217 protein-coding genes, 2 tRNA genes, 1 other RNA gene and 1 pseudogene are annotated in these 229,893 nt (G+C 53.4%); 109 read left to right on the top strand and 112 right to left on the bottom strand.

Annotated features, from left to right (window positions below):
- Nucleotides 1–264 precede the first annotated feature (264 nt).
- The 6 genes from ABGA49_RS07575 to ABGA49_RS07550 all read right to left on the bottom strand — a co-directional run bounded on the left by ABGA49_RS07575 (nt 265) and on the right by ABGA49_RS07550 (nt 5,184).
- Nucleotides 265–397: non-coding RNA, RtT sRNA (locus tag ABGA49_RS07575), on the bottom strand.
- Nucleotides 398–434: 37 nt separating this feature from the next.
- Nucleotides 435–511, bottom strand: a tRNA-Pro gene (locus ABGA49_RS07570).
- Between the two features lie 91 nt (nt 512–602).
- Nucleotides 603–2,282 (bottom strand): kdo(2)-lipid A phosphoethanolamine 7''-transferase, encoded by a 1,680-nt coding sequence (gene eptB, locus ABGA49_RS07565; RefSeq protein WP_061492572.1) that lies wholly within the window; start codon nt 2,280–2,282, stop codon nt 603–605.
- A 219-nt stretch (nt 2,283–2,501) separates the two neighbouring features.
- On the bottom strand, nt 2,502–2,933 hold the full coding sequence (locus ABGA49_RS07560; RefSeq protein ID WP_061492570.1) for an organic hydroperoxide resistance protein: 432 nt from the start codon (nt 2,931–2,933) through the stop codon (nt 2,502–2,504).
- 117 nt (nt 2,934–3,050) lie between these two features.
- Nucleotides 3,051–4,253, bottom strand: coding sequence for an MFS transporter (locus tag ABGA49_RS07555; RefSeq protein ID WP_088238377.1), 1,203 nt, complete (start codon nt 4,251–4,253; stop codon nt 3,051–3,053).
- Nucleotides 4,254–4,494: 241 nt separating this feature from the next.
- Entirely contained in the window at nt 4,495–5,184 is a 690-nt protein-coding gene (locus tag ABGA49_RS07550) for an autotransporter domain-containing protein (RefSeq protein WP_061492566.1), read from the bottom strand.
- Nucleotides 5,185–5,333: 149 nt separating this feature from the next.
- On the opposite strand from ABGA49_RS07550, the gene tag reads away from it, so the two are divergent.
- Nucleotides 5,334–5,912 (top strand): DNA-3-methyladenine glycosylase I, encoded by a 579-nt coding sequence (tag, locus tag ABGA49_RS07545; RefSeq protein ID WP_061492565.1) that lies wholly within the window; start codon nt 5,334–5,336, stop codon nt 5,910–5,912.
- Nucleotides 5,893–6,339 (top strand): N-acetyltransferase, encoded by a 447-nt coding sequence (locus tag ABGA49_RS07540; protein WP_061492564.1) that lies wholly within the window; start codon nt 5,893–5,895, stop codon nt 6,337–6,339. Before tag ends, ABGA49_RS07540 begins: the two co-directional genes overlap by 20 nt.
- On the opposite strand, the gene ABGA49_RS07535 is transcribed toward ABGA49_RS07540, so the two are convergent.
- Entirely contained in the window at nt 6,302–8,632 is a 2,331-nt protein-coding gene (locus ABGA49_RS07535) for a molybdopterin guanine dinucleotide-containing S/N-oxide reductase (protein ID WP_347665379.1), read from the bottom strand. The two genes, ABGA49_RS07540 and ABGA49_RS07535, sit on opposite strands and share 38 nt — an antisense overlap.
- Before the next feature lie 229 nt (nt 8,633–8,861).
- Between ABGA49_RS07535 and ABGA49_RS07530 the strand changes: the two genes are divergently transcribed.
- The 5 genes from ABGA49_RS07530 to ghrB all read left to right on the top strand — a co-directional run bounded on the left by ABGA49_RS07530 (nt 8,862) and on the right by ghrB (nt 14,033).
- Nucleotides 8,862–9,878 carry a LacI family DNA-binding transcriptional regulator gene (locus tag ABGA49_RS07530; RefSeq protein WP_061492562.1) on the top strand — a complete coding sequence of 339 codons (1,017 nt, stop codon included), beginning with the start codon at nt 8,862–8,864 and terminating at the stop codon, nt 9,876–9,878.
- 110 nt (nt 9,879–9,988) lie between these two features.
- On the top strand, nt 9,989–10,750 hold the full coding sequence (locus tag ABGA49_RS07525; RefSeq protein WP_347665378.1) for a sugar phosphate isomerase/epimerase: 762 nt from the start codon (nt 9,989–9,991) through the stop codon (nt 10,748–10,750).
- On the top strand, nt 10,743–11,684 hold the full coding sequence (locus tag ABGA49_RS07520; protein ID WP_347665377.1) for a sugar kinase: 942 nt from the start codon (nt 10,743–10,745) through the stop codon (nt 11,682–11,684). The genes ABGA49_RS07525 and ABGA49_RS07520 overlap by 8 nt, the downstream gene beginning before the upstream one ends.
- An 85-nt stretch (nt 11,685–11,769) precedes the next feature.
- Complete coding sequence (locus ABGA49_RS07515) at nt 11,770–13,062, top strand: MFS transporter (RefSeq protein ID WP_061492559.1); 1,293 nt, start codon at nt 11,770–11,772, stop codon at nt 13,060–13,062.
- Complete coding sequence (gene ghrB / locus ABGA49_RS07510) at nt 13,059–14,033, top strand: glyoxylate/hydroxypyruvate reductase GhrB (protein WP_061492558.1); 975 nt, start codon at nt 13,059–13,061, stop codon at nt 14,031–14,033. The genes ABGA49_RS07515 and ghrB overlap by 4 nt, the downstream gene beginning before the upstream one ends.
- Nucleotides 14,034–14,096: 63 nt before the next feature.
- Here the strand turns inward: ghrB and ABGA49_RS07505 are convergent, their stop codons facing one another.
- The gene (locus tag ABGA49_RS07505; protein ID WP_061492557.1) at nt 14,097–14,810 is read right to left on the bottom strand and encodes a DUF3053 domain-containing protein; all 714 of its coding nucleotides are present in this window, start codon (nt 14,808–14,810) and stop codon (nt 14,097–14,099) included.
- Nucleotides 14,811–15,198: 388 nt separating this feature from the next.
- On the opposite strand from ABGA49_RS07505, the gene ABGA49_RS07500 reads away from it, so the two are divergent.
- On the top strand, nt 15,199–15,492 hold the full coding sequence (locus ABGA49_RS07500; RefSeq protein ID WP_061492556.1) for an HTH-type transcriptional regulator: 294 nt from the start codon (nt 15,199–15,201) through the stop codon (nt 15,490–15,492).
- Between the two features lie 46 nt (nt 15,493–15,538).
- Here the strand turns inward: ABGA49_RS07500 and ABGA49_RS07495 are convergent, their stop codons facing one another.
- Nucleotides 15,539–17,161 carry an ABC-F family ATP-binding cassette domain-containing protein gene (locus tag ABGA49_RS07495; RefSeq protein ID WP_347665376.1) on the bottom strand — a complete coding sequence of 541 codons (1,623 nt, stop codon included), beginning with the start codon at nt 17,159–17,161 and terminating at the stop codon, nt 15,539–15,541.
- A 417-nt stretch (nt 17,162–17,578) separates the two neighbouring features.
- Between ABGA49_RS07495 and ABGA49_RS07490 the strand changes: the two genes are divergently transcribed.
- From ABGA49_RS07490 to ABGA49_RS07480, 3 genes are read left to right on the top strand one after another with little or no spacing between them, the layout of a single operon-like run.
- Complete coding sequence (locus ABGA49_RS07490) at nt 17,579–17,947, top strand: response regulator (protein WP_088238282.1); 369 nt, start codon at nt 17,579–17,581, stop codon at nt 17,945–17,947.
- Nucleotides 17,947–18,585 (top strand): chemotaxis protein CheC, encoded by a 639-nt coding sequence (locus tag ABGA49_RS07485; RefSeq protein ID WP_061492553.1) that lies wholly within the window; start codon nt 17,947–17,949, stop codon nt 18,583–18,585. The genes ABGA49_RS07490 and ABGA49_RS07485 overlap by 1 nt, the downstream gene beginning before the upstream one ends.
- Before the next feature lie 5 nt (nt 18,586–18,590).
- Nucleotides 18,591–19,577 carry a sensor domain-containing diguanylate cyclase gene (locus ABGA49_RS07480; protein ID WP_061499688.1) on the top strand — a complete coding sequence of 329 codons (987 nt, stop codon included), beginning with the start codon at nt 18,591–18,593 and terminating at the stop codon, nt 19,575–19,577.
- 52 nt (nt 19,578–19,629) lie between these two features.
- On the opposite strand, the gene glyS is transcribed toward ABGA49_RS07480, so the two are convergent.
- From glyS to ABGA49_RS07465, 3 genes are all read right to left on the bottom strand, one after another.
- On the bottom strand, nt 19,630–21,699 hold the full coding sequence (glyS, locus tag ABGA49_RS07475; RefSeq protein ID WP_347665375.1) for a glycine--tRNA ligase subunit beta: 2,070 nt from the start codon (nt 21,697–21,699) through the stop codon (nt 19,630–19,632).
- Between the two features lie 9 nt (nt 21,700–21,708).
- Complete coding sequence (glyQ, locus tag ABGA49_RS07470) at nt 21,709–22,620, bottom strand: glycine--tRNA ligase subunit alpha (protein ID WP_061492551.1); 912 nt, start codon at nt 22,618–22,620, stop codon at nt 21,709–21,711.
- Nucleotides 22,621–22,756: 136 nt separating this feature from the next.
- Nucleotides 22,757–23,056, bottom strand: coding sequence for a YsaB family lipoprotein (locus ABGA49_RS07465; protein ID WP_061492550.1), 300 nt, complete (start codon nt 23,054–23,056; stop codon nt 22,757–22,759).
- Nucleotides 23,057–23,224: 168 nt separating this feature from the next.
- Between ABGA49_RS07465 and ABGA49_RS07460 the strand changes: the two genes are divergently transcribed.
- A complete protein-coding gene (locus ABGA49_RS07460) occupies nt 23,225–24,220 on the top strand; it encodes an acyltransferase (protein ID WP_347665374.1) in 996 nt (331 codons plus the stop codon).
- Here the strand turns inward: ABGA49_RS07460 and ABGA49_RS07455 are convergent.
- From ABGA49_RS07455 to xylA, 4 genes are all read right to left on the bottom strand, one after another.
- Nucleotides 24,213–25,130 (bottom strand): helix-turn-helix domain-containing protein, encoded by a 918-nt coding sequence (locus tag ABGA49_RS07455; protein ID WP_088238278.1) that lies wholly within the window; start codon nt 25,128–25,130, stop codon nt 24,213–24,215. The two genes, ABGA49_RS07460 and ABGA49_RS07455, sit on opposite strands and share 8 nt — an antisense overlap.
- On the bottom strand, nt 25,130–25,666 hold the full coding sequence (locus ABGA49_RS07450; RefSeq protein ID WP_061492547.1) for an isochorismatase family protein: 537 nt from the start codon (nt 25,664–25,666) through the stop codon (nt 25,130–25,132). Before ABGA49_RS07450 ends, ABGA49_RS07455 begins: the two co-directional genes overlap by 1 nt.
- Nucleotides 25,667–25,785: 119 nt before the next feature.
- Entirely contained in the window at nt 25,786–27,240 is a 1,455-nt protein-coding gene (gene xylB / locus ABGA49_RS07445; RefSeq protein ID WP_347665373.1) for a xylulokinase, read from the bottom strand.
- A gap of 50 nt (nt 27,241–27,290) precedes the next feature.
- Nucleotides 27,291–28,613, bottom strand: coding sequence for a xylose isomerase (xylA, locus tag ABGA49_RS07440; protein ID WP_061492545.1), 1,323 nt, complete (start codon nt 28,611–28,613; stop codon nt 27,291–27,293).
- Nucleotides 28,614–28,973: 360 nt separating this feature from the next.
- Between xylA and xylF the strand changes: the two genes are divergently transcribed.
- The 4 genes from xylF to xylR all read left to right on the top strand — a co-directional run bounded on the left by xylF (nt 28,974) and on the right by xylR (nt 34,036).
- A complete protein-coding gene (gene xylF / locus ABGA49_RS07435; protein WP_061492544.1) occupies nt 28,974–29,966 on the top strand; it encodes a D-xylose ABC transporter substrate-binding protein in 993 nt (330 codons plus the stop codon).
- Between the two features lie 88 nt (nt 29,967–30,054).
- Nucleotides 30,055–31,596 carry a xylose ABC transporter ATP-binding protein gene (locus ABGA49_RS07430; protein WP_061492543.1) on the top strand — a complete coding sequence of 514 codons (1,542 nt, stop codon included), beginning with the start codon at nt 30,055–30,057 and terminating at the stop codon, nt 31,594–31,596.
- Nucleotides 31,574–32,755 (top strand): xylose ABC transporter permease XylH, encoded by a 1,182-nt coding sequence (xylH, locus tag ABGA49_RS07425; RefSeq protein WP_263098830.1) that lies wholly within the window; start codon nt 31,574–31,576, stop codon nt 32,753–32,755. Before ABGA49_RS07430 ends, xylH begins: the two co-directional genes overlap by 23 nt.
- Before the next feature lie 102 nt (nt 32,756–32,857).
- Nucleotides 32,858–34,036 (top strand): D-xylose utilization transcriptional activator XylR, encoded by a 1,179-nt coding sequence (gene xylR / locus ABGA49_RS07420; RefSeq protein ID WP_347665372.1) that lies wholly within the window; start codon nt 32,858–32,860, stop codon nt 34,034–34,036.
- A gap of 43 nt (nt 34,037–34,079) precedes the next feature.
- On the opposite strand, the gene ABGA49_RS07415 is transcribed toward xylR, so the two are convergent.
- Nucleotides 34,080–34,910 carry a protein bax gene (locus tag ABGA49_RS07415; protein ID WP_061492540.1) on the bottom strand — a complete coding sequence of 277 codons (831 nt, stop codon included), beginning with the start codon at nt 34,908–34,910 and terminating at the stop codon, nt 34,080–34,082.
- A 303-nt stretch (nt 34,911–35,213) separates the two neighbouring features.
- Between ABGA49_RS07415 and ABGA49_RS07410 the strand changes: the two genes are divergently transcribed.
- Together ABGA49_RS07410 and avtA are read left to right on the top strand one after the other, a co-directional pair.
- Complete coding sequence (locus ABGA49_RS07410) at nt 35,214–37,250, top strand: alpha-amylase (protein WP_347665371.1); 2,037 nt, start codon at nt 35,214–35,216, stop codon at nt 37,248–37,250.
- A gap of 107 nt (nt 37,251–37,357) precedes the next feature.
- A complete protein-coding gene (gene avtA, locus ABGA49_RS07405) occupies nt 37,358–38,650 on the top strand; it encodes a valine--pyruvate transaminase (protein WP_088238376.1) in 1,293 nt (430 codons plus the stop codon).
- A gap of 54 nt (nt 38,651–38,704) precedes the next feature.
- On the opposite strand, the gene ABGA49_RS07400 is transcribed toward avtA, so the two are convergent.
- The 5 genes from ABGA49_RS07400 to ABGA49_RS07380 form a co-directional block, all read right to left on the bottom strand.
- Entirely contained in the window at nt 38,705–39,190 is a 486-nt protein-coding gene (locus ABGA49_RS07400; RefSeq protein ID WP_061492538.1) for a 4Fe-4S dicluster domain-containing protein, read from the bottom strand.
- Nucleotides 39,191–39,332: 142 nt separating this feature from the next.
- Complete coding sequence (locus tag ABGA49_RS07395; protein WP_088238275.1) at nt 39,333–40,871, bottom strand: aldehyde dehydrogenase family protein; 1,539 nt, start codon at nt 40,869–40,871, stop codon at nt 39,333–39,335.
- An 86-nt stretch (nt 40,872–40,957) separates the two neighbouring features.
- Nucleotides 40,958–42,808, bottom strand: coding sequence for a selenocysteine-specific translation elongation factor (gene selB, locus ABGA49_RS07390; RefSeq protein WP_347665370.1), 1,851 nt, complete (start codon nt 42,806–42,808; stop codon nt 40,958–40,960).
- On the bottom strand, nt 42,805–44,181 hold the full coding sequence (gene selA / locus ABGA49_RS07385; protein WP_347665369.1) for an L-seryl-tRNA(Sec) selenium transferase: 1,377 nt from the start codon (nt 44,179–44,181) through the stop codon (nt 42,805–42,807). Before selA ends, selB begins: the two co-directional genes overlap by 4 nt.
- 93 nt (nt 44,182–44,274) lie before the next feature.
- Nucleotides 44,275–44,883, bottom strand: a complete 609-nt coding sequence (locus tag ABGA49_RS07380; protein ID WP_061492534.1) for a glutathione S-transferase — start codon at nt 44,881–44,883, stop codon at nt 44,275–44,277.
- Nucleotides 44,884–45,399: 516 nt separating this feature from the next.
- Here ABGA49_RS07380 and ABGA49_RS07375 point away from each other — a divergent pair.
- The 8 genes from ABGA49_RS07375 (at nt 45,400) to trmL (ending at nt 54,402) form a co-directional block, all read left to right on the top strand.
- Complete coding sequence (locus tag ABGA49_RS07375) at nt 45,400–47,310, top strand: PTS mannitol transporter subunit IICBA (RefSeq protein WP_061492533.1); 1,911 nt, start codon at nt 45,400–45,402, stop codon at nt 47,308–47,310.
- A gap of 102 nt (nt 47,311–47,412) precedes the next feature.
- On the top strand, nt 47,413–48,576 hold the full coding sequence (gene mtlD / locus ABGA49_RS07370; RefSeq protein WP_347665368.1) for a mannitol-1-phosphate 5-dehydrogenase: 1,164 nt from the start codon (nt 47,413–47,415) through the stop codon (nt 48,574–48,576).
- Complete coding sequence (gene mtlR / locus ABGA49_RS07365; RefSeq protein WP_134319177.1) at nt 48,576–49,163, top strand: mannitol operon repressor MtlR; 588 nt, start codon at nt 48,576–48,578, stop codon at nt 49,161–49,163. The genes mtlD and mtlR overlap by 1 nt, the downstream gene beginning before the upstream one ends.
- A 56-nt stretch (nt 49,164–49,219) precedes the next feature.
- Complete coding sequence (locus ABGA49_RS07360; RefSeq protein WP_061492530.1) at nt 49,220–49,582, top strand: YibL family ribosome-associated protein; 363 nt, start codon at nt 49,220–49,222, stop codon at nt 49,580–49,582.
- A 267-nt stretch (nt 49,583–49,849) separates the two neighbouring features.
- Nucleotides 49,850–51,505, top strand: a complete 1,656-nt coding sequence (lldP, locus tag ABGA49_RS07355) for an L-lactate permease (RefSeq protein ID WP_347665367.1) — start codon at nt 49,850–49,852, stop codon at nt 51,503–51,505.
- Entirely contained in the window at nt 51,502–52,278 is a 777-nt protein-coding gene (gene lldR, locus ABGA49_RS07350) for a transcriptional regulator LldR (protein WP_061492528.1), read from the top strand. Before lldP ends, lldR begins: the two co-directional genes overlap by 4 nt.
- Complete coding sequence (gene lldD, locus ABGA49_RS07345) at nt 52,275–53,462, top strand: FMN-dependent L-lactate dehydrogenase LldD (RefSeq protein WP_061492527.1); 1,188 nt, start codon at nt 52,275–52,277, stop codon at nt 53,460–53,462. The genes lldR and lldD overlap by 4 nt, the downstream gene beginning before the upstream one ends.
- A gap of 466 nt (nt 53,463–53,928) precedes the next feature.
- The gene (gene trmL / locus ABGA49_RS07340) at nt 53,929–54,402 is read left to right on the top strand and encodes a tRNA (uridine(34)/cytosine(34)/5-carboxymethylaminomethyluridine(34)-2'-O)-methyltransferase TrmL (RefSeq protein WP_347665366.1); all 474 of its coding nucleotides are present in this window, start codon (nt 53,929–53,931) and stop codon (nt 54,400–54,402) included.
- A gap of 176 nt (nt 54,403–54,578) precedes the next feature.
- Here the strand turns inward: trmL and cysE are convergent, their stop codons facing one another.
- The 5 genes from cysE to ABGA49_RS07315 form a co-directional block, all read right to left on the bottom strand.
- Entirely contained in the window at nt 54,579–55,400 is an 822-nt protein-coding gene (gene cysE, locus ABGA49_RS07335; RefSeq protein WP_061492524.1) for a serine O-acetyltransferase, read from the bottom strand.
- A gap of 153 nt (nt 55,401–55,553) precedes the next feature.
- Nucleotides 55,554–56,573: an NAD(P)H-dependent glycerol-3-phosphate dehydrogenase gene (gpsA, locus tag ABGA49_RS07330; RefSeq protein WP_061492523.1), complete on the bottom strand. Its 1,020-nt coding sequence runs from the start codon at nt 56,571–56,573 to the stop codon at nt 55,554–55,556.
- Entirely contained in the window at nt 56,573–57,040 is a 468-nt protein-coding gene (gene secB, locus ABGA49_RS07325) for a protein-export chaperone SecB (protein WP_017458193.1), read from the bottom strand. The genes gpsA and secB overlap by 1 nt, the downstream gene beginning before the upstream one ends.
- A 38-nt stretch (nt 57,041–57,078) precedes the next feature.
- The gene (gene grxC, locus ABGA49_RS07320) at nt 57,079–57,330 is read right to left on the bottom strand and encodes a glutaredoxin 3 (RefSeq protein ID WP_061492522.1); all 252 of its coding nucleotides are present in this window, start codon (nt 57,328–57,330) and stop codon (nt 57,079–57,081) included.
- A gap of 47 nt (nt 57,331–57,377) precedes the next feature.
- On the bottom strand, nt 57,378–57,809 hold the full coding sequence (locus tag ABGA49_RS07315) for a rhodanese-like domain-containing protein (protein ID WP_061492521.1): 432 nt from the start codon (nt 57,807–57,809) through the stop codon (nt 57,378–57,380).
- 248 nt (nt 57,810–58,057) lie between these two features.
- Between ABGA49_RS07315 and gpmM the strand changes: the two genes are divergently transcribed.
- Genes gpmM through ABGA49_RS07300 form a run of 3 tightly spaced genes read left to right on the top strand, consistent with a single transcriptional unit; the run spans nt 58,058 to nt 61,813 of the window.
- The gene (gpmM, locus tag ABGA49_RS07310; RefSeq protein WP_088238266.1) at nt 58,058–59,605 is read left to right on the top strand and encodes a 2,3-bisphosphoglycerate-independent phosphoglycerate mutase; all 1,548 of its coding nucleotides are present in this window, start codon (nt 58,058–58,060) and stop codon (nt 59,603–59,605) included.
- A gap of 9 nt (nt 59,606–59,614) precedes the next feature.
- Complete coding sequence (gene envC / locus ABGA49_RS07305; protein ID WP_061492520.1) at nt 59,615–60,880, top strand: murein hydrolase activator EnvC; 1,266 nt, start codon at nt 59,615–59,617, stop codon at nt 60,878–60,880.
- Nucleotides 60,881–60,883: 3 nt separating this feature from the next.
- Nucleotides 60,884–61,813 carry a divergent polysaccharide deacetylase family protein gene (locus tag ABGA49_RS07300; protein ID WP_061492519.1) on the top strand — a complete coding sequence of 310 codons (930 nt, stop codon included), beginning with the start codon at nt 60,884–60,886 and terminating at the stop codon, nt 61,811–61,813.
- On the opposite strand, the gene ABGA49_RS07295 is transcribed toward ABGA49_RS07300, so the two are convergent.
- The 3 genes from ABGA49_RS07295 to kbl form a co-directional block, all read right to left on the bottom strand.
- The gene (locus ABGA49_RS07295) at nt 61,810–62,607 is read right to left on the bottom strand and encodes a glycosyltransferase family 2 protein (protein ID WP_061492518.1); all 798 of its coding nucleotides are present in this window, start codon (nt 62,605–62,607) and stop codon (nt 61,810–61,812) included. The two genes, ABGA49_RS07300 and ABGA49_RS07295, sit on opposite strands and share 4 nt — an antisense overlap.
- A 154-nt stretch (nt 62,608–62,761) precedes the next feature.
- Nucleotides 62,762–63,787, bottom strand: a complete 1,026-nt coding sequence (gene tdh, locus ABGA49_RS07290; RefSeq protein ID WP_061492517.1) for an L-threonine 3-dehydrogenase — start codon at nt 63,785–63,787, stop codon at nt 62,762–62,764.
- A gap of 8 nt (nt 63,788–63,795) precedes the next feature.
- Complete coding sequence (gene kbl, locus ABGA49_RS07285; protein ID WP_134319113.1) at nt 63,796–64,992, bottom strand: glycine C-acetyltransferase; 1,197 nt, start codon at nt 64,990–64,992, stop codon at nt 63,796–63,798.
- Nucleotides 64,993–65,206: 214 nt separating this feature from the next.
- On the opposite strand from kbl, the gene rfaD reads away from it, so the two are divergent.
- From rfaD to ABGA49_RS07260, 5 genes are read left to right on the top strand one after another with little or no spacing between them, the layout of a single operon-like run.
- Complete coding sequence (gene rfaD, locus ABGA49_RS07280; protein WP_061492515.1) at nt 65,207–66,139, top strand: ADP-glyceromanno-heptose 6-epimerase; 933 nt, start codon at nt 65,207–65,209, stop codon at nt 66,137–66,139.
- A 2-nt stretch (nt 66,140–66,141) separates the two neighbouring features.
- Nucleotides 66,142–67,188 carry an ADP-heptose--LPS heptosyltransferase RfaF gene (gene rfaF, locus ABGA49_RS07275; RefSeq protein WP_088238264.1) on the top strand — a complete coding sequence of 349 codons (1,047 nt, stop codon included), beginning with the start codon at nt 66,142–66,144 and terminating at the stop codon, nt 67,186–67,188.
- 3 nt (nt 67,189–67,191) lie between these two features.
- Nucleotides 67,192–68,160 (top strand): lipopolysaccharide heptosyltransferase RfaC, encoded by a 969-nt coding sequence (gene rfaC / locus ABGA49_RS07270; protein WP_061492513.1) that lies wholly within the window; start codon nt 67,192–67,194, stop codon nt 68,158–68,160.
- Nucleotides 68,160–69,065: a sugar glycosyltransferase gene (locus tag ABGA49_RS07265; protein WP_347665365.1), complete on the top strand. Its 906-nt coding sequence runs from the start codon at nt 68,160–68,162 to the stop codon at nt 69,063–69,065. The genes rfaC and ABGA49_RS07265 overlap by 1 nt, the downstream gene beginning before the upstream one ends.
- Nucleotides 69,046–70,215 (top strand): O-antigen ligase family protein, encoded by a 1,170-nt coding sequence (locus tag ABGA49_RS07260; protein ID WP_347665364.1) that lies wholly within the window; start codon nt 69,046–69,048, stop codon nt 70,213–70,215. The genes ABGA49_RS07265 and ABGA49_RS07260 overlap by 20 nt, the downstream gene beginning before the upstream one ends.
- Before the next feature lie 22 nt (nt 70,216–70,237).
- On the opposite strand, the gene ABGA49_RS07255 is transcribed toward ABGA49_RS07260, so the two are convergent.
- Together ABGA49_RS07255 and ABGA49_RS07250 are read right to left on the bottom strand one after the other, a co-directional pair.
- Complete coding sequence (locus ABGA49_RS07255; protein WP_347665363.1) at nt 70,238–71,302, bottom strand: glycosyltransferase family 9 protein; 1,065 nt, start codon at nt 71,300–71,302, stop codon at nt 70,238–70,240.
- Nucleotides 71,303–71,326: 24 nt separating this feature from the next.
- The gene (locus tag ABGA49_RS07250) at nt 71,327–72,289 is read right to left on the bottom strand and encodes a polysaccharide deacetylase family protein (protein WP_061492509.1); all 963 of its coding nucleotides are present in this window, start codon (nt 72,287–72,289) and stop codon (nt 71,327–71,329) included.
- A gap of 111 nt (nt 72,290–72,400) precedes the next feature.
- Here ABGA49_RS07250 and rfaQ point away from each other — a divergent pair, with 111 nt between their 5' ends.
- From rfaQ to coaD, 7 genes are all read left to right on the top strand, one after another.
- Nucleotides 72,401–73,477, top strand: a complete 1,077-nt coding sequence (gene rfaQ / locus ABGA49_RS07245; RefSeq protein ID WP_061492508.1) for a putative lipopolysaccharide heptosyltransferase III — start codon at nt 72,401–72,403, stop codon at nt 73,475–73,477.
- Complete coding sequence (locus ABGA49_RS07240) at nt 73,474–74,601, top strand: glycosyltransferase family 4 protein (RefSeq protein WP_347665362.1); 1,128 nt, start codon at nt 73,474–73,476, stop codon at nt 74,599–74,601. Before rfaQ ends, ABGA49_RS07240 begins: the two co-directional genes overlap by 4 nt.
- A 2-nt stretch (nt 74,602–74,603) precedes the next feature.
- Nucleotides 74,604–75,698, top strand: a complete 1,095-nt coding sequence (locus ABGA49_RS07235; RefSeq protein ID WP_061492506.1) for a glycosyltransferase — start codon at nt 74,604–74,606, stop codon at nt 75,696–75,698.
- Between the two features lie 37 nt (nt 75,699–75,735).
- Nucleotides 75,736–76,722 carry a glycosyltransferase gene (locus ABGA49_RS07230; protein WP_347665361.1) on the top strand — a complete coding sequence of 329 codons (987 nt, stop codon included), beginning with the start codon at nt 75,736–75,738 and terminating at the stop codon, nt 76,720–76,722.
- A gap of 92 nt (nt 76,723–76,814) precedes the next feature.
- The gene (waaA, locus tag ABGA49_RS07225; protein WP_061492504.1) at nt 76,815–78,089 is read left to right on the top strand and encodes a lipid IV(A) 3-deoxy-D-manno-octulosonic acid transferase; all 1,275 of its coding nucleotides are present in this window, start codon (nt 76,815–76,817) and stop codon (nt 78,087–78,089) included.
- Entirely contained in the window at nt 78,089–78,859 is a 771-nt protein-coding gene (locus ABGA49_RS07220) for a glycosyltransferase family 2 protein (RefSeq protein ID WP_088238260.1), read from the top strand. Before waaA ends, ABGA49_RS07220 begins: the two co-directional genes overlap by 1 nt.
- Before the next feature lie 3 nt (nt 78,860–78,862).
- Nucleotides 78,863–79,342 carry a pantetheine-phosphate adenylyltransferase gene (gene coaD / locus ABGA49_RS07215; RefSeq protein WP_061492502.1) on the top strand — a complete coding sequence of 160 codons (480 nt, stop codon included), beginning with the start codon at nt 78,863–78,865 and terminating at the stop codon, nt 79,340–79,342.
- A gap of 75 nt (nt 79,343–79,417) precedes the next feature.
- On the opposite strand, the gene mutM is transcribed toward coaD, so the two are convergent.
- The 4 genes from mutM to radC all read right to left on the bottom strand — a co-directional run bounded on the left by mutM (nt 79,418) and on the right by radC (nt 81,612).
- Nucleotides 79,418–80,227, bottom strand: a complete 810-nt coding sequence (gene mutM / locus ABGA49_RS07210) for a bifunctional DNA-formamidopyrimidine glycosylase/DNA-(apurinic or apyrimidinic site) lyase (protein WP_088238259.1) — start codon at nt 80,225–80,227, stop codon at nt 79,418–79,420.
- A 75-nt stretch (nt 80,228–80,302) separates the two neighbouring features.
- Nucleotides 80,303–80,470, bottom strand: a complete 168-nt coding sequence (gene rpmG / locus ABGA49_RS07205) for a 50S ribosomal protein L33 (RefSeq protein WP_003024094.1) — start codon at nt 80,468–80,470, stop codon at nt 80,303–80,305.
- Between the two features lie 20 nt (nt 80,471–80,490).
- Nucleotides 80,491–80,727, bottom strand: a complete 237-nt coding sequence (gene rpmB / locus ABGA49_RS07200) for a 50S ribosomal protein L28 (RefSeq protein ID WP_002436699.1) — start codon at nt 80,725–80,727, stop codon at nt 80,491–80,493.
- 216 nt (nt 80,728–80,943) lie between these two features.
- Entirely contained in the window at nt 80,944–81,612 is a 669-nt protein-coding gene (gene radC, locus ABGA49_RS07195) for a DNA repair protein RadC (RefSeq protein ID WP_061492500.1), read from the bottom strand.
- Nucleotides 81,613–81,786: 174 nt separating this feature from the next.
- On the opposite strand from radC, the gene coaBC reads away from it, so the two are divergent.
- The 4 genes from coaBC to ABGA49_RS07175 all read left to right on the top strand — a co-directional run bounded on the left by coaBC (nt 81,787) and on the right by ABGA49_RS07175 (nt 85,353).
- Nucleotides 81,787–82,998: a bifunctional phosphopantothenoylcysteine decarboxylase/phosphopantothenate--cysteine ligase CoaBC gene (coaBC, locus tag ABGA49_RS07190; RefSeq protein ID WP_088238375.1), complete on the top strand. Its 1,212-nt coding sequence runs from the start codon at nt 81,787–81,789 to the stop codon at nt 82,996–82,998.
- Nucleotides 82,976–83,434: a dUTP diphosphatase gene (gene dut / locus ABGA49_RS07185; RefSeq protein ID WP_061492498.1), complete on the top strand. Its 459-nt coding sequence runs from the start codon at nt 82,976–82,978 to the stop codon at nt 83,432–83,434. Before coaBC ends, dut begins: the two co-directional genes overlap by 23 nt.
- 124 nt (nt 83,435–83,558) lie before the next feature.
- A complete protein-coding gene (gene slmA / locus ABGA49_RS07180) occupies nt 83,559–84,155 on the top strand; it encodes a nucleoid occlusion factor SlmA (RefSeq protein ID WP_061492497.1) in 597 nt (198 codons plus the stop codon).
- A gap of 181 nt (nt 84,156–84,336) precedes the next feature.
- Nucleotides 84,337–85,353: an SMP-30/gluconolactonase/LRE family protein gene (locus ABGA49_RS07175; protein WP_082794118.1), complete on the top strand. Its 1,017-nt coding sequence runs from the start codon at nt 84,337–84,339 to the stop codon at nt 85,351–85,353.
- 34 nt (nt 85,354–85,387) lie between these two features.
- Here ABGA49_RS07175 and pyrE read toward each other — a convergent pair whose 3' ends face one another.
- Both pyrE and rph read right to left on the bottom strand, forming a co-directional pair.
- The gene (pyrE, locus tag ABGA49_RS07170; protein WP_061492496.1) at nt 85,388–86,029 is read right to left on the bottom strand and encodes an orotate phosphoribosyltransferase; all 642 of its coding nucleotides are present in this window, start codon (nt 86,027–86,029) and stop codon (nt 85,388–85,390) included.
- A gap of 64 nt (nt 86,030–86,093) precedes the next feature.
- Nucleotides 86,094–86,810 (bottom strand): ribonuclease PH, encoded by a 717-nt coding sequence (gene rph / locus ABGA49_RS07165; RefSeq protein ID WP_061492495.1) that lies wholly within the window; start codon nt 86,808–86,810, stop codon nt 86,094–86,096.
- A gap of 122 nt (nt 86,811–86,932) precedes the next feature.
- Here rph and ABGA49_RS07160 point away from each other — a divergent pair, with 122 nt between their 5' ends.
- The 4 genes from ABGA49_RS07160 to ABGA49_RS07145 all read left to right on the top strand — a co-directional run bounded on the left by ABGA49_RS07160 (nt 86,933) and on the right by ABGA49_RS07145 (nt 90,945).
- Nucleotides 86,933–87,796: a YicC/YloC family endoribonuclease gene (locus ABGA49_RS07160; protein WP_061492494.1), complete on the top strand. Its 864-nt coding sequence runs from the start codon at nt 86,933–86,935 to the stop codon at nt 87,794–87,796.
- Between the two features lie 600 nt (nt 87,797–88,396).
- Nucleotides 88,397–89,212 carry a DUF3289 family protein gene (locus tag ABGA49_RS07155; protein WP_347665360.1) on the top strand — a complete coding sequence of 272 codons (816 nt, stop codon included), beginning with the start codon at nt 88,397–88,399 and terminating at the stop codon, nt 89,210–89,212.
- Nucleotides 89,209–89,688 carry a DUF943 family protein gene (locus ABGA49_RS07150; protein ID WP_134319124.1) on the top strand — a complete coding sequence of 160 codons (480 nt, stop codon included), beginning with the start codon at nt 89,209–89,211 and terminating at the stop codon, nt 89,686–89,688. Before ABGA49_RS07155 ends, ABGA49_RS07150 begins: the two co-directional genes overlap by 4 nt.
- Before the next feature lie 639 nt (nt 89,689–90,327).
- Nucleotides 90,328–90,945: a trimeric intracellular cation channel family protein gene (locus ABGA49_RS07145; protein ID WP_134319125.1), complete on the top strand. Its 618-nt coding sequence runs from the start codon at nt 90,328–90,330 to the stop codon at nt 90,943–90,945.
- On the opposite strand, the gene ligB is transcribed toward ABGA49_RS07145, so the two are convergent.
- A complete protein-coding gene (ligB, locus tag ABGA49_RS07140) occupies nt 90,939–92,618 on the bottom strand; it encodes an NAD-dependent DNA ligase LigB (RefSeq protein ID WP_347665448.1) in 1,680 nt (559 codons plus the stop codon). The two genes, ABGA49_RS07145 and ligB, sit on opposite strands and share 7 nt — an antisense overlap.
- A 258-nt stretch (nt 92,619–92,876) precedes the next feature.
- Here ligB and gmk point away from each other — a divergent pair, with 258 nt between their 5' ends.
- The 7 genes from gmk to ABGA49_RS07105 all read left to right on the top strand — a co-directional run bounded on the left by gmk (nt 92,877) and on the right by ABGA49_RS07105 (nt 102,125).
- Nucleotides 92,877–93,500 carry a guanylate kinase gene (gene gmk / locus ABGA49_RS07135; protein WP_061492490.1) on the top strand — a complete coding sequence of 208 codons (624 nt, stop codon included), beginning with the start codon at nt 92,877–92,879 and terminating at the stop codon, nt 93,498–93,500.
- Between the two features lie 54 nt (nt 93,501–93,554).
- Entirely contained in the window at nt 93,555–93,830 is a 276-nt protein-coding gene (gene rpoZ, locus ABGA49_RS07130) for a DNA-directed RNA polymerase subunit omega (RefSeq protein WP_000135058.1), read from the top strand.
- Between the two features lie 22 nt (nt 93,831–93,852).
- Complete coding sequence (gene spoT / locus ABGA49_RS07125) at nt 93,853–95,976, top strand: bifunctional GTP diphosphokinase/guanosine-3',5'-bis pyrophosphate 3'-pyrophosphohydrolase (RefSeq protein ID WP_061492489.1); 2,124 nt, start codon at nt 93,853–93,855, stop codon at nt 95,974–95,976.
- 4 nt (nt 95,977–95,980) lie between these two features.
- Entirely contained in the window at nt 95,981–96,670 is a 690-nt protein-coding gene (gene trmH, locus ABGA49_RS07120; RefSeq protein ID WP_061492488.1) for a tRNA (guanosine(18)-2'-O)-methyltransferase TrmH, read from the top strand.
- Nucleotides 96,671–96,674: 4 nt separating this feature from the next.
- A complete protein-coding gene (gene recG, locus ABGA49_RS07115; protein WP_088238254.1) occupies nt 96,675–98,756 on the top strand; it encodes an ATP-dependent DNA helicase RecG in 2,082 nt (693 codons plus the stop codon).
- A gap of 125 nt (nt 98,757–98,881) precedes the next feature.
- Nucleotides 98,882–100,267, top strand: a complete 1,386-nt coding sequence (locus tag ABGA49_RS07110) for a uracil-xanthine permease family protein (protein WP_061492486.1) — start codon at nt 98,882–98,884, stop codon at nt 100,265–100,267.
- 121 nt (nt 100,268–100,388) lie between these two features.
- The gene (locus ABGA49_RS07105) at nt 100,389–102,125 is read left to right on the top strand and encodes an AsmA family protein (protein WP_347665447.1); all 1,737 of its coding nucleotides are present in this window, start codon (nt 100,389–100,391) and stop codon (nt 102,123–102,125) included.
- A 677-nt stretch (nt 102,126–102,802) separates the two neighbouring features.
- Here ABGA49_RS07105 and yicI read toward each other — a convergent pair.
- Complete coding sequence (gene yicI, locus ABGA49_RS07100) at nt 102,803–105,121, bottom strand: alpha-xylosidase (protein ID WP_347665359.1); 2,319 nt, start codon at nt 105,119–105,121, stop codon at nt 102,803–102,805.
- Nucleotides 105,122–105,131: 10 nt separating this feature from the next.
- Nucleotides 105,132–106,523, bottom strand: a complete 1,392-nt coding sequence (locus ABGA49_RS07095; protein WP_347665358.1) for a glycoside-pentoside-hexuronide family transporter — start codon at nt 106,521–106,523, stop codon at nt 105,132–105,134.
- Between the two features lie 289 nt (nt 106,524–106,812).
- Here ABGA49_RS07095 and ABGA49_RS07090 point away from each other — a divergent pair.
- The 10 genes from ABGA49_RS07090 to ABGA49_RS07045 all read left to right on the top strand — a co-directional run bounded on the left by ABGA49_RS07090 (nt 106,813) and on the right by ABGA49_RS07045 (nt 114,586).
- Nucleotides 106,813–106,907: transfer RNA gene (locus tag ABGA49_RS07090), tRNA-Sec, on the top strand.
- Between the two features lie 254 nt (nt 106,908–107,161).
- Nucleotides 107,162–107,704, top strand: coding sequence for an RNA 2'-phosphotransferase (locus ABGA49_RS07085; RefSeq protein WP_061492482.1), 543 nt, complete (start codon nt 107,162–107,164; stop codon nt 107,702–107,704).
- A gap of 803 nt (nt 107,705–108,507) precedes the next feature.
- A complete protein-coding gene (locus tag ABGA49_RS07080) occupies nt 108,508–109,461 on the top strand; it encodes a sugar-binding transcriptional regulator (protein ID WP_061492481.1) in 954 nt (317 codons plus the stop codon).
- Between the two features lie 68 nt (nt 109,462–109,529).
- Nucleotides 109,530–110,336: an SDR family oxidoreductase gene (locus ABGA49_RS07075; RefSeq protein WP_347665357.1), complete on the top strand. Its 807-nt coding sequence runs from the start codon at nt 109,530–109,532 to the stop codon at nt 110,334–110,336.
- A gap of 9 nt (nt 110,337–110,345) precedes the next feature.
- Nucleotides 110,346–110,753 (top strand): mannose/fructose/sorbose PTS transporter subunit IIA, encoded by a 408-nt coding sequence (locus ABGA49_RS07070; protein WP_061492479.1) that lies wholly within the window; start codon nt 110,346–110,348, stop codon nt 110,751–110,753.
- Complete coding sequence (locus tag ABGA49_RS07065) at nt 110,753–111,247, top strand: mannose/fructose/sorbose PTS transporter subunit IIB (RefSeq protein ID WP_347665356.1); 495 nt, start codon at nt 110,753–110,755, stop codon at nt 111,245–111,247. Before ABGA49_RS07070 ends, ABGA49_RS07065 begins: the two co-directional genes overlap by 1 nt.
- 64 nt (nt 111,248–111,311) lie before the next feature.
- Nucleotides 111,312–112,112 carry a PTS mannose/fructose/sorbose transporter subunit IIC gene (locus ABGA49_RS07060; RefSeq protein ID WP_061492477.1) on the top strand — a complete coding sequence of 267 codons (801 nt, stop codon included), beginning with the start codon at nt 111,312–111,314 and terminating at the stop codon, nt 112,110–112,112.
- Nucleotides 112,113–112,123: 11 nt separating this feature from the next.
- Nucleotides 112,124–112,948, top strand: a complete 825-nt coding sequence (locus tag ABGA49_RS07055; RefSeq protein ID WP_061492476.1) for a PTS system mannose/fructose/sorbose family transporter subunit IID — start codon at nt 112,124–112,126, stop codon at nt 112,946–112,948.
- A 54-nt stretch (nt 112,949–113,002) separates the two neighbouring features.
- Nucleotides 113,003–114,220: an L-sorbose 1-phosphate reductase gene (gene sorE / locus ABGA49_RS07050; protein ID WP_347665355.1), complete on the top strand. Its 1,218-nt coding sequence runs from the start codon at nt 113,003–113,005 to the stop codon at nt 114,218–114,220.
- 84 nt (nt 114,221–114,304) lie between these two features.
- A complete protein-coding gene (locus ABGA49_RS07045; RefSeq protein ID WP_061492474.1) occupies nt 114,305–114,586 on the top strand; it encodes a hypothetical protein in 282 nt (93 codons plus the stop codon).
- 103 nt (nt 114,587–114,689) lie between these two features.
- Here the strand turns inward: ABGA49_RS07045 and ABGA49_RS07040 are convergent, their stop codons facing one another.
- Nucleotides 114,690–115,073: a LuxR C-terminal-related transcriptional regulator gene (locus ABGA49_RS07040; RefSeq protein ID WP_347665354.1), complete on the bottom strand. Its 384-nt coding sequence runs from the start codon at nt 115,071–115,073 to the stop codon at nt 114,690–114,692.
- Between the two features lie 868 nt (nt 115,074–115,941).
- Between ABGA49_RS07040 and ABGA49_RS07035 the strand changes: the two genes are divergently transcribed.
- Nucleotides 115,942–117,000 (top strand): AbrB family transcriptional regulator, encoded by a 1,059-nt coding sequence (locus ABGA49_RS07035; RefSeq protein ID WP_061492457.1) that lies wholly within the window; start codon nt 115,942–115,944, stop codon nt 116,998–117,000.
- Nucleotides 117,001–117,005: 5 nt separating this feature from the next.
- On the opposite strand, the gene vapC is transcribed toward ABGA49_RS07035, so the two are convergent.
- The 4 genes from vapC to ABGA49_RS07015 all read right to left on the bottom strand — a co-directional run bounded on the left by vapC (nt 117,006) and on the right by ABGA49_RS07015 (nt 119,329).
- Nucleotides 117,006–117,410 (bottom strand): tRNA(fMet)-specific endonuclease VapC, encoded by a 405-nt coding sequence (gene vapC / locus ABGA49_RS07030; RefSeq protein ID WP_061492456.1) that lies wholly within the window; start codon nt 117,408–117,410, stop codon nt 117,006–117,008.
- On the bottom strand, nt 117,410–117,640 hold the full coding sequence (locus tag ABGA49_RS07025) for an AbrB/MazE/SpoVT family DNA-binding domain-containing protein (RefSeq protein ID WP_061492455.1): 231 nt from the start codon (nt 117,638–117,640) through the stop codon (nt 117,410–117,412). The genes vapC and ABGA49_RS07025 overlap by 1 nt, the downstream gene beginning before the upstream one ends.
- Before the next feature lie 101 nt (nt 117,641–117,741).
- Complete coding sequence (locus tag ABGA49_RS07020) at nt 117,742–118,623, bottom strand: dihydrodipicolinate synthase family protein (RefSeq protein ID WP_347665353.1); 882 nt, start codon at nt 118,621–118,623, stop codon at nt 117,742–117,744.
- A 13-nt stretch (nt 118,624–118,636) separates the two neighbouring features.
- Complete coding sequence (locus tag ABGA49_RS07015; protein ID WP_347665352.1) at nt 118,637–119,329, bottom strand: B3/4 domain-containing protein; 693 nt, start codon at nt 119,327–119,329, stop codon at nt 118,637–118,639.
- Between the two features lie 45 nt (nt 119,330–119,374).
- Between ABGA49_RS07015 and ABGA49_RS07010 the strand changes: the two genes are divergently transcribed.
- Together ABGA49_RS07010 and ABGA49_RS07005 are read left to right on the top strand one after the other, a co-directional pair.
- Nucleotides 119,375–119,977, top strand: coding sequence for an XRE family transcriptional regulator (locus ABGA49_RS07010; protein ID WP_347665351.1), 603 nt, complete (start codon nt 119,375–119,377; stop codon nt 119,975–119,977).
- Between the two features lie 317 nt (nt 119,978–120,294).
- Nucleotides 120,295–120,693, top strand: a complete 399-nt coding sequence (locus ABGA49_RS07005; protein WP_061492451.1) for a cupin domain-containing protein — start codon at nt 120,295–120,297, stop codon at nt 120,691–120,693.
- Nucleotides 120,694–120,720: 27 nt separating this feature from the next.
- On the opposite strand, the gene ABGA49_RS07000 is transcribed toward ABGA49_RS07005, so the two are convergent.
- From ABGA49_RS07000 to ABGA49_RS06965, 8 genes are all read right to left on the bottom strand, one after another.
- On the bottom strand, nt 120,721–121,623 hold the full coding sequence (locus ABGA49_RS07000; protein WP_347665350.1) for a WYL domain-containing protein: 903 nt from the start codon (nt 121,621–121,623) through the stop codon (nt 120,721–120,723).
- Nucleotides 121,624–121,984: 361 nt separating this feature from the next.
- The gene (locus ABGA49_RS06995) at nt 121,985–123,307 is read right to left on the bottom strand and encodes a PTS sugar transporter subunit IIC (RefSeq protein ID WP_061492449.1); all 1,323 of its coding nucleotides are present in this window, start codon (nt 123,305–123,307) and stop codon (nt 121,985–121,987) included.
- A gap of 107 nt (nt 123,308–123,414) precedes the next feature.
- Nucleotides 123,415–123,726 (bottom strand): PTS sugar transporter subunit IIB, encoded by a 312-nt coding sequence (locus ABGA49_RS06990; RefSeq protein WP_061492448.1) that lies wholly within the window; start codon nt 123,724–123,726, stop codon nt 123,415–123,417.
- Between the two features lie 188 nt (nt 123,727–123,914).
- Nucleotides 123,915–125,108: an MFS transporter gene (locus ABGA49_RS06985; RefSeq protein ID WP_061492447.1), complete on the bottom strand. Its 1,194-nt coding sequence runs from the start codon at nt 125,106–125,108 to the stop codon at nt 123,915–123,917.
- A 12-nt stretch (nt 125,109–125,120) separates the two neighbouring features.
- On the bottom strand, nt 125,121–125,723 hold the full coding sequence (locus tag ABGA49_RS06980; RefSeq protein WP_088236937.1) for a DUF1349 domain-containing protein: 603 nt from the start codon (nt 125,721–125,723) through the stop codon (nt 125,121–125,123).
- A 28-nt stretch (nt 125,724–125,751) separates the two neighbouring features.
- Nucleotides 125,752–126,417, bottom strand: a complete 666-nt coding sequence (locus tag ABGA49_RS06975) for a dihydrofolate reductase family protein (protein WP_347665349.1) — start codon at nt 126,415–126,417, stop codon at nt 125,752–125,754.
- A 38-nt stretch (nt 126,418–126,455) separates the two neighbouring features.
- Nucleotides 126,456–127,475, bottom strand: a complete 1,020-nt coding sequence (locus ABGA49_RS06970; protein WP_347665348.1) for an alcohol dehydrogenase catalytic domain-containing protein — start codon at nt 127,473–127,475, stop codon at nt 126,456–126,458.
- A gap of 510 nt (nt 127,476–127,985) precedes the next feature.
- Nucleotides 127,986–128,921, bottom strand: coding sequence for a LysR family transcriptional regulator (locus tag ABGA49_RS06965; RefSeq protein ID WP_347665446.1), 936 nt, complete (start codon nt 128,919–128,921; stop codon nt 127,986–127,988).
- Nucleotides 128,922–129,107: 186 nt separating this feature from the next.
- Between ABGA49_RS06965 and nfsB the strand changes: the two genes are divergently transcribed.
- The 5 genes from nfsB (at nt 129,108) to ABGA49_RS06940 (ending at nt 133,798) form a co-directional block, all read left to right on the top strand.
- Nucleotides 129,108–129,761, top strand: coding sequence for an oxygen-insensitive NAD(P)H nitroreductase (gene nfsB / locus ABGA49_RS06960; protein WP_061492443.1), 654 nt, complete (start codon nt 129,108–129,110; stop codon nt 129,759–129,761).
- A gap of 332 nt (nt 129,762–130,093) precedes the next feature.
- Nucleotides 130,094–131,389 (top strand): MFS transporter, encoded by a 1,296-nt coding sequence (locus ABGA49_RS06955; RefSeq protein ID WP_061492442.1) that lies wholly within the window; start codon nt 130,094–130,096, stop codon nt 131,387–131,389.
- 20 nt (nt 131,390–131,409) lie between these two features.
- A complete protein-coding gene (gene ttdA / locus ABGA49_RS06950; protein WP_209446753.1) occupies nt 131,410–132,309 on the top strand; it encodes a L(+)-tartrate dehydratase subunit alpha in 900 nt (299 codons plus the stop codon).
- Complete coding sequence (gene ttdB / locus ABGA49_RS06945) at nt 132,303–132,914, top strand: L(+)-tartrate dehydratase subunit beta (protein WP_209446755.1); 612 nt, start codon at nt 132,303–132,305, stop codon at nt 132,912–132,914. The genes ttdA and ttdB overlap by 7 nt, the downstream gene beginning before the upstream one ends.
- Before the next feature lie 26 nt (nt 132,915–132,940).
- On the top strand, nt 132,941–133,798 hold the full coding sequence (locus tag ABGA49_RS06940; protein WP_061492440.1) for a fumarylacetoacetate hydrolase family protein: 858 nt from the start codon (nt 132,941–132,943) through the stop codon (nt 133,796–133,798).
- A 355-nt stretch (nt 133,799–134,153) separates the two neighbouring features.
- Here the strand turns inward: ABGA49_RS06940 and ABGA49_RS06935 are convergent, their stop codons facing one another.
- The 7 genes and pseudogenes from ABGA49_RS06935 to ABGA49_RS06905 all read right to left on the bottom strand — a co-directional run bounded on the left by ABGA49_RS06935 (nt 134,154) and on the right by ABGA49_RS06905 (nt 139,805).
- Entirely contained in the window at nt 134,154–135,068 is a 915-nt protein-coding gene (locus ABGA49_RS06935) for a LysR family transcriptional regulator (protein ID WP_088236933.1), read from the bottom strand.
- A 178-nt stretch (nt 135,069–135,246) separates the two neighbouring features.
- Complete coding sequence (locus ABGA49_RS06930; protein ID WP_061492438.1) at nt 135,247–135,843, bottom strand: hypothetical protein; 597 nt, start codon at nt 135,841–135,843, stop codon at nt 135,247–135,249.
- Nucleotides 135,844–136,089: 246 nt separating this feature from the next.
- On the bottom strand, nt 136,090–136,881 hold the full coding sequence (locus ABGA49_RS06925) for a hypothetical protein (protein ID WP_347665347.1): 792 nt from the start codon (nt 136,879–136,881) through the stop codon (nt 136,090–136,092).
- A 440-nt stretch (nt 136,882–137,321) separates the two neighbouring features.
- Nucleotides 137,322–137,654: a hypothetical protein gene (locus ABGA49_RS06920; RefSeq protein WP_061492436.1), complete on the bottom strand. Its 333-nt coding sequence runs from the start codon at nt 137,652–137,654 to the stop codon at nt 137,322–137,324.
- Nucleotides 137,655–137,798: 144 nt separating this feature from the next.
- Nucleotides 137,799–137,873 (bottom strand): annotated as a pseudogene (locus tag ABGA49_RS06915) (integrase); the annotation flags it as partial.
- 303 nt (nt 137,874–138,176) lie between these two features.
- The gene (locus tag ABGA49_RS06910; protein ID WP_347665346.1) at nt 138,177–138,611 is read right to left on the bottom strand and encodes a hypothetical protein; all 435 of its coding nucleotides are present in this window, start codon (nt 138,609–138,611) and stop codon (nt 138,177–138,179) included.
- Nucleotides 138,612–138,848: 237 nt separating this feature from the next.
- Entirely contained in the window at nt 138,849–139,805 is a 957-nt protein-coding gene (locus ABGA49_RS06905) for a LacI family DNA-binding transcriptional regulator (RefSeq protein WP_061492433.1), read from the bottom strand.
- 294 nt (nt 139,806–140,099) lie between these two features.
- On the opposite strand from ABGA49_RS06905, the gene ABGA49_RS06900 reads away from it, so the two are divergent.
- The 6 genes from ABGA49_RS06900 to ABGA49_RS06875 all read left to right on the top strand — a co-directional run bounded on the left by ABGA49_RS06900 (nt 140,100) and on the right by ABGA49_RS06875 (nt 146,035).
- A complete protein-coding gene (locus ABGA49_RS06900) occupies nt 140,100–140,414 on the top strand; it encodes a PTS sugar transporter subunit IIB (RefSeq protein ID WP_347665345.1) in 315 nt (104 codons plus the stop codon).
- Between the two features lie 12 nt (nt 140,415–140,426).
- Entirely contained in the window at nt 140,427–141,755 is a 1,329-nt protein-coding gene (locus ABGA49_RS06895; RefSeq protein WP_061492431.1) for a PTS transporter subunit EIIC, read from the top strand.
- A 37-nt stretch (nt 141,756–141,792) separates the two neighbouring features.
- On the top strand, nt 141,793–143,181 hold the full coding sequence (locus tag ABGA49_RS06890) for a glycoside hydrolase family 1 protein (protein ID WP_347665344.1): 1,389 nt from the start codon (nt 141,793–141,795) through the stop codon (nt 143,179–143,181).
- A gap of 6 nt (nt 143,182–143,187) precedes the next feature.
- Nucleotides 143,188–143,490 carry a PTS lactose/cellobiose transporter subunit IIA gene (locus tag ABGA49_RS06885; protein WP_170933823.1) on the top strand — a complete coding sequence of 101 codons (303 nt, stop codon included), beginning with the start codon at nt 143,188–143,190 and terminating at the stop codon, nt 143,488–143,490.
- 148 nt (nt 143,491–143,638) lie between these two features.
- Entirely contained in the window at nt 143,639–145,018 is a 1,380-nt protein-coding gene (locus ABGA49_RS06880; RefSeq protein WP_061492428.1) for a carbohydrate porin, read from the top strand.
- A 111-nt stretch (nt 145,019–145,129) separates the two neighbouring features.
- Nucleotides 145,130–146,035 (top strand): EamA family transporter, encoded by a 906-nt coding sequence (locus ABGA49_RS06875; RefSeq protein ID WP_061492427.1) that lies wholly within the window; start codon nt 145,130–145,132, stop codon nt 146,033–146,035.
- Between the two features lie 52 nt (nt 146,036–146,087).
- Here the strand turns inward: ABGA49_RS06875 and nepI are convergent, their stop codons facing one another.
- The 3 genes from nepI to ABGA49_RS06860 all read right to left on the bottom strand — a co-directional run bounded on the left by nepI (nt 146,088) and on the right by ABGA49_RS06860 (nt 148,635).
- Nucleotides 146,088–147,272 carry a purine ribonucleoside efflux pump NepI gene (nepI, locus tag ABGA49_RS06870; RefSeq protein ID WP_061492426.1) on the bottom strand — a complete coding sequence of 395 codons (1,185 nt, stop codon included), beginning with the start codon at nt 147,270–147,272 and terminating at the stop codon, nt 146,088–146,090.
- A gap of 279 nt (nt 147,273–147,551) precedes the next feature.
- Nucleotides 147,552–148,085 (bottom strand): SRPBCC domain-containing protein, encoded by a 534-nt coding sequence (locus ABGA49_RS06865; RefSeq protein WP_347665343.1) that lies wholly within the window; start codon nt 148,083–148,085, stop codon nt 147,552–147,554.
- A gap of 97 nt (nt 148,086–148,182) precedes the next feature.
- On the bottom strand, nt 148,183–148,635 hold the full coding sequence (locus ABGA49_RS06860) for a DUF1198 domain-containing protein (RefSeq protein WP_061492424.1): 453 nt from the start codon (nt 148,633–148,635) through the stop codon (nt 148,183–148,185).
- 103 nt (nt 148,636–148,738) lie between these two features.
- Here ABGA49_RS06860 and ABGA49_RS06855 point away from each other — a divergent pair, with 103 nt between their 5' ends.
- Complete coding sequence (locus tag ABGA49_RS06855) at nt 148,739–149,641, top strand: LysR family transcriptional regulator (protein ID WP_347665342.1); 903 nt, start codon at nt 148,739–148,741, stop codon at nt 149,639–149,641.
- A 33-nt stretch (nt 149,642–149,674) separates the two neighbouring features.
- On the opposite strand, the gene ABGA49_RS06850 is transcribed toward ABGA49_RS06855, so the two are convergent.
- The 3 genes from ABGA49_RS06850 to rbsK (ABGA49_RS06840) form a co-directional block, all read right to left on the bottom strand.
- Complete coding sequence (locus tag ABGA49_RS06850) at nt 149,675–150,688, bottom strand: aldose 1-epimerase family protein (protein WP_347665341.1); 1,014 nt, start codon at nt 150,686–150,688, stop codon at nt 149,675–149,677.
- Nucleotides 150,689–150,698: 10 nt separating this feature from the next.
- Nucleotides 150,699–152,015, bottom strand: coding sequence for an L-fucose:H+ symporter permease (fucP, locus tag ABGA49_RS06845; RefSeq protein ID WP_061492421.1), 1,317 nt, complete (start codon nt 152,013–152,015; stop codon nt 150,699–150,701).
- Nucleotides 152,016–152,101: 86 nt separating this feature from the next.
- Entirely contained in the window at nt 152,102–153,022 is a 921-nt protein-coding gene (gene rbsK, locus ABGA49_RS06840) for a ribokinase (RefSeq protein WP_347665340.1), read from the bottom strand.
- Between the two features lie 216 nt (nt 153,023–153,238).
- On the opposite strand from rbsK (ABGA49_RS06840), the gene ABGA49_RS06835 reads away from it, so the two are divergent.
- On the top strand, nt 153,239–154,036 hold the full coding sequence (locus ABGA49_RS06835; RefSeq protein ID WP_061492419.1) for a DeoR family transcriptional regulator: 798 nt from the start codon (nt 153,239–153,241) through the stop codon (nt 154,034–154,036).
- Nucleotides 154,037–154,069: 33 nt separating this feature from the next.
- Here the strand turns inward: ABGA49_RS06835 and ilvN are convergent, their stop codons facing one another.
- From ilvN to ivbL, 3 genes are all read right to left on the bottom strand, one after another.
- Nucleotides 154,070–154,354: an acetolactate synthase small subunit gene (gene ilvN, locus ABGA49_RS06830; protein ID WP_061492418.1), complete on the bottom strand. Its 285-nt coding sequence runs from the start codon at nt 154,352–154,354 to the stop codon at nt 154,070–154,072.
- Nucleotides 154,355–154,357: 3 nt separating this feature from the next.
- Nucleotides 154,358–156,046, bottom strand: coding sequence for an acetolactate synthase large subunit (ilvB, locus tag ABGA49_RS06825; RefSeq protein ID WP_061492417.1), 1,689 nt, complete (start codon nt 156,044–156,046; stop codon nt 154,358–154,360).
- 105 nt (nt 156,047–156,151) lie between these two features.
- Entirely contained in the window at nt 156,152–156,250 is a 99-nt protein-coding gene (gene ivbL, locus ABGA49_RS06820; protein ID WP_134319157.1) for an ilvB operon leader peptide IvbL, read from the bottom strand.
- Nucleotides 156,251–156,762: 512 nt separating this feature from the next.
- On the opposite strand from ivbL, the gene tisB reads away from it, so the two are divergent.
- The 3 genes from tisB (at nt 156,763) to emrD (ending at nt 159,167) form a co-directional block, all read left to right on the top strand.
- Nucleotides 156,763–156,852, top strand: a complete 90-nt coding sequence (tisB, locus tag ABGA49_RS06815) for a type I toxin-antitoxin system toxin TisB (RefSeq protein WP_061492416.1) — start codon at nt 156,763–156,765, stop codon at nt 156,850–156,852.
- A gap of 119 nt (nt 156,853–156,971) precedes the next feature.
- Nucleotides 156,972–157,805 carry a DMT family transporter gene (locus ABGA49_RS06810; RefSeq protein ID WP_088236971.1) on the top strand — a complete coding sequence of 278 codons (834 nt, stop codon included), beginning with the start codon at nt 156,972–156,974 and terminating at the stop codon, nt 157,803–157,805.
- Nucleotides 157,806–157,982: 177 nt separating this feature from the next.
- Nucleotides 157,983–159,167 carry a multidrug efflux MFS transporter EmrD gene (emrD, locus tag ABGA49_RS06805; RefSeq protein ID WP_347665339.1) on the top strand — a complete coding sequence of 395 codons (1,185 nt, stop codon included), beginning with the start codon at nt 157,983–157,985 and terminating at the stop codon, nt 159,165–159,167.
- Here emrD and ABGA49_RS06800 read toward each other — a convergent pair.
- Entirely contained in the window at nt 159,070–160,158 is a 1,089-nt protein-coding gene (locus ABGA49_RS06800) for a cellulase family glycosylhydrolase (protein ID WP_170933824.1), read from the bottom strand. The genes emrD and ABGA49_RS06800 overlap by 98 nt on opposite strands.
- Nucleotides 160,159–160,319: 161 nt before the next feature.
- On the opposite strand from ABGA49_RS06800, the gene ABGA49_RS06795 reads away from it, so the two are divergent.
- Nucleotides 160,320–161,636, top strand: coding sequence for a D-serine ammonia-lyase (locus ABGA49_RS06795; RefSeq protein WP_347665338.1), 1,317 nt, complete (start codon nt 160,320–160,322; stop codon nt 161,634–161,636).
- A 1-nt stretch (nt 161,637) separates the two neighbouring features.
- Here the strand turns inward: ABGA49_RS06795 and ABGA49_RS06790 are convergent, their stop codons facing one another.
- The 5 genes from ABGA49_RS06790 to ABGA49_RS06770 form a co-directional block, all read right to left on the bottom strand.
- A complete protein-coding gene (locus ABGA49_RS06790; RefSeq protein WP_347665337.1) occupies nt 161,638–162,762 on the bottom strand; it encodes an anaerobic sulfatase maturase in 1,125 nt (374 codons plus the stop codon).
- 9 nt (nt 162,763–162,771) lie between these two features.
- Entirely contained in the window at nt 162,772–163,122 is a 351-nt protein-coding gene (locus ABGA49_RS06785) for a DUF202 domain-containing protein (RefSeq protein ID WP_061492413.1), read from the bottom strand.
- The gene (locus ABGA49_RS06780; RefSeq protein WP_061492412.1) at nt 163,112–163,459 is read right to left on the bottom strand and encodes a YidH family protein; all 348 of its coding nucleotides are present in this window, start codon (nt 163,457–163,459) and stop codon (nt 163,112–163,114) included. The genes ABGA49_RS06785 and ABGA49_RS06780 overlap by 11 nt, the downstream gene beginning before the upstream one ends.
- A gap of 106 nt (nt 163,460–163,565) precedes the next feature.
- Nucleotides 163,566–164,888 (bottom strand): 6-phospho-alpha-glucosidase, encoded by a 1,323-nt coding sequence (locus ABGA49_RS06775; RefSeq protein WP_061492411.1) that lies wholly within the window; start codon nt 164,886–164,888, stop codon nt 163,566–163,568.
- Nucleotides 164,888–166,501, bottom strand: coding sequence for an alpha-glucoside-specific PTS transporter subunit IIBC (locus ABGA49_RS06770; RefSeq protein ID WP_347665336.1), 1,614 nt, complete (start codon nt 166,499–166,501; stop codon nt 164,888–164,890). The genes ABGA49_RS06775 and ABGA49_RS06770 overlap by 1 nt, the downstream gene beginning before the upstream one ends.
- A gap of 220 nt (nt 166,502–166,721) precedes the next feature.
- Between ABGA49_RS06770 and ABGA49_RS06765 the strand changes: the two genes are divergently transcribed.
- Nucleotides 166,722–167,468 carry a GntR family transcriptional regulator gene (locus ABGA49_RS06765; RefSeq protein ID WP_061492409.1) on the top strand — a complete coding sequence of 249 codons (747 nt, stop codon included), beginning with the start codon at nt 166,722–166,724 and terminating at the stop codon, nt 167,466–167,468.
- On the opposite strand, the gene ABGA49_RS06760 is transcribed toward ABGA49_RS06765, so the two are convergent.
- From ABGA49_RS06760 to ibpA, 3 genes are all read right to left on the bottom strand, one after another.
- Nucleotides 167,436–169,097 (bottom strand): putative transporter, encoded by a 1,662-nt coding sequence (locus tag ABGA49_RS06760; RefSeq protein WP_061492408.1) that lies wholly within the window; start codon nt 169,095–169,097, stop codon nt 167,436–167,438. The genes ABGA49_RS06765 and ABGA49_RS06760 overlap by 33 nt on opposite strands.
- Nucleotides 169,098–169,287: 190 nt before the next feature.
- A complete protein-coding gene (gene ibpB, locus ABGA49_RS06755) occupies nt 169,288–169,716 on the bottom strand; it encodes a small heat shock chaperone IbpB (RefSeq protein ID WP_061492407.1) in 429 nt (142 codons plus the stop codon).
- Nucleotides 169,717–169,825: 109 nt separating this feature from the next.
- Nucleotides 169,826–170,239: a small heat shock chaperone IbpA gene (ibpA, locus tag ABGA49_RS06750; protein WP_061492406.1), complete on the bottom strand. Its 414-nt coding sequence runs from the start codon at nt 170,237–170,239 to the stop codon at nt 169,826–169,828.
- Between the two features lie 311 nt (nt 170,240–170,550).
- Here ibpA and ABGA49_RS06745 point away from each other — a divergent pair, with 311 nt between their 5' ends.
- Nucleotides 170,551–170,880 (top strand): YceK/YidQ family lipoprotein, encoded by a 330-nt coding sequence (locus tag ABGA49_RS06745; protein WP_061492405.1) that lies wholly within the window; start codon nt 170,551–170,553, stop codon nt 170,878–170,880.
- Nucleotide 170,881: 1 nt separating this feature from the next.
- Here ABGA49_RS06745 and ABGA49_RS06740 read toward each other — a convergent pair whose 3' ends face one another.
- The 6 genes from ABGA49_RS06740 to dnaA all read right to left on the bottom strand — a co-directional run bounded on the left by ABGA49_RS06740 (nt 170,882) and on the right by dnaA (nt 179,357).
- On the bottom strand, nt 170,882–172,108 hold the full coding sequence (locus ABGA49_RS06740) for a DUF3748 domain-containing protein (protein WP_347665335.1): 1,227 nt from the start codon (nt 172,106–172,108) through the stop codon (nt 170,882–170,884).
- Nucleotides 172,109–172,207: 99 nt separating this feature from the next.
- Nucleotides 172,208–173,020: a sugar-phosphatase gene (yidA, locus tag ABGA49_RS06735; protein WP_061492403.1), complete on the bottom strand. Its 813-nt coding sequence runs from the start codon at nt 173,018–173,020 to the stop codon at nt 172,208–172,210.
- A 170-nt stretch (nt 173,021–173,190) separates the two neighbouring features.
- Nucleotides 173,191–175,605 (bottom strand): DNA topoisomerase (ATP-hydrolyzing) subunit B, encoded by a 2,415-nt coding sequence (gene gyrB / locus ABGA49_RS06730; protein ID WP_061492402.1) that lies wholly within the window; start codon nt 175,603–175,605, stop codon nt 173,191–173,193.
- A gap of 28 nt (nt 175,606–175,633) precedes the next feature.
- Entirely contained in the window at nt 175,634–176,707 is a 1,074-nt protein-coding gene (gene recF / locus ABGA49_RS06725; RefSeq protein ID WP_061492401.1) for a DNA replication/repair protein RecF, read from the bottom strand.
- A 147-nt stretch (nt 176,708–176,854) separates the two neighbouring features.
- Entirely contained in the window at nt 176,855–177,955 is a 1,101-nt protein-coding gene (gene dnaN / locus ABGA49_RS06720; RefSeq protein WP_061492400.1) for a DNA polymerase III subunit beta, read from the bottom strand.
- Between the two features lie 4 nt (nt 177,956–177,959).
- Entirely contained in the window at nt 177,960–179,357 is a 1,398-nt protein-coding gene (dnaA, locus tag ABGA49_RS06715) for a chromosomal replication initiator protein DnaA (protein WP_061492399.1), read from the bottom strand.
- A 605-nt stretch (nt 179,358–179,962) separates the two neighbouring features.
- On the opposite strand from dnaA, the gene rpmH reads away from it, so the two are divergent.
- The 7 genes from rpmH (at nt 179,963) to ABGA49_RS06680 (ending at nt 185,331) form a co-directional block, all read left to right on the top strand.
- Nucleotides 179,963–180,103 carry a 50S ribosomal protein L34 gene (rpmH, locus tag ABGA49_RS06710; RefSeq protein ID WP_000831330.1) on the top strand — a complete coding sequence of 47 codons (141 nt, stop codon included), beginning with the start codon at nt 179,963–179,965 and terminating at the stop codon, nt 180,101–180,103.
- Between the two features lie 16 nt (nt 180,104–180,119).
- Nucleotides 180,120–180,479, top strand: a complete 360-nt coding sequence (gene rnpA, locus ABGA49_RS06705; protein ID WP_017458071.1) for a ribonuclease P protein component — start codon at nt 180,120–180,122, stop codon at nt 180,477–180,479.
- On the top strand, nt 180,443–180,700 hold the full coding sequence (gene yidD, locus ABGA49_RS06700; RefSeq protein WP_071890658.1) for a membrane protein insertion efficiency factor YidD: 258 nt from the start codon (nt 180,443–180,445) through the stop codon (nt 180,698–180,700). Before rnpA ends, yidD begins: the two co-directional genes overlap by 37 nt.
- 2 nt (nt 180,701–180,702) lie before the next feature.
- Nucleotides 180,703–182,349, top strand: coding sequence for a membrane protein insertase YidC (gene yidC, locus ABGA49_RS06695; protein WP_061499662.1), 1,647 nt, complete (start codon nt 180,703–180,705; stop codon nt 182,347–182,349).
- Nucleotides 182,350–182,419: 70 nt separating this feature from the next.
- The gene (gene mnmE, locus ABGA49_RS06690) at nt 182,420–183,784 is read left to right on the top strand and encodes a tRNA uridine-5-carboxymethylaminomethyl(34) synthesis GTPase MnmE (protein WP_088236955.1); all 1,365 of its coding nucleotides are present in this window, start codon (nt 182,420–182,422) and stop codon (nt 183,782–183,784) included.
- A gap of 213 nt (nt 183,785–183,997) precedes the next feature.
- Nucleotides 183,998–184,744: a hypothetical protein gene (locus ABGA49_RS06685; protein ID WP_061499657.1), complete on the top strand. Its 747-nt coding sequence runs from the start codon at nt 183,998–184,000 to the stop codon at nt 184,742–184,744.
- Nucleotides 184,745–184,764: 20 nt separating this feature from the next.
- Entirely contained in the window at nt 184,765–185,331 is a 567-nt protein-coding gene (locus tag ABGA49_RS06680) for an NADPH-dependent FMN reductase (protein ID WP_347665334.1), read from the top strand.
- A gap of 40 nt (nt 185,332–185,371) precedes the next feature.
- On the opposite strand, the gene ABGA49_RS06675 is transcribed toward ABGA49_RS06680, so the two are convergent.
- The gene (locus ABGA49_RS06675; RefSeq protein ID WP_061499651.1) at nt 185,372–186,709 is read right to left on the bottom strand and encodes an NCS2 family permease; all 1,338 of its coding nucleotides are present in this window, start codon (nt 186,707–186,709) and stop codon (nt 185,372–185,374) included.
- A gap of 169 nt (nt 186,710–186,878) precedes the next feature.
- On the opposite strand from ABGA49_RS06675, the gene yieH reads away from it, so the two are divergent.
- Genes yieH through ABGA49_RS06660 form a run of 3 tightly spaced genes read left to right on the top strand, consistent with a single transcriptional unit; the run spans nt 186,879 to nt 189,073 of the window.
- The gene (gene yieH / locus ABGA49_RS06670) at nt 186,879–187,544 is read left to right on the top strand and encodes a 6-phosphogluconate phosphatase (protein ID WP_061499648.1); all 666 of its coding nucleotides are present in this window, start codon (nt 186,879–186,881) and stop codon (nt 187,542–187,544) included.
- A gap of 26 nt (nt 187,545–187,570) precedes the next feature.
- Nucleotides 187,571–188,158, top strand: coding sequence for a PF03691 family colicin E2 tolerance protein CbrC (gene cbrC, locus ABGA49_RS06665; protein WP_061499646.1), 588 nt, complete (start codon nt 187,571–187,573; stop codon nt 188,156–188,158).
- 12 nt (nt 188,159–188,170) lie between these two features.
- The gene (locus ABGA49_RS06660; RefSeq protein ID WP_061499643.1) at nt 188,171–189,073 is read left to right on the top strand and encodes an ADP-ribosylglycohydrolase family protein; all 903 of its coding nucleotides are present in this window, start codon (nt 188,171–188,173) and stop codon (nt 189,071–189,073) included.
- A 41-nt stretch (nt 189,074–189,114) separates the two neighbouring features.
- On the opposite strand, the gene phoU is transcribed toward ABGA49_RS06660, so the two are convergent.
- The 5 genes from phoU to pstS all read right to left on the bottom strand — a co-directional run bounded on the left by phoU (nt 189,115) and on the right by pstS (nt 193,750).
- The gene (phoU, locus tag ABGA49_RS06655) at nt 189,115–189,840 is read right to left on the bottom strand and encodes a phosphate signaling complex protein PhoU (RefSeq protein ID WP_088236958.1); all 726 of its coding nucleotides are present in this window, start codon (nt 189,838–189,840) and stop codon (nt 189,115–189,117) included.
- Between the two features lie 70 nt (nt 189,841–189,910).
- Nucleotides 189,911–190,684 carry a phosphate ABC transporter ATP-binding protein PstB gene (gene pstB / locus ABGA49_RS06650; protein WP_061499637.1) on the bottom strand — a complete coding sequence of 258 codons (774 nt, stop codon included), beginning with the start codon at nt 190,682–190,684 and terminating at the stop codon, nt 189,911–189,913.
- A gap of 48 nt (nt 190,685–190,732) precedes the next feature.
- Nucleotides 190,733–191,623: a phosphate ABC transporter permease PstA gene (pstA, locus tag ABGA49_RS06645; RefSeq protein ID WP_061499635.1), complete on the bottom strand. Its 891-nt coding sequence runs from the start codon at nt 191,621–191,623 to the stop codon at nt 190,733–190,735.
- The gene (pstC, locus tag ABGA49_RS06640) at nt 191,623–192,582 is read right to left on the bottom strand and encodes a phosphate ABC transporter permease PstC (RefSeq protein WP_061499632.1); all 960 of its coding nucleotides are present in this window, start codon (nt 192,580–192,582) and stop codon (nt 191,623–191,625) included. Before pstC ends, pstA begins: the two co-directional genes overlap by 1 nt.
- 127 nt (nt 192,583–192,709) lie before the next feature.
- On the bottom strand, nt 192,710–193,750 hold the full coding sequence (gene pstS, locus ABGA49_RS06635) for a phosphate ABC transporter substrate-binding protein PstS (RefSeq protein ID WP_061499630.1): 1,041 nt from the start codon (nt 193,748–193,750) through the stop codon (nt 192,710–192,712).
- Nucleotides 193,751–194,189: 439 nt separating this feature from the next.
- Between pstS and ABGA49_RS06630 the strand changes: the two genes are divergently transcribed.
- Entirely contained in the window at nt 194,190–194,579 is a 390-nt protein-coding gene (locus ABGA49_RS06630) for a hypothetical protein (RefSeq protein ID WP_347665333.1), read from the top strand.
- Nucleotides 194,580–194,622: 43 nt separating this feature from the next.
- On the opposite strand, the gene ABGA49_RS06625 is transcribed toward ABGA49_RS06630, so the two are convergent.
- From ABGA49_RS06625 to glmU, 4 genes are all read right to left on the bottom strand, one after another.
- The gene (locus ABGA49_RS06625) at nt 194,623–194,964 is read right to left on the bottom strand and encodes a hypothetical protein (RefSeq protein WP_347665332.1); all 342 of its coding nucleotides are present in this window, start codon (nt 194,962–194,964) and stop codon (nt 194,623–194,625) included.
- Between the two features lie 12 nt (nt 194,965–194,976).
- On the bottom strand, nt 194,977–197,235 hold the full coding sequence (gene tssI / locus ABGA49_RS06620) for a type VI secretion system tip protein TssI/VgrG (protein ID WP_347665331.1): 2,259 nt from the start codon (nt 197,233–197,235) through the stop codon (nt 194,977–194,979).
- 225 nt (nt 197,236–197,460) lie between these two features.
- The gene (gene glmS, locus ABGA49_RS06615; RefSeq protein ID WP_061499619.1) at nt 197,461–199,290 is read right to left on the bottom strand and encodes a glutamine--fructose-6-phosphate transaminase (isomerizing); all 1,830 of its coding nucleotides are present in this window, start codon (nt 199,288–199,290) and stop codon (nt 197,461–197,463) included.
- A gap of 193 nt (nt 199,291–199,483) precedes the next feature.
- The gene (glmU, locus tag ABGA49_RS06610; protein ID WP_088236962.1) at nt 199,484–200,854 is read right to left on the bottom strand and encodes a bifunctional UDP-N-acetylglucosamine diphosphorylase/glucosamine-1-phosphate N-acetyltransferase GlmU; all 1,371 of its coding nucleotides are present in this window, start codon (nt 200,852–200,854) and stop codon (nt 199,484–199,486) included.
- Nucleotides 200,855–201,198: 344 nt separating this feature from the next.
- Here glmU and ABGA49_RS06605 point away from each other — a divergent pair, with 344 nt between their 5' ends.
- On the top strand, nt 201,199–203,319 hold the full coding sequence (locus ABGA49_RS06605) for a right-handed parallel beta-helix repeat-containing protein (protein ID WP_088236963.1): 2,121 nt from the start codon (nt 201,199–201,201) through the stop codon (nt 203,317–203,319).
- A gap of 63 nt (nt 203,320–203,382) precedes the next feature.
- Nucleotides 203,383–203,607: a hypothetical protein gene (locus tag ABGA49_RS06600; protein WP_347665330.1), complete on the top strand. Its 225-nt coding sequence runs from the start codon at nt 203,383–203,385 to the stop codon at nt 203,605–203,607.
- 48 nt (nt 203,608–203,655) lie between these two features.
- Here ABGA49_RS06600 and ABGA49_RS06595 read toward each other — a convergent pair whose 3' ends face one another.
- From ABGA49_RS06595 to asnC, 13 genes are all read right to left on the bottom strand, one after another.
- Complete coding sequence (locus tag ABGA49_RS06595; RefSeq protein ID WP_061499604.1) at nt 203,656–204,075, bottom strand: F0F1 ATP synthase subunit epsilon; 420 nt, start codon at nt 204,073–204,075, stop codon at nt 203,656–203,658.
- A gap of 20 nt (nt 204,076–204,095) precedes the next feature.
- The gene (gene atpD / locus ABGA49_RS06590; RefSeq protein ID WP_017458048.1) at nt 204,096–205,478 is read right to left on the bottom strand and encodes a F0F1 ATP synthase subunit beta; all 1,383 of its coding nucleotides are present in this window, start codon (nt 205,476–205,478) and stop codon (nt 204,096–204,098) included.
- A gap of 26 nt (nt 205,479–205,504) precedes the next feature.
- Complete coding sequence (gene atpG, locus ABGA49_RS06585; protein ID WP_061499600.1) at nt 205,505–206,368, bottom strand: F0F1 ATP synthase subunit gamma; 864 nt, start codon at nt 206,366–206,368, stop codon at nt 205,505–205,507.
- 50 nt (nt 206,369–206,418) lie between these two features.
- Nucleotides 206,419–207,960 carry a F0F1 ATP synthase subunit alpha gene (gene atpA, locus ABGA49_RS06580; RefSeq protein WP_061499596.1) on the bottom strand — a complete coding sequence of 514 codons (1,542 nt, stop codon included), beginning with the start codon at nt 207,958–207,960 and terminating at the stop codon, nt 206,419–206,421.
- 12 nt (nt 207,961–207,972) lie between these two features.
- Nucleotides 207,973–208,506 carry a F0F1 ATP synthase subunit delta gene (gene atpH / locus ABGA49_RS06575; RefSeq protein ID WP_061499591.1) on the bottom strand — a complete coding sequence of 178 codons (534 nt, stop codon included), beginning with the start codon at nt 208,504–208,506 and terminating at the stop codon, nt 207,973–207,975.
- A gap of 13 nt (nt 208,507–208,519) precedes the next feature.
- Nucleotides 208,520–208,990 (bottom strand): F0F1 ATP synthase subunit B, encoded by a 471-nt coding sequence (atpF, locus tag ABGA49_RS06570; protein WP_044182687.1) that lies wholly within the window; start codon nt 208,988–208,990, stop codon nt 208,520–208,522.
- A gap of 58 nt (nt 208,991–209,048) precedes the next feature.
- Complete coding sequence (gene atpE, locus ABGA49_RS06565; protein WP_000429386.1) at nt 209,049–209,288, bottom strand: F0F1 ATP synthase subunit C; 240 nt, start codon at nt 209,286–209,288, stop codon at nt 209,049–209,051.
- Between the two features lie 48 nt (nt 209,289–209,336).
- On the bottom strand, nt 209,337–210,155 hold the full coding sequence (atpB, locus tag ABGA49_RS06560; protein ID WP_061499588.1) for a F0F1 ATP synthase subunit A: 819 nt from the start codon (nt 210,153–210,155) through the stop codon (nt 209,337–209,339).
- Between the two features lie 8 nt (nt 210,156–210,163).
- Nucleotides 210,164–210,544 (bottom strand): F0F1 ATP synthase subunit I, encoded by a 381-nt coding sequence (gene atpI, locus ABGA49_RS06555; RefSeq protein WP_061499585.1) that lies wholly within the window; start codon nt 210,542–210,544, stop codon nt 210,164–210,166.
- 617 nt (nt 210,545–211,161) lie between these two features.
- The gene (gene rsmG / locus ABGA49_RS06550; protein ID WP_134319167.1) at nt 211,162–211,785 is read right to left on the bottom strand and encodes a 16S rRNA (guanine(527)-N(7))-methyltransferase RsmG; all 624 of its coding nucleotides are present in this window, start codon (nt 211,783–211,785) and stop codon (nt 211,162–211,164) included.
- 51 nt (nt 211,786–211,836) lie between these two features.
- Nucleotides 211,837–213,726: a tRNA uridine-5-carboxymethylaminomethyl(34) synthesis enzyme MnmG gene (gene mnmG, locus ABGA49_RS06545; protein WP_061499579.1), complete on the bottom strand. Its 1,890-nt coding sequence runs from the start codon at nt 213,724–213,726 to the stop codon at nt 211,837–211,839.
- A 372-nt stretch (nt 213,727–214,098) separates the two neighbouring features.
- Nucleotides 214,099–214,548, bottom strand: coding sequence for an FMN-binding protein MioC (mioC, locus tag ABGA49_RS06540; RefSeq protein WP_088236967.1), 450 nt, complete (start codon nt 214,546–214,548; stop codon nt 214,099–214,101).
- A 119-nt stretch (nt 214,549–214,667) separates the two neighbouring features.
- Nucleotides 214,668–215,126 carry a transcriptional regulator AsnC gene (gene asnC / locus ABGA49_RS06535; RefSeq protein ID WP_007369362.1) on the bottom strand — a complete coding sequence of 153 codons (459 nt, stop codon included), beginning with the start codon at nt 215,124–215,126 and terminating at the stop codon, nt 214,668–214,670.
- Between the two features lie 150 nt (nt 215,127–215,276).
- Here asnC and asnA point away from each other — a divergent pair, with 150 nt between their 5' ends.
- Entirely contained in the window at nt 215,277–216,269 is a 993-nt protein-coding gene (asnA, locus tag ABGA49_RS06530; RefSeq protein ID WP_134319168.1) for an aspartate--ammonia ligase, read from the top strand.
- On the opposite strand, the gene viaA is transcribed toward asnA, so the two are convergent.
- Both viaA and ravA read right to left on the bottom strand, forming a co-directional pair.
- Nucleotides 216,266–217,717, bottom strand: coding sequence for an ATPase RavA stimulator ViaA (viaA, locus tag ABGA49_RS06525; protein ID WP_347665329.1), 1,452 nt, complete (start codon nt 217,715–217,717; stop codon nt 216,266–216,268). The two genes, asnA and viaA, sit on opposite strands and share 4 nt — an antisense overlap.
- Entirely contained in the window at nt 217,711–219,207 is a 1,497-nt protein-coding gene (gene ravA, locus ABGA49_RS06520; protein WP_061499567.1) for an ATPase RavA, read from the bottom strand. The genes viaA and ravA overlap by 7 nt, the downstream gene beginning before the upstream one ends.
- 222 nt (nt 219,208–219,429) lie before the next feature.
- On the opposite strand from ravA, the gene kup reads away from it, so the two are divergent.
- From kup to rbsR, 7 genes are all read left to right on the top strand, one after another.
- Nucleotides 219,430–221,298 (top strand): low affinity potassium transporter Kup, encoded by a 1,869-nt coding sequence (gene kup / locus ABGA49_RS06515; RefSeq protein ID WP_061499564.1) that lies wholly within the window; start codon nt 219,430–219,432, stop codon nt 221,296–221,298.
- A gap of 204 nt (nt 221,299–221,502) precedes the next feature.
- Entirely contained in the window at nt 221,503–221,922 is a 420-nt protein-coding gene (rbsD, locus tag ABGA49_RS06510) for a D-ribose pyranase (protein WP_061499562.1), read from the top strand.
- A gap of 7 nt (nt 221,923–221,929) precedes the next feature.
- Nucleotides 221,930–223,435: a ribose ABC transporter ATP-binding protein RbsA gene (gene rbsA, locus ABGA49_RS06505; protein ID WP_061499560.1), complete on the top strand. Its 1,506-nt coding sequence runs from the start codon at nt 221,930–221,932 to the stop codon at nt 223,433–223,435.
- Between the two features lie 5 nt (nt 223,436–223,440).
- Nucleotides 223,441–224,406: a ribose ABC transporter permease gene (gene rbsC / locus ABGA49_RS06500; RefSeq protein WP_061499558.1), complete on the top strand. Its 966-nt coding sequence runs from the start codon at nt 223,441–223,443 to the stop codon at nt 224,404–224,406.
- 26 nt (nt 224,407–224,432) lie between these two features.
- Entirely contained in the window at nt 224,433–225,323 is an 891-nt protein-coding gene (gene rbsB, locus ABGA49_RS06495; RefSeq protein WP_061499555.1) for a ribose ABC transporter substrate-binding protein RbsB, read from the top strand.
- 111 nt (nt 225,324–225,434) lie between these two features.
- Nucleotides 225,435–226,364: a ribokinase gene (rbsK, locus tag ABGA49_RS06490; RefSeq protein ID WP_061499551.1), complete on the top strand. Its 930-nt coding sequence runs from the start codon at nt 225,435–225,437 to the stop codon at nt 226,362–226,364.
- A gap of 12 nt (nt 226,365–226,376) precedes the next feature.
- Entirely contained in the window at nt 226,377–227,360 is a 984-nt protein-coding gene (gene rbsR / locus ABGA49_RS06485) for a ribose operon transcriptional repressor RbsR (RefSeq protein ID WP_167352676.1), read from the top strand.
- On the opposite strand, the gene mdtD is transcribed toward rbsR, so the two are convergent.
- A complete protein-coding gene (gene mdtD, locus ABGA49_RS06480) occupies nt 227,337–228,755 on the bottom strand; it encodes a multidrug transporter subunit MdtD (RefSeq protein WP_061499548.1) in 1,419 nt (472 codons plus the stop codon). The genes rbsR and mdtD overlap by 24 nt on opposite strands.
- Nucleotides 228,756–228,766: 11 nt before the next feature.
- Nucleotides 228,767–229,471 (bottom strand): FadR/GntR family transcriptional regulator, encoded by a 705-nt coding sequence (locus tag ABGA49_RS06475; protein ID WP_061499545.1) that lies wholly within the window; start codon nt 229,469–229,471, stop codon nt 228,767–228,769.
- Between the last annotated feature and the right edge of the window lie 422 nt (nt 229,472–229,893).

Genomic DNA, 229,893 nt, shown 5'->3' with positions numbered 1-229,893 from the left:
TCTATCTATAAGCAACGCGAAAAAAGATTCATCTATATATAAAAAAATACAATGGAATATCTCACAAAACAGGGAGCTGGCAGTGAGAAGTGAGGATAAGGGCGATTTCAGACGCCCTTGTCCGGTTTCGTTTGTATCGGTAGGTCAGATTACCCTGCCGACAGGATCGTTCAGCGCGGAAAGAGAAGATGAAGCCGTACTCAGGCAAATTTTTCAAAGGCAGAAAGCAAAAAACCCAACCTCGCGGTTGGGTTTTTCTGAATTTGGTCGGTGATAGAGGATGACTCGCCACTGTGTGGCTCGCCCTGCGGGCCGTTGCTGAAGCAACGTTCTCTCGCTACGCTCGGGTCGAACCTCCACCCCCGGAGGTTCTCATCCTCTTTTCAGAGGCAGAAAGCAAAAAACCCAACCTTCCGGTTGGGTTTTTCTGAATTTGGTCGGTGATAGAGGATTCGAACCTCCGACCCCTTCGTCCCGAACGAAGTGCGCTACCAGGCTGCGCCAATCACCGAATGCGGGGCGCATCTTACTGCCCCCAACATGCTCCGTCAATCCCTTAATGTAAAAAAGCGTACTGACTGATGATAAAGCCAGCAGAGCACTTACTTCGCGGGCTGAGCCGGGAGATGGCACCAGTTGTTGTTCTCGTTTATCCCGCCATTCGGCGAGGTGTAACCGAGGCATCCCATAATGGTGTCATACAGTTCAACGTGGCGGCGCGCAGTCTTGTACTCCGCCTGTTGCTTCAGTTGAGCAAACATCTTCGCCTTGTCCGGATCCTGTAAGTACTTATCCGACATCCACACCATCATCGGCACGCGGAACTGCTCTGGTGGTGCCATTTTACGCGGCGTACCGTGCAGGTGCTCTTTATCGTTAATAGACTCACCATGGTCAGCGGCATAGAAGATAATCGCTTTACGGTCACGCAGCTTATCGATCACCGTATCGATAAACGAATCTACATAGGTCACCGAGTTATCATACGAGTTAATCAACTCCTCTTTGCTGCATTTACCCGAGGCCTGACACTCCGGTGTCCACTGCGCGAAACTGCGCGGATAACGCTGGGTGTAGTTAAAGTGCGACCCTTTGGTATGCAAGATAATCATGTGCTTACCATTTTTCTTATTGTCCAGCGAGCGTTGCATCTCATCGATAAGCAACATGTCATCCACGCTTTTGCCGCGGTTGCGCGGCTCCGCGCCAATCTGTTCACGGTAGGCAATGTTATCTGCCATTGTGTTGCTGTAGAACCACATCTCGCTTTGCATTGCATATAAATCAGTGGTGAATCCCAACTGCTTGAGTACAGAAAAAACATTTTGCTCTTTCAACGTGCGTTGCGGGTTATCATCCGCACCGCCTTCACGGACAAACATGCAGCGCAACGAGAGTTTTGTCGCCGTATCGCAAGACTCACCGCGAAACGCGACAAGATTTTTCTCCTGCGCCAGTTTCGGCGTGGTATTACGGGAGTAGCCCAGCATGCCCATATGATCCCAGCGCGTGGTCTCACCGATAATAAACACCACCCAGGTATCGTCGATCCCCTTCGGCGCCACGTAGGTAAATTTTGTCGCCGGGTTTATCAGCGATTTATTGTCCGAGGATTCATCCACCTGCGCCCAGGCATAGAGCCCCAGTGCAGAGAGCCAGTTCGACGGTAAATAGGAGTTCGCCACCACGCCGCCATAGCTTGGCATATCGACGCCAGAGATTTTCTCGTCATCTTTTTGCTGCATATCGAGCAGGCGAATCGGTCCCCAGACCATTAACCCCGCCAGCACCACCACCGTGACGCTGCGAAGGCGCTGCCCCGGAGTGTGCAACTGGCGCAGTAAGGTATAACGGCAGCGGTTGCTCCAGATAAACAGCAGCGGAAGCGCGCTGACCATCACCACCCAGACAATAAGCCGCCAACCCACCACTTCCTTCGATAAATCGATATCGGTGGTCATCACTGAGGCAATAATGCCATAGCCAATCACCACGTTGAGGAAGGTCATATAGAAGCTGGCGCTGGCGGAGAACAACACGACCAGCGAGGCCAGTACACGCCAGGCGCGACGGCCGAATAACGACAACACACGCAGTAAGAAAAACGTGACCAGTACCGTACCAACAAGTTCGACTACCGCAGAGAGTCCTTTCAAAACGGTGAACGCTTGCGCATAACCGTCAAACCGACGGTAAAAAACTGCGCTATTCATAAACAGACCGATATACAACGCCAGAAAGAAGCTCAGCTTCTGCTGGGTCATCGTTTTGATGTAACTCATGCAAACAACCCTGGTAAAGGGGAAGAATACGCTCCTGACAAACGTCGACCAGTAACGGATGCAGGCTAATATGTCGCGGTGGAAGTTAACACAGGAAACTTCTAAAGCGCGGTAAGTAGACCATAGCGGGGCGGAAAAGTGTCAACCGGGAGTGCTCGCCGACCACATATTTACAAAAATATCAGGTCGGCGTCAGAAAAATGTCACTGAAAGCGGTTATCAGGAGGTGATAACGTTAAGCTTAACGTCAATGTTACCGCGTGTTGCATTGGAGTAGGGGCAAACAATGTGCGCTTTTTGCACCAGCGCTTCGGCTTCCTGATGATCCATGCCTGGCAGGTGAATGTCGAGTTGCGCTTCGATACCAAAGCCGGTCGGCAACGGGCCAATGCCTACCTGTCCCTCAATGTATGCCTCCTGCGGTACTTTCTTTTTCTCTACCGAGGCAACGTGTTTCAGTGCGCCAAGAAAACAGGCAGAGTAGCCCGCAGCAAAGAGTTGCTCCGGATTGGTGACTTCGCCGCCTGCCCCGCCCATCTCCTTCGGCACACCCAGTTTCACATCCAGCACACCATCAGAAGAGACCGCGCGACCATCACGGCCTCCGGTTGCTTTGGCTTTCGCACGGTAAACTACTTTTTCTAAAGACATGTAAGACTCCTTCTGTTGGAAGAACCTGACAAGTAAGGATAGTCGCTCTGGCGGAAATTTGCGGTAGGGACAAAAAAACCGCCGTTGCAGCGGCGGTTTTCAGACAGCGAAGACGATTCAGGCATGGGCTTCTTTATAGAGGCGGCGTTGCGGTTGACGAATGGTGCTCGACAGCGCCAACGACACAATCAGCAGGGCAAAGATAACGCAAAAAGTGACATAAAAGCCGCCAAACAGCGAGGCGATAATCGAACCGCAAATACTGCCAATACCAAAGCCCAGATAAATCACCCCGTAGTTTTTCGCCAGGTTGTTCAGGCCGAAGAACTCGCTCACCAGTGACGGGAATACGGTGATGGTGCCGCCAAAGTTAAACGCAACACAGGCAATAGCGGCGAAGAACGTTGTGGCATTCAACGGTGCGAACAGCAGTGCCGCCATTCCCACCAGCGAAATCACCTGGCCGAGGGTGATCACGCGGATACGTGCCATCTTGTCAGACAGGATCCCCAGTACCAGGCGGCCGCTCAGGTTGGCAATGGCAATCACCGTCACCGCATTAGCAGCTGTCGCCACATCCAGATGCACCATGCCCTGCGCAATATCTTTCGCCACACCAATCACATACAGGCCGCTCATGCAGGCGGTCAGGAACATCACCGCCAGCATCCAGTACTGCGGTTTACGCATTGACTGCGCCAGCGTGAAGTCATTTTCCACAACACCGTTGACGGAGGCGGTTTTCTGCAGTGGAGCATCGGTCATCAAGGTGGCACCGAACACAATCATTACCAGCACCATCGCCCCCCAGATCATAAAGGTGTTTTCCAGACCAACGGTGGCAAGCAGGTGGCTGTCGATAAATTTGAATCCCAGACTGCCAAGACCATAAGAGCCAATGGAAAAGGCCGAAATCAGCCCTTTGCGTTCCGGGAACCATTTAACACAGTTGGAGAGGGTTAACAGATAACCTGCGCCGTCCGCCAACCCGACCAGCACGCCTGCGCTGAGCCACAACATCAGCAGGCTATGGGAGTGTGCTGTCAGAAAGAAACCCATACCAAGCAGGATCCCGGAGGCCATCGTGACGCGTTTTACACCAAAACGTTCCTGTAATTTACCGGCCACAGACGACGAGAGCGCCAGACCCAGGCTCAGCAAACCAAAGGAGAAAGCCACCTGGCTTACCGGCTGATCCAGCTTTTCCGCCAGCGAACTATTGAACAGACTCCAGGTATAAACAGACCCTAACGCAAATTGCGTAATGATAGTGCCGACCAGCGTCAGCCAGCGCGTGCGATTAACAGTTGAAGTATTCATGGCAGTCGTCCTGCAGAAAGTAAAAAAGAATTCACTGCAGACAACCATAACGAAGCGCATTTCATGCCAGGGTGAAAAAGGCATGAAATGCAGTAAGGAGGGAATGAAATGCATCTGTACGGGAATGAACGGCACAGTGAAAATTCACCGTCGCCATTTGCTTATGTGAGTTAGTGCATACTATCGACAGAACACGCGCCGTTATTGTTTCTCAAGTGTAAAATATTTGTTTTAAATACACTTAAAAACGCGCACTTACACCCATGCTATAAAGGTAATTCAGCCCGAGGGTCTCATTTTCTGACTGCGACATCGACGCATAGGCAGCCAGGTGTCTGCTCAGCAGCATATCTGCCCCGAGGGAGACATCCAGCCAGTTGCCGTACTGATTAGCGGGAGTGAGACGGGAAACGCCGGACTGACTCTTCCAGACGTTTTCGCCAACTTGCTGGTTATAGCTAACTTGCGCCCAGGGGCGCAGATCGCCGAAGCGGCTATCCAGGCGCCATCCCAGAGAGCTGACGCTGGCATGCCACAGCGGATCGCTGTACTGCATGGTGGTCGCGCTGTCGCCGAATTCGTTATACATTGAAGTCATTGAACCATCGTAATGCCACACCGCTACCGGCCCCGTTGTCACATCACGCGCCAGCGGGAAATTCAGCCCCACACTCATGGTATTAGTGGCATCCAGCGGTGTGTCATCTGGCAGGTTAAAAGCAATGCCCGGCGAATTCTGCGTGGAGCGGATACGCTCTTCCAGAATGTCGTTGTAGCGCGGCTGGCGTTCGCTATCCCAGATATAGCGTTCAGGCGGCGTACTCTGATGCCCGGTAACAGAATATTCTTGCTGCCAGGCTATTGCCGCCTGGCAAAAAAAGAGACAGACAGGCACCAGTGCAAGCGAGAGGCCACTATTGGTTATTCTCATCAATATGCGACTCCAGAAAAAGAGCCGGATCCGGCGTAATAGTTATCGTTTTTGGCGGGTCTATAACCCTTATTTAACTATTGCCTTTTTAACACACTCGTCAAGACAGGCTGACGATTATTTGAATATATCGCGAACGGAGTAACACTATGCAACGTTGTGGTTGGGTCACTCAGGATCCGCTCTATCTTGCTTACCACGATACGGAGTGGGGAGTTGCGGAAAAGGACGGCAAAAAATTGTTTGAAATGATCTGCCTGGAAGGGCAACAGGCCGGGTTGTCGTGGATCACCGTATTGAAAAAACGCGAAAATTACCGCAACGCGTTCCATCAGTTCGACCCTGAACGTGTGGCAGCAATGACGGCTGAGGATGTGGAACATCTGCTGCAAAATGCCGGAATTATTCGCCATCGCGGCAAGATTGAAGCGATCATTGGCAACGCCCGCGCCTACCTGTCGATGGCGCAAAACGGCGAATCATTTTCAGATTTTGTCTGGGGCTTCGTCGACCACACACCGCAAATCACAAGCGCTGCCGCACTGAGTGAAATCCCAACGTCAACACCTGCGTCAGATGCATTATCAAAGGCGCTAAAAAAACGCGGCTTCAAATTCGTCGGCACCACCATCTGTTACTCCTTTATGCAAGCCTGCGGTCTGGTTAACGATCATATTACCGGCTGCCTCTGCCACCCCGGGGGACAGCATGATCCGCGCGTGGCGTAGTCAGGATCTGTCACCGCTGCTGAACTTATGGCTGGAAAGCACTATCTATGCGCATCCGTTTATTGAGGTGCGCTACTGGTACGAGAGCGAAGCGCTGGTGCGCGACGCTTACCTTCCGTCGGCGAAAACCTGGGTATGGGAAAAAAACGGGACACTGGAAGGGTTTATCAGCGTTATGGATGCGCAGTTTATTGGCGCGCTGTTCGTGCGCCCTACCGCCATAGGCCAGGGAATTGGTAAGGCGCTGATGGATCATGCCAAACAGCGCTTTCCCTGGCTAAGCCTTGAGGTGTATCAGAAAAACGAACGGGCGGTGAACTTCTACCATGCGCAGGGTTTTCGTATTGAAGACAGCGCATGGCAGGAAGAAACACACCACCCGACGTGGATCATGAACTGGCAGGCGGATCAAACGCCGTCAGCGTAAGCGGCGGGCCCTGGTATTTCTCTACCCATGCCAGCGCCGTATTACCCGCGCAACCGTTGCCCAGACGCGAGCTGGGCAAATCTTTGGTCAGCACGTTCACCGCACCGTTTTTACAGATGCCCCCCGCCGCCGGATCGAGATCCGGCCATGCACCTTCATGAATGCAGATAACGCCAGGCTTAATGCCTTCAGTCACCACGGCACCGGCCAACACCTGGCCGCGCCCATTCCACACACGCACCACATCGCCCGCCGCAATGCCCCGCGCCCGGGCATCCTGTGGATGCATGGTCACCGGTTCGCGGCCTGCGACGGCATATTCCTCACGCAAGCGGCTAAAGTTGAGCTGACTGTGCAGGCGATGCGCCGGATGCGCAGATAACACCTGCAACTGCTGCGGTTTGGCGTTACCGTGCCATTCGTCCGGCTCCAGCCACATCGGATGCGGCGGGCAATCCGCATAACCAAAGCTTTGGATACGTTGCGAGAAGATTTCGATTTTCCCACTCGGCGTTTTCAGCGGATTCGCTTGCGGGTCGCGGCGGAAATCGCCAAAGCGCACGAAGCGCGCGTTCTGCTCACTCTCCGGCATCTCAATCAACTGATTGGCTTGCCAGAATGCATCAAATGGCGGCAGCGTCACGTGCTGGCTGGCTCCGCGCTGTGCAGCGATGTTATAAAACGTCTCCAGCCATTGCAGTTCGCTTTTCCCTTCCGTAAAACGCTCGCGGCCGCCGGCTTCCCAACGCTCGCTCAACTCAGCAAACACCGACCAATCATCCCGCGCTTCATACTGCGGCGCGACGACCTGTTTCATCGGCACCAGGTGCTGGTTGCTGTAATCGCCGGTCATGGTCAGATCGTTGCGTTCAAACGAGGTGGTAGCGGGCAACACGATATCGGCGTGCTTCGCCGCCGCCGTCCAGAAGCATTCGGAAATGACCACCAACTCTGGCTTCTGCCAGGCGCGGATGAGCCGGTTGGTATCCTGATGGTGGGTAAAGTTAGCGCCGCCTGCCCACCAGACAAAGCGGATATCCGGAAAGTGGCGATCCATCCCGTTGTGCTGGTACGGCGCACCGGGGTTTTCCAGCGCCTCAATAATGCGGGCAACGGGAATTTTATCCACCGCATCGACACCGTCTCTCACCGTACCCTGCATGGATGCCAGCACCGCTGCACGTCGCGTCGGGTTACCGCCATTCGCGAAATGGTAAGAGAGACCAAAACCCCCGCCAGGGGTGCCAATCTGCCCGAGCATGGCAGCGAGGGTGACCAGCATCCAGTGTTTTTGCTCGCCAAACTGCTGGCGCTGCATCCCCCACCCCGACATCAGCATCGTGGTATTTTCGTGGAAAATAGTGGCCAGTTCGCGGATTTTAGCCGCCTCTATGCCGCAAATACTTGCTGCCCATTCAGCAGTTTTTGCCACGCCATCGCGCTCACCGGTCAGGTAAGTGGCGAACGTGTCGTAACCGACGGTACAACGGGAGAGAAAGTCGTCATCCTGCCAGCCATTCTCCACCAGCGTATGGGCGATACCGAGCATTAAGGCCACGTCCGTGCCCATGTGCGGGGCAATCCACTCAATACTCTCACCGAAGAAGTCGACGGTTTCCGAGCGCATCGGATCGATGCAGATGACCCGCTTGCCGCTTTTGCGCAGCGCGTCAAAGTAAGGGATGCCCTGCTCATCGGTGGCGTTCCAGGCAATCTTCAACGTATTGAGCGGGTTAGCGCTCCACAGCACCACCACATCGCTGTGTTCAAGGATCAACGGCCAGCTGGTCTGCTGCTGGTACACTTCGTTGCTGCCGACGACGTACGGCATAATCGCCTGCGCGGCCCCGGTGGAATAATCCCCAAGATGCCCGGTGTAGCCACCTGCCAGACTCATATACCGCTGTAACAACGTCGCCGCTTTGTGCAGCACACCGTTCGAGCGCCAGCCGTAGGAACCGGCAAAGATGGACGCCGGCCCGTACGTGTCGCGAATACGTTTATGCTGTCGGTGAATCAGCTCCAGCGCCTCATCCCAACTCACGCGTACAAACTCATCCTGCCCACGGACACCCTGCGGGTTTGAGGGCGAGGCCAGAAAACCTTTCCGCACCATTGGATAGCGCACACGCGTTTCGCTATGTACCTGATCCTGCACCACGGTTTGCAGTGAGTTGGGGTGACGGGTTGGCAGTGCGCCACGGGACGCGAGGACCTTTTCGCCGTCAGTGTCGACCAGCATAGGCCCCCAGTGGGCTGCCGTTAGAATCGTTTTGATAGCAGGGTTTGCCAAAGCGCGCTCCTGAATAGCTTGCAGGTGGCGGCGGTTGTTCGCCGCTTTGAATGTATCCTTCTTTGCGTTCTATCATCCACGGCGGCGGCGAGATAGCAAAGAATTAAACGTCATGACGCCCTCACTGCGGGTGATAAGCAACGTGCAGAGCTTATCTTAGTGCTTGATTGCCCGCCATTTCGCGCTAAGGTGTGGGCACATATTCACGTTCATGACGAAGGAAGCAATCATGGCGAAAACGACGCGCGCCACCATCAGCGATGTCGCAAAAGCAGCGAAAACGGGCAAAACCAGTATTTCCCGCTATTTGAACGGTGAAAAACACCTGCTTTCCGACAATCTGCTGGCGCGAATTGAACAGGCGATCGCCGAATTGGATTACCGCCCAAGCCTGATGGCGCGCGGACTGAAACGCGGGCGCACGCGCCTTATCGGTCTGATCATCGCCGATATCACCAATCCCTATTCCGTGCATGTGTTAAGCGGCATCGAAGCGGCGTGCCGTGAAAAGGGGTTCACCCCGCTGGTGTGTAACACCAACAACGAAGTGGATCAGGAACTGCACTATCTCGATCTTCTGCGCAGTTACCAGGTGGAAGGTATTGTGGTCAACGCGGTGGGGATGCGTGAAGAGGGGCTGAATCGCCTGCAACAATCGTCGCTGCCAATGGTGTTAATCGATCGCAAAATCCCTGACTTTGCCTGCGATGTTGTCGGGCTGGATAACACGCAAGCCGCCACCACCGCGACCGAACATCTCATTGAACAGGGTTTTGAAGCGTTGCTGTTTCTGAGCGAACCGCTGGGCACGGTGAATACCCGCCGCGAGCGGCTGAGCGCCTTTCACACCACCCTCGCCCGCTACCCAGGTATGGTGGCGGAAAACGCCGAAACACCGCTGCATGAAGCCGCGCAAATGGACAATACTCTGCGCCAGTTTCATGCCAGCCACCGGGGAATGCGTAAAGCGATCATCTCCGCCAACGGCGCGCTTACCCTGCAGGTTGCCCGCTCGTTGAAGCGCATTGGTCTGAACTGGGGCAGCGATATCGGTTTGCTCGGTTTTGATGAACTGGAGTGGGCCGAGCTGGCAGGAGTGGGTATCACCACTCTCAAACAGCCAACCTGGCAAATCGGTTATGCTGCCGTAGAGCAGGTGGTTCGCCGTATTGAAGGCCACAGCGACACGGTGCGCGAACAGGTTTTCTCCGGTGAACTGATCGTTCGCGGCTCCACATCCCGCTAATAACCTTCGTGATGGCGATCATAATTTCACCATTGTGATCTTTTCTTTGGAACCGGTTCCATCTAGCGTTAAAGGCAGATGAACGCAATGTCGATGCCTGGAGCCGGACTATGCCAAGAAAAATTATCGTCGTCACCACCGCCTACGGCCATGACTACCTTCACGCGCAGGGTGGGCAGATTGCCGTCCTGCCGATCATTGCCAATGCGGGTGCCGACGGCGTGGAAATCCGCCGTGAACTGCTGAGCGACGAGGAACTGGCGCATCTGCCTTCGCTGGCGTTCGCCGTCGAAGTCAACAATCTGCTGGCCTGTTATTCTGCTCCCGAGCCGCTGTGCCTGGCAGATGGGGCGCTCAATCCCTGTTTACCCGCGCTGCTGGAAGAAACACGCTTGCTCAACGCGCTGTGGCTGAAAGTCTCGCTTGGTCATTTTCAGGACAGTGCCGTGCTGGCAACGTTGGGCGACTGGCTGGCGAGCAGTGGGGTTGCGCTGGTGGTGGAAAACGATCAAACAGCATGCGGCACACTGGCGGCGATGCAACGTTTTCAGGCAGCCTGCCAGGCCCAAGCTTTGCCGGTCACGCTGACCTTTGATACCGGCAACTGGTTATGGGCAGGAGATGCGCCTGAACAGGCCGCCCGCCAGCTTGCTCCCGCCGTCAGCTATATCCATGTCAAAGCCGCCGTCGCCGATGGCGAACGTTTTCGCGCGGTGCCGCCGGACCAGGCCGACCCTCGCTGGTTAGCCCTGCTTAATGCCTTACCCGCCGATGCGCCACGCGGTATTGAATTCCCGCTTATCGGGGATTCCCCGATCGAGGTCACCCGTTATTACGTCAACTTATTACGTGAGGAGCCACGCCATGCATAACCCGTTGGATGTGATCACTGTCGGTGAAGCGATGGCGATGTTTGTCGCCACCGAAACCGGCACGCTTGCTGATGCGACGCAGTTTATTAAACGCGCGGCCGGCGCGGAACTGAATGTCGCAACCGGGCTGGCACGGCTTGGGTTAAAAGTGAGTTGGGTCAGCCGTGTTGGCGATGACAGCTTTGGCCATTTTATTCTCAACACATTGCGTAAAGAGGGAATCGATAGTACCGGTGTGACCCTCGACGGGCGCTACGCAACGGGTTTCCAGTTGAAATCGAAAGCTGAAGATGGAACCGATCCCATCGTAGAGTATTTCCGTAAAGGTTCCGCCGCCAGTTACCTGTCGCCAGAAGATTTTAATGCCGCTGCCTTTCACCAGGCACGTCATCTGCATCTGAGCGGGGTAGCGGCGGCATTGTCGACCACCTCTTATGCATTACTGGACCATGCCGCGCGGAGCATGAAAGCGCAGGGTAAGAGCATCTCGTTTGATCCTAATCTGCGCCCGGTGTTATGGCGTAGCGAGGCGGAAATGGTAACGAAGCTGAACCATCTCGCTTTTCAGGCCGACTGGGTGCTGCCGGGGCTCAAAGAGGGCATCGTTCTCACCGGCCAGCGTACCCCTGAAGGTATCGCTGATTTCTACCTGCAACACGGCGTGAAGGCAGTGGTGATCAAGACCGGGGCGGATGGCGCGTGGTTTAAAACGGCCAGCGGCGAACAGGGAGCGGTCGCGCCGGTAAAAGTGGAAAACGTGGTGGACACCGTCGGTGCCGGAGATGGCTTCGCCGTGGGCGTGATCAGCGCCCTGCTGGAAGGCAAATCCCTGCCTGACGCCGTGCGTCGGGGTAATGCTATTGGCGCACTAGCAATACAGGTGCCGGGAGACAGCGAGGGATTGCCAACGCGTGAACAACTCGGGGCGTTATAACGTTAGCGCCCGTTTTATCGCAACTCACTACCGCGCTGTACCCTACATACAGACGGCAAACAACCTCCACTCCAGAGGCAATATTATGAATAATGCGACTAATGCTTCAAAACGCTGGCTGTACATCATGCCGATTGTGTTTATTACCTACAGTCTGGCCTATCTCGATCGGGCGAACTTCAGCTTCGCCTCTGCCGCCGGGATCAATGACGATTTGGGTATCACCAAAGGCGTCTCTTCACTACTCGGCGCCCTCTTTTTCCTTGGCTATTTCTTTTTCCAGATCCCCGGTGCGGTTTACGCAGAACGCCGCAGCGTACGCAAATTGATTTTTATCTGCCTGATTTTATGGGGGGGCTGCGCCTCGCTCACCGGGATGGTAAGCAATATCCCGATGCTGGCCGCCATCCGCTTTATTCTTGGCGTGGTAGAAGCGGCGGTGATGCCGGCGATGCTGATTTATATCAGCAACTGGTTTACCAAATCGGAGCGCTCACGCGCCAATACGTTCCTGATCCTCGGTAACCCGGTGACTGTACTGTGGATGTCGGTGGTTTCCGGCTATCTGATCCAGTCTTTTGGCTGGCGCGAAATGTTTATTATTGAAGGCATTCCGGCGGTGATCTGGGCCTTTTGCTGGTGGGTGCTGGTGAAAGATAAACCTGCGCAGGCCACCTGGCTTTCCGGGGATGAAAAAGCCGCGCTTCAGGCACAGCTTGATAAAGAACAGCAAGGTATTAAAGCCGTTCGCAACTACGGTGAAGCATTCCGTTCCCGCAATGTAGTGCTGCTGTGCCTGCAATATTTTGCCTGGAGCATCGGCGTATACGGTTTTGTGCTGTGGCTGCCCTCGATTATTCGTAGCGGCGGTGAAAACCTTGGCATGGTCGAAGTGGGCTGGCTCTCTGCGGTGCCTTATCTGGCGGCGACGCTGGCGATGATCCTTGCATCATGGGCATCAGACAAGCTGCAAAACCGTAAACTGTTCGTCTGGCCATTGCTGCTGATTGCCGCGTTTGCCTTTATTGGCTCCTGGGCGGTCGGAGCCAACCATTTCTGGATCTCCTACACCCTGTTGGTTGTCGCCGGGGCGGCAATGTATGCCCCTTACGGGCCCTTCTTCGCCATTATTCCGGAGATGCTGCCGCGCAATGTCGCCGGTGGAGCGATGGCGCTCATCAACAGCATGGGGGCGCTGGGCTCCTTCTGCGGCTCGTGGTTCGTGGGTTATCTGAATGGAGCCACAGGCAGTCCGGCTGCTTCGTACATTTTCATGGGGGTAGCGCTTTTTGCCTCTGTGTGGCTTACTTTAATTGTTAAGCCTGCTAACAATACCGTGATTCAGGCAGGCGCATCATCACAAGGGAGAACCGCATGAAGCCGTCCATCATCCTGTACAAAGCCTTGCCCGATGTTCTGCAACAACGCCTGGAAACGCACTTTTCCGTCACGCGTGTGCCGGATCTGAAGCCAGAAACTGTCGCGCAGTTCGCCGACGCGTTCGCCAGTGCGCAAGGCCTGCTGGGTTCCAGTGAAAAAGTGGACCAGGCGCTGCTGGAGAAGATGCCGCAACTGCGGGCAACATCGACCATTTCCGTGGGCTATGACAACTTTGATGTGGATGCGCTGAACGCACGTAATATCGTGCTAATGCACACACCCACCGTACTGACGGAAACCGTTGCCGACACCCTGATGGCGCTGGTACTGAGCAGCGCCCGTCGGGTGGTGGAAGTCGCTGAACGCGTGAAAGTGGGCGAGTGGACCTCCAGCATTGGTCCTGACTGGTTTGGCGTGGATGTGCACCACAAAACCCTGGGGATTATCGGGATGGGCCGTATTGGCCTGGCGTTGGCGCAGCGCGCACATTTCGGCTTCGGTATGCCGATTCTCTATAATGCCCGCCGCCATCATACGGAAGCGGAAGAACGCTTTCAGGCGCGCTATGGCGACCTGGAAACCGTGCTGAAAGAGTCCGACTTTGTCTGCGTGGTGCTGCCGCTCACAGAAGAAACACATCACCTGATTGGCGAGAAGCAGTTCGCGATAATGAAAAAATCCGCCATTTTCATTAACGCAGGCCGTGGGCCGGTCGTTGATGAAACGGCACTGGTGGAAGCATTGCGTAACGGCGAGATCCTGGCCGCTGGTCTGGACGTTTTCGAAAAAGAGCCGTTGCCAATAGACTCGCCGTTACTGTCGCTGCCAAATGTGGTGGCACTGCCGCACATTGGTTCGGCAACCCATGAGACACGCTACAATATGGCGGCCTGCGCGGTGGATAACCTGATTGATGCGCTGAATGGCAAGGTAGAAAAAAACTGCGTTAACCCACAGGCGGCACGCTAACCCCCTGCCGGATGCACCATAAAAAAGAGGCGCCATAGCGCCTCTTTTTTTTGCCCGCCCGGCTTACTGCTGGGTGGCATTTACGGCCGCGGTCCAGGCCTGAGTAAAGGCCTGATGCTGCGCCGCCAGAGGGCCAATCAGCGCATTGTACTGGCTGGCCTGCTGAGAGGTCGGGAACTGAATACCATTGGCGACAAAGCTCACCTGGTTATTCTGCTGGGCAATAAAATCCCCCACCTGCACCAGTTGCTGCGTGAAGATTTGCGCCGCCGGGATCAGCGGTTGCAGCGCGTTAGCGGGGTTGGTGACCACCTTGGTAAACACCTGATCGTAAACCGGCTTCAGATCGTCGGCCTGTTTCAACGCCGCATGTGACGCATCCGCCTGCATTTTTGCGTTTTGCAGTTGCTGGCTCAGCACGCCGAGAGAACCATTGGCCTGACGGAGCGGCTCGCGCTGCGTCATATAATCCTGCGGTACGCGAATCGCGTTAACGCTGTCCACTACCGGGCGCAGACCTGAATCCATCGCCTGATTGACCTGCTGGGAATAACCGTAAATGACCGCATAATCGGACACAAACGGGCCAAACTGTTTTTTCTGATCCGCCGTCAGGGCTGGCAGACGTTCGCTGCTCCGCATCGCGGTATTTTGCAGGAAATCGATAAACGCCTTGCGCTGATCGCCTTCTTTGTCGAAACACCCACTCAGGCTAACTACCATTAATAACGCCGCAAGAGGCGCAAACCAGCGAGAGCAGGACTTTCCTGTCGCCATTTCATTACTCCTTTCACCCAAAAAAGCGCACATCGGCACCCGTGTGCCAGTGGCTTACAAGGATAGTCCAGGTCAGCGTTGCAAGATACCCCTTCCTTACATTCCTGGGCGGAAAAAAGCCACCGGCAGGAGGTTTACCTGCGCTTTGTCACGCAATCGTCTTCATGCCACTTTTCGCTGACGATTTACAAAAAAAGTCTATCTGCATTCAGCATTTGAGGAATCAAGCAATTAAGCGGAAGAAAGCGCCTGAAGATGCATTTCATGCGCATTAAAACGCGTTTACCGCACGATAAATCACTGCGACCACCACACACCAGGACTTTTCCCGACTATCCTTAGTGAGATGTATCACGATCCCGCTGTGTGATTTTAAGAGGAGTTCTCAATGGAATATAAAGATCCTATGGTTGAACTGCTAAGTAGTCTGGAACAGATTGTTTTCAAAAAAGAGATAACGCAGGCGGTTATCCTGAGCCAAAAGCCGAATTCCTTTAACGAGTTTGAACAATTACGCCGGGGAACCGGGTTGAAAATTGATGATTTCGCACGTGCAATGGGAGTCAGTGTGGCCATGGTTCAGGAGTGGGAATCACGACGTGTAAAACCCACCGCCACCGAAATGAAATTGATGCGTCTGATTCATGCAAATCCAACACTAAGCAAACAATTAATTGAATGATTTCAGGAAGATATAACCCCCGCCAGGTCGGGGGTTTACGTCCACCTCAATCGCCTTCGCAATACCACCCTCTTTCTCGCCACGTTAATGAATGCGTAAGCTTTAATCCCTGAAGAAACGCCTCATCATGCGATACCACCAGCATCGCGCCGGGAAAGGCCGCCAGTGCAGCTTCAATCGCCTGCGTGGAGGTCAAATCGAGATGGTTTGTCGGTTCATCCAGCAGTAATAGCTGCGTTGCTTCACGGCGCCACAACACGCAGGCCAGCGCCGCTTTCAAACGCTCCCCACCACTGAGCGCCGCCAGAGGCAGCGTCACTTTATCCGCACCAAGCTGAAGCTGCGCCAGACGGGTACGCAACGCCCCCTCATCCAGCGGGGTGTCATCAAGACGCAAGTGAGCTATGACCGACAGTGTGAGATCCAACTGCGACAAATGTTGGTCAAGGTAAGCGGGAACGACCGAAAGATGACATTTGCCAGACAGCGGGGCCAGTTCGCCCAGAATCAGTTTTAACAGGGTTGATTTGCCACAACCATTTGGCCCGCGGACGGCAACACGCATCGGCCCATCCATACGCCAGTTCAGCGGGGGAAGTTCAGCATATGGCAATACCAGATCTTCCATCACCAACACCTGTTTCCCCTCCGCGAGACGATTGCCAGGTAGAGTGAACAGCACCGGCGCCTCTTCCATCACCCGCTCGCGCGCCTGGTTAACAGCGATATTGAGCGTATCGTTTTGTTCACGATGCTGTTTACGCCAACTGCCGGGACGCTCTTTCGCTGCGTTCTTGTATTTTACCCGCTCAAACGACGCAATATTCAGCGTGTCTACCGTACGTAAGGTCTGTGCCGAACGACGTTGGCTGGCATCATGCTCACGTTGTAATCGGCTGCGGGTACGCCGACGCTCAGTGACAGCATGTTCCAACAAGGCCTGGGCAGCTTGCTGCTCGCTCTCCCGCTGGCGTTGGTAATCCGCATAATTTCCGCCATAGCTGCGCAACCCTGCCGCTGGCGATAACTCCAGAATACGGGACATCAGTGCCAGCAGTTCCCGATCATGAGTGGCAACCAACGCGCCGCCACGCCGCCGGGATAAACAGGCGTAAAACCACTCACGTCCGGCTCTGTCGAGATGATTGGTCGGTTCATCAAGCAGCAGATAATCGGCATCCGCCATCAACGCACCGCAGAGTAACGCACGCATACGCTCGCCACCGCTTAGCGTGATGGCATAGCGACCGGGTTCAAACGCAGGCAGGCTGGCTTCAGCAAATGCGGCTGTCAGGCGCTCCTGGAGATCCCAAAAGCCATCCAGACTTTCGAGGTCGTCAGGTCGATACTCACCGCGTTCCACCCGCAGACGGGCGGCAAAAACCTCGCCATAACCGAGCAGATCCGCAAGCGTGGTAGTCGCAGAGATCGCATGTTGTTGAGCAACGTATGCCCGTGAACCCACGCACTCGATATGCCCGGAAGTCGGTGTTTCCAGGCCCGCCAGCATACGTAATAGCTGCGTTTTACCGGATCCGTTACGGCCGACCAGACCGCACAATGCAGGTTCAAGCGACAAATTGAAAGGGCCAAAAAGCGTCTCGCCTGTCGCAAACTGGCAGGTGAGCTGGTGCAGAATAAAAGCAGAGGGCTGCGCACAATGAGCCATAAACACTCCTGAATGAAATCAAAAACGCCCCCGCACATGCCATCGCATGTCGCAAGGATATGGATTCATCAGTGGTGTTTGTTCATTTTCCGGGTGCGCTCCAGTGAGACGAGAAGTTCGTCGGGACTAAGAATAGTCACACCCCACCCTCCCTTCAAGATTAAATTTTCACCACTCGTCTTAAAGGGGCTAATTATTTGCATCTTTTTGCCGATGAGTAAGGTGACTTAACTGAAAGCAGCAGGCCATGCGTGTTGTCCAGATGCTCAGCTTCAGAAAGGAAACGATCAGACAAAAATTTATGCCGCACGCGTGAGCCTGTTGGATCGAACAAAGTCATTCATCAGGGAAGAGAGCCCCCTAGAGGATCGGTGCATTGCGCTGCGGTTGTGCCAATGGACCATTTAAAGAGAATGAATGATGTCCAGATATGTTCTGATTGTTGATGACAGCCGTCTGTCACGAATGATTTCCCGACAATATATAACGAACCTGCATAGCGACTGGAAAATTGATGAAGCTGGCACCGGTGAAGAGGCCATCGAACTGGCGTCGGTGGATCATCCCTGGTTAATCCTGCTGGATGTGAATATGCCCGGTATTGGCGGCATTGAAACCGCAGCGCGCATTCGCAAAACCCACCCTGAAACGCACATTGTTCTGTTAACGGCGAACGTTCAGCACTCAATACAAGCCGCTGCGGAAGAACTCGGCCTCGGTTTTCTGTCAAAACCGCTGAAAGAACCTCAGCTCCATGAGTTATTGAATAGCCTGGAGACCCCGTGATGAGCGAATTGCCGGATATCAGCGAAATCGAATCTGACAGCCTGATGGAGATCTTCAACATTGGTGTCGGTCACGCCGCCGCCGCGATGAGCAGTATCGTCAATGAAGAAGTGCGCATGTCTGTTCCTACAATCCGCTTCGCTCCTCGCTCTGAAGCCGCAGATGAGTTGGGTGCAGGAATATCGCTGTTTGGCATCAGCCAGCATTATGAGGGTGCGTACGCCACTGAAGCGATTCTGATGTTCCCTGAAGAGGCCAGTTTTGAAATCGTGCGCATGATGGTAGGCGACATGATCCCGGCCCATGAATTGGGGGAGATGGAACGTGAAGCCATGAGCGAGATAGGCAATATCGTGCTCAATGCCTGTGTGGGGACGCTGGCCAACATGTTCCAGCAAGAGCTGCAAGGATCTCTGCCCGTCGTGCGGGTTGGCAGCAGCAAGCAGATCCTCAACCCGAATAAGGATGACAGCGATCCGCTGGTCATGATGCTACGCATCGATTTTTCACTCGAGCGGCAGCAAATCCAGGGGTATCTGGCGTTTATTCTTGATATGTCTGCGTTGCGTGACTTACGCGAGCAAATCCGGCTTTATATCAGCCGTTTAGAATCCGGCAGTGTTCCAGACGGAATGTAATGATCATGAAAGATAAGTTGTTGTTGGATGCATTTTCAGCCCTCAGCCTCGGTGTGATCATCGTGGATGCACACTATCGTATTACCCAGTGGAATGCGTGGTTAGAAGCGCACACGGGTTATGCAGCCAGTGACACCACCGGCGAGGATTTTTTTAGTGTATTCCCGGACTTAGAATATCACCGCGTCGGTGATGCTATCCGTCAGGCGATCAGTCACAATTTATCTTCACTGCTTTCTCAATCTTTGCACCGTTCACCTTTCCCGCTCTATGCCGAACCTGCCCGACCGGGCGCGCGCCTGAGTCAGGCCATCACCATTGTTCCGTTGGGCGATGAAGAGCGCTACTGCCTGATTCAGATTGTTGATGTCAGTGCCGCTGTTCGCCGTGAATCCCTGCTACGCGATCAGGCGCACGAACTGTTGGCGCAATCCCTGTCTGATGGCCTGACCGGTGTGGGTAACAGGCGCTATTTCGATCTCTGCATTGAGCGAGAATGGCGGGCCAGCAAACGCAATAACAAGTCGTTATCGCTGCTGTTGATTGATGTCGACTTCTTCAAACTGTACAACGACTGTTATGGTCACCAGCGCGGCGACGAGTGCCTGCAAAAAGTCGCGAATGCCATGCGCGGTGCGCTGCAAAACCCGTGCGATATCTTGTTCCGCTACGGCGGTGAAGAGTTCTGTGCACTGTTGCCGGAAACTCGCTCAGCCGACGCGGTGGAGATCGCTGAGAAACTGCGCACCAGCGTACAGCAACTGGACTTACCCCATGCTAATGCGCCCGACGGCATCGTCAGCGTCAGCATCGGCGTTGCCAGTCATTGCCAGAAAAATCACGCGGAATATGGCCAGTTGATCCAGAGCGCAGATAACGCGTTGTACGCAGCGAAACGCGCCGGACGCAATACCGTGCGCGTCAAAACGACCTTCAGAAAGTTCTCTCCGTACGCCCGCGTGACGGGAGGGGAAATCCCGCCTCATGCCTGAATCGGCAGCAAAAAAAAACCCGCCAGAAGCGGGTTTTTTATGACAGCTATCGTTACTGCAGCAGAGAAATATCCGCAACCTGCAGGAACAATTCGCGTAACTTCGCCAGCAGTGTCAGGCGGTTGATACGCACGTCTTTATCCTCGGCGTTAACCATCACCTGCTCAAAGAACTCATCCACCGGCTCGCGCAGTGCCGCCAGTTCGATCAGCGCTTCCTGATAACAGCCTTGCGCAAAGTACGGTTGCAGTTTATCGCGCAGAACGACCAGGTTGCCCGCCAGCTTGATTTCCGCCGCTTCTTTCAGTACCGATGCGTGAACAGTATCGTTCAGCGTTTCATCGGACTTCGCCAGAATGTTGGACACACGCTTGTTGGCAGCGGCCAGCGCAGCAGCTTCTTCCAGCGTACGGAAATGGGACACCGCTTTCATGCGCGCATCGAAGTCCGCCGGTTTGGTCGGACGACGCGCCAGCACAGCCTGAATGGTATCAACGCTGTAGCCTTCGTCCTGATACCAGGCGCGGAAACGACCCAGCATAAAGTCGATCACATCATCGACCACGTTGGCGTTGGTCAGCTTGTCGCCATACAGACGCACCGCTTCTTCGGTCAGGGTTTGCAGATCCAGCGCCAGGTTTTTCTCAACGATAATACGCAGTACGCCCAGCGCAGCACGGCGCAGTGCGAACGGGTCTTTGTCGCCTTTCGGATGCTGCCCGATACCGAAAATACCCGCCAGGGTGTCCATCTTATCGGCGATCGCCAGCGCACAGGCAATCGGGTTGGACGGCAGTTCATCACCGGCAAAACGTGGCTGATACTGCTCGTTCAGCGCAACGGCAACATCTTCTGCTTCGCCATCATGACGCGCATAGTGCATGCCCATCACGCCCTGGGTGTCAGTAAACTCAAACACCATGTTGGTCATCAGGTCGCATTTGGAGAGCAGACCCGCACGGGTGGCATGATTCACATCAGCGCCCGTCTGTGCAGCAATCCAGCCCGCCAGCGCCTGAATACGATCGGTCTTGTCGCGCAGCGTACCCAGTTGCTGCTGGAACAGCACGGTTTGCAGACGCGGCAAATGATCTTCAAGACGTTTTTTGCGGTCGGTATTGAAGAAGAACTCGGCATCCGCCAGACGCGGGCGCACCACTTTCTCGTTACCGGAGATAATCTGCTGCGGATCTTTCGACTCAATGTTGGCCACAAAGATAAAGTTAGGCAGCAACTTGCCGTCGTTACCATAAACCGGGAAGTACTTCTGGTCGCCCTTCATGGTATAAACCAGCGCTTCCGCCGGAACGGCGAGGAATTTCTCTTCGAATTTCGCGGTCAGCACCACCGGCCACTCCACCAGCGAAGTGACTTCTTCCAGCAGGCTGTCGCTCAGATCGGCATTACCACCGATTTTACGCGCCGCTTCTTCGGCATCCGCTTTGATTTTGGCTTTACGCGCCGCGTAGTCAGCAACGACTTTGCCACGCTCCAGCAGAATGTGCGGATACTGATCGGCGTTATCGATGGTGAACTCCGGCTCGCCCATAAAGCGATGACCACGGATCACGCGATCGGAGGCAATGCCCAGAATCGTCGCCGGTACTACGGTGTCGCCCAACAGCAGAGTCACGGTATGTACCGGACGCACGAAGTGAACATCAGACGCGCCCCAGCGCATCAGTTTCGGGATCGGCAGTTTGCCAAGGGAGGTTGCCACCATGTTCGGCAGCAGCGTTTCCACGCTTTCACCCTTAACATGCGCGCGATAGAGCAACCATTCGCCTTTGTCGGTGCTCAGACGCTCGGCCTGATCAACCGTAATGCCACAACCGCGAGCCCAGCCTTCGGCGGCTTTGCTCGGTTTACCTTCAGCATCAAATGCTTGTGCAATCGCCGGGCCGCGTTTTTCGACTTCGCGATCCGGCTGCGACGCAGCCAGTTTCGCCACTTTCAGCGCCAGACGGCGCGGCGCAGCAAACCACTGGATATCACCGTGCGCAACGCCCGCTGCATCCAGTTCCGCAGTAAAGTTGGCAGCGAAGGACTCGGCCAGGCTGCGCAGTGCTTTTGGTGGCAGCTCTTCGGTGCCGATTTCCACCAGGAAAGTTTTTTCAGACATGGCCGCCTCTTATTTGTTTCTGTTGCACATCGGGAAGCCAAGGGCTTCACGGGAAGCGTAATACGCTTCAGCCACTGCTTTGGTCAGCGTGCGGATGCGCAAAATGTAGCGCTGACGTTCCGTCACGGAGATGGCTTTACGCGCATCCAGCAGGTTGAAGCTATGGGCGGCTTTCAGAATGCGTTCGTAAGCAGGCAGAGGCAGCGGGTTTTCCAGTGCCAGCAGTTGCTGTGCTTCCTTTTCATATTGCTCAAAGCAGGTGAACAGGAAGTCGACATCCGCATATTCGAAGTTGTAAGTGGACTGCTCCACTTCGTTCTGATGGAACACGTCGCCGTAGGTGGTTTTACCCAGCGGGCCGTCGCTCCAGACGAGGTCATAAACGCTGTCGACACCCTGAATGTACATCGCCAGACGTTCCAGACCGTAGGTAATTTCGCCGGTAACCGGTTTGCACTCAAGACCGCCAACCTGCTGGAAGTAAGTGAACTGCGTCACTTCCATGCCGTTGAGCCACACTTCCCAGCCCAGTCCCCAGGCGCCCAGCGTCGGGTTTTCCCAGTTATCTTCCACGAAGCGAATATCGTGAATGGTCGGGTCCATACCCAGCTCTTTCAACGACCCGAGATACAGTTCCTGGATGTTGTCCGGGGAAGGTTTAATCACTACCTGGAACTGGTAATAGTGCTGTAAGCGGTTCGGGTTTTCGCCGTAGCGCCCGTCAGTCGGACGGCGGGAAGGTTGCACATACGCGGTAGCCATAGGTTCTGGCCCTAATGCGCGCAGACAGGTCATCGGGTGGGAGGTGCCGGCGCCGACTTCCATGTCCAGAGGTTGAACAATGGTGCAGCCCTGGCGAGCCCAGTAATCCTGTAAGGTCAGGATCAGGCCCTGAAAGGTCCTGGTATCAAACTTTTGCATATTATTTCGTGCTGGATACGTGTGGATTTAAAGGAAGCGCCCAGTATACCCGCTGGCTGCAAGATATACAGTACGAAACGGACCTGTTTAAGGAAAATTGGGCAAAACGGGGAGGATAAAGCCGTGGCCTGGCTGATTAGCGCATCGAAAGGTGTAAAAATTGGCCTTCCGAATCAAAAGCGCAGACAAACGCTTCACGACGGGGCGTTACACCGCGCATCTCATAGCTGCCCTGAAATTGTTCAAAACCGGTCACATCAATCTGCTGCGCGACGGTGTTATAGCGATGCGCGGCATTTTGCCGGCACAGTTGTTCCATTTCCAGCGAGTGCAATGGACCTGGCTTCGCTTTTTGCGCTTTTTGAGCGGGAATATCCTGGGATGCGCTGCATCCGACTAACAGCAGCATGAGTACCGGGGCAAAACGCTTCATCATTTTTATCACCGCTCTGTTCGCAGGCTGTTATTTTTAAAGGTCAGGAAACACAATTTTTGCAAATCAGTGGAAAACTGCACAAGCGCTAACGGGAAAACTCAGAATTATCCAACGGGACAGGCGAAACAACCGCGAGTCAGAGAGTATTTAACGGAACCAGAGGAACAGATGCAGTCGAAAATTTACTGGATAGATAATCTGCGAGGGATAGCCTGTCTGATGGTGGTGATGATCCATACCACCACCTGGTACATCACCAACCCTGGCAGTGTAACGCCCTTCGACTGGGGTATCGCCAACCTCCTGAACTCGGCTTCTCGTGTTAGCGTACCGCTGTTTTTTATGATCTCCGGCTATCTCTTTTTCGGTGAACGCAGCGCACAGCCGCGCCACTTCTTACGCATCGCACTCTGCCTGCTGTTCTACAGTGCTATCGCGCTGCTCTATATCGTGCTTTTCACGTCGATTAACAGTGAGTTATCGTTGAAGTACCTGCTGCAAAAGCCGGTGTTTTATCACCTGTGGTTTTTCTTCGCGATTATCGTGATGTATCTCGTTTCACCACTGATTCAGGTGAAAGCCGTCAGCGGTGGAATGTTGCTGGCGCTGGTGGTAGTGCTAGGTATTGTGGCGAACCCCAATACTGTGGCGCAGAAAGTCGACGGGTTTCAGTGGTTGCCGATCAATCTTTACATCGGCGGCGACACCTTCTATTACATCCTCTACGGTATGTTGGGGCGAGCGATTGGCATGATGCATACGCAACAACGCGTGTTCACCTGGGCCAGTGCAGCCCTGTTCGTCCTGGCGGTGTGGGTGATTTCACGCGGAACGCTACACGAGCTGAAATGGCGCGGGAATTTCGCCGACACCTGGTATCTCTACTGTGGCCCGATGGTGTTTCTGTGCGCTGTCGCCCTGTTTACAGTGGTCAAAAATACGCTGAACAGCCGTACGTTACCTGGTTTAACGCTCATTTCGCATCATTCGCTGGGGATTTACGGCTTTCATGCACTGATTATCCACGCACTACGCACCCGTGGTATTGAGCTGCAACGCTGGCCGCTGCTCGATATTGTCTGGATCTTCGCCGCCACGCTTCTGGCGAGTCTCGCACTCTCAATGCTGGTACAGCGTATCGACAGACGCCGTTTGGTTAGTTAAGCCCCCGCGCCCGCGCACGGTGTAACTGGCGCGGAGAGGAAAACCCGGCCGCCTGCGCCGCTTGCTCCGCGCCATGCCCCTGCAACAGCCACTGTTCGGCAATGACCAGCCTGAGCTGCTCCAGATAGTCGCGTACGCTGATCCCCAGATGCTGCTGAAACAAGCGCGTTAAATGGCGTGGACTGACATGCGCCCGCTCGGCGATCTCAGCCAGTTGCCACGCCCGCTGTGGCTCAGCCGTCAACGCATCCTGCGCCCGGTGGATAGCCGGATGCAGGTGGTTGCGGTATCGCAGCCACGGTGAAATCTGCGGATCGTCACCGGAGCGGCGAAACCAGACCACCATTTCCCGCGCCACCGCCAGCGCCGCTTCCGGCCCGCTGAGTCGGTTAATCAGATGCAACGCCAGATCGATACCCGATGTAATGCCCGCGCTGGTCCAGATGCTGCGATCTTCAATGAAAATACGATTTTCTTTGACCTGGGCGGCGGGAGCAATCGCACGCAGACGCGCAACCACATCATGGTGAGTGGTGCACTGAATGCCATTCAACAGCCCGGCTTTTGCCGCCAACACGGAACCGGAACAGACGCACATCAAGGTAATTTTCTGACTGTGGATCAGCGGTTGTATGCGCATCAACCAGTGGAGAACCAGGTTTGCCTGCGGGGTATCGAAGAAACGCGAGGAGTCGAACACCCCCGGCAGCACCAACAGGCTTCCTTCCGGTAGCGTCTCCGGCAGTGGCGCAATATTGCCCATCGTCAGTCCAATGGAGGTTGGCACCTCTGTTTCCGGCCCGATGTAGTGCAGGCGAAACGCGTCCGCCAGCGCAAAGGTCTCCGCCGGGCCGCTCATATCCAGCGCCAGTACGCCGGGCAACATGACAAACCAGACATCAGTGGTCATCAGCGTTCCAGTATTTCGTGAACAGTTTTAATGGCAGCAAAGCGGCCTTCCAGCACGGTTTCCGTGCGGTGACGCAGCGCGTTACAGTCAAGCGTAATGCCTTTATGCGTCATCGGGAAGGTCAGCGTCGCTTCGCTGACGAACGTCACGCGATAACCCAGATCCGACGCCACACGCGCGGTGGTTTCGCAGCACTGCTCGGTGCGGATCCCGCAGATAATCAAGTGATTGATATCGCGCGTACGCAGCCAGTGATCCAGGCCGGTGTCAGTGAACGCATTATGCACATGTTTGTAGAAAGTGACTGCTGGCTGGTGCTGTAAAAATGGCATCGGCGCCACAAAACCACTGTCGAGAGAAAACGGGCCACTGTCGGACACATGGAAAATATCCACTACCGGGACACCCCGCGCCTGGCAGCCATCGATCAGCGCCAGAATGGCTTGCTGAAAAGCAGGGTAATCACTCTCCTGCCAGTAGTCGCGGTGGAAAAAAGATTGCTGAGTGTCGATGTTGATAAGGGCGGTGCGTGACATTTCAGGACTCCTTGCTCAGTGGGTGTAACACCATTCTGGCAAGGAGTTGCCTGTCTGCGAATACCAAAAAAGGACAACGTTATGCTGATTCAGGCCCACCATAACGGCGGGCTCAGAAGCTATGACATTAAGGGCAGCAGTTGCTGATAGATGCGCCGGAAGGTCTCCCGTCGTGAAGCATAGTGGGCATGACGCGCGGCATCCGGCGTGTGTTGCTGTTCAATGGGAAGCTGCGGCAGAAGCGTTGCCAGCGGCGTGTGCGGGTGAATGGCGATTTGCGCCAGTTTTGCCGCCCCCAGCGCCGGGCCGACATCCCCCCCGGTGCGATAATCAAGCTGCAACCCACTGATATCTGCCAACATTTGCCGCCACCAGGCGCTACGTGCGCCGCCGCCGATAAGCGTAATGCTTTGCGGCGTTACGCCACAGGAGTGCACCACATCCATGCCATCCGCCAGCGCATACCCGACCCCTTCCAGCACCGCACGGGCCAGTTCACCTTGGCCATGCTGGTGCGTCAGGCCAAAGAATACGCCTTTCGCCTGCGGGTTATTATGCGGGGTGCGTTCCCCGGAAAGGTACGGTAAGAACCATAAATCGCCAGCATTGTCGTCAGCCTGTTCCGCCGCGCTAATCAGCGCCGGCACCGAGCCTAACCCCGTTAACTTCGCCGCCCAATCCAGGCAGGATGCCGCACTCAGCATCACCGACATCAGGTGCCAGCGCCCCGGAAGGGCATGACAAAAACTGTGAACCGCGCTTTCCGGTTTACTGAGGAAACCTTCGCTCACGGCAAAATAGACGCCGGAGGTGCCGAGCGACAGCATCGCCTGACCGGCATCCGCCATACCCACACCCACCGCGCCTGCGGCATTATCGCCACCGCCCGCCACAACCGGCACAACCGGCATGGCCCAGCGCCGTGCGACCTCCGGCAACAGTTCACCGGTGATTTCGCAGCCTTCAAACAACGCAGGCATTTGCGCGCGAGATAAATGACAGGCGGCGAGCATCTCATCGCTCCAGTCACGCTTCGCCACATCCAGCCACATCGTTCCCGCTGCATCGGACATATCGCTGGCAAACACGCCAGCCATACGCAAGCGCAGGTAATCTTTTGGCAGTAAGACCTTCGCCACCCTGGCAAAGATATCGGGTTCATGGCGCTGCACCCATAGCAGCTTGGGCGCGGTAAAACCCGGCATCATCAGATTGCCGGTAATGGTGCGGGAATTTTTTACCTGCGCTTCCAGTAAAGCGCACTCTTCACCGCAGCGACCATCGTTCCACAAAATGGCCGGGCGCAGTACACGGTTTTCGCTATCCAGCAGCGTTGCGCCGTGCATCTGCCCGGCAAGACCGATGGCTTTCACCTGCGCCAGCGAGTGCGCCGCGCCAAGCGCCTGAATCGCGCGGTCCGTTGCCTGCCACCACTGTTCGGGATCCTGCTCCGACCAAAGAGGATGCGGACGCGAGACGCTGAGTTTTTCCGTATGGGAGGCCAGCACATCGCCCTGCTCGCTTAACAGAATCGCCTTCACGCCAGAGGTGCCGAGATCGATCCCGATATACATAGTGACCACTCCTTTTGTTCTGCGCCGCGTTGTCTGCGGCGCAGCGCCGGTTATTTATCGAACAGGTAGTAATTGACCAGGTTTTCCAGCTGTTCCTGATGACCGCTCTGATGGCGCGGTGCCAGGTTCTGCTGCTCAGCGTACTTCGCCAGTTCCGCCAGGCTAAGCTGCCCCTGCAAAATTTGCTGGCCCAGTTCACCATTCCAGCCCGCATAACGCTTCGCAACGCGTTTATCCAGCTCACCGTCTTCCACCATCCGCGCCGCCACTTTCAACGCCAGTGCCATCGTATCCATCGCGCCGATATGACCGTAGAAGAGATCGTATTTATCGGTACTCTGACGTCGTACTTTGGCATCGAAGTTCAACCCGCCGGTGGTGAAGCCGCCCGCTTTCAGGATTTCATACATCACCAGCGCGTTCTCTTCGACGCTGTTCGGGAACTGGTCGGTATCCCAGCCCAGTTGCGCATCACCGCGGTTAGCATCCACAGAGCCAAACAGCCCCAGCGCAATGGCAGTAGCGATTTCATGGTGGAAGGAATGGCCCGCCAGCGTGGCATGGTTAGCCTCGATATTGAGTTTAATCTCTTTTTCCAGACCAAACTGTTTCAGGAAGCCATACACCGTCGCGGCGTCATAATCATACTGATGCTTGGTCGGTTCCTGCGGTTTCGGCTCAATAAGCAGCGTACCGCGGAAGCCGATTTTGTGTTTATGCTCGACCACCATATGCATGAAGCGACCAATCTGTTCGCGTTCCTGACGCAGATCGGTATTGAGTAGGGTTTCATACCCTTCACGACCGCCCCACAGCACGTAGTTTTCGCCACCGAGCTTATGGGTCGCATTCATGGCGCTCACCACTTGTGTCGCCGCCCAGCTAAACACTTCAGGATCCGGGTTAGTCGCCGCCCCTGCACCATAGCGCGGATTGGTGAAGCAGTTCGCTGTGCCCCACAGCAGTTTTACGCCGCTTTGTTGCTGTTTTTCACCCAGCACATCCACCATTTGCGCGAAATTGTTCAGGTACTCCTTCAGGGACGCGCCTTCGGGGGAGACGTCCACATCATGGAAGCAGTAGTAAGGCACATTCAGCTTGTGGAAAAACTCAAAAGCAACATCTGCTTTGCGCTTCGCCTGCGCCAGTGCCTCACCCGGCTGTTGCCACGGGCGGTCAAAAGAGCCAACACCAAACATATCCGCGCCATTCCAGCAGAAGGTATGCCAGTAGCAGGCAGCAAAGCGCAAGTGATCTTCCATACGCTTGCCAAGTACTAACTCATCCGGATTGTAATGACGGAACGCTAAAGGATTAGCTGTTTTCGGGCCTTCATAACGAACGCGATCCAGCTGGTCGAAATAGGTTTGCATAATGAGCTCCATTGACAGATATGCTTCGAGTGTTCAAGTCTGCATTAATACTGGGTCCTCATGCTGCGTTGCTCAATTACGTTATTTCACACTGCCATTGAGAGAATGCTCAAACGTGCGCTGGCTCGCAAAATAATGTGTGTTACCGCTGCGCTGCGCATTCCCGTTTTTTATGCAAAATCGGTTTTGCATTTTTTAAAATAAGATCGTGGTCATAAATCCAGAAATAAACCAAAAAACGTAATGCCCGGATAAAAATCTGTAATTGCCAGCCTGAGATTATGCGTGAAGAATTTGCTCGTCCAAAGCAGTGCATGTTTCTTTTATCTCGCTCACCACCCTACAAAAGGTATTACTATTATGAAGATAAAGAACCTTTGCCTTACTCTCTGCGCCTCCCTGCTGCTTGCAAGCGTCGCCAGTCATGCCAAAGAGGTGAAAATCGGCATGGCAATTGACGATCTCCGTCTGGAACGCTGGCAAAAAGATCGCGATATTTTTGTAAAAAAAGCAGAATCGCTCGGCGCCAATGTGTTTGTTCAGTCCGCCAACGGTAATGAAGAAACACAAATGTCGCAAATTGAAAATATGATCAACCGTGGCGTTGATGTGCTGGTCATTATTCCTTACAACGGCCAGGTATTAAGTAATGTCGTGAAAGAAGCCAAACAGGAAGGAATTAAAGTACTGGCTTATGATCGCATGATTAATAATGCCGACATCGACTTCTATATTTCTTTCGATAATGAAAAAGTGGGGGAATTACAGGCGCAAAGCCTGGTCAGTAAAGTCCCACAGGGGAATTACTTCCTGATGGGCGGTTCGCCGGTGGATAATAACGCCAAACTGTTCCGCGCCGGGCAGATGAAAGTATTAAAACCCTATATCGACAGCGGGAAAATTAAAATTGTTGGCGATCAGTGGGTCGATGGATGGCTACCGGAAAATGCGCTGAAAATAATGGAAAACGCATTGACCGCCAATAACAACAAAATAGACGCGGTGGTGGCGTCTAACGACGCGACCGCAGGTGGCGCGATTCAGGCATTAAGCGCACAAGGGCTGGCGGGCAAAGTGGCGATCTCTGGCCAGGATGCCGATCTTGCCGGGGTGAAACGCCTGATTAACGGTAGCCAGACCATGACCGTCTACAAACCGATCACCCAGCTTGCCAACACGGCGGCAGAGATCGCCGTCGAACTGGGCAATGGCAAACAACCGAAGGCGGATGCTTCGCTGAATAACGGCCTGAAAGATGTTCCGGCTCGCCTGCTGACACCCATTGAGGTGACCAAAGACAACATCGACGCGACCGTTATCAAAGACGGTTTCCATCAGAAGAATCAGCTCTGACCACGGTGGCGCGCCGTTTCCTTTGACAGGCGCGCCCTCCGCCATTTCTTTCGGGCGCTGTAATACCAGCGAATGACGTGGAGCAGCCATGCCTTATTTACTCGAAATGAAGAACATCACCAAAGCCTTTGGCGCGGTAAAAGCCATCGATAATGTCAGCCTGCGGCTTAATGCGGGCGAGGTGCTGTCGCTGTGCGGCGAAAATGGGTCGGGCAAATCCACACTCATGAAAGTGCTGTGCGGGATCTATCCGGTGGGAAGCTACGAAGGGGAGATCGTCTTTTCGGGCGAAACCCTGCAAGCCACCCATATTCGCGATACCGAGCGCAAAGGCATTGCCATCATCCATCAGGAACTGGCGCTGGTGAAACATCTGACGGTACTGGAGAATATCTTTCTCGGTACAGAAATCACCCGTAACGGCGTAATGGACTATGACCAGATGACGCTACGCTGTGAAAAACTGCTCAAACAGGTCAGCCTTGCCATTTCGCCTGATACCCGCGTGGGAGATTTGGGTCTTGGGCAACAGCAACTGGTGGAAATCGCGAAGGCGCTGAACAAGCAGGTGCGGTTGCTGATCCTCGACGAGCCCACCGCTTCGCTCACTGAGCAGGAAACCGCCATCCTACTGGATATCATCCGCGATCTGCGCAATCACGATATCGCCTGCATCTATATTTCCCACAAGCTCAACGAGGTAAAAGCGATATCGGATGTGATCACCGTCATTCGCGACGGTCTGCACATCGGCACGCGCGACGCAGCCGGGATGAGTGAAGACGATATCATTACCATGATGGTTGGTCGTGAACTGACCGCGCTGTATCCCAATGAACCGCATACCACAGGGGATGAGATCCTGCGGGTCGAACATCTCACCGCCTGGCATCCGGTTAACCGCCATATCAAACGTGTCAACGACATCTCCTTTAGCCTGAAGCGTGGCGAAATTCTCGGTATCGCCGGGCTGGTTGGTGCAGGCCGAACCGAAGCGGTGCAGTGCTTATTTGGCGTCTGGCCCGGTCGCTGGGAAGGCACCATTTACCTCGACGGCCAGCCGGTACAGATTTCTAACTGCCAGCAGGCTATCGCCCACGGTATCGCCATGGTGCCGGAAGATCGTAAAAAAGATGGCATTGTGCCGGTGATGGCGGTCGGCAAGAACATTACGCTGGCGGCCTTAAACCAGTTCACCGGTGCGTTGAGCAGCCTGGATGATGCCGCAGAACAAGCGTGCATTTTGCAGTCCTTACAACGTCTGAAAGTCAAAACCTCCTCACCAGAGCTGGCGATTGGTCGCCTCAGTGGGGGGAACCAGCAAAAAGCCATTCTTGCCCGCTGTCTGTTGCTCAACCCACGCATTCTCATCCTTGATGAGCCAACGCGCGGCATCGACATCGGCGCGAAGTACGAGATCTACAAACTGATTAACCAACTGGTGCAGCAGGGGATTGCCGTCATCGTTATCTCATCTGAGCTGCCCGAAGTGCTTGGGCTAAGCGATCGGGTGCTGGTGATGCACGAAGGCAAGCTAAAGGCCGATCTTATCAATCGTAATCTGACCCAGGAGCAGGTCATGGAAGCGGCGCTGAGGAGCGAACATCATGTCGAAAAGCAACCCGTCTGAAATCAAGTTATCCAGCGCATCGCCGGGAGTCTTCTCCGGGCTAAAATCCCTGAATTTGCAAGTCTTTGTAATGATTGCGGCGATTGTGGTAATCATGCTGTTCTTTACCGGCATGACCGATGGTGCTTACCTGAGCGCGCGCAATATCTCTAACCTGCTGCGTCAGACCGCCATTACCGGCATCCTGGCGGTGGGCATGGTGTTTGTGATTATTTCCGCCGAAATCGACCTTTCCGTTGGCTCGATGATGGGCCTACTGGGGGGCGCCGCAGCGATTTTTGATGTCTGGCTCGGCTGGCCGCTGCCGTTGACCGTGGCGGTCACCCTGGTGCTCGGTTTATTGCTGGGAGCATGGAATGGTTGGTGGGTGGCATACCGCAAAGTCCCGTCGTTCATTGTCACGCTCGCCGGGATGCTGGCATTTCGCGGCGTGCTGATCGGCATCACCAACGGGACCACCGTTTCCCCCACCAGCGCAGCGATGTCGCAGATCGGTCAGAGCTATTTGCCTGATGGCGTCGGTTTTGGTGTCGGCTTACTGGGGCTGGTTGTCTTTGTGCTGTGGCAATGGCGTGGGCGCCTTCGTCGGCAATCTCTCGGCCTGACAACACCTGCCTCCACCGCCGCCGTTGGCCGTCAGGCCATTATTGCGGTCATTGTGCTTGGTGCCATTTGGTTGTTGAATGACTACCGTGGTGTCCCGACGCCGGTTCTGCTGCTGGCTTTCCTGCTGCTGGCCGGGATGTTTATGGCTACCCGCACCGCCTTTGGTCGGCGTATTTACGCCATCGGTGGCAACCTGGAAGCGGCGCGCCTTTCCGGTATCAATGTGGAACGCACCAAACTGGCGGTGTTTGCCATTAACGGTTTGATGGTGGCGATTGCCGGGTTGATCCTGAGCTCGCGCCTCGGCGCGGGTTCACCCTCTGCGGGGAATATCGCCGAACTGGACGCCATCGCCGCCTGCGTGATTGGCGGCACCAGCCTGGCGGGCGGGATCGGCAGCGTAGCGGGTGCGGTAATGGGGGCGTTTATTATGGCCTCACTGGATAACGGCATGAGCATGATGGACGTGCCTACCTTCTGGCAATACATCGTGAAGGGAGCGATATTACTGCTGGCGGTATGGATGGATTCCGCCACCAAACGTCGGGCCTGAGTACAACGAATACCGGGACGATCACACTGCCGGATCTTTTTTATCCGGCAGTGTGCTGAATATGGTAATCAGAACTGACGAATCTTCAGGAAGCGAATCGACATGTTTGAGAAACGCCATCGCATCACGCTGTTATTCAATGCCAACAAAGCCTACGACCGCCAGGTGGTTGAAGGCGTTGGGGAATATTTGCAGGCGTCGCAATCGGAGTGGGATATCTTTATCGAAGAAGATTTCCGCGCCCGCATCGAAAACATCAAAGAGTGGCTTGGCGACGGGGTGATCGCCGATTACGACGACCGAGAAATAGAGCGCCTGCTGGCGGATGTCGATGTCCCCATTGTCGGCGTCGGCGGCTCCTATCACATCCCCGAACATTATCCTCCGGTGCACTACATCGCCACCGACAACTTTGCGCTGGTGGAAAGCGCATTCCTGCATCTGAAAGAAAAAGGCGTGCACCGCTTCGCCTTTTACGGACTCCCTGCCTCCAGCGGTAAACGCTGGGCTGCTGAACGGGAGTACGCGTTTTGCCAACTGGTGGCGCAGGAAAAATACCGCGGCGTGGTGTACCAGGGGCTGACCACGGCACCGGAAAACTGGCAGCATGCGCAAAACCGCCTGGCGGACTGGTTGCAAACACTGCCGCCGCAAACCGGCATCATCGCAGTAACCGATGCGCGCGCACGCCATGTACTGCAGGTGTGCGACCATTTGCATATTCCGGTGCCGGAAAAGCTGTGCGTCATTGGTATTGATAACGAAGAACTCACCCGCTATCTCTCCCGGGTTGCCCTCTCTTCCGTGGCGCAGGGCACGCGGCAGATGGGGTATCAGGCAGCGAAACTGCTGCACCGCCTGCTGGATAATGAAACCCTGCCGCTACAACGCCTGCTGGTACCGCCGGTGCGCGTGGTGGAGCGGCGTTCCACGGATTACCGCTCACTGAACGATCCGGCCGTGATCCAGGCAATGCACTATATCCGCAACCATGCCTGTAAGGGCATTAAAGTGGATCAGGTGCTGGATGCGGTAGGGATCTCGCGTTCGAATCTGGAAAAGCGCTTTAAAGAAGAGGTGGGCGAGACGATTCACGCGGTGATTCATACGGAGAAACTGGAAAAAGCCCGCAGTCTGCTGGTATCGACATCGTTGTCGATCAACGAAATCTCACAGATGTGCGGTTACCCGTCGTTGCAGTATTTCTATTCCGTGTTCCGCAAGGAGTACGACAGCACGCCGAAAGATTATCGCGACCGCTACAGCGAAGTTCTGATTTAGCGCCCAAAGAAAAATGCCTTCCGGGTGGAAGGCATTTGGCAGATTACATATGAGAGGCAATTAACTGCTGATTGTCCTGATACATGGCAAACAGATAGTTATTGTAACTGGCGCCCCGGGTCGAATAACCCTGCAGCTTATGGATCATGTTGGTCGCTGTCACTTCCTGATCCGCTTTACGCAACTGCGCCCGTGACTTACGGAAAGAGGCGTACGCAGAGTGTGTATTCAGGTTGGTAACATAGGCGTCAACAGACTCCTGCACGGACTCAAAGTGAGAGTAACCTTTCACCTTACCCGGGCCGTTTTTACATGCCCCTTTGGCACACTTCATACCAAACAGGTTGTTGTTCGTCCGCGCCAGCTTCGAGGTTCCCCAACCGCTTTCCGCTGCCGCCATTGTCGCCACCATGCTGTCCGGGATGATGTCCACACGCTCCAGCAGCACGTTCCACGGAATACGGCGCGTATTCCCGGACCAGCTCACTTTGTAGCGTTTGGTCAGTTCCTTCAGACGCGTGCGTTCGGCAGGCGACCACTGACTGTCGTATTGTTTACTGAGCAACCAGTTACGCTCGGCGGCAATCGCTGAGTTTTTGCTGGTGATATAAGGCATTACTGTCCGGAGAAACGCTTTTTTCCTTGGGGTTCCGGAAGGGTATTTTCGCAAATCAGGAAGTGAACTGCTATTTACACTATTGCGAGAATACTCTTGTTTACTGCTTGCCTGTTTTTTTACGCTTGCCTTAGTGACGTGGGCTTTGTGACTCGCTGTTTCTGCTGTGTGTGTCTTTGCCAGCACTCCCCCTGAAAACATCAGGGTGAAAAACATGAGTATCGTCGCCCCAGGTCGTCGCATGGGTATCGATATCATTAAGTCTCCTGGTCGGATATGAACATTCCAACACCTTCTTTTTTGCACAATTTTGAGAGCTGAATCTCAAATCATACCAAAAATAGCCTGCAAGAGCACGTACAGAAATAATCCAATTCTGAAATCATGTCACGGAGAAACTGCACATAAAACAAACAATCTCCCGTAAATGTGGTGTTTATCGCAAATAAACCGGGTTCGATCCCCCTTTCCCCTCCTCCCCCGCAATACGTCTTGCGGGAGGAGTTCCCCGCCCGCCCGTCGTGGCAAACTGAGCCACAATCGCTCTCACAGGGACTGCATATGAAACACGCCGCGCTGTTACTGCTTTTTTTGCCCACGCTCGCGCTCGCCGATTGGACTGTCCGCGGTTTCCCGCCCTTCAGCAGCAGTGGCGCTGGCGTCTGGCACAGTGAAGCTGCGTTAAAGAAGGGCGCGCAGCCCTTTACCTTGCAGGATGGTCAACAGTGCTGGCAGCCAGCGGATGGCATTAAACTGAACCAGACGCTGTCGCTGATACCCTGTACAGGTCACGCGCCGCCGTGGCGGATCTTCCGCGATGGCGATTATCGGTTACAGATAGATACCCGCTCCGGCACACCCACGCTGATGCTCACTGTGAAAAATGACGTTGCGGCGACGCCTGCTACCGCACAGCGTCAATGCCCGGTTCGCGACGACAAACCGCTCACCATTGCGGTAGGTAACACGTTCGCAGAAGGCAGCCAGGTGCGGGATTTTTACAGTCAGCGCACGGCTACCGTGCGCGATGGCAAGGTCACCTTACAGCCAGCCGCAAACAGTGACGGTTTATTACTGCTGGAGTCAGCAGACACGCAAGGTACAGCCCCCTTTCAATGGCACAACGCGACTGTCTATTTCGTGCTCACCGACCGCTACGTCAACGGTGATCCGGGTAACGATAACAGCTACGGTCGGCATAAAGATGGTCTGCAGGACATTGGTACCTTTCACGGCGGTGACCTGAAAGGACTGACGACCAAACTGGATTATCTGCAACAACTTGGCATCAACGCACTGTGGATAAGTTCACCGCTGGAACAGATCCACGGCTGGGTGGGCGGTGGAACCAAAGGGGACTTCCCTCATTATGCCTATCACGGTTATTACACTCAGGACTGGACCCGTCTCGACGCCAACATGGGCACCGAAAATGATCTCCGTACTCTGGTGGACGAAGCGCACAAACGGGGGATCCGCGTCCTGTTTGATGTGGTGATGAACCACACCGGCTATGCAACGCTGGCGGATATGCAAACCTTCGGCTTTGGTGCGCTCTATCTGAGAGAGGGTGAACGCGAGAAAATCCTGGGTCAGCACTGGACAGACTGGCGTCCCGCGGCCGGACAGAACTGGCACAGCTTTAACGATTACATCAACTTCAGCGATATAACCGCCTGGCAAAACTGGTGGGGAAAAGCGTGGATCCGTACCGACATTGGCGATTACGACAGCCCCGGCGTTGACGATCTCACCATGTCGCTGGCGTTTCTGCCCGACCTGAAAACCGAATCCACCACGCCTTCCGGTCTGCCGGTCTTTTACCGGCATAAACCCGATACCCATGCGCAGGAAATCAGCGGCTTTACGCCACGGGATTACCTCACCCACTGGCTGAGCCAATGGGTACGGGACTATGGCATTGATGGCTTTCGCGTGGACACCGCCAAACACGTTGAACGGGATGCCTGGCAACAACTGAAAACCCAGGCGACGCAGGCATTGGCGGAGTGGAAACAGGCCAATCCGCAGAAGAAAATTGACGATGCCCCCTTCTGGATGACCGGTGAATCCTGGGGCCACGGCGTGATGCGCAGCGACTATTACCAGCATGGTTTTGATGCGATGATCAACTTCGATTATCAGGAGCAGGCGGCCAGTGCTGTGCCCTGTCTGGCGAATATGGATGCGATCTGGCAGCAGATGGCCGATAAATTGCAGAACTTCAACGTGCTGAGTTATCTCTCCTCGCACGACACCCGCCTGTTCCGCGAGGGGGGACAGCAGGCGGCAGAACTTCTGCTGCTTGCCCCGGGCGCGGTGCAGATCTTTTACGGCGATGAATCGGCGCGTCCCTTTGGCCCCACCGGTTCGGACCCGTTACAGGGCACGCGCTCAGATATGAACTGGCAGGATTTGAACGGTAGCGCCGCCCAGAGCTTGCGCCACTGGCAGACACTGGGCCAGTTCCGTGCTCGCCATCCGGCGCTCGGCGCAGGGAAACAGACAACGCTAACGCTACCGCAGGGTTACGGATTCGTTCGCGAATCGGGCAATGACAAAGTGATGGTGATTTGGGCCGGGCTGCCGCAGCGCTGAGTCATAAGGCAAATATCAGCATATAACTCCAAATTATTGGACCGAACAGGAATAAAGTACGACAGAGAGCATCGGGGTGCAATTTGCACCCTGCCTTTCAGAGCGCTATGGTTAGCCACTTTGAACAGCAGTCCGGCAGAACAGTAGCGATGACATTTTCACTTTTCGGCGACAAATTCACCCGCCATGCAGGCATTACACGCCTGATGGAGGATCTCAACGACGGTTTACGCACGCCTGGCGCGATCATGCTTGGCGGCGGTAACCCGGCGCAAATTCCGGCGATGACCGATTATTTCCACAAGCTGCTGGCAGAGATGGTGGAAAACGGCAAAGCGACTGATGCGCTGTGCAATTATGACGGTCCGCAGGGCAAAACCGAGCTGCTGACCGCGCTGGCAGGCATGCTGCGCGAAGAATTAGGTTGGGATATTGAGCCGCAGAATATTGCACTGACAAATGGCAGTCAGAGCGCTTTTTTCTACTTATTCAATCTGTTTGCCGGTCGCCGCGCCGATGGAAGCACCAGAAAAGTGTTGTTCCCACTGGCACCGGAGTATATCGGTTACGCGGATTCAGGGCTGGAAGAAGACCTGTTCGTCTCCGCACGGCCCAATATTGAACTGTTACCCGAAGGCCAGTTCAAATACCACGTCGATTTCGAACACCTACACATTGGCGAAGAGACAGGCATGATCTGTGTCTCGCGTCCGACCAATCCGACCGGCAACGTCATTACTGATGAAGAGCTGATGAAACTGGATGTGCTGGCTAATCAGCACAACATTCCACTGGTGATCGATAACGCTTACGGCGTGCCTTTTCCGGGGATCATCTTTAGCGAAGCGCGCCCGCTGTGGAACCCGAATATTATCCTGTGCATGAGTCTGTCGAAGCTGGGCCTGCCAGGCAGCCGCTGCGGCATTATTATCGCCAATGACAAAGTGATCTCGGCAATCCGCAACATGAACGGCATCATCAGTCTGGCACCAGGCGGTATCGGTCCGGCAATGATGTGCGAAATGATCAAACGCAAAGACCTGCTGCGCCTGTCCGAAGAGGTGATAAAACCTTTTTACTACCAGCGGGTGCAGGAAACCATCGCCACGCTGCGCCGTTATTTACCTGAAGAGCGCTGCCTGATCCACAAGCCGGAGGGGGCGATATTCCTCTGGCTGTGGTTTAAGGATCTGCCCATCAGCACGGAGCTGCTGTATCAGCGGTTAAAAAAACGCGGTGTCCTGATGGTGCCCGGAGATTATTTCTTCCCGGGGTTGGATAAGCCCTGGCCGCATACTCATCAGTGCATGCGTATGAACTATGTGCCGGAACCCTCGCTGATCGAAGAGGGTGTGAAAATTCTCGCCGAAGAAGTTGAAAAAGCCTGGCAGGAAAACTGAAGCCGGACAACCGCATAATACGCCCCCTTACCGGGGGCTTTTTTACGCGCGTAATCAGGCAACACACCCGGCTAACTGACCACGCAGGCGATTTTCCCGCAGCGTTGACGGGTTGAGGCAGCTTAGCGCACCGGTCGGGCAGGCTTCCACGCAGGCAGGGCCATTCTCACGGTGCTGGCACAAATCGCACTTCAGCGCCTGCGCCCGGTTATTGAGCACGGTGACCTGCATGGCGCCAAACGGGCAGGCAATCATGCAACTCTTACAGCCGATACAGCGGGACTGTTCCACGCACACCGCCCCCTCAACACGGCTTATCGCCCCGACCGGGCAAACATTGGCGCAAGGCGCATCTTCGCAGTGATGGCAGGTCACTGCCGTAGAGAACGTACCGGTCTTTACCACGCGAATGCGTGCGGAAAACGTGGTGGGTTTGACGACCGAGCAATCCTGGTTGTCCTCGTGCGACACCACACAGGCCACTTCACAGGTGCGGCAGCCAATGCACTTACCCGGATCGGCGATAATAAAACGGTTCATTCTCCACTCCGCCTGACACAAAAAAACAAGGGTGCCAGAAAACGTCATGGCGGCGCTTTGATCGCGGCAGGGAAAGTCGCCAGATTTGTCATCTGCATGAACATGTCTGGCGCTTTGCCTTAACGATGTGTTAACGCGCGGGTCAGAACAGCCCTTGTGGCTTGTCGGAGTAACTCACTAACAGGCATTTGGTTTGCTGGTAGTGCTCCAGCATCATCTTGTGGGTTTCACGCCCAATCCCCGACTGCTTGTAGCCGCCAAACGCTGCATGTGCAGGATAGGCATGATAGCAGTTGGTCCATACGCGTCCGGCCTGGATGCCACGCCCCATTCGGTAGGCCAATGACCCGTTACGGCTCCAGACGCCTGCGCCGAGGCCATAGAGCGTATCGTTGGCCAGTGCCAGGGCTTCATCCTCCGTTTTGAAGGTTGTGACTGCCAGCACCGGGCCGAAAATCTCCTCCTGAAAGACGCGCATCGCATTCTGACCAAACAGGATTGTCGGCTCCAGGTAGTAACCTGTTTGCAGATCCCCCGCCAGCACTTTACGCCGCCCGCCAGTGAGAATGTCCGCTCCCTCCTGCTGGCCTATGGCGATATAATTGAGAATGGTCTCCATCTGCCCTTGTGAAACCTGCGCCCCCATTTGTGTGGTGTTGTCTAACGGGTTACCGCTACGAATGCTTTCAACCCGGCGAATCGCGCGTTCCATAAAGCGCTCGTAGATGGATTCCTGCACCAGCGCCCGACTCGGACAGGTGCACACCTCACCCTGGTTGAAGGCGAACAGGGCAAACCCTTCCAGGGCCTTATCGAAGTAGGCGTCTTCTTCATCCATCACATCGGCGAAGAAAATATTCGGTGATTTTCCACCCAGCTCCAGCGTCACCGGAATAATGTTTTGTGTGGCGTACTGCATAATTTGTCGGCCCACGTCTGTCGAACCAGTAAACGCCACCTTGGCGATGCGTTTTGAAGTGGCGAGATATTCGCCAATCTCGCCTCCTGCGCCGTTTACCACATTGATGACCCCCGGCGGCAGCAGATCGCCGATAATCTCCATCAGCAACAGTACCGAGAGCGGTGTCAGACGTGCAGGTTTCAGCACAATACAGTTTCCAGCCGCCAGCGCAGGGGCCATTTTCCAGCACGCCATCAACAGCGGAAAATTCCACGGAATGATCTGCCCGACTACCCCGAGCGGTTCATGAAAATGGTACGCCACTGTATCGTTATCAAGTTCACTGATCCCGCCTTCCTGCGCACGTATGCAGCCCGCGAAATAACGGAAATGATCGATCGCCAGCGGCACGTCTGCGCCTTGCGTTTCGCGGATCGGTTTACCGTTGTCCCAGGTTTCCGCTGTCGCCAGCAGTTCGAGGTTTTGCTCCATGCGATCGGCAATTTTTAGCAATATTGCCGCCCGTGCCTGGACGGACATCGCTCCCCATGCCGCTCTGGCTTTGTGGGCGGCATCCAGTGCGAGGTCAATATCCTGCGGGCCGGAGCTGGCAACCTCGCACAACGGTTGACCGGTCACTGGCGTAAGATTCGGGTAATACTCGCCCGCCACGGGGGCGACCCAATCGCCACCGATAAAGTTGTCATAGCGGGCTTTTAACGTCAGGGGAAAACCGTATTTCCCGGGCTGGATAGAGGGCGTTGAGAGGGAGGTGGTCATCGGCGTCTCCTTGCGACAGTTATCCTTACAAGGGTAGACGCGACTGGCGAAATATTCGCCAGTCCGCAATAACTTAAAACAAATCTTCAGTCGTTTTCTTTGGTAAACAATGCTTTGTCGCGCAGGATATGATCGTTGCCGCGACGGCGGGTAAAACCGATGCGGTCAAAATACTCAAGGATCTGGATAGCCAGCTTACGCCCGACGTTAAGCCGGTCGCGGAAGTCCGCCGCACTGGTAGTGCCGCGCGCCTGATCCAGCTCGCGGATCATCGTGGCGAACGTCACAATCCGATCGTTGCGGTAATAACGATCTTTCACGATCGCCGTAATCAGCCCCTGCTGCGCGGCTTGCCGCAATACGGTGCGCATCACCTGTTCATCGGCCGCGACTTCGCGTGCCACATCCCGCACCCACCAGGGTTCATCGCCAAATAGCGGCGCGGCTTTCTGCCATAATTGCGCCTGTTCATCGGTAAAACCTGCTTTATGGTAAGGCAAATGCAACCAGCCGTGATGACTGTGGATCTCACCGCTTTCGCGCATACGCTCAATCAGGGTTAATACCAGCGCTTCGTCTTCCATTGGCAGTGCCATGCGTCGTAGACGCTCGCGCCCCGGTCCCGGCTCTTCGCGATACTGCTCGTGATAGGTCGCCAGCGTTTCCAGCAGTTTTCGCTGCCAGCGCGCCGCCACCGGTGCATCGAGCAGATTATCTCCGGCGCGGATAAATCCCGGCTGGTTCAGTAATCTCTCCAGCCCGTCCGGACTGAGCTGGCGTGCCCAGCCAAAGGCCGTAAGTTCGACAGCGCCGCGTGACAGATGCACCGACAACGCCTGTGCATCATCGGTCGCCTGCGCCAACGCGGTGATCCAGTTCAGATAGTCCGTTTTACGTTTTCCCCGGCGCGGCGAATTCAGTGCCACTACCCGCGCTCCCGCCAGCGTGCTGCGCGCGGAGATATCCCGCAGCACCAATCGATCGTTATCCGCCAGCCACAGCGGCGTATCCAACACCAGCTCCGCCAGGTCATTCTCCAGCAGCGACACGCGGCCAGTAACGTGGCTGACGGCATGATGGATGTGCAGAGATTGCCACTGCGTCAGCGGCGTATGTGTTTGCAGGGCGACAATCAGCCGCTCCGTGGGCTCGGGAGGTTGCTGCGACAGCAGCCAGTTACCACGACTCAGCGCCTCTTTTTCCGCATCGCCAGCAATATTCAGGGCGATACGTTGCCCGGCCTGCGCCCGCTCAACGGGCTGATTTTGCGCATGCAGACCACGCACGCGCATCGGTTTATTCACCCCGGTCAGCCATAGCGTATCGCCGATGCGGACATCGCCGGATAGCGCCGTACCGGTCACCACCAGCCCTGCCCCTTTGACGGTAAACGCGCGATCCAGCGCCAGGCGAAAGCGTTGGTGTTCCGGGTGCGCCCGCTCCGGCAGTTGCAGCAGATGCGCGCGTAATTCATCAATCCCCTGCTGCCTCGTAGCCGCCGTGACGAACAGGGTCGCCTGCGGGTAACCGAAAGCACGTAAGGTGTTTTGCACCTCTTCGCGCACGTCGGCAATACGCGCCTCATCCACACGATCGGCTTTCGTCAGCGCCACCGTCAGTGCCGGGTTACCGGTTAACTGCAAAATCGCCAGATGTTCGCGTGTCTGCGCCATCACCCCATCGTCACAGGCCACCACCAGCAAGGCATGATCGATGCCGCCAACGCCCGCCAGCATATTCGACAAAAATTTTTCATGCCCCGGAACATCGATAAAACCCGGCACCCGCCCATCTGGCTGCGGCCAGTAGGCATAGCCGAGATCGATGGTCATACCGCGTTTTTTTTCCTCCGGCAAACGGTCAGCGTTCACGCCGGTAATGGCTTCAATCAGGGTGGTCTTGCCGTGGTCTACGTGCCCGGCAGTGGCAATAATCATTTCAGCAACATCTCCAGCAAGCGGGATTCATTTTCAAGACAGCGGCAGTCCAGCCACAGGCGGCCATCATAGATACGGCCAATCACCGGCTGCGGCAGTGACCGCCACTGCATCGCCAGCGCTTCCAGTCGACGGCCGCTACCGTCGTGGGGAGTAAACGTCAGCGCAGCGCCTGGCAGCCTGTCCACCGGTAACGAACCGCTGCCAATCTGCGACTGACAAGCCTCGACCCGAATAGCAAACTCACGATAGCGCGACGTCAGCGCAGCACACAGACGCTGCGCTTGCTCGCGGATCTCCGGTTCCGGGCGTGTTAAATAGCGCAGGGTCGGGAGGTTTTGCCGGAGCTTCTCCGGGTGCAGATAAAGACGCAGCGTGGCTTCCAGCGCGGCCAGCGTCATTTTATCCGCACGCAGGGCGCGTTTCAGCGGATGTTGCTGCAACTGCGCAATCAGCGCTTTTTTACCAACGATAATCCCGGCTTGCGGGCCGCCCAGCAGTTTATCGCCGGAGAAACTCACCAGACTCACGCCTGCGGCGATCAGCGCTTGCGGCATGGGTTCCTGCGGCAACCCATAAAGACTTAAATCCACCAGCGAACCGCTGCCAAGATCGACAATCACCGGTAACCCGGACGCCTGCGCCAGCGTAACCAGTTCGGCCTCGCTCACCGCTTTGGTAAACCCTTCGACATGGTAATTGCTGGTGTGTACCTTCATCAGCAGTGCAGTATTGTCATTAATGGCCTGCTGATAATCTTTTGCGTGGGTGCGATTGGTCGTGCCGACTTCATGCAATACGCAGCCAGCCTGACGCATCACATCCGGAATGCGAAATGCGCCGCCAATCTCCACCAGTTCGCCGCGCGACACAACCACTTCCCGGCCTGCCGCCGTGGCGGCCAGCATCAGCAGCACTGCCGCCGCATTGTTATTCACAATACAGGCATCTTCCGCACCGGTCAGTTGACACAAAAGATCGGCCAGCGCCCGATCGCGATGACCCCGTCCGGCACCATCGAGATCGTACTCCAGTGTTACCGGTGACCCCATCGCCTGAGCGACCGCATCGATCGCCGCCAGCGGCTGTATCGCTCGGCCTAAATTGGTATGCAGCACCGTCCCGCTGAGATTGAATACCGGGCGCAACGCACTGGTTTCGCTGCATTCCAGTCGCCGTTGTGTTTCCGCCGCCCAATTTTCGCACCAGTCGGGTAGTGTCTGCGCAGTGCGGATCTGCTCACGCGCTTCATCCTGTAATTGGCGCAACGCCTGGGCCACGCGCTGGTGACCAAACGTCGCTAACAGAGAAGTGAACGCCTCGTCACGTAACAGGCGATCGGTAGAAGGGATCTGGCTGTAAAGAGTAGTCATGAAAAGGCCTGGCTGTTGGTTGCCCCTCCCGTCAGGGGCAATTTGACGTGAGGGGATTGTACAGCGACTTTGTTCAGGCGGACATCATGGTTATCACGCCTTTGGCGGCGCAGTGCGGGCGAAGCTCTCACGCAGGAACAAGTTTTCCACCAGTTTGACCAGCAGCGGGCGATTAACACACCAGCCGGGCGCAACGTGGCGGAAGTTGATGTAATCGATGGCGCAGGCTATCGCGATGGTCGCCAGATTGAGGCTATCAACATGCAGTGTTCCGTCACGCAAATAGCTTTCCAGCGCATCCAGCCCGCGGTTCACTTTTTCCCGCTGGCGGAGCAGTTCGGTTTCAGACTGCTGCTCCACCGGGCGCGCCAGCTCACGCACCGACACCAGCGCAGCGTCCATAATGCCGTCTGCCAGTGCTTCAAGCTGGCGAATTTTTAGCGCGGCTTTCGCATCCGCTGGCAACATCGCCGGTGCAATACCTAATAAATCAATGTACTGCGCGATAATCGGCGAGTCATACCACACTTCGCCGTCATCGGTCACCAACGCCGGGACTTTGCCAAGGGGGTTAAATTGCCCCACGCCGTTAACGGCGTTATACGGCTGTTCGTTGATGAATTCGAATGTGATCCCTTTTTCCAACAGGATCACCGAAATTTTGCGTACAAAAGGGCTGGTGTAGCTGCCAATCAGTTTCATTGCCTGGTCCTTTTTTCGCCAACTAAGAAATTAAGTATGCACCAACGGAATCAGACCGTTTCATCAATATGCAAACTTTACCGCCCAGATTAGCACCACAGCCGCAAATGAAAGGGAGTTACAAATCGAACTGGTTGAAAAAGACACAATTTGCGATCGATCACACTCAGAAAAGTCCTGGCGAAAATATCTTGTGATCAATATCACAAATAAATAACAAAGTGTCCGAGAGAAAATGCGAAGTTAGTCACATTTAATGCCTTGTTCAGCCTGTTTTTTATTCTTTGTTCTTTTTTTACACACGATTTTTGTGATCATGATCACCATAAAGACCCGATATCCCCCCGTATTAATGTGATTTTGATCACACAAAAAAGCACCATCTGGACAGTACGCCCATTCGGTGCGAGATTTCGCATCACTGATAACCCAGGTCCGGCTACCTCTGCCGCCACATTAACAAACAAACCTCGGGCTTCCGGCCTGTGCGATAGCAAACATAAGAAGGGGTGTTTTATGTCATCCGATATCAAGATCAAGGTGCAGAGCTTTGGTCGCTTCCTTAGCAATATGGTGATGCCTAACATCGGCGCGTTTATCGCGTGGGGTATCATCACCGCATTGTTTATTCCTACAGGGTGGTTACCAAACGAGACGCTGGCGAAACTCGTTGGTCCAATGATTACTTACCTGCTGCCGCTGCTCATCGGTTTCACCGGTGGTCGTCTGGTTGGCGGCGATCGCGGCGGCGTTGTTGGCGCGATCACCACCATGGGCGTGATCGTCGGTGCAGACATGCCGATGTTCCTCGGTGCCATGATTGCCGGCCCGCTGGGCGGTTTCTGCATTAAGAAATTTGACGCCGCTGTAGACGGCAAGATCAAATCCGGTTTTGAAATGCTGGTGAATAACTTCTCCGCTGGCATCATCGGTATGATCCTCGCTATCCTGGCATTCCTCGGCATTGGCCCTGCGGTTGAAGTCCTGTCCAAAGTTCTGTCGGCAGGCGTTAACTTCATGGTTGTGCATGACATGCTGCCGTTGGCGTCTATCTTTGTTGAACCGGCGAAAATCCTGTTCCTCAACAACGCCATCAACCACGGTATCTTCTCACCGCTGGGTATTCAGCAGTCGCATGACATCGGCAAGTCTATCTTCTTCCTGATCGAAGCAAACCCGGGTCCGGGGATGGGCGTTCTGCTGGCGTACATGTTCTTTGGCCGCGGCAGCGCTAAACAGTCTGCTGGCGGTGCGGCTATCATCCACTTCCTGGGTGGTATCCACGAAATTTACTTCCCGTATGTGCTGATGAACCCGCGTCTGCTGTTGGCCGTTATTCTTGGCGGTATGACTGGCGTGTTCACCCTGAGCGTGCTGAACGGCGGTCTGGTGTCTCCGGCTTCTCCGGGTTCCATCCTGGCCGTGCTGGCGATGACGCCAAAAGGTGCGTACTTCGCTAACCTGACAGCCATCTTCGCAGCGCTGATCGTCTCCTTCGTGATCGCCTCCATTCTGCTGAAAACCAGCAAAGTGAAAGAAGAGGATGAAGATATCGAAGCGGCTACCCGTCGTATGCAGGACATGAAAGCACAGTCTAAAGGCGCAACGCCGCTGGCGGCTGGCGACGTGACCAACGACCTGAGCCACGTACGTAAAATCATCGTTGCCTGTGATGCCGGTATGGGCTCCAGCGCCATGGGTGCAGGCGTACTGCGTAAGAAAGTGCAGGATGCAGGCCTCACCAATATTTCGGTGACCAACAGCGCGATTAACAGCCTGCCCTCTGACGTTGATCTGGTGATTACGCACCGCGATCTGACCGAGCGCGCTATGCGCCAGGCACCGCAGGCGCAGCATATCTCCCTGACCAACTTCCTGGACAGCGGCCTGTACACCGGTCTGACTGAACGTCTGGTGGCTGCACAGCGCCACAACGACAACCAGACCAAAGTGAACAGCAGCCTGCAGGACAGCTTCGATGCCTCCAACAGCAATCTGTTCAAGCTGGGTGCGGAGAACATCTTCCTTGGTCGCAAAGCGAGCAACAAAGAAGAAGCCATCCGTTTTGCTGGTGAACAACTGGTAAAAGGCGGCTACGTTCAGCCGGAATATGTAGATGCCATGCTGGAGCGCGAAAAACTGACCCCGACGTATCTGGGTGAATCTATCGCGGTTCCGCACGGCACCGTGGAAGCCAAAGATCGCGTACTGAAAACGGGTGTGGTGTTCTGCCAGTATCCGGAAGGCGTTCGCTTTGGCGAGGGCGAAGAAGACATCGCCCGCCTGGTCATCGGGATTGCTGCGCGCAACAACGAGCACATCCAGGTGATCACCAGCCTGACCAACGCACTGGATGACGAGACGGTCATTGAACGTCTGGCGCATACTACCAGCGTTGAAGAAGTCCTGGCGCTGATCGGTAAATAACAGACCGGCGCTAACCTCTTCCCTCTCCCCTTTGGGGAGAGGGCTAGGGTGAGGAGAAATTTTCGTGGTTCCTCACCCCAGCCCTCTCGGGTAAAAACATTGATGAAGGTTAAGACTATGAAAGCATTGCATTTTGGCGCAGGAAATATCGGACGTGGTTTTATCGGCAAATTATTGGCCGACGCGGGGATTGAACTGACATTCGCCGATGTGAATCAGGTGGTTCTCGACGCCCTTAATGCCCGTCATAGCTATCAGGTGCATGTGGTTGGTGAAAATGAGCAGGTGGATACGGTTTCCGGTGTCAACGCCGTCAGCAGTATCGGTGATGAGGTTGTCGAACTGATCGCTTCCGTGGATCTGGTGACCACCGCTGTTGGCCCGGTCGTTCTGGAACGCATTGCGCCGGCTATCGCCAAAGGGCTGGCGAAACGTAAAGCACAGGGCATTACCACACCGCTGAATATCATCGCGTGCGAAAATATGGTGCGCGGCACCACGCAACTGAAAGGCCATGTCATTGCCGCGCTGGCGGATGCAGATAAAGCCTGGGTTGATCAGCACGTCGGCTTCGTCGATTCCGCCGTTGACCGTATCGTTCCGCCTTCTGAATCGGCCACCCATGATCCGCTGGAAGTGACAGTGGAAACATTCAGTGAGTGGATTGTGGATAAAACCCAGTTTAAAGGCGCGCTACCGAACATCCCCGGGATGGAATTAACTGATAACCTGATGGCATTTGTTGAACGTAAGCTCTTCACGCTGAATACCGGGCATGCTATAACCGCGTACCTTGGAAAACAGACCGGCCTTCAAACCATTCGCGACGCTATCCTGGATGCCAACATCCGTGCCGTTGTGAAAGGCGCGATGGAAGAGAGCGGTGCGGTACTGATCAAGCGTTATGGCTTTGATGCCGATAAGCACGCCGCGTACATTCAGAAAATCCTGGGTCGTTTTGAAAACCCCTATCTGAAAGACGATGTTGAGCGCGTAGGACGTCAGCCGCTGCGTAAACTGAGCGCTGGCGATCGTCTGATCAAACCGCTGCTCGGCACGCTGGAGTACAATCTGCCGCATGCGAACCTGGTGAAAGGCATTGCCGCCGCCATGCATTACCGCAGCGAACAGGATCCGCAAGCGCAAGAGCTGGCAGTGCTTATCGACGAGAAAGGCCCGCAGGCTGCGCTGGCGCAGATTTCTGGTCTGGACGCCAACAGCCCGGTCGTTAACGAAGCCGTCAACGCCTATAACGCAAAGGCATGATGCCGACTATGGCGCGGGATTCCCCGCGCCTGTTAACGAAATTGTCAGATATGCAGGCAATAATGGAAAAAACGCAGGCCTTCGAAAACCGTGTACTCGAGCGTCTGAATGCTGGCAAAACCGTGCGAAGTTTTTTGATTGCCGCCGTTGAGTTGCTCAATGAGGCGATCAATATTCTGGTGCTGCAGGTATTCCGCAAAGACGACTATGCGGTGAAATATGCAGTTGAGCCGCTACTTGACGGAGATGGACCGCTGGGCAATTTGTCTGTGCGTTTGAAGCTGATTTACGGTCTTGGGGTCATTTCCCGCCCGGAGTATGAAGATGCGGAACTGCTGATGGCGCTACGCGAGGAACTGAACCACGACGGCACGGAATATTCCTTTACCGATGATGAAATCCTCGGGCCTTTTGGCGAGTTGCACTGCGTTGCCGCCCTGCCGCCAACACCGCTGTTCGATACCAGCGATCCTGACCTTTTTGCGATGCAAAAACAGCGCTACCAGCAGGTGGTGCGTTCCACGATGGTGCTGTCCCTCACCGAGTTGATTTCCCGTATCAGCTTAAAAAAGGCATTCCAGAAGTAAACTCCGTTATAAATGCTGTATCCTTATCTTTTTATTCCCCAACAAAACCGGGCACCATGAAAGAAGTCGAAAAAAACGAAATTAAGCGTCTGAGCGACCGCCTCGACGCCATTCGCCACCAGCAAGCCGATCTCTCGTTAGTTGACGCGGCGGACAAATACGCTGAACTGGAAAAAGAGAAAACTACGCTGGAAGCGGAAATCCTCCGTCTGCGCGAGCAATACACCCAGAAGCTGAGCAAAGAAGCGCAAAAGCTGATGAAAATGCCGTTCAGCCGGGCCATCACCAAAAAAGAGCAGGCGGATCTCGGCAAGTTGAAAAAAAGTGTCCGTGGTCTGATAGTCGTACACCCGATGACAGCGCTGGGGCGTGAAATGGGTCTCGACGCCATGACTGGCTTTGCCAAAAGCGCCTTCTGACCTTCCTGTTCACAGCACTTGCTTCCTGTATCGGAGCAAGTGCTGCCAAAATTGGCCCTACCAATCACCCTCTGATTTTCTCTGCTGTTCACAATTCCATAAAATCACGTCACATCCCAATTGCCAGATAGCAACATTTGGATAACCATTCGTTATCACAAACCCTACACACAACCACTGGCAGGACCACTTTTACAAAACGTGTGATGCAGAGATAAGCACAGACTTACCGCTCACCTGTTTTACGGTGGTTCTCAGGAGACCTGCATGAATCTCTGGCAACAGAATTACGACCCGGCCGGCAATATCTGGCTATCCAGTCTGATCGCTTCACTGCCGATCCTGTTTTTCTTTTTTGCGCTCATCAAACTCAAATTAAAAGGCTATATCGCTGCGAGCTGGACCGTGGCAATCGCACTGGCAGTCGCGTTGCTGTTCTACGATATGCCGCTGGATCATGCCCTCGCCTCTGTGGTGTATGGTTTCTTCTACGGCCTGTGGCCAATCGCCTGGATCATTATCGCTGCGGTATTTGTCTATAAAATCTCGGTAAAAACCGGGCAGTTCGACATTATCCGTTCGTCGATTCTTTCAATCACCCCGGACCAGCGCCTGCAAATGCTGATTGTCGGCTTCTCGTTCGGTGCGTTTCTCGAAGGGGCGGCTGGGTTCGGCGCACCGGTGGCGATCACGGCTGCACTGCTGGTCGGGCTTGGTTTTAACCCATTGTATGCCGCCGGTTTGTGTTTGATCGTCAATACTGCACCAGTCGCTTTTGGCGCTATGGGCATTCCGATTCTGGTTGCCGGACAAGTCACCGGATTGGACAGTTTTGAAATTGGCCAGATGGTAGGTCGTCAGTTGCCGTTCCTGACCATCATTGTGCTGTTCTGGATCATGGCGATTATGGACGGCTGGCGCGGCGTGAAAGAGACCTGGCCTGCGGTGATCGTGGCCGGTGGTTCGTTTGCCATTGCGCAGTATTTGAGTTCAAACTTTATCGGCCCGGAGCTGCCAGACATTATCTCGTCGCTGGTGTCACTGGTCTGCCTGACGCTGTTCCTCAAACGCTGGAAACCGGTACGTATTTTCCGTTTTGGCGATATGGGCGCATCGCAGGTCGATCTCAATCTGCAACGCACCCACTACAGCGGCGGACAGATCCTGCGCGCCTGGTCACCGTTCCTGTTTCTGACCGCTACCGTCACGTTGTGGAGCATCCCACCGTTCAAGGCCATGTTCGCCCCTGGCGGTGCGCTGTATGACTGGGTGTTCACTGTTTCCGTACCGCACCTGGATAAGCTGGTCGCCCGTATGCCGCCGGTGGTGAGCGCAGCCACGCCTTACGCAGCCATCTATAAATTTGACTGGTTCTCAGCGACCGGTACGGCCATTTTGTTTGCCGCTATCCTGTCGATTATCTGGCTGCGCATGAAGCCAAAAGATGCAGTCAGCACCTTTACCAGCACCTTGCGCGATCTGGCATTGCCGATTTACTCCATCGGAATGGTGCTGGCCTTTGCCTTTATTTCCAACTACTCCGGGCTCTCTTCAACGCTGGCATTAGCGCTGGCGCATACCGGCAACGCCTTTACCTTCTTCTCGCCCTTCCTTGGCTGGTTGGGGGTATTCCTTACCGGTTCGGATACCTCGTCGAATGCGCTGTTTGCCGCCTTGCAGGCCACTGCCGCTCAACAGATTGGCGTTTCAGATGTGCTGATGGTGGCAGCGAACACTACCGGCGGCGTTACCGGAAAAATGATTTCACCGCAATCCATCGCCATTGCCTGTGCGGCCGTTGGCTTGGTGGGGAAAGAGTCAGATCTGTTCCGCTTTACCGTTAAACACAGCCTGATTTTCACCTGTATGGTCGGTCTTATTACGACACTTCAGGCCTATGTGCTGACCTGGATGATCCCATGAAAGTGTTACCCAGACGCCTGACAGACGACGTTGTTGACCGTGTGCGGGCGTTGATTGCAGAGCAGCGACTGGAAGCGGGCATGAAATTGCCCGCTGAGCGCCAGCTTGCCGTACAGCTTGGCGTGTCGCGCAACTCATTACGTGAAGCATTGTCGCGACTGGTGAGCGAAGGCGTGTTGCTGAGTCGTCGCGGCGGCGGCACCTTTGTGCGCTGGCAGCACGATGAGTGGTCCGAACAAAACATTGTGCAGCCGTTAAAGACACTGCTGAATGACGATCCGGATTACAGCTTCGATATCCTTGAAGCGCGCCACGCCATCGAAGCGAGCACGGCCTGGCATGCGGCCATGCGCGCAACGGATGCAGACAAAGAGAAAATTGTCCTCTGTTTTGACGCCACACAATCCGATGATCCGGACCTGGCGTCACAAGCGGATGTGCGCTTCCACCTTGCCATCGCGGAAGCGTCGCACAACGTGGTGCTGCTCCAGACGATGCGGGGTTTTTTCGACCTGCTGCAATCCTCCGTGAAGCAGAGCCGCCAGCGTATGTACCTGGTTCCCCCCGTATTTTCACAGCTTACCGAACAGCACCAGGCAGTGATGAACGCCATTCTTGCCGGAGACGCCGAGGGCGCGCGTCAGGCGATGATGGCCCATCTTGGCTTCGTGCACACCACCATTCGCCAGTTCGATGAAGATCAGGCCCGACAGGCGCGGATCACCCGTCTGCCGGACGAACAGCATATTCACTCCAGGGAGAAAAAAGCATGATTATTTCCGCAGCCAGCGACTACCGCGCGGCAGCACAGCGCATTCTGCCGCCGTTTCTGTTTCACTATATCGATGGCGGCGCGTATGCCGAATATACCCTGCGCCGCAACGTTGAAGATTTATCCCAGGTCGCGCTGCGCCAGCGGGTGCTGAAAAATATGTCTGACCTCCGTCTCGACACCACGCTGTTTAACGAAAAACTCTCGATGCCTGTGGCGCTGGCACCGGTCGGATTATGCGGCATGTATGCGCGACGTGGCGAAGTACAGGCCGCAGGTGCAGCCGATGCGAAAGGCATTCCTTTTACCCTGTCAACGGTGTCCGTCTGCCCGATTGAAGAAGTTGCGCCTACCCTGAAACGGCCAATGTGGTTCCAGCTTTATGTCCTGCGCGATCGCGGCTTTATGCGTAATGCGCTGGAGCGCGCCAAAGCGGCAGGCTGCTCCACGCTGGTCTTTACCGTCGATATGCCAACACCCGGTGCACGTTACCGTGATGCACACTCCGGCATGAGTGGCCCGAATGCCGCCCTGCGCCGTTACTGGCAGGCCGTAACACACCCGCAATGGGCGTGGGATGTCGGCATGAACGGGCGTCCTCATGATTTGGGCAACATCTCAACGTATCTTGGCAAACCAACAGGCCTGGAAGACTACATTGGCTGGTTGGCGAAAAACTTCGATCCCTCGATTTCATGGAAAGACCTGGAGTGGATCCGCGAATTCTGGGATGGCCCGATGGTGATCAAAGGGATCCTGGATGCAGAAGATGCTCGCGACGCGGTGCGCTTTGGCGCAGATGGTATTGTGGTCTCCAACCACGGTGGCCGACAGCTCGACGGCGTACTCTCATCCGCGCGTGCGTTACCGGCTATCGCCGATGCGGTCAAAGGGGATATTGCTATTCTCGCCGACAGCGGTATCCGCAACGGTCTGGATGTCGTGCGTATGATTGCACTCGGTGCTGACACTGTCTTGCTGGGCCGCGCGTATCTCTACGCACTGGCAACGCACGGACGCCAGGGGGTGGCAAATCTGCTGGATTTAATTGAGAAAGAGATGAAGGTGGCGATGACGTTAACCGGCGCGAGATCGATTAGTGAAATCAGCAAAGATTCGCTGGTGCAGGAGTTGCGTCAGTTGCCCGCCGCATTGGCACCGCTGGCACATGGGGATGCGGCATAACCCTCACCCCGGCCCTCTCCCTGGAAGGGAGAGGGGGAAAACCAGTGCCAGTTGGTCCCCTCTGCCCTTTGGGGAGCGAAAGTGAAAATCCTCACCAACCTGTCCCCTCTCCCCTTTGGGGAGCGAAAGTGAAAATCCTCACCAACCTGTCCCCTCTCCCCTTTGGGGAGCGAAAGTGAAAAACCGCTCCTGCCTGTCCCCTCTCCCCTTTGGGGAGCAAAAGTGAAAATCCTCACCAACCTGTCTCCTCTCCCCTCTGGGGAGCGAAAGTGAAAAACCGCTCCAGTCTGTCCCCTCTCCCCTTTGGGGAGAGAAAGTGAAAAACCGCACCAGCCTGTTCCCTCTCCCCTTTGAGGAGCGAAAGTGAAAATCCGCACCAGCCTGTCCCCTCTCCCCTCTGGGGAGAGGGTTAGGGTGAGGGGAAAAATCTGCTATTCTGCCCGGCGTTATCATCAGGGGCAGCATTATGTTAAACATTGTTTTATTCGAACCAGAAATCCCGCCTAACACCGGGAACATCATCCGCCTGTGCGCGAATACCGGCTTTAACCTGCATATTATCGAACCGATGGGGTTTACCTGGGATGATAAGCGCCTGCGCCGCGCCGGGCTGGATTACCATGAGTTCGCCGCCGTGAAACGCCACCATGATTACGCCGCTTTTGTTGCCGCAGAGCAGCCGCAGCGTTTGTTCGCGCTGACCACCAAAGGTACGCCAGCACACAGCGCAGTGAATTATCAGGACGGGGATTTTCTGATGTTTGGTCCGGAAACCCGCGGACTGCCGGCAACCATTCTTGATGTGCTGCCTGCTGAGCAGAAAATCCGCATACCGATGATGCCGGACAGCCGCAGTATGAACCTGTCAAACGCCGTATCGGTGGTGGTCTATGAGGCCTGGCGCCAGTTAGGTTACCCTGGTGCGGTACTGCGAAGCTGAGAGGTTAACGTGTCGGGTGGCGGGTATTAATCGGAAACGTGGGTAACACTTTTCTGGCGTTATTGGCGAAGGCAAATTGCACACGGACAGCGCGAAAAAAACCGGAGCGTACACACAGTACGTGAGGATTTTGAGCACTGCCCGGGGTCAGGCCGGCGAGTAAAATAGCCAGAAAATTAAATTCCGTCGCCGTATTCAAACCCGTGGTTAATACCGTTGAAATGCTGATCCATATCCATCGACGGCTTATCACTCTCCGGTTTGCCCACAATGCGCGCCGGAACGCCTGCGGCGGTGGTATGCGGCGGTACGGGCTGTAACACCACGGAACCTGCGCCGATTTTCGCACCGCGACCGACTTCGATATTGCCCAGGATTTTCGCGCCTGCACCAATCATCACACCTTCGCGGATCTTCGGATGACGGTCTCCCGACGTTTTCCCGGTCCCGCCAAGGGTTACCGATTGCAGAATCGACACATCATCTTCGATAACAGCGGTTTCCCCCACCACAATGCCGGTTGCATGGTCGAGCATAATGCCGCGGCCGATTTTCGCCGCCGGGTGAATGTCCACCTGGAAGCTCACCGACACCTGGTTTTGCAGGAAAATCGCCAGTGCACGACGCCCCTGTAACCACAGCCAGTGACCAATCCGATACGCCTGCAGCGCGTGAAAACCTTTCAAATAAAGCAGCGGCGTGGAGTACTTATCTACCGCCGGATCGCGGGTCCGCACAGCCTGAATATCGCAAGCGGCGGAAGCAATCATTTCTGGATCCGCTGCATAGGCTTCTTCCACCACTTCGCGAATAGCGATAGCTGGCATAATCGGCGAGGCCAGCTTGTTTGCCAGCATATAACTCAGCGCGCTGCCCAGATTTTCATGTTTGAGCAGCGTGGCATGGTAAAAACTGGCCAGCATGGGCTCGCAATCCGCCAGCGCACGGGCTTCGGCTTTGATATTGTTCCAGACCAGATCCAGTTCTTCACACGCCATTGCTTACTCCAGAATATCTGCGTTTCAATACGCAACATCAGCCAGACTGCCTCGGGACAGCAAATCTGAGCAGCCCCGGCGGCTTACGCAAGTAAGCGACTGGGGATGCGCAGGCGCAACCAACAAGGAAGCAGCCTGAAAGATAATGTGTATTTAGTGATTGCTGCGCTCGTCTTTACGCGCACGACCTAATAGCGTCAATGCTGCCTCGCGCGCATTTTTTCCGCAATACAATACCTGATAAATTTCCTCGGTTATTGGCATTTCAACGCCAAACCGGTGCGCCAGCGCGCGCACTTCTTTGGTATTGCGGTAACCTTCGACCACCTGACCAATTTTGTCCTGGGCGCTTTGCACGTCCATTCCCTGGCCAAGCATCATGCCAAAACGGCGGTTACGCGACTGGTTATCGGTGCAGGTCAGCACCAGATCGCCCAAACCAGCCATGCCCATAAAGGTTGCCGGATCGGCACCCAGCGCAGCGCCCAGGCGTGACATTTCCGTCAGGCCGCGGGTAATCAGCGCAGTACGGGCATTCGCGCCAAAGCCGATGCCATCAGACATGCCCGCGCCAATCGCTATCACGTTTTTCACTGCACCGCCAAGCTGCACGCCAATGAAGTCAGGATTGCTGTAAACGCGAAAACTTTTGCCACAGTGCAAAAGCTGCTGCAGATCGTCGGCGAACTGCGGGTCGGTCGATGCCAGCGAAATCGCCGTAGGCAAACCTGCCGCCAGCTCTTTCGCAAAGGTCGGGCCGGAGATCACCGCCAGCGGAATATCCGGACCTAAGACTTCGCGTGCGACATCTTCTAACAGACGCCCCGTTTCCGCCTCCAGGCCTTTTGTTGCCCAGACAATGCGCGCGTCCTGGCGCATCAGCGGTTTGATCTGCGCCAGCACCTCGCCAAAGACATGGCTTGGCACCACCACCAGAATATTGCGGCTGGCAGCGAGCGCACGCGTAAGGTCGCTTTCTAATTGCAGGGTGTCAGGGAAAGGCACATCGGGGAGAAACGCCGCATTGCAGCGATCATGCTGCAGGGTCGCGATATGTTTAGGGTCATGGCCCCAGAGCACAACCTGGTGGCCGTTTCTTGCCAGGGTGATGGCAAGAGCGGTGCCGTAAGAGCCGGCACCGATCACAGTCATTGCAGCATTAAGTGCGTTCATCAGGCATCCTGATGTTGTTCAGCACCTTCGCCAGTCTGCTGTTGCAGGTAGTTCATGAACAGCGCATCAAAGTTAACTGGCGCAAGGTTCAGTTGCGGGAAAGTACCGCGGGACACGAGGCTGGTGATGCACTCACGCGCATACGGGAACAGGATGTTCGGGCAGTATGCACCAAGGCAATGCGCCATCTGGGTACCTTCGATACCGTCGATGGAGAAGATACCGCCCTGTTGCACTTCGCACAGGAAGCCAGTCTCTTCGCCCAGGGAAGCGGTTACGGTAACGCGCAGAACCACTTCATAAACGCCTTCCGCCAGTTGAGTAGAGGCGGTGTCGAGGTCCAGTTTCACTTCCGGCTGCCACTCTTTCTGGAAGATGTGCGGCGCGTTCGGCGCTTCGAAAGAGATATCTTTCGTATAAATACGCTGAATCTGGAAAGTCATTTCGGTGTTGTTTTGTTCGGACATGAGTGAATAACCCTTTAGTGTTGTAGTGCTTTAAAGCATTAACGCAACAGCGGATCCAGCCCGCCACGCGCGTCCAGCGCATATAAATCGTCACAGCCGCCAATGTGCTGCGCATCGATAAAAATCTGCGGAACCGTTGTACGGCCACTACGTTGAATCATCTCTTCACGTTTTACCGCGTCGCCGTCAATCGGCAACTCAGCAAAAGTCACGCCTTTGCTGTTCAGAAGCGCTTTCGCACGGTGGCAAAACGGGCAGGTTGCTTTCGTGTAGATCTCAATATTGGCCATAACTCTTCTCCAGATTTGACCCCGCGGGAGATCTCCCGCCGGGCAAATTATTTACCGCGAACTAACGGCAGGTTCTCTCCGATCCAACCGGAGATACCGTCTTTCAGTACGTAGACTTTTTCGAAGCCCGCGTTCGTCAGTGCATTTGCCGGCGCCTGCGCCTGCATGCCAGTGCCATCAACCACGATAACCGGCGCGCTTTTATGTTTCTCAAGCTCACCTACATTATTGGCTTTGATCTCGTTTGGCAGCAAATTCACGGAACCTGCAATGTGACCTTTACGGAAATCATCACGCTGGCGCAGATCCACCACCACGGCATCTTCTTTGTTGATAAGACGCGTGGCTTCGCCGCGAGAAATCACTTTCACTTTAGACGCGATGCCTTTGAAAGTGGTGAACAGCACGGCCCCGAGTAACGCGACCCAGGCGATACACAGTATGGGGTTGCGGCTGATAAATTGCATAATTTCTTGCATCTGGGGTAACGACTCCCGACTGAGTGATAAAAAAACCAAGAAAGGAGTATACCTGCGCAGTGTGGCAAATACAGCCAGCGAGCGCGATGGAATGCATTTTCTGCGGAGTGTTACGAAAAAAATGATTAAAGGCGGTGAAAACAGGCGTCAGCGCAGGCGCTTTTTTTGATCTTCTGAGGCTATTTGATCGATTCAGCTGTAGTAAAATTACGCAAAATTTTTTTGTCTTTGAGCATGAGGTTGTCGCAATGTCGGTTTCTAAAAAACCTATGGTACTGGTGATTCTGGATGGCTACGGCTACCGTGAAGACCAACAGGATAACGCTATTTTCAACGCAAAGACCCCGGTGATGGACCAACTGTGGGCAAACCGTCCTCATACACTGATTGACGCATCCGGTCTCGAAGTAGGCCTGCCGGATCGCCAGATGGGCAACTCCGAAGTCGGCCACGTTAACCTGGGCGCCGGTCGTATTGTTTACCAGGACCTGACCCGCCTGGACGTGGAAATCAAAGAACGCACGTTCTTCAGCAACCCGGTGCTGTCCGGCGCGGTGGACAAAGCCGTTGCCGCTGGCAAAGCAGTGCACATCATGGGCCTGCTCTCTGCGGGTGGCGTGCACAGCCATGAAGACCATATCATGGCGATGGTGGAACTGGCGGCGGAACGCGGCGCAGAAAAAATCTATCTGCACGCTTTCCTCGACGGACGTGATACCCCGCCGCGCAGCGCTGAATCTTCACTGAAAAAATTCGAAGACAAATTCGCCGCGCTCGGTAAGGGCCGCGTTGCCTCTATTATCGGTCGTTATTTCGCGATGGACCGCGATAACCGCTGGGATCGCGTTGAGCAAGCTTACGACCTGATGACGCAGGCCAAAGGCGAGTTCACTTTCGATAGCGCCGTTGCCGGTTTGCAGGCGGCCTATGCGCGCGATGAAAACGACGAATTCGTGAAAGCCACCGTAATCCGCGCAGCAGGTCAACCGGACGCCGCCATGCAAGATGGCGATGCGCTGATTTTCATGAACTTCCGCGCTGACCGTGCGCGCGAAATTACCCGTGCGTTCGTTAATGCGGACTTTGACGGCTTTGCGCGTAAGAAAGTGGTTAAGCTGGGCGATTTCGTCATGCTGACTGAATATGCTGCCGATATCAAAACAGCGGTCGCTTACCCGCCAGCCTCTCTGGCGAATACGTTCGGCGAATGGATGGCGAAGAAAAACAGAACCCAGTTGCGTATTTCCGAAACGGAAAAATACGCGCACGTGACGTTCTTCTTTAACGGTGGCGTAGAAGAGCCGTTCCCGGGCGAAGATCGCATTCTGATCAACTCTCCGAAAGTGGCGACTTACGATCTGCAGCCTGAAATGAGCTCTGCAGAATTGACTGAAAAACTGGTCGCCGCCATCACCAGCGGCAAATACGACACCATTATTTGTAACTACCCGAATGGCGATATGGTCGGTCATACCGGTGTGTTTGAAGCCGCGGTTGCCGCCGTTGAAGCGCTGGATCACTGCGTTGAGCAGGTCGTCAAAGCGGTTGAATCTGTGGGGGGACAGTTACTGATCACCGCAGACCACGGCAACGCTGAACAGATGCGTGACCCCTCAACCGGTCAGGCGCACACCGCGCACACTAACCTGCCAGTGCCGCTGATCTACGTTGGCGACAAAGCCGTGAACGCCATCGCAGGCGGCAAACTCTCTGATATCGCGCCGACCATGCTGACGCTGATGGGAGAGGAAATCCCGCAAGAGATGACTGGTAAGCCGCTGTTCATCGTGGAATAATCCCTCCCCATGAGGGGAAAGGCGATTTTTTCAATTACATGGGGCGGACTCCGTCCCCTGCTCTGCGCCAGCGCACTCTGCGCTGGCGCATTGCTGTGCGCCGTATCCGCCCATGCGGATGACCGCGATCAGCTCAAATCCATTCAGGCCGATATTGCCGAGAAAGAGCGTGCAGTACGCCAGCAACAGCAGCAACGTTCCGGCCTTCTCGCCCAGTTAAAGGCGCAAGAACAGGCGATTTCCGCCGCCGCACGTCAGTTACACGAAACGCAAAGCACCCTCGCCCAGTTGAATAAACAAATTGATGAGATGAATGCGTCAATCGCCAAACTGGAACGCCAGCGCGCGACCCAGGAGCGTAATCTTGCCGCACAGCTCGATGCCGCCTTCCGTCAGGGCGAACACTCCGGCATTCAACTGATCTTAAGTGGTGAAGAGGGCCAGCGCGGTCAGCGTTTGCAGGCCTATTTCGGCTATCTCAACCAGGCGCGACAGGAAACCATCGCCCAGTTGAAGCAAACCCGTGAAGAGGTGGCTGCGCAAAAAGCCGAACTGGAAGAAAAACAGAGCCAGCAACAGACACTGCTGTATGAGCAAAAAGCCCAGCAGGCGAAGCTGGAGCAAGCGCGCAGTGAGCGGCAAAAAACCCTGAATGGCCTTGAATCCTCTATTCAGGAAGGTCAGCAGCAACTGAGCGAAATGCGCGCCAACGAATCACGTTTGCGTGATCGCCTTGCCCGTGCGGAAGCGGCAGCAAAAGCACGCGCGGAGCGCGAAGCCCGCGAAGCGCAGGCCGTACGGGACCGTCAGAAAGACGCCAGCCGCAAAGGCACAACCTACAAACCCACCGAAAGCGAGCGCTCGCTGATGTCCCGCACTGGTGGGCTTGGCTCACCGTCTGGCCAGGCCGTCTGGCCTGTTCGCGGCCCATTACTGCATCGCTATGGCGAACAGTTGCAGGGTGAGCTACGTTGGAAAGGGATTGTTATCGGTGCGTCTGAAGGCAGCGAAGTCAAAGCGGTTGCCGATGGCCGCGTTATTCTTGCCGACTGGCTGCAAGGCTATGGTCTGGTGGTGGTGGTTGAGCACGGGAAGGGCGATATGAGCCTGTATGGCTACAACCAGAGTGCACTGGTCAGCGTTGGAACGCAGGTGCGCGCAGGCCAACCGATAGCACTCGTTGGCAGCAGTGGCGGTCAGGGCCGGCCATCACTCTATTTCGAAATTCGCCGTCAGGGTCAGGCGGTCAATCCACAACCGTGGTTGGGAAGATAAGTTTTGCTTCAATTTCGTCGTCTTTTTCTCGCGCTTACCAGCGTGCTGGCATTTTCTTCACCGGTTATGGCCGGAAAACTGGCCATCGTTATTGACGATTTTGGCTATCGCCCGCAGACGGAAAACCAGGTGCTGGCTATGCCGTCCGCCGTCTCTGTCGCGGTTCTACCCAATGCAACGTATGCCCGGGAAATGGCCACTAAAGCCCATAATAGCGGCCATGAAGTGTTGATCCATCTGCCCATGGCACCTCTCAGTAAGCAACCGCTGGAAAAAGACACCCTGCGCCCTGACATGAGCAGTGCGGAAATAGAACGCATCATCAGCGATGCGGTCAGCAAAGTCCCTTACGCCGTCGGGTTGAATAACCATATGGGCAGTGCGATGACCTCCAGTCTGTTCGGCATGCAAAAGGTGATGCAGGCGCTGGAGCGTTATAACCTCTATTTTCTTGACAGCATGACCATCGGTAACAGTCAGGCGGTACGCGCAGCGGCCGGTACCGGTGTTAAAGTGATTAAGCGCAAGGTGTTCCTCGACGATACGCAAAACGAGGGCGATATCCGCCGCCAGTTTGAAAGGGCCGTCGAACTGGCGCGCCGCAACGGTTCTGCTATCGCGATTGGGCATCCGCACCCGGCTACCGTTCGCGTATTACAGCAGGTCATTTATAACCTGCCTGCGGATATCACCCTGGTGCGCCCGGGCACCCTGCTGAACGAACCGCAAACAGAGACCTCAACACCCGGCGGCGTGATACCTCAGCCCCCGCGTAACCCCTTCCGTGGTGTGAAACTCTGTAAAGCGAAGCAGAAACCTGCGCCGGTTTACGCCACCCGCTTCTTTAACGTAGTGAGTGAAAGTGTTGGTGAGAATACGCTGGTTCGTTATTTCAGGAACCAGTGGCAAGGCTGGAAGACGCCCCAAGCTTAAACCACCCGTTTGTTATGTTCTTTTGTCCTCGCGGAGGATTTTTCCTCCGCATGGGCATACCAAGCTTTAAAATATTTCATGAAGCTATAGAGCGTGGCATATAACCCAGTCGCGGCACCAACCTTACCCTCGCGCCACGCCCCACTGAACACATACCATTTAAAAAACGCGCCAATAGCGCTAATGATCCCACGGGTGATGGATGGTCTGACAGGATTGTATTTCACCAGCCGTGTCGTGTAGCCATTGAGCTTATTAAACATCTCATGCAGGGTATAAAACGTATCGTGACGAACCCGGCCGGGCATTTTCGCGCAGGTGAGCGCGCCGACCACCTGATCATCCACCGGGCGATCGTTAAACCGTGCACACTGGCGGTTAAATAAGCGCACCGGGAAATCGGGTGAAGAGATGGGATACAGGGTACGAACTTCCTGCCCCAACACGTACCAGTAGCGTGGTAAACGCCAGGCATGATCGCGCAACGGCTCATGGCCTGCTTTAAGCTTCAGAATAAAATCTACCACCCGATCATCGAGGATCTCATCGCTGTCCATACATAGCACCCAGTCGTGAGCCGCAAGTTGGATAGCATAATTCATCTGCTGACCATGCATGTCATAGGGACGCTGATGGACGTTAACACCATAATCCCGGCAAATATCGAGCGTCGCGTCCGTACTGCCGGAATCAACCACCACGAAATCATCCGCCACAATAATGAGCGGCGGTAACACTTCCCGTAATAGTCGCGCTGAATTGTATGTCAGCAGACATACCGATACTTTGAACATAAGGAAGACCACACATCAAAGTTAAACCGTTGCTCAACAGGTTAATCGCCTTGATGCAAACGGGTAGGGAAATTGTGCGATTAAACGAAATAAAAATTGGGGAATGTGAGGAGAGTTGTAAAAAAAGGGCGCCTGTCAGCGCCCTTCTGTTTTGTTAGTCCCAGCTCAGGATGACCTTGCCGGAATGCCCTGAGCGCATCGCGTCAAAGCCCTGCTGGAAGTCATCAACGCTGAAACGGTGGGTGATGATCGGTGAGAGATCCAGACCAGACTGGATCAATGCCGCCATCTTATACCAGGTTTCGAACATCTCACGGCCATAAATACCTTTAATAAACAGCCCCTTGAAGATGACTTTATTCCAGTCGATGGACATATCCGACGGGGGAATACCCAACATGGCAATGCGACCACCGTGGTTCATGGTGTCGAGCATCGTACGGAATGCCGGCGGCGCACCGGACATCTCGAGCCCCACATCGAAGCCTTCCGTCATGCCCAGTTCCGCCATCACATCCGCCAGGCTCTCTTTGGCAACGTTTACCGCACGGGTCACACCCATTTTCTTTGCCAGTTCAAGGCGATACTCGTTCACGTCGGTGATCACCACATGGCGCGCCCCTACGTGTTTTGCCACTGCCGCAGCCATAATGCCGATCGGCCCTGCGCCGGAAACCAGGACATCTTCGCCCACCAGATCGAAGGAGAGCGCCGTGTGCACCGCATTGCCGAACGGGTCGAAAATCGACGCCAGATCGTCAGAGATATTGTCCGGGATTTTGAACGCGTTAAACGCCGGGATCACCAGATATTCTGCGAAACACCCCGGACGGTTAACGCCAACGCCGACGGTATTGCGGCACAGGTGCGTACGCCCCGCGCGGCAGTTACGGCAGTGCCCACACGTAATATGGCCTTCTCCGGAAACGCGATCGCCAATGTTGAAACCTTTTACTTCCTGGCCGATGCCGACCACTTCCCCCACGTATTCATGGCCGACAACCATCGGGACCGGAATGGTTTTTTTCGACCAGTCGTCCCAGTTGTAGATATGCACGTCGGTTCCACAAATCGCGGTTTTGCGAATTTTAATCAGCAGATCGTTATGCCCGACTTCCGGTTCCGGTACGTCGGTCATCCAGATGCCTTCTTCCGCTTTCAGTTTGGATAACGCTTTCATCGTGGTCCTCAGGCAATCACGCCCAGTTGTTTACCAATGCGGATAAACGCAGCCACCGCACGCTCAATTTGCTCAGGGCTATGCGCCGCAGACATCTGCGTACGGATACGCGCCTGACCTTTCGGCACCACCGGGTAGAAGAAACCCGTGACGTAAATCCCCTCTTTTTGCAGCTCACGGGCAAAGTTCTGCGCCACCACGGCATCGCCCAGCATCACCGGAATAATGGCGTGATCGGCACCCGCCAGTGTAAAACCTGCGGCGGTCATTTTTTCGCGGAACAGACGTGCGTTAGACCACAGGCGATCGCGCAGTTCCGCGCCAGAAGCCAGCATCTCCAGCACTTTAATGGACGCCGCGACAATCGCTGGCGCCAACGAGTTGGAGAACAGATAAGGACGCGAACGTTGGCGCAACCACTCCACCACTTCTTTACGCGCCGCGGTATAACCGCCGGATGCACCACCCAGCGCCTTGCCCAGCGTACCGGTAATAATGTCGACACGACCCATCACGTCGCAATACTCATGCGTACCGCGCCCATTCGCGCCAACAAAGCCCACCGCGTGAGAATCATCCACCATCACCAGCGCATCGTATTTATCCGCCAGATCGCACACGCCTTTCAGGTTGGCAATCACGCCATCCATTGAGAACACGCCATCGGTAGCAATCAGCACATGACGTGCGCCCGCTTCGCGTGCTTCTTTCAGACGCGCTTCCAGCTCTTGCATATCGTTATTGGCATAACGGTAGCGTTTAGCCTTGCACAGACGCACGCCGTCAATAATTGAAGCATGGTTCAGGGCGTCAGAGATAATGGCGTCTTCCGCGCCGAGCAGGGTTTCAAACAACCCGCCATTGGCATCGAAACAGGAGGAGTACAGGATGGCATCTTCCATACCGAGGAACTCGGCCAGCTTCTGCTCCAGCACTTTGTGACTATCCTGAGTGCCGCAAATAAAACGTACCGAGGCCATACCAAAACCGTGGCTGTCCATACCAGCTTTCGCCGCGGCAATCAGATCGGGGTGGTTAGCCAGGCCAAGGTAGTTATTGGCGCAGAAGTTAATGACATGGCTACCATTCGCCACAGTGATGTCGGCCTGCTGTGCCGACGTGATAATGCGTTCTTCTTTAAACAGACCTTCCGCCCGTGCGGTTTCCAGGTCGTTCGTTAACTGCTGATAAAAATCCCCACGCATCGCAATTCTCCAGACAGGGCAAATTTCGGCACATATTACCCAAAGCTATACGGTGATACGAGATGACACATCATCCATTATCGATTTTGTAGCATAAATCACGCATAGCCGCGTAGTTATCCGGTGAATGGCTGAAGGGTCGACAATGTGATGGTATGATAAGTACTATTCGTGTCTGAGATTGTCTCAGCGCTTCATTTTCAAAGGTACAGTTATGATCATCGTTACCGGCGGCGCGGGTTTTATCGGCAGCAATATCGTCAAAGCCCTGAATGATAAAGGCATCACTGATATTCTGGTGGTGGATAACCTGAAAGACGGCACCAAATTCGTCAATCTCGTTGACCTGCACATTGCCGACTACATGGATAAAGAAGACTTTCTGATCCAGATTATGTCTGGCGAAGAGTTTGGCGATATTGAAGCGGTGTTCCACGAAGGTGCATGTTCCTCCACCACGGAGTGGGACGGTAAGTACATGATGGATAACAACTATCAGTACTCCAAAGAACTGCTGCACTACTGCCTGGAGCGCGAAATTCCGTTCCTGTACGCGTCTTCCGCTGCGACTTACGGCGGCCGTACATCTGACTTTATCGAATCCCGTGAATATGAGAAGCCACTCAACGTCTACGGCTATTCAAAACTGCTGTTCGATGAGTACGTGCGCGCCATCCTGCCCGAAGCGAACTCACAAATCGTCGGCTTCCGCTACTTCAACGTCTACGGCCCGCGTGAAGGCCACAAAGGCAGCATGGCGAGTGTCGCGTTCCACCTCAATACCCAACTGAACAATGGTGAAAGCCCGAAACTGTTTGAAGGTAGCGATAACTTTAAACGTGACTTCGTCTACGTGGGCGATGTCGCAGCAGTGAACCTGTGGTTTTTGGAAAATGGCGTTTCCGGCATTTTCAACCTCGGCACCGGGCGTGCGGAGTCCTTCCAGGCTGTTGCCGACGCCACGCTGGCCTTCCACAAAAAAGGCAGCATCGAATACATTCCATTCCCTGACAAACTGAAAGGCCGCTACCAGGCGTTTACTCAGGCTGACCTGAGCAACCTGCGCGCAGCAGGCTACGATAAGCCGTTCAAAACCGTCGCCGAAGGCGTAACCGAATATATGGAATGGCTGAACCGCGACGCGTAAGTATGAAAATTCTGGTGATTGGCCCGTCATGGGTGGGCGACATGATGATGTCGCAGAGTCTCTATCGCACGCTCAAAGCGCGCTTTCCCCAGGCAGTAATTGACGTGATGGCACCCGCGTGGTGCCGTCCGCTTTTATCGCGTATGCCGGAAGTGAATGAAGCAATCCCTATGCCGTTGGGGCATGGCGCGCTGGAAATTGGCGCCCGTCGTAAGCTCGGTCATAGCCTGCGCGAGCGTCGCTACGATCGCGCTTACGTATTGCCGAATTCGTTTAAATCTGCGCTGGTGCCCTTTTTTGCCGCGATCCCGCACCGCACCGGCTGGCGCGGTGAAATGCGTTACGGCCTGCTCAACGATGCCCGCGTACTGGACAAGCAAGCCTGGCCGCTGATGGTGGAACGGTATGTTGCGCTGGCCTACGACAAAGGGGTGATGCGCTCGGCAAAAGATTTGCCGCAACCGCTGCTGTGGCCGCAGTTGCAGGTCAACGACGGTGAGAAGTCGCAAGTCTGTGCGGTCTTCGACATTTCCTCTGAACGCCCAATCATTGGTTTTTGCCCCGGCGCTGAGTTTGGCCCCGCCAAACGCTGGCCGCATTATCACTATGCTGAACTGGCGAAACAGCTGATTGATGAAGGCTATCAGGTCGTCCTGTTCGGCTCGGCAAAAGATCACGAGGCCGGCAATGAGATCCTCGCAGCCCTGAGTACGGAACAGCAGGCGTGGTGCCGTAATCTGGCAGGAGAAACCCAGCTGGAACAAGCGGTTGTGCTGATTGCTGCCTGTAAAGCAGTGGTCAGTAACGACTCCGGCCTGATGCATGTCGCCGCCGCGCTCAATCGCCCGCTGGTGGCGCTATACGGCCCAAGCAGTCCGGATTTCACACCGCCGCTGTCGCACAAAGCGCGGGTGATCCGCCTGATTTCAGGCTATCACAAGGTACGTAAAGGCGATGCCGCTGAAGGTTATCACCAGAGCCTTATCGATATTACGCCAGAGCGCGTACTGGAAGAGTTAAATAGCCTGTTGCTGGACGCGGAAGGATAACCAATGCGGGTACTGATCGTTAAAACCTCCTCAATGGGAGATGTGCTGCATACTTTGCCCGCGCTGACCGATGCTATGCAGGCGATACCCGGCATTCGTTTTGATTGGGTGGTGGAAGAGGGGTTTGCTCAAATTCCGACCTGGCATACCGCCGTTGAACGGGTGATCCCCGTGGCGATTCGCCGCTGGCGCAAAGCCTGGTTTTCCGCACCGGTCAAATCGGAGCGCAAAGCGTTCCGTGAGGCCGTGCAACAGCAACACTATGATGCGATCATCGATGCCCAGGGGCTGGTAAAAAGCGCCGCACTGGTCACAAGGCTGGCGCGGGGCATCAAACACGGCATGGACTGGCAAACCGCGCGTGAGCCGTTGGCAAGCCTGTTCTACAATCGTCGCCACCATATTGCCAGGCAACAGCACGCGGTGGAGCGCACCCGTGAGCTGTTTGCGAAAAGCCTCGGTTACGCCAAACCACAGACGCAGGGCGATTACGCGATTGCGCAGCATTTTGCCGTCGGGAACGCCGCACGATCGCCTTACGCTGTCTTTTTACACGCTACGACCCGCGACGATAAACACTGGCCGGAAACCCACTGGCGTACCCTGCTCTCTCTGCTGGCTGACAGCGGATTGCACATCAAATTACCCTGGGGGGCTCCCCATGAGGAAGAAAGGGCCAAACGGCTGGCCGAGGGGTTAGACTTTGTTGAAGTCCTGCCGCGCATGAGCCTTGAAAATGTTGCGAGAGAACTCGCAGGAGCACGGTTTGTGGTATCAGTGGATACAGGGTTAAGCCATCTTACGGCGGCTCTGGGTCGGCCCAACCTGACACTGTACGGCCCTACTGACCCGGGGTTGATTGGCGGTTATGGTAAAAACCAACATACTGTTTTGCCTGACAGCGGGAACGCGATGGAGAACATTCCGCCAGAGAAAGTTTTCGCCTTGATTAAGACACAGGTATCAGATTAATGGGTTCACTCTTTAAACAAATATACCGATACACGCGTCCACGTACCTTCCGGCATAACGAAAGTCTCTGGCCATATACTCAAATTGAAAGAGCGGACACCGGTGAAATCGCACGTTTGCGCTACAAAGGGCGCGAGGTGGCTATTGTGAACCTCAGCGCGCTTAAAGACAGCGCCGAAGGCACAGTGTTGCTCACGGCAACCGGACCTTCAACTCAGTCTATCGATTTCAGCAAACTGCCGCGTACCATCCCTGTTATGGGAGTCAATGGCGCCTGGTTCCTTTCTGGCAAGGTCACATTTTCACTGTATGTGATTGTGGATATGGAGTTTTTTGACCGCCGACAGGATGTCATCCGCTCAGTCATTGCTGATCCCAACATCCTCTTATTCACCACCATGCATGGGATTGCGAAAATACTGGATCGCCATGCAGCAGATTTGCGCTGCCGTTTAGCCTTAATTGAGGATGCCTGCTACAAAATCTATCAGCCGAAGGTGGCCGATGCGTTGAAATGGGAAACGTACAAATCTGTTCCCGCTGCATCTTTTTGCGAAACCCGCCAGGATATCTGTTTCAGTACCGATATTCGCCACGGGATATTCGACGCAGGTACGGTAGCGTATTGGGCGTTACAAATTCTCTTCTATCTTGGGTTTAACAGGATTGTTATCACGGGTCTGGATATGAGTAATTTTAACCAGCCGAGATTTTATGAAACATCAGACAGCAAGCTTCCTTCCTATCTCGAGGAAAAGGTTGATAACGTTGTAATGCCATCCTTTGCACATGCGGCAACGGTGATGAAAAAGAACCACATAGAAATTGTAAATCTTTCTCCGGAAAGTGCTATTCCTGACACAATATTCCACAAGGTTGCGTTTGATGAATATTTTGACCTTTAGTGAGACATCGCGCAAAGCATATGCTTTCGTGTTTCCACTGTTTTTATTTTTTAGCGCTATTTTCTGTATGTCCACCAGGACGAATAATCTCTTCCATATCTCTTTCGCGCTGTTTATTTTTTCACTGTTCTACAAAGAGAATTTTCTTCAATTTGTTGAAAAAACGAAAAAAAAGCGACTAACCTTCATTTTGGTCGCATTGATGGGAGTGTATTATGCTGCAACCAATATTTGGGGTAACACGCTTTACAACCTGGGATCAGTGCTGACGCATACTCTCTATATTGTGGTCTACCTACTGCTCCTGACGACGCTGCTGGAAGAACCGAAAACCCGGCATATTGCACTGGCCAGCATTGTTGCTGGTGTTACCGTATTGTCGGTTTATACGCTGGCGACGGATTATTCGTTAGTGGCGAACTTACGCCAGGTTTCGCTTTCCAATCCGGGCCCGCAGAATGTTATTGATTTAGCGGGTTATTGCGGTATTGGGATCTTGCTCTCCTGCATGTTGCTGAAAGAAAAAGGGCAGCAATTTTATTATATCCCTATCATCATCATGCTTATTATGATGATCATCACCCAAAGCCGTGGCCCTATTCTGGCCCTGCTTATTGCGTTTATTTTTACGCTGCACCGAAGTGTATTAACGCGCAGAAATATCATTATTTGCCTGGTTATTGCTCTTATCCTGGCGGCTGTCGTCGTACTGACCCCTGCGGGCGTGATGCTGATGGAACGATTCGAAATTCTCGGTTCACAAAGCGGTTTACGTCTGAGTATCTGGCACCATACCCTGGAAGAGCTTTCTGGCCATCCCTGGTTGGGACGCGGCTTCGATTACCAGCTCGATTTCATCAACTACAGTGGTGAGCACATCACAACCACCCACAGTATTTATCTGGGAGCATTGTTAAAAGGCGGTATTGTTGGATTTACGCTGCTTATGGCAGTGATCTGCTCAGGCATGTGGCGGGCACTGAAAAAATTCCGCGAAAATAATCGCTATGATGTCGCCCTATTTATTTATGCGCTGATTTTTATGTCTTCACAGGGAATGTTCATTATCAACAACCCGCGCGAATCCTGGGTGCTCTTCTGGTTGCCCCTCGGCCTTGTCATCAGCAGAAGTTTGAAAAAACAATCATAAAAAAGGCCCATCAGGGCTTTTTTTATTGCAAGTCAGACAGCCGCTGCTTCACCGCCTTAACTAAATCGTTAACAGGCATCGCAGAGATAAAATCCGTGTCACAGATGATCTGCTGGGCCTTTGCGTAGTTGGGTGCCCAAATTTTATAGCCTGGCAAACCGGTGTCTTTCAGCTTCCGTTTGTTATAAACCGCAATCAGCGGCTTATCCAGAGCGCGGGAAATATGCACAATGGAGGTATCCGGCGTGATCACCAAATCGCTACAGCGAACGATCTCCACAGCGGAGTTAATGGTACTGTTCTCCACCACGATCACATTTTCCAGCGCCAGGCTGGCTATCTTCGCGCTCTGCCCAATCATGATGACGGTTACAGGAAAAGGCAGCGAATGTAGCGCGTCAATGAGTTCCACCACCTGCTCGCGACTGAAATCTTTATCTTCCGATCCGGTGAAGGGATTGATCGCGACGTAGCGCGTATCGTCTGTTTTATCCCCCAACAAACGTCGCAACTTATCGTGTTCCTGTTGATTAAACGGAACATGGTAGTGGTAGTGCGCATCGGCGATACCAAACAGGTTGAGTACGGCTTTGTAACGCTCGGTCACATGTTTGTTTTCGTCGAAAAAAGGGATCGACTGGTCAAACAGCTTATAGCTATCTTTGTTAAAACCAATGACACACGGCACACCGAGATCGGCATGCAGTTTAAAACGCTCATAGGACACCACATCGTCAAAATCGATAACCGCATCAAACTGCGCAGATTTCAATTCATCAAGCGCCATGCGCGGGCGATGAAGGTGAATATTCTCCAGGTACTCAGAGCCACTCAGGATCTGTTTGCACAACGGGCCAGTGAGCACCGAAACCCGGTACCCCTTTTCGGCCAGCGCCTTGGCGCATCCGGTGGTGATGACCATATCGCCAATTTTGTCATCCAGCCTCAGGAGCAATACGTTCTTGATGCGATGAGGCTGAAAGGCCTCCCGCGCGGCTTTATGGCGGTAGCGCCGATTGATTAAATGGAGCTTGATAGAGCGAAAAAAAGCGTTCTTCCGGCGCGTCAACTTTTTAATCATGTTCATTGTGCATAACTCATCGATAAGCGCTTATTTCTCGGCGACTTTATATTGATAATATTCCGCAAGCGTCATGCCCTGCGTTTTAGGTGCCAGCCAGGCGAAGAACGCGTCCAGATCCTCATATAAACGCTCAATATCGTGCTCGTTTTTAAAAGTGGGACTGCCGCCAGGCATATACTCGGACGAGTGCAGCATATACTCAACATAATCATTACCCTGCGACAGCGTCTGCTCAACCACACGCTTCATGGTGTCGTTATTGCCACCCATAGGGCGCAGCCAGTGTACTGACGGGCTACGCACCTTCCCGCGCAGGCGATCGTAACCCTGCTTGATGCTATTCATCAGCGCCGAATGCTTATGCTGGATGCTCATTGGCACTTCCAGCAGAGAAGAGTTCCCTTCACGGCGGATATCGTTCTCATCCAGAAAATAGGCGCGTTGAGGGAAATCGCGATAATCGGTACCACCCATACCATGTGGCGCGCCTTTCGCCGGTTGCCAGTTCACTTTCGGTGTCACCGAGCAATCCACCTGATAGCCATGCTCCAACAATAAGCGCGCATAACGCTCATCAAATGCCCAACGTCCCGCACGGTGACTGACCATTTTCGTCTGGAAGGTCTCTTCCAGCAGTTGCGTCATATAGCTGACTTTGTCGCGCATTACCGCATCAGAATACTCAATCAGGTAAGGCTTATAACGCCAGTCATCATCGGTTAACGGTGCCGTCGGCGGGCTGTTCCACGCATGAAGATGCATACCGATTTCCGCCGTTCCTCTGGCAATCACATCTTTTGCAAATTCAATGTAGGCAGGGTCAATGGCCATCTCATAGTTGGTGAGATATACGGGTTTGAAACCATATTTTTCACAAAGCTGCTGAAAACGCGGCAAGTACTTCGCATTTTCAGTCGTGATACTGTCGTGCTTCTGCCAGAGGTTATCTCCCTCAGTATCGATGGTGATAAGAAATGCAGGTTTGTGCACAGTGTTTTCCTCAGGACAGGTATGTGGCGCCATGGTAGAGCAATACAATGCTTCTCTCAATCAGTCTGATAACCTAGAATCACAAGCCTGTAATGTGATGAAGAAGACTTTATGACGTCCGACACCCGACTTCCTGAGCCTACTGCGCCCGCGCGAATACTGGTTATAAAACTGCGCCATCATGGCGATATGTTATTAACCACCCCGCTGATTCTGGCTCTCAGGCAACGCTTTCCGACCGCGCAGATCGATGTTCTGCTCTATGAAGAGACACGGGAAATGCTGTCCGCCAATCCGGATATTCACAGTATTTATGGCATCGATCGCAAATGGAAAAAGCAGGGGGTGCTTCATCAACTCAAAATGGAAGCCGGGCTACTTTGCACGCTGCGCAAGCAGAAGTACGACTTAGTGCTAAACCTCGCCGATCAATGGCGCAGCGCCATCTGTACGCGCCTTACCGGCGCCAGAAAGCGCGTTGGTTTTGCGTTCCCTAAACGTCGTCATCCTTTCTGGGCATTCTGTCACACTGATTTGGCCTCCACTCAGGCTCACAACACACAGCACACCGTTGAGCAGAATCTTTCCATCCTGAGCGCCATCGGCGAGGCCGTCCATGACGTCCCGGCGAAAATGAGTTACACCGATCAGGACTGGCAAGTATGCCGGTCGCTTTTGCCGCCAGATTTTCAGGAAAGTTATGTGGTTATCCAACCCACTTCACGCTGGTTCTATAAATGCTGGCGTGAGGGCAATATCAGCGCAGTCATGGATGCGCTCTCCGCTGCGGGTCACAAAATCGTGCTGACGTCCGGCCCCGATGCAAAAGAGAAAAAAATGGTCGAAACCATTATTGCCGGCTGTCCCGATGCACAATTCCACTCCCTGGCCGGGCAACTCACATTACGCCAGCTTGCAGCATTGATCGACCATGCGCGGTTGTTTATCGGTGTGGATTCCGTACCCATGCATATGGCTGCGGCGCTTGGTACGCCGCTTGTGGCGCTGTTCGGCCCTTCGAAACTGGTTTTCTGGCGTCCCTGGCAGGCGAAAGGTGAAGTCATTTGGGCTGGAGATTACGGCCCGCTCCCCGATCCGGACGATATAGACACGCACACCGACGAACGTTATCTGGACGCGATCCCCGTAGATGCTGTGATTAGCGCAGCGAAAAGGTTACTGGCATGAGTACGTTCCGACTGGCGCTGGTCAGGCAAAAATACCGCCCCGATGGCGGCGCTGAACGCTTTGTATCCCGCGCGCTGGAAGCGCTGGATAACAGCAACCTTGAGCTCAACGTCATTACTCGCGAATGGCAAGGCCCGGTCAAACCGGACTGGCGCATTCACATTTGCGATCCGAAAAAATGGGGACGGATCAGCCGCGAGCGCGGTTTCGCTCTCGCCGCTCGCGATTTATGGCAACGCGAACACTTTGACTTAGTACAGAGTCACGAACGCATTGCCGGCTGTGACTTATACCGGGCAGGAGACGGGGTGCACCGCCGCTGGCTGTTACAACGGTCGCGCATAATCCCTGGCTGGAAAAAGCGCTTTCTGTTTGCCGACCGCTATCACCGCTATGTGATGCAGGCAGAAAAAGAGATGTATCAGCATCCCAGTCTGCGTGCCGTCATCTGCAACGCAGAAATGGTGAAACAAGAGATCATCGAAGATTTCGCCTTCCCGGCGGACAAGATCCATGTGATTTATAATGCTGTCGATCACCGCCATTTCACCCCACCGGATGCCAACACCCTTATACAGCTACGTGAGCAATGGCGAATTCCGGTTGAGGCCACCTGCTTTGTTTATGTCGGTTCCGGGTTTGAGCGAAAAGGGCTGGATGCGGCAATCCGTGCGGTTGCGCCCACAACCTGCCATCTTTTGGTCGTTGGTAAAGATAAAGATCAGAAACGCTATGAGATGCTGGCACAAACGCTGAAGTGCGCCGAGCGCGTGCACTTTTTTGGTATGCAACCGGAGACGCTGCCCTTTTACCAAATGGCCGATGGCTTACTGCTGCCCACGCTGTACGATCCTTTTCCGAATGTGATTCTTGAAGCAATGGCCTGCGGGCTACCGGTGATCACCACATACGGTTGCGGCGGTGCGGAATTTATTGAGCAAGGGCGAAACGGATACGTCTGCGATGCGCTGGATATCCGTCGTTTGCAGGACGCCGTAATGGCCTTACCCACGCGCGCGCTCAACTCAGCCGAAGGCGAAAACGCCCGGTCGCGTATTATGCAGTGCACCAACGAAAACTTATCCGCACAACTGCTTTCCCTCTATCAACACCTGGTGAAATAATCATGCGCATTCTATTTATTATTGATGGACTGCCTGGCGGCGGCGCAGAGAAAGTGGTGCTTACGCTGGCGGAACAGTTATTGCGCGAGGGCGAACATGTTTCGCTCTTTTCGCTACGCGATGTCTGTGAATACCCGCTTCCGGAGGGATTACATTACCAGGTTATTACCGATCATTGTCGTAAACCCTGGCGTAAATTAACGGAATTGAGCCGCCGGGCACGGCAATTGGATAAGACCATTCATCTTGCCGAAAAAACGGGGCATTTTGATCTGGTACTGTCGAATCTACATAAAACCGATCGGATAGTTTCCCGTAGCCAGGCGTTGAAAAATCATAACCTGTGGTTCTGCCTGCATGGCATGTTTTCGACATCCTACCTCGGCCATCGCACCGGTTTTGACCGCTGGCTTAAACAGCAGAAAATTAAACGGGTGTACCAGAACCGTAATATCGTTGCTGTTTCAGAAGCCGTGGGTAAGGATCTGGTCGGGCAGTTTGCGCTGACACCAGCCCAACTGAAAACCATATATAACCCATTCGATATTGCCGCACTACGGGCAGGAGCAGAAGCGCCATGCGAAATGGCGGGCACGGACTATATCATTCACGTAGGGCGTTTCCATCCGGCCAAACGGCACGATCGCCTGATTGAGGCGTATGCACAAAGCGGCATCCAGGCGCCGTTGGTGTTGCTGGGGCAGGGTACTCCGCAGCAAGAGCAGCGGTTACGTCAGTTAGCCGCTGCATCGGGCGTTGGTAACAGGGTAATATTTAAAGGCTTTCAGCCCAACCCGCTTCCCTGGATCAAGCACGCAAAAATGCTGGTGCTCAGCTCAGACAGCGAGGGTTTCGGCAATGTCATTGTAGAAGCATTATTGCTCAACACACCGGTCGTCAGCACTCGCTGCCCGGGCGGCGTGAGCGAGATCCTCACCGGTGCGCTGGCGGCGGGTCTGGCGGAGCTGAACAGCAGAGCGCTGGCTCAAACAATGCAAAGCATTTACCATAACCCGCCTGTAATAGAAGCATCCGCGCTGGAAAAATTCGGCGTAGAAACTATTTGCCAGCAGTATCGTCAGTTGCGCAGCGCCTGACGCACAATGAACACCAGGACACGATAGCGGATCATCTATGAGTCAGTCTCCTTTACTTAGCATCGTCGTTGCCGTTTATAACGGCGAAAAATTCCTCGATCAGTTTTTTGAAAGCATTGAGCAGCAGCAACTAAACAGTTATGAACTCATTCTGGTGAATGACGGCTCCACCGACGGGAGCCTGGCCGTGATTGATAACTGGAAAGAGAGATTGCAAAACGTCCAGCTTATTCAACAGACTAATCAGGGCGTATCCGTGGCGCGCAACAGCGGATTGGCTGTCGCCACCGGTAAATATCTGACGTTTCCAGATATTGACGACAAAATTTACCCCGGCATGTACAACACACTGCTCAATATGGCGGAAACGGGAAACCTGGACGTCGCAACCTGTAATGGCCGCTACGTCTATGAAAAAAGAAAAGATGTGCACCCAATTTTTCCACCGGAGCGACTCGCCTCAACAGGCGTCATTGCGGGCCATGTCTGGCTTAAACAGGCGCTTGATTCACGTAAATTCCTGCATGTTACCTGGCTAAATATATATCGTCGTGCGTTTATCCAGCAGCATGCCTTTCATTTCGAACCGGGTCTACGTCACCAGGACATTCCCTGGACCACGGAAGTCCTGCTGGCGGCTGAACGCGTGCAATACACCAGCGAGCAGTTCTACGATTATTACATTCACTCTGAATCAGTGTCGCACAAACCCGATAATGACGACACGTTAATGCGCTCAGCGCGCCATTATATGAAAATTCTCGAAATGCTTGAGGCAATCAATCAGCGCTATGCGGCTAAAGCAAAACAGATTTCTGCCTGCCGCTGGCAAATCGCTAAAGAAGGTCTTGGCATTATCCATACCTTTGATTGCATGAAAGATGAAGAGAAGAAGCGCATAATTATTAACGAGTTTTTCGATCGCGGTATCTGGCGGCTGATCTGGAAGAATGCCTGTACACTGCGTTTACGCTGGCGCCTGGGCCGACGTTATTTCCGCCTCAAGCCTTATCGCCATGCCTGATAGCTTCTCTTGCAGGCACGCCAAAGGTATAGCTTTAACGTGCCTAAATGCTTAGAATTTGCCCGCCGAATCTCAAAAAAACGGATAGTCGCTTGGAATTGTTGTATACCACCCTGCTCTACGTCATTCAGCCTCTGGTGTGGTTGCGATTATTACTTCGCAGCCGCAAGGCCCCTGCTTACCGTAAACGCTGGGCCGAGCGTTATGGATTCTGTCGTAACAAAGTGAAGCCGGACGGTATTTTGTTGCATTCTGTATCCGTTGGCGAAACGCTGGCGGCGATCCCGCTGGTGCGAGCCTTGCGTCATCGCTATCCTTCACTACCCATCACTGTCACCACCATGACGCCAACCGGTTCAGAACGCGTGATGTCGGCGTTTGGTAAAGATGTTCATCACGTCTATTTGCCCTATGACCTGCCCTGCGCCATGAACCGTTTCTTTAACACCGTTCGCCCGAAGCTGGTGATCGTGATGGAGACGGAACTGTGGCCGAATATGATTTCCGCGCTCAACACCCGGAAAATCCCGCTGGTGATCGCCAATGCGCGCCTGTCGGAGCGGTCAGCGAAAGGGTATGGGAAACTGGGGAAATTTATGCGCCGCCTGCTGAGCAAAATCACGCTCATTGCCGCGCAAAATCAGGAAGATGGCGATCGTTTTCTGCAACTCGGGCTGAAACGCAATCAACTGACGGTGACCGGCAGTTTGAAATTCGATATTTCGGTAACGCCGGAACTTGCCGCGCGCGCGGTTACCCTGCGTCGCCAGTGGGCGCCGCGCCGTAAAGTGTGGATTGCCACCAGCACACACGATGGCGAAGAGGCCATTATTTTACAGGCACACCGCAAACTTCTGGAGAGTTTCCCGGATTTGCTGCTGATTCTGGTTCCGCGTCATCCGGAACGTTTCCCGGACGCCCGCAATATGACGCAAAAAGCCGGGTTCAGTTACACCTTGCGCAGTACGGGCGAAATCCCTTCCGGCAGTACCCAAGTGGTGATTGGCGACACCATGGGTGAATTGATGCTGCTGTACGGCATTGCCGACCTGGCCTTTGTTGGCGGCAGTCTGGTGGAGCGCGGTGGCCATAACCCACTGGAGCCCGCAGCGCATGCTATTCCGGTGCTGATGGGGCCGCACACCTTTAATTTCAAAGATATCTGCGCGCGTTTGCAGGAAGCGGAAGGGCTGATTACCGTCACCGATGCGGATTCGCTGGTGAAAGAGGTGTCGACGCTGCTAACTGATGAAGACTATCGTTTATGGTACGGGCGCCATGCAGTGGAAGTGCTGCACCAGAACCAGGGGGCGCTGGCGCGCCTGCTGCAACTCCTGCAACCGTATTTGCCTCAGCGGAGCCATTAATGTCCAGACGTTTGTCGGTGGTGATGATCGCCAAAAACGCGGCGGATCTGCTGCCGGATTGCCTGGCGTCCGTCGCCTGGGCAGATGAAATTGTAGTACTGGATTCCGGTAGTGAGGATGACACCGTCGGCATTGCCACCCGCGCCGGTGCAAAAGTCTTTAGCAGTGCTGAATGGCCCGGTTATGGCATTCAGCGCCAGCGGGCACAGCGCTATGCCAACGGCGATTATATCCTGATGATCGACACCGATGAGCGCGTCACACCGGAACTGGCGCAGACACTGCGTGCCGTACTTGATGCACCGCAACCGGGCGCGGTTTACAGCATCGCCCGTCGAAACTATTTTCTCGGTCGCTTTATGCGCCACAGTGGCTGGTATCCCGATCGAGTAACGCGTTTGTATGAGCGCGAGCGCTACCAATACAACGATAATCTTGTGCATGAGTCGCTGGAAGCGCCACAGGCGCAGGTGATTGCGCTGAGTGGGGATTTGCTGCATCTGACCTGCCGGGATTTCTTCAGTTTCCAGCGCAAACAGCTCAATTACGCGGCTGCGTGGGCGCAGGAGCGCCATCAACGCGGAAAAAAAACCTCGCTTCCGGGAATTTTCGCCCATACTTTGGGCGCCTTTTGCAAAACCCTGCTGTTACGCGGCGGCGTGTTTGATGGCAAACAAGGCTGGCTGCTGGCGGTGGTTAACGCGCAGTATACTTTCAATAAATACACCGGGCTGTGGGCACTGAACCACGGTTATTCAGAGAAAGAATAAGCGATGAGCACAAAAGCGATTTATCCCGGGACCTTTGATCCTATTACCAACGGGCATATTGATATTGTTGCCCGCGCCGCCGTGATGTTTGACGAGGTGGTATTAGCGATTGCCGCCAGCCCGAGCAAAAAACCGATGTTTAATCTGGATGAGCGCGTGGCACTGGCGCAGTCAGCCACGGCGCATCTGCCAAATGTTAAGGTTGTCGGATTCAGCGATTTAATGGCGAATTTTGCCCGCACTCAGCAGGCTAATATTTTGATTCGCGGTCTGCGCGCGGTGGCGGATTTTGAATATGAGATGCAGCTTGCGCATATGAATCGCCACCTGATGCCGGAGCTGGAGAGCGTGTTTTTGATGCCGTCGAAAGAGTGGTCATTTATCTCCTCGACACTGGTTAAAGAAGTGGCACGCCACCATGGCGATGTCACGCACTTCCTGCCAACCAATGTGCATCAGGCGCTGCTGGAAAAGCTGAAGTAAGCGGCCTACCTGTCCGGCCTGCGGAAATTGCAGGCCCGGTAAGCGTGCCGTCACCAGGCGCAAAAAATGCCGGATTTATTTCTGGCAACGACGACAATAAAACGTTGAACGCTGTGCGTGCTTAGTCGCAACGATTGGCGTACCGCATACGCGACAAGGCTCACCTTCCCGCCCGTACACCTGCAATTCCTGCGCAAAATAGCCCGGTTTCCCGTCGCTTTGCAAAAAGTCTTTCAGCGTGGTTCCACCCTGCTCAATGGATCGCAGCAAAACGGCTTTGATCACGCGCACCAGGATTTCACACTCCTGCGCCGAAAGTGATGAAGCAAGGCGATCGGGGTGGATCCCTGCGGCAAACAGCGATTCGCTGGCGTAGATGTTGCCAACACCCACCACCAGCTTGTTATCCATTAGCCAGGGTTTGATAGCGGTTTTTTTCTTCGCACATCTCTGTTGAAGATAGCTGGCGTTAAACGCCTCACTTAACGGCTCCGGCCCGAGATGCGCCAGTACGTTGTGGCCCTCAAGCTCTTTCGTCCACAGCCACGCGCCAAAACGGCGAGGATCGGTGTAACGCAGTACTTTGCCATTACTCATCACCAAATCGACGTGGTCGTGTTTTTCTGCCGGTAATTCGTAGGGAAGAATGCGCAGGCTGCCGGACATACCAAGATGGATGATGATCCAGCCGTCCGGTAGCTCCAGCAGCAGATATTTGGCGCGGCGCTGAACGCTGAGCACACGTTTATCGCTCAGGCTGTGGATCTCTTCAGAAACCGGCCAGCGTAATCGCCCGTTGCGTACCACCGCATGAAGAATGGTTTCACCTACCAAATGCGGTTCTATGCCACGACGGCTGGTTTCGACTTCGGGTAATTCAGGCATCTCGTCTCCGGCTTGCGGGTTATCAGAAATGCAAAAACCCCGACAATGCGGGGTTTTTGTTCAAGAAAACTAAAATTATTTGATTTTAGCTTCTTTGTACAGCACGTGCTGGCGGACAACTGGATCGAATTTTTTCAGTTCCAGTTTTTCCGGCTTAGTACGTTTGTTCTTCGTGGTGGTGTAGAAGTGACCAGTACCAGCGGAAGAAACCAGCTTGATTTTCTCACGAATACCTTTAGCCATGATTTATATCCTCTAAGTACTTAGTACTTTTCGCCACGGGCACGCAGTTCAGACAGAACTGTATCGATGCCTTTCTTATCAATTACACGCATACCTTTAGCAGATACGCGCAGGGTGACAAAACGCTTCTCGCTCTCAACCCAGAAACGGTGAGAGTGCAGGTTCGGCAGGAAACGGCGTTTAGTCGCGTTCAGTGCGTGGGAACGGTTGTTACCGGTCACCGGACGCTTGCCAGTAACTTGGCAGACTCGGGACATGTCTATTCTCCAAAAATCAAATTAGCTCGAGCTTCGTATGGGGTATCGGCGCCTCGTCAGGCTTTACAGCCCGGTCATCGCAGTTCAATGTGAACTCTCGATTGCCAGGCCCAAATGCCAAACCCGAGATTCTCAAAGGTGGCGTAGTATACGCTGAGTCGGCGGTGTGCTCAAGTCCCGAACAGACAAAGATCCCGATGGATCGCGCAAAGTGGTCTAAATCCAGCCACGCTCTGCAAACGAAACGCTCTCTCCACGCCCGATAACAAGGTGATCAAGCACTCGTATGCCCATGAACTGGCAGCATTTTACCACGCGTTCGGTGATCTGCTTATCCGCTTTACTTGGCTCAGCATTACCTGAGGGGTGATTATGCGCGAGGATCACGCCCGCTGCATTCACTTTTAACGCTTCGCGGACAATTTCTCGCGGGTGTACCTCTACGTTATTGATGGTACCGCTGAACAAACGACTGTGCTTCAATATCCGGTTTTGGTTATCCAGAAAGATCACCATGAAGATCTCGCGCTCTTCGCTCATCAACTGGCTTTGCAGGAACTCCCGCGCCATTTCCGGGCTTAAGAGCGAACTCTCCTCCAACAAACGCGCATTGTAATAGCGCCGGGCCAGCTCGCCGATCCCTCTCAACTGCGCATACTTGGCAAGGCCAATACCTTGTATATCCTTAAAATCTTCAAGGCTTGAGGAGAGCAGCGCATACAGCGAGCCAAAATGCGTTAGCATTTCCCTGGCGATGGTGAGTACGCACTTTTCTGGCGTACCGGTACGTAAGAACAGCGCTAATAACTCAATATCTGTCAGCGACTCAATGCCGTATTTCAGCATTTTTTCCCGCGGTTTCAGGGGGGTAAAAACAATATCCATGTACTTTCCTCCATCTCTCGCGCTCATGCTGCCATACTGCATTCCACCACATCGACTGCGGATTGCTTACCCTGCGTCGCGCCTCGCAAAGTGGTTGGCGGGCAAAAGCACGACAACATCAGGATTGTGATAAAATGCCCAGCTTCTGGTGAAATCCAACAGGAAAGAATCATGATGAGTCTGGCGGGTAAAAAAATTGTCCTCGGCGTAAGCGGCGGCATCGCAGCCTATAAAGCGCCTGAGCTGGTGCGCCGTTTGCGCGATCGCGGCGCGGAAGTCCGCGTCGCAATGACCGAGGCCGCCAAAGCCTTTATTACGCCAATGAGCCTGCAGGCCGTGTCCGGGCACCCGGTTTCCGACAGCCTGTTGGATCCTGCGGCAGAAGCGGCAATGGGCCATATTGAACTGGGGAAATGGGCTGATTTGGTGATCCTGGCACCCGCGACCGCCGACTTAATCGCCCGCGTTGCCGCCGGGATGGCCAACGACCTGGTCTCTACTATTTGCCTTGCTACGCCATCGCCCGTCGCGGTGGTGCCAGCCATGAACCAGCAGATGTATCGCGCCGCCGCTACTCAGCATAATTTGCAAGTGCTTGCCTCGCGCGGGCTACTGTTATGGGGACCAGACAGCGGCAGTCAGGCCTGCGGAGACGTTGGCCCCGGCCGGATGCTGGATCCGCTGACGATTGTCGATCTGGCGGCCGCACATTTCTCGCCTGTCAAAGATCTGCAACATCTGAACATCATGATTACCGCCGGTCCAACGCGTGAACCGCTGGATCCAGTGCGCTATATCACCAATCTCAGCTCCGGGAAGATGGGCTTCGCCATCGCCGCTGCCGCCGCCAGCCGTGGCGCGAAGGTGACGCTGGTTTCCGGCCCGGTTTCATTGCCTACACCGGCTTTCGTACAACGTGTGGATGTCACCACCGCGCTGGAGATGGAAGCCGCTGTGCAAAAAGGCGTGCAACAGCAGCATATTTTTATCGGCTGCGCCGCCGTTGCGGATTATCGTGCCGCGAGCATTGCTGAAGAAAAGATCAAAAAGCAAGGCGATGAAATCACGATAAAAATGATAAAAAACCCGGATATTGTAGCGGGTGTCGCCGCGCTCTCCACCAACCGGCCTTATGTCGTTGGGTTTGCCGCCGAAACAAATAATGTGGAAGAATATGCCCGGCAAAAACGCGCCCGCAAAAACCTCGATTTAATTTGCGCTAACGATGTTTCGCAATCCGATCAAGGCTTTAATAGCGACAGCAACGCATTACACCTTTTCTGGCAGGAGGGCGACAAACGCTTACCGCTGGAACGCAAGGAACTTCTGGGACACCTATTACTGGACGAGATCGTTACCCGTTATGATGAAAAAAATCGACGTTAAGATTCTGGACCCGCGCGTTGGCAACGAATTCCCGCTGCCGACATACGCCACCTCCGGTTCCGCCGGACTTGACCTGCGCGCCTGTCTCGACGCCGCAATTGAGCTGGCTCCGGGCGCGACAACGTTGCTGCCGACTGGTCTGGCAATCCATATTGCCGACCCGGCGCTGGCTGCAGTTATCCTGCCACGTTCAGGACTGGGTCATAAACATGGCGTAGTGCTGGGCAACCTGGTCGGGCTGATCGACTCGGATTATCAGGGCCAGTTGATGGTTTCCGTATGGAACCGCGGACACGACAGCTTTACTATCGTCCCCGGCGAACGTATTGCGCAGATGGTATTTGTACCCGTGGTGCAGGCGGAATTTAACCTGGTGGAAGACTTCGATGCGACCGAGCGCGGCGAAGGCGGCTTCGGCCATTCTGGCCGCCAGTAACGGTCTTTTTTAACGCATCACACTGCGAAATAACGCGATAACATCACCGCAAACGCGCAACGTTTGCGGTCGCTGTGTGGCTGCTCGCCTGACGAGTGCTTATTTTTCAGGGGTATTTTAGAACATGGCAGAAAAACAAACTGCGAAAAGGAATCGTCGCGAAGAAATACTTCAGTCTCTGGCGCTGATGCTGGAATCCAGCGATGGAAGCCAACGCATCACCACAGCGAAACTGGCGGCGTCCGTCGGCGTTTCTGAAGCCGCGCTGTATCGTCATTTTCCCAGTAAAACGCGCATGTTCGATAGTCTGATTGAGTTTATCGAAGATAGCCTGATTACTCGCATCAACCTGATTTTGAAGGATGAGAAAGACACAACGGCGCGCCTGCGTTTGATCGTGCTGCTGATTCTGGGGTTCGGCGAGCGCAATCCAGGTCTGACGCGCATCATGACCGGTCACGCGCTGATGTTTGAACAGGACCGTCTGCAAGGGCGTATCAACCAGCTGTTTGAGCGCATTGAAGCGCAGTTACGCCAGGTTCTGCGCGAGCGCAAAATGCGTGAAGGCGAAGGGTTCACTCACGATGAAACCCTGCTGGCGAGCCAGCTACTGGCCTTTTGCGAAGGCATGCTATCGCGCTATGTGCGTAGCGAATTTAAATACAGTCCGACCGATGACTTTGAGACCCGCTGGCCGTTGTTAGCCGCGCAATTGCAATAATCTCTCCATGCAGCCCCGTGTGGCTGCATTCTCATTTCCCCACTCTCTGTGAAAAAGCCCAACGGAATTCGTTGAGATGCCAGATGTCGCCGCATCTAACATTTCCTAACCTCCCTCTGGCAAGACAATTCCACTTAACGCAAATCATCTTAAAAATACCCTACAAATAAGGAGAGACCGGATGGCAACATCTCGTCGGGAACTGCTAAAACTCAGTGGTATCGCCACCGCGTCGTTACTACTCAGCCACAAAAGCCTCGCAGCCTGGGCCCCCTCCCCCCGCTACCCGGATCCCAGCATCGTCGCGCTGGACGACAGCTTCCGCGACTATATGGTCTCCAGTGCCAAAGTCGAGCAACTCGCTACCGGCTGCCGCTGGGCGGAAGGCCCCGTCTGGTTCGGCGATACCCGTATGTTGCTGTGGAGCGATATTCCTAACAACGCGGTGATGCGCTGGGACGAAGCAACCGGCGAGACCAGCCTCTTTCGCAAGCCCGCAAATAACGCCAACGGACACGCCCGCGACAGGCAAGGCAGGCTAATCAGCTGTGAACATGATACCCGCCGCATCACGCGAACCGAGTACGACGGCACAATCACTGTGCTGGCAGACAATTTTGAAGGAAAACCGCTGAACTCCCCCAACGATATCGCCGTGAAGTCAGATGGTTCCATCTGGTTTACCGATCCGCCATTCGGCATTGCCGGGTTCTATGAAGGGCATAAAGCCGAGTCGCAACTGCCGCAGAATGTTTATCGTCTCGATCCGGAGACACGCAAGCTGGAAGTTGTGCTGGGAGATGTCAAAGGCCCGAACGGGATCTGCTTCTCTGCCGACCAAAAAACGCTGTATGTAGTGGAGAGCCGCGCCACGCCTAATCGTTTAATTCTGGCATGGGATGTGGTGGGTAATCAGCTAAAAAATAAACGGGTGCATATCGACTGCGACAACGGAACAGCGGACGGTATCGCCATTGATGTACATGGCAACTTGTGGTGCGGCTGGGGTATGGGCACGGAAGAGCTGGACGGCGTACGCATCTTCAACCCGCAAGGCAAGGCGATTGGCATGATCCATCTGCCGGAACGCTGCGCAAATCTCTGTTTTGGTGGCGAACAACGTAACCGCCTGTTTATGGCCGCCAGCACCTCGATCTATTCACTGTATGTAAATACGCAAGGCGCGAAGCTGCTGTAACACTGACCCGGCAGGCAACCTGCCGGGCAGAGATTTAAACGCCGTACTGCTCGCGATAAGCGCGAACAGCAGCCAGGTGATCGGCCATTTCCGGCTTCTCTTCCAGATAGGCAATCAACTCTTTCAGCGTGATGATGGCGATCACTTTGCAGCCATAGTCCCGTTCAACTTCCTGGATCGCGGAGATATCCGCGCGGCCACGCTCCTGACGATCCAGCGAAATCAGCACGCCCGCCAGCGTCGCCCCGTTAGCCTGGATAATTTCCATCGACTCACGAATAGCGGTGCCTGCGGTGATCACGTCGTCCACCAGCATGACACGCCCCTGCAACGCGCTGCCAACCAGATTACCGCCTTCACCGTGATCTTTGGCCTCTTTGCGGTTAAAGCAGTAAGGTACATCGCGCTCATGATGTTCCGCCAGCGCGACAGCGGTAGTGGTGGCGATTGGGATCCCTTTGTAAGCCGGGCCAAACAACAGGTCGAAATCAATGCCGGAATCCACCAGCGCTTCGGCGTAAAAACGCCCTAACAACGCCAGATCGCGCCCGGTATTAAATAGCCCGGCGTTGAAGAAATAGGGGCTTTTACGCCCGGATTTCAGCGTAAATTCGCCAAACTTGAGTACCTGTTTGTTAAGCGCAAATTCAATAAACTGACGCTGGTACGCTTTCATGGATCCGCTCCTCATCTCACTTTTCTACAGACAAAAAAAAGGGCGACATCGTCGCCCTTAGTAACTAGTTTGCCAGCGCCGCTTTCTGCGTCGCGATAATCGATTCGATTCCCCCTCTGGCCAATGCCAGCAGGGTAAGTAACTCTTCGTGGGAGAAGGGCTCGCCTTCTGCCGTACCCTGAACCTCAATCATGCGGCCATCTTCGGTCATCACCACATTCATATCGGTTTCGGCTGCGGAGTCTTCTACGTATTCAAGGTCACACACCGCTTCACCGTTCACGATGCCCACAGAAACTGCGGCAACCATGCCCTTCAGCGGGTTGGTTTTCAGCTTCCCGGCAGCAACCAGTTTGTTCAGCGCATCAGCCAGCGCAACACACGCACCGGTAATTGACGCGGTACGGGTACCACCATCAGCCTGAATAACATCGCAGTCGAGGGTAATAGTGAATTCGCCGAGCGCGTTTAAATCGACCGCAGCGCGCAGCGCGCGGGCAATCAGGCGCTGAATTTCCATCGTGCGGCCGCCCTGTTTACCCTTTGCCGCTTCACGCGCATTACGGGTATGAGTGGAACGCGGCAACATGCCATATTCAGCTGTGATCCAGCCCTGGCCCTGACCTTTCAGAAAACGCGGAACGCCTTCTTCAATAGAGGCGGTGCACAGCACTTTGGTATCGCCAAATTCAACCAGCACGGAGCCTTCTGCGTGTTTTGTGTAATTACGGGTCAGGGTAACGGGACGCACCTGAGTGGCGCTACGGCCTGCTGGACGCATGATGATTTCTCCGGCTATTCGAATGTGGCTGCGCATTATACTGGCTTACCGTGGTTATTCCTATCCTGATAAGGCCACGAAAGCTATAATCCCCGCATCTCTCTTTAAAAACGGGAACGTCTATGATCCGCAGTATGACCGCCTACGCCCGGCGTGAAATCAAGGGTGAATGGGGCTCTGCCTCCTGGGAACTGCGCTCGGTTAACCAGCGTTATCTGGAAACTTACTTCCGTCTGCCAGAGCAATTCCGCAGCCTTGAGCCGGTTGTGCGCGAACGTCTCCGTACCCGCCTGACGCGCGGAAAAGTTGAATGCAATCTGCGTTTTGAGCCAGACGCCAGCGCGCAAGGCGAGTTGATCCTTAATGAGAAACTGGCTAAGCAACTGGTTAACGCAGCGAACTGGGTCAAAATGCAGAGCGACGAAGGGGAAATCAATCCGGTTGATATTCTGCGCTGGCCTGGCGTAATGGCGGCTCAGGAACAGGATCTGGACGCTATCGCTGCACAAATTCTCGCTGCGCTGGATAGCGCGCTGGATGATTTCATTGTCGCCCGCGAAACCGAAGGCCAGGCATTGAAGTTGCTGATCGAACAACGCCTTGAAGGTGTGAGCGCCGAAGTCACCAAAGTCCGCGGGCATATGCCGGAAATCCTGCAATGGCAGCGCGAGCGCCTGGTCTCCAAACTGGAAGAAGCGCAGGTGCAGCTTGAGAATAACCGTCTTGAGCAGGAACTGGTGCTGATGGCGCAACGTATCGACGTGGCCGAAGAGCTGGATCGTCTCGACGCTCACGTCAAAGAGACCTACAACATTCTGAAGAAGAAAGAAGCTGTTGGCCGTCGACTCGACTTTATGATGCAGGAGTTCAACCGTGAGTCGAACACCCTGGCGTCCAAGTCTATTAACGCAGACGTCACCAACTCAGCCATCGAGCTGAAAGTGCTGATCGAACAGATGCGCGAGCAGATTCAGAACATCGAGTAAATTCTCTCAAAGTCCATATCAATCCATAAGCCCATGTTAAATGGGCTTTTTTATACTTTTCATTTCCATTAATGAACATGACTATCCAATGAAATCCACGGATTTTCGGAGAGTGGATTAGATTAGGGGGAGGGTTCGATTTATTAGCCAAAATACATGAGTTATTGGACTGACCACACCCTATGGGATGCTGAGATACGCAGCAAGCCAGTCATTATGGTTTTTTTGCACTGACTCCCAACTATTTTTAGACCGGACTTAGCTTGAATTCTTTATATTAAACATAAAGTTAGCAATTTCGGTGGCGATCAATCCGGGCATTATTTACTTTAAAGGCAGGTGATAACATTAATCAGATTGAAAGGTGAGGCAATGCCAGTAATTTGAGAAAAAAATGAGATTTTCTACACTTCCCTTTCCCGAATATGCCGTTTAGTATTACACAAATCAGCTAAATGTTATGAAGCAGTAATACATGAACTAGCCTGTAATTACAAGGAAATGAGTTACTCATAAAGATTATGACGACATTTAAATATCTAGACCTTCTTTCACAAGAATGAATTTCGTCTAAAAAATTAATATCATAAGGAAGTGATTATGTCAGCGTTAAAGTTCCCAGCTACAATTTATCAAACTAAACATCAGTTTAATGACTATAGTTCTGATGATATGCAATGTGGCGACCTTACTGAAAAACAGCTTAGAAGTAATTTAGATCTGGATAAGATTTCTGATATTGTCGATCCCTGGACTGGAGAGGAAGTATCAATGTTTATCTCATTCCGTAAATCCCAACCAAAATCCAAAACGGAAATTGCTGAACTTCTTTTTGACGAGTTTCTTCGGGTTTCCTTGCCTACATATTATTTAGGACAACATAATTTATTCAATAATCTTGTAAAGCATTTCTATCATGGCGATGGGAAAAGTTATTCCAGCCCCTTTCTTGATAGTGCATATAAGAGTTTAATATTAAACGGACAATCCTCTCCATCTTCTCCCCTCACAATAATTCAGACTATGCTCGACAAGCTTGCCATTGATGTAAAAAATGGCTTATCTGAAGCTGACAAAGATTCAATAACAAAAGCAATAGGTACCTCAATGCTTCCTAAGTTTAACCGATGGGCAGACAGCTTCAATGGATTAGGAATATCGATACATGATATATATGCTACAAACATACAGATCACAAAAATTGATATAAATGAGAATGGTTATGTAGCAAAAATAATTTTTACAGGACAAGATCATTTTGGTCTGGACAAAACTGACATTATGAATATGAAATTTCATTACATTAGGGCATTTCGTATTTGGTTTGTTCTTCAACGATGGGAAAATTTTGCCTTTAAACCTTTTTTTACTAATATGAAAGCCGAATTTGAGATCAGTAGTCGGAGGAATGGATGAGAATCAGAAAAATTATAATATTTATATTTACAGTGGCTGCACTTGCATTTTTTTATTTAACGCTTTTCAATTCTCCGAAGGTCCTCGCCGTTCACGGTTCTGGTTCTAACAAAGAATTGTTAGTTAACAATATCCCTTTGACTGATAGGAATAAAATTAAGTGGTGGGATAATAATGGCGCTAAAACCATCTCATCCCCCGAAACTTATAATGTTTCAATCTGGAATTTTGATGGGGAGTATCAAAAGCTTGTTCCTAAAAGTTCTGGTTTATTCCCAGACCATGATATTGATTATTTACTATGCTTCGACGACATGAAAACAGAAGAAAATTGCATAGACAAGTCAAATTGGATCATGGACATTACCAAAACACAGAATGGTTACACCTATTACCGAATCGGGACCGAATCTTACTATCGAAAACCTTCCGGTGAACTTGTCAAAGGTGAAAGATTTAAGACAACCATTCAATGAAAGAGGTAGCCTTAATCTGGCAAGCTGCTCAGCTTGCCTCGCTGATCAATGGTGAGTGGAACAGTCAATCGCCATAAAAATAACACTTGTCAGCATGATGATTAATAGTAATTTTTTAAATCAATTTTCAGATTCAGAATATCGAATAAGCCCTACACCTCCTGCAACAAAGGCCCGTTTGGGCCTTTGTTGCTTTATAGCGCTACCACAATTTCGCCAAACGGCTCGTTGTCGAGTCAGTCCAGCCTGCTTCAAGGCAAAAACAATCTGCTCTTCGGTGAATCGTGATTTTTTCATCGGCAACACCTTCGTTTCGGGCGTGTTGATCATGCCGGCATTCTATTTCTGAATGGTGCAGGATTTCGGGTCAGGGTCATAAATGTTACCGCAGGTGATGGCTCCCGAGGAGTAGAACTGACGTTTATTAGCATAATTACTTTTGTCAGGCTAAAAACCACAAACCCGGCCACACCCCCTCTATAGATAAAAGAAATTTATCTTTAAAATCATTTAATTAAATAAATTCCCTTTTTACATTCGCATTAGTAAAAGTTACCCAACACGCCATATGTGAGAAAATCTCAATCGTCGTCTGCCATACGAGCCGCTACCCTGCCGCCTCTGAATCACGGAGGCGATATGCTGTTACACACTCTTTATCTTATTGGCATTACCGCCGAAGCCATGACAGGTGCACTGGCGGCAGGCCGCCGCCGGATGGATACCTTTGGCGTTATTATTATTGCCACCGCCACTGCACTTGGCGGCGGCTCGGTCCGCGATATCCTGCTTGGCCATTATCCGCTTGGCTGGGTTAAGCATCCCGAATATGTCATTATTGTCGCCGTTGCCGCAGTTCTGACCACCATTTTTGCTCCGGTAATGCCGCATCTTCGTCGCCTGTTTCTGATCCTTGATGCTCTCGGATTGGTGGTGTTCTCCATCATCGGAGCACAAATCGCACTGGATATGGGCGAAGGTCCGGTGATTGCAACTATTGCGGCCGTGGTTACTGGCGTATTTGGTGGTGTATTACGCGATATGTTCTGTAAACGTATTCCCTTGGTATTTCAAAAAGAACTTTATGCCGGAATCGCCTTTGCCTCAGCCGTGCTCTATCTCGCCCTTGGCCATTATATTTCCAACCATGATACGGTCGTGATCGCCACACTACTGTTCGGCTTCACCGCCCGCCTACTGGCAATCCGCTGGAAATTGGGACTGCCGGTATTCCATTACAAACACAACGCTCACTGAAACGCCTTCACGCCTTGCTTGCCCAGCCATAACGTCAATTGTTCAACCACTGGCGTCCGAACAAAGGTGATAAGCTGCCGGGCTTTTTGTGCACCAATGGCGGGTAACTGCTGCCATGCAAGTTCATCACGTGCGCGTACTTGCCGCCAGTGTGTGTCACTCGTCGCTTTTAACGCCGCCTGCGGCAACGGCGTGCCGAGCGCATTCAGCCAGCGAGTAAACGGCCTGTCGCGCGCTAACGAAAACCGATGCCAGAGTTGCAGGCCTCGCGCAGCAGAGAAACCCGGCGTCGCCTGCAATTGCGCCTTCGTCAGCGCCAGCCAGGAAAATATGTGCTCGAAACGATGTGCCTGATGCAATGCACGCCAGCCTTCTTCTCCCACGCCGTCAATGCCGAGCGCTTTTGGCGACCCAAGCCAAACCAGTCGGGCAATAAATTGCTCGTGGCACTCAGGTGAGGCATAAAAACAGGTAAGTGGCGTAAATCGTGCATCCGGCGGCGTGGGCTTTTCCCGTTCCACTCCACGCCAGACCACGCGATTGATCCGCGGGATACCCTGTCCGGCAAGGCTGACAGAAACCTGATCTCCCGGAGCGATATCCAACACCTGCCATTTTCGGATGGAGCCAATATTCACTCGCCGAACACGTTTATCATCCAGTTGCACCGGCTCAAGCTGCGCCACCACCGAAATCTTACCGGTACGGCCTGTAGTGAACTGGATCGCGTTGACCCCGGTAACCTGCTCAACCGGCTCGTATTTCCAGGCGGCAACCCAGTGCCCGTCTCCGGGCAACCACGTGTTTCCTGCCGGTTCCATCGCCGTACGGACTACGACGCCATCGGTTACAAACGGCAACGGTGATGTGTACCAACTGGCGCGTAAACGCTCCACATCCTGCACATTCTCTACCGCCACGCTGTAACGCTGTACCCATTCAAACCCCGCTTTGCTAAGTAACTCAGCCTTTCGGGAAAATGTTGCCGGGCCATCCGGCCAGGCCCAAACGAAAAACGCCAGCTCAGACAGAAGAGGCGTGTCGCGGCGGCTCATCATCGCCCCTGCCACCTTTGCCCTGGCGTTGAGCCCTCCCATACGTTTTTGAATGTGATCATCGCGGCGTAGAAACAACTCCCCTTGCAAGATGCTATTCGCCAACAAACCGGTTACCGTTTTGGGAATCGACGGAATAGCATGCATTTTTTCTGTCCAGTCCTCTCCTGCCAGGCCATCACCACGGCTGATGGCTTGCACCAGCTTGCCATGCCGGTATACCAGCGTGACCGCCACACCATCCACTTTCGGCTGAACCCAGAGATCCTTCTTTCCTGCCATCCATTGCTGTAGCGCATGTTTATCGGCCAGTTTGCGCACCCCGGTATGCGCCACCGGATGTTTCACATTACCGCCAGGCAATGTCGATACACTGCCTACGGCATGCAGATCAAAGCAACGCTGCCATTGCGTTAAGCGCATGCTGAGCCGGTCATACACATCATCACTCACGCCGCTCTCGCCCTGCGCCCAATAGTCATTGTTCCACTGAGCAAGTTGTTGTTGCAGTCGGCTGACCTCTTCTTGCGCCCGCGCTGGCGACCAGACCGGGCAGGTCGCCTGAGTGAACGCACTCCACAGCAACAGACACATTGCGGCTCCGGCTTTTCTCCACATCATGATTTCTCCCTTGTGATAGCGCAGCCGTTATAGCGTTGCCGGGATGGCTCTTTCGAGCAGGAAAAAGGGAGATTGCGAGGACGGTTCAGGGAATTCATCGTGACAATGAAAATTTGCAGACAAATCAGGAAAGCAGTATGGAAAACGTCAAACTCAGCGGGAAAAAGTGTGACAAAAGCTACGTCACATAGCAGCGATGTGTATAATAGGCACGTATGTAAGTTTCCTTTCGCAATTCACATACAAAAGACTCTCATGGCTCAAGGCACGCTCTATATTGTTTCCGCCCCCAGCGGCGCGGGTAAATCAAGCCTCATCCAGGCTTTGTTGAAAACCCAACCGTTATACGACACGCAAGTTTCTGTTTCGCATACGACGCGCGCGCCGCGCCCGGGCGAAGTGCACGGTGAACACTATTTCTTTGTTAATCATGACGAGTTTAAGGCCATGATTAATGACGACGCGTTTCTTGAGCATGCCGAGGTGTTTGGCAATTACTACGGCACCTCCCGCGCGACCATTGAGCAAGTGCTGTCCACCGGCGTGGATGTGTTTCTCGATATCGACTGGCAGGGCGCGCAACAAATTCGCACCCGAATGCCGCAGGCACGTAGCATCTTTATTCTACCGCCGTCGAAAGTGGAGCTGGATCGTCGCCTGCGCGGGCGTGGTCAGGACAGCGAAGAGGTAATCGCGAAACGTATGGCGCTGGCAGTTGCGGAAATGAGTCATTACGCAGAATATGATTACCTTATTGTGAATGATGATTTCGATACCGCCTTGGGCGATTTGAAAACCATTATTCGCGCTGAACGTCTGCGCATGAGCCGCCAGAAGCAGCGACATGACGCTTTAATCAGCAAACTATTGGCAGACTGAGCCTGGTTTCAGTATCATGCCCAGTCATTTCTTCACCTGTGGAGCATTTTAAGTATGGCACGCGTAACTGTTCAGGACGCTGTAGAGAAAATTGGTAACCGTTTTGACCTGGTGCTGGTCGCCGCGCGTCGCGCTCGTCAGATGCAGGTTGGCGGCAAAGATCCGCTGGTACCGGAAGAAAACGATAAAACTACCGTTATCGCGCTGCGCGAAATCGAAGAAGGTCTGATCAACAACCAGATCCTCGACGTACGTGAGCGCCAGGAGCAGCAAGAGCAGGAAGCCGCAGAACTGCAGGCCGTCACCGCCATTGCTGAAGGTCGCCGTTAATTAATCCTGCAGCAGGTCACCCTTGTATCTGTTTGAAAGCCTGAATCAGCTGATTCAAAACTATCTGCCTGAAGACCAAATCAAACGTCTCAGGCAGGCGTATCTCGTTGCACGTGACGCTCACGAGGGCCAGACACGTTCAAGCGGTGAACCTTATATCACGCACCCGGTAGCGGTAGCCTGTATCCTGGCTGAGATGAAACTCGACCACGAAACACTCATGGCCGCGCTACTGCATGATGTGATTGAAGATACCCCAGCCACTTACCAGGATATGGAACAGCTGTTTGGCAAAAGCGTTGCCGAACTGGTGGAAGGGGTATCCAAACTTGATAAGCTCAAGTTTCAGGATAAGAAAGAAGCGCAGGCCGAAAACTTTCGTAAGATGATCATGGCGATGGTGCAGGACATCCGCGTCATTCTGATCAAACTTGCCGACCGCACGCACAACATGCGCACGCTGGGTTCACTTCGCCCGGATAAACGTCGCCGCATTGCCCGTGAAACCCTCGAAATCTACAGTCCGCTGGCACACCGTTTAGGTATTCATCACATTAAGACCGAGCTTGAAGAGCTGGGTTTTGAAGCGTTGTACCCAAACCGTTACCGTGTCATCAAAGAAGTGGTGAAAGCCGCGCGCGGCAACCGCAAAGAGATGATTCAAAAAATCCTCTCAGAAATCGAAGGGCGTTTACAGGAAGCGGGCATTCCCTGCCGCGTGAGCGGGCGTGAAAAACACCTTTACTCCATCTACTGCAAGATGGTGCTGAAAGAGCAGCGTTTTCACTCCATCATGGATATCTACGCGTTTCGCGTCATCGTTCATGATCTGGATACCTGCTATCGCGTACTCGGTCAGATGCACAGCTTGTATAAGCCGCGCCCGGGCCGCGTTAAAGACTACATCGCCATTCCTAAGGCAAACGGCTATCAGTCGCTGCACACCTCGATGATTGGTCCGCACGGCGTACCGGTTGAGGTGCAGATCCGCACGGAAGATATGGATCAGATGGCAGAGATGGGGGTCGCCGCACACTGGGCATATAAAGAGCACGGTGAAAGCAGCACCACGGCGCAAATTCGCGCCCAGCGTTGGATGCAAAGCCTGCTGGAGCTACAGCAGAGCGCCGGTAGCTCGTTTGAATTTATCGAGAGCGTTAAATCTGATCTCTTCCCCGATGAGATTTATGTTTTCACCCCGGAAGGCCGCATCGTTGAACTGCCCGCGGGCGCTACGCCAGTGGACTTTGCCTATGCCGTGCATACCGATATCGGCCATGCCTGCGTGGGTGCGCGTGTCGACCGCCAGCCTTACCCGCTGTCGCAGTCGCTCTCCAGCGGCCAGACGGTAGAAATTATCACCGCACCGGGTGCCCGCCCGAACGCCGCATGGCTGAACTTTGTCGTCAGCTCGAAAGCGCGAGCCAAAATCCGCCAGATGTTGAAAAACCTCAAGCGCGATGATTCCGTCAGTCTCGGTCGTCGTCTGCTCAACCATGCATTAGGCGGAAGCCGCAAACTGGCGGAAATCCCACCGGAGCATATTCAGCGCGAGCTGGACCGCATGAAGCTGGCGGCGCTGGACGATCTGCTGGCGGAAATCGGTCTCGGCAACGCCATGAGCGTCGTGGTGGCGAAAAACCTGCAGCAAGGGGAAGCAGTGCAAGCCGTACAAACCCCTGCCGGTACGGGCAACAATGGCGGCCATCTGCCGATTAAAGGCGCCGATGGTGTGCTGATCACCTTCGCCAAATGCTGTCGCCCGATCCCTGGCGACCCGATTGTCGCTCACGTCAGCCCCGGTAAAGGGCTGGTTATCCACCATGAGTCCTGCCGTAATATTCGGGGTTATCAAAAAGAAGCCGAGAAATTTATGGCCGTGGAGTGGGACAAAGAGACCGCCCAGGAATTTATCACCGAGATCAAGGTGGATATGTTCAACCATCAGGGAGCACTGGCTAACCTGACGGCCGCCATCAATACGGCCTCTTCCAATATTCAGAGCCTGAATACGGAAGAGAAAGATGGTCGTGTATACAGTGCCTTCATCCGTCTCACGGCGCGCGATCGCGTCCACCTGGCGAATATCATGCGTAAGATCCGCGTGATGCCAGACGTGATTAAAGTCACCCGTAACCGAAACTGATTTTATGAATTCTCAGCGTTATGCGCGTATCCGCGAGATGCTTGCCAGGCGTCAGCCTGATCTGACCGTCTGCATGGAGCAGGTTCACAAACCTCATAACGTCTCCGCAATTATCCGCACGGCGGACGCCGTCGGTGTGCATGAAGTTCACGCCGTCTGGCCGGGCAATCGCATGCGCACCATGGCCTCTTCCGCTGCGGGCAGTAATAGCTGGGTAGAAGTGAAAACGCACCGCACCATCAGCGACGCCGTGGGCGAACTGAAAGCACGCGGTATGCAGATCCTCGCCACTCATCTGTCTGACAACGCTGTCGACTTTCGCGAGATCGATTACACCCGCCCGACCTGCATTCTGATGGGGCAGGAAAAAACCGGGATCACCCAGCAAGCGCTGGATCTGGCGGATCGGGACATTATCATCCCGATGATCGGTATGGTGCAGTCGTTGAACGTCTCCGTGGCTTCTGCATTGATTTTGTACGAAGCTCAGCGCCAGCGGCAAAACGCGGGCATGTACCAGCGTGAAAACAGTATGCTGCCGGATGCAGAGCAGCAGCGCCTGCTGTTCGAGGGGGGTTACCCGGTGCTGGCGAAAGTCGCAAAACGCAAAGGCCTGCCTTACCCTCACGTCAATACCGAAGGGCAAATCGAAGCCGACCCGACATGGTGGGCCACCATGCAGGCGGCAGGGTAACCGCATGAAAGGCCGCCTGCTCGACGCAATTCCGCTCAACACGCTGACCGGCGTTGGCGCGGCGCAGAGCAGCAAACTGGCAAAAATCGGCCTGCACACCGTGCAGGATCTCCTGCTTCACCTGCCGTTGCGCTATGAAGATCGCACCCACCTTTACCCCATTGCCGACCTGCTGCCGGGCGTTTACGCCACGGTGGAAGGCGAAGTGTTGAATTGCAACATCACCTTTGGCGGGCGTCGGATGATGACCTGCCAAATCAGCGACGGCTCCGGCATCCTCACCATGCGCTTTTTTAACTTCAACGCGGCGATGAAAAACAGCCTCGCCACCGGCCGTCGTGTGCTGGCCTACGGTGAAGCGAAACGCGGGAAGTACGGCGCCGAGATGATCCATCCGGAGTACCGCATTCAGGGCGATCTCAGCACACCGGATTTACAGGAAACCCTGACACCGGTGTATCCGACCACCGAAGGTGTGAAACAGGCAACCTTGCGCAAATTGACCGATCAGGCGCTGGACCTCCTGGCGACCTGTGCCATCAGCGAACTGCTGCCGCCAGAGCTGGCGCAGGGCATGATGAGCCTGCCGGACGCCCTGCGCACGCTGCACCGCCCGCCGCCAACCCTTCAGCTAAGCGACCTCGAAAGCGGGCAGCACCCGGCGCAAAAACGTTTAATTCTCGAAGAGTTGCTGGCTCACAACCTGAGCATGCTGGCGCTACGAGCCGGAGCACAGCGCTACCATGCGCAACCGCTCATCGCCAACGATGCGCTAAAACAGCGTCTGCTGGCATCATTACCGTTTAAACCCACTGGCGCACAGGATCGCGTCGTGGCGGAAATCGAGCGCGACATGGCGCAGGATATGCCTATGATGCGCCTTGTGCAGGGCGATGTCGGCTCCGGTAAAACATTGGTTGCCGCGCTCGCGGCCTTACGCGCCATCGCCAATGGAAAACAAGTGGCGATGATGGCCCCGACCGAACTGCTGGCTGAGCAGCACGCGAATAACTTCCGCAACTGGTTTGCCCCACTCGGCGTGGAAGTGGGCTGGTTGGCGGGCAAACAGAAAGGCAAAGCGCGGCAAGCACAGCAGGAGGCGATTGCCAGCGGTCAGGTGCAGATGATTGTCGGTACCCACGCTATTTTCCAGGAGCAGGTGCAGTTTAACGGCCTTGCGCTGGTGATCATTGATGAACAACACCGCTTTGGCGTTCATCAGCGTCTGGCGCTGTGGGAGAAGGGTCAACAACAGGGTTTTCACCCGCATCAGTTGATCATGACCGCCACGCCCATTCCGCGAACGCTGGCAATGACAGCCTATGCCGATCTGGATACCTCCGTCATCGACGAATTACCGCCGGGGCGTACGCCGGTCACCACCGTCGCCATTCCGGATACCCGCCGTAACGACATTATCGATCGCGTGCGCAACGCCTGCACCGATGAAGGTCGCCAGGCGTACTGGGTCTGTACACTGATTGAAGAGTCTGATCTACTGGAAGCGCAAGCGGCGGAAGCCACCTGGGAAGAACTGAAACTGGCGCTACCGGAGCTGCATGTGGGCCTGGTGCACGGGCGAATGAAGCCCGCCGAAAAACAGGCCGTTATGCAGGCCTTCAAGCAAGGCGAACTGCATTTGCTGGTCGCCACCACGGTGATTGAAGTGGGTGTGGACGTGCCCAACTCCAGCCTGATGATCATTGAAAACCCGGAGCGTCTCGGCCTTGCGCAACTCCACCAGTTGCGTGGCCGCGTCGGGCGTGGTGCGGTGGCCTCGCACTGTGTGCTGCTGTATAAATCCCCGCTGTCCAAAACCGCGCAAAAACGCCTGCAGGTATTACGTGACAGCAACGACGGCTTTGTGATTGCGCAAAAAGATCTGGAAATTCGCGGCCCCGGCGAGCTGCTTGGCACCCGCCAGACCGGCAATGCCGAATTCAAAGTCGCCGATCTGCTGCGTGACCAGGCGATGATCCCCGAAGTGCAACGCACTGCCCGCCATATTCATGAGCGCTACCCGCAGCTGGCGGAAGCCCTGATCGACCGTTGGATGCCGGAAACAGAACGCTACTCCAACGCGTGAGTTTTAGAACCTTATCCCGTAAAAAGAACACCCCTTAGAAAAGTATGTTTTTAGCAAAGCAACCGTTTGCTTTTACCAAACAGTCCGATAAAATCACCGCTTTTCCATCCAGGGGATTGCTTGAGATGTCCGTAAACACCATCGAGTCAGAAAGTGCGCAACCGGTTGCGCAGACTCAACCCAGCGAACTGATCTACCGCCTTGAAGACCGCCCTCCGCTGGCGCAGACGCTGTTTGCCGCGCTGCAGCATTTGCTGGCGATGTTTGTCGGCGTTATCACGCCCGCGCTGCTTATCTGCCAGGCGCTGGGTTTACCGGCTCAGGACACTCAGCACATCATCAGCATGTCGCTGTTCGCCTCTGGCGTGGCTTCCATTATCCAGATCAAAGCCTGGGGGCCGGTGGGTTCTGGCCTGTTGTCGATTCAGGGCACCAGCTTTAACTTTGTGGCGCCGCTGATTATGGGGGGTACCGCACTGAAAACCGGTGGTGCGGATGTGCCGACGATGATGGCTGCACTGTTCGGCACTCTAATGCTGGCAAGCTGCACCGAAATGGTTATCTCCCGAATTCTGCCGCTGGCGCGCCGTATTATCACCCCGCTGGTCTCCGGTGTGGTGGTGATGATTATCGGCCTGTCGCTGATTCAGGTTGGTTTGACCTCCGTGGGCGGCGGTTTTGCCGCAATGGGCAACCACACCTTCGGCGCACCGAAGAACCTGCTGCTGGCCGGCGTGGTGCTGGCAATCATTATTCTGCTAAACCGCCAGCGTAATCCTTACCTGCGTATCGCCTCTCTGGTGATTGCTATGGCGGTCGGTTACGTGCTGGCGATGTTTATGGGTATGCTGCCAGCCTACAATGCCCCGGCGGACGCCTTTATGGTGCCAACACCGCTCTACTACGGCCTGAGCATTGACTGGAATCTGCTGCTGCCGCTGATGTTGGTGTTTATGATCACCTCGCTGGAAACCATCGGCGATATCACTGCCACGTCCGACGTTTCTGAGCAGCCGGTTGCCGGCCCGGTCTATATGAAGCGCCTGAAAGGCGGCGTCCTGGCTAACGGCCTCAACTCCTTCGTCTCGGCGGTGTTTAACACCTTCCCGAACTCCTGTTTCGGTCAGAACAACGGCGTGATCCAGCTGACCGGCGTCGCCAGCCGCTACATCGGCTTCTTTGTCGCGCTGATGCTGATTGTGCTGGGTCTGTTCCCGGCGGTGAGTGCGTTTGTGCAGCAACTGCCTGAGCCGGTCCTCGGTGGCGCAACGCTGGTGATGTTCGGAACCATTGCGGCGTCTGGCGTGCGTATTGTCTCCCGCGAACCGCTGAACCGCCGTGCGATCATGATAATTGCGCTGTCACTGGCAGTCGGCCTTGGCGTCTCCCAACAGCCGCAGATCCTGCAATTTGCGCCGGATTGGCTGAAAAACCTGCTCTCTTCCGGCATCGCCGCAGGGGGTATCACGGCGATTGTATTGAATCTGATTTTTCCGCCAGAGAAAAACTGATGCATGCTGCGGCAACGGGGCCAAACCGTTGCCGCAGTCACTTCCTTTCATCATTCCGCCCTTGAGCATTGCGCATAAATCGTGCATAACTGCCTGACTGACACGTTGGGGATGGAAGATGATGAAATTTCTTGGAAAGCTGCTCCTTGTTGTCGCTATCGTCTTGTTACTGGCGATGCTGGCTGTCTATTTCTTGTTGCAAACCCGCTGGGGCGCAACACAGGTTAGCCAGTGGGTCAGCAACAACAGCGACTATCATCTGACGTTCGATGTGATGGATCATCGCTTCTCTTCCCCGTCCCATGTGCTGCTGAAAAACGTTAACTTTGGTCACAAAGGCAAACCCGCCACGCTGGTCGCTAAAACCGTCGATATCGATCTCAGTAGCCGCCAGCTTACCGATCCGCTGCATGTAGACACCATTCTGTTGCAGGACGGCACGCTTAATCTCTCCCCCGCTGCCGCGCCGTTGCCTTTCCAGGCCGATCGTCTGCAACTGAGCAATATGGCGTTTAACAGCCCGGCCACTGGCTGGGATCTGAGTGCGCAACGGGTCACCGGCGGTGTTGCGCCGTGGCAACCGGTCGCAGGCAATGTGCTCGGCAGCAAAACGCAGATCCAGATGAGCGCCGGATCATTGATGTTAAACGGCGTTCCCGCCAGCAACGTTCTCATTCAGGGCAGTATTGATAAAGATGTGGTCACGCTGACCACCATTGGCGCGGATATGGCGCGCGGTTCGCTGACGGGTGATGCGCAACGCAATGCCGACGGCAGTTGGGTAGTGAATAACCTGCGGCTGAACGATATCCGCCTGCAAAGCGACAAATCCCTGCTCGATTTCTTTAATCCGCTGACCACGCTGCCGTCACTGAAAATTGGCCGCGTTGAGGTGACGGATGCGCGCCTGCAAGGGCCGGAATGGGCGGTTACCGACCTCGATCTGAGCTTGCGCAACCTGACGCTGGAAGGCGGCGACTGGAAAAGCGAAGACGGCAGACTGTCGATGAACGCCACCGAGTTTATTTACGGTTCGCTGCATCTGTTCGATCCGATCCTTAACGCCACTTTCTCGCCGCAGGGCATTGCGCTGCAGCAGTTCACCTCACGCTGGGAAAACGGCATGGTGCGCACCTCCGGTAACTGGTATCGCGCCGGGCACGCACTGGTGCTGGACGACGCCGCCTTTGCCGGGCTGGAATACACCTTGCCGGCAAACTGGAAACAGGTCTGGATGGATGAATTGCCAACATGGCTGAACAGCGTGACGTTGAAGAAATTCAGCGCCAGCCGCAATCTGGTGATTGATATCGACCCGGGCTTCCCGTGGCAACTCACTGCGCTGGATGGCTATGGGGATAACCTGCAACTGGCGCGCGAACGCAAATGGGGCGTCTGGGGTGGCAGCGCAAAACTGAACGCCGCCGCCGCGACGTTTAATCGCGTTGATGTGCGCCGCCCGTCGCTGGCGTTAAACGCGAACAGCAGCACGGTGAATATCAGCGAACTTAGCGCTTTTACCGGCCAGGGCTTGCTGGAAGCCACCGCTGTGGTTTCACAAACGCCGGAACGCAGCGTCAACCTCAGTCTGCGCGGGCGCGGCGTGCCGGTGAATGTGTTGCAGGAGTGGGGCTGGCCAGCGCTGCCGATAAGTGGTGATGGTAACCTGCAACTGACCGCCAGCGGCAACGTCAACGCAAATGCGCCGCTGAAACCGACGGTGAATGGCGAGTTGCAGGTGATAAATGTCCAGAAACAGCAGCTAAAACAAAGTATGCATGGCGGTGTCGTTTCCGGTGGTGTGGTTGCCCCTTCAACTGAGTCTGCGCCATCACCCTCACCCCAGCCCTCTCCCTGAAAGGGAGAGGGAGAAAACCCGCACTGACTTTATCCCCTAGGTCCCTTTGGGGAGAGGATCTGAGAGAGGAAAACCGTACCTGTCTTATCCCCTCGCCCCTTTGAGGAGAGGATCAGGGGGAGGGGAAAACCACACCAGTCTTCTCCCCTCCCCCCTTTGAGGAGAGCGTCAGGGGGAGGGGAAAACCACACCAGTCTTCTCCCCTCGCCCCTCTGGGGAGAGGGTCAGGGTGAGGGGAAAACCACACCAGTCTTCTCCCCTCGCCCCTTTGGGGAGAGGGTCAGGGGGAGAGGAAAACCGCACCAGTCTTCTCCCCTCGCCCCTCTGGGGAGAGAGTCAGGGTGAGGGGAAAACCGCACCAGTCTTCTCCCCTCGCCCCTCTGGGGAGAGAGTCAGGGGGAGGGGAAAACCGCACCAGTCTTCTCCCCTCGCCCCTCTGGGGAGAGGGTCAGGGTGAGGGGAAAACCGCACCAGTCTTATCCCCTCACTCCTTTGGGGAGAGGGGGAAAACCGCACCGGCCTTATCTCCTCGCCCCTTTAGGAAGAGGGTCTGAGAGAGGGGAAACCGCACCAGTCTTATCCCCTCGCCCCTCTGGGGAGAGGGTCAGGGGGAGGGGAAAACCGCACCAGTCTTCTCCCCTCGCCCCTCTGGGGAGAGGGTCAGGGTGAGGGGGAACTCACAGCGTGATCCGAATCTCCTCACTCTGCGGCGCTATCACCACACCTTGTTCGCTGCCCGACTGCGTAGCCCCCTGCACCCCGGCAATGTGTGTGATATTGCGCAGGCACAGCGTCCAGTTGCGGGCTTCGCCTTCAGCCTGCACGCTAATCACACCGTTTTCACGTTTCGCCCGCAGGCGGAAAATCACCGCGCCGCTCGCATCCGGTACTTCGCACAGCGCTTCACGCCCCTCATCCAGCGCAAACAGCTGGAAGGCGGTGTTTTCATGCCAGGCGTAATCCGGGCGCTGATCGTTGCTGCCCAGCGCCAGTAGGGTATTGTCACGCACATAGACCGGCAGGCTCATCACGTCGTGGCGCTGTTGATGCCAGCGACTGCCGTTCAGGACATCGTTATGCCACAGGTGCGTCCAGCGCCCTTCCGGCAGATAAAACTGCACATCTCCCGCTTCGCTGAACACCGGTGCCACCAGCAGCGCCTCGCCCAACATGTACTGGCGGTCGAGGTAATCGCAGGCGGGATCGGTCGGGAACGAAAGCATCATGGCACGCATCATCGGTGTACCGCATTCATGCGCCAGCGCCGCCTGACGGTAAAGGTACGGCATCAGGCGGCATTTCAGTTGCGTAAAGTGGCGCACCACATCGCAGGACTCTTCATCGTAAGCCCACGGCACGCGGTAAGATTTGCTGCCGTGCAAGCGACTGTGGCTGGAGAGCAGACCAAACGCGCACCAGCGTTTGTAGACATGCGCAGGGGCGGTATTTTCGAAGCCGCCAATGTCGTGGCTCCAGAAACCAAAACCAGACAGACCAATAGAGAGCCCACCACGCAGGCTTTCCGCCATCGATTCATAGTTGGCGTAACAGTCGCCGCCCCAGTGCACCGGGAACTGCTGCGCGCCAACGGAGGCCGAACGGGCAAACAGTACCGCTTCCCGCTCGCCCACCGTCTCTTTCATCGCCTTCCACACCAGTTCGTTGTAAATATAGGCGTAGTGGTTGTGCATCTTCTCTGGGCACGCGCCGTTATGCCACACCACATCGGTCGGGATGCGCTCGCCAAAGTCGGTCTTGAAACAGTCGACCCCCATCGCCATCAGGCCTTTGAGTTTATTGGCGTACCACTGGCAGGCTTCCGGGTTGGTGAAGTCGTAAATGGCCAGCCCCGGTTGCCATTTGTCCCACTGCCATAGCGAACCATCGGCGCGTTTCAGCAAGTAGCCTTTCTCTTTCAGCTCACGGAACACCGGGGACTTCTGGCCGATATAGGGGTTGATCCAGACGCAGATTTTCAGCCCGCGCGCTTTCAGGCGCGTGATCATGCCCTCTGGATCAGGGAAGGTCACAGGATCCCATTCAAAATCGCACCACTGGAACGCCTTCATCCAGAAGCAGTCGAAATGGAACACATGCAGCGGTAACTGGCGCTCCGCCATGCCATCGATAAAACGATTGACCGTCGCTTCGTCATAATTGGTAGTAAACGAAGTGGTCAGCCACAGGCCGAAAGACCAGGCCGGGGGCAGCGCCGGGCGGCCGGTAAATTGCGTATAGCGGTTCAGCACCGCCTGCGGCGTCGGGCCATCAATGACAAAGTACTCGAGATACTCCCCTTCCACGCTGAACTGCACTTTGGAGACCTTCTCGGAGCCGACTTCAAACTCCACGGCCTGCGGGTGATTCACCAGCACGCCGTAGCCCCGGTTCGTCAGGTAGAACGGGATATTCTTATAGGACTGTTCGGTGCTGGTACCGCCATCGCGGTTCCAGGTTTCCACCGTCTGGCCGTTACGCACCAGCGCGGTAAAACGCTCACCGAGACCATACACCGTCTCGCCAACACCAAGGTCCAGCCGCTCGAACATGTAATTACGCCCGCGGTTGTTATCCTGCACATAGCCGTTGTTCTTCACCTGGCTGCCGGTAATGCGCACGCCGTCACGCAGAAAGTCGAGCGCCCAGTTGTCACCTTTCCCCACCCGCACGCTCAGCGCGCCGCTTTGTAGCTCTGCAAAATCGTCGGTGTTACGTAGTGCAACATCCACATGCAGCGATGGGTGCAGCGGGAAGTGCGGGCCGTTATCCACCGCGCCCTGAAAGTGCTCAATGCGTACGCCAATAATGCCTTCCTGCGGCGAGAAAAAGCGCAGCGTAAACAGCGGTGTGTCCAGTTGCCATGTGCGTTCGCGCACATCGCGCGGCGCGGCATACACCACCATCTCATTGCCCTGCTGTTCAACGTCGAACACCTGAATGGGCTGGATTAATGTCAGACCCGGCTGGATCAGCCAGTTGCCATCACTGATTTTCATGCATGACTCCTTACAGTAATTCTTCCCGGGGAGAGGCGTTGCCATGGCCTTGTGGATCGCGGCGTTCACCACGCGCCAGTTGCGCCATAATTGATGTCAGGAATGGCGTTTTTAGGGTGTAGAAACGTTTGGCAATAAAGGCGCTCAATAAGTAGCAGAGCGCCGGAACCAGCGTGAACAGCGCAATGATGATGCTAATCGTGGCACTGTTCTGGCTCTGCGCCGCCGCGTTGTAACCGCCGCCTGCCAGCGCCCAGCCGATCAATGCGCCGCCCAGCGCCAGCCCAAGTTTCAGCACAAACAGCGTGCCCGCAAAACTGATGCCGGTAAGCCGTTTGCCGTTGCACCATTCGCCATAATCCACGGTGTCGGACATCATCACCCATTGGATGGGAGTGACCAGTTGGTGAAGCACGCCGATAACGAAGATGAAGATAAACATGGTGACGCTGGCTTCGATCGGCACGAAGAACATGGCGACGCTGAGCACGGTGAGCGCGGCGTTGGTCCACCAGAAGATGGTGACTTTGCATTTCCAGTCGGTGAGCGGCTTGGCCAGCGCGCTGCCAATCAGGTTGCCGACACAGTAAGTGGTGAGGAAGGCGGTGAAGATGGCGGCATCGCCCATGATCCAGGTGACGTAATACATCATTGCCCCACCACGCACGCACACGGCCAGGATGTTGAGGATGGTGAGCAAACCGACGATGCGCCACTGGTCGTTTTGCCAGATGTCGCGTAAATCTTCTCGCATGGAGGTGCTGCTCGGCGGTGCCTGGATACGCTCTTTGGTGGTGAAGAAGCAGAATGCCAGCATCATAAAGGCGACCACCGAGAGCACCGCAATACCGCCCTGGAAGCCGAAGACTTTATCTTCCCCGCCAATCAGTTTGACCAATGGCATCATCAGCACGGTGGAGAGCATGCCGCCCGCAGTTGCCAGCACAAAGCGCCAGGATTGCAGCGAAATACGCTGTTGCGGGTCGTTAGTGATGACTCCGCCCAGTGCGCAGTACGGAATGTTTACCACGGTGTAAAGCAGGGTGAGTAACGTATAGGTTACAGCGGCATATATCATCTTGCCGCTGACGCTGAGATCCGGTGTGCTGTACGCCAACACGCAGACCACGCCGAACGGCAGTGCGCCGAAGAGGATCCACGGGCGAAACTTACCCCAGCGGCTGCGCGTGCGGTCGGCAATCAACCCCATACAGGGATCGGAAATGGCGTCCAGCGCGCGCGCCAGCAGGAACATGGTGCCAACGAAACCGGCGGGAATACCGAAGATATCGGTATAGAAAAACATCATGTACAGCATCACGTTATCAAAAACGATATGGCTGGCGGCATCGCCCATCCCGTAGCCAATCTTTTCTTTCACAGAAATAATCTGACTGTCCATTTTTGTTTCCTTAACGCCTGAAAAGTAAGCGGAGAGCGGTCTCAGTGGTTGTAAACGATCGTTTTTCAGGCGGGTATTCCGTTTTCTGGTTATCAGATTATGTTTATTCTTTTCTGTGATCGCGGTTACTTTCGCAGCACGAAAAAATCTAACCATCGGAAAATGTGAGGTTTTATCTGAAACGTGGATTTAAAACGGCAGCACAACGAGAAAATTTATGACCAGGGTATGTGGTAAATGCATGAAAGTAGCTATAATGCGCCCCGCCTCCATGTAGCAATGCAGGCGCGGAAGGTCGTCATCTCCGGTGAGGTGGCTGGACTTCAAATCCAGTTGGGGCCGCCAGCGGTCCCGGGCAGGTTCGACTCCTGTGATCTTCCGCCAAAATGTCTGCCATCACGCCTTCTGAATAAATCTAAAAACGCTTTCTTTTCAAATCCTACACTCGTAATAGTCTTATAACCCGATTCAATGTCGGCCATAACCCGCGCACCGCGACGGCAAAAAAGCAAGTGCCGGAATGCTGGTGAAGAAGAATTGAACACCAGAACGGGTGCTGTCGCTGTTGGAAGGGTGAGCCGGAGAAGAGGGATAATTAATTTCTCACCGCAGGATGCGGTTAATGTAAGACAACGACCATGAGCCAAAAACATATCGAAATCAGTAAATTTCTGAGTTACCTGTTACGTCACCATCCGGAAGCAGCAGGCTTATCATTAGATAAAGCGGGCTGGGCACCGATCGCAGAACTGATCCGTTGCGTCAACAATTCGGGTTATGAGCTCAACCATGAACTGCTCCAGACTATCGTTGCCGGGAGCGACAAAAAACGTTTCACGATCTCTGAAGACGGGTTATTGATTCGCGCGGCGCAAGGTCATTCAACACCAGACGTGAAAATTGCTTACCAGGAAAAAACGCCGCCTGATGTTCTGTTTCATGGCACGGCCAGCCGATTTTTATCGTCCATCAGAGAACAGGGCATTATTTCAAAAGACCGTCAGCACGTTCATTTATCTCAGGATGCGGCAACAGCCATACAGGTGGGCCAGCGTCACGGGAAACCCGTTGTCCTCACAATCAATGCCCGCGCCATGTTCGAACAAGGCTTTACGTTCTATCAGGCCGATAATGGCGTCTGGCTGTCGAACACAATTCCGTGGGAATTTATTCAGGAATGAGGAAAGCGGATCGGCACCTCCAACCAGCTTAAGTTTCTTACGACGATTACCCCATGGTTTATTGACTTTTATCCAGGCACTGGCCTGCCCCACACAGCCTATTTTCATAGGCGTACCGATTTAACTTTCTTGCACCAGTCGAGGGTAGTTTGTTGTTTTTCAATGCATCTGCTGCCCCATCATAGAAGGTCTTATCTGGGGATGCCTCAACCCTGTTTGATGTCGACCAAACCCTACACTCCTCCTGAGCTCAAACTATAGGGAAGGTTCATCTACCGGAGTGGAGCAGTTCAATTACCAGCCACGGTAGTCAATGAAACCTGTCGGTACTTCCCCCCATGTTAAATCTGATTAAATACATCCAAATATTACCAATAAAATCAATCAGTTATTAATTGTCGCACTAATGTAATGCCGTGTGCGGAGTGGCATACTGCATCTGTGCTTCAGTGTGAGCACGCAGGCACCAGAGGGCCTAACCCTCTGTTTATTCTGCTATCAGGAGGTGAAAACGTGCAGGCGCTGGCAGCGGTAATAAATGTGATCTGCGGCAGCTTTCAACACAAAAGTGCCTGTGGCTTCGCGATGCCACATTACCGGAGAAAAACGCCAGCAATCAGTGAGTTATTTTGCATTGCACAGATGTGCGAGTATTCGAAAAGTCTAAAAACAAATGTGCAATACAAAACGGGGTTTTTGTCGCCGAAAAGGGCAGTAAATCGTTTTGCCGCAGGCCGCAGACAAGGTTATATCGAAGGACCAAACCTGATTCGTTGTTAGCACAAATGTGCAGGAGGCGAAGGATGCCAAATGAAAACAGTGATGATGTTCGCCTGATCGTAAAAATCGCGCAGCTTTATTACGAACAGGAAATGACGCAGGCGCAAATTGCCCGTGAATTGAGCATTTACCGCACCACCATCAGCCGCCTGCTGAAACGCGGTCGCCAGCAGGGCATCGTCACCATTGCCATTAATTACGACTACAACGAAAACCTGTGGCGTGAGCAACAACTCAAAGAGAAATATGGCCTGAAAGAAGCCGTGGTGGTCGCATGCGACAGCGAACAGGAGGAGGTACAACTCGATCTGATGGGCATCTGCGGCGCGCAGTTACTGGAGCGTTTGCTGGAACCTGGCGACATTGTCGGTTTTTCCTGGGGGCGCGCTGTACGGGCGCTAGTGGAGAGGTTATCCCCGGCCAGCCAGTCACGCCAGCTTATCTGCGTGCCTGTTGTCGGCGGCCCTTCCGGCAAGCTGGAAAGCCGCTATCACGTCAACACGCTGACCTACAGCGCTGCCGCAAGATTGAAAGGGGAATCGCACCTCGCCGACTTTCCGGCGCTGCTGGACAATGCCTTGATCCGTAACGGCATTATGCAATCTCAGCACTTTAGAACCATCTCGGCTTACTGGGACAATCTCGATATTGCGGTGGTGGGCATCGGTTCCCTGGCTATCCGTAACGGCGCGAACTGGCACGCGTTTTACGCCAGCGAAGAGAGCGACGATCTGTACGCCCGCCAGGTAGCTGGTGATATCTGTTCGCGCTTTTATGACATCCACGGTGCGACGGTAGAAACCCGGATGAGTGAAAAAACACTCTCTATTGAAACGCATCAATTGAAGAAGGCGCGTTATGTCATCGGCATTGCAATGGGTGAAGAGAAATATAACGGAATTGTAGGCGCATTGAAGGGAGAACATATTAACTGTTTAGTGACTAACCAAGAAACAGCCGATTTATTACTGAAGTAATTCAGGTTATTACGCTTTTACATAATTCATTTTATGGGGCTACTTTTGGCCAACATCAGGAGAAACATATGCAAAACTGGTTAAATCTGCAGGACAAAATCATTGTTGTTACGGGCGGTGCATCTGGAATCGGGCTCGCTATTGTCGACGAGTTATTAGCGCAAGGCGCGAAAGCACAAATGGTGGACATTCACCCTGGCGACGGAAAATATAATAACCACCCGAATTATCGCTTCTGGCAAACGGATATTTCCAGCGCGCAGGCTGTGAATCTGTCTATTAATGGCATGATTCAACACTTCGGGCATATTGACGGTCTGGTCAATAACGCCGGAATTAACTACCCGCGTCTGCTGGTCGATGAAAAAGCCCCGGATGGCAAGTATGAATTAAACGAAGCCGCCTTTGAAAAAATGGTCAACATCAACCAGAAAGGGGTGTTTTTAATGTCGCAAGCGGTAGCGCGCCAGATGGTGAAACAGCGTGGCGGCGTAATTGTGAATGTCTCCTCGGAAAGCGGGTTAGAAGGCTCAGAAGGCCAGAGTTGTTATGCCGCCACCAAAGCCGCGCTGAACAGCTTTACGCGCTCCTGGGCCAAAGAACTGGGTAAACATGGCATCCGCGTGGTGGGCGTCGCGCCGGGAATCCTCGAAAAGACCGGGCTACGCACGCCGGAGTATGAAGAAGCGCTGGCCTGGACCCGCAATATCACCGTTGAGCAGTTGCGTGAAGGCTACAGCAAAAACGCCATTCCGCTTGGGCGTTCCGGGCGGTTGTGCGAAGTCGCCGATTTTGTCTGCTACCTGCTGTCAGAACGCGCCAGCTACCTTACCGGCGTCACCACCAACATTGCCGGCGGTAAAACGCGCGGCTAGGGAGGCCCGATGGTTAACGCTCTTTTTTGTGCCCACGGCTCGCTGGCCTGCGCCATGCGGGATTCCGTACAGATGGTCTACGGCGATGTCAGCGTCGATGCGCTGGAGTTTGTCCCCGGCGAAAACACCCACGACATCATCGCCAAAATGGCATCGCGCATCAACGCCCACCCGGATGAAGCGTGGCTGATTGCGGTCGATTTGCAGTTTGGCAGCCCGTGGAACGCCGCCGCGACACTGGCCATGAGCAACGCAGGTATCCGCGTTATCAGCGGGCTCTCCTTGCCGATGGCGCTGGAACTGGTTGATAACCAAGACAATATGGACGTGGATGCACTCTGCGAACACCTGACGACCATCGCCCGGCAGGCCTGTGCTGTCTGGCAGGCCCCGCAAACAACCGAGGAGGATTTCTGATGAAGATTACCCTTGCACGCATCGATGACCGTTTGATCCACGGCCAGGTCACTACCGTCTGGTCAAAGGTGGCGAATGCGCAGCGGATCATTATCTGTAATGACGATGTCTTTAACGATGAGGTTCGCCGCACATTATTACGCCAGGCTGCCCCACCGGGAATCAAAGTGAATGTCGTCAATATCGAAAAGGCGGTGGCGGTTTACCACAACCCGCAATATAAAGATGAAACTGTCTTCTATTTATTTACCCGGCCGCAGGATGCACTGGCGATGGTTAAAAAAGGTGTACAGATAGAAACCTTAAATATTGGTGGCATGGCCTGGCAACCGGGTAAGAAACAATTAACCAAAGCCGTCTCGTTAAACCAATCCGATATTAATGCATTTCGTGAGCTGGATAAGCTAGGTATTCATCTTGATTTACGCGTCGTGGCTTCCGACCCGTCGATGAATATTCTCGAAAAAATTGAAGAGTTGTCGATAGCTGAATAAATAAAAGCACCCGTTTATTTATGCCTTTACTGGCAGGGATAACGACACCCAAAGGACATCAATTATGGAAATAAGTACCCTACAAATCATAGCGATATTTCTTTTTTCTTGTATTGCAGGCATCGGCAGCGTGCTGGATGAATTCCAGACTCACCGCCCGCTGATTGCCTGTACGGTTATCGGTTTTATCCTGGGCGATCTCAAAACCGGGATTATTCTCGGCGGTACGCTGGAACTGATCGCCCTCGGCTGGATGAACGTGGGCGCAGCACAGTCACCGGATTCAGCGCTCGCCAGTATTATCTCCGCCATTCTGGTGATTGTCGGGCAACAGAGCATCGCCACCGGTATTGCCATCGCCCTGCCGGTGGCCGCCGCAGGCCAGGTGCTGACGGTGTTTGCCCGCACCATCACCGTGGTGTTCCAGCACGCTGCGGATAAAGCCGCAGAAGAGGCGCGCTTTCGCACGATCGATCTGCTCCACATTTCAGCTTTAGGCGTTCAGGCGCTGCGTGTGGCAATCCCGGCATTGATCGTTTCGTTGTTCGTCAGCGCCGACATGGTCAGCACTATGTTGAACGCTATCCCGGAATTCGTCACCCGCGGTCTGCAAATCGCTGGCGGTTTTATCGTGGTAGTCGGTTATGCCATGGTGCTTCGCATGATGGGCGTGAAATACCTGATGCCCTTCTTCTTCCTCGGCTTTATTGCCGGTGGCTATCTCGACTTCAGTCTACTGGCCTTCGGTGGCGTCGGCGTGATCATCGCCCTGCTCTACATCCAGCTTAATCCGCAGTGGCGCGATACCAGGCAGCAAACCTCCGCGGCCCACGCCCCTACCTCTCTTGACCAGCTTGACGATTAAAGGAGCCCATCATGGCAGAGAAAAAACTGACCAAATCCGACCTGTTTAGCATGTTTGTCCGCTCCAATCTGCAACAGGCCTCGTTCAACTTCGAACGCATACACGGGCTGGGCTTTTGTTACGACATGATCCCCGCCATCAAACGGCTGTACCCGTTAAAAGAGGATCAAGTTGCGGCGCTGAAACGGCACCTGGTGTTCTTTAACACCACACCCGCGGTTTGTGGCCCAGTGATTGGCGTGACCGCCGCGATGGAAGAAGCGCGCGCCAACGGTGCGGAAATCGATGATGGCGCCATCAACGGCATCAAAGTGGGGCTAATGGGGCCGCTGGCAGGCGTCGGCGATCCGCTGGTCTGGGGCACGCTGCGACCGATCACCGCCGCGCTCGGCGCGTCTTTGGCCCTGTCGGGCAATCTTCTTGGTCCGCTGTTGTTCTTCATTATTTTCAATGCCATACGCCTGGCGCTGAAGTGGTACGGCCTGCATTACGGTTTTCGTAAGGGAGTACGCATTGTCAGCGATATGGGTGGCAACCTACTGCAAAAACTGACCGAGGGAGCGTCGATTCTCGGCCTGTTTGTGATGGGGGTACTGGTGACCAAATGGACCCACATCAGCGTGCCCTGGGTGGTCTCTCAAACCCCTGGGGCCGATGGCGGCACGGTAACCATGACGGTGCAGGACATTCTTGATCAGCTTTGCCCTGGCTTGCTGGCACTGGGGCTAACGCTACTGATGGTGCATCTGCTGAATAAAAAAGTGAACCCGGTATGGCTGATCTTCGCCCTTTTTGGCCTGGGCATTATCGGTAGTGAACTGGGCTTCCTCTCCTGATCCCTCGCCCCGTCAGCACGGGCGGGGCAACTGTCAACCTGTGAGGTATTGAGTATGCAAACCACCGCTTTACGACTGTATGGAAAACGCGATCTGCGCCTGGAAACCTTTGAACTCCCGGAGATGCAGGATGATGAAATTCTGGCAACGGTTGTCACAGACAGCCTGTGCCTCTCCTCCTGGAAGGAGGCGAATCAGGGGGAAGATCATAAGAAGGTGCCCAATGACGTGGCGATGAACCCGATCATCATCGGTCATGAATTTTGCGGCGATATCATTGCTGTCGGAAAAAAGTGGCAGCACAAGTTTCAGCCCGGCCAGCGCTATGTCATCCAGGCTAATCTGCAACTGCCGGATCGCCCGGACTGCCCCGGTTACTCCTTTCCCTGGGTGGGCGGAGGCGCAACGCATGTGCTGATCCCTAATGAAGTTATGGAACAGGACTGCCTGCTGAGCTATGACGGGGAAACGTACTTTGAGGGGTCACTGGTTGAGCCGCTCTCCTGTGTCATTGGCGCGTTTAACGCCAACTATCATCTCCAGGAGGGAACGTACCGTCATCAGATGGGCATCCGCCCGCAGGGGCGCACGTTAATTCTTGGTGGCACCGGGCCAATGGGGTTACTGGCTATTGATTACGCTCTGCATGGTCCGGTGAATCCGTCATTACTGGTGGTCACCGACATCAATGAAGACAAATTGCAATATGCCCGCCAGCATTACCCTTCTGAAGGGCAAACGCAGACTTACTATCTTCATGTACAGAATGCCAGCCAGGACGCCTTAATGGCGCTGAGCGAGGGGCATGGCTTTGACGATATCTTTGTTTTTGTCGCCGACGACCAACTGGTGACAATGGCTTCCGCACTGCTTGCGCCCGATGGTTGCATGAACTTTTTTGCCGGTCCGCAGGATAAGCAGTTCAGTGCAGCCGTTAACTTTTACGATGTACACTACGCTTTCACGCACTATGTCGGTACGTCCGGCGGCAACACCGACGACATGCGCGCGGCGGTCAAACTTATCGAAGAGAAGCGAGTCCAGCCAGCAAAAGTGGTGACGCATATTCTGGGGCTGGATGCCGCAGCGGAAACCACGCTAAGGCTGCCGGAGGTGGGAGGGGGTAAAAAGCTGGTTTATACCGGGAAAAAAATGCCGTTGACCGCACTAACCGGGTTCGGCGATCCGCAGCTTCAGCAGATTCTGCAACGCCATCAGGGACTCTGGTCCGGCGAAGCCGAGCACTATTTATTATCGACACCCACGGCATAAGCACGCATAACACAAAGTCTGTCTGTACAAACCGAACCTGTAAGTCTACCTTACAGGTTTTTAAAGACTGACAGACAACCACACATGAAGCGCGCTTTTTTGATTTTCACCACAGCATTTCTTATTAACACCAGCTATGCCGCAGAAACCCTGCCGAAAGATGTCCAGACTTTTCGCGACCTTGCCGAACAGTGCGAGCATTTTGCCGGAGAGCAAGACGCCGATCTTGATGAGCAACGACAAAAAGAGCTGGACGCCAAACTGGAAGCCACCTGCGGCAAAGCCGCCGGGCAGCTCAAAACATTACGGGAGAAGTACAAGAATGACGCAGCATCAATGAAAGTCATTAATGCCTACGATTTCTGACACGACGTCTTCTCTGTGTGAAAGGGAGTACTTGCTCCCTTTCACAGAAATAACAGGGAATAAAATCAGAACAGCATCGTCAATGCTCTGCAAGTCATTCTGTTTACGCCACCGGCTGGCACACACCGCCCTGGTTTATCGCGCCATATCTGATCATTTTCAACTCGTTCGTCTCTTCATGCGGCACTAACGTGATATCGGGCATGACGATGCCATCGGTACTGCAAAAACAGGCATTCCAGTTTTGATAAATATGAATAAGTTCCGCCATGCTTTTTAAACTTAGCTTGCGCAGAATGGCGTTCTTATAATTACTCACGACTTTACGATCAAGATTAAGCGCCTCCATAATATAGCTATTCGGACGGCCATCCAGAATCATCGTCATGATATTGTACTCCACCACGCTCAGATGCACTTTGCGAATACGCTCCTCCTGCTCTTTACTCTTAAGGAAAGCTATTATTTTACGTACTTCATAATCCATAAATCTCATAGGGGAACACTTATCCAGCTTGATAAATTTTGTACAGATAAAGGTATGGAAATTTTTCTGTTCCGCAAGGATCTTTAGATAAAGTGAATATCGAATCATTCTCACCGGCTTGAATTAGTAGAAATCGTTACCTTTAAATTTAAAAAAGGCACGCTACCGCCCATGCCATACGCCAAAGAGTGATTCGACAGGCACTTTTAAAAACCAAAAAAATTATCAGCATTAAAATAACAACGACAAAATAAGCACAAAGAATGCGCATGCATTGTGTGTTATCGATATAACTGATTGATCTTATTGAGACTAAAAATCGTGAAAGAAAAGGCTAATTACTTTCTCCTTAAACAAAAACAAGCGGCTAAAGAGAAATAATTAATAAAAAATTAGATAGGGTCATTTAAAAAGGCAAGTTTACCTTAAAAGAATTCGGACTTTTCATCTGCACGCCTGGGAAAAAATACAGCAAAAGAATAAAATCATGCACTTAAAGAAAACTTTCAAATTGCACATTCACATTTTGTCAGGAAATGATTTTTTGGGTGTTTCTGAATATCGTGTCGTTTTAAAAAAATACAGATGTTAAAATATAAAAATAACAACCACCTGCCATTCTGCTTTACAACATCGTTAACGCAGTAAGGTATGTTTACCCGTACAATAATATTTAGCAACGTTAATCTTTTTATTAGCGCAGGAAAATAATCCTTTTACTCACATGAAAGATTGCAGCTTAGGCAAAGACCTTATACAGTCACAGGTATGTCTTTATTATCATACAATTACTGTTTTTATTTGCCGGGGACACTATGCCTTACATGACTTTTAATGCCGTAGCCGCAGGATGCAGGAGGGGAGGTTAATGACATTATCCTCTCCGCTACTGCGCAACTGGCTGCGGTTGCTTGTCATATCAATACCGTTGGTGGCGCTGATGGAGCTGATCCATCTGCCTGCGGCGCTACTCTTAGGCCCCATGTTCGCTGGCATTTTTCTCGCCATCACCAACCATCCGCTTACCATCAGTAAAAAATGCTTTAGCGCGGCGCAAGCGGTGGTTGGCGCGATGATAGCTCATGCCATCCCACCGTCGGTTTTTGGTCGTATCGCAGCCGACTGGCCGTTGTTTATCAGTTGTATTGTGGCGGTGATTTTCGCCAGTGCAATCCTTGGCTGGATCATGGCGAAACTACAGGTCTTCCCTGGCTCTACCGCCATCTGGGGATCATCGCCGGGTGCAGCGGCAGCAATGACCATTATGGCAGAGAGCTTCGGCGCAGATGTGCGGCTGGTGGCCTTTATGCAGTACCTGCGGGTGATGATTGTGGCGCTGGTGGCAGTGCTGGTTACCCGCATGTGGATGGGAACCGATAACCCGGACCACGCCGTGGCGACGTTTACGTTGTTTGGCCCGCTGCGCGGGTTGGCCTTTGCCGGGACGTTACTGGTGATTGCCACAGGCTACCTGATTGCCCGTAAGGTGAAAATGCCCTCCGGGCCGATGCTGATCACGCTGGTATTAGGAACGATTGTTGAAGATACCGGTTTGCTGCGCCTTGAACTGCCGCCGTGGTTGCTGGCGCTTTCTTACGCCATTATCGGTTGGAGCATCGGCCTGCGCTTTACGCGGGAGATTGTCGGCTATGCCGCCCGCGCATTACCGCGCGTGCTGCTGTCGGTCATGACGCTGGTTGCCGTGTGTTGCGGTTTCGCCTTTTTACTGGTGCGCTTCGCGGGTATCGATCCGCTGACCGCTTACCTGGCCACCAGCCCCGGTGGAGCGGATACAGTGGCGATTATTGCCTCATCAAGCCATGTGGATATTTCGTTTGTGATGGCCATGCAGACCGGGCGCTTTATTCTGGTGCTGATCACCGGGCCTGCGATCTCACGTTTTGTCGCAAAACGGCTGGGGACATAGAAAAGTTAATGCATCGTCCAGTCCTGCAAACGTAGACCTGGAATTCGGACAAACTCGCGGGTGTTGTTGGTCACGAGAATTAATCCCAAGGAACGGGCATGAGCACCAATCATGGCATCATAAGGCCCGATGGGTGCCCCTTCTCTTGCCAGCTCCGCCCTGAGTTGACCAGTATGCACTGACGCATCGATACCATAAGGCAGCACCTCCAGCCTGGCGGTAAACCCTTCAACGACACGCAAGTTTTTTTCAGGCGCGGCCGATTTCTCTGCACCATAAATTAGCTCCATCAATGTGATAGAGCTGATACACATCTGTCCGTCACGCTGATTGAAAGCCCGGCGGACAGTTTCGGGTTTATTTTTTATAGTGAAAATACAAATGTTTGTATCAAGCATAAATTTGAGCATCAAAAATCTTCCCTGTCCTGATCCCCTGGTTGCTCACGCGCGGTCATAAAATCAGCAGACGCATTCTCCCCATCAAACCAGCTATCCCAGCTTTCTCCTGATGGAGTGATAATTCGTGTGCGCCCCACAGCAATAATATCAACGTGCCTGACGTCTTCTGGCAGAGCCACGGCTTTTGGCAAACGTACAGCCTGACTGCGATTGCTTTTAAAGAGTGTCGTTTTCTCCATCCGTCTCTCCACTGATGAAATTTCATACTGACAAGCATAAGTGAGTGGCGGGATATGTCAATGGGATATACAAAAACACCGCTTTACGATTAGGGCGAGAATCAGGCCAGCCGCAGCGTCTCAATCACTTCCGCCACCTGCCGTTGGGCGTCGCCCGTCAGCGTGCGCAGAGGCGCGGGCAGGCACGGCGCAGCGACTGCACCGAGCAATTCCGCAGCAGTGGCGATCACCCGCAGGCTACCGCCGTAACGCCGGAACAGATCCCACAGCGGAGCCAGCGCAGCAGAGTGCTCGCGCGCTTGCGCCGTATCCCCGGCAAGCGCGGCGCGAGCGATCGTCAGTGCCGCTTCGGGGAACAGTCCTCCCATGACCGAATACCAGATGCTGCATCCGGCGTTGAGTCCGTCTACCGCAATCGCATCACCGCTGATGCCCAGCGTGACTGTTTCCGGGATCTGCGACCGCAGGCTGGCAATGCGTTCCAACGCAGACACCGGCGGAATTTTGATAGAGCCAATATTGGGCAACTGTGCAATGCGCGCCAGTAAGCCATCGCTAAAAGTAAAGTGCGTAGCGCCGGGGTTGTCGTACACACACAGCGGCACGGAGAGCTCGCGAGTCACCGCTGCATACAAGTCGAACACCTCATCTTCCGTTAGCGTGTGATAAGAAACCGGCGCCAGCAGCAGTGCGCTTACGCCCGCTTTCTGTGCATCCTCCGCCAGCCACAACACATCGCGGGTGCGGAGCGCGCCGATGCCAGCTATCACCGGCACTGCGCCGGAGTGCTCCGTCGCCAGGCGCAACGCGGTGGCCCGTTCGTTGCGGCTGAAATAGGGGTAGCATCCGGTCGATCCCAGCGCGCCAATCGAATCCACACCGGCAGTACGCAGCCGTTCAATCAGCCGCACATAGGCCGCTTCGTCCAGCTTGTCATCCACCAGCGGCGTCAGCGGAAAGGCACTCAATCCTGTGAAATCCATTCTGTTGTCCTCTTCAGATATCAAACCCGAGCAGCGACATTTGGCTCCTGCAGCCCGGCATCATACGTTGCAACCCGGCAATCAGTTCGTCGCCCGCTTCACATAACGCCGCCTTCGGCATCTCCGGCAGACTTTCAAAAATAAACCACATCCGATGATCGGTGGCGCTTAAGCGGGTGCGCACGCCCTGACGCCAGTTCCAGCGGCGGCACGTCACGCCCACATCATCACGCCAGATCACCTCGCCCGGTTCGGGAGACTCCTGCGCCAGTTGTCCCTCTTTCATGATGTCGAACAGCTCACTACCGTCTGCAATGGTCAGGTGCGGCGCACCCACATAGGCGGCAATATTCTCGCCACCCACCGGAATAGCGTAGCGCAGGCTAATGGCGTTATAGAGATCCACCACCGGATCAATTGCTGGTACCACGCCATCCCGCTGGACACGTTTACGCAGCGCCAGCGCCGAGTTGGGCGTACGCTTTGGCTTCGCGCCGAACTGTTTAAACACCGTGTCCCATGCGGCGAGGTGCGCATCTGCCCAGGCGGGGCCACCTGCCGCAACTGAAGCGCACGCACCGAGCAGCGCGTCTTCGCCCACCTGCGGGTTGAGCAGAGTGGTGGCATCCACCATCACGCTGAGCGCACGAAAACCCGGCGCGATGGTTGCAAGGCGGGCATCGATTGACGGCTGAACGGAAAGCATCGGATAATCCTTTTTAGTGACCAATTTATTTCATACTATCGACCGATGACCAAAAAAGTCAATAAATCGACCGACTCCGGTGCAGACATTCAGCGCGTCAGTGAAGCGGTAGCAGCGCGTATTAAAGCGTTTCGCAAACAACAAAAACTCTCGCTGGATGAGCTGTCCCGCCGGGCGGGCGTCAGTAAAGGCATGTTGGTGGAAATCGAGAAATGCCTTGCCAACCCCAGTATCGCCCTGTTGTGTAAAATCTCGGCGGCGATGGGCGTCTCGGTGGCCGACATTGTGGATGTCGCCAGTAAACCGACCGCACATCTGATCACACCGGAGGAGATACCGGTACTGTGGCGTGGTGAAAAAGGCGGTTCAGCCCGTTTGCTGGCAGGCGCCAGTGGCCCGGATATGCTGGAAATGTGGCGCTGGGAAATGTTTCCCGGTGAGCGTTTTACCTCCCCCGGGCATCCGTCCGGCACGGTGGAGCTGTTACATGTGGAAAGCGGCGCTCTCGCTATTCAGGTGGATCAAACTGCGCTGCTTATTGCAGAAGGCTGCTCGGCGGTCGCGCAAACCGATGTGCCGCACCATTATGCCAATGACACCACACAACCGGTCATTTTCACCATGACGGTCAGCGAACGCCATTCATGAACCCTGTTCATAACCCCATTATGATTTGGTGGGGTTATCATTTTCGCCCGCCTGCTTAAGATAGCGTTCCGCCTTTGTCGGCGCCCTTCCATCGCTACTTTTATCAGGATTTTATGGCAGGTTTTCGCGACAGCGCGCCGTGGATCACGCGGTGATGGTGCTGCGTCGCTATTGATGAGTTGCACTCATACAGCCATGCCGATTTTCGTCAATAGTCGCCACGGCTTGCGGGTTTTATGATCGTCTCATTACTTTCCCACCAGACGCATAATCCACACGCTACGCTATACAGACGTGCCCATACACAGGAGAACAACATGAAAATCATCCGTAATGCCTCCGTTCCTTCGGCGCAGGGTCCACAAGAGTATTTCACCGGTCGCGTACGCATTGACGCCCCCTTTAAAGCCGAGGCCCCTGCCCGCGTGGGCGGCGCAACGGTAACATTTGAACCCGGCGCTCGCACGGCATGGCATACCCATCCACTGGGCCAGACGCTGATCGTGATTCAGGGTAAAGGCTGGATCCAGTGCGAAGGCGAAGCCGTGCAGGAGATGAATCAGGGCGATATTGTCTGGATCCCGGAAGAGGTGAAACACTGGCATGGCGCGACGGCCGAAAGCGCAATGACGCATATCGCCATTGCCGAATCGTTAAACGGCAGCCCGGTCACCTGGCTGGAGCAGGTGACCGATGAGCAGTATCGAGGGCAATAAAGGCCGCCTGGCTGTTTCCGGCGTAGACTACCTCTGCGCCATCAGCATCACACCGTGGGTATAACGGGTATGCAAATCCTGCTCAAATTGCTCACGTAGCGACTGCGGCGACAGGATGCCGATGTCCGGTAGCCAGTAACGCAACCAGCGAAAGAGCGTATGGGGATCGCTGATGGCGGTTGAAAGCGTCAGGCTACCATCGTCATGCTGTTCCAGAATGCGCTGCGAAGGAAAGAGGGAACGGCGGGTAACGTATTCCGCTACCTGAGCAGAAACCCGCAATTGCGTCTCCACCCTTGAACCGAAACGGATCCCCACGCCGCTATCCAGTTCGGCCAGCACATCCGCATGCGGTGTAAAATGCCGCACCGTTTCTTTAAGGCCTTCAATTTTCGCCAGTTCAAACGCCTTCAGACGCCCTTGTTCAACGGCGGCCAGATACCACAAGCCGTACTGGTTGATCAGCCGGTAAGGTTTTGCCTGGCGGGCTTTGTCCCGATAGTGATAGTCCACTTCACAATGTACGGTAATCGCCCGATTGAGTAGGTTGATGCGATCTTCAATCAGTCGGTTTTCCCGGCTACTGGCGGCATGAAAGGCAATGTTGTCACGATTTTTCATGCTGTTACGTAGCGACTGGCCGTCATTACGAGGGAAAAGATGTGCCACACCGGCAAAATCGGCGAACTCCGCCAGGTGACCGGTATGCAGAGAAGGCAGAAGATGTGAGCTGAGCTTGTAGCGCCCGGGAGCAACCTGATCGAGGATATGCCCCAGTCTGGCAAGATCCCGATAAGCAGTGCGCTCCGTGATGCCGAACTTATCGCAAAGCCACGCTTTATCAATAGTTCGCCCCTGGTAAAGCGCACCGAAAATTTCACAGAGCCGCTCAATGAGCGGGTCATGTTTTCTGTCGTGACTTTCTTTCATGTTCCCCTGGTTCCGGAGTCAAAAGTCTCAGAAGACGTTAAACGAATACGGCCTGACCATGGCGGCATAGCCCTGTTTTATAGGTAAAAAAGTGTTTGTTCTTAGGGGTTAACGGCAGAAAGCTAAAAAACTAAAATGAAATTTCCGCAGACAGCAGCAGATTCATACAACCCCTTTATTTCACTGAGGAGAAGATAACCTATTGTCCTGACAGGGAATGTCAGTGAAGCCTGTTGCGCGTGTGGAGTTCGATGGTTCGCGGCAGGTCGATAACCCTGCCGTGTTACTACAGATGGAAATCTACGGTGCACTGCCGCATGCAGCGTATGGCATGCGGCAGGCTTCAGAGAGGGAAAAAGCGCTACCGATCTGCTGCTACGATATTTACCTTATTGGCGGCTATCACAAACGGCAGATAAATCAGTGTAGAAACCGCCAGACACAGCAGACCGACAAACAGCGCCAGCCAGTTTCCTCCGGTTCCCAGGAACGCAATGAGTGGGCCGGGCGTTGTCCACGGCACGGCATACGCGATAGGCGGAATCAGCTCCATGGTGATAAAGACATAGCCAATCAGCGAGTTAACAAACGGAGTCAGCACAAACGGAATAACCAGAATCGGATTCAGAACAATAGGCAGCCCGAAAATAACCGGTTCGTTGATATTGAATAGGCCCGGAACAAAGGCCATTTTCGCCATTTCACGGTAATCTTTACGCCGCGAAGCGATAAAGATCGCCAGCAAGAGCCCCAATGTCATTCCCGAGCCACCGTAGTTAGCGAAAGCATCGTTAATACCGCCCCAGGTAATCGGGTAGGGCGCACCCCAAGTGGTACCATGCGACGCGGTATACGACAGGTTTTCCAGGTTAGCTTCTGTGAAAATGGCCTCACGAATCGCCGCCACAGTATTCGGCCCGTGGATGCCCAGCACCCACAAAAAGTTTGCGACCAAGCCGAGGATCAACACAGCGAAAATATTCGTGCCCATATCTTTTAACGGCGATTGGATCAGGGTGTAGACCAGATCATTCAAGCCATCCGGCGAGATTTTCGCCAGCAGATAGTTGATAACGGAAAACAGGATCATCACAAAGAAGATAGGCAACAGCACCTTAAAAGAGCGGGAGACCGCGGGCGGCACTGCAGCAGGCATCGTAATGGTTACTTTAGGGTTGCGCGCCAGACGGCAGAACACTTCGCTGGCGATCAATGCAACAATAATAGCGACAAATAACCCCTGCGGCCCAAGGTATTGGGTGGTGAGATACGCCTGCCCGTCAATGACGGTGTAAGGCGTGTAAACAACAAAAAACGCACCAATCGACGTTAATCCGCACAGGAGATCGTCTTGTTGATAGTTAATGGCAATATTGCGCGCCACCAGAAAGGTAATTAAAACCGCCATAATATTGACCGAGCCATTCATGACGGGTGTGAATATTGCCTGCGCCGCGGCCAGATTGGGGAAAAGCGCATCCAGATGCAAAATACTGGCGATAAAACCATCAGGTGAGAGAATCGCAAAATTAATAAGAATAATCAGCGAACTGGCCATCACAATCGGGAAGGACAATATAAATGCATCCCGCACTGCCGAAATATGGATCTGTGAGTTTAATTTAACCGCAATAGGAACGAGAATTTTCTCCATACCTCGTTCAAAAGACTCCATGAAACTCATGATGATTCCTTTTAATCTTGTTACCGTTTTAATTAACAATGCACACAGGGATTCAGTGTGCGGAAAAAATTCCACACACAAAGAAGGAATAATTATCCGAAAAGGAATTATTCAGCCAGACAAACCAGCGCACTGTCTAAAACGGCTTTGCCATCCATCTGCCCGTAAGCTTTCATATCAATCACGGCGACAGGGACCCGACCCTGTACAACCTCCTCTAATTCTTTTTTCTGGAAACGCACCTGGGGTCCCAACAATACAATATCCACCTCATTTTTCTTCAACGTCTCTTTGGCTTCCGATATGGCTAATGCATTAATGGTTACCTTAATATTTACCGTATCCGCATACTCTTTCATGCGTTTCACCAACATACTTGTCGACATCCCTGCAGCGCATACCAATAATATGTTTTTCATATGAATCGTCCCTTACTATATTGATAAACATTCACTTATCGTTATTTTACCAGGTGTTTATAGCTTTATCTCTCAGCGCGATCACAATAAGCACTGCAACGAAATGTAAAACCATACAATAATAACGTGATAATGTAAGTTGAACCTGTAATTAATACTCTTCAGTAAGAAAAAAGGAAGACGTGTAATTATTCCACCTGCACGCCGTTATTTTTTCCGGATAGTCGATGCATCCATATAAGCACAATGATCATACCGCCAGGATAGAGTGCAACAGTCAATAAGCCTATATGTAACGATGAATACTCCATGATCAGCCCAACCAGCCACGGCACAAGACTACAGCCCGCATTACCAAAAGCCGTCAGTACACCGAACATGGTCGCACCGCCTCGCGGATAGGCATCCGCAGACATCGCCAGCATAGTTGGCCAAAGACAGCTTCCTGAAAATCCAGCCAGAATACAGGCAGCAATGGCAATCGTTGGGCTGGGAGGAAAACCGATCACAACAAACAGCGCCACGGTCACAGCGCAGCAGCCCAACATTAACACCTCGGGAGAGATACGCTGCTGCACCATAGCCGCCGCCATTCTCCCCAGCGCCATCGCCACAGAAAAGCCAGCCAGTGCAAACCCGCCGATCTCCTTCGACAATCCCAATCCCCGCTCAGCGTAAGTCGGCAACCATTGCGACAGCCCCGTTTCTGTGGCGCCGCCTAAAAAGATAGCGATCAGGCAAGCGACGAAATAAGGACGTTTTATCAAGCTCGTCAGCGCTTCTCTTGGTGCCGATTCCTGCACCAGGGGAGGGAAAGTAAGCCGCAGGAACAACAGTGCTGTCCCCAATGGTGCAATCATGACCCCCAACGCAACCATGCGCCATGAAATCCCCCATTTCAGCGCAAAGCTGGCGATCAGTACTGCACCTACCGCACCAAGACAAAAATAGGAGTGTAGCCAGTTCATAGCCGCACTGCGTCTGGCAGGCTGTAACGCCACGACAATCGGGCTGAGCAGCATATCCAGCATGCCTGCTCCCCACCCCATCAGCGCGACAGCGAACAACAGGAAAGTGTAGGTGGGTGCCATCGCCACAAAGCCTAACCCAAGCGCCATGACCAGCAGTCCAAATAAAATAAACCGCTGAGCATTGCCCCGATCAGCCAGCGGCCCGGTCACCAGGATAGCGGTGATAAAACTGAGAAACATGACTGCCGGAATACGCCCCAATTGCTCACCGGTCAGCCCGGAATCACTGTCAAAGGCGTCGCTGAATGTGGTCAGATAGACGGGCAAGAAGTTGAGTGCAATGGCCAGGCATATCATGGCGGCATAGCAGGCGCAGAGAGACAGACGCTGCTGATGAGGTGAAATCGTCATTGGGTATCCCTGTCAGAAACGGTCAGCATTATGCGCCTGCCACTGACATTCCATGAGTTCAATCTCAGAGAAGCGGGCAGCAAAAGAAGAGTCTCCGGGGCTACTGGCAAAAAAACCAAACTGCACACGCGCCTCAGCGTGAGATAAATGGAACATGCGCATCATGTGAAAGTCTCTGCCATTCAGTGAGTTTTCCAGTAGAAAATCACTCTCCCTGCGGCTCAACCGGTAATACATGGTCTGCCGATGCCGATCAAAGTTAGACATCGACCAATCCGAAAATCCCTGATTAGTCACCACCGAAAACAACTGCTGGTAACCATTGTTTTGATATTCAATACCGCTTTTCATCCAGTGGTCTTCATCCTGGTAAATGAACAGACCGCACTGATCAAAATAAATAGAAGAATTAAACGACACCCTGGCTTTCAGAGTCCAGAATCGCTCCTCGCGGCTAATAACTGCAGCAGGGGCATTATCATACTCAAGCCCATAATACGTCCCGCGCCAAAAATCAGTATCGGGAGAGGTGTAAAGAATAATATCATCCTCATCAAGGACAAGGTATTCATTGACATTAAGCCAGATTAGCTCAGAAGCTTTGAATTTTTCCATTTTATTTTTCAGCCATCCATGAGTGATATTAATATGTCTGGGCAGACATACGTTTAAAATGTAGAAGATTATAATTAGACCGGGCATCAAAATGGTGCAGTGAAAATACTTTGGTATGATTTATGTCCTTGTATCCTTCGCCATCTGCAAGAGTAGTCGTTGTTGCGCCACCAATAATAATTGGCAACTGCATTAAAATAATATCATCCACCACATCAAGATCAAACATCTGCCAGTTTAAATAACCACCACCTTCCACCATAATATGTTCTATTCCACGTTGTTGAAGGAGCGAAAAAAGAAAATTAAAATCTACCCGATCGACTCCCGCAAAAAGGACCTCTTTACCATGTTCGCGTATTCGTTGAATCATCGCGTGACCACGAGCCCGTTCTGTTGTAACAATGAGAGATTCCTCCGGCGAGCACAACACTCTGGCCGAATCGGGAAAATCCAGCGATGAGGTAGGAATAATGCGTAATGGATTATTGCCGCCATAACGATTGGTTAATTGCGGATCATCCGTCACAATGGTATTTCGCCCTACCATAATGGCATCGACCTTCCCGCGGAATTGATGAATAAATTGTATATCTTCATCGTTAAGCAGCTGGAATAATCCTTTACTGGATCCACCATGGCCGAGAGTTAATTTACCATCAATAGAAATCTGACTAAAAATAGTAATTTTCATAATATCTCAACTTATCTTAGTTTAAATAAAAAGAATTCTTACAGATATTTCGCATTCGGTGTAAAGACACATTTCATAATATTGGAGAAAGGATCGTTGAGCAGATGGTCGAAAGCCTCTGCACATTCGTCAAGGGTATAACGATGCGTTACCAGTTCGCCCAGCGCGGGAATCATACTGGCCATCTGTAATGCACGCGGGAAATGTTGATTATATTCCCCCGCGCCAATCAAACGGATGGCATTAACCAGAACGTATTTTACCGGCAATGTATAAGTGTAATTTCCGTCAAACCCGAAAAGAACAACTCTGCCACCCCGACGAACCGTGCTCATAGCAACATCGAGTTGATTCCCTACCGTGTCGATAACAGCATCTACCGGGGTTTGCTGTAGCCTGGATCTGAGTTCATCCGCATGCAGGACATCCAGCCCAAGCGATCGCCCGAATTGAATACGGTTTGGGTTCAGATCCGTCGCCAGTGTCTTTACACCCATCACCCGGAGCAGCAACTGAGCCACCAGACTCATCGGCCCCGATCCCAGCACTAACACCCGCTCTCCCGCCTGAATCTCAGCATGGTCAATATTGTTTAAAATACAGGCGACAGGTTCAATGAGTACCGCGGTTTCCCAGCTCATCGCATCCGGTAGCGGATAAACAAATGGCATCCGGGTGATAAATCGTTCCACAAACATGCCGTGTTTATTCACACCGACAATATCCAATCCTCCATTGTGGCCACCAGTGCAGAGATGTGTGCGCCCAGCGCGACAGGCTGCGCAGCGCCCACAATATTCATTCGGATCGATAACGACTCGCATACCGGGTTGCAGGCCCGTCACCGCATTGCCGACATTAACAACCACACCAACAGCTTCATGCCCGCGAATAATACCCGGTAAACCTTCCTCTCGCCCTGCTAACACTGCCAAATCAGTTCCGCAAATACCAGAAAGTACAATATCAATCTCAACACCATCTTCCGGTAATAGGGGGGAATACTGATAGGTTATGAGCCCTAACGTTTTTTTATCAATTAAAGAAATGGCTTTCATAAATACAATCCATTTATAAAGAATATTCCATATATAAAACCCGCTTCGCCAATAGATATAGCGACTACTTCTGTATTCATTTGAGAGCAAAATCACAATATTTTGTTATAAAAATACCCTTAACTAATATTCACAATCTTAAAAAAACCTAATACTTGAATTTATATGAAAGTGAAAACAAGTCTATCTTCTTGTTTTCACTATAATCACATAAATACAAAACAGAATTACAGCAATGAAAAAATGACAACCATAAATAAGAACATGACACATCATAAAATAATAAATTAGAGAGCAACGGGTTAGGCTAATATTCTAGAGAGGGAATAAATCGGCGGGAATAAAACACAATTCACAGAGGAGTACAACCGTCAGCAGAAAAAATAGGACACCCGTTGGGGGTATTATCAGCGATGAATATGCATGGCTTCTCTTTCACAATGGGCTTAATGCCCTCAGCCGTGTTCCTTTATGATGCGCTCACGGGGTTAGTAACCCGTGACGACGCACTCAATATGTTGTCTTAAACGCAGGGTGACTGTGCATCAGCGCGGTGATCGGCTGAAGGTGCTCGCGCAATGCGCTGTGCAGGTGGCGGATAGCCGGAGAAAACTGTTTACGGTGCGGGCAGATAAGGTTTAACGGTGCAGCCTCCCCCGGATGCTGCGGCAAAAGCACCTCCAGGCGGCCCGCCAGTACGTCATCGCTGAGATCGATCCACGATTTGTAAACAATCCCCAGCCCATCAATGGCCCAGCGCCGGGCAACGTCAGCGTCATCGCATAACATGCGGCTTTTAACGATAAGCTGGCGGCGCATGCCATTTTCCGGGAAGCTCCACTTGTCATACACCTGGCTATTCATCGTGAACAACAGACATGGGTGATTAACCACTTCGTCCAGCGTTTGCGGGCGGCCGTTGCGCGCCAGATAGGCCGGTGAGGCCGCCAGAACGCGGCGGTTATCTGCCGCCAGCGGCAACGCCACATAGCTGCTGTTATCCAGCACGCCGTAACGAATAGCAATATCGACCGGGTCACGGAATACATCACTAATGTGATCGGACAGCGAAAGACGCAAGGACACTTTTGGGTGCTGCTGGCAAAAACGGGTGATCAGCGGTAACAGTACATTGCGGCCAATGTCCGATGGCATCGCTACGCGCAGCTCGCCCTTGATCTCGTTATCGCCGCTGTGCAGGCTTTCCGCGCCGGCGTGCACCACTTCCAGCATCTCCTGGGCGTAGGGAAGATACTTTTCGCCTTCCGCCGTCAGCCGTAAGCTGCGTGTGGATCGCACAAACAAGCGCTTATCCAAATCCCGCTCCAGCCGGTGCACAGCCGCGCTCACCTGGCCCGGCAGCAAACCGGCTTCCCGTGCGGCATTTGAAAAACTTCCCAGTGCTGCTGAGCGGACAAACAGCGTGACATCTTCCAGCCGAATCATGATCTCTCCGGTGATAAAGGGGCGTACCCCGTCTGTTGTGCCAGAAAATAGCGCGCAGGCAAACTTCATTTTCACTCCAGGAGTGAAAGTGTTGTCCCTTTATAGCGATTTATCTCGTTATCTTTTGCGTTTATTCTCCAACAATCCCCTCAATCTACTTGTTATTTTTGCGCCAGGAGAAACAGGATGACCCTTGATGATGCTGTGATTGCCCGCCATACGGTGAAAGCGTTTGAACCCGGTAAAACGCTGCCGCAGGAAAAAATTGACACCTTACTTAACGTGCTGCGAAACAGCCCCTCGTCTGTGAATTCACAGCCGTGGCACTTTGTGGTCGCCTCCACGCCGGAAGGCCGCGAAGCGATAGCGAAATCCACCAGCGGTGCGTATGCCTATAACGAACCGAAAGTGCTGAATGCCTCTCATGTCATCGCCCTGTGCATGCGCAGCGATCTCGATGACCAGCACCTGCAAAACGTGCTGGCGCAGGAGCAAAAAGATGGCCGCTTTGTCGCTGAAGGCGCACAGGCCGGTCAGGACAAGAGCCGCCGCTCTTATGTGGATATGCACCGCTATGAGCAGCGCGATATTCCGCAATGGATGGAGAAACAGGTTTACCTGGCGCTGGGCGGCCTGCTGCTGAGCGCCGCGATGCTCGACATTGACGCCACGCCGATGGAAGGGTTTGATCAGCGCGCGCTGGACCTTGCACTGGGTCTGCGTGAGAAAGGGCTGACCAGCGTGGTACTGGTCTCGCTGGGCTTTCGCAGTGAAAAAGACTTTAACGCTGCACTGCCAAAATCCCGCTTACCGCGTGACGAGATCTTTACCTTTATCTAAGCCCGCCAGCCCGGTTCGCCGGGCTTTTTTATTCGCCTGGATTTTGAACCCTATCACATATCCCGTTTTTCCCTCGTCGGAGCGATTGTTTCATTAATGTAAAATCACTTCTGACATTCTGTTAATAATCGCACGGTTTTTAAGGTTTTATTGATCGCGAGCGGGATTTCCGTCGCAGTTTTTGTTTCACCATCAATTATTTGCATTTTTTATATAATCATCGCCGGATGATCCCCCGTTTTATTCCTCTCATAGTTGTTTCGTCAGCAGGTCGCATTTTTATTCCGTAACGTTGCCTGTCATTATTATTTTAACTGCTGGAAAACAATGTTATGAACTCTACAACTGAACAGGTTACGCTCAGGAAAATATCCTGGCGTATCGTACCCTTTGTGATGTTTGCTTATTTTATTGCATTCTTTGACCGCATAAATATAGGTTTCGCCGCGCTCACTATGAACCAGGACTTAGGATTTTCCTCCACGGTATTTGGTATTGGCGCGGGCATGTTTTTTATTGGCTATTTCTTAACAGATATTCCCTCAAACGTTATTTTGCAGAAAGTCGGGCCGCGTATCTGGCTGGCCCGTATTATGGTGAGCTGGGGTATTATTGCCGCCTGCATGATGTTTGTTGAAACCTCGACCGGTTTTTATGTTCTGCGCTTTTTATTAGGCGTCGCTGAGGCCGGGTTCTTCTCCGGTATTATTCTCTACTTAAGCACCTGGTTCCCGATTAAACGCCGTGCGCAGGTGATCGCGTTCTTTATGGCGGCCGCGCCGATTTCGTCGATGATTGGCTCGCCGCTGGCAGGCACCATTTTAAGCATGCACGGTGCGTTTGGCCTGAAAGGCTGGCAACTGATGTTTATGCTGGATTCCGCTGCCGCCATCCTGCTGGGTATTTTCACCTTCTTCTACCTCAACGATCGTCCGGAGAAAAACCGCTGGTTGAGCAAAGATGAAACCCAGTGGCTGATTAACACCCTGGCGGAAGAGAACCAGAACAAAGGCAGTCAGGCGAAAACCAGTATCTGGAAAGGGCTGACCGATATCCGCGTGCTGACGCTGGCGGTGGTCTATTTCGGTACGTCGGCGGGCCTCTATTCGCTGAATATCTGGTCGCCGCAGTTTATTAAATCCTTCGGCCTGACCACGTTCCAGATTGGCTTTATTAATGCCATCCCGGCGGCACTGTCGATTGTGGCGATGATCCTGTGGGCAAAACACTCCGACAAAACCAAAGAGCGTACCTGGCACGTAGTCAGCGCCTGCCTGTTCGCCTGCCTCGGTTTTATCCTCGCCGGGTTGGTGCACAGCCTGCCGCTGGCCATCTTCGCGCTGGTGATGGCCAACGTCGGTATCTCGTCCTGTAAGCCACCGCTGTGGAGCATCCCGTCGCTGTTCCTCAATGGACCGGCTGCGGCAGCAGGCCTCGCTGCCATCAACTCAATTGGCAACCTGGGTGGGTTCGCTGGCCCGGCGGTGATCGGCTGGCTGAAAGAGACCACCGGTGACTTCTCTCTCGCCCTCTGGTGCGTGGCAGGCATGCTGGTGGTTTCCGCCGTCCTGACCCTCTCTATCGAAATTAGCCGTAAACGTAAGGCAATGAAGAGCTCATTAGCCTGAAATAAGAAATGGAGCATATTGTGAGCACATCTGAAGCAATTTCGTCATTAACTGACGTGATGACCCGCTTTACCGGGTATGTCGGGAAACGTCTGCCAACAGACGTTATGAAAAAACTCGAAGCACTGCGTGCGGAAGAGGACGCACCGCTGGCCGTGGCGGTGTACGACTCCATGTTTGAGAACCAGAAACGGGCCGACGAGCTGGATCGCCCGTGCTGCCAGGACACCGGGGTGATCCAGTACTTCATCACCTGCGGGGCGAAATTCCCCTACTTAAGCGGGCTGGAGTCGATTCTGAAAACCGCCACGCTGGAAGCCACCAAAAAAGCGCCGCTGCGCCACAACGCAGTAGAAACCTTCATTGAGAAAAACACCGGCACCAATACCGGCTCGCGCATACCGTGGCTGGACTGGGAAATCATCCCGGATGACGACAGCTGCACCATTGAAGTGTACATGGCTGGCGGCGGTTGCTCGCTGCCGGGCGCGGCTAAAGTATTGATGCCAGGCCAGGGCTATGAAGGCGTCAACCAGTTCGTGTTTGACGTGATCACCTCCTACGGCGTGAATGCCTGCCCGCCGCTGCTGGTTGGCGTTGGCGTGTCGACGTCGGTAGAAACAGCTGCGCGTCTTTCCAAGAAAGCGATTCTGCGCCCGGTGGACTCCTGCCACCCGAACCCGGACGCCGCCAAAATGGAAGCACTGCTGGAAGAGGGTCTGAACAAAGTCGGACTGGGGCCACAGGGCCTGGGCGGCAAAGCGTCGGTGATGGGCGTCAACATTGAGTCCTCCGCCCGCCACCCGTCGACCATTGGCGTGGCGGTTTCCACCGGTTGCTGGGCGCACCGCCGCGGCGCGATCCGTTTTAACGCCGATCTCTCTTACGAAATTCTTTCCCACCAGGGGGCTGTATTATGAAAAAAGTGCTCACCACACCCATTAAAGACGAAGACTTACTCTCCCTGAAACCTGGCGACATTGTCTACCTGACCGGCACACTGGTGACCTGCCGCGACGTGGCGCACCGCCGCCTGATTGAGTTAAAGCGCGAACTGCCGGTCGACCTGAAAGGTCTGGCGATTTTCCACGCCGGTCCAATCGTGGTGGAGAAAGGCGAAAATGAATTCGAGATGATCTCGATTGGGCCGACCACCAGCATGCGTATGGAAAAGTTCGAGAAAGAGTTTATCGAGCAGACGGGTGTGAAGCTGATCGTCGGTAAAGGCGGGATGGGGCCGAACACCGAAGAGGGTTGCCGCACGCACAAAGCGGTGCACGCGGTGTTCCCTGGCGGTTGCGCGGTGCTGGCGGCCACCTGCGTAGAGAAAATCGAAGATGCCCAGTGGCGCGATTTAGGGATGCCGGAGACCTTGTGGGTCAACCGGGTAAAAGAGTTCGGCCCGTTAATTATCTCGATCGACTGCGAAGGCAATAACCTGTTCGAAGAGAACAAGAAAGTCTACAACGCCCGAAAACTGCCGATTATTGAAGAGATTAATCAGCAGGTTAAGTTTATTAAATAACCCGCCGTTCAGGCACAGGTATTATCATGAAGTTACTGAGTTTTGTTAACCCAACATCCGGTGAAAAAACATGGGGTTGCATTGACGGCACGCAGGTTTTTGATTTGGGGAAACGCTTATCGGCGTATTTCCCGGACCTGAAATCCGCCATCGCGGGCAATGCGCTGGCGGAACTGACGCCGATGATCCCGGCGCAGGCGGATTTTCACGCCGATGAGATCCGTTTTCTGCCGGTCATTGAAAACCCCAGTAAAATTTTCTGCGTGGGCATGAACTACATGGAAAAGCGGATCGAGTTCGAACAAACCATCGATGCGCCGACCCTGTTTGTTCGCTTCGCGGATACGCTCTCCGCACACGGCGATGTGGTGTGCAAACCCGACAGCAGCAATGAGTTTGATTACGAAGGCGAGCTGGCGGTGGTGATCGGCAAAGATACGGACAATGTCAGCCGCGACAACGCGTTAGAGCATATCGCCGGTTACAGCTGTTTTATGGATGGCTCAGTACGTGATATGCAGTATACCTGGTTCACGTCGGGCAAGAACTGGCGCAAAACCGGCGCGTTCGGCCCGTGGATGGTGACCCGCGATGAGATCCGCGACCCGCAGGATTTGGCGATCAGCACATGGCTGAACGGCAATCGCGTGCAGAACGATTCGACCCACAATATGATCAACTCCGTCGCCATGCTGGTGGAATATATCTCCCGCTTTAGCCCGCTGCAGGCAGGCGACGTGATCATTACCGGTTCGCCGGGGGGCGTGGGCAAAAAACGGACGCCGCCGCTGTTTATGAAGGAAGGGGATGTGATCGAGGTGGAAATCGGCAACATTGGCCGCCTGGTCAATCGCGTTACCGCGCTGTCGAATGCAATGGCATAGTGCTGTGGTTTTCCCCTCACCCTGACCCTCTCCCCACAGGGGAGAGGGAACTTAACGCACCTGGTGCCCGGCGAAACGCGCTGTCGAACGCGGTGGCGTAGTGCTGTGGTTTTCCCCTCACCCTGACCCTCTCCCCACAGGGGAGAGGGAACTTAACGCACCTGGCACCCGGCGAAACGCGCTGTCGAATGCAATGGCGTAGTGCTGTGGTTTTCCCTCCTGGCCCTCTCTCCACAGGGGAGAGGGAACTTAACGAACCTGGCCGTCCGGCGAAACGCGCTGTCGAACGCGGTGGCGGGGTGCGATGGTTTCCCCTCCATGCCCTCTCCCCACGGGGGAGAGGGGATTTACCAGGTTAATAGAGATCCGAAATCACCGGTAATTCATGCATTACCACTTGCATCATATTATCCCGCGCTTCATCCCGTGCCCCTGCCACCCATACGGCGGCCATCGGCAATTTACTGCGAATCGAGTCATAACCTTCGCCAATCGGAATGAATTTAATATTCAGCGCCGCCATGCGCATAACCCAACGAGGCATAATCGCCGCGCCCAGTTCTGCCGCCACCATATTAATAATGGTCTGTTTTTCATCGGCAATTTGAATCAGCGTCGGTTTAAAACCGGCATGTTCAAACAGGCTTAAGGTTAAATCGTAGCTGTGCGGGCGTACGCGTTTTTCCGGCACAATCAGCGGGATATCGCGTAAATCATCAACATTGATTTCACTGCGGTTGGCCAGTGGGTGCTTATCGGAAATCGCCAGCACCACATCTTCGTAAAAGAGAAACTCGCTATGCAACGCGCTGTCCATCTGGCTTTGCGGGCGAATAAAAATCAGATCCAACCTGCCGGTTTTCAGCTTTGGCAGCAAACGTGACGATTTATCTTCCAGAAAACTCAGTTCCACGCCAGGCCAGCGCTCGCGAAAATGGTGCAATACATGGGGAATAAGGCTGACCGCCGCGCTATCGATCGCGCCAATCCGCAGTTTTCCTGCGTTCTGCCGCGCCAGCGTCTGAAAGCGTTTTTCGATATCGTCTGCACGCGCCACCAGTTCCCGCGCTTCCGGTAAAAACAGCGCGCCGTGGGGCGTGAGGGAGACATTGCGCGTCGAGCGCGATAATAACCGCGTGCCGAGATCTTCTTCCAGCAGCTTAATATAGCGGCCCAGCGCAGAAGGCAGCATATCCATTTTTTGCGCCGCGTGACCAAAATGCAGCTCGTCCGCCACGGCAATAAAGCACCTGAGCTGGTGAAGTTCCACCGGCACGCCCTCACGATATAGGTTGGGTTTTATCGCTCTATAATAATCGCTCTCCTGGCGGGATCACACATTACGCCAGTGAATATGTGACGCGGTTAAACTGCGCCATACCGGCTTTGTTTAACAAAATAATGGGAAAACGGTTATCACCGGGATAACCGTTTTGTATCTGATGGGATTATATTGTGGCACCGTTGATCATATACCACGGTTTTTGGCCAGGGCAGTTATGAATGCCCCACTCCCGCACGGGTTGCAGCTCTGTGCGGCCAGATTCATGAACAACAACTTTGTAGACTTTTAAATACCGCTCAGCCAGGCGTGAGTACTCTGGCCGTTCAACATTGACATAGTAATAAGCGCCCGGTTCCGGTTTAAAGGTGACATAGCGCTCATTCACACGCGCCTGGTTCGTCAGGATCCCGCCGCTGCCATCCCGTCCGGCATAAATAATGCGCACGCTGATAAACTTCTCGGCGCTCACCCAGTATTCATCACGGTTTTGCGTCATATCCGCGACGTAAGGCACACCAATTCGCTTGTGATCGCCCATGAAAGAGCCGGAGCCAATAAAACCGTTTTTATTGGAATAGAGATTAATACAGCGGTCGGTTTCCGGGTAAATACGTGCCTCGGTATTATTCAGATCGAACGCCACGCCCACGCGATTCGGGCCGGTATAATCTTTGATACTCTGGTTATATTCTTTCACCATTTCATAAGTTGAGCAGCCGCTGAGTAACAGCACGGCCGCTAACGCCACCATCGCTTTCATTTTTAAAACTCCTTGTAAAAACAAGATGATGTGATGGGATAAGAATAAACTCAATACGGGCAGGGAAAAGACAAAGTTGTTGCTGGCATTGCAGTTAGAGCGGGATTAAATGTCGGGAGTTTGAGGTAAGATTTAACCATGAAAAATAAGCATCCGTGACCAAAGCAGCGGTAGTGGCAGATACCTGCCCATAGCGTTAATGCCATGAGCAGTGCAATGAATGATCACTCGCTATGTCGTGCGTTATCAGTTCAGCGGTGTCAGAGCGCTCAGTTTAACAAACCCTCGTTTGTTGCTCAGATGCCCTTTTTCCGCTTCGTCGTACACTGCAACATAGATCCACGCTTTATCGACAGTTCTGATTTTAGCCAGCGTTTCATTACTGTTGACCGAAGCCAAATCTGGCGCTGTTTCACTGGCCTCGCTTTTCAGGGATAACGTCTTTTCACCCTCTTTCAACTGATACAACACGAGATAAGGCGTATCTGATCCACAGCCGCCGAAATCCTGAGTCATAATATCGCCAGCGTTTTGCGCAGCATTATCCGGCTGAAATGACAGCAGATCGGCTTTATAGTTATCTGCGTTGCACTCCATATAGTTAACCACCGCAGGTACTTTAATCGTACCGGGCTGGTTAACGTACCACTCTTTAAAGGTAAAGAAGTTATCCGGGATATTCCTAAAGTTCTTTTTGATAAATGCGATCTTCTGCGCTTCACTGCCTTTAACCGTAATATCAATTATTTTGTTATCTTTCTTTTTATTATCCAGGGCAAAATAGCGAAATTCTAACTCTGGCGTATTGACCGTTGCATCAGCATTCCAGTTCGGTTGCCAGTAAGCCTGGAGTATACCGTTTTTTATCTCCTCCGTCGCAATCGCGCGAAGAGAGAACACAGCGAGAAAAAGAAAGAATATCAAGCTGGCGTATTTTTTCATTTTTTGTATAAGATAAAACATCAATCCTCCAAACAGTAAATTCTGCAACCTTTTTTCTATCTTACTAACATTTTCTATTTTAATGTTCTGCCACATATTCACTCTTTATTGATCAAAAAAGAAATGATTTTTAAATAATAGATCATACCGATATACTTATGATTAATATTGTAGTATGCTACTACCTTTGTATCATCACCGATCCAAGAAATAATTTCCTATTTTTTCAAGGACATACCAAGATTAATTGCGAACCAAATCTAAGGTCGGGTAATTTAGTCAATAAAATTATTTTAATGTTTTGACTATAATGAAAATTAGATTGAGTTATTTTTATCAAAAAGACCTACAGGATTTTTTGTATAGAATGAAATGCACAGGGAAAAAATGATAATTTTGGAATAACTCTAACTTCGCCTATAAATCAGTTACTGCCAGTTTTGTGTAGCATCTAAAATCTAATTAAACATGGCTTAACCCTGACAGGGTTATCAGCCTTATCTATACCTACTGCAGCCAGTACATACACAATCCAGTTATTCTCCACAATAACGATCATCTTGCTGCATTAAGGGTTCCAGTTCTTTTTCCCATATACGTTTTTGATATAGTTGCCATTCATTAGGCTCATTTCTACTATGCAAACAATTACGAACAGCCTGAATGGCGGTATTAAAATCAGAGCTACTTAATTCCGTAAAGCTAATCTGATCTAAAACTAGCATTTCCATTACGATATCATGAATGTGGCTATATTTCCCTACCAGTGCTTCATCAAGTAATGCTTCTAAAGCATCAGATTCAGTCCTGTTTAAGGTTGTATGTAAATCCTTATCTTGGGGATAGCCTATAAAAAAAGTAGCACCCATACCTTACCTCATTATAACTATTTTATCTTGTTGTGATTTAAGTAATCTTTTGATGAAATCAACAGGAAAAATAGCGTCTTTATTCAAATGATCAATTATCTGCTGCTGCCCATCAGATAATTTCCCAGTGTAAGCGCATCCGTTTTAGTTCCACACACTTTTTGAGATTTCTGAGTTTTCAGCCACCAGCCGGTACTCTTCCGGCGTCAGGTTATTCAGGATATTTCGCTTCTAACTGTATTACGAGGCTTCTGATATGCTGACTTCACGGCAGACATCCTTACCGGTACACCAGGCCTCAACGAACTTCAGAATGGCGATGTTCTGATCGCCCGCTGAATCATGCTTTACACATGGCAATCTCCTCAACGGACATAATCAGTATGCCGGAAGTGATTGGTTCGTTTTACACGGGTGAGATTATACACCCAAAAAATCCATTGTAATTAACATTTATTCCCAATAAATTTTCTGACCTAACATAAATTCTTTTCAATAAGAATTGAATGAAAAAAATCAAAATTAAGTATAAGGTCTGGTTTCCCAGTTAACGTTTTGAGGTAATAATGGTAGAAACATTTCCCCTCCCTTATATTCATTAATAAATTTTTTATTTTGTCTCCTGACCTCTTCGCGATCCAAATCAAGCTCTACATTCTCCAACTTACTTGTCCGGGATACATTTTCCAGTAACTCAAAAGGTACTTTTGCATAATTCTCGATCAGAGTAATCACTGTCGGCAGTGCCATGGAAGAAGTCTCCCATATCCATCCTTCTCCGCAATCAATCATACCAACAGGATCGAAAACAACTTGCAAGCCATAACCTTTATCACCCTTATGAATTATATAAATGGATACGATTATTATATCCAATTCTGAAACTCTGTCCCGGTAAACGCAAATGCTCGCATTTCGGCCCATCGTTATATATCGTTCGATATCAGTTAATAACATTTTAAATCCTCAATTATCTATAAATATTGCTAATTTATTCTTATTTTGCTTAATATTTTTATCAATAAACCTTATATGTAAAGACGTTTTTTCTTAACTTACTGATATATCAATCGTTAAAGTTTTTCACAATTTCATAACCGATATCATTTCTTAATCGTCTTATAAATGAGGGGCCAAGGAGTGAAATAAAAAAGCCTCCGTAGGGAGGCCTTAGTGCAACGTTATTACCTGACGCTAACGTTTACGAACATCGGGAATAATTAAATCCCCGCGCACCCGGTATGAACCCAGCACACTTTGGGTTTTCTCATTCAACCAGGCAACGATTTTCGCGGCCATCGCATCCATCGAATATTCAATAGCCGGGATCGTTGGAATACCCGGTAAATGCAGCGAACCGGCAAGGCTAAACACCATAATGTCGCCAGGGACGGTTTTATTAAACGCCTGCAACTGAGGAATAACCCGCTGCGCTTCCTGCTCGTCTGCTACCAGTAATGCGTTGAAATTCAACGTCGTGGCATTATTAAGTAACACCTGAAGCGCTACCGATGAAGAGGTATCATCCATAAACACCAGGTTGCGGTTAAACGGCAGGAAATTGTTTTCCAGCGCCAGCTTATAACCCAATAACACCTGATCGGCTGCGGCGCTGTTGGGGTGAATCAGCGCGATTTGTCGACGACCCTGGCTAATCAGATAATTACAGGCCGTTTCCGCCGCAAACGCGTGATCGAACTGAATACTGTTCGGCGTGGTCGTCGCGGATTCCACACAATCCACCAGAATGACATTTTCATCGTCGATATGAAGCGGGAAGCGCGCGCCGATAACCAACACATCGTCACACAGCCCGCAGGTCAGCTCATCCAGGGCGCTCATCACTTCCGCCTTACTGTTGGCGAAGCGTAACAGCAAATGTTTCTGGCTCTGGCTTAAATGTTTTTCCAGCGCGTAAAGGTAAGCGGTGGTTTGGTTGATATTGTCCTGAGCGCAAATAACACCGATGCAGCCTGTCGACTGGCTGAGCAAGGACTGCGCGATAACGTTGGGCCGGTAGTTCAGCTCATCAACCGCTTTCAGTACCGCGAGGCGACTGGCTTCCTTAACGCCGCGCGAACCACTCAACACCCGTGAGACTGTGGCTTTGGACACCCCAGCTAAACGTGATACATCGTTGATTGTAGACATCTTTCTCCCCAGACAGGCGCATTACCGCACCTGCAAATTCCAATTACAGCAACGACCAAAATCTAGCCGTTCGCAGTATAACGGTTTCCGTTTTTGATGGAAACCGTTTTTCCGTTTTGTCATTTTTGCTATCAATTCATCATCGAAATCTGTGATGAAAATCCAATAACCTGGCCTTGTAATCATCAGATATTGACAGCAATCACACTTCTATCCCGAAGAAATGGAAACCGGTTTCCGTATGATGTCCAATCACCTCCGCAATAACTATTTACATTTCGAGGATGAATGACGATGTACAGGATTATGTTGTGTTGCTCAGCCGGGATGTCCACCAGCTTGCTGGTGAGGAAGATGCTGGAAGCAGCGAAGGAACGCGAATTACCGGTGGAGATCGACGCGTACGGTGTGGCGGAATTTGACACGCAGTTTCCGCGTTATCAGGTTGTGCTTCTCGGACCACAAGTAAAATACATGTTAAAAACGCTGTCAGAAAAGGCCGCCGCTCAGGGCATTCCGGTACAACCCATCGACGCGATGGATTACGGCATGCAACGTGGCGAAAAGGTGCTGGACTATGCTCTGTCGCTGATTGAAGCGGCACATTAACAAGGTGTTCTTATGAGTTCCTTATATCAATCAATGATTACGGTTATTGAGCAAACCATTACGCCGCTGGCCGGTCGTCTTGGGCAGCAAAAATATGTTATCGCTATCCGCGACGGTTTTACCGCCGCACTGCCGTTTATGATCATCGGCTCATTTATGCTGGTGTTTATCTTCCCGCCATTCTCCGCTGACACCACCGTCGGTTTCGCCCGCGCCTGGCTTGATTTCTCCACCGAGTACCGTGCGCAACTGATGCTGCCGTTTAACCTCAGCATGGGGGTAATGACGTTCTTTATCTCCGTCGGTATCGGTGCCAGCCTCGGTCGCCAGTTTAATCTCGACCCGGTGATGACAGGCTTGCTGGCGTTTATGGCGTTTTTGCTGGTGGCCGCGCCGTACGCAGACGGAAAAATCTCCACCCAGTACCTTTCCGGACAGGGGATTTTTACCGCGCTGCTGACGTCGATTTATTCCGCCCGCGTTTATGCCTGGCTGAAACAGCACAACATCACCATTCGCCTGCCGAAAGAGGTGCCGACCGGGGTTGCCCGCTCGTTTGAAATCCTCATTCCGGTACTGGTGATCATTGGGACACTGCACCCGCTGAACCTGTTTATTGAAGCGCAAACCGGCATGATCCTGCCGCAGGCGATTATGCACCTGCTGGAGCCGCTGGTGTCCGCATCCGACTCTCTGCCTGCTATTTTGCTGTCTGTGCTGCTGTGCCAAATCTTCTGGTTCGCCGGGATCCACGGTTCACTGATTGTTACCGGCATCATGAACCCGTTCTGGATGGCAAACCTCTCCGCCAACCAGGCTGCACTGGCTGCGGGTGCTGCGCTGCCCCACGTTTATCTGCAAGGGTTCTGGGATCACTACCTGCTGATTGGCGGCGTCGGTTCCACGCTTCCGCTGGCCTTCCTGCTGCTGCGCAGCCGCGTCGCACATCTGCGTACTATCGGCAAAATGGGCGTAGTGCCGAGCTTTTTCAACATCAACGAACCGATCCTGTTCGGTGCGCCAATCATCATGAACCCGATGCTGTTTATCCCGTTCGTCTGCGTGCCGCTGGTTAACGCCGTACTGGCCTGGACCGCCACCAAAATGGGCTTGCTGGCGCAGGTGGTTTCGCTAACGCCGTGGACAACGCCCGCGCCGATTGGTGCGTCATGGGCCGCAAACTGGGCCTTAAGCCCGGTGGTGATGTGCCTGATTTGTATGGTGATGTCTGCGCTGATGTACCTGCCGTTCCTGCGCGCTTACGAGCGTTCGCTGATGAAAACAGAGGAACAAAAAGCGCAAAACACCGCGCCGATGACGGAAACCGTCCGCAGTAACTAAGCCGTAACGCATAAGCAGTAACGAAAAGGAGTCGGTAATGAAATACGTATTTCCCGCAAACTTCTGGTGGGGCAGCGCGTGTTCCGCACTGCAAACCGAAGGGGAAAGCCAGCAGGGCGGGAAAAGCGCCACGACATGGGATGCCTGGTACGCCCGGGAACCCTGGCGCTTTCACCAGCAGATTGGGCCGCAGGAGACGTCTACGTTTTACCGCCACTGGCGGCAGGATGTCGCGCTGTTAAAGCAGCTCAATCACAACAGTTTTCGTACGTCGCTCAGCTGGGCGCGTCTGATCCCGGACGGAACCGGCGAAGTGAATCCGCAGGCGGTGGAATTTTACAACGCGGTGATCGACGAACTGCTGGCGCAGGGCATTACGCCGTTTATCACGCTGTTTCACTTCGATATGCCGATGGTGATGCAGGAAAAAGGCGGCTGGGAAAACCGGGAAGTGGTGCAGGCATTCAGCCGCTACGCACAAATCTGTTTTGAGCTGTTCGGCGACCGGGTTCAGCACTGGTTTACCTTTAACGAACCCATCGTGCCCGTAGAAGGCGGGTATCTGTACGATTTCCATTACCCAAACGTGGTGGATTTCAAACGTGCCGCCATGGTGGCGTACCACACGGTTCTGGCCCATGCCAGCGCAGTACGCGCGTTTCGCGCCGGACATTATTCCGGTGAAATTGGCATTGTACTGAACCTGACGCCATCGTATCCCCGTTCGCAGCATCCGGCGGATCTGCAAGCGGCGCACTATGCAGACTTGTTGTTTAACCGCAGTTTTCTCGACCCGGTACTGCGTGGCGAGTATCCCGCTGACCTGGTGGCGCTGCTGAAAGAGTACGATCAGCTCCCCGCCTGCCAGCCGGAGGATATTTCGCTCATTGCAGAAGGGAAAATCGATCTGCTTGGCATTAACTATTACCAGCCGCGGCGGGTAAAGTGCCGGGACAGCGCGGTTAATCCCGCATCGCCGTTTATGCCAGAGTGGTTGTTTGATTATTACGAAATGCCAGGCCGCAAAATGAACCCCTATCGCGGGTGGGAAATTTATGAACCCGGTATTTACGATATTATTACCAACCTGCGCGTAAATTATGGCAACCCACGCTGTTTTATTTCTGAAAACGGTATGGGGGTTGAGAATGAACAACGTTTTATTGAAAACGGGCAAATTAACGACAGTTATCGTATCACCTTTATTCGTGATCATCTGATCTGGTTACATAAAGGTATTAGCGAGGGTTGTAATTGCCTCGGTTATCATATGTGGACATTTATTGATAACTGGTCATGGTGTAATGCCTATAAAAACCGTTACGGTTTTGTGCAGTTAGATTTGGAAACCCAGCAACGTACCATTAAGAAAAGCGGAGAGTGGTTCGCAGCAACCGCTGCTCATAATGGTTTTAATCAGGATTAAATTATTATGGTCGCACTTGAAGAAGCGGTAATGGAGATTATCGTCAACGCCGGACAGTCGCGCAGCCTGTGCTTTGAAGCGCTGCGTGCGGCAAGGGAAGGCAACATGGAAGAGGCGCGTAATCTGCTGCGTGAAGCCGACGGGTATTCCCGTCAGGCGCATCAGATGCAAACAAAATTAATTGAACAGGATGCCGGAGAAGCCCGACAGCCCATGACATTAATTATGGTGCATGCCCAGGATCATTTAATGACCTCGCTGCTGGCGCGTGAATTATCGGAGGAAATAATCCAGCTCTATCAACGTTAATGAATGGAGAATTGATTACGGTAAATCTTAATTATTCTGTACCCGAGTTACTAAAATAAAGCATTTTGTTTTGATGATGGCAATATTTTCTGTCCCCTGAGGAACGGAAGGTTATTGTCTGAGAACAACTTACTACATTGAGATAACCATGAGAATAAATAAAAAACTTCCAGTGGCGCTGGCGGTTGCGGCTACCCTTTGCTCTGGATCCGTCTTCGCTCAAGAATTTACCCAAGAGCAAATAGATGCCATCGTCGCCAAAGCGGTGGATAAAGCTCTGGCGGACCGTCAGGCTAAAATGGACGCCGCCATCAATAAAAAAGCGGATGTCATCGTCGAACCACAAAGCACGGCGCAAACACCGGATATGGCCATTCCCTATGGCCTGAAATTCAGCGGCTACGCCCGTTATGGTGCACATTTCCAGACTGGCGATCAGAAATATGTCGGTGTTGATGGCTCCTATAATGGCGCTTCAGCCATTGGTCGTCTGGGTAACGAAGGCAACGGCGGTGAATTCCAGCTCTCCAAGGCGTTTAAAAGCGGTAACGGCGCAATCTGGGACGTCAACGTGATGTTTGACCACTGGGGTGATGAAGTTAACCTGAAAAAAGCCTATGCCGGCGTCACCAACCTGCTGGCCTCCAACCCGAATGCGTACTTCTGGGCAGGGCGTGACTTCCACCAGCGTCCACAACAGGGGATCAACGACTACTTCTGGATGAACCATGACGGACAGGGTGCCGGGGTGAAAAACTTCGATATTGGCGGCGTGCAGTTTGATGTGGCCGCCGTCGGCGCGGTCGAATCCTGTAGCCCGGAAGTGCTGGAAGATGAAGCCAACCCGTCGCGCATAACCTGTACCGGTAGTTCGAACGTCGGTGATAAAGGCAACTATGCCGTCACCTCGAAAATTCACGGTATGAAGGTCGGGCCGCTCGATCTGGAGATTTACGCCAACTACGGTTTCGACTCAAAAGCGATTGAAAGCGAAGATCGTCTGAAAGCCTGGCAGGGCGGCGTGGTGCTCAGCCACACCAACGATCACGGGGTAAATAAAGTGATCGCCCGCTACTCCGATAACGCCGACAACAGCGTATTTAATAAAACCGACGATCTGAAAGCGATTTACACCAGCTTTGAGGGCAGTTACAAGTTCTCCCGGCAGACGCAAGTGGACTACTTGCTGGCGTTCCATGATTACGATAACAGCGCCAATAAAGCGGATAACCGCCGCAACTATGGCGTAATTGTGCGCCCGATGCACTGGTGGAACGATGTGCACTCCACCTGGCTGGAAGCGGGTTATCAGCGCGTCGATTATGACGATGGCGGCGACAACCACGGCTGGAAAGTCACCCTCTCGCAGAACATTTCTATCGCGATGGGGCCTGAATTCCGCCCGATGCTGCGCTTCTACGTAACTGGCGGCGAAGTGGATAACAAACGCACCTCACGCGTCAACGGCACGACCGACACGACGCTCGATTCCTTTAACGTCGGCGCGATGTGGGAAGCCTGGTTCTGATGTAAAAAACCGGAGGCGGTCCCCCTCAGCCGCCTCCGGCTAAACTCTGTACATGTGTTATGATGCGCGCCTTATTAATAAGCAATCAGCATGACAGAGTTGAGTTAGAAGATGGGTTCCACGAAAAAAGGGATGCTTTGTGTACTGGCAGCGGCCGTATTATGGGGCAGCTCCGGGGTGTGTGCGCAGTACATTATGGAGAAGAGTCATATTTCGTCGCCGTGGTTAACCATGACGCGACTGCTGTTCACCGGCGTGATTTTGTTAACGCTCTCGTTTGTGCATGGCGACAAGATTTTCGCGATCCTCAAAAGCCGCAAAGACACCTTCAGTTTGCTGTTTTTCTCGCTGTTTGGCGCACTGATTGTGCAGCTCACCTTTTTATTGACCATTGAAAAATCTAACGCCGCCACCGCGACGGTACTGCAATTTTTGTCGCCGACGATTATCGTGGCCTGGTTTGCGCTGGTGCGAAAAGCCCGACCAACGCTGCCCGTGGCATCCGCCATTTTCACCTCGCTGCTTGGCACCTTTCTGTTGGTGACGCATGGCAAACTGACGTCGCTCTCTATTTCTCCGGAAGCGCTGCTGTGGGGAATTGTCTCGGCATTTTCTGCCGCGTTCTATACCACCTATCCCGCAGCGCTTATCGCCCGTTACGGCACGTTGCCTATTGTCGGCTGGAGTATGTTGCTGGCCGGGCTGATGCTGACCCCGTTCTTTGGTGGGCAAGGGGGGGATTTTGTTGTCGATGGCCGCCTGTTGATGGCGTTTTTCTACCTGGTGGTGATCGGCACGGCGCTCACGTTCAGCCTTTATCTGAAAGGCGCGCAACTCATTGGCGGTTCGAAAGCCAGCATTCTCAGTTGTGCCGAACCGCTGAGCAGCGCCCTGCTCTCGGTGGTATTGTTGGGGGTGGCGTTCTCCCTGCCAGACTGGCTGGGCACGCTATTGATTGTCTCATCGGTGATGCTCATTTCGCTCGATTCCCGCCGCAAAGTACGGGTCGCAGCCTGATAGTCACAAGGCCTGATAGCGCGTTGCTTATCAGGCCTGTATGCATTCTACGTTACGCTCTGACCTTCACTTTTGCTGCCACCAACAGTGCGGTCAGTAACATCAGACTACCGGACAGTACCAGCGGCGACAGCAACCCGTAGTGATCCAGTGCAAAACCGCCAATCGCCGCACCACAGGTATTGGCAAGCTGGATCACCGCCACCTGAATGGAGCCGGCTTTCTCCGCCTGATCGGCCAACGAACGGGTGATCCACGTTGACCAGCCAACCGGCACCAGCGCAAACCCCAGTCCCCAGATAATGGCGATGCCAGCGGCAACAACTTTATCGGAACCCCAGAAGATCAATACCAACGCACTTGCCGCCAGCGTGAGTGGCGCCAGCGCCAGTGCCATTTTCACCGAGCGCTTCATCACCATCGGCGAGATCGAGGTGCCGACAAAACTGGCAATACCAAAGCTCAGCAACACCAGCGTAAGCCCATCGACATCAAACCCAGCCAGGTTCATGTACACAGGGCGAATATAGGTAAAAAACGAGAACTGCCCGGCGAAGACCATAAAGATCGCCAGCATTCCCGCCGCCACTCCCGGGCGTTTGAGCAGGCCAAACATATTCTGGTGATGCTCAGTTTTACCCGGCAACGACGGCAGCGCCATCCATACCCAGGCAATACAAGCGAACCCCATCAATGCGGCGGCATTGAACACGTTGCGCCAGCCGATAATACCGCCCAGGAAACTGCCAAGCGGCGCGGCGATCACCAGCGCAATAGACACTGCGCCAAAAATCACTGACAGCGCTTTCGGGATAGTGCGCGCTGGTACCAACCGCATGGTCAGTGAGGCCGACATTGCCCAGAAACCACCTAACGCGAGCCCGAGGCAAGCGCGTCCTGCCAGCAGCAGCGTAAAGCTATTGGCAAAAGAGACCAGCAGGCAGGAGAGGGTTAACAATACGGCAAAGGCCAGCACCACATACCGCCGGTCCATCGCGCGGATCACGGTGGTAATAAACAGGCTGGCGAACATGGCGACAAAAGCAGTTACGGTCACGGTTTGCCCGGCGACCCCTTCAGAAACGCCGAGATCCAGTGCCATTGGCGTGAGCAGGCTGACCGGTAAAAACTCCACCGTGATCAGACACGCCACACAAAACGCCACAGCAAAGACGGCGGACCAGTTAGGGCGAATTACCGCATCCGTTGAAGATTGCGTCACAGATTGCTCAGTCATGTATCACCCGCTTAGTTTTTATTCGTGAAAGTCGCGCAGTGTAACATTCATAATCTGTGACGCAATTAACAATTTGGCAACTCTTTACCCGGAGGCAGTTGACCCTCACCCCGGCCCTCTCCCTGGAAGGGAGAGGGGGAAAACCACGACATATCTCTCCTTCGCTCCAACGAGGAGAGGGGGAAAACCAACGTCAGCATTACACATACCCCCCTCACCCCTGAAAGTCGGGAGGTTATTCCCTCCCCCTACGGCGAGAGGCGCAGGAAGAGGAGGAAATTACGCAGTTCGCGCGTTACGCGCTGCGGTCGCCAGGCCGACTATCCACTCCTGGTGCGCGTTGATCATCGGGTTCGGCACGGTGCTGGCAAGCTGTTGCGCTGGTACGCCGCGTTGCGACTCCTGCGTCAGGATGCGGACACGCCCGCCGGGTAAATCCTCAAACAGCCAGGCGTGGATCACGTCCAGCCGTGAGCTGGCGTCACCTTCAACCCAGCCATACCAGGCAATACGCGCGGCCTGGCCTTCCGCAGGCGGCACATATTCACTCACCTGCGCCTCCACCGGGAAACCGAAAGTGGTAAAACGAAAACGGGCGTTGGCGCTTAACAGCGGGCCGCTACCGTCATGGAAACGGATATCCTGTGCATTGCTGTAATAGGTCGGCCAGAGGGTAGTGTCGTTCAGTTGCGCCCAAATCTCCTGCGCCGTTAACCCCGCGACAATGATTTCGTTGGAAGCAAAGTTATCGGTGGTGCCCGGCAGGTAGTCTTGCGGCCAGATTATCGCGCTTTGGGTCAGTGATTGCGTCATGGTGTACCTCGTCAGTAATTAACGAGGGCCACTATGCGTAGCGCAGTGTTATAAATCTAATGGTTATCTTTGATAAACGTTATAACGCAGCGTGATATCAGTGCAGCCAGTGCACACCGTCTTCGGGAATAAACAGCGCGTTATAGCGCATCTGGAAATTGTTCAGTTCGGCGTTATCCGGCTCCAGCTCACGTAAAAAACCGAGTGCCAGGCGTACCTGCGCATCGGTAATCGGTGCCGCCAACCGCCCTTTTTGCATCAGCCGATGCCAGTACTGCAAGTTTTGCTCGCTGCTGTCGACAATGCATACCTGCCAGATCAGCAACACCTGCGCCGCATTTTGCAGGTGGGCCTCGTCCGGGCGCGCCAGATAAGCCAGATATTCCCCCCCTGCGGTTTTGCCCATCTGGTCGATCATCGATTCGACTGGCACGGGCTGGAGCGTAAGTCGGTCGGTGAGGCGGCGTATCGCACGGCGGGAATCGGAGGTTAATACCCTGAAACCAATCACAAAAACAACCACCAGCGTTGCCAGCATCAACCAAATCATAACCGCTCCTGAGCAGAAAAGAGGCTCATCATACGGGTAAAACGCACGCCACGGACAGTCGTAAATGCGATAATCTTTGTTATCGACTGACCGGGTCATCATCATGAATAACGATATCAGAAACCTCGATCTCAACCTGCTTAAAACCCTTGATGCGCTGCTGGATGAGCGAAACGTCACGCGTGCAGCGGCGCGTCTTTCGTTAACCCAACCGGCGGTGAGCGGCATGCTGACGCGACTGCGCGACTACTTTGCCGACCCGCTGTTTATTCGCGCGCCGCACGGTATGGTGCCAACGGTTCGCGCACACGCGCTGGCGGCCCCGGTCAAACGCATCCTCGAAGACATTGACCTGTTACTGAAACCCATCGCGTTCGACCCGCAGGTAGCCACGCTTACCTGGACGCTGGCCGCTACGGACTACGCGCTCAAAGTGGTGATCGTGCCGTTTATTGCGGCGTTAAAAACACAAGCGCCGGGCATCCGCGTACGCGTAGAACCGGTCGAGCCCCGGCAACTGGTGAGCCAGCTTGAACGCGGCGAGATTGATGTGGCCTTAATGACGCCCTACAGCACACCGCCAGAGCTACATAGCCGGGCGCTGTTTGATGAGCGTTTTGTTTGCATGATGCGCGCCAACCACCCGGATGCCGCGCGGGAAAGTTTATCGCTGGACAGATTCTGTGCGCTGGAGCATGCGCTGGTCTCGTGGGATGGCGACCGCTTTCGCGGCGTGGTGGATGAGGCGCTGGCGGCACAGGGCAGAACGCGGCGTGTGAGCGTGTCGGTGAGTAACTTTCTGATCCTGCCAGACATCCTGGCAGCCAGCGATATGGTGGCCGTTGTGCCACAGCGGCTCGCCAATCTGACCGAAGGCATGAGCACGCTGGCAACGCCTCTGCCGGTGCCGGGTTTTACGAAAACCATGACCTGGCACGAACGTACTCACCGCGATCCGGCACACCAGTGGTTGCGTAACGTGCTGCTGGAAACCAGTCAGGGCTAACGCGCCCGGATCACGGGCGCATCAACGAGAGGGTTACTCAATACCGGTTGTGACGTGGAACTGCCGCGTTTCCCCTGGCGCCAACGTCAGCAAGCTGCCATTGCGCTGCGCCGCAAGGAATCCTTCCGGGCGACAAGTGGCAGGCAGGGCAAAGGCCGCCACCTGCTGGTCGCCGTTGTAAAGGATCCAGCGGGTAGCATAGTTAAACTCACGGCTGGAAAAACGCGTCAGATACGTTACGCCATCCGGGCCGTGCATCCGGAAGGTCGGCACATCGGTGTAACGGTCGAGCTTATCGGCGAAAAAGACGATTTCCGGATCGTAAAACGCCGGTTGCGTCAGTGCAGTCAGCGTGGCTTCACCCTGTTGTAAACGGCGGTTAAAAGCCAGCCACTGCTCCGTTGGTTTCACATGTGCTGGCACCGACTCGCGCAGCGTCAATGCGTCTTCCGGCAGGTTCTGACTGAACGTTGCCTGGGGTACATACGCGTAATTCATATGACACATGTACTGGAGCGGCATCGGGGCAGACGCCAGATTAGTCACCGCCATCTCAATAGCAAACAACGCGCTGTTGCTGCGCAGCACCACCGACGGCTGCGCCAGATAGTGATTGCCAAACCCCATCACATACTCATAGCGCCCGCTCAGGCGGAGCGTGTCCCCTTCCAGCTCCAGCCAGGCCTCGTCCATCGATGCGCACGCCATTTCACCGTGCAGGGCGTGCGTGTCTTCCGGTGATGGACAACCGTTCGCCAGCAGCCCGGAGTGGAACGCAAAGCAGCCGTAGGTTTCCACAATCTGCTGTGCCGGTTTCGGCTGGCTGAACATGTTACGCATGGTCAGGGATCGATCATCGAAATACGCATCCCAGATCATCTGCCCCAGCCAGGGCAGCACCAGCAGATGGCCGCGGGCATTCTCCATTTTCAGCGCTTCAATTCCGCCCGGATAGCGAAACGCGCTGACGGTAAAGTCACGGTTTTCCAGAAGGATGCGCGGCTGCGCAGTAAACAACTCACGCCAGAGCGCCAGACGTGTGGTCATCATCATCTCCTTAAGAAGCCGTCGCTTCGGTCAGTTCACGGCGCACTTTACTCTCACGCCAGAAATAAACACCGACGTAGACAAAGCACAGCATAGAAACCAGGAACGAGAGCTGTAGCGAGTGGAACATATCCGCCACGTATCCCTGCACCGCTGGCACCACGGCTGCGCCGACAATTGCCATCACAATCACCGCGCCCGCCATTTCGGTATGTTCGTTATCCACCGTATCCAGCGTACCGGCATAGATGGTCGCCCAGCAGGGTCCGAACAGCACACTGACCGCCACCGCTACATAGACCGCGCTGAAGCTCGGCGCCAGCGCAACATAGGCAAGGAACAGCGCGCCAACGATCGCATACATAATGAGGACTTTCGCCGGGTTAAAACGCGTCATCAACATGTTGGCGACAAACTTGCCAATAAAGAAACAGGCGAAGCTGTACACCATAAAGTTCGAGGCATCGCGCTCGTTGATATCCCCCAGTTCCAGCGCCAGACGAATGGTGAATGACCAGACAGCAACCTGCATCCCCACATACAGAAACTGCGCGAGGATCCCACGACGAAAGCGGCTATTGGTTGCCAGATAACGCAGCGTGTCCAGCGCAGACGGGCGTTTATGTGCGGCGGTCTGCGCCACTTTGCATGCCGGGAAGCGGGTGAACATAAACAGCGCCATCACCACAACCAGCACCATAATCATGTACTTATACGGTTCGAGGGTGTTTTCCAGCATCAGGACTTTAAAGTGATGGATCTGCTCCGGCGTCATGCCCGCCATCTGTTTTTGCAGACTATCGCCGTCGGAAAACACCAAATATTTCCCCAGCAAAATGCCGGATGCCGCACCAATCGGGTAGAAGGTCTGACTGATATTCAGACGCAACGTGGCCTGCGCTTTTGGCCCCAGCATCGAACTGTAAGTATTGGCGGCGGTTTCAAGAAAACTCAGACCGATGGCAATGGCGAAAATCGCCGCCAGAAACATGGTGTAGGTCGCCATATGAGAGGCAGGAAAGAACAGCGTACAACCCACGATATACAACGTCAGGCCGATTAAAATCGCCATCTTATAACTGCTGTTTTTGATAACCAGCGAGGCCGGAAGGGCAATTAAGAAATAACCACCATAAAATGCACTCTGTACTAATGCTGAAGCAAAATTACTTAATGAGAAAACACTTTTAAACTGTGTAATTAATATGTCATTTAATGCAGCGGCACATCCCCATAACGGGAATAAACAGGATAACAGAATAAACTGGAACAATGGCGTTTTATTCAGATAGCCATCGGGCATCTGAACGATATTTTTTTCGTTCATAGTGCTACCTTTAATTTTGCAGGGTACCGGCCTGAGGTATTACCGGCTGTATTTTATTAAACACAGCCGCAATAATTCAGGCGTGATTATTCATTGAACGTCAGAAACTCATTAAACTGCTCAATACTCGGGTAAGATGATTGTGTGCCTTTACCCGTCACGCTGAACGCGGCGAAGAGTGAGGCCTTCTTCATGGCGGTTTCCACATCACCGCTTTGTACATAGTAGTGGGCAAAACAGCCGATAAACGCATCACCAGCGCCGCTGGTATCAATAGCATTCACTTTTATGGCCGGAATATGCAACTCACGATCGCGGGTCATCCACAGTGCGCCTTTTTCCCCCATAGTGACAATAATATTGTTCAGCCCTTTATCAATCAGGCTGCGGGCCGCCACACGAATACGGTCATAATTATCCACCGGCATGCCAGTAAGAATTTCCAGCTCAGTTTCATTCGGTATAAAGAAATCACACTTGCAGGCATAAGACATATCTAATTCACGCAGTGCCGGTGCCGGATTTAATAATACGTCGATGCCATGTTTTTTACCGAATTCAATCGCGTGGTAAACCGTCTCTAATTGAACCTCCAGTTGCAGCACAATCAGTTTGCATTTTTTAAGGTCTTCCGCAGCGCGATCAATATCTTCCGGAGAAAGAAATTTGTTCGCCCCTTTGATAATTAAAATACTGTTACTGGAGTTAGGGTTAACAAAAATCGGCGCGACGCCGCTGCTGGTGCAGGGGACTTTCTCAACATAGGTGGTGTTAATGCCCCAGGACTCGAGGTTGCGGATGGTGTTGTCGGCAAAAATATCATCGCCCACTTTGGTCAGCATCAACACTTTCGAGTTGAGTTTCGCTGCGGCAACCGCCTGGTTTGCGCCTTTGCCGCCACAGCCAATTTTGAAGGCAGGTGCTTCCAGCGTTTCTCCCTCTTTCGGCATCTGATGGGTATAGGTGATGAGATCCACCATGTTGGAGCCAATAACGGCGATATCCATTTTAGTCCCTCTCTGAAACAATCACATAACAATGATATTATCGTAACATTATCATGTTATTTTAGTATCATTTGTGACTCCGCTCGCGATTACGGGATCCGGCTTTGCCTGCCACTTTCGTCACAGTTACTGCATATCCTCGGATTAAGCACATATCCAGCACGAACATTTAAATGTTACTATAGAAACATAAGAGGTGAGCAGGAGAACAACTGAATGGAAACCAAGCAAAAAGAGCGTATCCGCCGCCTGGTGGAACTGCTGAAAAAGACGGACCGTATCCACCTGAAAGACGCAGCGCGGATGCTGGAAGTGTCGGTGATGACGATCCGCCGGGATTTCAGCCAGGAAGATGAACCGCTGCCGCTGGCGCTATTGGGTGGTTACATTGTGATGGTGAATAAACCAGCCGCTCCCACCCCAGCGACGAACGCTATTGCTGCTCGCCCGCACCATAAAGATGATTTACCGATCGCCATCCTGGCCGCCGGACTGGTGAACGAAAACGATCTGGTCTTCTTTGATAACGGACCGGAAATGCCGTTGGTCATCAGCATGATACCGGATGAAATCACCTTTACCGGCATTTGCTATTCCCACCAGGTGTTTATGGCGCTGAACGCCAAACCGAACGCCACCGCCATGTTATGCGGCGGTACCTATCGCGCTAAAAGCGATGCCTTCTATGCGCCGGACAACCACTCGTTGCTGGATGCGTTGAATCCGCGCAAAGCCTTTATTTCCGCCAGCGGCGTGCATGAACACTATGGCGTAACCTGGTTCAACATTGATGATTTACCCATCAAGCGCAAAGCGATGGCGCACGGCATGCGCAAAATTTTACTGGCGCGTTACGCACTGTTTGATGAAGTGGCGCCTGCCAGCATTGCCCCGCTTTCAGCGTTTGACGTGCTGGTGAGCGATCGGCCGCTGCCGCCAGAGTACCCGGCGCACTGCCGCAATGCGTTTGTGAAAGTGATTACACCGGATTCCGACAGCGAAGCGACCCTCTGACCCGGTGCACAAGGCACCGGGTTACGTCCACGGTTACTCGAAAAACAGGCCAAGCTTATTAAACACACCGGGATCGGTCGGGTGACGGATGATTTGCACCACGTCTTCGAGTTTATCTATCTGACTGATCATCTGCTCCAGACGCTGATCGTTAGCGACCTGTAGCCAGATGCGGCTCTGCTCACCACGTTGTAGCGGCAAACAGAGAATGCCTTCCACGTTAAATGCCCGACGGGCAAACAACCCGCAGACGTGAGTCATGACGCCCGGATGGTTGCGCACGGTGAGTTCAAGAATGACGTTATCAGTTGCATGCATGGCTTATTCCCCCACCATTTCTGTATTCGCCGCGCCTGGCGGCACCATCGGGTACACTTTTTCTTGCGGGTCGATGCGTACATGGACCAGTGCGGGGCCGGGACGATCAATGATCGCCTGCAAGGCCGCCTGAGGATCGGCAACGGCGTTTAAATCGCAGGTATGCAGACCAAAACCGGCGGCAATCTGGGTGAAATTAATCATTCCCGGATAGGTTGCCGCAAACACGCCTTGTTTGTAGAACAGGCTCTGCTGCTGGTGTACCAGCCCCAGCGCTTCGTTATTCATCAGAATGATTTTCACATCCAGATTGTTTTCCGCAGCGGTGGCCATCTCCTGGATGTTCATCATCAGGCTACCGTCACCGGAGAAGCAAATAACCTTGCGCGTCGGGTTCGCCAGTGCAGCACCGATCGCGGTGGGTAAACCGAAGCCCATGGTTCCCAGACCGCCAGACGTCAACCACTGGCGTGGGCGGTTCAACGGATAAGCCTGCGCCGCCCACATCTGATGCTGACCAACGTCCGTGGTAATAATGGCCTCATCGTCCACACACGCGGCAACCGCGTTGATCAGCCCATAGTGGGTTAACGGATCGCCCGCCTGAGGAATGTTGCCCGGAAACTCCTGCTGTAACTGCGCCACCAGGTTGCGCCAGCTATGACGCGACTGCGCTTCCACGTGCGGGATCAACGCATCCAGCACTTCGCCCACATCCCCCTGGATAGCCACATGCGCCTGCTTGATTTTCCCCAGCTCCGCACGGTCGATATCCACATGAATGATATTGGCGTTCGGACAGAACTGCTCAGTTTTACCGATCGCCCGGTCATCAAAACGCGCACCCAGCACTACCAGCAGATCCGCTTCCTGCAGGATATGGTTGGTACTGCGCGCGCCGTGCATACCCAGCATGCCCAATGACAACGGATGTTGCTTCGGCAGCATGCCCAGCGCCATCAGCGTCATGGTGGTCGGCAGATTGGCTTTCTCCGCGAGCAGGCGAACCTGTTCCGGCGCGTTAATCACCCCGCCGCCCAGGTACAACACCGGGCGCTGCGCGGCATTAATCATGTCAGCGGCGTCACGCACGCTTTGCGCATTATACGCAGGTGCAGGGGCTTTACCGCCCGCTTCCGGCAATTCGCTCAAGGTGATTTCTGCGGTCTGCACATCTTTAGGAATATCTATCCACACCGGGCCAGGACGACCGGACTGCGCAATGCGGAACGCATCGCTGATCACCTGCGGCAGTTCGGCAATGTCGCGCACCAGGTAGTTATGTTTTGTGATGGGGATAGAGATGCCGTAAGTGTCGACTTCCTGAAAGGCATCTGTGCCAATCATTGAAGCCGGAACCTGGCCGGTAATGCAAATCAGCGGAATAGAGTCGAGGCGCGCATCGGCGATGGCAGTCACCAGATTGGTAGCACCCGGCCCGCTACAGGCCATACATACTGCCGGTTTTCCCTGCGTGCGGGCCATGCCCTGGGCGATAAATCCGGCCCCTTGCTCGTGACGGGCGAGGATATGGCGGATCTGCTTACTCTGACTTAATGCGTCGTATAAGGGGAGAACCGTACCACCAGGGATACCCGTTACCGTGGTAATGCCCTGACGTTCCAGTAAATGAACTATCAGTTGCGCGCCGGTGTAGCGCGTCGATGGTGATGTTGTGCCCGAACTTGCCATGCTCCAGTCCTTATTGTTCTGGGCCGACTTTCCAGGGAGGCTAAAACAAGAAACCCCGCCCGGTTTGCGCCGGCGGGGTTTTGGAATCGTGTGTTGTTCCGGACCCTACGGCGCATTGCCGACGACCACCACCACACGCACGACGACCACCGCGGCGTTATGCGCGGTTTTTAGTAGGTTCATCGACATCGTGGAAGTGTTCATTAGGGACCTGTCTGTCATAAGTTAACAGGATTTATACAAGCACAGGTTTTAGCCGCCGACAACTGCTTTTTACGCACCGGCAGAAAAGTGAGCCATAGATCACGTTTGTTTGCACAGGGCATGAAAACAAAAAACCCCGCCGGAGCGAGGTTTTTAACAGGTTTTCGCGGTTGGTCGCCGCAAAACACACTGCGTTACGTCAACAGCGAAACTATACGGCAATTTTAGTATTCGCGCAATTTTCGGGCGGTTTACCCCGCATTCATTATGGTTCACGGCGCGAAAATCGTCCAGATAATACTGTATATATAAACAGTATTAATATATACTGACCTTGTAATCGGTGTGTGGGGGCCGCTGTTCTACGGCGCAGATAAAGTCCTGGCTGAAACGGGTGGTGCCGTCAGTACCTTAACCCTAATGAGAGCACACTGCGTTACGCCAACAACAAGGCTGACAACAGGCAGCGGAAAGGTACGTCAGCCGGTGCTCCTTAACCCGAGGAGAAGCGTATGGGCGGAATGGAGATGACGATTCTGATCCTGAAACTCATTGTTGCGTTACTGCAACTGCTTGATGCCGTCCTGAAATACCTGCGGTAATTCAGGTTCAAGCCGCACAAAAGAGGGGCGGGAAACCGCCCCTCTTTAACACCCGTCATCTGGCTTCAATGCACAGCAGCATGTTACCTTTTGCTGACACTCCACTGACGCAACCCATTATGACTTTTTCTGTTTTCTGCATTCTGCTGTTCGCCGCCCTGCTACACGCAAGCTGGAACGCCATTGTGAAAGCAGGCAGCGATAAACTCTATTCTGCTATCGCCGTAAGTGGCTCTGCGTCATTCATTGCGCTGATTTTACTCCCCTTTTCCCCCCAACCTGACCTTGCCAGCGCGCCGTATCTCGCGGCAAGTTGCGCGTTGCAGGTGGTTTACACCGTACTGGTAGCAAAAACGTATCAGGTTTCAGACATGAGCCAGACCTACCCCCTGATGCGTGGCACTGCACCATTGCTGGTGGCGGTGATAAGCGTGCTGATATTGGGCGATTCGCTTTCCTTCACCGCATGGGGAGGGATTGCCGTGGTTTGCCTCTCCATTCTCGGCATGGCGTTTAATGGGCGAAACCAGTCACGCAAAGGAATTTGGCTGGCGCTGCTCAACTCCTGCTTTATTGCCGGGTATACGCTGGTAGACGGTACCGGCGTGCGCCTCGCGGGATCTGCGCTGGGTTACTCACTGTGGACCTTTTTCCTCAACGGATTTTGCTTGTTGTGTTGGGCAATGCTGGCGCGGCGGCAAGCGGTGAGCCGTTATCTGGTTGCCAACTGGAAAATAGGTCTGCCTGGCGGTATTGGCACCATGGGATCTTATGGGCTGGCCCTGTGGGCCATGACGCAAGCGCCGTTGGCGGTGGTGGCCGCACTGCGCGAAACGTCGATTCTGTTCGGCGCGGTTATCGCCTTTGTGCTGTTAAAAGAGAACGTCGCCGGACTGCGCATAGCCGCAGCGTTTGGCATTGCCGCCGGCGCTATTTTGTTGCGCCTTTCATGATGCAAACTGGCAACAAAAGTTGCCGAATATTGTTTACAAATCCTGCCTGATGCAGCGTTGTCTTTGCTGCCTTCCATAGTGGTTCTGTCATCTTACTGTGGTAGATTCCTCTCGCATTAAGGCTGTATAGCAGCAACATATTCTTTAATTTCCCATTTTCTAAAAGTAATCAGCGAAATGAAAAGGCAGAGAAACGTCAATTTGTTATTGATGCTGGTGCTCCTGGTCGCCGTCGGACAGATGGCGCAAACCATTTATATTCCGGCCATTGCCGATATGGCACACGACCTGAATGTCCGTGAAGGAGCGGTGCAAAGCGTGATGGCGGCCTACCTGCTGACCTACGGCGTATCACAGCTTTTTTATGGTCCGCTGGCGGACCGCATCGGGCGTCGCCCGGTGATCCTCGCCGGGATGACCATCTTTATGCTGGCGACGGTGATTGCCATCACCACCCACAGCTTAACGGTGCTAATCCTCGCCAGCGCGCTTCAGGGCGTCGGTACCGGCGTCGGCGGTGTGATGGCTCGAACGTTGCCGCGCGACCTTTACGCCGGTACCGAACTGCGGCATGCCAACAGCCTGTTGAATATGGGCATCCTGGTGAGTCCTTTACTGGCGCCGTTAATCGGCGGGGTATTGAATACGCTGGTGAACTGGCGCGCCTGTTTTGTTTTCCTGCTGGCGCTGTGCGCGATGGTGACCTTCAGCATGGCGCGCTGGATGCCGGAAACCCGGCCCACCGAAGCGCCACGCATGCGACTGATGGACAGCTACAAGGTCCTGTTCGGCAATACCGCATTTAACTGCTATCTGCTGATGCTGATTGGCGGACTGGCGGGGATTGCGGTGTTTGAGGCCAGCTCCGGCGTATTGATGGGCGGCGTATTAGGTCTCAACAGCATGACGGTAAGCATTCTGTTTATTCTGCCAATCCCGGCGGCGTTTTTCGGCGCGTGGTTTGCCGGTCGGCAGAACAAACGTTTCTCTTCCCTGATGTGGCAATCGGTGATCAGTTGCCTGGCGGCCGGGTTAATGATGTGGATCCCCGGCTGGTTTGGGGTGATGACCATCTGGACGCTACTGGTTCCCGCTGCACTGTTCTTCTTCGGTGCCGGGATGCTGTTCCCTCTGGCGACCAGCGGCGCAATGGAGCCCTTCCCGTTTCTGGCAGGCACTGCCGGTGCGCTGGTCGGCGGCTTACAGAACATCGGCTCCGGTGGTCTGGCGTGGTTGTCAGCCCAACTGCCGCAAAACGGCCAGTTTAGCCTTGGGATGCTGATGACGCTGGCGGCTCTTTTGATTCTGTTGTGCTGGCTACCGCTGGCGTCGCGCTCTGCGCGCCATGAGCAGATGATCTAGCTTCATGGTGGCCCGGCTTCACGTCGGGCTTTTCACACTCCGGCGTGATCATCACTTTCAGCAGCGGCTCCGGCGCGGGCCGCCATGCACCCTCTTCGCCATCGTAAAACTGCGTGTCCGCATTAATGGCATAAGGGATTTTCGCCCGACTCAATTCGCAAGCCATAAAGTTGGCGAACGCCATTTGCGACTCCGTGGGCATGCTTTTCATCGACTCACCTACCGCCCATCCCCCAACCCAGCTGGCATGACCGGTTTTCTGCTGCCAGTGCAGCGCAAGGTTAATGCGCCCGCGGATCGCTGCTTTCTCCGCCGCCGTGCCCGACGTCCACGGGTATTTACCGTTATTTTTCAGCGGTCCCCACGGGAAGATATGCCACTCCGCCAGTAAATAACTCTGGCTGCGTGCTGGCAACTTCAGAGAAGTCAGGTCTTCCGGTGCTGCACGCATACGCGGCGCAATAAAAATCATGCGCTGGGGATCGATATCGTGCAGGGTTTTGACGACTTTTTCATAGGCGCGGTTGAGCGCAGGCAAATCATGGTTGAGTTTATCGGCCGGTTCATAAATGACATCAAAACCGAGCATCGGGTGATCTGTGCCAAAAAACGTGGCGACAGTGCTCCACCATGCCACCAGTTGAGCTTCGTTTTTTGCATCCGGGTCGGCTTTAAAGCTATCTGCCTGGTAGGAGATCACCGGGATCACACCGTACTCTTCACAAGCTTCCACCAGTTTACGCAGGTGGATTAAGCGTGCTTCCGTCATCGGGTCAGCCACACGAATGCGGACATGGCGGATCCCAACGTTATAAAAGTCGCGCACAATCAATGGATCAAATTCGCGGATACCGCGGTCAGTGCGCGCCCAGTCGACGTCCATTCCCACCCCTAACTGTTGCGCGTAATGCGCCGCCGTTAGCGGAGTATCGGCGGCAAACGCAGGGGTTGTCGCCAGCAACATAACAGCAGTAATCAGTGGCTTTAACACAGTTGACCTTGCGAAAATTAGGGGTGATTACATGTATTTATCATGCTTTGGCGCCCCAGGTGTAGCGCCAAAGCGTAATAAATTCTCACTGACTCTCCATACTTGCGCCCACAGCGTATTCCTGTTTTCTTTACGCATCCACTCCCGACAAAAGTGAACCGATGAAAAACGCCGATATTGAGAAACTCATCCAGCAGTACCCGCTGGTTAAGCAACTGATCGACCTGCAAGAAACGCGCTGGTTTAACCCTAATACTACCTCTGTTGCGCAGGCTTTGCCGCATGTTGGCCTGAGTGCGCAAGATGTTCACGACGCACACGCACGTCTTGCCCGTTTTGCGCCGTTTCTGGCGCAGGCCTTTCCGGAAACAGCCGTAAGCCAGGGCATTATTGAATCGGAGGTGGTGCCGATCCCCGCGATGCAGCGCCGTATTGGCCCGGCAGTGACCGGCGAATTGTGGCTGAAAAAAGACAGCCACTTGCCGATTTCCGGTTCGATCAAAGCCCGGGGTGGCATTTATGAAGTTCTGACGCACGCAGAAAAACTCGCTATTGCCGCCGGGTTACTGAGTGAACAGGATGATTACGGCAAGCTGTTGTCGCCGGCGTTCGCACGCTTTTTCGGCCAGTACAGCATTGCCGTCGGCTCCACCGGCAACCTCGGCCTGTCGATTGGCATCATCAGCGCGCGCCTCGGTTTTAACGTCACTGTGCATATGTCTGCCGATGCGCGGGCGTGGAAAAAGGCCAAATTGCGCAGCCACGGCGTGAAGGTAGTGGAATACGCAGAGGATTACGGTGTCGCCGTTGAACAAGGGCGGCTGGCGGCGGCAAACGATGCAAACTGCTTTTTTATCGATGATGAAAACTCGCGCACGCTGTTTTTAGGCTACGCCGTCGCCGGGCAGCGCCTCAAAGATCAATTTACCCGCCTCGGTAAAGTCGTCGATCGCGCGCACCCGTTGTTTGTCTATCTGCCTTGCGGCGTTGGCGGCGGCCCCGGTGGTGTGGCATTCGGTCTGAAACTGGCTTTTGGCGATGATGTACACTGTATTTTCGCAGAACCGACGCACTCCCCGTGCATGTTGTTAGGGGTTTATACCGGCTTGCATGACGGCATTGCCGTGCAGGATCTGGGGATAGATAACCTGACTGCCGCCGATGGACTGGCGGTAGGGCGCGCCTCCGGCTTTGTCGGTCGCGCAATGGAGCGCCTGCTGGATGGTTTCTACACCGTCGATGATCGCACGCTTTATAGCCTGCTCAGTTGGCTGGCGCAGGAAGAGGGCATTCAACTGGAGCCCTCGGCACTGGCAGGGATGGCCGGGCCACAGCAGATCTGCACCGATACGACTTACCATCGGCTACACGGGTTCAGCAACAGTCAACTCACACAGGCCACGCATCTGGTATGGGCGACCGGCGGCGGTATGGTGCCTGCTGACGAGATGGCACAGTATCTGGCAACAGCGCGATAAATCAGCCCGATTTGCGCAGAATTGCCATCAACTCCATTGGGGAACGCCGCTGGCGAAGCAGGTCACGCATCACGCGCATGTGCGGCGCGGTGTGGCTGAAAAAACGGCGATAGCCTTCGCACAACGCGCTCTTTCCCCGCTGGATACGGTGCTTCGGGCAATCGCCCTGGCAAAACCGCAGCACTTCGCAGTGGCGACACTCATCGCTGAGGGTGGTTTTTTTGCTCTGCCCGAAAGCCGTGGCGTCGCGGCTGGCATTGATCTCGCTAATCGGGATCTGATGCAGATTGCCCAGGTGATAATCAGGGTAGACATAGTGATCGCAGGCATACATATCACCATTGGCCTCCAGTGCAAGCGCATGGCCGCAGGTTTCACCAAACGTGCACATTTGCGATGGGTAGCCGCTCCACACGCCCAGCGTCGAATCAAAAAGCTGGACGTACACCCGGCCAATATCGTCCAGCGCCCATCTATCAAACACCGTATTCAGGAAGGTTCCCCACGCATCGCCGCTCACCGACTCAGCGGTTAATTGCCCCTGCGCATCCTGTTCGGCCAGCGGGATAAATTGCAAAAATGGCGTGCCAAGACTGCGTAAATAGCGGTACAGGCGTTGCGGCTGCTGGCTATTCAGCGCATTGACGACGCACAGCAGATTGAACTCAACCCGGTGTTTCACCAGCAACTGGATGGCATTCACGACATGATGATGCGAAGGTTTACCGCTGCGATTAACGCGATAGGCATCATGCAAATCCGCCGGGCCATCAATGGAAATCCCCACCAGCCAGCCATGCTCGCGAAAAAAGCGACACCAGTCGTCGTTCAGCAAGAGGCCATTGGTCTGAAAGGCGTTTTCGATACGTTTGCCGTCAGCGTACTGCTTTTGCAACGCGGCAACGCGGCGGAAAAAATCCAGCCCGCAGAGTGTCGGTTCCCCACCTTGCCAGGCAAACGGCACAATGGCGTTGTCGGGTTGAGCCGCGATCTGCTGGCGGATAAATGCCTCCAGCGTGGCGTCGTCCATAACGCTTTGCTGCTGTTTTTCAATATAAAAACAGTAACGGCAGTTAAGGTTGCAGCGCGAACTGGCGGGCTTGGCCATAACGTGACAGCCTGGCATGCAATCTCCTCAAAGAAATAGAAGTAGCTGGCGTATATGGGTTACAGCAAACAGTAACGCGAGGGAGAGCACCGCGAGGGAGATCAATAATTTGTCACGTATTGCGCCCGCCTGGGCAAAATCATCTTTTTCAACATCCATGACGATACGTTTGCGCGTATAGCGCCACAGCAAACCCGCCGCCAGCGCCAGCACGGCCAGCGAGATCCAGAATGGCATACCGGAGTGCTGCCAGTTGTGTCGAACCGCCAGCGCCATCAACGCGCCATAGCCAAATAACGTGCGCAGCCACGCCAGCGACGTGCGTTCAGGTTGCAGCCCGGGATCGCCCTCACGGCGGGCCTTACGGCTACCCGCCATAGAACACCAGCCCCATCACTACCAGCGCCACCATCAGCAGAGCAACACTGATGACCAGTAACGCTCCGGTGTAAGGCAGATCCTCTTTCAGGCGCATCGCTTTCTCATTACGTAGCCAGCGCAGATAACCGTACAGCGCCAGAGCACCGGAAAACAGGCACAGCAACAGCGCCAGCACTTCGCGGATCAAGGGGGTGGCAAACTGCGGGGCAAGTTGGTCCAGACCCACGCCCGCCGCCAGAAAGCCCAGCGCCGTGCGGATCCATGCCAGAAAGGTGCGCTCGTTAGCCAGCGAGAAGCGATAATCCGGCGCTTCGCCGACGCGGGAGATCTTCATGGGGGCTCCTTGTTGTGGTTCTGGTCAACAAAGTAGCGGATACGACCGTTTTTTTCGACACGTTTCACGTAAAGGACCGGCATCCTGATGATGCCGGTCGCGAGGATTAATGCAGTTCAGGCCAGTAATCTCTGTTTGCTTCTACCAAATCATCAAGGATGGCTTTGGCGACAGAGGCGCTGGGGACGGTTTTCGACAGGGTGAGAGCCTGCCACAACTTCTGGTAGGAATGCTGTTCCCAGGCGTCCACCACCAGTTTCTCCACCGCCACCTGCTGGCTCATCAACCCTTTCTGGAAGTGTGGAATATCGCCGACCGTCAACGGTTCCGGGCCGTTTTTCCCCACAAGGCAAGGGATCTCCACCATCGCGTCGGCGTCGAAGTTATGGATCGCGCCGTTATTCGGCACAATCAATAGCATTCGCGCCTGGGTGTTAAAGGCAATGGCGGTCGCCAGATCAACGATGTAAGACGCATGTTCGTCGATCTCCAGCTCACCGGCAGATGATTTCCCCGCTTCAATAATCGCGCGGCATGCACTAAAAACCTGTTTTTCACGGTGATCCATCACTTCATTCGCACGGGTACGTTCAGGGTTAGAGTGAGCGACAACGTAATCCGGGAAGAGGTAATACTTCAGGTAGGTGTTCGGCATGGTATCCGGATCCAGCGCCTGGACATCTTTTGCTTTGGCAAAAGTGTCGTTCCAGCTCGCTTCGGTATGTTCATCTTTTGCGGGTGGAACATAACCATTTTTCGCGACATATTCGCGTAATTTCGGCATTAAATCGTTGCCGTTCTGATCCTCAATCGATGTCCACCAGCCAAAATGATTAAGCCCGTAGTAACGCACCCGCATTGCTTTACGATCGGGCAGGCCGACTATCTGCGCCATCCGGCCTTCGATGCCGATAGGCATATCGCAGATATTGAGGATTTTCGCCTGTGGGCGCAGGCGACGGGTTGCTTCCGCGACAATCGCCGCCGGGTTGGAGTAGTTGAGCATCCAGGCATTGGGCGAATACTGCTGCATATAATCCACCAGCTCCAGTACGCCGCCAATAGAACGCATACCGTAAGCGATCCCACCCGGACCGCAGGTTTCCTGCCCCACCACACCGTGGCGCAGCGGGATTTTCTCGTCTTTTTCGCGCATCGGGTATTTGCCCACGCGAATATGCGCCATGACAAAATCCACATCGCTAAAGGCGGTTTTCGGATCGGTGGTGTAGCTAAAGTCGATGTCCGGTGCCTGCTCACGGAGAATAATTTTACAGGCCTCGGCGATGGTTTCCTGGCGCGCGCCATCGTTGTCATAAAATTTAAGCGCGCGGAGAGGAAAGCGATCGCGGTTAGCCAACAACATCAGGACGATACCCGGTGTAAAGGTGCTACCGCCGCCGGCGATTACCACAGAGAATTTTTTCATTATACAGCCTCCGACAGAGTGGATAGTTCGTTCGTTACAGGGGTTTTCATAAGGAATTCAAGCTGTTCACGCACTTGAGGAACATGCAGCCCGACAATCACCTGAATGCCGTTACCGCGCCGCACTACGCCATGCGCGCCCAGCGCTTTGAAAACATCGTCGCTGTCGGTTTTCGCCATATCATTCAGCGTGATACGTAACCGTGTTGCACAGTTGTTAATGCTTTCAATATTCGCCGTGCCGCCAAGTGCTTTCAGGAAACCAGCAGCCTGGCTCGTTTGCGCCGCAACCGGAGCCGTGGTGTGACCTCGCGCTGCTTTATAGTCCGCTTTGCTGTAGAGCTTCACTTCACTCGCTTCCCGCCCCGGCGTTTTGAGGTTGAGGCGTACAATCAGCGTGCGGAAAACCAGGAAATAGAGCGCGGTAAAACAGAGACCGATGCCAATCTGTGTCAGCACCATCGCCGCATGGTTATGAAACATGGGGATCCAGTTCTGCGGTAAGAACTGGTCAAGCAGGCCGCCCCCCATATTGCCCACCACGCCAAAGCTGTACATCACCGTCGCCATACTGGCGGCCAGCACGGCGTGAACAGCAAATAAGAGCGGGGAGATAAACAGGAAGGTAAACTCAAGCGGTTCGGTAATGCCCACCAGCACTGCCGTGAGCGTGGCGGGGATCAGTAAGCCTGCAACTTTAACGCGGTTTTCCGGCGATGCGGTGTACCACAACGCCAGCGCAATACCGACGGAACCGAACACTTTCGAGTTACCGTGCAGGGCAAAACCACCTTGCGGGAAGAGGGTTTTCAACGCTTCGGTGCTCTGGCTAAATTCCTGTAAATGCTGCGCCCAGTACACCTGAATGCCGCCTTCCACTGCCGCCGGACCAAAAACAAACGGCCCATAAACAAAGTGATGCAGCCCGGTCGGGATCAGGATGCGCTCCAGGAAGGTGTAGACCCACACGCCCAGCGCCCCGGCGGAACGTAAGAACGCCTGTAACGACTCAATACCCAGTTGCACTTTCGGCCAGCCCAACAGCGTTAACCAGGCACAGGGGATCATCGCCAGGAATGCGATAATCACCACAAACGATGTCCCCTGGAAAATGCCGAGGAAGACCGGCAATGGTTTATCGAAGTAGCGGTTATGTATCGCCGTCACAAGGCCGGAAATAGCGATCGCGCCGATAATGCTGGTATCAAGGGTTTTAATACCGGCAATCAGTGTTAATCCGCTACCGGTAACAGGGTCTGCTGCAAAGTTGACACCAAAGAAATGGCCCCAGGTCATCCCCATGGCATTAATAAAATAGTTCCAGGTCAGAAAGCTAATCAACACAGCGAGACAGGCGCGGCCCTGGGCCTGCTTCGCCAGGCCAATGGGTAAACCGACGGCGAAAATCAACGGCATATTACGAAACACCGCCCAGCCGCCTTCTTCAATAATGTGAACGATCTGCGCAAAGAGGTTGTCGGGTGCGGTCAGTGCTTCCCCGACGAACAGCGGGTTGCGCAGCATGATAGCGATCCCAACCACCATACCGGCGAAGGGAAACAGCAACACCGGGGTAAACATGGCGCCGCCAAAACGTTGTATTTGACTGAGCATTTTCAAATCCTCATTGAACAACCTGTAGGGGTAGAGGCCTTGTTATGGTGTATTGGCCTGAAATGAGCATAAGAATTTGCTTCAGTGCGAGCAGGGTGCGCCGCTGCGATCCGTGATAGCCCTCATGGTTTTATTTGGCTCTGTCAGGTCTACTTTTCATCATAAAAATAGACAGGCTCACCCCCTATTCCCGGCGTTATGCCCCTAAAGAGGTCTACAGGTGATCTATAAATCCATTGCCGAACGATTACGCCTGCGGCTGAATTCGTCGGATTACCACATTGGCAGCCCGCTGCCTGGTGAAAAAATACTGGCGCTGGAATTTGGCGTGGCGAGGATGACCATCCGCAAGGCGATCGACTTGCTGGTAGGTTGGGGATTGGTGGTGCGCCGCCACGGCAGTGGCACCTACGTGACGCGCAAAGATGTACACCACGAAACCACCAATCTGACCGGACTGGTGGAAGTACTGCGTCAACAGGGGAAGGAGGTACACAGCCAGGTGCTGCTGTTTGAAGTGATGCCCGCGCCGCCCGCTATCGCCAGCCAGTTACGCATCCAAATTAATGAGCGGATCTACTTTTCGCGCCGGGTGCGCTATGTCGAAGGCAAACCCTTAATGCTGGAAGATAGCTATATGCCGGTGAAGCTGTTCCGCACTCTCTCGCTGGCGCATCTCGAAGGGTCTAAATTCGACTATATCGAGAAGGAGTGCGGTATTTCCATCAGCGGCAATTACGAAAGCCTGACGCCGGTGCTGGCGGATAAACAGGTAGCAATGGTACTTAATGTTGAAGAACACACGCCGCTGCTGCGTATTACCTCTCTGTCCTACAGCGACAGCGGCGAGTTTCTCAACTATTCCGTCATGTTCCGCAATACCCGTGATTACCAGGTGGATTACCACCTACGGCGCATCCACCCTGATATGTCCTTACCCCAGCCCCCAGAAGATCACCGCCAGTAGCTGCGGGGTGATAATGCGCAGAAACATCACCAACGGATACACCGTGGCATAGGAGAGCGCAGCCGCCCCGCTGGTGGCATGCAGGCCGTTAGCAAAGGCCAGCGCAGGGGGATCGGTCATTGACCCCGCCAGCATGCCGCACAGGGTCAGATAGTTCATCTTCGCCAGCATCCGCGCCAGTACGCCAACGGTGATCAGCGGAATGGCGGTGATAAAAATGCCGTAACACATCCAGTTCAGCCCATCGCCATGCGTCAGCGTGGCGATGAAATCACCGCCGGATTTCAGCCCAACCACCGCCAGGAACAGCACAATCCCCAGCTCACGCAACGCCAGGTTAGCACTCGGCGGCATAAACCAGTACAGCGTGCCTACGCTGCCAATACGCCCGAGGATCAGCGCCATAATCAGCGGGCCGCCCGCCAGACCTAATTTCAGTGCGACCGGAAAACCCGGCACAAAAACCGGTACTGAGCCCAGTAACACCCCCAGCCCGATACCGATAAACACCGGCAGCATTTGCACCTGTTGCAGTTTATGCTGCGCATTGCCGACTTCATTGGCCACCGCTTCAATAGCCGACGGACGGCCGACCAGATTGAGAATGTCGCCAAATTGCAGGCCAGCATCGCTACTGGCGACCAGCTCCACCCCCGCACGATTAAGCCGGGAGATCACCACGTCGTACCGCTCTTTAAAGTGCAGGTCGCGGATTTTTTTCCCCAGCACTTTCTCGTTAGTCACCACCACCCGCTCAACGCGTAAATCCGTCCCGCGTGTCGACAACGAGGTGTCCACCTCCTGGCCGATGACCAGTTGTGCGTTGTGCAGGTCTGCTGGCAGCCCGACCAGGTGTAGCAAGTCCCCGGACTGAATCAGTGTCGTGGGCGAGGGCACCATCAGCAAATCAGCCCTTTTTAACCGCGAGCAGATGATTTTATCGCTGTTGAGAATGGGCACATCCTGAATCGCCATATTGTTGAGGTTCGGGTTTTCGACGCGAATATTGATGGTGCGGATAAGCGACGTGCCGTGACTCAGGGTGGCGTCATGCTGCCGCGCTTCGTCCTCAACGTTGACGCGAAACAGCACCCGCAACAGCCACATGGTCAGCAAAATACCGCAAATCCCAAACGGGTAGGCCATCGCATAGCTCATCCCCATTTGATCAACCGCTGCGCCGGGTACGCCCAAATCGCGCAGGATCTGCTGCCCGGCCCCGAGCGCTGGCGTGTTAGTGACCGCGCCGGAAAAAATACCGAGCACCACTGGTAATGGAATGGCAAAAATTTTATGCAGGATAGCGGTCACCAGGCCGCCGAGGATAACAATCAGAATGGCAAACAAATTGAGCCGCAGACCAGAAACACGCAAAGAGGCAAAAAAACCCGGCCCCACCTGAATGCCGATGGTATAGACAAAGAGGATCAGACCAAACTCCTGCACGAAATGGAGCATCGGACTGCTTAAGGGTACACCCAACTGGTCAACAAAGTGCCCGACAATGATCCCACCGAATAACACGCCGCCAATGCCAAAACCGACGCCGCGTATCTTCACATTACCGATCCACAAACCGACAACCGCGACCAGCGCCAGTATGCTTACTGTTAACGCGATATCACTCATGAATGCTTCCTTCCACATGATGACTATTTCGATTCTGGCAGAGGCAGCCGTGCTTGTATGGGTGATGGCGCACAAAGCGCGCGGCTTTTGTTGCCTCTCGTGATAGCGTCAATGCGGGGGAAGGAGGATATTGGTACAAACGGCGCGCATAAAAAAAGCGCCGACGGGCGGCGCTTTCTTATCGCTGACATTAGCTGGTTAAGGCCGGGCGCTCGCTAATGGCGATACGCTGTGGGGCTGCCGTTTCCGGGAGATTTCGCAGCAGATCAATATGCAGTAAGCCGTTATTGAACGTAGCGCCGGAAACTTCCATAAAATCAGCCAGCGTAAAGCTCAGGCTGAACGGCTGGATGATCAGCCCTTGATGCAGCCATTTCGGTTCGTTGGCGGGTTTTTCCGGCGTCCCTTTGATGGTCAGACGACCGCTTTCCAGTTGGATATCCAGCTCTTCCTGACGGTAGCCCGCCAGCGCCAGGGTAATGCGGTAGTGGTTGTCATCGCCCTTTTCAATGTTGTAAGGCGGAAAGGTCTGTTGCTCAGTGGTGCTTTGCAGCGCGTTGGCCAGTTTGTCGAAACCGATCCACTGACGCAGCAGGGGGGATAAGTCGTAATTACGCATTGTGTTTCTCCTTCAAAGAAGCGAGTAAATACCTGCGAGCACGCGGCTCGCATATGCTCCCTGTCGGCGAGCATGTTCGGAATGGGCCGCCAGCGCGACCCGGAATAAATCAGTTAATTTCGATGCGACGCGGTTTTTTCTCTTCCGGGATCACGCGTTCAAGTTCGACGTACAGCAGACCATTGACCAGGTTAGCACCCTGGACATGGATATTTTCGGCCAACTGGAATTTACGCTCAAAGTTACGTTCGGCGATGCCCTGATAGAGATAGGTACGTTCTTTTTGCTCGGCGGTATGGGAGCCTTTTACCACCAGCAAGTTGTCCTGCGCGGTGATCTCCAGTTCACTTTCAGCAAACCCCGCCACGGCGATAGCAATGCGGTAGTGGTTTTCGTCCACTAATTCCACGTTGTACGGAGGGTAACCGCCATTGCTTTGGCTTTGATTGTTTTCCAGCAGATTAAACAGACGGTCGAAACCAATAGCAGAACGGTAAAGCGGAGAAAGATCGAAGTTACGCATACATAAAGCTCCTGACATCAGCGAGATTGTTATTTGCCTTCCACAATGGACAGGCCATGCAACAGTAGCCAAACACCCTTACGGCGTGTCCCCGGCTCTATTCCTAAAATGTGGCTGGCAGTAATGATTTCAAGGGGCAAATATCGACTTTTTTTTGCACTTTCTGTGGCAACGCTTAGACTGGGGTTACAGCACAAATGGTCAAAGTGCGAATGCCGCCACAGAGCGGAACCCGAACGCTGATTTTTTACTCTGCGGAAAAGCCATAATCGCGGAACGGTGTTCACACTGCCAATAATGATGATTAGCCAATGATGAAAAATATTCTGGTAGTTTTTGTGTTGTTCTGCGGAATGGTGTTATCGGGATGCTCCAGCGTCATGTCGCACACCGGCGGCAAAGAAGGGGTTTATCCCGGCACGCGAGCCAGTTCGGCCATGATGGCGGACGATGACACCGGTATTGGCATGAAATCGCTGGTGGTTCTGGATATGCCTTTCACAGCGGTGATGGACACCTTACTGCTGCCATGGGATCTGTTTCGTCGTGATAACTCAATAAAATCGCGGGTGGAAAAGAGCGAACAGGAAAACTTTGCCACCAATTCCGTTATCCCGCCCGCACCGATGCCCACCCACTAAACTACAGCCCGGTTTCCGTCATCCATAACTGGCGGAAACCGTCCACGTCTTGCATCCACGCAATCTTTTTGCCATCCGGCGAAAAGACCACCGCATCTGCCGACGGCGGATTTGCATGATCGGAAGTCAAAAAGGTTATCTCTCCGCGTTGCGCGTCGCACAGCGCAATACGGTTTTCCAGAACAAATCCCAGCGCCTTACCCGAAGGATGCCAGTTAAACGCCGACTGGATCCCGCTGGTGGTTTGCGTCAGCTGGCGCGGCTCGCCGCCATTCGGGCTGATTAACCAGAGTTGAACAATGCCCTGGTCGTCGCGCATCAGAAACGCAATCTGCATCGCTTGCGGATGGCTGCGCGCCCAGTGACGCGGCACATTCACCAGACCCGGAAAAGGTTTATGGTGGGTAAAGGTCAGACGTTGTTGCACCACGCCCTGCGGCGGTGCGGGCAGGGTATCCGGCGTTCCTTGTAGCGGTGCATCGCCCGCTGTTTTCCAGCCCTGTTCATTGTGAGGGAGCGTAACAATGAATAGCTCCGGCACTTTTTCACCGGTCAGCGACAGCGTGTCGCCAATAAACGCCAGCTGCTGGTTGCTCACCCAGCCCTCTTCGTACGCCCGGTTAATCTGGTCACTACCCGGAACAGGCGCAGGCGTCGTGCGGCTTACCAGCACGCTCCAGTGGCTGCCGCCGTACTCACGAGCATGCGTGCAGGGTGGGTTAACCGGGCCAAATGGCGCAGCAACGCCGACGTTGCGTAAATCCAGCGCCGGGGAACGCTCATGCATAACGTGGTCGTTATAGGTAAAGCTGATGAATTCGCCATTCGGGCTAAAGACATGCACATGTGAGCCACCGCGCAGCGCGCCGGGGGTGTAAGGCGCGGTGATATCCATTGCATCGAGATTATGGGTTGAGCCATTTTCCGTCACCACACCACGGCGATGATGAAAGTCGTATTGCCAGTCGGCGTCCGGGTTCTCCGGGCCATGAATGAAGACGTACTTTTCAGTCTGCGGATTTACCGTTACCACCCCCACATGCGCGCCATCAGGAGCGGTATACAGCACCTCCACCGCCCCGGTCTGCACATTGACTCGCTCGATGGTTTTACCGGTAAACGATGCGCCAGAAGGGCGGACGTCAAACACCAGCCACTGGCTGTCCGGTGTCCAGGTTTGGGTGTTGGTCAGTTGATGATTGCGGGGGGCAAAGGTGAGTTGTTTCATGAAAGTACCCTGAAGCCAAAATATCGCTTCAGGGTATAGCAATGCGCGGCGTTAGCCTACATCTCACTTTATGGTTCTTCACGCGCGTGTTGGCTGAACTCAGTTCAGCGCAAACTTCTCAATCGCGTAAGCAACGCCGTCTTCCAGATTGGATTTGGTGATAAAGTTCGCCACCTCTTTCACCGATGGGATTGCGTTGTCCATCGCCACGCCAACGCCTGCGTATTCAATCATGGCGATGTCGTTTTCCTGATCGCCAATCGCCATGATCTCGTCCGGTTTGATGTTCAAAGCCTCTGCAAGGGATTTCACACCGGTGCCTTTATTGACGCGTTTATCGAGGATTTCGAGGAAGTACGGCGCGCTTTTCAGCACCGTGTATTTCTCTTTCACTTCCTGCGGGATGCGGGCAATGGCCTGGTCCAGGATTACCGGGTCGTCAATCATCATCACTTTGAGGAACTGGGTCGCCGGATCCATTTTTTCCGCTTCGCAGAAGACCAGCGGAATGGTGGCAACGTAGGATTCATGCACCGTGTAGTAGCTGATATCGCGGTTGGCGGTGTAAAGGGTGTTGCGATCCAGCGCGTGAAAGTGCGAACCCACTTCACGGGACAATTTTTCAAGATAGCGGTAATCGTCATAGCTCAGCGCCGTTTGCGCTACGGTGCTACCGTCGCTGGCGTTCTGCACCAGTGCGCCGTTATAGGTGATGCAATAATCGCCTTCCCTCTCCATATGCAGCTCTTTCATGTAGCTGTGAACGCCTGCGTATGGCCGACCGGTGGTGAGCACGACATTGACGCCGCGTTCGCGTGCCGCAGCAATGGCATTTTTAACAGCGGGAGAGATGGTGTGATCGGGCAGCAACAGCGTGCCGTCCATATCGATTGCAATAAGTTTGATAGCCATGAGGTCCCCAGGTGAGATATTTCCGGACTCATGCTAACGCGATTCCGCTCAAAAAACAGCAGCGCGACGGGAGGAAAAAGGGGCCGAAAAGGGGAACCTGGATTCCCCTTTTTCATGCCGGATGGCGGCTTATACCGTATCCGGACTCTGTTACCCGGTCAGAAAGACGATTAAATATCGATATTCGCGGCTTTCAGGGCGTTCTCTTCAATAAAGGCGCGACGCGGTTCTACAGCATCCCCCATCAGGGTCGTGAAGAGCTGATCCGCAGCAATCGCATCTTTTACCGTGACGCGCAACATGCGGCGGCTGTCCGGATCCATGGTGGTTTCCCACAGCTGTTCCGGGTTCATTTCACCCAGACCTTTATAACGCTGGATAGCAAGACCACGACGTGACTCTTTCACCAACCAGTCCAGCGCCTGTTCAAAGCTGGCAACCGGCTGACGACGCTCACCACGTTCGATAAAGGCGTCGTCTTCCATCAGACCGCGCAGCTTCTCGCCGAGGGTGCAAATACGGCGGTATTCGCCACCGGTAACGAATTCGTTATCCAGCAGATAATCGGTATCCACACCGTGAGTACGTACGCGAATGATCGGCTCGAAATGGTTCAGCTCGTTATTCTTGCGCACATCGAACTTCCACTGGCTACCGTGCTGCTCATTCTCGTTCAGATCGCTGACCAGCGCATTTACCCAACGCGTAACCTTCTGTTCCTCAGCGAGATCGGCTTCTGTCAGCGTCGGTTGATAAATCAGCGCTTTCAACAGCGTACGCGGGAAACGACGCTCCATGCGACCAATCATCTTCTGCGTGGCGTTGTATTCAGAGACCATTTTTTCCAGCGCTTCACCCGACAATGCAGGAGCACCTTCGGTGGTGTGCAGCGTTGCGCCATCCAGCGCGATGGAAATCTGATACTGATCCATCGCATCGTCATCTTTGATGTACTGTTCCTGCTTGCCTTTCTTCACTTTGTACAGCGGCGGCTGAGCAATGTAGACATGGCCACGCTCAACGATTTCCGGCATCTGACGGTAGAAGAAGGTCAGCAGCAGCGTACGGATGTGCGAACCATCGACGTCCGCATCGGTCATGATAATGATGCTGTGATAGCGCAGTTTGTCCGGGTTGTACTCATCGCGCCCGATGCCGCAGCCCAGAGCGGTGATAAGCGTCGCCACTTCCTGCGAAGAGAGCATCTTGTCGAAGCGCGCTTTCTCAACGTTAAGGATTTTACCTTTCAGCGGCAGTATCGCCTGATTTTTACGGTTACGGCCCTGCTTCGCAGAACCGCCCGCGGAGTCCCCTTCCACCAGGTAGAGTTCGGACAGAGCCGGGTCACGCTCCTGGCAATCCGCCAGTTTGCCCGGCAGGCCGGCCAGATCCAGCGCACCTTTACGACGGGTCATTTCACGGGCTTTACGCGCCGCTTCACGGGCACGCGCCGCATCGATAATTTTACCGACGACGATTTTCGCGTCAGACGGGTTTTCCAGCAGGTATTCCGCCAGCAGTTCGTTCATCTGCTGCTCTACCGCCGATTTCACCTCAGAGGAGACCAGTTTATCTTTGGTCTGTGAGGAGAACTTCGGATCCGGCACTTTTACGGAAACCACCGCAATCAGACCTTCACGGGCATCGTCGCCGGTCGCGCTGACTTTGGCTTTTTTGCTGTAGCCTTCTTTATCCATGTACGCGTTCAGCGTACGGGTCATCGCGGCGCGGAAACCGGCAAGGTGAGTACCACCGTCGCGCTGCGGAATGTTGTTGGTAAAGCAGTAGATATTTTCCTGGAAACCGTCGTTCCATTGCAGCGCAACTTCAACGCCGATGCCGTCTTTTTCGGTAGAGAAGTAGAAGATATTCGGGTGGATCGGCGTTTTGTTCTTGTTGAGATACTCAACAAACGCTTTGATGCCGCCTTCGTAGTGGAAGTGATCTTCTTTGCCGTCGCGCTTATCGCGCAGGCGGATAGAAACGCCAGAGTTCAGGAATGACAGCTCGCGCAGGCGTTTCGCCAGAATTTCATACTCAAATTCGGTGACGTTAGTGAACGTTTCATAGCTCGGCCAGAAACGCACCATGGTACCGGTTTTTTCGGTATCGCCCGTTACGGCCAGCGGAGCTTGCGGCACGCCGTGTTCATAAATCTGACGGTGGACTTTGTTATCGCGCTGGATAACCAGCTCCAGTTTCTGCGACAGGGCGTTTACCACGGAAACGCCTACACCGTGTAGACCGCCGGAAACTTTATAGGAGTTATCATCGAATTTACCGCCTGCGTGCAGTACGGTCATGATCACTTCCGCCGCAGACACGCCCTCTTCCGGGTGAATACCGGTCGGAATACCGCGACCATCATCCTGTACGGAGACGGAGTTATCGCTATGGATGGTGACAACGATGTCTTTACAGTACCCTGCGAGCGCTTCGTCGATAGCGTTATCTACCACCTCGAATACCATATGGTGCAGACCGGTGCCGTCATCTGTATCGCCGATATACATACCCGGGCGCTTACGCACCGCATCCAGCCCTTTCAGGACTTTGATACTGGAGGAGTCATAAGAATTCGACATCAACGTTTCTCGCTCATTTAGTCTTGGGTTAATCCGTTATTTTACCCTTTTCCACGGTGAACATCTTCGAATTTTTGTCCGACATGTCCATCACGTGTTCGGCGCTGATCGCGCTGACAAAAACCTGTGACTGCGTCGCTTTCAGGCGGCTGGCTAACAACCCACGCTTCGCGTCATCAAGTTCTGAGGCAAAATCATCTATCAGGTATAAACAGCGTCGTCCGCTCTCGCGGGTTAAAAACTCCCCCTGCGCCAGACGCAGTGCGCACATCAGAAGTTTCAACTGCCCGCGCGACAGCGTATCTTCCACCGGCGCGCCGTCCGCACGAATACGGAAATCCGCTTTATGCGGGCCGTGAGCGGTGTAGGTCAGCATGCGGTCGCGCTCAAAATTGCGCTCCAGCACCTCACCGTAATCGGTCTCTTTTTCCCACCCGCGCTGAAAACCAAACGTCAGGGAAAATTCAGGTAAAAATTGTTGGCAGGTATCGGCCATATCTTCGGCAATGGCTGCGCTGTATTCGGCGCGCCAGCGGCTGATCTGCTCAGCCAGGGGGATCAATTCTTTATCCCATGGGCGTAACTGTGCGTAATGCGTTACCTGGCGCAATGCGGCATTGCGCTGTTTCAGCAAGCGTTTGAGATTGCTCCAGGCGGTGAAAAAACCGGCTTCGTTGTGAAAACATCCCCAATCAAGGAACGCTCTTCGGTATTTGGGGCCACCGTTAAGGAGGGTAAACCCCTCGGGCGTAATCAGTTGCATCGGCATTAACAGCGCCAGTTCCGCCACTTTGTGGCCGTCGGTGCCATCAATACGTACTTTGCTGTCGCCGAGCTTATCTTTTGTCAGACCAATAGCCGTTTCGCGCTCTTCCCCCTGCAAACGACCATGCAGAACAAACGCTTCCTGTTCATGACGGATCACACGACCGATTTGCAAACTGCGAAACGCCCGACCATGTCCGAGCGTATAGATAGCTTCGAGAACGCTGGTTTTACCGCTCCCGTTGGCGCCGACCAGGAAATTAAAGCCTGGAGATAACGCGAGATCTGCGTTCTCGATATTACGGAAGTCTTTAATCAGAAGGCGGGTCAGTGACATAGTTCAGGGCATCAGTCCAGGGGCGTGAGTGTCGCAGCCAGTTCGTTTACCGCCAGCGCACAGAAAGCGGAGCGTACACGAAGTACGCGAGCATTTCGAGCACTGCCGGAAGACGAAATGGCAAGTAAACCAGCCCCTTTACAGATTCTACAAGCGCATTGGCATAACGACATAGGCCGCGCTTTGGCTCGCCGCATCTTCAATCTGTACGCTGGAAACGGAGTCAGTCAGCAGTATACGGACATTTTCGCACTTCAGCGCATTCAGGACATCCAGCACATAGCTAACGTTAAAACCAATTTCCATCTCGCTACCGGCATAGGTGACATCAAGAAACTCTTCTGCTTCTTCCTGTTCCGGGTTATTGGCAGTGATTTTGATCTGATTCTCGCTCACGTACAGACGCACGCCGCGGAATTTCTCGTTCGAGAGAATAGCGGCACGGGCAAAGGCCTGCTTCAGCAAATCACAGCCTGCTTCCAGCGTTTTGTCCGGATTCTTCGGCAATACGCGGCGATAATCCGGGAAACGGCCATCAACCAGCTTGGAAGTAAAAATAAAATCGCCAACGTGTGCGCGAATATTGTTGCTGCCAATCTGCACGCGCAGCGGGGTATCGCCGCCATCGAGCATGCGCATCAGCTCAATCACGCCTTTACGCGGCACGATCACCGAATGGTTTGGCAATGATTCGCCAATCGGCATGGAGCAGACAGCCAGACGGTGCCCATCCGTAGCAACGGTACGCAGCTCTTCGCCTTCAGTTTCGAACAGCATGCCATTTAAGTAGTAACGCACGTCCTGATGCGCCATGGAGAACTGCGTCGCTTCGATCAGGCGTTTCATTGTCGCCTGCGGTAGCGTGAACTCCACTTCGCTTTGCCAGTCATCCAGATTCGGGAAGTCAGCAGCGGGCAGCGTGGAAAGGGAGAAACGGCTGCGCCCGGAACGGATCAGCATACGCTCGCCTTCCAGCTGCACGGCGATTTCCGCACCTTCCGGCAAACCACGGCAGATGTCGAAAAACTTACGCGCCGGAACCGTTGTCGCACCTTGTTCATGTGGCTGGATCAACGCAAGGCGTGCCACCATCTCCATTTCGAGATCGGTTCCGGTCAACGACAGCGCACCTTCGGTCACCTGAAGCAACAGATTTCCGAGGATCGGCAACGTAGGGCGTCCACCCAGTGGGCCGCTTACCTGTTGCAGCGGCTTTAATAAATGTTCACGTTCAACGGTAAATTTCATAGCGTCACGAAGATAATGTTCTGATTAAATTGGAAAAATCTTCTTTGATATCATGGCTTTCTTCACGCAACTGCTCAATCTTACGGCAGGCATGCAGCACGGTAGTATGGTCGCGGCCGCCAAACGCGTCGCCGATTTCCGGCAGACTGTGGTTGGTCAACTCCTTTGCCAGCGCCATCGCCATCTGGCGCGGGCGGGCTACCGAACGGGATCGGCGCTTGGACAGCAGATCCGCCACCTTGATCTTGTAATACTCCGCCACCGTCTTTTGAATATTGTCGATGGTGACCAGTTTTTCCTGTAGCGCCAACAGATCCCGCAGCGCTTCGCGCACGAAATCGATGGTGATGGCCCGTCCGGTGAAATTGGCGTTAGCAATCACGCGGTTCAGCGCCCCTTCCAGCTCACGCACGTTAGAACGCAGACGTTTCGCAATAAAGAAAGCCACTTCCCCGGGCAGACGAATGTCGTTCTCGTCTGCTTTTTTCATCAGGATCGCCACGCGGGTTTCCAGTTCCGGCGGTTCGATCGCAACGGTCAGGCCCCAGCCAAAGCGCGATTTCAAACGATCCTCAACGCCGTTGATCTCTTTCGGATAACGATCCGAAGTGAGAATGATCTGCTGATTACCTTCCAGCAGCGCGTTAAACGTGTGGAAAAACTCTTCCTGGGATCGTTCTTTATTAGCAAAGAATTGGATATCGTCAATCAGCAACGCATCTACGGAACGGTAGTAGCGTTTAAACTCTTCGATCGCATTGTTTTGCAGGGCTTTTACCATGTCCTGGACAAAACGCTCGGAGTGCATATACACCACTTTCGCATTGGGCTTGCGCGCCACAATGCCGTTGCCCACCGCATGCAGCAGGTGAGTCTTACCGAGACCAGTTCCGCCATATAAAAACAGCGGGTTATAGGCGCCGCCGGGGTTGTCTGCCACCTGGCGGGCTGCCGCACGGGCGAGCTGGTTTGATTTACCTTCAACAAAGTTATCAAAGGTATGTTTGACGTTAACGTTGGAGCGGTAAGTCGGTTCCGCCGGTGCGGGCACATTGTCCCAGCCTGGACGCGCTGCAGGCGCGGCGCGCTGTACAACCACTTGCGCTGCTTGCGCTGGCGCGGCAACGCTGGCGGGTTCCCTCAGCGTCTGGCTGACCGGGCGGGTGCCGACTTCAAAATGCAGTTGTGGGGCGTCCGTACCGCAGAAGTCATTCAGCAGTCCATTGATATTGTTGAGATACTTGTCTCTAACCCAATCGAGGACAAAACGGTTTGGCGCATACAAAGCCAGCGTGTTATCGCTCAATTCCGCCTGCAAAGGGCGTATCCACATACTGAATTCTGTGGCTGGTAACTCATCCTGCAATCGGGCAAGACACTGCTGCCAAAGCGAAAGTGACACGGCGGACTCCACTCGAACGAAAATCGATAAATAGTAAAGACAGAAACATTAATGTTTTTTGACACACATCGATAAGACCCAACCGGGTGACGTGCGAACCGCTATTTACGGTTTTTGCCCTGTTCACGATCCTGGATCGCGATCGGGACCGCGGATCATAGCGTAAACCGCGGCAGAGATCTTCTGTTTCTCACAGATTCTTCACGATTTATCCACAGGGCGATTCTGAACCGGGTCAGTGTAAACGATCCAGAGAGAGGAGCGGGACGATTTAGGCCGCATATTGGAAAATTTAATGAGTAACGACGATTTATTGCTTAAACGATCTAACGAAGATCCTGGAGGATCCTTGCGCTTTACTGCCGTCCCCGTATAATCCTGCCCCCGGCGCGTTATGCTCTTATGCAGTCGTCGAATGCTGCTTATTTTTCGCGCAATTATGTGCGAAAATACGTGCGCTATAAGGAAAGAGAATTGACTCCGGAGTGTACAATTATTACAATCCGGCCTCTTTAATTACCCATGGCTTGCGCGCCAGTCGTTCGATTTCCGTTCAGGCATACGCAAAAGTCAGTGAATTTATTCAAGTTTAGGTAGAAACCGCCATGAAACGCACTTTTCAACCGTCTGTACTGAAGCGCAACCGTTCTCACGGCTTCCGTGCTCGTATGGCTACTAAAAATGGTCGCCAGGTTCTGGCTCGTCGTCGCGCTAAAGGCCGCGCACGTCTGACCGTTTCCAAGTAATAAAGCTAACCCCTGAGTGGTTAAGCTCGCTTTTCCCAGGGAGTTACGTTTGTTAACTCCCACTCATTTCACTTTCGTCTTCCAGCAGCCACAACGGGCTGGCACGCCGCAAATCACCATCCTCGGCCGCCTGAATTCGCTGGGGCATCCCCGTATCGGTCTTACCGTCGCCAAGAAAAACGTCAAACGCGCTCATGAACGCAATCGGATTAAACGTCTGACGCGTGAGAGTTTTCGTTTGCGCCAGCATGAACTGCCGGCAATGGATTTTGTGGTGGTGGCAAAGAAAGGGGTTGCCGACCTCGATAACCGTGCTCTCTCGGAAGCGTTGGAAAAATTATGGCGCCGCCATTGTCGCCTGGCTCAAGGGTCCTGATCGGCCTGATTCGGGTCTATCAACGCCTGATTAGTCCACTACTCGGGCCGCACTGCCGTTTCACGCCAACCTGCTCTCACTATGGAATTGAGGCATTGCGCAGGTTTGGAGTGATAAAAGGCAGTTGGTTGACAGTGAAACGCGTATTAAAATGCCACCCTTTACACCCGGGTGGAGACGATCCCGTCCCGCCAGGACCTTCTAAAACCAGAGAACACTAACGATGGATTCGCAACGCAATCTTTTTATCATCGCTTTGTTGTTCGTGTCTTTCATGATCTGGCAAACGTGGGAGAAGGATAAAAATCCTCCTCCGGCGCAACAGCAGACCACGCAGACTACGACCACCGCAGCGGGTAGCGCAGCCGACCAGGGCGTACCGGCCAGTGGCCAGGGGAAACTGATAACGGTTAAAACCGATGTGCTTGAGCTGACCATCAACACCCGTGGTGGTGATGTTGAGCAGGCACTGCTTCCGGCTTATCCGAAAGAACTGGGTGCCAGCGAGCCGTTCCAGTTACTGGAAACCACACCGCAGTTTATCTATCAGGCGCAGAGCGGTCTGACGGGTGCTAACGGTCCGGATAACCCGGCAAATGGCCCGCGTCCGCTGTATAACGTGGAAAAAGATGCGTTTGTACTGGCTGACGGCCAGAACGAACTGGCGATCCCGCTGACCTATACCGACGCTGCTGGCAACACATTCACCAAAACATTCACGCTGAAACGCGGTGAATACGCGGTGAACGTAGGCTATAACGTGCAGAACGCCAGTGATAAACCGCTGGAAGTGGCTACCTTCGGTCAGTTGAAGCAATCCATCAATCTGCCGTCACATCGCGATACAGGCAGCAGCAACTTTGCGCTGCATACCTTCCGCGGCGCGGCCTACTCCACGCCTGACGCGAAGTATGAGAAATACAAGTTCGACACCATTGCCGATAACGAAAACCTGAACGTCAGCGCAAACAGCGGTTGGGTTGCAATGCTGCAACAGTATTTCGCTACAGCGTGGATCCCGCGCAACGATGGTACGAACAACTTCTATACCAGCAACCTGGGCAATGGCGTTGCAGCCATCGGCTACAAATCGCAGCCGGTGAGCATCGCACCAGGCCAGACTGCATCGCTGAACAGCACCCTGTGGGTGGGTCCGGAAATTCAGGACAAAATGGCAGCCGCTGCACCGCACCTGGATCTGACTGTGGATTACGGTTGGTTGTGGTTTATCTCTCAGCCGCTGTTCAAACTGCTGAAATGGATCCATAGCTTCCTGGGTAACTGGGGCTTCTCCATCATTGCAATCACCTTTATCGTTCGTGGCATCATGTACCCGCTGACCAAAGCGCAGTACACCTCCATGGCGAAAATGCGCATGCTGCAGCCAAAAATTCAGGCCATGCGTGAGCGTTTGGGTGAAGACAAGCAGCGTATGAGCCAGGAAATGATGGCGTTGTACAAAGCGGAAAAAGTGAACCCGCTGGGTGGCTGTTTCCCGCTGCTGATTCAGATGCCAATCTTCCTGGCGCTGTACTATATGCTGATGGGCTCTGTTGAGCTGCGCCATGCGCCGTTCGCACTGTGGATCCATGACCTGTCCGCACAAGACCCGTACTACATCCTGCCGATTCTGATGGGCGTAACGATGTTCTTCATTCAGAAGATGTCGCCGACCACCGTGACCGACCCGATGCAGCAGAAGATCATGACCTTTATGCCGGTCATCTTCACGGTGTTCTTCCTGTGGTTCCCATCAGGTCTGGTGCTGTACTATATCGTCAGCAACCTGGTGACCATTATTCAGCAGCAGCTGATTTACCGTGGTCTGGAGAAACGTGGTTTGCATAGCCGCGAGAAGAAAAGCTCCTGATACGCGTTAAGATTCAGACAAGGCGGTCATCTGACCGCCTTTTTTATTTTGAGGTTTCGGAAAACAAACCATGAGCCATAACGACACGATTGTCGCCCAGGCAACCCCACCGGGACGCGGTGGTGTGGGCATCTTGCGTATTTCCGGCCGCCAGGCGCGCGACGTTGCGCAGGCGGTATTAGGCAAACTGCCAAAACCGCGTTATGCCGACTATCTGCCGTTCCTGGACGCTGATGGCGCAGCGCTGGACCAGGGCATTGCGCTGTGGTTCCCAGGGCCAAACTCCTTTACCGGTGAAGATGTACTGGAACTGCAGGGCCACGGCGGCCCGGTGATCCTCGATCTGCTGTTAAAACGCATTCTGACGCTGCCAGGGCTGCGTATTGCCAGACCGGGTGAATTTTCTGAACGCGCATTTCTCAACGATAAGCTTGATCTGGCGCAGGCTGAAGCCATCGCCGATTTGATTGATGCCAGCTCTGAGCAGGCAGCACGTTCAGCGCTGAACTCATTGCAAGGGGCGTTTTCCACCCGCGTGAATCACCTGGTGGAAGCACTTACTCACCTGCGCATCTATGTCGAAGCAGCGATCGATTTCCCGGATGAAGAAATCGATTTTCTCTCGGACGGAAAAATTGAAGCGCAGTTGCACAGCGTGATTGCCGATCTGGATGCCGTGCGCGCTGAAGCACGCCAGGGAAGTCTGCTGCGCGAAGGGATGAAAGTGGTGATTGCCGGCCGCCCAAATGCCGGAAAATCAAGCCTGCTGAATGCGCTGGCCGGGCGGGAAGCCGCTATCGTGACCGATATCGCCGGCACCACTCGCGACGTGTTGCGTGAGCATATCCATATTGATGGCATGCCGCTGCACATTATCGATACCGCAGGTCTGCGTGAAGCCAGTGATGAAGTCGAGCGTATCGGCATCGAACGCGCGTGGCTGGAGATTGAGCAAGCGGACCGGGTACTGTTTATGGTGGATGGCACCACGACTGACGCGGTTGACCCGGCGGAAATATGGCCAGATTTTATTGCCCGTTTACCGGCGAAATTACCGATTACGGTGGTGCGTAACAAAACGGATGTTACCGGCGAGCAACCAGGCATGAGCGAAGTGAATAGCCACTCACTTATACGCCTCTCTGCGCATACCGGCGAAGGCGTCGACACGCTGCGTCTTCATCTCAAGCAAAGCATGGGATTCGACACTAACATGGAAGGCGGGTTCCTGGCACGCCGCCGCCACCTGCAAGCGCTGGAAACAGCGGCGGAGCATCTGCAACAGGGTAAAGCGCAACTGCTTGGCGCATGGGCTGGTGAGCTGCTGGCTGAAGAGCTTCGCCTGGCACAGCAGAGCTTGAGTGAGATCACCGGCGAGTTTACCTCCGATGATTTACTCGGTCGTATTTTCTCCAGTTTCTGTATCGGTAAATAACCCTTTCCCACTGCTCACCGAACGGCCGTTTTAGCGGCCGTTTGCTTCCCTGGCGGCCAAATTTCGTAAAGTACGCAGGATTGGCTAAAGAAAATGTAAATATGGTCGCTTAGGACTTTTCAGATGCGAATTTCCGCATTAAAACCTATCCAGTATGGGCGATAATATTGATTATCGATTCGATTCATCCAGACCATTATCACGGAGCGAAAAATGGCTACGCATTTTGCAAGAGGGATTCTTTCAGAAGGACATCTCGTCTCTACCCGACTCCCGGTAACCTGTCATGACAGCGCTCGTCAGCTCCCCGAACATCGACGCTCACGTTTCCTCGCGTCCAGGGCCTTACTCGCCGAAATGATGTTTATGCTGTACGGCATCAGCGAGTTGCCGGAGATTGCTATTGAAGCCAGCGGAAAACCCGCCTTTGCCGACAGCAGCCTGCCGCAGTTCTCGCTGTCCTATGCCGGAAACATGGTGGGCGTTGCGCTAACAACAGAGGGTGAATGCGGTCTGGATATGGAGCTTCAACGCGCGACACGGGGTTTCCATAACCCGCACGGGCAAAAGCAGCCTCTATTCACAGGCAATGAACAGTTGTGGATCAATAACCAAAGCGATCCGAATGAAGCACAAACTCAGATTCTGACACTGCGCCAAAGCGTGATGAAGCTGATTCATCAGATGCAGGATGATCCCGGGCAGTTACAGCTTTTGCCAGGCTCCGGTCGACTTCGCGTGGCGCAACTGGCGCAAGTGGAAGTGATGTGTGATGCTGAAGACGTGTTGATTTGGTCGGTGGCCGTCGCCCCCGCCATCGAAAGCCTTAAAATCTGGGAATTTGATAGTCAAAAAGGGTGGCGTTACCTTGCCGATGTACAAACGCGCGCCAACGATCCCGCCTCCCGTCTGATGCGATTCACCAGCTTACCTGCCGAAAAAGCCCTGATCCTTAACTGATCCGTTAGCAAGGAGTCATCATGTCTGCTGAACTCACTGTTGTGACACTGCTTGGGAGTCTGCGTAAAGGCTCTTTTAATGCCATGGTTGCACGTACGTTGCCCAAGCTTGCGCCTGCGGGAATGACTATCACACCGCTGCCCTCGATTGCTGATATCCCACTGTATGATGCCGATATACAACAGGAAGAAGGATTTCCGCAGAGCCTGGAAGCCATTGCCGCACAAATCCGCGCAGCGGATGGTGTGGTTATCATCACCCCTGAATACAACTACTCAGTGCCGGGTGGCCTGAAGAACGCCATAGACTGGTTATCACGCTTGCCGGAACAGCCGCTCGCCGGGAAACCTGTATTGATTCAAACCAGTTCAATGGGCGCAATCGGCGGTGCACGCTGCCAGTATCATCTGCGCCAAATCCTCGTCTTTCTCGATGCAATGGTGATGAATAAGCCTGAATTTATGGGCGGAGTCATCCAGAACAAAGTGGATCAGCAGACGGGGGAAGTGGTTGATCAAAGCACGCTTGATCATCTGAGCGGGCAACTTACCGCTTTCGGAGAGTATATCCAGCGCGTTAAGCGGTAATCGGTTTTCCCTCTCCCGGCAAGGGAGAGGGAAATGCAGATTAATGCGCGTCGATAAAGACGATTTTCAGCAAGAACAGCAGTGCGACAACAATGACGCACGGGCTGAGATCGCGCAGGCGCCCCGTCCCGATTTTCATCACACAGTAAGAGATAAAGCCCAGCGCGATACCTTCAGTAATGGAGAAACTGAACGGCATCATCACCGCAGTGATAAACGCAGGTACCGCTTCTGTCAGATCTTCCCACTTCACACGCGCCAGGCTGGATGTCATCAGCACACCAACATAGATCAGCGCACCCGCAGCAGCGTAGCCCGGCACCATCCCCGCCAGCGGCGACAGGAAGATAACCAACAGGAACAACAAACCCACCACAACGGCAGTCAGGCCGGTACGACCACCGACAGACACGCCGGAAGAAGATTCGATATACGCCGTAACAGAAGAGGTTCCGATAAAGGACCCGGTAACGGAAGAGATACTGTCAACGAACAGCGCTTGTTTCATGCGCGGAAACTTGCCGTTTTCGTCCACCAGCCCGGCTTTGTCAGTAACACCGATCAGCGTACCGGAGGAGTCGAACAGGTTCACCAGCATAAAGGAGAAGATCACGCCAGCCAGACCAATATTAAACGAACCGGCCAAATCTACGTTGCCAACCACGCTGGCCACACTCGGCGGTGCGGAAACAATACCGTGATATTGCACATCACCCAGCAACCAGCCCAGCAGCGTGGTCACCACGATGGAAACCAGCACTGCGGCGTGAATATTGCGGGATGCCAGAATCGCAATGATGAAGAAACCGAGGACGCCCAGCAGAACGCTGTGGGAAGTCAGGTTACCAATGCTCACCAGTGTTTCTTTGTTCGCGACAATGACACCGGCGTTTTTCAGACCCATCATGCCAATAAACAAACCGATACCGCTGGTGATCCCCACACGCAGGCTCACCGGAATATTGGCAATCATCCAGTAACGGACGCGGAAAAGGGTCAGCAGCAACAGGCCAACCGCCCCCCAGAAAATGGCACCCATACCCACTTGCCAGGACAATCCCATGGCGCCCACCACCACAAACGCGAAGAAGGCGTTCAGGCCCATCGCCGGTGCCAGCGCTACCGGCAGGTTGGCAACCAGTCCCATCAGGATGCTACCAAATGCAGCAATCAGGCAGGTGGTAACGAATACTGCGCTGGTGTCCATCCCGGCGACGCCCAAAATTTGTGGGTTAACAAAGACGATATACACCATCGTCAAAAACGTTGTGAAACCGGCGATCACTTCGGTACGTGCCGATGTGCCGTGTTCGCGCAGTTTAAACACGCGGTCAAGCAACCCCTGGCCCGATGCCTGGGTAGTGTGTTGTTGGCTCATTATCAATTTCCGGAATAGGAGGGAAAATTCGTCGCTATCCTATACCAAAATGAGACAATGTTGACGGTTATCACACACTTTTTTTCATTGAATTTGCTTATACGGCAACGATTGCGTCCCGCTATCTGCGTTAAGTAAACGTTAAACTCGCAACAAAACAGGAAACAGCATGTCCCACATTGAAGCGGTTTTTTTCGACTGTGACGGCACCCTGGTCGACAGTGAAGTAATTTGCTCACGCGCTTATGTGCATATGTTTAAAGAATTTGGCATCACGCTGGCGCTGGAAGAGGTCTTTAAGCGCTTTAAAGGTATGAAACTGTACGAAATTATTGATGTCATCAGCGCTGAATATGGTGTAGCTCTGGCGAAAAGCGCGCTGGAGCCAGTGTACCGCGATGAGGTCGCGCGTCTGTTTGATGCCGAGCTGGAAGTGATTGCCGGCGCGGGCGCACTGCTGGATGCTGTTAGCGTGCCGATGTGCGTGGTCTCCAACGGCCCGGTCAGCAAAATGCAGCACTCTTTAGGTAAACTGGGTCTGCTGCATCACTTTCCGGACACGCTGTTCAGCGGTTATGACATCCAGCGCTGGAAGCCCGATCCAGCGTTAATGTACCATGCGGCAAAAGCGCTGAATGTTAATCCGGTAAACTGTATTCTGGTGGACGACTCCACTGCCGGAGCACAATCAGGTATTGCGGCGGGTATGGAAGTGTTTTACTTCTGCGCCGATCCGCATAACCAACCTATCGATCACCCGAAAGTGACTACGTTCACTGATTTAGCGCAGTTGCCAGAGCTGTGGCGCGCACGCGGGTGGCATGTTACGCGTTAACCAAAACCACTAAACAGGACGTTTTTATGGCCCAGGCAACCCGACCACTTCCGGTCTTTAAATACCACCCACATCCCCTGGACACCGGGGTGTTTTCTGATGACAAAACGGTCACCTGCGCCTGCTGCCAGCAGCCGACCGCGATTTATTACACCAATCCGTTCTACACCACCGAAGAGATCGATTACCTTTGCCCGTGGTGTATCGCTGACGGCGCAGCCGCGCAAAAGTTTGGCGGCAGTTTTCAGGACGAATCCAGTGTGGATGGCGTTGAAGCGGAGTACGACAACGACGGCGAATTCACCGGGTTCAAAAATCCCTGGCCGGAAGACCGTCTCGTTGAGCTGACCGAACGCACACCGGGTTACTGCGGCTGGCAACAGGAGTACTGGCTGGCGCATTGCAACGACTTCTGCGCTTTTGTGGGGTACGTCGGCTGGAAAGAAATTGCCGATAAACTCGATCAGTTTGCCGACCTGCAAGCCGACTGCTATGCATTTGGTATGGACTACGAGAAACTGCCTGAGTACCTTCTCGATGGCGGCGACTGCCAGGGTTACCTCTTCCGCTGCCTGCATTGCGGAAAACTACGCCTGTGGGCGGATTTATCCTGACGGAGTATACCCATGCCAGAATTACTTGAGCGCTACCAGGGCACGCTTCTCGGCCTGGCAGCCGGGGATGCCGTGGGCACTGCCGTTGAATTTAGCCCGAAAGACAGCTTTCCCCCGGTAACGGATATGGTAGGCGGCGGCCCGTTTCACTTACAAGCCGGGCAGTGGACGGATGATACCTCTATGGCCCTGTGCCTGGCGGAAAGCCTGACGACCTGCCGGGGTTTTGATGCCAGAGATCAGATGAACCGTTACCTTAACTGGTGGAAATGGGGCTATTTCAGCTCCACGGGCCACTGTTTTGATATCGGTATGACTGTTGCGGGGGCGCTGCAAAAATTTGCCAGCGATGGCGAACCGTTTGCCGGTTCCAGCGATCCACGAACGGCCGGAAACGGGTCGTTGATGCGTCTTGCTCCCGTCGTGCTGTGGTATTTCCCGGATGCGCAGCAGGTGCTGGAGTATGCCGAAGCCTCATCGCGTACTACCCATGCCGCCCCGGAAGCCGTCGCCAGTTGCCGCTTATTTGCACAGATGCTGATCAATGCGCTGAGCGGTATGAGCAAGCAGGAGATCCTGACACATATCCCGCAACTGCCGCAGCAAGAAAAGCTGCGCCACATCGCTGAAGGCCGCTATTTGCAGAAAACGCGAGCGGATATCGTTGGCACCGGTTATTGCGTACAGAGCCTGGAAGCCGCGCTCTGGTGTTTCGCAAAGGGCGGTGATTTTGAGGAAACGATTCTTCTGGCTACCAACCTTGGCGACGATGCCGATACCACGGCCGCGATTGTCGGGCAGTTAGCCGGCGCGTATTACGGCGTGAACGGTATTCCGCAACGCTGGCGCGATAAACTGTGGCAGTATGAGGATATCGATAATCTGGCGAGAAAACTGCTGGTGAAATCAGCCTGAGACACTCACCCCCTCCGTAGCGAGGGGGTGATATTGCCGCATTACTCTTTCGGATCTTTCCCGGCAAGCAGCTTATCCAGCTCATCACCGCCGACATGACGGAAGTCCTGCCCCTTCACGAAGTAGAAAATGTATTCGCAAATATTCTGGCAGCGGTCACCAATACGCTCGATAGAGCGGGCGCAGAACAGAGCAGTCAGGACGCTCGGGATAGTGCGGGAATCTTCCATCATGTACGTCATTAACTGACGCACGATGCCTTCGTATTCCTGATCCACTTTTTTATCTTCGCGGTAGATGCGTACCGCTTCATCCAGATCCATGCGGGCGAAGGCGTCCAGCACATCATGCAGCATTTGCACGGTGTGGCGGCCCAACGACTCCAGACTCACCAGCAGAGGCTGATGCTGCTGCGAGAATTTCTCCAGTGCGGTACGGCAAATTTTATCCGCCACATCGCCAATACGTTCCAGCTCAGCAATAGTTTTAATAATTGCCATGACCAGACGCAGGTCGCTCGCCGTAGGCTGGCGTTTGGCAATAATACGCACACAGGCTTCATCGATGGTCACTTCCATCATGTTGACCTGTTTATCACCTTCGACGACGCGCTTTGCCAGCTCACTGTCCTGGTTGTGCATCGCGGTGATCGCATCAGAAAGCTGCTGCTCCACCATTCCACCCATGGTCATTACCTGAGTGCGGATACTTTCCAGTTCAGCGTTGAACTGCCCGGAAATATGTTTGTTAAGGTTGAGGTTGTCCATGGTTCAACTCCAAATGCCCGACAGATTTCACGTTAAAACAAGGCGTTTACGCCTTTGCGGTTCGGGCATATCAACCGTAGCGCCCGGTAATATAGTCTTCGGTTTGTTTCTTCTTCGGCTTGGTGAACAGATCATCCGTATTACTGAACTCAATCAGTTCGCCGAGATACATAAACGCCGTATGATCGGAGCAACGCGCAGCCTGCTGCATGTTGTGGGTAACGATCACGACGGTGTAATCCTCTTTAAGCTCAGTAATCAGCTCTTCAATACGACCCGTTGAAATCGGGTCCAGCGCTGAACAGGGCTCATCCAGCAACAGCACTTCCGGGCGAATCGCGATACCGCGTGCAATGCACAGACGCTGCTGCTGACCACCGGAGAGAGAGTACCCACTCTGGTGCAGTTTATCCTTGGTTTCGTTCCATAATGCGGCTTTGGTCAAAGCCCACTGCACGCGCTCGTCCATATCGGCGCGGGAGAGCTTCTCAAACAGACGCACGCCAAAGGCGATATTGTCGTAAATCGACATCGGGAACGGCGTCGGCTTCTGGAACACCATGCCCACTTTTGCACGCAACAGCGCGATATCCTGGGTATTGGTGAGGATGTTATCGCCATCCAGCAGGATTTCACCTTCAGCGCGCTGCTCCGGGTAGAGCTCAAACATCTTGTTAAAGGTACGCAACAGCGTGGACTTGCCGCAGCCTGACGGCCCGATAAACGCAGTCACCTGATTTTTAGCGATATCCAGGCTGATGTTTTTCAGTGCATGGAATTTGCCGTAATAGAAGTTCAAATCGCGAACCTGAATTTTGCCCGGCGTCGTATCAACCATACTCATTTATCTCTTTCCTCAACTCGACGCCGCTTATCGCCGCGTCGCAAAAAATTAACCGTGTTTACTCTTCGCGAAAATGACGCGCGCCAGAATATTCAGCAACAGTACACAGAGAGTGATAATCAATACCCCGGCCCAGGCCAATTCTTGCCATTCGGCAAACGGGCTCATAGCGAATTTGAAAATCGTCACCGGCAGGTTAGCGATAGGCTGCATCATGTCGGTACTCCAGAACTGGTTAGAAAGCGCAGTAAACAGCAACGGCGCGGTTTCACCCGCAATACGTGCAACCGCCAGCAGCACCCCCGTCATAATCCCGGAGACGGAGGCCTTCAGGGTAATCGCCGCAATCATCTTCCATTTAGGCGTTCCCAGCGCATACGCCGCTTCACGCAGGCTATCCGGTACCAGTTTCAGCATGTTTTCCGTGGTGCGGATAACAATAGGCACCTGCAACAGCGCCAGCGCAATCACGCCTGCCCAGCCGGAGAAGTGCTGCATTTGCGCGACCACAATGGTGTAAACAAACAGCCCCACCACAATAGAAGGCGCAGACAACAGGATATCGTTGATAAAGCGGATCACTTCCGCGAGCAGCGACTTACGGCCATACTCGGCCAGATAAATCCCCGCCATAATGCCCAGCGGTGTACCGATGACGGTTGCCCACAGAATCAGCAAACCACTGCCCGCCAGAGCGTTCGCCAGACCGCCACCCGCCGTATTCGGCGGCGGTGTCATTTCAGTGAACAGTGCCAAAGACATGCCATCAAAGCCGCGTGCCACGGTAGAAAAGAGGATCCAGACCAGCCAGAACAGACCAAACACCATGGTCGCCATCGACAGCGTCAGGGCGATACGGTTTTTCATGCGACGACGCGCCTGCATTTTGCGGCGCGACTCGGCTAATTGCACCGTGCTTTGCATTTCAAGCGTTGCCATCAGCGCGCCCCCTCGTTTTTCGCCAGTCGCAGGATCATCACTTTAGAAATGGCCAGCACAATAAAAGTGATCACAAACAGGATCAGTCCCAGCTCCATTAGCGCGGCAACATGCAGACCGGATTCCGCTTCGGCGAATTCGTTCGCCAGTGCGGAAGTGATACTGTTGCCCGGCATAAACAGCGAAGCGCTATCGAGTTGGTAGGTGTTACCGATGATAAAGGTTACCGCCATGGTTTCGCCCAGTGCGCGGCCCAACCCCAGCATAATGCCGCCAATCACCCCGTTTTTCGTGAACGGCAGCACGATGCGCCAGATCACTTCCCAGGTGGTGCAGCCAATGCCGTACGCCGACTCTTTCATCATCACCGGCGTTTGTTCAAACACATCGCGCATAACCGCCGCAATGTAAGGAATAATCATGATCGCGAGGATCACCCCGGCAGCCAGAATGCCAATACCGAACGCCGGCCCGGAAAACAGCGCGCCCACAAACGGAATGGTGGAGAGCACATTACCCACCGGCTCCTGGAAATAGGTGGCGAACAGCGGAGCAAAGATAAACAAGCCCCACATGCCATAGACAATACTGGGGATAGCCGCCAGCAGCTCAATCGCAATACCAAGCGGGCGTTTCAGCCAGTTTGGCGCCAGTTCGGTCAAAAACAGCGCGATGCCGAAACTCACCGGAACCGCGATCAGCAGCGCGATAACTGAGGTGACGATAGTGCCGTAAATCGGTACCAACGCACCATAAATGTCATTCGGAGCATCCCACTCTTTGGTCCACAGGAATGAGAAACCAAACTTCTGAATGCTTGGCCAGGCGGAGAAAATCAGAGACACAATAATGCCGCTGAGCAGCAATAACACAATCAGCGCAGCCAGTTTTACCAGTGCGCTGAAAATCATGTCGCCTTTTTTTCCCGGAGGGTTAAATGCCGGCTTGGTTGCAGCCATAAATTACTCTTCAGTTTAACGTCTTACGAATTTGCCCGCAGGCGCATGCATCGGCTTACGGGCCTACAGAGAATCTGTAAGGCGAGTGGTGTAAGCGCCACTCGCCATATTCTTCAATAATCTGTGATTAGTACAGTGCTTTACCGCTGCTGTCTTTCACATTTGCTTTCCATGCAGCACGAACCTGAGTCACGACGCTTTCCGGAAGCGTAGCGTAGTCGAGTTCGTTAGCTTGTTTGCCGCCTTTTTTGTAAGCCCAGTCGAAGAATTTCAGGACTTCAGCGCCTTGCTCCGGTTTAGCCTGCTCTTTATGCACCAGGATGAAGGTGGTGGAAGTGATTGGCCACACATCCGCGCCTTTCTGGTTAGTCAGGTCCTGAGCGAAGGATTTGCTCCAGTCGATATTTTTTGCGGCGTTAGAGAAGCTGGTTTCAGTCGGGCTAACCGCTTTACCATCTGCAGACAGCAGTTTGGTGTAGGTCAGGTTGTTCTGCTTAGCGTAAGCATATTCAACATAACCAATGGAACCCGGCAGACGCTGTACAAATGCGGCGATACCGTCGTTACCTTTACCGCCCAGACCGGTCGGCCAGTTAACCGTGGAGCCAGAGCCAACTTTGGATTTCCACTCTTCGTTGACTTTCGCCAGGTAGCTGGTGAAGACGAAAGAGGTGCCAGAACCATCAGCACGACGCACAACCGCGATGTTCTGCGAAGGCAGTTTCAGACCCGGGTTGAGTTTTGCAATCGCTGCGTCATCCCATTTTTTGATGTTGCCCAGATAGATATCACCCAGCGTTTTACCATCCAGTACCAGCTCGCCGGATTTAATGCCCGGGACGTTAATAGCCAGTACAATACCGCCGATTACGGTCGGGAACTGGAACAGGCCTTCCTGAGCCAGTTTGTCATCAGCCAGCGGGGCATCGGAAGCACCGAAATCAACCGTTTTAGCCGTAATTTGTTTCACGCCGCCGGAAGAACCGATACCCTGGTAGTTAATCTTATTACCCGTTTCTTTCTGGTAGGTATCAGCCCATTTGGCATACACCGGCGCAGGGAAAGTTGCACCAGCACCGGTCAGGCTTGCCGCAGCGTTGGCAGCAAAAGCGCTCAGAGATAAGGTCGCGGCGACAACAGTTGCGACAGTGGTACGCATAACGTTCATAATGTCTCCTGCAAGATTCGTAAATCGTTGTTTGAGTTGCTACTCGGAGCAAAATAGGACACTTTGATGACAGTTATATGCAATGATTGTTACTGTTTAATGACAGCAATGAAATATCCTTGCTGAATTATTAAAAACATTTATAAATCAATGTAATAACATTCAATTACCACAACTTCATTACACGAACATTTTCTTTTTATGACAATCCAACCGTAGCTGAAAATCCGGATTTGTCATAAAGCGCTGCCAGAATAAACGCCGCTATTCCGCCCCAGCTAACGATCCCTTTTCCAGTGATTTAGCAATCATCCGCCACCGATTTTCAGCGCGACAGCGCTACCAGGAAGAGGTAGCAGACAAGCCTCTGGTTTCGTATTTATATAGCTACGAAGTCGGACCATTGTTGATGCAACATAGTAAACCCTAAGGAATGATGATGATTAAATCAGTTGCTGTCGCTATCGGATTGCTGTCGTTTCTTCCTGCTACATACGGCCATGCCGCCAACAGGCCCGTATCTCTTGGCTCCTCCGGTTATCAGTCTGATTCGGTGATGGTTTTGCAGGGCACAGAACATGACACGGGTAACGCAACTATCGTCCCATCGGATTACCTGAGCGTAAATAAACTCAGAAACATTCAAGAGGATGCGCCAAAACAAAAAGAAGACATCGCTGATATGAAAAAAACGCTCTCGGAAATGGGGCGGGACAGAGAAAACCTGCAAAGACGCAATGATGAATTAAGCCGTAAAGTTGATGACATGCAACGCAGTATTAATTCGCTGGAAAACAAGCTTGATGAGCTGAGCCGTAGGGTCAAATAAGTCAGGAGAGGTTGCCATCGGCAACCTCTTTTTTACGCTGCGGCTAACTGCCTGGCGCTTGCTGTTTATCGAACACAAACAGAATGTGGTGATCATCCAGATACTTAATATCCACTTTATTGCCTTTCTGTATTTTTGATGCGTTAAAGGCAGAAATGGTCTCTTTCCCTTCCACCGTTCGGGTGGCCCCTCCTTCTTGCAATGCGAGCCGATATTTAATGTTAATGGTGCCATTGTCGTTTGAGCTGATGTAGCTGACCTCTTCGACGGTAGCCTGCAATTCACGGCCCTGTGTCTGGATCTTATGGTCACGGTTAAACAGATAGACGATATAAGCGACCATGCCGACGATAAATATTACCGAAAAAACGATAACAAACTTCATTTAATCAATCCCTTACATAAACATCGTTAAACCATGAACCGAGGCCATCACCTGACCGTATTGCATCATTGCATTGGTAAACGCTACCCGACCCTCGCTGGAGGCCAAATCAAAAGCCGACTTATCGAACTTCAGATTGGTTAATCCTACCTTGCTGATCGCGGTAGCCGTAAACGAGGCCCCCTCGGTGACCACCTTAAGGGCGGTAAAATCAAAAGAAAACAGGGAAACCGTCTCTTTATGGTCTTTATATTCAAGCGCTTGTGGCGTTTTAATGTGCACCTTTTCATCACTCGCAATGGTGATCAGTTTAGGGGAAGAGATTGTCGCACCCTGCGCTATTTTCTGCGTCCACGCCCCTTCTATGGTGGTGATGTTATTGCCGGTGATCGTTTGTGTCAGGTTTTGCGAAATCGACTCTTGCCGGGAGCCGGTAATCAATGACGAGACGCCGTTATCAAAGGTATAGCTCACCAGACCGGTAATATGCTGCGATGATCTACCGTCAATATCTTCAGTGCGGTTGCCTTTTACCGTCACCGTTTCACCCCCGCTGGTTACCCGCATCACGCGGCCATTCGTAATGGTGGTTTCTTCGCCATTACCTACCGTTCGGGTCTCTTTATCCGTCACTTCCGTCGTGCGCGTTGCATGGTATTTGAAGCCTGCGCGTTTCGTCATCTCATCATCAAGCTCACCCAAAACGGTCAGGCTACGGTTACCGTCGACCGTAATCACCTGATTATTTTCGACCGAGACATTCATGTCCTTTTCCGCATGCAAATCCATGCGCTCAGCGCCGAGTTTATCTTCAAACAGCAGATAGCTGGCGTTGTCGCAATTGCCGGTTTTTGAGCGCGTCATAAACCCCATTACCGTTGCGGCGGCGGGCAATGCCCAGGGCGGCATATTTGCCTCGTTATATACGCGTCCGGTCACCATCGGACGGTCGGGATCGCCGTTGATAAAATCAATTACCACTTCATCACCAACCCGCGGGATCTGAACACCACCAAATCCCTGACCGGCCCACGAACTGGATACGCGCACCCAGCAAGAGCTGGTTTCATCACTTTTCCCCAGCCTGTCCCAGTGGAATTTCACTTTTACCCGCCCGTATTTATCGGTCCAGATAGGTTCCCCCTCCGGGCCGACTACGCGAGCGGTTTGCGGGCCATATGTTCGCGGCCATGCGGTTTTTTGCTCCGGTCGCCAGGTCAGAGAAGCCGGGATCACGCTAAAGCTAATTAGCCGGGAACTGTCACCTTCATCACCGCTGGCATAGCGGTTTTCTTCAAACTGCAACCAGGTCTTTGTCACCAGATAGCGGCCATTATCCTGCATAAAAGGAGCATTAATGAGCTGAAAGGTATGCCCGGCCGCAATGCCAATAGCGGTGGCTGTTCCCGCGGTCTGCTGATGATCAACCTGCCAGCGTTCCTGTTTGATGCGGGCATAATATTCCCCGTCATTTTGCTCAACAAAACGCCCCGGCCATTCATACACATCAATACGGCCAGGCGACGGCGATGCGGGGTTCTGGCGAGCCTGGAAAAGCCAGGCATTTGGTTTACGAAAGTCGTAATCCTCGGTGCTGAAAATACCCGGCGTAACGCGATCTTCCATTGACCACTGACTAATGCCTTCAACATCCGCCACGCCGCCAGCCTGGGACTGTATATAGGGGATGACATCATAACCTGCTGCCGACGGAAAAGCAGAACCGGCGTCGGTAAGTACCAACGTATGGTTATCCGCTGCATGGCGAAAATACCAGGAGATACCTTCCAGCTCCATTAAGCGTCGGATGAAATCCAGGCTGCTTTCCTGGTACTGCACACAGTACTCCCAGACCCGATAACTTGCTGTGAGCTGATTATCCAGCTTTACCCCATGTTCACTCAGCATGGTCTGGACGATTTGCGGAACCGTCTGCGCCTGAAAAATACGCATGTTTCGCTCCAGCCGCATCGGCCAGAGATCCGACTCAACAGTGAGCTGATAGGCCGCGTAACGCTGCCCGGAAAGCTCTACGGAAGCGACTGCCACGCTGGTGGCTTTTCCGTTGAGATACCGTGTTGCAAGCGCGTCCTGGTCCGGTATTTCAATGCTGACGGATTGCCCCAATATCTGGCTTCTGTCTATTCTGGCATCTTGTCCGAGTACGGTAAGTTGATATTCAAAGGGTTCAGAGAGGGATTCACTGCCGGCCATTTTCCAGAAAAGCAGGTCCGGTGCGGCGGTGATTTTGACGGTTATGCGGGAAGACATTGATCATCTCCGGGCAGATTCAACGGTAGGCGAAACACAGGAGCGGTAAGTGCTCCAGCTGAGATAGCCAGCCGCGGAACATTCCGCGCAATGTCTGATTCCGGTAGTGCGAGTGTCGGGCTGACCATAAAAAAAATCCGGTATGCTTTTTAAAAAGCATGACCGGATTTGTTTACAGTACGGTTAAACCGCAGACCGTAACGGCGTTAGCGCCGCATTATCGGATTATTCTACTGTGACGGATTTCGCCAGGTTACGCGGCTGGTCAACGTCAGTGCCTTTGATCAGCGCAACGTGGTACGCCAGCAATTGCAGCGGCACGGTGTAGAAAATCGGCGCAATCATCTCTTCAACATGCGGCATCTCAATGATATGCAGATTGTCGCTGCTGGTGAAACCGGCATCCTGATCGGCGAAGACGTACAGCACACCGCCGCGCGCGCGAACCTCTTCGATATTGGATTTCAGTTTTTCCAGCAGTTCGTTGTTTGGTGCCACCACAATCACCGGCATATCGGCATCAATCAGCGCCAGAGGGCCATGTTTCAGCTCGCCCGCCGCGTACGCTTCTGCGTGAATATAGGAGATCTCTTTCAGTTTCAGCGCGCCTTCCAGCGCAATCGGATACTGATCGCCACGCCCCAGGAACAACGCGTGATGTTTGTCAGAGAAATCCTCCGCCAGCGCTTCAATACGCTTATCCTGTGACAGCATCTGCTCAATACGACTCGGTAGCGCCTGCAGACCATGAACGATGTCGTGCTCGATAGACGCATCCAATCCTTTCAGGCGGCTCAGTTTCGCCACCAGCAACAGCAGAACCGTGAGCTGAGTAGTGAAAGCCTTGGTGGAGGCAACGCCAATTTCGGTACCGGCATTGGTCATCATCGCCAGATCGGATTCACGCACCAGCGACGACCCCGGAACGTTACAAATCGCCAGTGAACCAAGGTAGCCCAGCTCTTTCGACAGACGCAATGCAGCCAGTGTATCCGCCGTCTCGCCGGATTGGGAAAGGGTGATCATCAGGCTGTTGCGACGCACCGCCGATTTGCGGTAGCGGAATTCAGAGGCGATCTCCACATCACACGGAACACCGGCCAGCGCTTCAAACCAGTAACGGGAAACCATACCGGAGTTATAAGAAGTTCCGCAGGCAACGATCTGGATATGTTCCACTTTCGACAGCAGCTCGTTAGCATTCGCCCCCAGTTCGCTCAAATCCACTTCGCCGTGGCTGATACGGCCGGTCAGAGTATTTTTAATAGCATTCGGCTGTTCAAAGATCTCTTTCTGCATGTAGTGACGATAAATGCCTTTATCACCCGCATCGTATTGCAGACTGGATTCAATATCCGGGCGTTTCACCTGCGCGCCTGATTTATCGAAAACAACCACTGTACGACGGGTCACTTCCGCGATATCGCCCTCTTCCAGGAAAATAAAGCGACGGGTCACCGGCAGGAGTGCCAACTGGTCGGAGGCGATAAAGTTTTCCCCCATACCGAGGCCGATAACCAGCGGGCTACCGGAACGTGCAGCCAGCAGCGTACTGGGATCGCGGGTATCCATGATCACCGTACCGTATGCACCGCGCAGCTGCGGAATGGTACGCAGCACAGCCTCGCGCAGGGTGCCGCCCTGTTCCAGTTCCCAGTGCACCAGATGTGCGATCACTTCAGTGTCTGTTTCAGACACAAACACATACCCGCGCGCTTTTAAAACTTCGCGCAGCGGTTCATGGTTCTCGATGATGCCGTTATGCACCACAACAATATGGTCTGAAACATGCGGATGCGCATTGCCTTCAGAAGGTTCACCATGGGTCGCCCAGCGTGTATGAGCAATACCTGTCCCACCGTGCAACGGGTGTTCTTCCGCTGCCTGAGAGAGCATCTGCACTTTACCGAGACGACGCAGACGCGTCATATGCCCGTTGTTGTCCACCACTGCCAGACCGGCAGAGTCATATCCACGGTATTCCAGACGACGTAAACCTTCGAGAAGGATTTCTGCAACATCACGCTGCGCGACAGCGCCAACAATTCCACACATATTTTAAGATTCCGATTTTGGCATTATGCCTTTTGTTGTCGGTCAACCTGTATGCCCGTTTTCGGGCGCCCCGAGCCTTGTAGAGAGTGGGGTTATTTTTATAGGTACTGCCTTACGGGCGGAGGAATTATTTTTCCCCTCATCCCTGAATACTTGCCGGAAAGCGCTACGCTTATCCGGCCTAAAAAACGGGTTATTTCTTCTTCACCGGACGACGCCAGCCCGGTTTCTGCACCTGTGGCACGCGGCTTAACACCAGTTCATTTTCGCCTACGTTGCGCGTGACCGTCGTACCAGCCGCAATGGTGGCACCGTTGGCCACCGTAACCGGCGCCACTAACTGCGTATCAGAGCCAACAAACACATCATCACCAATCACGGTTTTGTGCTTATTTGCACCGTCGTAGTTGCAGGTGATAGTCCCGGCGCCAATATTCACATTATCGCCAATGTCCGCGTCGCCCAGGTACGTCAGATGCCCCGCTTTAGAGCCTTTACCCAGACGCGCTTTTTTCATTTCAACGAAGTTACCAACATGCGCGCCAGCCAGCAGTTCGGCCCCCGGACGTAAACGCGCGAAGGGACCAATGGTGCATGCGGCTTCCAGGCGGGCATCTTCCACGACGCTGTAAGGACTGATTTCGCAATCATCGCCAATTTCGCTGTTTTTGATCACGCAGCCTGCGCCAATCTTCACGCGATGGCCAAGTTTGACGCGCCCTTCAATAATGACGTTAGCATCGATCTCCACATCCCGCCCGTGCTCCAGCGCGCCGCGGAGGTCGAAACGCGCCGGATCGCGCAGCATAACGCCGGCAAGCAGTAGCCGCTCAGCTTGTTCAGCCTGATAAGCACGCTCCAGACGCGACAATTGCAGACGGTTGTTGACCCCTTCCACTTCACTCAGGCGTTGCGGATGAACAGCAGTAATTTCACGCCCTTCCTGATGAGCAAAGCCAATGATGTCGGTAATGTAGAATTCACCCTGAGCATTGTTATTGGTGAGTTGGCTGAGCCAGCGCTTCAGATCGCCGCCGTTGGCCACCAAAATGCCGGTGTTGATTTCTTTAATCAGGCGTTGAGCTTCGCTGGCGTCTTTCTGCTCGATAATCCCGGTAATCACGCCATTTTCACGCGTAATCCGACCATAACCGGTGGGATCGTCGAGTTTCACCGTCAACAGACCAATACCGCCCTGTGGCTTGGCGTCACGCAGGCGCTGCAGCGTATCAACAGAAATCAGCGGAACATCGCCATAGAGCATCAAAATGTCTTCGTCATCGGCGAAGAACGGAGCGGCCTGCTGCATCGCATGGCCCGTGCCCAGTTGCTCAGCTTGCAGCACCCAATTGAGTTTATCGTCGCGTAGCGTAGCTTTCAGCAGATCGCCGCCATGACCATAAACCAGATGAACGTTATTTGCGCCAAGATTTGTAGCAGCATCAATGACATGCTGGACCATCGACTTCCCTGCAAGGGTATGCAGCACTTTCGGGAGATCGGAATACATGCGTGTGCCTTTGCCCGCGGCAAGGATCACCACACTCATTTTTGTGTTCAACATACGCGTCCTGACTGTCATTTGAGTGAGAAGTTAAACTCTTTAGCGTTGAAAATACTACATATTTTGCAGCATAAAATGGAGTGTTGGTGAAACGCTCAACATCCACCTTTACAGTGCATTTGGAGGCTATTTTAACGGCAGAGTAAATGCGTTTGTCACTGAAAATTAGCGACGTTCCTCTCTGTCACTAATTTATACAAAGGGTTAGCTGTTTTTTTTTATCCTGAATAAAGATTAAACAAAAATAAAACACCGTTTTGATCATTAAAGAGTGTGACGTACAAAAAAGAAACAGCGTTTCATCTTGGTAATAATGGCGGGCAATGATTAATCAGGAGCATAAAATGAATTATAAAATACCTCTCGCCATAACCGTTTGCAGCTCACTTATCTCCGCTTCTGTACTGGCCACACCGGCTCCTGTATGGCGAGCCATTGCTTTCGGGCAATCAACTGACGTGAATTTTTCTTCTAATGTTCTGCCGGAAAAGATCGGCGTTAACGATGTGACTATCGACGGCAAGACACTTTCCGTTTCGGACCAAGCCGATCTCTCCAAACCCATCACACTCGAAAGCCGCGGCGGTAAAATTGCTAACTCTCATGATGGCCTGACCTACTTTTACACCTCCCTGCCCACTGGCGAAAATTTTGTCTTACAGGCCACCGTCACCGTAGACCAGTTCGGTCCGGAAAATGGCGCCAAACCGGCGGCGCAAGAAGGGGCTGGCTTACTGGTTCGCGATATTATTGGCAACCCGCGCCAGCAGCCGCTGAAAGAGGGCTATGAGGAGTTCCCGGCGGCATCGAATATGGTGATGAATGCCATCATGACGCAGGATAAAAAAGACCATTTTCGCGTGAAAATACAGGCAATCGCCCGTGAAGGGATCAGCCACCCGTGGGGAGACGCTGGCGCGGCAATCACTAAAAAAAGTTACCAGGAAGAGGTGGATCTTCGCCAGACGCCCACCTTCCGCATGAAACTCGAGCGTACCAATGACGGTTTTATTAGCGCATGGGCTCCGCAAGGAAGCGATAACTGGGTAAGCCAGACAATTCCACATGCCGATTTGATTTCAGTACAGAACAGCGAGCAATATTACGTCGGTTTCTTTGCCTCACGTAATGCCAAAATTACCATCTCCGACGCCTCTCTGACCACCAGCAAAGCCCGAACGGTGGCATCCAAACCCTGGCAGGCAAAACCGTTGCCTGTTGTTGTGCAGATAGCCTCGCCTGCGCAAAGTATCAGTGAGAAATATACCGTTCAGGCACGCGCCAACTATGATGGTCTGTTTGCTGTGCGGCAAAACGAAGTGGTGATCGGTAATGATAAACCCGTAAAAGCGGGTGATATGTACACGCTCCCCGCGACGCTTTCAGGTGACACCTCCATGTTTGTGTTGACCTTTACCCCCACCAGCGGCGATGACAAAACCCCCGTTACGCAGACCATAAACGTAGAGAGAGCGACCGCCACAACCGCCACAACCCTCCATGTCGCCGCCGACGGAAAAACGGATGGCGAAGGTACGGCCGCCTCACCGCTGGATTTAGCCACCGCCATCAATCTGCTGCCGCCAGGTGGCACCCTTGCGCTAAAAGCCGGAGACTATGCGCGAACAGAAATCCCGCTCACCGCCAGCGGTTTGCTGGGGAAGATGAAGACGCTGCAAGCCGACGGCAAAGTGGTGATTCATGGGTTACAACTGGACGCCAGCTACTGGCATATCAAGGGGATTGAAGTCACAGACAAGAGCCTGCGTGTGCAAGGCAGTCACAACCTGATCGAAAAAGTGGTCGCCTGGCGTAATGACGATACCGGTATTCAAATTTCTTCGCCGGAAAATATCGGTCGACCATTATGGGCGAGCCACAACCGCGTGATCGATTCCGAGTCCAGGAGTAATGAAGATCCGGGGAAAATTAATGCCGACGGGTTTGCCGTAAAAATGCGCGTAGGTGAAGGGAACAAACTGGAAAGATGCTATGCCCACGACAACATTGACGATGGTTTTGATCTTTTCAACAAGATTGAAGATGGCGGCAACGGTGTTGTGGTGATCGAGAATTCAATTGCCAGTAATAACACCAGCAATGGTTTTAAACTGGGAGGAGAAGGGCAACCTGTCGCTCATCAGGTTCGCAACAGCAAAGCAATCGGCAACCATCTGGACGGTTTCACCGATAATTTTAACCCTGGCAAGTTGGTGGTGGAAAACAATATTGCCGCGGATAACCAACGCTTTAACTTTATCTTCCGCCCCAGTCCTTACGGTGATGCCTCCACGCAAGGCGTGTTTAAAGGCAACATTTCTGTACGCAGTAAAGCCGGGCAGTATGATGATGCGGTGGTGGGGAATATTGACGCGACGAACTACTTTATCGCCAATGGCAAAAGCGTGAATGCATTGCAGCAAGAAGTGGACAGTAAAGCGGTTCTGGCGGAACTGAAGATGTAGCCAGATGGCGCTCGCTTATCACACAACGGTAAGCGCAGCGCCACTCAGCGGATCAGCAGATTAGTGGTTGAACGTCCCAAAAGAGATGTTCATGTTGCTGAAGAGAGCGATGATTTTGTTGATCAGTTTCATGATGGCTTCCTGATTTTGTCAGAGTTAATTTTTGTGATGAACCTCACAGAAAAGAAGTCTACGCCTCATTTTTTAACCGATCAATATTTTTGTGATGCGCATCGCAAAATAATAAAACACGTTTTCAGTTCCATTTTTTCTGAAACGCAACCATAAAAAAAGCCAGTCTGGAAACCAGACTGGCTTTTTAACGTTCAAGCCGGTTTACATCGCTTTTTTAGTCAACTCGATAACACGCAGTTTCGCGATGGCTTTCGCCAGCTCCGCAGACGCCTGAGCGTAATCCACGTCACCGTGAGAGCTCTTAATGTGCTCTTCTGCTTTACGCTTCGATTCCAGGGCTCGCGCTTCGTCGAGATCCTGGCCACGAATAGCGGTATCAGCCAGAACGGTCACGCTGCTCGGTTGCACTTCAAGAATGCCGCCGGACAGATAGATAAACTCTTCATGACCGAACTGTTTAACGATGCGGATCATACCAGGCTTAATGGCGGTGAGCAGCGGTGCGTGCCCCGGGAAAATCCCCAGTTCACCTTCACTACCCGTTACCTGGATTTTCTCGACCAGACCAGAGAACATCTGTTTCTCTGCACTGACGACGTCCAGGTGGTAAGTCATTGCCATATCACCCTCCGATTAAGGCGTTAAAGTTTTTTGGCTTTTTCCACTGCTTCTTCGATGGAACCAACCATGTAGAACGCCTGCTCCGGCAGGTGATCGTATTCGCCTTCCATAATGCCTTTAAAGCCACGGATGGTGTCTTTCAGGGAAACGTATTTGCCCGGAGAACCGGTGAACACTTCCGCTACGAAGAACGGCTGGGACAGGAAGCGCTGGATCTTACGTGCGCGAGCTACCACCAGTTTGTCTTCTTCAGACAGCTCATCCATACCAAGGATGGCGATGATGTCTTTCAGTTCCTGATAACGTTGCAGCAGAGACTGTACGCCACGCGCGGTGTCGTAGTGTTCCTGACCCACAACCAGCGGATCCAGCTGACGGCTGGTGGAGTCCAGCGGGTCAACGGCCGGGTAGATCCCCAAAGACGCGATCTGACGGCTCAGTACCACAGTTGCGTCAAGGTGCGCAAAGGTGGTGGCTGGCGACGGGTCAGTCAAGTCATCCGCAGGTACGTATACCGCCTGTACGGAAGTGATAGAACCGGTTTTGGTAGAAGTGATACGTTCCTGCAGAACACCCATCTCTTCCGCCAGCGTCGGCTGGTAACCTACCGCTGAAGGCATACGGCCCAGCAGTGCGGATACTTCAGTACCGGCGAGGGTATAACGGTAGATGTTGTCGACGAACAGCAGAACGTCACGACCTTCGTCACGGAACTTCTCAGCCATGGTCAGGCCGGTCAGCGCAACGCGCAGACGGTTTCCCGGCGGCTCGTTCATCTGACCGTAAACCAGGGATACTTTGTCCAGAACGTTGGAGTCAGTCATTTCGTGGTAGAAGTCGTTACCCTCACGAGTACGTTCACCCACGCCCGCAAACACAGAATAACCGGAGTGCTCAATCGCGATGTTACGAATCAGCTCCATCATGTTTACGGTTTTACCCACGCCCGCACCACCGAACAGACCGACTTTACCGCCCTTCGCGAACGGACACATCAGGTCGATAACTTTGATGCCGGTTTCCAGCAATTCCTGAGAGCTGGACAGCTCTTCATAGGACGGTGCCGCGCGGTGGATAGCCCAACGCTCTTCTTCACCGATGTCGCCTTTCATGTCGATCGGCTGACCGAGCACGTTCATGATACGACCCAGTGTTGCTTTACCAACCGGGACTTCGATCGGGTGCGCAAGGTCGTTCACTTCCAGACCACGACGCAGACCGTCAGAAGAACCCATGGCGATGGTACGTACGATACCGCCGCCCAGCTGCTGCTGCACTTCCAGCACCAGCGTCTCGTTACCATTCTTAACCTCAAGAGCATCGTACACGCGCGGTACGGCATCCTGAGGGAATTCGACGTCAACTACGGCGCCGATTACCTGGACAATTTTTCCAGTAGCCATCTTGAATCCTCTACGAATTAACCTGGTTATACCGCGGATGCACCACCGACGATTTCGGTGAGTTCCTGAGTAATGCTGGCCTGACGAGCTTTGTTGTATACCAACTGCAGCTCTTTAATCAGGCTGCCGCCATTGTCGGTCGCGGCTTTCATCGCCACCATACGTGCGGCCTGCTCGCTGGCCAGGTTTTCCACAACACCCTGATAAACCTGAGATTCAACGTAACGACGCAGGAGCGTGTCCAGCAGCGCTTTCGGATCAGGTTCGTACAGATAATCCCAGGATTTATGCTTCAACTCTTCATCTTCTGCGGCCGGTAAAGGCAGCAGCTGAGTGATGGTCGGAGCCTGAGACATGGTGTTGATAAATTTGTTGCTAACAATATAAAGCTTGTCGAGACGACCTTCGTCGTAGGCTTGCAACATGACTTTTACCGGGCCGATCAGTTCGGACAGGGAAGGGTTATCTCCCATGCCGGTTACCTGAGCGACAACGTTGCCACCTACGGAATTAAAGAAAGACACGCCTTTAGAGCCGATCATCGCGAGTTCGCTCTGAACGCCTTTATCGGACCATGCTTTCATATCCGCCAGCAGTTTTTTGAACAGGTTAATGTTCAAACCACCACATAAACCACGGTCGGTCGACACCACCAGGTAGCCCACGCGTTTAACGTCGCGTTCTTCCAGGTAAGGGTGCTTATATTCCAGATTACCGTTCGCAAGGTGACCAATCACTTTGCGCATGGTATCTGCATAAGGACGGCTGGACGCCATGCGATCCTGCGATTTACGCATTTTGGAAGCGGCGACCATCTCCATCGCTTTAGTGATCTTTTGCGTGTTCTGGACGCTTGCGATCTTACTACGTATCTCTTTTGCGCCGGCCATGAGCTTCTCCTCAATGCCTTGCGGCCTGCCCTAAGACAAGCCGCCAGACGTTACCAGGACTGGGTTGCTTTGAAGGAATCGAGGATGCCTTTCAGCTTGCCTTCGATTTCGTCGTTATAGCCACCGGACTGGTTGATCTCTTGCATCAGCGGAGCGTGATCACGGTCAGCGTAAGCCAGCAGAGCGGCTTCGAAGCTACCGATTTTCGCCAGTTCCACATCTTCGAGGTAACCGCGTTCAGCCGCAAACAGCACCAGACCCTGCTGAGCAACAGACATTGGAGCGTACTGTTTTTGCTTCAGCAGCTCGGTCACTTTCTGACCGTGGCTCAGCTGTTTACGGGTTGCTTCATCCAGATCGGAAGCGAACTGAGAGAACGCTGCCAGTTCACGATACTGCGCCAGCGCGGTACGGATACCACCGGACAGTTTCTTGATGATCTTGGTCTGAGCTGCACCACCCACACGAGATACAGAAATACCCGGGTTAACCGCCGGACGAATACCGGAGTTAAACAGGTTAGTTTCCAGGAAGATCTGACCATCGGTAATAGAAATTACGTTAGTCGGAACGAACGCAGAAACGTCACCCGCCTGGGTTTCAATGATTGGCAGCGCGGTCAGGGAACCGGTTTTACCTTTCACTTCACCTTTGGTGAAGGCTTCAACGTATTCAGCGTTAACGCGGGATGCGCGCTCCAGCAGACGAGAGTGGAGATAGAATACGTCGCCCGGGAATGCTTCACGTCCTGGCGGACGACGGAGCAGCAGGGACACCTGACGATAAGCGACTGCCTGTTTAGACAGGTCATCGTATACGATCAGCGCATCTTCACCGCGGTCACGGAAGTATTCGCCCATTGCGCAACCGGCATACGGTGCCAGATATTGCAGTGCGGCAGATTCAGAAGCGGTTGCAACCACAACGATGGTGTTAGACAGCGCACCGTGCTCTTCCAGTTTACGCACCACGTTGGCAATGGTGGACGCTTTCTGGCCGATAGCAACGTATACGCATTTGATGCCGGAATCGCGCTGGTTGATGATCGCATCGATTGCCATCGCGGTTTTACCGGTCTGACGGTCACCGATGATCAATTCACGCTGACCACGACCGATTGGAATCATGGCGTCAACGGATTTATAACCCGTTTGAACCGGCTGATCGACGGACTGACGATCGATAACGCCCGGTGCGATAACTTCGATTGGCGAGAAGCCATCGTTATCAACCGGACCTTTACCATCGATTGGCGCACCCAGGGTGTTCACCACACGACCCAGCAGGCCACGGCCAACCGGAACTTCAAGAATACGGCCAGTACATTTAACCTTCATGCCTTCGGCAAGGTCAGCGTACGGGCCCATCACTACTGCACCCACGGAGTCGCGCTCCAGGTTCAGTGCGATAGCGTAACGGTTACCCGGCAGAGAAATCATCTCGCCCTGCATACAGTCGGCCAGGCCGTGAATGCGGATAACACCGTCGCTTACAGAAACAATAGTACCTTCGTTGTGAGCTTCACTCACAACACTGAACTGAGCAATGCGCTGCTTGATCAGTTCGCTGATTTCGGTGGAATTCAGTTGCATGCTCCAGTCCCCTTAAGACTGCAAGACGTCTGCAAGGCGTTCAAGACGGCCGCGAACGCTGCCATCAATCACAGTATCACCCGCTCGGATGATAACGCCTGCCATAACAGACTTATCGATTTTGCAATTCAGCTTCACTTTACGTGACAGTCGTTTTTCCATCGCTGCGCTGATTTTCGTGAGCTGCTCTTCGCTCAATGCGGTTGCGGACGTGACTTCAACGTCTGCTGTAGCCTCGCTGGCTGCACGCAAATGAACAAACTGCTCAAGAACATCAGGGAGCACTTTCAGACGTCCATTTTCAGCCATTACCCGAATCAGGTTCTGACCTTTGGCGTCCAGTTGCTCCCCACAGATGGCGATAAACGACTCAGCGAGCGTTTCCGGTGCTAATGCACCGGAGAGGAGCTCGGCCATTTGCTCGTTTTTAGTCACCTCGGCGGCAAACGCCAGCATATCCTGCCAGCGATCAACACTTTGGTTTTCAACGGCAAAGTCAAAAGCTGCTTTGGCGTAGGGGCGAGCTACCGTTACAAATTCAGACATCAGCCCCTCCTCCTTACAGTTCAGCGACCAGTTTATTCACGATGTCGCTGTTAGCAGCTTCATCCACGGAACGCTCAATGATTTTCTCGGCGCCGGCTACAGCCAGCAGAGCCACTTGTTTACGCAGCTCTTCGCGAGCACGTTTACGCTCGGCGTCAATTTCCGCCTGCGCCTGCGCCACGATTTTGGTACGTTCCTGCTCGGCTTCTGCTTTCGCTTCGTCCAGGATCTGAGCACGGCGTTTGTTCGCCTGTTCGATGATTACCTGAGCTTCTGCTTTCGCTTTTTTCAGCTGGTCGGTCGCATTGGCCTGTGCAAGGTCAAGGTCCTTTTTAGCTCGTTCTGCGGAAGCGAGACCGTCAGCAATTTCTTTCTGACGTTTTTCAATGGCAGCCATCAACGGCGGCCATACATACTTCATGCAGAACAGAACGAACAGGACAAACGCGATGGCCTGGCCGAGGATTGTTGCGTTTAGATTCACAGCACAATGCCTCTTATCTGGTTAACGTTCTAAACAATTGCTTGGAAAGCAACTCTTACTACGCGACAGCAAACATCACGTACAGACCCAGACCCACAGCGATCATCGGGATAGCATCCACCAGACCCATAACGATAAAGAACTGAGTACGCAGCAGAGGAATCAGATCAGGTTGACGCGCTGCGCCTTCCAGGAATTTGCCCCCGAGGATGCCGATACCGATCGCAGCACCGATTGCCGCCAGACCCATCATCACAGCGGCAGCCATGTACAGCAGATCCATATTCAGGTTTTCCATGACAGTCTCCAGTTTGTTTCAGTTAAAACGTAGTAGTGTTGTTAAAAATCAATGCTCTTCAGATGCCATCGACAGATAGACGATCGTCAGAACCATGAAAATAAAGGCTTGCAGCGTAATGATCAGGATGTGGAAAATGGCCCATGGCACATTCAGAACCCACTGTGACCACCACGGCAGAAGACCCGCGATCAGAATGAAAATCAACTCACCCGCGTACATGTTGCCAAACAGTCGCAGACCGAGAGAAACCGGTTTGGACAGCAGGCTCACGCCCTCAAGGATAAGGTTTACCGGAATAAATACCGGATGGTTGAACGGCTGGAGAGTCAGCTCTTTAGCGAAACCGCCAATACCCTTCATTTTGATGCTGTAGAACAGAATCAGGATAAATACGCCCAGCGCCATAGACAGCGTGATGTTGACGTCTGCAGACGGCACCACACGCAGCGCAGGCAGCCCCAGAACCTTCTCGCCGATAAGCGGGAGAAAATCGATAGGCAGCAAATCCATCAGGTTCATCAGGAATACCCAGACGAAGATCGTCAGGGCCAACGGAGCGATAAGTTTGCTTTTGCCGTGGTACATGTCTTTGACGCTACCATGGACAAAACCAATCACCAGCTCAATTGCAGTCTGGAATTTTCCCGGGACGCCGCTGGTGGCTTTTTTCGCTACGCTACGGAACATCATCAGGAACAACAGACCCAGTACCACCGAGAAAAACATGGAGTCGATATTGAGCGTCCAGAAGGTGGCCGGGGGGTTATGCGGATCCACCAGCGAGAACGTACGAAGATCGATCTGAAGGTTATTCAGATGGTGACCTATGTACTCCTGCGGTGTTGAGATTTCTCCTGCAGACATGATGCCTCTTACCCTTTGTTGTTAATTACAGCGGGTGCCAGTATCTGAACTACCAGCACCGAAACCCACGTGACTATCAGCGGCAAAAACGCCACCCTGAATACCGCCAGCGCCACCACCAGCAACACGAATGTCACCAACACCTTGATTGCTTCACCGAGGGCGAAGGTCCAGGCCACTCGGCCTTTAGCAGGTGTAAGCGCCTGATGACGCCAGGCAAAAATCATAAACAACATGTTTGGCAATAAGACTGCCATACCTCCGCACACGGCGGAAATGCCCCAGAAGGGGTCTTTGAGGCTAAACAGCAATCCACTTGCCATTACTGCCAGAAACTGAATAAGCAGAAGCTTGCGTGCAACGTTTCGACTAAAGAGCGACACAGACATCACGTTTCTTTACTCCTGCTCCCTTTGAGGTATGCCGCGTGTCGTATAAAACGTTCTTTAAGGCCCGGAGTCAAGCAGCAAAAAGCGGTCAAATTATACGGTTCGGCCTCGTGATTTCAAACAATAAGTAGCGAAAAGGTGAATAAATGTTTAAATAATTTTCCCGATGGCTATTTTTCAACTTTTGTCGAAACTGTGAACCTTCGGGCAAAACTGCAAATAACGCGAAAAACCTGCTACCAAAGCGTGCACCAGGTCACAAAACAAACATTTATGCGTCGGTCATATTAATCACGCCCGTAAATTGTGACTTTTCATCTTTCTGATATTTAAGACGAATTATCACAACTCTTTTTAAAACAGCCGCAAATATAACAAAAACGTTTCATTGACATTTATAATAATTATTTAACATCTATTTTTGATTATCAGCGCCGACTTTTAGCGCGCTGATATTTTCGCAGTTGACTATTCTTCCGGTGAAGAATAAAAATGACGTTAAAAGTCGGATAAATCCTGGTAAATGTCTGGTTAAATGTAACTGAACGTATCACCGCTTTTTATGTCGATTTTTAACATCCTGAGAACAGCACGAATTCTACATTTTTTGATAAAAATTAAACTTTATTTGCCTTAACAACCACCAGATGGCGTTCGCCTTCAAGGTGCGGAACATACAGTTTCTCAATACTTTCCACCGTAAATTCAGCAGGCAACAGAGAAATCTCATCGTCTGGCACCAATCCTTTCAGCGCGTAAAAACGGCCTTGCGCTCCAGGCAAATGCTGACACCAGCTCACCATGTCATTCAGCGAAGCAAAAGCCCGACTGATCACCCCATCAAACGGCGGTTCCGCAGGGAAGTCTTCCACACGGCTCTGCACAGGTGCGATATTTTCAAGATGCAATTCATGCTGGACCTGACGCAAAAAGCGCACGCGCTTGCCCAAGCTATCAAGCAGCGTGAAATGCGATTCAGGACGAACGATAGAGAGGGGAATCCCGGGTAAACCAGGCCCGGTGCCAACATCGATAAAGCGCGAACCCTGCAGATAAGGCGCCACCACGATACTGTCGAGTATATGGCGGATCAGCATCTCGTTAGGATCGCGTACCGACGTCAGGTTGTAGGCTTTGTTCCATTTGTGCAGCAGGTTGACGTAACCCACCAGTTGTTGCTGCTGGTGATCGGACAACGAAATGCCAGCTTCATCCAGCAGACGAGAGAGTTTGTTAAGCACGGTTGATACCCTGGGATTGCTATGCCCGGTAGACCGGGCATACGACGACGATTATGCGCTACGGCGCAGCATACCTTGTTTTTTCAACCATACCAGCAGAATGGAGATGGCTGCGGGAGTGATCCCGGAGATGCGTGACGCCTGACCGATGGAAGACGGTTTATGATCGTTGAGTTTCGCGATCACTTCGTTAGACAGTCCGTTCACCTGACGATAATCCAGTGTGGCAGGCAGCAAGGTGTTTTCATTGCGCTGCTGTTTCTCGATTTCATCCTGCTGACGCGCGATGTATCCCTCGTATTTCACCTGAATTTCCACCTGCTCAGCGGCTTGCGGATCGTCCAGACCAGGGGAGAATGGCGTCAGCTGCACCAATTGCTGGTAAGTCATTTCAGGGCGACGAAGCAGATCTTCACCGCTGGCTTCGCGAGACAACGGCGCAGTCAGCAGCGTATTAACCGCTGGCGCATGTTCAGAAGCCGGTGATACCCATTGTGATTTCAGGCGTTGACGCTCACGTTCAATGCTTTCCAGTTTCTCATTGAAGCGCGCCCAACGCGCATCGTCCACCAGGCCCAGTTCACGACCGGCTTCTGTCAAACGTAAATCCGCGTTGTCTTCACGCAGCATCAGGCGATATTCCGCGCGAGACGTAAACATACGGTACGGCTCTTTGGTGCCGAGTGTGCAAAGATCGTCCACCAGTACGCCGAGATAAGCCTGATCACGGCGTGGTGCCCAACCCTCTTTGTCAGCGGAGGCGCGTGCGGCGTTCAGACCTGCCAGCAACCCCTGCGCCGCGGCTTCTTCGTAACCGGTGGTACCGTTGATTTGGCCAGCAAAGAACAGACCATGAATGAATTTACTTTCCAGGGTCGGTTTCAGGTCGCGCGGATCGAAGAAATCGTACTCAATGGCATAACCCGGACGAACGATTTTGGCGTTTTCCATCCCTTGCATTGAACGGACAATCTGCATTTGCACATCGAACGGCAAGCTAGTGGAGATGCCGTTCGGATAAATTTCGTTAGAGGTCAGTCCTTCCGGTTCAAGGAAGATCTGATGCTGGTTGCGATCGGCAAAGCGCATCACTTTGTCTTCGATCGACGGACAATAACGTGGACCGATCCCTTCGATCACGCCGGCATACATCGGGCTACGATCGAGGTTATTGCGGATCACGTCGTGGGTTTTTTCATTGGTGTGCGTAACGTAGCACGGTACCTGGCGCGGATGCTGGGCAGCATTTCCCATAAACGAGAAGACCGGCATTGGGTTATCACCATGCTGCTGCGCCAGTACGCTGAAATCGATCGTGCGCGCATCAATACGCGGCGGTGTCCCGGTTTTCAGACGGCTTACGCGTAGCGGCAGTTCACGCAAACGGCGTGACAGAGGAATCGACGGCGGATCGCCTGCGCGGCCACCGCTGTAGTTATCCAGACCAATATGAATTTTGCCGTCAAGGAATGTCCCTACGGTCAGCACAACCGCTTTGGCGCGGAATTTCAGCCCCATCTGAGTAACGGCGCCTACCACACGATCGTTTTCAACGATCAGATCTTCAACCGCCTGCTGGAAGATCATCAGGTTCGGCTGGTTTTCCAGCGCGGTACGTACAGCCTGGCGGTAAAGCACGCGATCCGCTTGAGCGCGGGTTGCCCGGACAGCCGGGCCTTTGCTGGCGTTTAGTATTCTAAACTGAATGCCTGCCTGATCGATCGCTTTCGCCATCAGTCCGCCCAGGGCATCCACTTCTTTCACCAGGTGTCCTTTCCCAATACCGCCGATCGCCGGGTTGCAACTCATCTGCCCCAGCGTGTCGATATTGTGTGTCAAAAGCAGGGTCTGTTGACCCATACGCGCTGCTGCCATTGCGGCCTCAGTGCCTGCATGACCCCCGCCAATGATAATGACGTCAAAAGGATCCGGATAAAACATGGTGGTATGCCTCGCCTGAGCGGTTAGAAATTGGGTTGAAGCCCGGGTCGTGGATTCTACTCAACTTTAGTCCAGTGAGAAAGATCCGGATCCCGGGTATTAAAAAGAAGATCTTTTATGTAGAGAGATCTGTTCTATTGTGATCTCTTATTAGGATCGCGGTCGCTTGTGGATAAGCCGGATCATCACTTTAAGATCAATTCATTAGGCTGGATCATTAGCTGTGAATGATCGGTGATCCTGGGCCGTATAAGCTGGGATCAGAATGCGATGTTATACACAACTAAAAAAGTGAACACGCGTTATTCTTTGGATAACTACCGGTTAGTAAGACCTTTTAAGCAGAGTTATCCACATCTGATCGCACGATCTTTAATCATTATTGAGTAAATTTTTCCAGGATCCCAACCATTCCTCTGCGGGATCTTCCGGAATATCGTGATCCAGAATGTTGATCTTCAGTGTTTCGCCGATCTGTCTGGCGCCGTTTGCCTTTAAAGACGCTTCCAGTTTTTCGATCGCCTGGCAGAAGGTGTCATATTCACGGCTACCAATACCGATCGCGCCAAAGCGAACCCGGGAAAGATCCGGTTTCTGTTCATTCAAATCATCCAAAAACGGCTGCAGGTTTTCTGGAAGATCGCCCGCACCGTGGGTTGAACTGACCACCAGCCATATCCCCTGCGGCGCAAGATCCTCTAGTAGCGGGCCATGTAACGTCTCAGTGCTAAAACCTGCATCTTCCAGCTTTTCCGCCAGATGTTCTGCAACATATTCCGCACCGCCAAGCGTACTGCCGCTAATCAGCGTGATGTCTGCCATGAAGCCCCGCTCCGTTTTATTCGCCATCCGGCGACAAATAGAGGTGCATTGTACGCTGTGAACGGGCTGGGATCTACCTGTGGACAATACGGGTATTACTCAGGGATGAAAACGCCCGGTTAAGGGCGGATGGTACGCATGATCGGGTTTTGCAGGGAGATCAATGTTTCGGTGGACTGAATTTCATCGATTGTTTGGATCTTGTTGATAAGTACTTGCTGGAGGGCATCGATTGATCGGCACATCACCTTTATAAAGATACTGTAATGGCCGGTGGTGTAATACGCCTCGGTCACCTCTTCCAGGCTTTCGAGTTTTGCCAGCGCGGAAGGGTAATCTTTTGCGCTCTTCAGAATGATGCCGATAAAGCAGCACACATCGTAACCCAGTTGCTTCGGGCTGACGTCAATGCGCGCACCGGTGATGATCCCGGCCTGCTTCATTTTCTCTACGCGAACATGAATGGTGCCGGGGCTTACGCCAAATTGTTTAGCCAGTTCGGCGTAAGCAGTACGCGCATTCGCCATTAAGGCGTCGAGAATGCCGCGGTCCAGATTGTCGATCTGATAATTTTCCATAGGATTTTCTTATGAAGAATAGTGATTCTTTCCATTTTAACCTGTGATTTTATCGATTCAAAAGCACTGGTGGCTTTTTAATTGATGATTATTGAGTTGCGATGTCATTTTGTTGCTTAATTAAAAGCAACAGGACACAGGAGTTAAATAATGAAAACCGCTTACATCGCTAAACAACGCCAGATCGCCTTTGTGAAATCCTTTTTTTCCCGCCAGCTTGAAGAAAAATTGGGCCTGATTGAAGTGCAGGCGCCGATTCTCAGCCGTGTTGGGGATGGTACTCAGGATAATCTGTCCGGTAGCGAGAAAGCGGTGCAGGTCAATGTGAAGACATTGCCGGAGGCCCGCTTTGAAGTCGTGCACTCTCTGGCGAAATGGAAACGACAGACGCTGGGTCAACACGACTTCAGTGCCGGAGAGGGGCTATACACACATATGAAAGCCCTGCGTCCGGATGAAGACCGCCTTTCTCCGATTCACTCTGTTTATGTGGATCAGTGGGACTGGGAACGAGTGCTGGGTGACGGTGAACGCCATACCTCGACCTTAAAAGAGACCGTTCGAGCGATCTGGGCCGGGATCAAAGCCACGGAAGCAGAAGTCAGTGAACGATTTGGTCTGGTGCCCTTTCTGCCTGAACAGATCCATTTTGTGCACAGTGAAACGCTGCGCAGCCGTTTCCCGGATCTGGATGCCAAAGGTCGTGAAAGAGCCATCGCCAAAGAGCTGGGCGCGGTATTTCTGATGGGCATCGGCGGTAAGCTAAGTGACGGTAAACGCCATGACGTTCGCGCGCCGGATTATGATGACTGGAGTACCGTGGCAGAAGGTGGCTTCAGCGGCCTGAACGGCGATATTCTGGTCTGGAACCCGGTACTGGAAGATGCGTTGGAACTCTCTTCCATGGGCATTCGCGTTGATGCGGATGCGTTAACACGTCAACTTAAACTGACGGGTGATGAAGACAGGCTACAGCTTGAGTGGCACCAGGCGCTGTTGCGCGGAGAGATGCCACAAACCATTGGCGGCGGTATTGGTCAATCCCGACTGACGATGCTGTTATTGCAGTTGCCGCACATTGGCCAGGTTCAATGCGGTGTGTGGCCGGAACACGTCCGCAAGCAGGTTTCCGGTCTGCTTTAACGCCGCCAGCGCCGCAGCAGGCGGCTACGCATCCCGGTATCGAAGCGCCAGATATGGTCGAAGATGCGCATGATGCCGGGTTTGCCATGCACGGACATCGCCACCGCATGAAAGCGATGCTGATGAACGTGTTGCAGTTCCTTCACTTTATTCACCACATCGTCCGGCAAACGCTGGGCGATAAAGTCAGAGATCACTACCGCATCGGCGTCGTACCATTCGCCGCCCTGCATGCGTTCCACAATGGCGCGGAAACAGCTCGCCAAATCGGTTCCGCCGCGAAAACGCTGACTGAGAAAACGAATTGCCTGCTCCAGGCCTTCGGCGCTCGTCAGTTCGTAGCGCACCACTTCACTGGAGAAAAGCATAATGTAGCAGCGCCGCTTATCGGCCAGTGCGACGCGCATCAACGCCAGGCAAAATGCCTTTGCACACTGTTCATTAAAACCGCCCATTGAACCTGAGGTATCGACACAGACGATAAAAGGTCCGCGCGGTTGTTCATCGAATTCCTGATGAATAACCGGTCGTTCGGTCACTTTTTCCCGCCATGCATCGCCGTGTAGCCGGTAAGTGAGTAACTGTTTTTCCACCAGCCGGCGATAAAACTCATATTCCAGCTCAGTGATCCCCAGTGTGGCCAGTTCGGGCGGCAACAGCCGCAAAATATCATCGCTTTGATGCAGCCCGTCGACTTGCTCCGGAACCGTTGCCGGTTCACGCACCAGTGTACGGAATGTCTCCATTGGCGCATCTTTACGGGGGACGGATTTTGCTTCACGTGAGCGACCAAGCTGTTCGGCCAGATGCTGAAGTTCCGGCTGCTGATTGAGAAACTCACCATATTTAATGATTAACTGATAATCGCCGCGTTTAAGCTGCCCTGCACTCATATCCCATAACCGGCCTGCCGCATTTTCGTTTTCAATCAGCACGGGCTCCAACTGACCGCTCAGGGTCATACGTTCCTGTACTTCACTGAGCAGCCGATCGCGTTCCTCATCCAGCAATTGCTGATTAAAGGTGGTGGTCTGCACCACAAGGCTCAGGCGCCAACGTTGTAAAAACAGCGTATGCAGCGCAGGTGTGAAGAGGGCGTTATCCGCTACCATCTGTCTGGCCTGGGCGGCATATGGCGAATGGAGCTTATCCAGTAACGCGAGAATTTGCGGCAACTGAACAATAAACTGCGATGTCGACAGGAGCTGGTTTTGTTGGTAACTCAACACTTCTTCTGCCAGTTCTGGCGGAACGGCGGTCTCTTTAAGGTGTTTTCTCAGCGCTTCACGCCAGCGGGGTACATCGTCAGTGATGGCCTGTTTCAGGCGAGGAAATTTTTCAAAAAACAGCGCCAGTTGCGGCGATGCCAGCAGGGCGACGATGAGCTCTTCAATCATCGCCTCCTCGCTGACGGTCATCATGACATTGAGGGTATCCAGCGTTAGCATTGACGCGCCTGTTGGATTTGCGCTCTGACGTCCTGCAAGCTGGCTTCAATGCGACCTAACCAGTCGCTGGCGATAAACAGGCATTTCTGCTGTTCGCTAAAACGGGTGTGCTGCTGATGCCAGGTGTTATCCAGCGCTTCAAGCTGTTGTTTGATCTCTTCCGGAACGTTTTCCGGCGTAGCACCCGGCAGCGCGAGGCGCGATCCTTGTAAACTGACGTCGCGGATCAGCAGATGCAGGCTGGTGTCCACTTCCAGATCAAGCGGTTGCGCAAAACCAATGCCGTTGAGCTTACCGCGGATCTCCCCGCCTTTTGTCAGCCATTGCGCCAGCGCATTGCGTTCAATGGTGACATGAATAACCTGCATATCGTGCAGTTTCAGCGGCTTTTGCAACAACAAGGTCAGTACCGGGTCGTCCAGATCTTCCGGCAAGTCATAATGCGGTCGACGGCTGAACATACCGCCCTGACGGCTGACTTTGAGCGCTGTTTTATCGCTTTGCTGTTGCTGAAGCCGCATATTCTGCTGAGCTATGCTGCTCAGTTGCGCCAGCATCGCTTGCTGCTGCCATGCGTGCCCGGTCATCAAAATATCTAACTGTTGTTGCAGCAGATTCATACTCTGCGCATCGTGCCACAGGCAGTCCTTCAGCAGGATCAAATCTATTGGCGCAACGGCGTCACGACCGCTAAAAAAGGCGCTGGATTGCAACAGTCGGATGGCCTTTTTCCATCGACGATCGGAAACATAAGGTGCGTTTGGTAAAGCATCAAGCTGCTGGCGCAGCGTATAAATCAGCTCAAAGACATGGTCCGGCAGTTTGACCTGCCCGATCTCGTGCTGCCAGTTGAGGTACTCTTCATCGGTGATCTGTAGCTCTTTCGCCACCGGATTGTCATTTTCATCCTGCTGACTGATCAGCATCGAGCGGAAGTTCCCCTTTTCCTGAACCTTGTCCAGCCACAGACGAATCAACATACGGTCATACAGCGCTTCGAGGCTGCTGTCTGCCTCCGGTAGTTCGTTAGACGCCGCCACCAGCAGACGCATAGGGATTTTCTCTTCGCTGGCACCGTTGCGAAAACGCCGTTCATTAATTGCGGTCAGCAAGGTATTGAGAATGGCGGGACCCGCTTTCCATATCTCATCCAGAAAAACGATTTCAGCTTCCGGCAGATAGCCGCTGGTTAAGCGTTCATAGCGCCCTTCATCTTTTAGCGCCTGGATCGAGAGCGGGCCAAAAACTTCCTCTGGCGTAGAGAAGCGGGTCATCAGATATTCGAAGGCGCGGGCATGTTTAAAGGCGAATTTCAGACGACGGGCAATCAGACTCTTGGCGATACCTGGCGGGCCCAATAGAAATACGCTCTCTCCACTCAGGGCTGCCAGCAGGCATAGCCGAATGGCGTGGCTACGCTCAAAGAGGCCTTTCTCCAGCGCGCTGCTTAAGCGGGAAATTCTTTCAGCTAATAAATGCGAGTGAGCCATAATAGATTTGCGTCCTTTCGCCGTGTTATCCGGCTTGCAAAAGCGAGTATAGACGTTCCTGTAAGGGCTTGTAATAGACTGAAGAACAGCTTTATTTTCTTTGCTCCAGATTAACGTGGCCGCATTTAGGGGTACGATTTCGCAAATAATCGTGCATACTGTGCGCTTTTTGTGGGCCAAGGGACTAAGCACACATTTGTCATTTCAACAAAAGATTAGTCTATGAGCACTGATAATAAGCAATCGTTACCCGCGGTAACACTCGCGGCTATTGGGGTTGTCTACGGTGATATTGGTACCAGCCCGCTTTATACGCTTCGTGAATGTTTGTCTGGTCAGTTCGGTTTCGGCGTTGAGCGTGATGCCGTTTTCGGTTTCTTATCGCTGATTTTCTGGCTGCTGGTTTTTGTCGTCTCCATTAAATACCTGACGTTCGTCATGCGGGCGGATAACGCCGGTGAGGGCGGGATCCTGACGCTGATGTCGCTGGCGGGGCGCAATACGTCTGCCAGAATGACTTCCGTACTGGTGATTATGGGGCTCATAGGCGGCAGTTTTTTCTATGGAGAAGTGGTCATCACCCCCGCAATCTCTGTTATGTCGGCTATTGAAGGGCTGGAAATTGTCGCGCCGTCGCTCGACTCATGGATTGTTCCGCTCTCTATCGTCGTCTTAACCTTACTGTTCGCGATCCAAAAACATGGCACCGGGCTTGTGGGGAAGCTGTTTGCACCGATTATGCTGGCGTGGTTTTTAATTCTGGCGGTGCTGGGTGCACGTGGAATTTTGTCTAATCCGGAAGTGTTGCAGGCACTGAACCCTGTATGGGCAGTCAATTTCTTCGTTCAGTACAAAGCGATCTCGTTTGTTGCGCTGGGTGCGGTGGTGCTTTCCATTACCGGGGTAGAAGCGCTGTATGCGGATATGGGGCACTTTGGCAAACTGCCGATTCGCGTGGCGTGGTTTATTGTGGTGCTGCCCTCTCTGGCGCTGAACTATTTTGGCCAGGGCGCATTGCTGCTGAAAACGCCGGAAGCGATCAAAAACCCGTTCTTTTTACTGGCACCTGAATGGGCGCTTATTCCTATGCTGATCATTGCCACCCTGGCGACGGTCATTGCCTCACAAGCCGTTATTTCAGGTGTCTTCTCACTGACCCGCCAGGCTGTGCGTTTGGGTTACCTTGCCCCGATGCGTATTATCCATACCTCGGAAATGGAGTCCGGGCAGATCTATATCCCCTTTATAAACTGGCTGCTCTACTTTGCGGTGGTGCTGGTGATTGTCAGCTTTGAACACTCCAGTAACCTTGCGGCGGCGTATGGTATTGCCGTAACCGGGACAATGGTGCTGACATCGATCCTTTCTACCACGGTGGCGCGAAATAACTGGCACTGGAATAAGCTATTTGTTGCGCTGATCCTCACGTTGTTCCTGTGTATTGATGTGCCGCTGTTTTCGGCAAACCTCGATAAGATTGTTTCCGGCGGCTGGTTGCCGTTAAGCCTGGGTCTGGTGATGTTCCTGGTGATGACCACCTGGAAAAGCGAGCGTTTCCGTTTACTGCGTCGCATGCATGAACACGGTAACTCTCTCGAAGCGATGATTGCATCGCTGGAGAAATCACCGCCGGTACGTGTGCCCGGGACTGCGGTGTATATGTCCCGTGCGCTGAACGTTATTCCATTCGCTATGCTGCATAACCTTAAGCATAACAAAGTGTTGCATGAGCGTGTCATCCTGCTGACGCTGCGTACCGAAGATGCGCCTTATGTGCATAACGTTCGTCGCGTGCAGATAGAGCAACTCTCGCCAACTTTCTGGCGTGTTGTGGCCAGCTACGGCTGGCGTGAAACGCCGAACGTGGAGGAAGTGTTTCACCGTTGCGGGCTTGAAGGCCTCAATTGCCGCATGATGGAAACTTCTTTCTTTATGTCGCATGAATCGCTGATCGTCGGCAAACGTCCATGGTATCTGCGGCTACGCGGTAAACTTTACCTGGTGTTGCAGCGAAATGCGTTGCGCGCTCCCGATCAGTTTGAGATCCCGCCTAACAGGGTGATAGAACTGGGAACCCAGGTCGAAATTTAGTCCTGATTAAACCCCTCGCAATGAGGGGTTTTTGTTATTAATTGCTGTAAATTTTGCTTAAGCAAGAAAAGCTGTTTTTTTCATCATTTCCACAAGCGAAACGTTTCGATATCGATCACACTTCTGTAATGCCGGGATGGTTTTCTGAGCATTCTTCATACTACACTGCGTTCAGCGAAACGTTTCGCTAGTGGAGCATAAAATATGAAAAAAGGTCGTGTACTGAACGCTGACATTTCGTCGGTCATCTCTCGTCTTGGTCATACCGATACGCTGGTGGTGTGTGATGCCGGGTTGCCGGTGCCACGTAGCACACAACGTGTGGATATGGCATTAACACAGGGCGTTCCTTCCTTCATGCAAGTGCTGGAAGTGGTGACAACGGAAATGCAGGTTGAGGCCGCTATCTTAGCGTCGGAAATTAAACAATATAATCCGCAGCTCCACGAAACGTTGCTCAGCCATATTGAGCAACTGCAACAACACCAGGGAAATACCATAGCCGTGCAGTACGTTACGCACGAGCAGTTCAAAAAACACACCGCGGACAGTCATGCGGTTATTCGCAGCGGGGAGTGTTCCCCGTTTGCGAATATCATTCTCTGTGCTGGCGTCACATTCTGAGGCCCTCATGGACGCGTTATTGCAACTCAAGGGAATCGATAAAGCATTCCCCGGCGTAAAAGCCCTCTCCGGCGCGGCGCTGAATGTTTACCCCGGCCGCGTGATGGCGCTGGTCGGGGAAAATGGCGCCGGTAAATCCACCATGATGAAAGTACTGACCGGCATCTACACGCGAGATGCGGGTTCGCTACTTTGGCTGGGGAAAGAGACCACCTTCACCGGTCCTAAATCTTCCCAGGAAGCCGGCATTGGTATCATTCACCAGGAACTGAACCTGATCCCGCAGTTGACCATTGCCGAGAACATTTTCCTTGGCCGTGAGTTTGTGAACCGTTTTGGCAAAATCGACTGGAAAAAGATGTTTGCCGACGCCGACAAACTGCTGGCGAAACTGAATCTGCGCTTTAAGAGTAACCGTCTTGTGGGCGAGCTATCCATCGGCGATCAGCAAATGGTCGAAATCGCTAAAGTGATGAGCTACGAATCGCAGGTCATCATTATGGATGAACCGACCGATGCCCTGACCGACACCGAAACCGAATCGCTGTTTCGCGTGATCCGCGAACTGAAAGCGCAAGGGCGTGGCATTGTTTATATCTCCCACCGAATGAAAGAGATCTTCGAGATTTGCGATGACGTGACGGTTTTCCGTGACGGGCAATTTATTGCCGAGCGCGAAGTTGCAACGCTGACCGAAGATACGCTGATCGAAATGATGGTTGGCCGTAAGCTGGAAGATCAGTACCCGCGTCTGGATAAAGCGCCGGGTGAAGTACGTCTTACCGTCGATAGTTTGTGTGGGCCGGGGGTGGATAACGTCAGCTTCACCCTGCGTAAAGGTGAAATTCTTGGGGTGGCCGGGCTGATGGGGGCCGGTCGCACTGAGCTGATGAAAGTGCTGTATGGCGCACTGCCGCGCACCAGCGGCTATGTGACACTCGATGGGCACGAAGTGATCACCCGCAGTCCGCAGGATGGGCTGGCAAACGGCATTGTGTATATCTCTGAAGATCGTAAGCGTGACGGGCTGGTGCTTGGCATGTCGGTTAAAGAGAACATGTCGCTCACCGCGCTGCGCTACTTCAGCCACACAGGTGGCACGCTGAAGCATAAAGATGAACAGCAGGCGGTAAATGATTTTATTCGTCTGTTTAATGTGAAAACGCCCTCGATGGAACAGGCCATTGGGCTGCTCTCCGGCGGGAATCAGCAAAAAGTGGCGATTGCACGCGGTCTGATGACCCGCCCGAAAGTGTTGATCCTCGACGAACCGACCCGTGGTGTGGACGTCGGGGCGAAGAAAGAAATTTATCAGTTAATTAACCAGTTTAAGGCCGATGGCCTGAGCATCATTCTTGTCTCTTCGGAGATGCCGGAAGTTCTGGGAATGAGCGATCGCATTATGGTGATGCATGAAGGGCGTCTCGGCGGTGAATTCACGCGCGAGCAGGCCACTCAGGAAGTATTGATGGCTGCCGCTGTGGGCAAGCTTAATCGTGTGAATCAGGAGTAAAAAAGATGACTACCCAGGCTGTTTCTGGTCGCCGTTATTTCACCAAAGCATGGTTGATGGAACAAAAATCGTTAATTGCCCTGCTGGTGCTGATTGCGATCGTTTCGACCATGAGCCCGAACTTTTTTACCGTCAACAACCTGTTGAACATCCTGCAGCAGACGTCGGTTAACGCCATTATGGCCGTCGGGATGACGCTGGTGATCCTGACATCGGGAATCGACCTGTCCGTGGGGTCTCTGTTGGCACTAACCGGTGCTGTCGCGGCTTCGCTGGTGGGCATGGAAGTGAATGCACTGGTGGCTGTTGCTGGTGCGCTGGCGCTTGGCGCTGCCGTGGGCGCGCTGACTGGCGCCATTGTCGCTAAAGGTCGTGTTCAGGCGTTTATCGCCACGCTGGTGATGATGCTGCTGTTGCGCGGTGTGACGCTGGTTTACACCAACGGTAGCCCGATCAACACCGGCTTTACGGATAATGCCGATGTGTTTGGCTGGTTCGGTATTGGTCGTCCTTTCGGCATCCCTACGCCGGTCTGGCTCATGGCGATAGTCTTTATTGCCGCATGGTATCTGTTGCATCACACCCGCCTGGGTCGTTATATCTATGCCTTAGGCGGTAACGAAGCCGCTACGCGTTTGTCCGGTATCAGCGTAGATAAAGTCAAAGTTATCGTTTACTCGCTGTGTGGCCTGTTGGCCTCTCTGGCGGGCATTATTGAAGTGGCGCGTCTTTCCTCGGCGCAACCTACTGCGGGAGCAGGTTATGAGCTGGATGCTATCGCCGCGGTTGTTTTGGGTGGGACCAGTCTTGCAGGCGGTAAGGGTCGTATCGTCGGGACGTTAATCGGCGCACTGATCCTTGGCTTCCTCAATAATGGATTGAATTTGCTGAGTGTTTCCTCCTATTACCAGATGATCGTTAAAGCAGTGGTGATTCTGCTCGCGGTACTGGTAGACAACAAAAAGCAGTAATTACCTACACAACAGGACTCATGAAAATGAACATGAAAAAACTGGCCACTCTGGTTTCTGCTGTTGCACTGAGCGCCACCGTAAGTGCGAATGCGATGGCAAAAGACTCTATTGCTCTGGTTATTTCTACGCTGAACAACCCGTTCTTCGTTTCGCTGAAGGATGGTGCGCAGAAAGAAGCGGACAAACTGGGTTATGACCTGGTGGTTCTGGACTCGCAGAACAACCCGGCTAAAGAGCTGGCTAACGTTCAGGATTTGACCGTACGTGGCACCAAACTGCTGCTGATCAACCCAACAGATTCCGACGCGGTGGGTAACGCCGTGAAGATGGCTAACCAGGCGAAAATCCCGGTGATCACCCTTGACCGTGTGGCCTCCAGCGGTGAAGTGGTCAGCCATATTGCTTCCGATAACGTACTGGGCGGCAAAATCGCCGGTGACTATATCGCCAAGAAAGCTGGCGAGGGCGCAAAAGTCATCGAACTGGCGGGTATTGCCGGTACCTCTGCAGCACGTGAGCGTGGTGAAGGTTTCCAGCAGGCGGTAGCTGCGCATAAATTCAACGTGCTGGCCAGCCAGCCGGCAGACTTTGATCGTACTAAGGGTCTGAACGTCATGCAGAACCTGCTGACCGCGCATCCGGACGTGCAGGCTGTGTTCGCACAGAACGATGAAATGGCGTTGGGCGCGCTGCGTGCGCTGCAAACTGCCGGTAAATCCGACGTTATGGTCGTAGGTTTTGACGGTACACCAGACGGTGTGAAAGCGGTAAATGATGGCAAATTGTCAGCGACTATCGCCCAGCTGCCAGAACAGATTGGCGCGAAAGGTGTTGATACCGCTGATAAGGTTCTGAAAGGCGAAAAAGTTTACGCGAAAAACCCGGTTGACCTGAAACTGGTCATCAAGCAGTAATATGGCGTTCTGGCCGTAGCAACACGCTGCGGCTTGTGGGACAACGTAAAAAAAAGAAAAGCATGGCACGCGCCACCGTCACCGGTGGCGCACTTTACGGACTCGTTCATCATGAAAACCGCAGGCAAACTCGTCGTCCTTGGTAGTATTAATGCCGATCACATTCTTAACCTTGAATCCTTCCCTACGCCGGGCGAAACCGTCACCGGTAGTCACTATCAGGTCGCTTTCGGCGGCAAAGGCGCAAACCAGGCTGTCGCCGCCGGACGCAGCGGTGCGGATATCGCGTTTATTGCCTGTACTGGTGATGATGACACCGGTACGCGGGTACGTAAGCAGCTGGAAAGCGACAACATTGATGTTGCTCCGGTAAGTGTTGTTGCTGGTGAATCTACCGGCGTGGCGCTGATTTTCGTTAATGGCGAAGGTGAGAATGTTATCGGTATTCATGCGGGAGCGAATGCGGCGCTCTCCGTAGAAAGAGTCGATGCGCAACGCACGCTTATTGCGGATGCTTCTGCACTGCTGATGCAGTTGGAATCCCCGGTAGAGAGCGTGCTGGCTGCGGCCCGTATTGCTCATCAGAATGGCACGCTCGTCGCACTGAACCCGGCACCGGCACGTGAGCTCTCTGATGAGTTGCTGGCGCTGGTGGACATCATTACGCCTAATGAAACTGAAGCGGAAAAACTCACGGGGATTAATGTTTCCAGTGATGATGATGCCGCTCGCGCCGCGCAAGTGTTGCACGGTAAAGGTATCAATACCGTTATTATTACGCTGGGTAGCCGCGGCGTGTGGGCCAGCGTGAAAGGTGAAGGCAAGCGTGTACCCGGTTTCAAAGTGAAAGCCGTCGATACCATTGCCGCAGGCGATACGTTTAATGGCGCGCTGTTAACCGCATTGCTGGAAGCTAAACCGCTGGATGAGGCGATTCGTTTTGCTCATGCAGCGGCAGCCATTGCCGTTACGCGTAAAGGCGCGCAACCGTCTGTGCCCTGGCGCAACGAGATTGATGATTTTCTACATCAGCAGGGGTAACGCGTGGCCACGATGAAGGATGTTGCCCGCCTGGCGGGCGTTTCCACCTCTACGGTTTCCCACGTTATCAATAACGATCGCTTTGTCAGTGATGCGATTCGTGAAAAGGTGGACGCGGCGATCAAAACGCTGAACTACGCGCCCTCCGCCCTTGCGCGCAGTCTGAAGATCAATCAGACCCGCACTATCGGCATGCTGATTACCGCCAGTACGAATCCCTTTTATTCAGAACTGGTGCGCGGCGTTGAACGTAGCTGTTTTGAGCGTGGCTATAGCCTGGTGCTGTGTAACACCGAAGGCGATGAGCAGCGGATGAATCGTAACCTGGAGACGCTGATGCAAAAGCGTGTTGATGGGTTACTTTTGCTGTGTACTGAAACGCATCAGCCTTCGCAAGAGATCATGCACCGTTATCCTTCTATACCCACCGTTATGATGGACTGGGCGCCGTTCGATGGCGACAGCGATCTGATTCAGGATAACTCCTTGTTTGGCGGCGATATGGCGACGCAGTATCTGATTGATAAAGGCTATACGCGTATTGCCTGCATTACCGGGCCGCTGGATAAAACACCGGCGCGTTTGCGTCTCGAAGGGTATCGCGAAGCGATGATTCGTGCCGGGCTGACCATTCGCGAAGGCGATGAAATTGAAAGTGATTTTGAGTTCGGCGGCGGGTTTGACGCGATGAAGTCGTTACTGGCGATGAACGAGCGTCCGCAGGCAGTGTTTATCGGGAATGATGCAATGGCCGTAGGGGCTTATCAGGCGCTGTATCAAGCGGGGCTGAAGATCCCGGAGGATATGGCTATCGTGGGTTATGATGATATTGAACTGGCGCGTTATATGACGCCGCCGCTCACCACTATCCATCAGCCAAAAGATGAACTGGGCGAGCTGGCGATTGATGTACTGATTCACCGAATGGCAGAACCTGATCTGCAACAGCAACGGTTGCAGCTGACGCCGATCTTAATGACGCGCGGTTCCGCCTGATTTCCTGTTCCGCTCTTTTATCAGGTTGCGCCCATCTTTCGCTTTCAGCAGCATAAATACCAGTGCGGAAACCAGTGTAATCGCCCCCATCGTAATAAACGTATAGTGAAACTGTTCCACTGTATTGGCGCTATCAAACCCTTCATAAAAACGCAGTACCGCTGCACTGACTGCCACGCCCAGGCTTATCGACAGTTGCTGTGTTACCGCCAGCACGCTATTGCCGCTGCTGGCGTTGTCATCCGTTAAATCCGCCAGCGTAATGGTGTTCATGGCTGTGAACTGCGTGGACATCGCCATTCCCAGTACGAACAGCGGCAAAATCAGCATCCATACTGCCATTGACGGCGACTGGAGCGAGAACTGTGCAATCATCAAACCAATAAAAAGCGTGATGCCAACCAGTGTCTTGCGATAACCCAGACTGCGCAGTATTTGCGTGACGATGGATTTCGCCAGAATCGACCCCAGAGCGGTAGGGGCCATCATACAACCGGCGATCAGCGCCGGATAACCAAAACCAACCTGCAACATCAGCGGCATCAGAAAAGGAACACAGCCGGTTCCCAAGCGTGATGCAATATTGCCCGCAATGCCGACGGAAAAAGTATGTGTCCTAAACAGATTCAGTGAAATCAGTGGGGTCGGGTGGCGTTTAGCGTGGCGGATATAGGCCAGCAGTAACAAAATACCACTCAGGATGATGGCGAGCGCAATCCAGGTGGCAACCAGTTTTTCGCCAAACAGTTCCATCCCACTTGAGAAGAGCACGAGGCTTAAGCCAAACAGGAAAAAACCACCCATGTCGAAGCTACGTCGCGGGGTGGTGAAATTGGGCATATATTTGCGTGCGTAAAACAGTCCGGCAAGGCCAATGGGGATATTAATCAGAAAGATCCAGTGCCAGCTTGCCCACGTCACCAGAATGCCACCCATCACCGGGCCCAGAATCGGCCCGACCAGGCCTGGCATAGTGACAAAGTTAAGCACTGGCAATAATTCACTGCGCGGATAAGCGCGCAACAGCGCCAGACGGGCTACCGGCATCATCATTGCTCCGCCGATGCCCTGAATCACACGAAAGATTACCAGCATGGCGAGCGAGTTGGAGAGCGCGCAAGCCAGAGAGCCTAGCGTAAACAGACTCACGGCTAGCATAAATATCCGCCGCGTACCGAAGCGGTCTGCCAGCCAGCCGCTCATCGGGATGAGCATCGCCACGGTCAGTGTGTAACTAATAATGGCTGATTGCATGGCTAAAGGGGAACGATCAAGGCTGTGCGCGATGGCCGGTAAAGCAGTGTTGAGAATGGTGGCGTCCAGCGCCTGCATAAAAAAAGCCATTGCCGCAATCCACGGCAGACCAGCCATACTGCGTGCTTTCTTCTCTGTCATGCAATATCCCGTTATTTCGCCGTAGGGGCATAAGGCGTTGTCAGTAATATCTGGCATGCCCGGAATGCGCTTTCACCGTCGCTTTCCTGGATGGCATTCACAATCGCCTGATGAAGGTCGAGCTTGACCACTTCGTTTTGCGTTATAGAAGTAAAGTAGGTGTGATAAATAGAATGAAAGAGCGTGGAGAACGATATAAGGAAGGGGTTTTCACTCATGGCGTAAATATGTTCATGCCAGGCCATATCCACATCTATCCAGCGTTCGCGGTTAAAATCCTTTTTCAGAATCACCATCTCTTCCATTAATGTATTGAGATGCGCTTTTTGTTCCGCGCTGCCCAGAGTTGCCGCCAACAGGCACGCCTGAGGTTCCAGGCTGCTACGCATTACCAGAAAGTGTTGGATAACGGTTTCAACGTTCTCCTCGCTCATCCACCAGGACAATAATTCTTTATCCAGAAAGTTCCAGTTACCGCGTGGCATGACACGGGTGCCAATACGCGGACGGGGTAAAACCATTCCTTTTGCTGTTAATGTCTTTACTGCTTCCCTGATGGCGGTGCGGCTTACGCCAAACTGCTCACCCAGCTCCATCTCTCCAGGCAGAATAACGCCTGGCGCATATTTGCCTTTCAGGATTTGTCGCGCCAGTTTCTCCGCCAGCACCCATGAGATGTTTTTCTGTGCGGCAAGTTGTTGTGCGTTTAAAGACATTTTCTCACTTCCTTTTATCTCGTTATCACCTGTTAGTATGCCATTCGATATATGTCAGTGGTGGTAAAAACAGCGAAATCAGCAATTCATGCCGCTTTTTGCCGCGCTTTGTTGAAAAAAAACGCGGTTGATAACTTTTTTTAAATTAGGGGTTGTCAGCCGGAATTAACTCCCTATAATGCGCCACCACTGACACGGCACAACGGCAAACACACCGGCCTGTCAGGTGAAGAATTCTGAAAATATTCAGTTGACTTCGCAGCGGGAAAGCGTAATATGCACACCCCGCGCCGCAGCGAAAACACAGCGGCACTGCTCTTTAACAATTTATCAGACAATCTGTGTGGGCACTCAAAGTGACATGGATTCTTGACGTCCACGGACGCTAAATGAATACCAAGTCTCACGAGTGAACACGTAAT

Source organism: Kosakonia sp. WA-90 (genome assembly GCF_039871955.1).
In the GTDB taxonomy this organism is placed as follows: domain Bacteria; phylum Pseudomonadota; class Gammaproteobacteria; order Enterobacterales; family Enterobacteriaceae; genus Kosakonia; species Kosakonia oryzendophytica.
The sequence above is the reverse complement of the archived record's forward strand: the minus strand, read 5'-3'. Positions and strand labels throughout refer to the sequence as shown.

Bases quoted from the DNA above. Each gene is read 5' to 3' on its own strand.
- eptB (WP_061492572.1), bottom strand. From the start codon at position 2,282: ATGAGTTACATCAAAACGATGACCCAGCAGAAGCTGAGCTTCTTTCTG.
- ABGA49_RS07560 (WP_061492570.1), bottom strand. From the start codon at position 2,933: ATGTCTTTAGAAAAAGTAGTTTACCGTGCGAAAGCCAAAGCAACCGGA.
- ABGA49_RS07555 (WP_088238377.1), bottom strand. From the start codon at position 4,253: ATGAATACTTCAACTGTTAATCGCACGCGCTGGCTGACGCTGGTCGGC.
- ABGA49_RS07550 (WP_061492566.1), bottom strand. From the start codon at position 5,184: ATGAGAATAACCAATAGTGGCCTCTCGCTTGCACTGGTGCCTGTCTGT.
- tag (WP_061492565.1), top strand. From the start codon at position 5,334: ATGCAACGTTGTGGTTGGGTCACTCAGGATCCGCTCTATCTTGCTTAC.
- ABGA49_RS07540 (WP_061492564.1), top strand. From the start codon at position 5,893: ATGATCCGCGCGTGGCGTAGTCAGGATCTGTCACCGCTGCTGAACTTA.
- ABGA49_RS07530 (WP_061492562.1), top strand. From the start codon at position 8,862: ATGGCGAAAACGACGCGCGCCACCATCAGCGATGTCGCAAAAGCAGCG.
- ABGA49_RS07525 (WP_347665378.1), top strand. From the start codon at position 9,989: ATGCCAAGAAAAATTATCGTCGTCACCACCGCCTACGGCCATGACTAC.
- ABGA49_RS07520 (WP_347665377.1), top strand. From the start codon at position 10,743: ATGCATAACCCGTTGGATGTGATCACTGTCGGTGAAGCGATGGCGATG.
- ABGA49_RS07515 (WP_061492559.1), top strand. From the start codon at position 11,770: ATGAATAATGCGACTAATGCTTCAAAACGCTGGCTGTACATCATGCCG.
- ghrB (WP_061492558.1), top strand. From the start codon at position 13,059: ATGAAGCCGTCCATCATCCTGTACAAAGCCTTGCCCGATGTTCTGCAA.
- ABGA49_RS07505 (WP_061492557.1), bottom strand. From the start codon at position 14,810: ATGGCGACAGGAAAGTCCTGCTCTCGCTGGTTTGCGCCTCTTGCGGCG.
- ABGA49_RS07500 (WP_061492556.1), top strand. From the start codon at position 15,199: ATGGAATATAAAGATCCTATGGTTGAACTGCTAAGTAGTCTGGAACAG.
- ABGA49_RS07495 (WP_347665376.1), bottom strand. From the start codon at position 17,161: ATGGCTCATTGTGCGCAGCCCTCTGCTTTTATTCTGCACCAGCTCACC.
- ABGA49_RS07490 (WP_088238282.1), top strand. From the start codon at position 17,579: ATGATGTCCAGATATGTTCTGATTGTTGATGACAGCCGTCTGTCACGA.
- ABGA49_RS07485 (WP_061492553.1), top strand. From the start codon at position 17,947: ATGAGCGAATTGCCGGATATCAGCGAAATCGAATCTGACAGCCTGATG.
- ABGA49_RS07480 (WP_061499688.1), top strand. From the start codon at position 18,591: ATGAAAGATAAGTTGTTGTTGGATGCATTTTCAGCCCTCAGCCTCGGT.
- glyS (WP_347665375.1), bottom strand. From the start codon at position 21,699: ATGTCTGAAAAAACTTTCCTGGTGGAAATCGGCACCGAAGAGCTGCCA.
- glyQ (WP_061492551.1), bottom strand. From the start codon at position 22,620: ATGCAAAAGTTTGATACCAGGACCTTTCAGGGCCTGATCCTGACCTTA.
- ABGA49_RS07465 (WP_061492550.1), bottom strand. From the start codon at position 23,056: ATGATGAAGCGTTTTGCCCCGGTACTCATGCTGCTGTTAGTCGGATGC.
- ABGA49_RS07460 (WP_347665374.1), top strand. From the start codon at position 23,225: ATGCAGTCGAAAATTTACTGGATAGATAATCTGCGAGGGATAGCCTGT.
- ABGA49_RS07455 (WP_088238278.1), bottom strand. From the start codon at position 25,130: ATGACCACTGATGTCTGGTTTGTCATGTTGCCCGGCGTACTGGCGCTG.
- ABGA49_RS07450 (WP_061492547.1), bottom strand. From the start codon at position 25,666: ATGTCACGCACCGCCCTTATCAACATCGACACTCAGCAATCTTTTTTC.
- xylB (WP_347665373.1), bottom strand. From the start codon at position 27,240: ATGTATATCGGGATCGATCTCGGCACCTCTGGCGTGAAGGCGATTCTG.
- xylA (WP_061492545.1), bottom strand. From the start codon at position 28,613: ATGCAAACCTATTTCGACCAGCTGGATCGCGTTCGTTATGAAGGCCCG.
- xylF (WP_061492544.1), top strand. From the start codon at position 28,974: ATGAAGATAAAGAACCTTTGCCTTACTCTCTGCGCCTCCCTGCTGCTT.
- ABGA49_RS07430 (WP_061492543.1), top strand. From the start codon at position 30,055: ATGCCTTATTTACTCGAAATGAAGAACATCACCAAAGCCTTTGGCGCG.
- xylH (WP_263098830.1), top strand. From the start codon at position 31,574: ATGTCGAAAAGCAACCCGTCTGAAATCAAGTTATCCAGCGCATCGCCG.
- xylR (WP_347665372.1), top strand. From the start codon at position 32,858: ATGTTTGAGAAACGCCATCGCATCACGCTGTTATTCAATGCCAACAAA.
- ABGA49_RS07415 (WP_061492540.1), bottom strand. From the start codon at position 34,910: ATGATATCGATACCCATGCGACGACCTGGGGCGACGATACTCATGTTT.
- ABGA49_RS07410 (WP_347665371.1), top strand. From the start codon at position 35,214: ATGAAACACGCCGCGCTGTTACTGCTTTTTTTGCCCACGCTCGCGCTC.
- avtA (WP_088238376.1), top strand. From the start codon at position 37,358: ATGGTTAGCCACTTTGAACAGCAGTCCGGCAGAACAGTAGCGATGACA.
- ABGA49_RS07400 (WP_061492538.1), bottom strand. From the start codon at position 39,190: ATGAACCGTTTTATTATCGCCGATCCGGGTAAGTGCATTGGCTGCCGC.
- ABGA49_RS07395 (WP_088238275.1), bottom strand. From the start codon at position 40,871: ATGACCACCTCCCTCTCAACGCCCTCTATCCAGCCCGGGAAATACGGT.
- selB (WP_347665370.1), bottom strand. From the start codon at position 42,808: ATGATTATTGCCACTGCCGGGCACGTAGACCACGGCAAGACCACCCTG.
- selA (WP_347665369.1), bottom strand. From the start codon at position 44,181: ATGACTACTCTTTACAGCCAGATCCCTTCTACCGATCGCCTGTTACGT.
- ABGA49_RS07380 (WP_061492534.1), bottom strand. From the start codon at position 44,883: ATGAAACTGATTGGCAGCTACACCAGCCCTTTTGTACGCAAAATTTCG.
- ABGA49_RS07375 (WP_061492533.1), top strand. From the start codon at position 45,400: ATGTCATCCGATATCAAGATCAAGGTGCAGAGCTTTGGTCGCTTCCTT.
- mtlD (WP_347665368.1), top strand. From the start codon at position 47,413: ATGAAGGTTAAGACTATGAAAGCATTGCATTTTGGCGCAGGAAATATC.
- mtlR (WP_134319177.1), top strand. From the start codon at position 48,576: ATGCCGACTATGGCGCGGGATTCCCCGCGCCTGTTAACGAAATTGTCA.
- ABGA49_RS07360 (WP_061492530.1), top strand. From the start codon at position 49,220: ATGAAAGAAGTCGAAAAAAACGAAATTAAGCGTCTGAGCGACCGCCTC.
- lldP (WP_347665367.1), top strand. From the start codon at position 49,850: ATGAATCTCTGGCAACAGAATTACGACCCGGCCGGCAATATCTGGCTA.
- lldR (WP_061492528.1), top strand. From the start codon at position 51,502: ATGAAAGTGTTACCCAGACGCCTGACAGACGACGTTGTTGACCGTGTG.
- lldD (WP_061492527.1), top strand. From the start codon at position 52,275: ATGATTATTTCCGCAGCCAGCGACTACCGCGCGGCAGCACAGCGCATT.
- trmL (WP_347665366.1), top strand. From the start codon at position 53,929: ATGTTAAACATTGTTTTATTCGAACCAGAAATCCCGCCTAACACCGGG.
- cysE (WP_061492524.1), bottom strand. From the start codon at position 55,400: ATGGCGTGTGAAGAACTGGATCTGGTCTGGAACAATATCAAAGCCGAA.
- gpsA (WP_061492523.1), bottom strand. From the start codon at position 56,573: ATGAACGCACTTAATGCTGCAATGACTGTGATCGGTGCCGGCTCTTAC.
- secB (WP_017458193.1), bottom strand. From the start codon at position 57,040: ATGTCCGAACAAAACAACACCGAAATGACTTTCCAGATTCAGCGTATT.
- grxC (WP_061492522.1), bottom strand. From the start codon at position 57,330: ATGGCCAATATTGAGATCTACACGAAAGCAACCTGCCCGTTTTGCCAC.
- ABGA49_RS07315 (WP_061492521.1), bottom strand. From the start codon at position 57,809: ATGCAAGAAATTATGCAATTTATCAGCCGCAACCCCATACTGTGTATC.
- gpmM (WP_088238266.1), top strand. From the start codon at position 58,058: ATGTCGGTTTCTAAAAAACCTATGGTACTGGTGATTCTGGATGGCTAC.
- envC (WP_061492520.1), top strand. From the start codon at position 59,615: ATGAGGGGAAAGGCGATTTTTTCAATTACATGGGGCGGACTCCGTCCC.
- ABGA49_RS07295 (WP_061492518.1), bottom strand. From the start codon at position 62,607: ATGTTCAAAGTATCGGTATGTCTGCTGACATACAATTCAGCGCGACTA.
- tdh (WP_061492517.1), bottom strand. From the start codon at position 63,787: ATGAAAGCGTTATCCAAACTGAAAGCGGAAGAAGGCATCTGGATGACC.
- kbl (WP_134319113.1), bottom strand. From the start codon at position 64,992: ATGCGTGGGGATTTTTATCAGCAGTTAACGAACGACCTGGAAACCGCA.
- rfaD (WP_061492515.1), top strand. From the start codon at position 65,207: ATGATCATCGTTACCGGCGGCGCGGGTTTTATCGGCAGCAATATCGTC.
- rfaF (WP_088238264.1), top strand. From the start codon at position 66,142: ATGAAAATTCTGGTGATTGGCCCGTCATGGGTGGGCGACATGATGATG.
- rfaC (WP_061492513.1), top strand. From the start codon at position 67,192: ATGCGGGTACTGATCGTTAAAACCTCCTCAATGGGAGATGTGCTGCAT.
- ABGA49_RS07265 (WP_347665365.1), top strand. From the start codon at position 68,160: ATGGGTTCACTCTTTAAACAAATATACCGATACACGCGTCCACGTACC.
- ABGA49_RS07260 (WP_347665364.1), top strand. From the start codon at position 69,046: ATGAATATTTTGACCTTTAGTGAGACATCGCGCAAAGCATATGCTTTC.
- ABGA49_RS07255 (WP_347665363.1), bottom strand. From the start codon at position 71,302: ATGAACATGATTAAAAAGTTGACGCGCCGGAAGAACGCTTTTTTTCGC.
- rfaQ (WP_061492508.1), top strand. From the start codon at position 72,401: ATGACGTCCGACACCCGACTTCCTGAGCCTACTGCGCCCGCGCGAATA.
- ABGA49_RS07240 (WP_347665362.1), top strand. From the start codon at position 73,474: ATGAGTACGTTCCGACTGGCGCTGGTCAGGCAAAAATACCGCCCCGAT.
- ABGA49_RS07235 (WP_061492506.1), top strand. From the start codon at position 74,604: ATGCGCATTCTATTTATTATTGATGGACTGCCTGGCGGCGGCGCAGAG.
- ABGA49_RS07230 (WP_347665361.1), top strand. From the start codon at position 75,736: ATGAGTCAGTCTCCTTTACTTAGCATCGTCGTTGCCGTTTATAACGGC.
- ABGA49_RS07220 (WP_088238260.1), top strand. From the start codon at position 78,089: ATGTCCAGACGTTTGTCGGTGGTGATGATCGCCAAAAACGCGGCGGAT.
- coaD (WP_061492502.1), top strand. From the start codon at position 78,863: ATGAGCACAAAAGCGATTTATCCCGGGACCTTTGATCCTATTACCAAC.
- mutM (WP_088238259.1), bottom strand. From the start codon at position 80,227: ATGCCTGAATTACCCGAAGTCGAAACCAGCCGTCGTGGCATAGAACCG.
- rpmG (WP_003024094.1), bottom strand. From the start codon at position 80,470: ATGGCTAAAGGTATTCGTGAGAAAATCAAGCTGGTTTCTTCCGCTGGT.
- rpmB (WP_002436699.1), bottom strand. From the start codon at position 80,727: ATGTCCCGAGTCTGCCAAGTTACTGGCAAGCGTCCGGTGACCGGTAAC.
- radC (WP_061492500.1), bottom strand. From the start codon at position 81,612: ATGGATATTGTTTTTACCCCCCTGAAACCGCGGGAAAAAATGCTGAAA.
- coaBC (WP_088238375.1), top strand. From the start codon at position 81,787: ATGAGTCTGGCGGGTAAAAAAATTGTCCTCGGCGTAAGCGGCGGCATC.
- dut (WP_061492498.1), top strand. From the start codon at position 82,976: ATGATGAAAAAAATCGACGTTAAGATTCTGGACCCGCGCGTTGGCAAC.
- slmA (WP_061492497.1), top strand. From the start codon at position 83,559: ATGGCAGAAAAACAAACTGCGAAAAGGAATCGTCGCGAAGAAATACTT.
- ABGA49_RS07175 (WP_082794118.1), top strand. From the start codon at position 84,337: ATGGCAACATCTCGTCGGGAACTGCTAAAACTCAGTGGTATCGCCACC.
- pyrE (WP_061492496.1), bottom strand. From the start codon at position 86,029: ATGAAAGCGTACCAGCGTCAGTTTATTGAATTTGCGCTTAACAAACAG.
- rph (WP_061492495.1), bottom strand. From the start codon at position 86,810: ATGCGTCCAGCAGGCCGTAGCGCCACTCAGGTGCGTCCCGTTACCCTG.
- ABGA49_RS07160 (WP_061492494.1), top strand. From the start codon at position 86,933: ATGATCCGCAGTATGACCGCCTACGCCCGGCGTGAAATCAAGGGTGAA.
- ABGA49_RS07155 (WP_347665360.1), top strand. From the start codon at position 88,397: ATGTCAGCGTTAAAGTTCCCAGCTACAATTTATCAAACTAAACATCAG.
- ABGA49_RS07150 (WP_134319124.1), top strand. From the start codon at position 89,209: ATGAGAATCAGAAAAATTATAATATTTATATTTACAGTGGCTGCACTT.
- ABGA49_RS07145 (WP_134319125.1), top strand. From the start codon at position 90,328: ATGCTGTTACACACTCTTTATCTTATTGGCATTACCGCCGAAGCCATG.
- ligB (WP_347665448.1), bottom strand. From the start codon at position 92,618: ATGTGGAGAAAAGCCGGAGCCGCAATGTGTCTGTTGCTGTGGAGTGCG.
- gmk (WP_061492490.1), top strand. From the start codon at position 92,877: ATGGCTCAAGGCACGCTCTATATTGTTTCCGCCCCCAGCGGCGCGGGT.
- rpoZ (WP_000135058.1), top strand. From the start codon at position 93,555: ATGGCACGCGTAACTGTTCAGGACGCTGTAGAGAAAATTGGTAACCGT.
- trmH (WP_061492488.1), top strand. From the start codon at position 95,981: ATGAATTCTCAGCGTTATGCGCGTATCCGCGAGATGCTTGCCAGGCGT.
- recG (WP_088238254.1), top strand. From the start codon at position 96,675: ATGAAAGGCCGCCTGCTCGACGCAATTCCGCTCAACACGCTGACCGGC.
- ABGA49_RS07110 (WP_061492486.1), top strand. From the start codon at position 98,882: ATGTCCGTAAACACCATCGAGTCAGAAAGTGCGCAACCGGTTGCGCAG.
- ABGA49_RS07105 (WP_347665447.1), top strand. From the start codon at position 100,389: ATGAAATTTCTTGGAAAGCTGCTCCTTGTTGTCGCTATCGTCTTGTTA.
- yicI (WP_347665359.1), bottom strand. From the start codon at position 105,121: ATGAAAATCAGTGATGGCAACTGGCTGATCCAGCCGGGTCTGACATTA.
- ABGA49_RS07095 (WP_347665358.1), bottom strand. From the start codon at position 106,523: ATGGACAGTCAGATTATTTCTGTGAAAGAAAAGATTGGCTACGGGATG.
- ABGA49_RS07085 (WP_061492482.1), top strand. From the start codon at position 107,162: ATGAGCCAAAAACATATCGAAATCAGTAAATTTCTGAGTTACCTGTTA.
- ABGA49_RS07080 (WP_061492481.1), top strand. From the start codon at position 108,508: ATGCCAAATGAAAACAGTGATGATGTTCGCCTGATCGTAAAAATCGCG.
- ABGA49_RS07075 (WP_347665357.1), top strand. From the start codon at position 109,530: ATGCAAAACTGGTTAAATCTGCAGGACAAAATCATTGTTGTTACGGGC.
- ABGA49_RS07070 (WP_061492479.1), top strand. From the start codon at position 110,346: ATGGTTAACGCTCTTTTTTGTGCCCACGGCTCGCTGGCCTGCGCCATG.
- ABGA49_RS07065 (WP_347665356.1), top strand. From the start codon at position 110,753: ATGAAGATTACCCTTGCACGCATCGATGACCGTTTGATCCACGGCCAG.
- ABGA49_RS07060 (WP_061492477.1), top strand. From the start codon at position 111,312: ATGGAAATAAGTACCCTACAAATCATAGCGATATTTCTTTTTTCTTGT.
- ABGA49_RS07055 (WP_061492476.1), top strand. From the start codon at position 112,124: ATGGCAGAGAAAAAACTGACCAAATCCGACCTGTTTAGCATGTTTGTC.
- sorE (WP_347665355.1), top strand. From the start codon at position 113,003: ATGCAAACCACCGCTTTACGACTGTATGGAAAACGCGATCTGCGCCTG.
- ABGA49_RS07045 (WP_061492474.1), top strand. From the start codon at position 114,305: ATGAAGCGCGCTTTTTTGATTTTCACCACAGCATTTCTTATTAACACC.
- ABGA49_RS07040 (WP_347665354.1), bottom strand. From the start codon at position 115,073: ATGGATTATGAAGTACGTAAAATAATAGCTTTCCTTAAGAGTAAAGAG.
- ABGA49_RS07035 (WP_061492457.1), top strand. From the start codon at position 115,942: ATGACATTATCCTCTCCGCTACTGCGCAACTGGCTGCGGTTGCTTGTC.
- vapC (WP_061492456.1), bottom strand. From the start codon at position 117,410: ATGCTCAAATTTATGCTTGATACAAACATTTGTATTTTCACTATAAAA.
- ABGA49_RS07025 (WP_061492455.1), bottom strand. From the start codon at position 117,640: ATGGAGAAAACGACACTCTTTAAAAGCAATCGCAGTCAGGCTGTACGT.
- ABGA49_RS07020 (WP_347665353.1), bottom strand. From the start codon at position 118,623: ATGGATTTCACAGGATTGAGTGCCTTTCCGCTGACGCCGCTGGTGGAT.
- ABGA49_RS07015 (WP_347665352.1), bottom strand. From the start codon at position 119,329: ATGCTTTCCGTTCAGCCGTCAATCGATGCCCGCCTTGCAACCATCGCG.
- ABGA49_RS07010 (WP_347665351.1), top strand. From the start codon at position 119,375: ATGACCAAAAAAGTCAATAAATCGACCGACTCCGGTGCAGACATTCAG.
- ABGA49_RS07005 (WP_061492451.1), top strand. From the start codon at position 120,295: ATGAAAATCATCCGTAATGCCTCCGTTCCTTCGGCGCAGGGTCCACAA.
- ABGA49_RS07000 (WP_347665350.1), bottom strand. From the start codon at position 121,623: ATGAAAGAAAGTCACGACAGAAAACATGACCCGCTCATTGAGCGGCTC.
- ABGA49_RS06995 (WP_061492449.1), bottom strand. From the start codon at position 123,307: ATGAGTTTCATGGAGTCTTTTGAACGAGGTATGGAGAAAATTCTCGTT.
- ABGA49_RS06990 (WP_061492448.1), bottom strand. From the start codon at position 123,726: ATGAAAAACATATTATTGGTATGCGCTGCAGGGATGTCGACAAGTATG.
- ABGA49_RS06985 (WP_061492447.1), bottom strand. From the start codon at position 125,108: ATGACGATTTCACCTCATCAGCAGCGTCTGTCTCTCTGCGCCTGCTAT.
- ABGA49_RS06980 (WP_088236937.1), bottom strand. From the start codon at position 125,723: ATGGAAAAATTCAAAGCTTCTGAGCTAATCTGGCTTAATGTCAATGAA.
- ABGA49_RS06975 (WP_347665349.1), bottom strand. From the start codon at position 126,417: ATGAAAATTACTATTTTTAGTCAGATTTCTATTGATGGTAAATTAACT.
- ABGA49_RS06970 (WP_347665348.1), bottom strand. From the start codon at position 127,475: ATGAAAGCCATTTCTTTAATTGATAAAAAAACGTTAGGGCTCATAACC.
- ABGA49_RS06965 (WP_347665446.1), bottom strand. From the start codon at position 128,921: ATGATTCGGCTGGAAGATGTCACGCTGTTTGTCCGCTCAGCAGCACTG.
- nfsB (WP_061492443.1), top strand. From the start codon at position 129,108: ATGACCCTTGATGATGCTGTGATTGCCCGCCATACGGTGAAAGCGTTT.
- ABGA49_RS06955 (WP_061492442.1), top strand. From the start codon at position 130,094: ATGAACTCTACAACTGAACAGGTTACGCTCAGGAAAATATCCTGGCGT.
- ABGA49_RS06940 (WP_061492440.1), top strand. From the start codon at position 132,941: ATGAAGTTACTGAGTTTTGTTAACCCAACATCCGGTGAAAAAACATGG.
- ABGA49_RS06930 (WP_061492438.1), bottom strand. From the start codon at position 135,843: ATGAAAGCGATGGTGGCGTTAGCGGCCGTGCTGTTACTCAGCGGCTGC.
- ABGA49_RS06925 (WP_347665347.1), bottom strand. From the start codon at position 136,881: ATGTGGCAGAACATTAAAATAGAAAATGTTAGTAAGATAGAAAAAAGG.
- ABGA49_RS06920 (WP_061492436.1), bottom strand. From the start codon at position 137,654: ATGGGTGCTACTTTTTTTATAGGCTATCCCCAAGATAAGGATTTACAT.
- ABGA49_RS06910 (WP_347665346.1), bottom strand. From the start codon at position 138,611: ATGTTATTAACTGATATCGAACGATATATAACGATGGGCCGAAATGCG.
- ABGA49_RS06905 (WP_061492433.1), bottom strand. From the start codon at position 139,805: ATGTCTACAATCAACGATGTATCACGTTTAGCTGGGGTGTCCAAAGCC.
- ABGA49_RS06900 (WP_347665345.1), top strand. From the start codon at position 140,100: ATGTACAGGATTATGTTGTGTTGCTCAGCCGGGATGTCCACCAGCTTG.
- ABGA49_RS06895 (WP_061492431.1), top strand. From the start codon at position 140,427: ATGAGTTCCTTATATCAATCAATGATTACGGTTATTGAGCAAACCATT.
- ABGA49_RS06890 (WP_347665344.1), top strand. From the start codon at position 141,793: ATGAAATACGTATTTCCCGCAAACTTCTGGTGGGGCAGCGCGTGTTCC.
- ABGA49_RS06885 (WP_170933823.1), top strand. From the start codon at position 143,188: ATGGTCGCACTTGAAGAAGCGGTAATGGAGATTATCGTCAACGCCGGA.
- ABGA49_RS06880 (WP_061492428.1), top strand. From the start codon at position 143,639: ATGAGAATAAATAAAAAACTTCCAGTGGCGCTGGCGGTTGCGGCTACC.
- ABGA49_RS06875 (WP_061492427.1), top strand. From the start codon at position 145,130: ATGGGTTCCACGAAAAAAGGGATGCTTTGTGTACTGGCAGCGGCCGTA.
- nepI (WP_061492426.1), bottom strand. From the start codon at position 147,272: ATGACTGAGCAATCTGTGACGCAATCTTCAACGGATGCGGTAATTCGC.
- ABGA49_RS06865 (WP_347665343.1), bottom strand. From the start codon at position 148,085: ATGACGCAATCACTGACCCAAAGCGCGATAATCTGGCCGCAAGACTAC.
- ABGA49_RS06860 (WP_061492424.1), bottom strand. From the start codon at position 148,635: ATGATTTGGTTGATGCTGGCAACGCTGGTGGTTGTTTTTGTGATTGGT.
- ABGA49_RS06855 (WP_347665342.1), top strand. From the start codon at position 148,739: ATGAATAACGATATCAGAAACCTCGATCTCAACCTGCTTAAAACCCTT.
- ABGA49_RS06850 (WP_347665341.1), bottom strand. From the start codon at position 150,688: ATGACCACACGTCTGGCGCTCTGGCGTGAGTTGTTTACTGCGCAGCCG.
- fucP (WP_061492421.1), bottom strand. From the start codon at position 152,015: ATGAACGAAAAAAATATCGTTCAGATGCCCGATGGCTATCTGAATAAA.
- rbsK (WP_347665340.1), bottom strand. From the start codon at position 153,022: ATGGATATCGCCGTTATTGGCTCCAACATGGTGGATCTCATCACCTAT.
- ABGA49_RS06835 (WP_061492419.1), top strand. From the start codon at position 153,239: ATGGAAACCAAGCAAAAAGAGCGTATCCGCCGCCTGGTGGAACTGCTG.
- ilvN (WP_061492418.1), bottom strand. From the start codon at position 154,354: ATGCATGCAACTGATAACGTCATTCTTGAACTCACCGTGCGCAACCAT.
- ilvB (WP_061492417.1), bottom strand. From the start codon at position 156,046: ATGGCAAGTTCGGGCACAACATCACCATCGACGCGCTACACCGGCGCG.
- ivbL (WP_134319157.1), bottom strand. From the start codon at position 156,250: ATGAACACTTCCACGATGTCGATGAACCTACTAAAAACCGCGCATAAC.
- tisB (WP_061492416.1), top strand. From the start codon at position 156,763: ATGGGCGGAATGGAGATGACGATTCTGATCCTGAAACTCATTGTTGCG.
- ABGA49_RS06810 (WP_088236971.1), top strand. From the start codon at position 156,972: ATGACTTTTTCTGTTTTCTGCATTCTGCTGTTCGCCGCCCTGCTACAC.
- emrD (WP_347665339.1), top strand. From the start codon at position 157,983: ATGAAAAGGCAGAGAAACGTCAATTTGTTATTGATGCTGGTGCTCCTG.
- ABGA49_RS06795 (WP_347665338.1), top strand. From the start codon at position 160,320: ATGAAAAACGCCGATATTGAGAAACTCATCCAGCAGTACCCGCTGGTT.
- ABGA49_RS06790 (WP_347665337.1), bottom strand. From the start codon at position 162,762: ATGCCAGGCTGTCACGTTATGGCCAAGCCCGCCAGTTCGCGCTGCAAC.
- ABGA49_RS06785 (WP_061492413.1), bottom strand. From the start codon at position 163,122: ATGGCGGGTAGCCGTAAGGCCCGCCGTGAGGGCGATCCCGGGCTGCAA.
- ABGA49_RS06780 (WP_061492412.1), bottom strand. From the start codon at position 163,459: ATGAAGATCTCCCGCGTCGGCGAAGCGCCGGATTATCGCTTCTCGCTG.
- ABGA49_RS06775 (WP_061492411.1), bottom strand. From the start codon at position 164,888: ATGAAAAAATTCTCTGTGGTAATCGCCGGCGGCGGTAGCACCTTTACA.
- ABGA49_RS06770 (WP_347665336.1), bottom strand. From the start codon at position 166,501: ATGCTCAGTCAAATACAACGTTTTGGCGGCGCCATGTTTACCCCGGTG.
- ABGA49_RS06760 (WP_061492408.1), bottom strand. From the start codon at position 169,097: ATGAGTGATATCGCGTTAACAGTAAGCATACTGGCGCTGGTCGCGGTT.
- ibpB (WP_061492407.1), bottom strand. From the start codon at position 169,716: ATGCGTAATTACGACTTATCCCCCCTGCTGCGTCAGTGGATCGGTTTC.
- ibpA (WP_061492406.1), bottom strand. From the start codon at position 170,239: ATGCGTAACTTCGATCTTTCTCCGCTTTACCGTTCTGCTATTGGTTTC.
- ABGA49_RS06745 (WP_061492405.1), top strand. From the start codon at position 170,551: ATGATGAAAAATATTCTGGTAGTTTTTGTGTTGTTCTGCGGAATGGTG.
- ABGA49_RS06740 (WP_347665335.1), bottom strand. From the start codon at position 172,108: ATGAAACAACTCACCTTTGCCCCCCGCAATCATCAACTGACCAACACC.
- yidA (WP_061492403.1), bottom strand. From the start codon at position 173,020: ATGGCTATCAAACTTATTGCAATCGATATGGACGGCACGCTGTTGCTG.
- gyrB (WP_061492402.1), bottom strand. From the start codon at position 175,605: ATGTCGAATTCTTATGACTCCTCCAGTATCAAAGTCCTGAAAGGGCTG.
- recF (WP_061492401.1), bottom strand. From the start codon at position 176,707: ATGTCACTGACCCGCCTTCTGATTAAAGACTTCCGTAATATCGAGAAC.
- dnaN (WP_061492400.1), bottom strand. From the start codon at position 177,955: ATGAAATTTACCGTTGAACGTGAACATTTATTAAAGCCGCTGCAACAG.
- rpmH (WP_000831330.1), top strand. From the start codon at position 179,963: ATGAAACGCACTTTTCAACCGTCTGTACTGAAGCGCAACCGTTCTCAC.
- yidD (WP_071890658.1), top strand. From the start codon at position 180,443: ATGGCGCCGCCATTGTCGCCTGGCTCAAGGGTCCTGATCGGCCTGATT.
- yidC (WP_061499662.1), top strand. From the start codon at position 180,703: ATGGATTCGCAACGCAATCTTTTTATCATCGCTTTGTTGTTCGTGTCT.
- mnmE (WP_088236955.1), top strand. From the start codon at position 182,420: ATGAGCCATAACGACACGATTGTCGCCCAGGCAACCCCACCGGGACGC.
- ABGA49_RS06685 (WP_061499657.1), top strand. From the start codon at position 183,998: ATGGCTACGCATTTTGCAAGAGGGATTCTTTCAGAAGGACATCTCGTC.
- ABGA49_RS06680 (WP_347665334.1), top strand. From the start codon at position 184,765: ATGTCTGCTGAACTCACTGTTGTGACACTGCTTGGGAGTCTGCGTAAA.
- ABGA49_RS06675 (WP_061499651.1), bottom strand. From the start codon at position 186,709: ATGAGCCAACAACACACTACCCAGGCATCGGGCCAGGGGTTGCTTGAC.
- yieH (WP_061499648.1), top strand. From the start codon at position 186,879: ATGTCCCACATTGAAGCGGTTTTTTTCGACTGTGACGGCACCCTGGTC.
- cbrC (WP_061499646.1), top strand. From the start codon at position 187,571: ATGGCCCAGGCAACCCGACCACTTCCGGTCTTTAAATACCACCCACAT.
- ABGA49_RS06660 (WP_061499643.1), top strand. From the start codon at position 188,171: ATGCCAGAATTACTTGAGCGCTACCAGGGCACGCTTCTCGGCCTGGCA.
- phoU (WP_088236958.1), bottom strand. From the start codon at position 189,840: ATGGACAACCTCAACCTTAACAAACATATTTCCGGGCAGTTCAACGCT.
- pstB (WP_061499637.1), bottom strand. From the start codon at position 190,684: ATGAGTATGGTTGATACGACGCCGGGCAAAATTCAGGTTCGCGATTTG.
- pstA (WP_061499635.1), bottom strand. From the start codon at position 191,623: ATGGCAACGCTTGAAATGCAAAGCACGGTGCAATTAGCCGAGTCGCGC.
- pstC (WP_061499632.1), bottom strand. From the start codon at position 192,582: ATGGCTGCAACCAAGCCGGCATTTAACCCTCCGGGAAAAAAAGGCGAC.
- pstS (WP_061499630.1), bottom strand. From the start codon at position 193,750: ATGAACGTTATGCGTACCACTGTCGCAACTGTTGTCGCCGCGACCTTA.
- ABGA49_RS06630 (WP_347665333.1), top strand. From the start codon at position 194,190: ATGATTAAATCAGTTGCTGTCGCTATCGGATTGCTGTCGTTTCTTCCT.
- ABGA49_RS06625 (WP_347665332.1), bottom strand. From the start codon at position 194,964: ATGAAGTTTGTTATCGTTTTTTCGGTAATATTTATCGTCGGCATGGTC.
- tssI (WP_347665331.1), bottom strand. From the start codon at position 197,235: ATGTCTTCCCGCATAACCGTCAAAATCACCGCCGCACCGGACCTGCTT.
- glmS (WP_061499619.1), bottom strand. From the start codon at position 199,290: ATGTGTGGAATTGTTGGCGCTGTCGCGCAGCGTGATGTTGCAGAAATC.
- glmU (WP_088236962.1), bottom strand. From the start codon at position 200,854: ATGTTGAACACAAAAATGAGTGTGGTGATCCTTGCCGCGGGCAAAGGC.
- ABGA49_RS06605 (WP_088236963.1), top strand. From the start codon at position 201,199: ATGAATTATAAAATACCTCTCGCCATAACCGTTTGCAGCTCACTTATC.
- ABGA49_RS06595 (WP_061499604.1), bottom strand. From the start codon at position 204,075: ATGGCAATGACTTACCACCTGGACGTCGTCAGTGCAGAGAAACAGATG.
- atpD (WP_017458048.1), bottom strand. From the start codon at position 205,478: ATGGCTACTGGAAAAATTGTCCAGGTAATCGGCGCCGTAGTTGACGTC.
- atpG (WP_061499600.1), bottom strand. From the start codon at position 206,368: ATGGCCGGCGCAAAAGAGATACGTAGTAAGATCGCAAGCGTCCAGAAC.
- atpA (WP_061499596.1), bottom strand. From the start codon at position 207,960: ATGCAACTGAATTCCACCGAAATCAGCGAACTGATCAAGCAGCGCATT.
- atpH (WP_061499591.1), bottom strand. From the start codon at position 208,506: ATGTCTGAATTTGTAACGGTAGCTCGCCCCTACGCCAAAGCAGCTTTT.
- atpE (WP_000429386.1), bottom strand. From the start codon at position 209,288: ATGGAAAACCTGAATATGGATCTGCTGTACATGGCTGCCGCTGTGATG.
- atpB (WP_061499588.1), bottom strand. From the start codon at position 210,155: ATGTCTGCAGGAGAAATCTCAACACCGCAGGAGTACATAGGTCACCAT.
- atpI (WP_061499585.1), bottom strand. From the start codon at position 210,544: ATGTCTGTGTCGCTCTTTAGTCGAAACGTTGCACGCAAGCTTCTGCTT.
- mnmG (WP_061499579.1), bottom strand. From the start codon at position 213,726: ATGTTTTATCCGGATCCTTTTGACGTCATTATCATTGGCGGGGGTCAT.
- mioC (WP_088236967.1), bottom strand. From the start codon at position 214,548: ATGGCAGACATCACGCTGATTAGCGGCAGTACGCTTGGCGGTGCGGAA.
- asnC (WP_007369362.1), bottom strand. From the start codon at position 215,126: ATGGAAAATTATCAGATCGACAATCTGGACCGCGGCATTCTCGACGCC.
- asnA (WP_134319168.1), top strand. From the start codon at position 215,277: ATGAAAACCGCTTACATCGCTAAACAACGCCAGATCGCCTTTGTGAAA.
- viaA (WP_347665329.1), bottom strand. From the start codon at position 217,717: ATGCTAACGCTGGATACCCTCAATGTCATGATGACCGTCAGCGAGGAG.
- ravA (WP_061499567.1), bottom strand. From the start codon at position 219,207: ATGGCTCACTCGCATTTATTAGCTGAAAGAATTTCCCGCTTAAGCAGC.
- kup (WP_061499564.1), top strand. From the start codon at position 219,430: ATGAGCACTGATAATAAGCAATCGTTACCCGCGGTAACACTCGCGGCT.
- rbsD (WP_061499562.1), top strand. From the start codon at position 221,503: ATGAAAAAAGGTCGTGTACTGAACGCTGACATTTCGTCGGTCATCTCT.
- rbsA (WP_061499560.1), top strand. From the start codon at position 221,930: ATGGACGCGTTATTGCAACTCAAGGGAATCGATAAAGCATTCCCCGGC.
- rbsC (WP_061499558.1), top strand. From the start codon at position 223,441: ATGACTACCCAGGCTGTTTCTGGTCGCCGTTATTTCACCAAAGCATGG.
- rbsB (WP_061499555.1), top strand. From the start codon at position 224,433: ATGAACATGAAAAAACTGGCCACTCTGGTTTCTGCTGTTGCACTGAGC.
- rbsK (WP_061499551.1), top strand. From the start codon at position 225,435: ATGAAAACCGCAGGCAAACTCGTCGTCCTTGGTAGTATTAATGCCGAT.
- rbsR (WP_167352676.1), top strand. From the start codon at position 226,377: ATGAAGGATGTTGCCCGCCTGGCGGGCGTTTCCACCTCTACGGTTTCC.
- mdtD (WP_061499548.1), bottom strand. From the start codon at position 228,755: ATGACAGAGAAGAAAGCACGCAGTATGGCTGGTCTGCCGTGGATTGCG.
- ABGA49_RS06475 (WP_061499545.1), bottom strand. From the start codon at position 229,471: ATGTCTTTAAACGCACAACAACTTGCCGCACAGAAAAACATCTCATGG.